The sequence below is a fragment of the Nonomuraea sp. NPDC052265 genome (genome assembly GCF_044547985.1).
GTDB lineage: Bacteria > Actinomycetota > Actinomycetes > Streptosporangiales > Streptosporangiaceae > Nonomuraea.
Map to the genome: position 1 here is coordinate 56,391 of NZ_JBIUBJ010000014.1, position 179,322 is coordinate 235,712.

Consider the following 179,322-nt stretch of genomic DNA (forward strand, 5'->3'; position numbering starts at 1 on the left):
TTCCCGAAGATCCACACGGTCGGTCCGGAAAGATCCACGTCGTCGAGCGTGTGCTTGCCCGCGCCGTCGGCCGCCAGCACGCGCATGCCCCGCTCCCTGAGTTGACGCACGGCGGCGGCGACCGGTGCACCGATGACGACGGGCAAATGGAACAGGCTGCCCGCGCTGGCGCGTACGCACTTGCCGTTGTACGGGTCGACGGAGGCGTCGGTGAAGATCACCGCGTCCGCCCCGGCGGCGTCGGCCGCCCGCATGACGGTGCCGGCGTTGCCCGGGTCGCGTACGTGCGCCAGCATCGCGACCAGCTTCGGCTCCCCCGCCAGCGCCTCCTCCAGCGGCACGTGCACCAGCCGGCACACCGCCAGCAGCCCCTGCGGGGTCACGGTCTGGGACAGCTCCGACATGACCTCGCCGCTGGCCCGGTGGACGGGCACCCCCTGCAGCGTGGCCCGGGTGATGAGCTCGGCGTGCCGCAGCTCGGCCTCGGCCGTGGTGAACAGCTCCAGGGTCACCCCGTCGAGCCTGAGCGCCTCGCGCACCGCCTGCGGCCCCTCGGCCAGGAACCTGCGGTCCTGCTCCCGGAAGGCGCGCTTGGTGAGCCTGCGTGCGGCCTTCACCCTCGGCGACTTCACGTTGGTCAGCTCGGACCCGGCCATGCTCTCCCCCTGATCGTGCGTGGATACAGCAAAAGGGCCCACCGTGACGGTGGGCCCTCATGTGTCTGAAGGCGACCTCAGCTCGCGGCGGCCGGAGCGTTCACGTTCGCCGGGAGCGCCTTCTTGGCGGCCTCGACGAGCGTGGCGAAGGTCGGGGCGTCGTTGACCGCGAGGTCGGCAAGGATCTTGCGGTCGACCTCGATGTTGGCCAGGCGCAGGCCCTGGATCAGGCGGTTGTAGGTCATGCCGTTGGCGCGGGCAGCGGCGTTGATCCGCTGGATCCACAGACGGCGGAACGCACCCTTACGGTCCTTGCGGTCCCGGTAGGCGTACGTCATCGAGTGGAGCATCTGCTCCTTGGCCTTGCGGTACAGCCGTGACCGCTGGCCACGGTAACCGCTCGCCCTGTCGAGGACGACCTTGCGCTTCTTCTTGGCGTTGAGCGCCCGCTTCACGCGTGCCATGTTCTTCTCCCCGGGGGTTCGCGCTACTTGGCGAGCAGCTTCTTGATCTTCTTGGTGTCTGCCGGCGAAACGACGACTTCACCCTTGAGACGACGCGTCAGCGTGGAGGACTTCCACTCGTTGTAGTGCGCGCGGCTGGCGCGGCGGCGCTTGAGCTTGCCGGTGCCGGTGAGCCGGAACCGCTTCTTCGCACCGCTGTGCGTCTTCATCTTCGGCATGTCGCCGTCTCTCCTCAATTCGGTCGTGCCGGTGGCCGGGCCGGTGCTGGCCGGCCCGGTCGCGGCTGGTTCGTCTGCCGGCGGCTGCTGGGGCGCGTGCTGTAAGGCTAACCCCAGCCGCAGGTCACGCTTCCTGTACGGAAGGTTCCGCTTCCTCCACGGAAGGCTCCCCTTCGTGCGCGGAAGGCTCCCCTTCGTGCGCGGAGGACTCCCCTTCGTACATGGAAGGCTCCTCGCCGTCACGCTGCGCCTTGGCAGCGGCCTTTTCGGCCTTGGCCTCGGCCTTCTTCTTGTGCGGACCGATCACCATGATCATGTTACGGCCGTCCTGCTTGGGCTGGGACTCCACGAACCCGAGCTCCTGGACGTCTTCCGCGAGCCGCTGCAGCAGCCGGAAGCCGAGCTCCGGCCGGGACTGCTCACGTCCACGGAACATGATCGTGACTTTGACCTTGTCCCCCGCCTTGAGGAACCGCACCACGTGACCCTTCTTGGTCTCGTAGTCGTGCGGGTCGATCTTCGGCCGGAGCTTGATCTCCTTGATGATCGTGTGCGCCTGATTCTTGCGCGCCTCGCGCGCCTTCATCGCGGACTCGTACTTGAACTTGCCGTAGTCCATGAGCTTGCACACGGGCGGTCGAGCCGTGGCCGCGACCTCGACGAGGTCGAGGTCGGCCTCCTGGGCGAGCTTCAGCGCGTCATGAATGCTGACGATGCCTACCTGCTCGCCGTTCGGGCCCACGAGGCGAACCTCGGGAACTCGGATACGCTCGTTGATGCGGGGCTCAGTGCTGATGGGGCCTCCTAGGTTTGCGATCCCTACGTGCTCGTCGTGGCGGGGGCCTTCCGCGCCGAAGACGCGAAAAGCCCCGCACGTCGCGCATGCGGGGCCACTGAGCTCTGTGGCTTCGTGGCCTCGAGCTCCCCGGAGAGTCCGGCGTGATCCTGGACCCGGCCACCTTTCGGTGACTCAGGTGGGAGGGAGACCTCCGCTTGCGCGTCCAGCAAGGCGTGCCGGACCGATCAGAGAGCTACATTACCACAACCACGCAGGCGCCTCGAATCATCCCGCCGGCGCGGGTAATCGTCCGGGAGATCAGCTCGGCCGGGCCGCGGCCCGGCGGGAGATCTCGGCCTCGCCCGCCGCGCGCATGGCCTCGACCGGCACGTCCGTGCGGCCGGTCATCAGCTCCACCTGGCGCACGGCCTGGTGCAGGAGCATCGCGAAGCCGCCGACCACCGTGCCGCCCGCGTCGCGGACCGCCGTGGCCGCCCTGGTCGGCCAGGGGGCGTAGACCACGTCGAACAGCGCCGGCACCCGGGCCAGCCGCTCCGCCCAGGCGTCGGCGGCCCCGGCGGGCAGCGTGGAGACCACCAGGTCCACCCCCGTGTACGCGTCGAGCTTGTCGAACGTCTCCACCGCCAGCCTCACACCCAGCCGTTCGGCCACCTCGGCCGTCTCCCCCGCCCTGGCCGGGTCGCGTACCAGCAGGGTGGCCGAGAACAGCCCCAGGTTGCGCAGGGCCGCCAGCGCGGAGGCGGCCGTGGCGCCGCCGCCCAGGACGGTCGCCGACCGCGGCGCGGGCACGCCCGCCTCGGCCAGCGCCTGCTCGATGCCGTGGACGTCGGTGTTGTGGCCGTGGCGCAGGCCGTCGCCGAAGACCACGGTGTTGGCCCCGCCCACCTCGACGGCCAGGTCGGAGACGGTGTCGAGGAGCGGCAGCACGGCCCGCTTGAGCGGCATCGTCAGCGAAAGGCCGGCCCAGGCGCGCTCGCCGCCGCCCTGCCCGCGTACGGGGGTCAGCCCGGCGAGCAGGCCGGGCAGCCGCGCCTCGTCGCACTCGATCGCCTCGTAGCTCCACCCGTCGAGCCCCATCGCCGCGTAGGCGGCCCTGTGCAGGTGGGGCGAGAGCGAATGCCCGATGGGCGAGCCCATGACCGCAGCCCGCATCGACACTCCTTCCGGAAACACGGATCCCTGCTCCTACCACGCCGCGGGCGGGCCACCGGTCGTCGCGCGGCCCGCCGCGGGGGTCAGCCGCCGTTCCGCTTGTACTCGGCCAGCAGCGCCTGGCGTTCGGCCTCGGTGGTGGCGAACTTGGTGACGTTGCTGTTGGGGTCGGTGGCGACGAAGTAGAGCCAGTCACCCTTGGCCGGGTTGAGCGCGGCCTCGATGGCGTGCTGGCCCGGGTTCGCGATGGGGCCGGGCGGCAGGCCGAGGTACATGTACGTGTTGTACGGGCTCTTGGTCTTCGTCTCGGCGATGGTGGCGGCGGTGCGGTACTTGTTGAGGGCGTACATGACCGTGCTGTCCATCGCCAGCTTCATCTCCGGCTCGTGCTGGAGCCGGTTGTAGATGACCCGGGAGATCTTGGGCATGTCCTCGAACCGGCCGGCCTCGGCCTGGATGATGCTGGCGATGACCACGATGTCCTGGGGCTTGCGCCCGAGGGCCTTGGCGCCGCCTACGAGGTCGACCTCCTCGGCCGTCTGGTTGAACCGCTTGACCATCGCCCCCAGGATCTGCGCCGGGGTCACGTTGGGCGGGAAGTCGTAGGTGGCCGGGAAGGCGTAGCCCTCCAGCTTGCCCTTGGCGTAGGACGGCAGGTCGAGGTCGCCGGTGTCCTTGGCCGCGGCCGCGAACCCCTTGGCCGGCTTGCCCGTCGCCTTGGCCAGCGTGGACAGCGTGTCGGACAGGCGCAGGCCCTCCTTGACCGCCACCTTGGCCAGCAGCTTGTTCTCGGGGCTCAGCATCGCCACCGCGCCGGCCGCCGACATCTTCTTGCGCATCTTGTACTGGCCCGGCTGGAGCGACCCGCTCTTGCCGGCGTTGCCGATGGCGTTGCTGAACGCCCTGGCGCTGGCCACGACGCCCAGGCGCGCCAGTTCCTCGGCCACCTCCGACGCGCTCTGGCCGTCCTTGATCTCGACGATCACCTCGCCGGTGCCCTGGCCGGTGTAGTCGTCGGGCACGAGGGCGTCGCTGAGCCACAGGTAGCCGTAGTAGCCGCCGCCGCCGATGATGCCCGCCAGCACCACGAAGGCGAGCAGCGGCGCGACGAAGCGGCCCCGGTTGCGGCGTCTGCGCCGCCGGCGGCTGCCGCCGCCGCGCTTGCCGGAGCCACGGGTACGGCGCCGGGACCGACCCTCGTCGTCCTCGGTGCCGAGCAGGGAGTTCAGATCGAGATCGCTCATAGGTGCGCTGGCCAATCTCCCGGTACGGCCCGTTCGGCGTCAAGCGGTTGTGCCGAACCGGCCGGGGTCACCGGGCGGAACGGGGGGATCCGCCGGGCATGCTCCCACGACCAGCGGAGATCACTCTGGGTAGCCATGCTAGGGGATGGGAAGAGGGCGCATGACCCAGTACGGGGCTTTTGCGCGGGGACAGGGGGGGTCCCGCAGAACATCAGCCCGTCCCGAGGTTCTTGTTCAACTCTTCCCGGTATCTCACGAACTCGCTCTCTTTGTTAGTGAATTTGGTGATTCTATGCGCCGGATCCGTCGTCACAAACCAGTGCCAATCACCTGCGGCCGGGTTCAGCGCCGCCAGCAGCGCCTTCTCCCCGGGATTGGCGATGGGCCCCGGCGGCAGCCCGCGGCGGCGGTAGGTGTTGTAGGGGGAGCTCACCTTGGTGTCGCTCTCCGTCACCTTCAGTGACCGACGGTTCTGCGCGTACAGGACCGTGGTGTCGAGCTCCAGCGGGGTGTTGCTCCTGAGCCTGTTGTAGATCACTCTGGCGATCTTGGGGTAGTCGGCGTCGGTGCCGCCCTCCGCCTGGACGAGGCTGGCGACCGTGAGGGCCTCCAGCGGGGTCAGGCCGAGCCGCCGGGCCCCCTCCGCCAGATGGATCTGCCGGGCGGCCACGCCCCAGCGCTCCACCATGGCGGCCAGCACGTCCACGGCCTTGTCGCCGGGCTCGACGTCGTACGTGGCGGGGAACAGGAAGCCCTCGATCCCGGGCGCGTACGAGGGCAGCCCGATGAGACTCTTGTCGACGGCCTGCAGCTCCTTCAGCGGCAGCGCGGCCAGCTGGGCGACGCGCCGCAGCACCTCGCCCGCGCGCAGTCCCTCGGGCACCGCCACCCGCCTGACGAGCCGGGAGGCGGGCGCGAGCAGCAGGTCGAGCGCCGCGCCCGCGGCCATGCCCTTGCGCAGCCGGTAGTGGCCGGGACGCAACCGGTTGGCCACGGCCCGTTCCTGGGCCGCGTTCACGAACGAGCGCGAGCTGGCCACCACGCCGGCGTCGGCCAGCGCGGTGCCGATGTCCTCGGCGTTCGCGCCGGGCGGGATCCGGACGGTGACCGTCCCGCTGCCCACGCCCTCGAAGTCGTCGGGGCTCAGGTACGGCCTGACCACCATGAGCGCGCCCGCCCCCGCCGCCACCAGGGCGGCCACCAGCGCGGCGGAGATCAGCCCCGCCTTGCCCAGGGCCCGGCCCCGGCGCGGCGGCTGGCCGCCGGTCCCCGGAGGCTCCCCGGCCGCCGGCTCCGGCGGTGTCTCCTGCTCGGAGTCCTCCCGCCGGAACGGGACCACCTCGCCGCCGTCGTCCTCAGGGGTGGCGTTCACGCGGCCACCTCGCCGGGCAGGCGCCGGGCAGGCGGCATCGGAGCGGACGCACGGGTCATGGCCTCGTGGCGGGCCTCGCGGTGCCGCCCGGTCATGAGGCAGGTCCGTCGGCCGCCGCGGGGGGCGGTTCGACGGGCCTGCCTGGTGGTCTCTCGGTGGCGCGTTCGGAGTCGAGGGCGTCCTGGAGCAGCACGACGGCGGCCGCCTGGTCGACGACCCCGCGCTGTTTCTTGGCGCGTACGCCGCTGGCCCGCAGCCCGTGCTGGGCCGCGACCGTGGTGAGCCGCTCGTCGAACAGCCGCACCGGCGTGGGCGCCAGCCGCCCGGCCAGCTCGGCGGCGAACGCGCGGGCCAGCCCGGCCGCCTGCCCCTCACGCCCGGACAGCGAGGTGGGCAACCCCACGATCACCTCGATCGCCTCGTGCTCGGCGACGATCTCGGCGATGCGGTCGAGGTCGCCCTTGCCCCGCCGCACGGTCTCGACCGGCGTGGCCAGCACCCCACTGGGATCGCTGCGGGCCACGCCGATGCGTACGGATCCGACGTCGACGCCGATCCGCGAACCGAACCTCATGTCATCCGATCTGCTCGCCGATGGCCTGTTCGACCAGGCCCAGCGCGTCGCCGATCGCCTCGGGCCGCGTACCGCCGCCCTGCGCGACATCGTCCTTGCCGCCACCGCCACCCCCAAGAGCCTTGGCGGCGACGCCGACCAGCCTTCCGGCCTTGAGCCCCCGCTCGCGCCCCGCCTCGTTGACCGCGGCGACCACCACGGGCCGGTCGGAGGGGGCGCCGGCGATCACCACGACCGCCGGCCGGTCGGCCGGGAATCTGCCACGCACATCAAGCGCGAGCTTACGCAGGTCGTCGGCACCGGTGCCATCAGGCGCGCGGTGTGTCACCACGGAGACTCCGTGCAGGTCACGGGCCTGGGACGCCAGCTCGCCGGCCACCTGGAGCACCTGCGCCGAGCGCACCTTCTCCAGCTCCTTCTCGGCGGTGCGCAGGCGGGTGACGATGCCCTCGATGCGCTCGGGCAGCTCCTCGCGACGCGCCTTGAGCTGCTCGGACAGCTGGGCCACCAGCACGCTCTCGCGGGCCAGGAAGCGGAAGGCGTCGATGCCGACCAGCGCCTCGACCCGGCGCACGCCCGCGCCGACCGACTGCTCGCCCAGCACCTTGACCAGGCCGAGCTGCCCCGAGCTGTGGACGTGGGTGCCGCCGCACAGCTCGCGCGAGTAGTCGCCGATCTCGACCACGCGGACCTCGTCGCCGTACTTCTCGCCGAACATCGCCAGCGCGCCCATCGCCCTGGCCTCGGCCTGGGAGGTGTAGAACGCGTTGACCTTGAGGTCGTTGATCAGCACCGCGTTGACCTCGTCCTCGACGTCGCGCAGCACGCTGGCCGGGACGGCGCCCGCCGCGGTGAAGTCGAAGCGGAAGCGGCCAGGAGAGTTCTCCGAGCCCGCCTGCGCGGCCGTCTCGCCCAGCGCGTTCTTGAAACCGCGGTGGACCAGGTGGGTGGCGCTGTGGCTGCGCGAGATCGCCCGGCGGCGCTCGACGTCGATCTCGGCCTGGGCCTCGTCGCCGGCCTTCAGCTCACCGCTGCGGATCTTGCCGCGGTGCACGATCAGGCCCTTGAGCGGCGACTGCACGTCGAGGATCTCGACCTCGGCGCCCGCCGTGCGGATGACGCCCTGGTCGGCGAGCTGGCCGCCGCCCTCGGCGTAGAACGGGGTGCGGCCGAGCACGATCTCGACGGTCGTGCCCGCGCCGGCCGCCGGCACGCTGACGCCGTCGACCAGGATGCCGACGACGGAGGTCTCGGCCTGGGTCTCGTCGTAGCCGAGGAAGTCGATCTTGCCGGCCTTCTCCAGCAGGTGGCCGAAGACGGAGATGTCGGCGTTGCCGGTCTTCTTGGCCGCCGCGTCGGCCTTGGCGTTCTGCCGCTGCTCCTTCATCAGGCGGCGGAAGCCCTCTTCGTCGACCTTCAGGCCCTGCTCGGCCGCCATCTCCAGGGTGAGGTCGATCGGGAAGCCGTAGGTGTCGTGCAGCTTGAACGCCTGGTCGCCCGAGAGCGTCGTGCCGGACTTGCGCTTGGTCTCCTCGACGGCCACGTCGAAGATCGCGGTGCCGGTGCGGAGCGTGCCCAGGAAGGACGCCTCCTCCGCGTCGATGATCCCGTGGATCTGCGGCGCGTCGACCTTGAGCTCGGGGTACTGCTCGCCCATCACGTTGATCGCGACGTCGGTCAGCTCGTGCATGTAGCGCTCGTCGCCGGAGCCGAGCAGGCGCAGGTTGCGCACCGAGCGGCGCAGGATGCGGCGCAGCACGTAGCCGCGGCCCTCGTTGCCGGGCATGACGCCGTCGGCGACCAGCATGGTGCCGGTGCGCACGTGGTCGGCGATCACGCGCAGGCTCACGTCGGCGCGGTGGTCGCGGCCGTAGCGGGTCTTGGTGAGCTCGGCCGCCTTGTCGAGGATCTTGTAGGTGGTGTCGATCTCGTAGAGGTTGTCGACGCCCTGCAGGATCGTCGCCATGCGCTCAAGGCCCATGCCGGTGTCGATGTTCTTGGCCGGCAGCTCGCCGGAGATGTCGAAGTCGACCTTGGTGCGGACCTGGCTGAGCTGGTACTGCATGAAGACGAGGTTCCAGACCTCGAGGTAGCGGTCCTCGTCGGCGACGGGGCCGCCCTCCTTGCCGTACTCGGGGCCGCGGTCGTAGTAGATCTCCGAGCAGGGGCCGCCAGGGCCGGGCACGCCCATGTGCCAGTAGTTGTCCTCCAGGCCGCGGCGCTGGATGCGGCTCTCGGGCACGCCGACCTTGTTGCGCCAGATGTCGTAGGCCTCGTCGTCCTCGAGGTAGACGGTCGCCCACAGGCGCTCCTCGGGGAAGCCGAAGCCGCCGTCGGACTCGGACCGGGTGAGCAGCTCCCACGCGAACGGGATCACTTCGGCCTTGAAGTAGTCGCCGAAGGAGAAGTTGCCGAGCATCTGGAAGAAGGTGGCATGCCGGGTGGTCTTGCCGACCTCTTCGATGTCGGGCGTGCGCACACACTTCTGCGCGGTGGCCAGCCGTGACGCCGGAGGCTTGCGCTGCCCCAGGAAGTACGGCTTGAACGGCACCATACCGGCAGGAACCAGGAGTAGCGTGGGGTCCTCAGCGATCAGGCTGGCCGAGGGCACGACCTTGTGCCCACGCTCCTCGAAGAAGCGCAGGAAGCGGCGGGCTATCTCTGCCGACTCCATTGTGGCCATCCTTTGCTGGTAGTCAGTTGTCGATTTCAGCGTTGTCGAGCCCGAAGCGCGCCCGCAACTGGGTTTCGCGCTCGGCGGCCTCGCCGAGAGCGTCAGAGGTAAAGTCTCTCACCCGCGCGAGCATGCCCGCCGCGCCGTCGGCCGTACGCCGGACGACGTGGGTCGGGTGCAGCGCCTGCAGCCTGCGCATCACCCAGAAGGCGAGGAACGCGCCGAGCGAGAGGTAGAACAGCCGTCTGATCACCGGGACCGCCTCCGCGGCCTGCGGGCCTCGATGGCGCGCCGCACGCCGTAGCCGAGCGACGACACCTTGATCAACGGGCCCGTGAGGATGGTCTGCGTCACCGCGCTGAGCTTGGCGGCGTGCGCGCTGACCTGCTTGACGTCCTGGGCGATGGCCTCGACCGCGACCAGTTGCCGGTTGGTCTCGTTGACCGTGACGCTCACGTCGTCGAGCAGCGGCACCAGGCGGTTGTTCAGGTCGGAGACCGCCTTGGTGGTCTCGGTGAGCAGCCTGGCGAGCTTGACGAGCACCATGGCGAGAACGCAGACCAGGACAATCCAGCCCGTGGCCGCGATCAGGCCGGCGACCTCTCCAGCGGTAAGCATCCGCTCATCTCCCTCGTACGCTGGGCCGGAACGGCAAGAACCTTATCGCGTCCCGGCGACAACGTTAGTGAGGAAAACGGGTCCGATCCGGCGGCCGGGTCGCCTCCGGGCACTTCCGTGACCGATCGCATGCCGCTCCGACCAGGCGTTCCGCTGCCCGGCCCGCATCCCGTCACACCTCGGGGACACGGGCGAAGGCGCGTACGGAACCCGGCCGGCGCCCTCCAGGAGCGGCGGCGCGGCCCTGAACAGGGCGCCGGTCGGCGGCAGCCGGTCGAGCCCGGCCAGCCCCTCCACGACCGGCACCCCCGCCGCCAGCAGCGCGCCGAGAGCCGGGATGTCCGCACGCACGCCGTCGCCCTCACGCGCCGCGACGCCGTCACGCGCGGCGTCGCGCTCGTACGCGGTGCCGTTCTCGTACGCGGTGCCGTCAAGGTTGTCGGTGCCGACCAGGGACGCGCCGCCCTCGGCCGGCCACGCGGCGATCTCGCCCTCGGAGGCGCCGGGGCCCGGCAGGTCGACGCGGAAGCCGTGGACGGTGAGGTCGCCGCCGTTGCCGAAGGTGATGCGGGCGTCGAAGCTCGCGCGGTGGTCGGTCATGGTGGCGATCAATCCAGTGTGCGGGCGGGACGGTTCAGGAGCCGCGCAGGAAGTCGCGGATCCTGGCCCAGCGGTCGGCCACGGGGGCCTCCGCGCCGTGCCTGGTGGGCTCGTAGTAGCGGCGCTCGCGCACCTGCTCGGGCGCGTAGTCCTGGCGCACCAGGCCGTGGTCGAAGTCGTGCGGGTACTTGTAGCCGTCGCCGTGGCCGAGCTTGGCGGCGCCCGGGTAGTGGGCGTCGCGCAGGTGGCCGGGTACCTGGCCGATCAGCCCCTTGCGCACGTCGCCGACCGCCGCGCCGATGGCCTTGACGACCGCGTTGGACTTGGGCGCCATCGCGCAGTGGATGACGGCGTGGGCCAGGTTGATCTGCCCCTCGGGCAGCCCGATGAGCTGCACGGCCTGGGCCACGGCCACCGCGGTCTGCAGGCAGGTGGGGTCGGCCATGCCGACGTCCTCGGAGGCGAAGATGACGATGCGGCGGGCGATGAACCGCGGGTCCTCGCCGGCCTCGATCATGCGGGCCAGGTAGTGGAGCGCCGCGTCGGCGTCGGAGCCGCGCATCGACTTGATGAACGCGCTGATCACGTCGTAGTGCTGGTCGCCCTGACGGTCGTAGCGCACGGCCGCCTTGTCGACGGCCTTCTCCACCACCTCGACGGTGATGTCGTCGGCCAGCAGCGCGGCGGCCTCCAGGTAGGTCAGCGACCTGCGCGCGTCGCCCCCGGCCAGGCGCACCAGGTGGTCGAGGGCCTCGGGGGCGAGCCGGGCCCGCCCGCCCAGGCCGCGCGGATCGGCCACCGCGCGCTCCAGGACGGCGCGTACGTCGTCGTCGGTCAGCGACTCCAGCGTGAGCAGCAGCGAACGCGACAACAGCGGCGAGATGACCGAGAAGTACGGGTTTTCGGTGGTGGCGCCGATGAAGGTGACCCAGCGGTTCTCCACCGCCGGCAGCAGGGCGTCCTGCTGGGCCTTGTTGAAGCGGTGGACCTCGTCGACGAACAGCACGGTCTGGCGCCCGCTCATGCCCAGCTCGCGGCGGGCGTTGTCGATGGCGGCGCGGACGTCCTTGACGCCGGCCGAGACGGCGGAGATCTCGACGAAACGGCGCTTGGTGACGTTGGAGACGACGTAGGCCAGGGTCGTCTTGCCGGTGCCGGGCGGGCCCCACAGGAACAGCGACATCGGGGCCTCGCTCTCGACGAGCCGCCGCAGCGGGGTGCCGGAGCCCAGCAGGTGCCGCTGGCCGATCACCTCGTCGAGGGTGCGCGGGCGCATCCGCACCGCGAGGGGTTGCGGGGTGGCCTCCTCAGCCGCCGAATCGAACAGGCTATCCACAACGCGAGATTACACGCCGCTCAGACCCGCCGCGGCCCACACGGCCCTGGCCCCGGAGTCGCCCGCGCGGAAGCAGAAGTACCCCGCCACGACGGCCAGGACGACCGTCAGCCCCGACAGGACGAACGTGACGGGCCTGCCGAACCGGTCGGAGGTGACCGAACGGCGTCCTGGGGTGGTGGCGTACACGAGGGCCAGGGAGGCGGCGGCCAGGCCGGCCACCGACAGCAGCAGCGGGTTCGCGAAGCTCTCGTGGGCGGCGACGCGCGCGCCGAGCGCGCCTTCCACGTCGGCGAAGCGGGCCCGCTTCAGGCTCTCGCCGCTCTCCTTGGCCGCCAGGGCCGCCGCGGGGGCGGCCACGGCGAGCAGCACCACGGCCCACGCCGCCGAGGCCCGTACGCGAGGCACCAGCGTGTACGCCCCCGCCACGAGCACGAGCAGCGGCGTCAGCACCACGGCGAAATGGACGATCAGCGGATGGGCCGGCAAGCCGAGGATCTGCTCGAACACGGTCACTCCTTGGAAAGGGGCTCACCTGGACTACGAATCGTCACGCCAGATAGTTCTATCTCCCACTTGCCCCAGTCGGCGGCTTCCGCCACTTACGCCCGGCACATATCGGAGGCCGGTAGCATTCGCGGAGTTGTTTGGTCATGTGTCGGCAAAGATGAAGGAGACAACCGGTGAGCGGCGACGACCGCCAGAGCGAGCTGGCCCGGGAGCACAAGGAGCGGCAGGCGCGGCGCGCGGCCGAGCAGAGCGCCAAAGCCAGGCGGAACACCTTCATCGGCGCGGGCGTGGCCGTCGTCGTGGTGGCGGGCGGCATCTTCGCCGCGACCACCCTGGTCGGCGACGACAAGAAGCCGACCGCGGCGGCGAGCACCCCCTCGCCCTCGGCCAGTAGCAGCTCTCCCGCGCCGACGGAGCTCCCGAGCACCGCGCCGCCGAAGAACGCGAGCAAGGTGTCGTGCACGTACAAGCGTGACGAGTCCGCGCCCAACAAGTTCGTCGGCCTGCCGGGCAAGCGGCCCAACCTGAAGCTCAAGACGATGACCGTGAGCACCAACCACGGCGACATCGTGATCGACGTCGACCCGAACGCGACCCCGTGCTCGGTCAACTCGATGGCGTTCCTGTCGAAGAAGCACTTCTACGACAACACCAAGTGCCACCGGCTGGTGACGCCGGAGACGGCCGGCCTGTTCCTGCTGCAGTGCGGCGACCCGCAGGCCAAGGCCGACGGCAGGAACCCGACCGACGGCCAGGGCACGGCCGGCTACGTGTTCGGCGACGAGGCCGTGGGCGCCGTCCCCTACACCAGGGGCGTGGTGTTCCTGACCCAGCCCGACGGCGCGGCGGGGCAGAACAGCAGCCAGTTCGCCATCTCGGTGTCGGACGAGAACGGCCAGCTGGAGCCGCAGTACTCGGTGCTCGGCATGGTGCGCTCGGGCCTGGAGATCATCGAGAAGGTCGCCAAGGACGGCGTCATCGTCAACGGCGACGACATCGTGGGCGACGGCGGCTCGACCGCGCCGAAGAACCCGATCATCATCAAGCGCGTCACCGTGAGGTAGCGCGGAGAACCAAGACGGCGGGCGCCCCCCTTTCGAAAGGGGGCGCCCGCCGTCTCCGTGTCAGGACTCGGACTTGGGCTGGGCGTCGACGCCCGCCTCCTTGCGCTGGTCGGCCGTGATCGGCGTCGGCGCGGCGGTCAGCGGGTCGAAGCCGGAGGCGGTCTTCGGGAACGCGATCACGTCGCGGATCGAGTCGCCGCCGGACAGCAGCATGCAGATCCGGTCCCAGCCGTAGGCGATGCCTCCGTGCGGGGGCGGGCCGTACTTGAACGCCTCCAGCAGGAAGCCGAACTTGCTCTCGGCCTCCTCCTTGGAGATGCCGAGCACGTCGAAGACCCGCTGCTGCATCTCGGCCCGGTGGATGCGGATCGAGCCGCCGCCGATCTCCATGCCGTTGCAGACCATGTCGTAGGCGTAGGCCAGGGCCTCGCCCGGGTGGTCCTGGAAGTTGTCGGCCCACTCCGGCTTGGGGCCGGTGAACGGGTGGTGCACGGCCGTCCAGCCGCCCTCGCCGTCCTCCTCGAACATGGGGGCGTCGACCACCCACAGGAACGACCACTGCGACTCGTCGATCAGGCCGCAGCGGCGGCCGATCTCCAGCCGGGCCGCGCCCAGCAGGTCGCGGGAGGCCGAGCGGGCGCCGGCGGCGAAGAAGATCGCGTCGCCCGGGTTGGCGCCGACCTTGGCGGCCAGGCCGGACAGCTCCGCCTCCGACAGGTTCTTGGCGACCGGGCCGCCGAGCGTGCCGTCCTCCTGGACCAGCACGTACGCCAGGCCCTTGGCGCCGCGGCTGCGCGCCCACTCCTGCCAGCCGTCGAGCTCCTTGCGGGTCTGCGAGCCGCCGCCCGGCATGACCACCGCGCCGACGTAGTCGGCCTGGAAGACGCGGAAGGAGGTGCTGGCGAAGTAGTCGGTCATCTCGACGAGCTCCTGGCCGAAGCGCAGGTCGGGCTTGTCGGAGCCGTAGCGGGCCATGGCGTCGGCGTAGGTCATGCGCGGCAGCGGCATGGGGATCTCGTAGCCGAGGATCTCCCGCCACAGCCGGCCGACCAGCTTCTCGCCGACCTCGATGACGTCCTCCTGGTCGACGAAGGACATCTCGACGTCGATCTGGGTGAACTCGGGCTGGCGGTCGGCGCGCAGGTCCTCGTCGCGGTAGCACTTGGCGAGCTGGTAGTAGCGCTCCAGGCCGGCGACCTGCAGCAGCTGCTTGAACAGCTGCGGCGACTGCGGCAGGGCGTACCAGTTGCCGGGCTGCAGGCGGACCGGGACCAGGAAGTCGCGCGCGCCCTCGGGGGTCGAGCGGGTCAGCGTGGGGGTCTCGACGTAGACGAAGCCGAGCTCGTGCATCACCTCGTTGGCCAGGTAGGTGGCCTTGGAGCGGGTGCGCATGGCGCTCGCGACCTGCTGGCGGCGGATGTCGAGGTAGCGGTACTTGAGCCGGGCCTCCTCCGACACGCCCACGTTGCCCTCGATGGGGAACGGCAGCGGCGCGGACTCGCTCAGCACCTCGACCCGCTCGGCCACGACCTCGATCGCGCCGGTGGGCAGCTCGGGGTTCTCGTTGCCCTCCGGACGCAGCCTGACCTGGCCGACCACCTGCACGCAGTACTCGGCGCGCAGGTCGTGGGCGTGGTCCTCCTCGCGGAAGACCACCTGCGCCGAGCCGGAGGCGTCGCGCAGGTCGATGAAGACCACGCCGCCGTGGTCACGGCGGCGGGCCACCCATCCTGCGAGCGTCACCTGCTGCCCGGCGTGCTCCTCGCGGAGCGACCCGGCCGTATGCGTGCGGATCACTGCACTTTCCCTTTCAAAACGTCGGCGACCTGGGCCAGTGGCACCTCGGTCTGTTCAGCGGTGGTCAGGTCCTTCAGTTGCACGGCCTCGGCCGCGAGGTCACGCTCGCCCAGGATCAGCGCGAACCGGGCGCCGGAACGGTCCGCGCCCTTCATCGCACCCTTGAGCCCCTTGCCGCCGAAGGCCATGTCGGCGCTGATGCCCGCCTCGCGCAGCTCGGAGACGAGCAGGAACATGCGGCGGCGGGCGTCGTCACCCAGCGGGACACCGTACACCTGGACGCGGCCCGGCGCGGCGTCGCCGAGCAGACCCTCGGACTCCATGGCGAGGTACGTGCGGTCGGCGCCGAGCGCCCAGCCGACACTGGGCAGCGGCGGGCCGCCCAGCATCTCGCTGAGCCCGTCGTAGCGGCCGCCGCCGCCGACGGCCGACTGGGAGCCGAGCCCGCCGTGCACGAACTCGAACGTGGTGCGCGTGTAGTAGTCGAGCCCGCGCACCAGCCGGGGGTCGTCCTCGAAGGCCACGCCCGAGGCGGTCAGCAGCGCGCGGACCTCCTCGTGGTAGGCCTTGCAGGCGGCGCACAGGTGGTCGACGACCAGCGGCGCGCCGGTGAGCTGCGCCTGCACCTCGGGCCGCTTGTCGTCGAGCACCCGCAGCGGGTTGATGTCGATGCGGGCCCTGGTCTCCTCGTCGAGGTCGAGCACGCGCAGGAAGTCCTGCAGCGCGGCCCGGTAGGCGGGCCGGCAGTTCTTGTCGCCGAGCGAGTTGAGCAGCAGCCTGACCCGCGTGAGGCCCAGCGAGGCGAAGCCGCGCGCGCCGAGCACGATCAGCTCGGCGTCGAGCGCCGGGTCCTCGGAGCCGAGCGCCTCGGCCCCGACCTGCCAGAAGTGGCGGTAGCGGCCCTTCTGGGCACGCTCGTAGCGGAACTGGCTGCCGGAGTACCACAGCTTGACCGGGAGCTGGCCGTTGTGCAGGTTGTGCTGCAGCACGGCGCGCACGACCGAGGCGGTGCCCTCGGGGCGCAGGGTCAGTGACCTGCCCGCCTTGTCGGGGAAGGTGTACATCTCCTTGGAGACCACGTCGGTGGACTCGCCCACGCCCCGCTTGAACAGCTCGGTGTCCTCGAAGACGGGGGTCTCGACGTAGCCGTAGCCCGCCCGCCTCAGGGGCGCCGCCAGTGCCTCGCGCACGGCCAGGATGGCCTCGGAGCTGGGCGGCAGCCAGTCGAAGGTGCCTTTCGGCGCTTGGAAGCTCATTAGATCCCTCGTGTGGGACCGGCCTGCGGCGCCGCTTCCTTCAGGTAAGGGTTGGTAGCGCGCTCGCGGCCGATGGTGGTCTGTGGTCCGTGGCCCGGCAGGACGACCGTATCGTCAGGCAGCGGCAGGCACTTGGTGGCCAGGCTGCGCAGGATGGTCGCGTAGTCGCCGCCGGGAAGGTCGGTACGGCCGACGGAGCCGGCGAACAGCAGGTCGCCCGAGAACATGATCTCGTCGCCGGGCAGCCGGAAGCTCACCGACCCCCTGGTATGGCCCGGGGTGTGGTCGACCACCAGATCGAGGCCCGCCAGGCTGAGCGCCGCGCCGTCGGACAGCTCGCGCACGTCGTCGGGCTCGCTCAGCCTGATGTCGCCGAACAGCGACACGCCGCCGCCCCAGCCGGCCGAGGGGTCGCTCAGCAGGTGGCGGTCGTCGGGGTGGATCCACGCGGGGACGTCGCGCGCGCCGCAGACCGGGGCGACCGACCACACGTGGTCGAGGTGGCCGTGCGTGAGCAGCACCGCGACCGGCTTGAGCCGGTGCTCGCGCAGCAGCTCCTCGACGCCTTCGGCGGCGTCCTGGCCCGGATCGACGATCACGCACTCCTCGCCGGCCGCGGGCGCGACGACGTAACAATTGGTCTGGAGGGCCCCTGCGGGGAAGCCTGCGATGAGCATCTGCCTCAGGTGATCTCGTCGAAAAGCCAATGGGAATGTAACCGAAGGGTACCGGTGCGGGTCGCCGGGCTGCGAATCATTACCCATTGGCCGATACGATTCGCCCACCTCAGTTGATTGACTATGGGAGGCAAAGCGGTGGCCACGGGCAAGGACCGGCAGAAGCAGCTGGCACGTGAGCACTACGAGCGGCAGATACAGCGCCGCATCGAGCGCGAGCAGAAGGCCAAGCGCACCGCGATCATCGGCTCCACGGTCGGCGTGGTGGTCGTGGTGGGCGGCATCGTGGCCGCGGTCGCGCTGCTCGGCGGCGGCGACTCGACGACCGAGGCGTCCGCCTCGCCCTCGGCGTCGGCCCCGCAGGACACCGCGTCGGCCCCGCCCAGCACGGGGCCCAAGCCGTACAACGCGGCGGCCGGCACCTGCGACTACGTCAAGGAGGCGGCCGGCGGTCAGGTCAAGGACGTCGGCATGCCGCCGGCCAAGGTCAAGACCGAACCGGCCAAGAAGACGATGACGCTCGACACCAACCTGGGCGCCATCGTGGTCGAGCTCGACAACGCCAAGGCGCCGTGCACGACCAACTCGCTGGCCTTCCTGGCCTCCAAGAAGTTCTACGACGGCAGCAAGTGCCACCGGCTCGGCAGCGACAAGTTCCCGATGCTGCAGTGCGGCGACCCGACGGCCAAGGCCGACGGCAAGAGCCAGGACGGCGCGGGCGGCCCCGGCTACGTGATGGCCGAGGAGAACCTCCAGGGGGCCACGTACAAGCGCGGCACGGTGGCGATGGCGAAGACCTCGGCGCCGGGCAGCACGGGGAGCCAGTTCTTCCTCGTTTACGGCGATCTCGGACTCACCCCGGATTACACGCCGGTGGGTACGATCACCAAGGGGCTCGACATCCTGGACAAGGTGAACAAAGCGGGCGTCATCGCTGACATGGGAGATGGGACCGGAGCACCGAAGCAAACCCTCGAAATCAAAGACGTGACAATCGCCGGCAAGAGCTGACGTAATACAAACTAGGGACGAAGTAGTCCCGAAGGGTCTGATGGATAGTGCGGGAGGACACGGTGAGCACCGACCCGTGGGGCCGGGTAGACGACGACGGCACCGTCTACGTGCGTACGGCTGAGGGAGAGCGGGCCGTCGGCTCCTGGCAGGCCGGTGAACCCGAAGAGGCACTGGCCTACTTCCATCGCAAGTACGACGAGCTGTCCGGCCAGGTACAGCTCCTCGAACAGCGGGTCAAGGGCACCGATCTGGCCCCCGCGCAGGCCGAGGCGAGCATCGCCAAGCTGCGCGAGGCCGTCGCCGACGCCCACGCCGTGGGCGACCTGGCGGCGCTGACGGCCCGCCTCGACGGCCTGACCGAGCTGGTCGGCCATCGTCGCGAGGAGGTCAAGGCCGCCCGCGACCAGGCGCGCGCCGAGGCCAGGGGGGTCAAGGAACGTATCGTCGCCGAGGCCGAGCGCATCGCCGACGAGACCACCCACTGGAAGTCCGGCGGCGAACGGCTGCGCCAGCTCGTGGAGGAGTGGAAGGCCGCCGACCGGATCGACCGGGTCACCGAGGCCCAGCTCTGGAAGCGGCTGTCGGCCGCCCGTACGGCCTTCGCCAAGCACCGCAAGCAGTACTTCGCGGGCCTGGACGAGCAGCGCGAGGGCGTACGTTCGGCCAAGGAGCGCATCGTCGCCGAGGCCGAGGCCATCGCCGGCTCCACCGACTGGGGCACGACCGCGGCGATCTACCGCGAGCTCATGCAGCAGTGGAAGACCGCCGGGCGCGCCTCGCGCGAGGTCGAGGACGAGCTGTGGGGCCGCTTCAAGGCCGCCCAGGACCAGTTCTTCCAGGCCCGTTCGGCGGTCTTCGCCGAGCGCGACGCCTCGCTGGCGGCCAACGCCGAGGTCAAGGAGGAGCTGCTGGCCGAGGCCGAGAAGATCCTCCCGGTCACCGACGCGCGCACGGCCAGGGCGGCGATGCGGCACGTCCTGGAGCGCTGGGAGGCCGCCGGACCGGTGCCGCGCGAGCAGCGCGACCGGCTCGAAGGCGGGCTGCGCAAGGTCGACGAGGCCGTGCGCAAGGCCGAGGACGCCGAGTGGAAGCGGTCCAACCCCGAGGCCAGGGCCCGCGCCCAGAGCACGGTCGACCAGCTCCGCGCCTCGATCGAGCAGTTGGAGAAGCGGCTGTCCAAGGCGCAGGCCGCCGGCCGGGCCAAGGACGTCAAGGAGGCCGAGGAGGCGCTGGCCGCCCGCCGTTCGTGGCTGGAGGAGGCCGAGCGCACGCTGACCGAGTTCAGCTGAACCGATCTTCGGAGGGCGGCCGGGGTCCTACGCTGACGGCATGGACCCCGTCAGCGTCGCGCGCGCCCTCGTCGACGAGCTGTTCCCCGGCGCCCTGTACGCCTTCGTCGGCGGCAGCGTGCTCACCGAGCGCCGCACCAGCACCTCCGACCTCGACGTCGTGGTGGTGCTCGACGGGCTGGCCGTGCCCTACCGCGAGTCCCTGCGCTGGCACGGCTGGCCGGTCGAGCTGTACGTCCACAGCGAGACCAGCCTCGACGCCTACGTCGACCGCGACCTGGCCCAGCGCAAGCCGGGCGTGGCCCGCATGTGCGCCGACGGCGCGGTTCTGGTCGACCGCACCGGCGGCCGGGCCAGCGATCTGCAGACGGCGCTCGGCGAACGGCTGGCCGCCGGTCCCGGCGACCTGGCCGCCACCCGCGCCGAACGGGCCCGCTACGGCCTGTCCGACCTGCTCGACGACCTGGCGGGCGCGACCGACCCCGGCGAGCAGCTGTTCATCCGCTGGCAGGTGGTCCAGGAGACCGCCAGGCTGGCGCTCGACGTGGGCGGCAGGTGGCGGGGCAACGGCAAATGGCTGCTGCGCGAGCTGCGCGAGCACGACCCGGCGCTGGCCGACGAGCTGCTGGCGGCCCACTCCGACCCGGCGCTGCTGACCACGGTGGCCTCAGGCGTCCTGGAACGGGCCGGAGGGCGCCTGTGGGAGGGCTACCGGGCCGAGGGCGACCCCTTCCACCTCCCGCTGCGTCACATCGCCTCAGACGCGCTCTCGGGCGACACGGCGCAGAGCGCGGGGATGCGCAGGCTGGCCGCGATCAGCGGGGCCACGGCGGGTTCGTCGGCCCTGTGGATGGGCCGGACGCACGTCGCGCCCGCCACCCGCTCCTCCGACCACCACCACGGCGCCTCCGAGACCGCCATCTACGTCGTCAGCGGCACCCCGCGCTTCGTCTTCCTCCAGGACGGCCGCGAGCGGCGGATCGAGGCGGCCCCCGGCGACTACGTCTACGTGCCGCCCTACACCCCGCACCGGGAGGAGAACCCCGACCCCGAGCGGGAGGCGGTCGTGGTGATCGCGCGCAGCACCCAGGAGGCGATCGTGGTCAACCTGCCGGACCTGAAGGGCTGAGCCGCGGGCGGCCGGGCCCGACGGGCCGTCAGCTGCCGGCGCCGCTCACCCGGTAGACGTCGAAGACGCCCTGGATGCCGCGTACGGCCTTGAGCACGTGGCCCAGGTGTTTCGGGTCGCCCATCTCGAAGGTGAACTTACTGATCGCCACCCGGTCACGCGAGGTCGTCACGGACGCGCTGAGGATGTTGACGTGCTGGTCGGACAGGGTGCGCGTGACGTCGGACAGCAGGCGCGGCCGGTCGAGCGCCTCCACCTGGATGGCCACCAGGAACACGCTGTCGTCGCCCGGCGACCAGCTCACCTCGACCAGCCGGTCGGGCTGCTCCCTGAGCTGCTGGACGTTGGTGCAGTCGGCGCGGTGCACGGACACGCCGTGGCCGCGGGTGACGAACCCGACGATCTCGTCGCCGGGCACCGGCGTGCAGCACTTGGACAGGCGCACCCACACGTCGGCGTCGCCCGCCACGACCACGCCCGCGCCGCCGCCGCGCGGACGGCCGCGCAGCCGGGTCGGCAGGGACGTCTCGGCGATGTCCTCCTCGGCGCTCTCCACGCCGCCGATCGAGGCCACGAGCTTCTGCACGACCGCCTGCGCGGCGATGTGCCCCTCCCCCACGGCCGCGTAGAGCGCCGACACGTCGGGGTAGCGCAGGTCGCGGGCGAGCGCCAGCAGCGCCTCGCCGGACATCAGGCGCTGCAGCGGCAGGCCCTGCTTGCGCATGGCGCGGCCGATGGCCTCCTTGCCCGCCTCGATCGCGGTCTCGCGGCGCTCCTTGGAGAACCACTGCCGGATCTTGTTGCGGGCCCGGCCGGACTTGACGAACTTCAGCCAGTCGCGCGACGGCCCGGCGTCGGGCGACTTGGAGGTGAAGATCTCGACCGTGTCGCCGTTGCCGAGCCGCGACTCCAGCGGCACCAGCCGCCCGTTGACGCGCGCGCCGATGCAGCGGTGGCCGACCTCGGTGTGGACGGCGTAGGCGAAGTCGACCGGCGTGCCGCCCTCGGGCAGGGCGATGACCTGCCCCTTCGGGGTGAACACGTAGACCTCGGAGACCGACAGGTCGAACCGCAGCGACTCCAGGAACTCGCCCGGGTCGGAGGTCTCCTTCTGCCAGTCGAGGAGCTGGCGCAGCCAGGCCATGTCGCTGCCCGGCTTGACCTTGCCGGTCGGGCCCGGCGCGCCGACCTCCTCCTTGTACTTCCAGTGGGCGGCCACGCCGTACTCGGCCCTGTGGTGCATCGCGTGGGTGCGGATCTGCAGTTCGACCGGCTTGCCCTCGGGACCGATCACCGTGGTGTGCAGCGACTGGTACATGTTGAACTTGGGCATCGCGATGTAGTCCTTGAACCGGCCGGGGACCGGGTTCCAGCGCGCGTGGATCGTGCCCAGCGCCGCGTAGCAGTCGCGCACGCTGTCGACCAGGACCCGGATGCCCACCAGGTCGTAGATGTCGTCGAAGGCGACGTCGCGGGCGATCATCTTCTGGTAGACGGAGTAGTAGTGCTTGGGCCGGCCCTTGACCACCGCGCGGATCTTGGCCTCGCGCAGGTCGCCGGAGACCTTCTCGATGACCTCCTGGAGGAACAGGTCGCGCCGCGGCGCGCGCTCGGACACCATGCGCGCGATCTCGTCGTAGCGCTTGGGGTAGAGCATCGCGAACGCGAGGTCCTCCAGCTCCCACTTGATCGTGTTCATGCCCAGCCGGTGGGCCAGCGGCGCGAAGATCTCCAGCGTCTCGCGGGACTTCTGGTGGCGCTTGTGCTCGGGCAGGTAGCGCATGGTGCGCATGTTGTGCAGCCGGTCGGCGAGCTTGATGATGAGCACGCGGATGTCGCGCGACATCGCCACGACCATCTTGCGCACGGTCTCGGCCTGCGCCGCGTCGCCGAACTTGACCTTGTCGAGCTTGGTGACGCCGTCGACCAGCGAGCCGATGGTGTCGCCGAAGTCGCCGCGCAGCTCGTCGAGGCTGTAGGCGGTGTCCTCGACCGTGTCGTGCAGCAGCGCTGCGCACAGCGTCTCGTCGTCGGTGCCCAGCTCGGCCAGGATCGTGGCCACGGCGAGCGGGTGGGTGATGTAGGGGTCGCCCGACTTCCGCTTCTGGTCGCGGTGGTGGTAGGCGGCCATGTCGTAGGCGCGCTCGATCAGGCGCAGATCGGCCTTGGGGTGGGTGGCCCGGACCGTGCGGAACAGCGGCTCCAGCACCGGATTCATGGCCCCACCCCCAAACCGCCGACGACGCACCGCAGGAACGCCGGGCGCGTCGGCATTACCAGCGTCGGTTACGTCGGGCACGACCACATCACGGGGCACTCAGACTCCTCACGTTCGAGTCCAGATCCCCCAAGTGTATCCAGGCCGTGCACCCGGACTCGCGCGGGCCGTCTCAGACGATCACCAGGGAGTGCAGGCCGACGTCCGGCAGGCGCTCGCGCCCCTTGAGGAACGCCAGCTCCATCAGCACCGCGATGCCGACCACGTGCGCGCCCGCCCGCTCGACGAGCTCGATGGTGGCCTTGGCCGTGCCGCCGGTCGCCAGCACGTCGTCGACGATGAGCACCCGGTCGCCGGGCGCGAACGCGTCGCGGTGCACCTCGATGGTGGCCGAGCCGTACTCCAGGTCGTAGGACTCCTCCAGCGTCGCGGCCGGCAACTTGCCCTTCTTGCGCACCGGGACGAACCCGGCCGCCGCCCGGTAGGCCACCGGGGCCGCCAGGATGAAGCCCCTGGCCTCGATCCCGACGATCTTGTCCACCTCGGCGAGGCCGGCCAGCTCTTCCACCACGGCCGCCATCGCGACCGGGTCGCCGAGCAGCGGGGTGATGTCCTTGAACAGCACGCCGGGCTTGGGATAGTCGGGGACGTCCCTGATCCGGTCCAGGATCAACTGGCTGAGCTCACTCATCGTGCTTCCATCGCCTTCCTCGCGGGTGCCGCGCTCCATGATGGCCTACTCCGCACCCTCCTCGGACCGCCCGCCGCCCCGGACGCCCTCCGAGAGGCCCTCAGCCGCCCACAGGAGCCAGGGCCCCACCAGGTTGCCCCGCACCCTCCCGGAACGCCGCAGAGCGCCCCTGAACGCGACGGCGCCCCCACCCTGGCGGATGGGGGCGCCGGACGAGCCTCGGACGGGCTCAGCCCTTCGCTACGGCTGCGCTTTTGGAACCCTTCGCCCCCTTGCCGGAGGTGGAGGCGAGCCGGCGCGCGATGGCCTGGTACTTCGGCTCCCGCTCCTTGAGCGTCACCAGCATCGGCGTGGCCACGCACAGGGACGAGTACGTGCCGACGATCATGCCGACGAACAGCGCCAGCGACAGGTCCTTCAGCGTGCCCGCGCCGAGCAGCGTGGTGCCGATGAACAGGATGGCCGCCACCGGCAGGATCGCGACCAGCGAGGTGTTCAGCGATCGGATCAGCGTGTGGTTGAGCGCGTTGTTGGCCGCCATCGAGTACGTCATCTTGGAGGTCGTGCCCAGCTTGGCCGTGACCTCCTTGATCATGTCGAACACGACGACCGCGTCGTAGAGCGAGTAACCGAGGATGGTCAGGAAGCCCAGCAGCGTCGCCGGCGTGACCTCGAAGCCCGACCAGGCGTAGACGCCGGCCGTGATGACGAGGTCGTGGATGAGCGCGACGATCGCCGACAACGCCATCTTCGGCTCGAACGCCATCGACAGGTACAGGATGATCGCGAGCATGAAGACGCCCAGGCCGATCCAGGCCTTCTGGGAGACCTCACCGCCCCAGGAGGCACCGATCGACTGGACGCTGACGTCCTTGACCGGGACCTTGTAGTCCTTGGCGATCGTGGTCTGCATCTGGTTGAGCGTCGACTCCGACAGGGTCTCGGTGGTGACCCGCCAGTTGTCGCGGGCCCGCTGCACGATCACCTGGTGGGCGCCCTGCGTGCGGAAGTCCTCGCGGACCTCCTCGACGGTGCCGGTGCTGGCCGGGAACGTGAAGACCGTTCCGCCCTTGAACTCCACGCCCAGGTTGAGCCCGTTGAACAGGATGCCGGCGAGGGAGACGAGCAACAGCAGGCCGGACAGGCTGTACCAGAGCCTCCACTTGCCGACGAAGTCGACATCGATCTCGCCGCGGTAGAGGCGACGCCCCAGTCCCATCTCAGGCCTCCTGCGGAGTGGTCGTCGGGGCCGGCCCGGTGCTCATGCGCTCGGCGTCGAGGCCGGACAGCGGATGCCCCTTGGCGAAGAACTTCAGCCTCGCCAGCAGGGCGATGAACGGCTTGGTGAACAGGAACACCACCACGATGTCGATCAGCGTGGTCAGGCCCATCGCGAAGGCGAACCCGGCCACACCGCCCACCGCCAGGAAGTACAGCACGATGGCGGCGATGAACATGACGGCGTCGGCGATCAGGATCGTGCGCCGGGCACGGACCCAGGCCACCTCGACGGCCGCGCGAAGCGTCCGCCGACCTTCCTTCATCTCATCACGTATGCGTTCGAAGTACACGATGAAGGAGTCGGCGGTGATGCCGATCGAGACCACCAGGCCGATGATGTGCGGCAGGGAGAGCCGGAAGCCGGCGTTGTGGCCGAGCACGACCACGGCCGTGTACGTCAGGATCGAGGCCACGACGAGGCTCAGCACCGCGACGACGCCGAGGCCGCGGTAGTACAGCAGCGAGTAGACGACCACCAGGCCGAGGCCGATGATGCCCGCGATCAGGCCGCCTTCGAGCTGGTCGGCGCCGAGCGTCGAGGACACGGTGTCGATCGAGCTGCGCTGGAACTTCAGCGGGAGGGCGCCGTACTTGAGCTGGTCGGCCAGGTTGGTGGCGCTGACCTGGTCGAAGCCGCCGGTGATCTCGGCGCGGCCGCCGGGGATCGGGCTGATGATGTTGGGGGCCGTGATGACCACGCCGTCGAGGACGACCGCGACCTTGTTGCGCGGCTCCTGGGCGTTGTAGGCGGTGGTGGTGAGCTTGCTCCACTCGCCCGCGCCCTTGCTCTTGAAGTCGAGCTGGACGATCCACTCCACGGTGCCCTGGCGCACGCCCGCCGAGGCGGTGTCGATGTCGGTGCCGACGACCTTGGCGACGTCGAGGACGTACTTGAAGCTGCCGTCGGTCTCGCAGGCCGCGTACTGCTTGTTGGGGTCGTCCTGGACGCCCTGGCCCCGGTTCTTGGGGTCGGCGCAGTCGAGCTTGTGGAACTGCTGCAGCACCGCCGGGTCGATGCCCTCGGTGTTGATGCCCGCGTTGGGGTCCTGGTTCGGCTGCGTGGTGGGCGGCGTGCTCGGCGCCGGCGTCGGCGTGGCGTTCCCGCCCTTGGTGTTCTGCTTCTGACCCGTCTGCTCGCGGCCGGTCCCGGTCTGCGTGGCCGAGGGCGTGGCGGCCGGCGTGGGCGCGGTCAGCGCGGACGACAGCGCCTTGCCCGTCGGGGACGCGCTCGGCGTGGTGGCCGACTGCGTGCCGGACGGCTTGCCCGACGGCCTGGCGGTCGAGGACGGCTTGGCCGAGGGCGAGGCGCCCGGCGTGGGCGCCTCGGTGGTCAGGTTCTGCGGGACCTGCGTGGCCTCCATGGCGAGCACCTGGCGGAAGCGCAGTTCCGCCGTGGTGGCGACCAGCTTGATGGCCTCGCTCTGTCCGACGCCCGGGATGGAGATGATGATGTTGTCGCCGGACTTGGCGACCTCCGCGTCGGAGATGCCGGTGCCGTTGACCCGGTCGCGGATGATGTTGACCGCGCGGTCGAGGATCTCTTCAGGCGGAGACTGACCGGACTGGGTCACGGGTGACAACGTCACCGTCGTTCCGCCGGCGAGGTCGAGTCCCAGCTTGGGCGTGAACGCCTTCTGCAGGAACATCGTCCCGCCCAGGGCGAGGATGAGCGCCAGCAGCACCAAGAGCGTGCGCCCTGGTCGGCTGTGGCGGCTGGTCGGTCGGGCCACTGGTCGTCGATTCTCTCAGATAGGGGTTTGTCGCAGAGCTTAGTCAGGACTGCTTGGTGCTGGAGTCCTGATCGCCGTTACGCTCCACGGTCGCGTCGGACTCCTTGGCGTCACCGTCGGCCAGGTCGGTGTCCACGACCGGCTCGTCGGTCACCACCGGGGCGTCACCGGGCTGGACCACACGGCCGATGGCGGCCTTGATCCAGCGCGTCTCGATGCCGGGCGCGATCTCGAGCACGACGTCCTCGTTGTCCACCGCGACCACCGTGGCGAACAGGCCCGTCGTCGTCATGACGCGGGCGCCCGGGGCCAAGGAGTTCTGCATCTGAAGCGCTTCCTGCTGGCGCTTGCGCTGCGGACGGATCAGCAGGAAGTAGAACACCACCACCAGAAGGATCAGCGGCAGGATGCTTCCGAGTTGTCCCATGTCCATAGGGGCGACCTTCCATAGTCGTTCAAGAATTTGACACCGGCCGCGCGCCGGAAATTCCGTTGCGTAGCTCTCGGGCCGCGCCGCTCAGCCCGTCAGCCTACACAGCCAGCCAAGCCACGGAGTGTAGGCGGTTGTTATGAAACGCGGCAACGAGGCAGCGATTCGGCGCGCGGGGAAGTTCCCGATTTGAAATGGTTGCAACCGTTTCGTGATCACGGTGAAACGGCGGCTCCGAACGCGTCCGGCGGAGGTGTCATACCCATGTGTGTCCAGGCGGAAGCGGTCGCGACCCGGCCGCGCGGGGTCCTGGCCAGCAGCCCCTGCCGTACGAGGAACGGCTCGGCCACCACTTCGACGGTCTCGGGCTCCTCCCCCACGGCCACGGCGAGCGTGGAAAGGCCGACGGGACCGCCGCCGAACTTGCGCAGCAGCACCCCGAGCACCGCCCGGTCGAGCCGGTCGAGCCCTTCGGCGTCGACTTCGTAAAGGTTGAGCGCGGCCGAGGCGATGTCCCGGTCGATCATCCCGCCCGCGCGCACGTCGGCGAAGTCGCGGACGCGGCGCAGCAGCCGGTTGGCGATGCGGGGCGTGCCGCGCGAACGCCGGGCGATCTCGTGGGCGGCCTCCTCGGGCAGGACGACGCCGAGCAGTTTCGCCGACCGGTTGAGCACCTGCTCCAGCTCGACGACCTCGTAGAAGTCCATGTGGGCGGTGAACCCGAACCGGTCGCGCAGCGGCGCCGGCAGCAGCCCGGCCCGCGTGGTGGCACCGACCAGCGTGAACGGCGCGATGTCGAGCGGGATCGCGGTCGCGCCCGGCCCCTTGCCCACGACGATGTCGACCCGGAAGTCCTCCATGGCCAGGTAGAGCATCTCCTCGGCGGGCCTGGCCATGCGGTGGATCTCGTCGATGAACAGCACCTCGCCCTCCGTCAGCGTGGACAGGATGGCCGCGAGGTCGCCGGCCCGCTCAAGGGCGGGGCCTGAGGTGATGCGCAGCGGCATGTTGAGCTCGGCCGCCATGATCATGGCGAGGGTGGTCTTGCCCAGGCCCGGCGACCCGCTCATCAGCACGTGGTCGGGCGGGCGCTGCCGCCGCATGGCGCTCTCCAGCACCAGGGAGAGCTGCTCGCGCACCCGGCCCTGGCCGATGAACTCGCTCAGCCGCTTGGGCCGCAGCGCCGCCTCGATCTGCAGCTCGTCGCCGCCGGCGGCGTCGGCGGAGACCAGTTCGCGCTCATAGTCCATGGCCACCGCTCCTCTCCGCGCGCCGGGACGTCGTCACGGACATCATGATCATCGTACGCTGAGGGATCGGAGCGCCGCCTTCAGCAGCGCGGCCACCTGCGGCTGACGCCCGGCCGCGAGGTCGGCCTCGGCCTCGGGCGCGACCCCGGCCACGGCCTCGTCGGCGTCTTTGCCCGAATAGCCGAGGCCCACCAGGCCGGAGTGCACCTGCTCGCGCCACAGGGCGGCGCGCCGGTCGCCGCCGATGGCCGCGTTGACGGCCTCCTCGGGGGTGCCGAGCCGGTCCTTCAGCTCCAGCACGATGCGCTGGGCGCCCTTCTGCCCGATGCCCGGCACCCGCGTGAGCGCCTTGAGGTCGGCGGCGGCCACGGCCATCCGCAGCGCGTTGGGCGTGTGCACGGCGAGCATCGCCAGCGCCAGCTTGGGGCCGACGCCGCTGGCCGTCTGGAGCATCTCGAAGACGGCGCGCTCGTCGTCGCTGGCGAAGCCGTAGAGGGTCAGCGACTCCTCGCGCACCACCAGCGACGTGGCCAGCCTGGCCTGCTCGCCCACGCGCAGCGTGGCCAGCGTGCCGGGGGTGCAGTGGGTGAGCATCCCGACGCCCCCCACCTCGATCACGGCTCCGTCGGGCGCGACCGACGCCACCCTGCCCGCCACCGACGCGATCACGACTCGATCTCCCTCTCCACGAAACGGTCAGCGCGCGCGGCCCGCACGGGTCAGCGCCCCTTGCCGGCGCGGGCCATGGCCTCGGCCAGCCGGTGCTGGGCGCCGCCGCGCCAGATGTGGCAGATGGCCAGGGCCAGCGCGTCGGCGGCGTCGGCCGGCTTGGGCATCTCCGCCAGCCGCAGCAGCCGGGTGATCATCGTGCCGACCTGCTTCTTGTCGGCCGTGCCGCTGCCGGTGACGGCGGCCTTGACCTCGGAGGGCGTGTGCAGCGCGACGGGCAGCCCCCGCCGGGCCGCGCACAGCACGGCGATCCCGGCCGCCTGCGCGGTGCCCATGACCGTGCGGACGTTGTGCTGGCTGAAGACGCGCTCCACGGCCACGGCGTCGGGGCGGACCTCGTCGAGCCACCGCTCGATGCCGGCCTCGATGCCGACCAGCCGGGTGCCGAGCTCCTCGTCGGCGCCCGTGCGCACGACCCCGACGGCCACCAGCGACAGCGGCGCGCCCGGCCGCCCCTCGACCGCGCCCAGGCCGCACCGGGTCAGCCCCGGATCGACGCCCATCACCCGCACCGGCTTGCCTCCCGCGCCGCCGAACATCTGTTCGGCACGAGACTCTACCCCGGCTGAGCTGGCCGCGCACCGTGAATCGCCCGCCGCGAACGGCGGGCGGGCCCGTCAGAAGTAGTCGAGCATGTACGGCTTGGCGGCGAAGGCCGTGTCGAGCAGCTCGTCGTGGCGGTCGTCGCCGGACATGAGACCGGTCCTGCGCAGCGTCGCGGTCGGGACGCCGGCGTACAGGGCGGAGAAGCCGCCCGCGCTCAGCGCCGCTCCCCCGCCGGCGGGCGGGGCGGCCGGGGTGGCCGTTCCGGAGCCGCCGGAGAACTCCAGCCGGAAGGAGCCGCCGCCGCGCAGCGGGTCGTCCACGGAGACCGCGGCCCCGCCCGTGACGGCGGCGGGGAAGCCCCTGCGCCCGACGGCGGCGGCCACGTCCAGCACCCGGAACATCCAGCGCACCTGGGTGACGTGGTCGGTGGAGCGCTCGCCGAGGAGCCACAGCACCGGGTCGTCGGGGGCGACCGGCGCGGTGACCTTGCGGGCGATGGAGGACGAGCTGCCCACCATCGACCACAGCGCCCTGCTCGTCTCCCCCGACCCGGCGACGAGGTTCTCGACGTGCATGTCGTCGCCGTTCCAGCGGTAGACGAGGTAGCCGTCGTGGGCCAGGTAGAGGAAGTCGTCCTCGTTGGACAGCCAGGTGCGCCAGGCGCGCTCGTCCCAGGCGACGGGGCCGCTGGAGCGGGCGGCGCGGTGCGTGCGGTGGAGCAGGGAGACGACCTCGGCGGCGTCGCCGGGGCCCATCCTGCGCAGCTCGACCTCGCCGGACGGCCTGATGCGGCGCAGCGACTCGGCGGGCAGCGTGATCATGTGCCGGGCTCCGGCGTGCTCGTAGCCGAGCGAGCGGTAGATCGGCGTGGTGGCCGGGTAGAGCGCCGAGACGGCGTCGCCGAGCGCGGCCGCGCGTTCGACGACGGCGCGCATGATGGCGGTGCCGATCCCGTGGCCGCGGTCCTCCGGGTTGACGGTGACCCCCGCGATGCCGGCCATGGGCTGCGGACGGCCGTACCACCATTGGGTGAAGCCGCGCAGCCGGGCCGAGGCGGCGAGCCTGCCGCCCTCGAACGCGCCCAGGTAGCGGCCCTCGCCGAGCGTGGACGTCACGGTGTGGCGCCACCGCTCGACGTCCGCGCCGGAGATCGGGCCGAAGGAACGTTTACGCAGGTCGAGAACGTCGTCGAGGTCGTCGGGGGTGAGATCGCGAATTTCCACAACCCCTCAACCTATGGGGTGGTACGGGCCGGTCGCGAACCGTTGACGCTGATGGCGAGCCTGTCGAGGTACAGAAGCTGGGCGGCCACGACGGCAGCCAGCGCGACCGCGACGACGACCAGCGGGGTGCTCGCGCCGACGTCGGGGGCGGCGTCGTGGTGGCCGCCGAGCAGGCCCATCTGCGCGACGGGGACGGTGAACAGCTCCGGGGTCTGGGCCACGAGCAGCGGCCACAGCACGTCCTGGGCGTTGACCAGCGTGACCGCCCCGGCCAGCACGCCCGCCATGGGCAGGGACGGCAGCAGGACGCCCCCGAAGAAGTCCCTGTCGTTCCGCTCGGCCAGCCCCTTGCACAGCAGGGTCAGCACCAGCAGCGCCGGGACGCTGACCAGCAGCGGCGGGAAGAGCGCGAAGAAGGTGTCCACGAGACGCAGGTTGCGCATGTTCTGCCAGTCGGCGACGCCGAGCGGGCCGGTGCCGACGAACAGCCAGGGAGCGAACAGGAGCAGCAGCCACTCGCTGCGCGCGCCCAGCGGACGCAGGCCGCCGATGCCGAGGGCGGCCAGGTAGGCGACCCCGACCGACACCAGCGCGCCCGCCACGGCGGGGATCCAGGTGTTGGCGTGCGCGCGCAGGCCGCCGGCGCCGTCGCCGCCCGCCAGGACGCCGGAGATCCACGGCCAGGCGCAGACGAGCCCGACGGCCACCACCAGCACCAGCGCGACGACGCCGGCGGCCACGCCAGGCGTCTTCGGCCGGGCGGGGAACGCTCCACCGGACCGGGCGGCGCTCGCGGGCCTTGGCAGGACGGTGACACGGAGACGGGTGGCCGCGGCGACGACCACGGCGACGACGCCCAGCCCGCCCAGGAGTACGCCTGTCAGGGCCGCGACGGCCGCGCCAGGGCCGAACTGGGCCATTCTGAAGGCGTAGTCGTACTGATGGCCCGCCAGGGTCTGTGTGGCGCGCTCAGGGCCTCCGCGGGTGAGCGCCATGCCGATCGAGAACGCCTGCGCCCCCACGGCGACGGTCGCCAGCGCCACCAGCACGGCCACGACGACCGTGGCGGGCCCGGCGGTGCCGCCGCGCAGCGCGGGCAGGAACGCCGTCAGCGCCAGCGCGCACACCACCCCGAACGTGGCGGCCACGACGATGATCCGCAGCGTCCCCGGGGCCGTGGCGGGGTCGCGCAGTCCCTCGGCCAGCGTGGCGATGGCCGGGCCGTCGGGCAGCATCCCCCGCAGCCAGGCCGCCGCCACGCCGACCGGGGAGAACGTCACGATCGCCAGCGACAGCACGACCAGGCCCGCGCGCCTGACCAGGGGGCCGCCCCGGTCGAGCGCGAGCGCGAGCAGCGGCCCCACCACCACGGCCACCAGCAGCGGCCCGGCGGTCAGCGAGAGCGTGAAGCCCAGCGCCCGCCAGAACTCCTCACCGCCCAGCACCTTGCCGTAGTTGTCCAGGCCCACGAACCTGCTCTCCTGCAGCACGCCGCCGCTGTGCAGGCTGAGCACGATCGTCTGGACCGTCGGCAGGACCAGCGTGATCAGGGTGCCGAGCAGCGCGGGGACGGCCAGCAGCCAGCCCAGGGCACGGTAGGACGCCGGGGGCCGGGCGGCCGGGGGCGCCGGGACAGGGGTCGGTGGGATGGGGGAATTCACGTCGCCCGACCCTAGCCGCGTGAGGGCGCGGACGCACGTGTAAAGGGCACGCGGGCGCTTGGTGTCGAACGCCCCAGGTTCCGGCAAGCGCGGCGCAAGGCGACCTTGACCGAGCTTTGAGCAGGACACGATCGAGGGCCCGGGGGGACGCCCCGGGCCCTCGGTGTCGCGGGTGTCAGTCCAGGGCGGCCAGGACGTCGTCGGAGACGTCGAAGTTGGCGTAGACGTTCTGGACGTCGTCGCTGTCCTCGAGCGCGTCGATCAGGCGGAACACCTTCTTGGCGCCCTCCTCGTCGAGCGGCACGCTCATCGTCGGCAGGAAGCTCGACTCGGCCGAGTCGTAGTCGATGCCGGACTCCTGGAGCGCCTTGCGGACCGGCACGAGGTCGCCGGCCTCGGAGACGACCTCGAAGGAGTCGCCCATGTCGTTGACCTCTTCGGCGCCCGCCTCGAGCACGGCCATCAGGACGGTGTCCTCGTCGAGCCCGTTCTTGGGCACGATCACGACGCCCTTGCGGTTGAACATGTACGACACCGAGCCCGGGTCGGCCAGCGAGCCGCCGTTGCGGGTCAGGGCGACGCGGACCTCGGAGGCGGCGCGGTTGCGGTTGTCGGTGAGGCACTCGATGAGCACCGCGACGCCGCCGGGCGCGTAGCCCTCGTACGTGATGGTCTGCCAGTCGGCGCCGCCGGCCTCCAGGCCGCCGCCACGCTTGCGCGCCCGCTCGATGTTGTCGTTGGGCACGGAGTTCTTCTTCGCCTTGAAGATGGCGTCGAAGAGGGTGGGGTTGGCGTCCGGGTCAGGGCCACCGGTCCGTGCCGCCACCTCGATGTTCTTGATGAGCTTCGCGAACAGCTTGCCGCGCTTGGCGTCGAGCGCGGCCTTCTTGTGCTTCGTCGTCGCCCATTTGGAGTGGCCGGACATTACCTAGAGCTCCCTCACCATGTCTACGAAGTAACGGTGCACGCGCGTGTCCCCGGTCAGCTCGGGGTGGAACGACGTCGCGAGCAACGGCCCTTGACGGACCGCGACGATCCTATCCCCAGGCTCGGCCGTGCCCAGCACCTGAACATCGGCACCCACCGATTCCACCCACGGAGCACGGATGAACACAGCGTGTACGCGTTCGCCCGCGAAGTCCAGGTCCGACTCGAACGAGTCCACCTGGCGGCCGAAGGCGTTGCGCCTGACCACCATGTCGATGCCGCCGACGGTCTGCTGGCCCTCGATGCCGTCCTGGATGCGGTCGGCCAGCATGATCATGCCGGCGCAGGAGCCGTAGGCGGGCATGCCCTCCTTGATCCGCATGCGCAGCGGCTCCAGCATGTCGAAGGTGTCGGCGAGCTTCCACATGGTGGTCGACTCGCCGCCGGGGATCACCAGGCCGTCGACCGCGTCGAGCTCGGCCGGACGGCGCACGGCGGTGGCCGACGCGCCGGCCTCCTGGAGCATGCGCACATGCTCGCGCACGTCCCCCTGGAGAGCGAGTACACCGATCGTGGGCACAGCGATCCTTCCGTTAAGGTCCGGTTTCCGACAATTCAACACCAAGATGGCCCGGCATCTTCCTGTCAGAGCACTCTGGCGTAAAGCCGAACTCAGGCGGCGGCCTGGACGGCGTCCACGCGGGCCAGGGCGCTCAGGTGGTGGCGCCGGGCGTACAGGAAGGCCATGCCGATCGCGCAGCAGGCGGCGCCGACGACGTACGGGACGGCGATGCCGATCTCCTCGCCGAGCTTGGTCGCGATGAACGGCGCCAGCGCGCCGCCCATCCAGCGCACGAAGTTGTACCCGGCCGAGGCGACGGGCCTCGGGGCGTCGGAGACCTCCATGGCCGACTCGGTGAAGACGGTGTTGTTCAGCCCGATCGGGATGCCGGACAGGACGGTGAACACGATGATCCCGGCGTGCGCCCCGGCCGTCCCCGACACCGCGATGCCGACCTGGAAGACCACGAGCAGGCCCAGGGCCAGGTGCAGCACGTTCACCGAGCCGATCCTGCGCTGCAGCGGCGGCGCGCCGAACACCGAGGCCAGCGCCACGCAGACGCCCCAGCCGAAGAACACCGAGCCGATGCCGTACGGCGACATGTGCAGGATGAACGGGGTGAAGGCGAGGATCGTGAAGAACGCGAAGTTGTAGAACAGCGCGGTGAAGGCGGTCGTGGACAGGCCGCCGTGGGCCAGGGCCCGGATGGGGGCGCTGAGCTTGGTCTTGACCGCGGGCCTCGGCCCCGACCTGAGCAGGGTGGCGATCAGCACGAAGCCGACGGCCATCAGCGTGGCGGTGCCGAAGAAGGGCGCGCGCCAGTTCCAGTCGCCGAGCAGCGCGCCGGCCAGGGGGCCGGCGGAGATGCCGAGGCCGAGCGCGGCCTCGTACAGGATGATGGCCGACTCCGCGCCGCCGCTGGCCGCGCCGACGATGACGGCCAGCGCGGTGGCCACGAACAGGGCGTTGCCGAGGCCCCACCCGGCGCGGAAGCCGACGAGCTCGGCGACGCTGCCGGACGTCCCGGCCAGCGCGGCGAACACGACGACCAGCGCCAGCCCGGCCAGCAGCGTGCGCTTGCCGCCGATGCGGCTGGAGACCCAGCCGGTGATCAGCATGGCCACGGCGGTGACCAGGAAGTAGCTGGTGAACAGCAGGGACACCTGGCTGGGCGTGGCGTGCAGCCCTTGGGCGATGGAGGGCAGGATGGGGTCGACGAGGCCGATGCCCATGAAGGCCACGACCGCGGCGAACGCGGTGGCCCAGACGGACATCGGCTGGCGCAGGATTCCGCCGCCGGTTTGCATGTTGTCCCCTTACTGGGTGGTTCTGTCGATGCCGAGCTTGGCCAGGACGGGCAGGGCCGCGGCGAGCACGTCGCGCTCGTCGTCGGTGAGCGCGGCCAGGTCCCGGGCGAGGCGGGCGATCCTGGCCCGGCGGACGGCGCGCAGCCGGTCGCGGCCCTCGCCGGTGAGCTCGACCGTCCTGACGCGGGCGTCGGCCGGGTCGGAGCCGCGCGCCACCAGGCCCGCGTACTCCAGCCGGTTGATCTGCACGGTCATGGTCGGCAGCTGGACGGCGTGCTCCTCGGCCAGCTCGGTCATCCGGCGCGGGCCGTGTTCGAGCGAGCCGAGCACGGCGTACTGCTGGGTGGTGACGGGCTGGCCGGCGCTGGAGCGCCGCAGCAGCAGGACCAGGTGGCGCAGCACCTTGGAGACCTGCTCGGCCATCTGGGTGGGATCGTCCCTCATACTTAGCCAAACTAACTTAGCCTGGCTAATATTCCGGGCAAGAGAAAGGCGGCGCCCCCGCCGGGGGACGCCGCCTGTCCAGCGCTACGGGCGCTCGGTCTCCAGCCGGACGGTGTCCTCCACCGTCACCTGCCTCCTGGCCCCGATCGCCGGGTCGAGCGGCCGCAGGTACGTCTGCCGAACCCCCGGCACCCGGTCCTCCACCACGAACGTCGCCCGCGTGTACGCCTCCGCCCCGGGCAGCTCCACCTGCGGCACGACCTTGAAGTCGGCCGTGAGCAGATCGCGCTCCATCGTCGTCAGCACGTAACCACGCTGGTTGTTGTAGAACTTCAGGTGCGGATTGATCGTCAGGTACGGATGCTTCGCCGGGTCGGAGTCCGCGCCGTCGCCGCCGGTGGTGATGGAGGTGGCCACGAGCTCGGAGCCCACGGTGGGCCCGGTCGGGTCGTCGTAGTCGAGCTTGAGGTCACTGGCCCAGTGGGCGTGCACGTCGCCGGTCAGCACCACCGCGTTGCGCACCTCGGCGTCCACCCAGCCCTGGGTGATGCGCCGCCGGGAGGCGACGTAGCCGTCCCAGGCGTCCATCGAGGTGATCTTGGCGGGGCCGGCGCTGTTGTCGCGCTGGGCGAAGAACACCTGCTGGCCCAGGATGTCCCACTGGGCGCGCGAGCGGTGGAAGCCGTCGATCAGCCACTGCTCCTGCGCTGCGCCGGTGATCGAGCGCGCCGGGTCCACGGCGGCCGGGCAGTCGCGGTAGCCGTCGCCGCAGCCCTGGTCGTCGCGGTACTGGCGGGTGTCCATCATGTGGAACGTGGCCATCCTGCCCCACCTGATCCGCCGGTAGAGCTGCATGTCGATGCCGCGCGGGATCGAGGTGCGGCGCAGCGGCATGTTCTCGTAGTAGGCGCGGAAGGCGGCGGCGCGCCTGGCCAGGAAGTCCGGCTGGGGCACCTGGGGCTTCTCGGGCACCTCGTCGGCCCAGTTGTTGTCCAGCTCGTGGTCGTCCCACACGACCAGCCAGGGCGCGGCGGCGTGCGCGGCCTGGAGGTCGGGGTCGGCCTTGTACTGGGCGTGGCGCTGGCGGTAGCCGGCCAGGGTCTCGGTCTCGGGGCCCTCGTGGTCGCGGACGTTGCCGCCGGGGATGGTGTAGGTGTTCCTGGTGTACTCGTACTGGTAGTCGCCCAGGTGCAGGATCAGGTCCGGGTGGTCCTCGGCCAGCCTGCGGTAGGAGGTGAACCAGCCGTGCTCGTACTGGGCGCAGGAGACGAAGGCCATCGACAGCGCGCCGCCGTAGGACAGCGGGTGCGGGGCGGTGCGCGCCCGTCCCATGGGCGAGACGTACGGGCCGACGCGGAAGCGGTACCAGTACTCCCGGTCCGAGCTCAGCCGGTCGGCCTCGACGTGCACGCTGTGCCCCCACTCCGGCGCGGCGACGGCCACCCCCGAGCGGACGACGCGGCGCCCGCCCTCGTCGGCGTAGATCTGCCACTGCACGGGGAACGGGCGCTGCGGCATGCCGCCGAAACCGTCCTCGGCCAGCGGGTTCTGGGCCAGCCTTGTCCACAGCACGAACCCCTCGTGGTCGGGGTCGCCGCAGGCCACTCCGAGCGTGAACGGGTCGGTGGACAGCCCCAGCGAGGCCGGCGCCCGCGCGGTCTCCGCGGCGGGCTCGGGCTCGGCGCCCGCCGCGGTGGCGGGGAGCGCCGCGGCGGCGCCCGCCGCCAGCCCGGTGACGAGGAAATGCCGGCGGTTCAGCTTGGACACGGTGCGCTCCTCGGGACGATCAAGGATGAGGGACGCCCGTAGCCTGACTCAGGTTCATGACCTGACGGTGAACCCGGAACAACACGAAAGAGGCGACATCCTTCGCGAATGCCGCCTCTTACGAAGCTTTTCATCGTCACATGACGATCATGAACCTACGACGGGCCGCCGGCCTGCGGCGACGCGCCGGAGATCACCAGCCGCGCTCGGCCAGCCGGTGGGGCTGCGGGATCTCGTCGACGTTGATGCCGACCATGGCCTCGCCGAGACCGCGCGAGACCTTGGCGACGACGTCGGCGTCGTCGTAGAAGGTGGTGGCCTTGACGATGGCCGCGGCGCGCTTGGCCGGGTCGCCCGACTTGAAGATGCCCGAGCCGACGAACACGCCCTCGGCGCCGAGCTGCATCATCATGGCGGCGTCGGCCGGGGTGGCGATGCCGCCCGCGGTGAACAGCACGACCGGCAGCTTGCCGTTCCTGGCGACCTCGGCGACCAGCTCGTAGGGGGCCTGCAGCTCCTTGGCGGCCACGTAGAGCTCGTCCTCGGGCAGCGAGGTGAGGCGCTTGATCTCGGCGCGGATCGTGCGCATGTGGGTGACGGCGTTGGAGACGTCGCCGGTGCCGGCCTCGCCCTTGGAGCGGATCATGGCCGCGCCCTCGGTGATGCGGCGCAGGGCCTCGCCCAGGTTGGTGGCGCCACAGACGAAGGGCACGGTGAACTGCCACTTGTCGATGTGGTTGGCGTAGTCGGCCGGGGTGAGCACCTCGGACTCGTCGACGTAGTCGACGCCGAGCGACTGCAGGACCTTCGCCTCGACGAAGTGGCCGATGCGGGCCTTGGCCATGACGGGGATCGACACGGCGGCGATGATGCCGTCGATCATGTCCGGGTCACTCATCCGGGACACGCCGCCCTGGGCGCGGATGTCGGCGGGCACGCGCTCAAGGGCCATGACGGCGACGGCGCCGGCGTCCTCGGCGATCTTGGCCTGGTCGGGGGTGACGACGTCCATGATGACGCCACCCTTGAGCATCTCGGCCATGCCGCGCTTGACGCGGGCCGTTCCGGTGACGGGGGTGCTTTCAGGCGTGCTGGACACTGTCTTCCTCACGGGCTCTCAGGGCGGACGGTAAGTTATCAAACCCATCGTAGGTCCTGAAGGACCCCTCCCCCGACATGCCACGATGTCAGGATTTGTCGCCCAAGTTGTACAGAAAGGTCATCAAGGGGTGACGGGTTTGCGGCTGGCGAGCGCGATCCAGACCTGGCCGGGGGCGAAGTTCATCGGCTCGCCGCTCTCCGTGGTGAACGTCGTACCGGTCTCCTCCGATTCCCGCTCCCAGTTGGCCGCGTACGCCTTTCCGTCGCGCAGCACGACCGCCTTGCCCTTGCCGGTGGTGTGCACGAGCGGGGTGTAGCTCTGGTGGAAGTCGTGGAACTCCGAGCGTTCGGTCTTGGTGTACTGCACGACGATCGTGGGCGCGCCGAGCTGGCCGCCCTCGGCCGCCATGTCCTTCTTGCCGTCCTGCCAGATCAGCCACTGCTTCTTGGCCTCCGACCAGGCGAAGGTGAAGCGCGCCGCGGGCCACCTGACCGTGTACGACTTCTTGTCCACGCCGCCCTCGGCGGGCGCGTCGCCGAAGGTGAAGCCGATGTCCTTGGCCTCACTGGCCTTGGGGGCGCCGGACAGCAGCTTCCTGGTGTTGGCGAACAGGTTGTAGGGCGCGTAGCGACCCGGCTGGCGGAAGTAGGCGCCGGGGTTGCGGGTGTCGCCCACGTCGTACAGCGGCGCCTTGGCGATGTACGGCAACATCTTGGTCTGCGCGCCGGAGTAGGCGAAGGCGGGCTTGCCGAACTGCGGGACGAGGTGCAGGTCGGAGATGCGGGCACTGCGCACCGGGCCCACCTTGGCCGGGATCTTCGAGGAGAAGATCGCCATGAGCCGGGTCAGGCCGGCCTCGACCTGCTCGACGTAGACGACGTCCGCGCTCTTGAGCCCGAGCTGGGGCTTGCCCGCGGAGGTGTTCTCGATCTTCACCGCGAGCACCGGCTTGAGCTCCTCGTACGGCTGCCCGGTGAACGGGTGCCCCTCAGCCTGCTCGGTGGGCTCCTCGGAGGGGCCGGCCGTGGCCGCCGCCTCCGGCGCCTTGCCGGGAGCGGGCTCGTCGGACGAGCAGGCCGCGACGGGCCCGAGCACGGCCGCCCCTGCCAGAGTCACCGAGATCATCCGGGATAGCCGCACCTGCAACAACTCCTCGCCTTTGCCCAGAAATCGGGAGAAGCTTACCGGCCTCCCCACAATTGGTCATTCAGGCGACATGGTGGCGGGCGGATTGTCATCGATCTCGAAGAATTCCGGGAACTCGGTGTGCCCGGCCAGCCGCAGCGTCCTGGCCAGCCATCGGCGCTGCGCCGTGCGGGTGACCCCGACCGCGTTGTTGTAGAAACGGCGCGAGTAGACGACCTTGGCCACCGCCGCGTCGAGCTCCTCCAGCAGGTCGCCGCCGCCGGGCGCCTCGGCCAGCTTCTCCCTGAACCGCTCCTGGTCCACCGCGGCCCGCAGCGCCCGCGACAGGTCGCTCTCGGCGTGCTCGCGCTCCTCGGGCCCGGCGATCCTGGCCTCGTGCGCGGCGGCGGCCAGCACCAGCGAGGTCGCGGGGTCGAGCAGGCGCGAGCCGGCCAGTTCGAGCACCACGGCCCTGCGCCGCATGAGCGCGGCGTCCAGGGCCTCGCGGCCCAGTTCGAGCCGGATGTGCAGGCGGTCGAGCCGGCCCGCGCGCCAGGAGATGTAGACGGCCGTGAGCACGACGACGATGCCCACGATCAGCACGATCATGGTGGATGTCACAGTAGGTCCCTAGAAGAGCTCTCGGGGTGCGGTCACAGGTCCTCCTCCACCCGGCCCGCGCCGCTGGTGGTCACCGTCTCGTAGACGCGCACCACGTCGCGGGCGACCGTGGACCAGTCGTACTTCCTGACCGCCACCAGCGCCTCGGCGGCCAGCTTGGCCCGCCGCTCGGGGGCGTCGAGCAGCGCGGCCGCCTCGCGGGCCAGCGAGGAGGCGTCGCCGTTGGCGAACAGCGCGCCGGCCTGCCCCTCGCCCAGCACCTTGCGGAAGGCCGGGATGTCGCTGGCCAGCACCGTCGCCCCCGAGGCCATGGCCTCGGCCAGCACGATGCCGAAGCTCTCGCCCCTGGTGTTGGGCGCGCAGAACACGTCGACCGAGTGGTAGGCGCGGATCTTGTCGGCCTCGCTCACCATGCCGAGCACGGTCACCCGCTCGTGGAAGGGCTTGGGCACCTTGTCGTAGACGTCCTTGGCGTCGCCGGGCCCGGCGACGAGCAGCTTCAGGCCGGGACGCTCGGCGGCCAGGGCGTTGAAGGCGTCGAGCAGGATCGGCAGGCCCTTGCGCTCTTCGTCCATGCGGCCGAGGAAGCCGATCGTGGCGCCGTCGGGGCCCCACCCGGGCAGCGGCTCGGCCTCGGTGTAGCGGGCCACGGTCACCCCGTTGGGGATCAGCACGGTGTCGCCGCCGAACTGCTCGACCAGGCTCTTGCGGGCCGCGTCGGAGACCGCGATGCGGCCGCTCAGCTTCTCCAGCGCGCTGCGCAGCAGCGGCTCGGCCACCGCGATGGCCCGCGAGCGGCTGAAGGAGGCGTGGAAGGTGGCCACGATCGGCCCCTTGGCCGCCCAGCAGGCCAGCACGCCGAGGCTCGGGATCAGCGGCTCGTGGATGTGCAGCACGTCGAAGTCGCCCGTACGCACCCAGCGCCGCACCCGCGCGGCCGACAGGAACCCGAACGACATCCGGGCCACCGACCCGTTGTAGGGCACCGGCACCGCCCGGCCGGCCCCCGTCACGTACGGGGGCAGCTCGTCGTCGTCGGCGGCGGGCGCGATCACCGAGACCTCGTGCCCCTGCGCCATCAGCGCCTGGGCCAGGTCGTCGATGTGCTGCTTGACGCCGCCGGGCATGTCCCAGGAGTAGGGGCAGACGATGCCGACCTTCATCTCGGCAGGTCCTCCAGCCAGAGCCGCTGCAACATGTGCCAGTCCTCCGGGTGCTCGGCGATGCCCTTCTCGAAGACGTCCGTCATGGCCTGGGCGACGGCGGCCACCTTCTCCTGCCGGGTGCCCTCGGCCGGCACCGGGACCTCCTCGTGGATGTGGATGCCCCAGTCGTCGCCCACGAAGTAGACGGTGGCCGGCAGCAGCGCGGCGCCGGTCTGGACGGCCAGCAGCGGCGGCCCGGCGGGCACCTTGGTGGTGGCGCCGAAGAAGCGCACCTCGATGCCGCTCTTGGTCAGGTCGCGCTCGGCGGGCAGGCAGACCACGCCGCCCTTGCGCACGCGGCCGGCCAGGGTGCCGAAGTTGTGGCCGTCGCCGCCGGTGAGCGGCAGCACCTCCATGCCGAGCCCCTCGCGGAAGGCGACGTAGCGGCGGAACAGCGACTCGGGCCGCAGCCGCTCGGCGACCGTGGTGAACGGATGGCCGACGCCGACCAGCCAGGCGCCCGCCGCGTCCCAGTTGCCCATGTGCGGCAGGGCCAGGACCACGCCGCGGCCCGTGGCCAGGGTGTCGTGGATGTGCTCGGCCCCGATGACGTGCGTGCGCCGGACGACCTCCGCCCGGGGGATCGCGGGCAGCCGGAAGACCTCGTGGAAGTAGCGGAAGTAGGAACGCATTCCGGCCCTGCTCAGCTCGCGCAGTTCAGCGCTGCCGGCGTCGATGCCGGTGACCCTGGCCAGGTTGGACTCCAGGCGGCGCACGGACTTGCCGCGCCTGCGCCACACCCGGTCGGCCAGGAGGCGGAAGACCGCCGCCGTGGGCCGCTGGGGCAGCAGCGGGACCAGCTTCCAGCCCGCCGCGAATCCCGCCGCAACGATGCGGTCGCCGATGGACGCCTTCTCGCTCATCGCTCCCTCGTCTGCCGGTGGACGTGCACGACCCGCTGCACGACGGTGATGGTGGAGGCCGCCGCCAGCAGCCACATCCCGAGCGGCAGCACGTACGGCACCCCGACCCCCGAGAAGAAGGTCGCGACCAGGGCCACGACCAGCCGCTCAGGGCGCTCGGCCAGCCCCACGTCCGCCGTGAGCCCGAGACCCTCTGCCCTGGCCTTGGCGTAGGAGACCAGGGAGCCGGCGATGAGGCAGGCCAGTGTCACGCCGGCCATCAGCGTGTCGCCTCCCGCGACGAAATACAGGATCAGGCCGGCGAAGATGGCGGCGTCGGCCACCCGGTCGAGCGTGGAGTCGAGGAAGGCGCCCCAGACGGTGCCCCCCTTGCCGCCGAGCCGGGCCACGACGCCGTCGAGCAGGTCGAACAGCACGAAGACGGTGATGAGCAGCGCCCCCCAGGCCAGATGGCCCAGCGGGAACAGGAGCAGGGCGGAGATCACCGTGCCGAGGGTGCCGATCGCCGTGACGGCGTTCGGGCCGATCCCGCGGCCGACGAGAGCCCTGCCCAGCGGGGTGAGTATCCGGGTCATGGCCGGTCGCAGGAGTTTGAGCATCGCGGTCCGATCGTAGGCCATCACGTGAGCGGCCACTTTCTTTGCCCCGCACCCCTTGTGATATTCGCCACAGGGGTATTTGGTGAACACACCGCGTCCATGCGGTTCCTGACACCCTCCGCGCGGGCGCGGCGTTGGATGCACACCGACGACGCGGGAGGCGAAGTGGCGGAAAGGAACTCTGGCGGGGCCATGGGAGCCGCGGGCAGGGCACCCACGGCCGACAGGGCGGATGCGATACGCAATGTCGTGCTGGTCGGCCACTCGGGAGCGGGCAAGACCACCCTGGTCGAGCAGCTGCTCGCGGCGACGGGCACCGTCCAGCGGCCGGGCCGGGTGGAGGACGGCAACACGGTCAGCGACTTCGACGAGGTCGAGGTGCGCCAGCAGCGGTCGGTCAACCTGGCGCTGGCGCCGCTCGTGCACAACGGCATCAAGATCAACCTGCTCGACACGCCGGGTTACGCCGACTTCGTGGGCGACCTGCGCGCCGGGCTGCGCGCCGCCGACGCCGCCCTGTTCGTCGTGTCGGCCTCGGAGGGGATCGACGGGCTCACGCAGATGCTCTGGGCGGAGTGCGCCCAGGTCGGCATGCCCAGGGCGGTGGTGATCACCAAGATCGACCACCAGCGCGCCGACTTCGACGACGTGCTGGCCACCTGCCAGGACGTCTTCGGCGACGGCGTCGCCCCGCTCTACCTGCCGATGATCACGAACGGGCACGTCAACGGCCTGATCGGGCTGCTGTCGCAGAAGTTCTACAACTACGCGACCGGCACCCGCACCGAGAAGGAGCCCGGCGCCGAGTACGAGGCGCAGATCGAGGAGCGGCGCGGCGAGCTGATCGAGGGCATCATCCAGGAGAGCGAGGACGAGTCGCTCATGGAACGCTACCTGGAGGGCGAGCCCATCGACACCAAGGTCCTGGTGGACGACCTGGAGAAGGCGGTCGCGCGCGGCAGCTTCTTCCCGGTGCTGTGCAGCGGCCTCGGCGACGGCCACGCGGTGGGCATGACGGAGCTGCTGGAACTGGTGACGCAGGGCTTCCCCTCGCCGCTGGAACACCCGATGCCCGAGATCACCGACCTGTCCGGCAAGCCGGTCGGCGGCGTCGCGTGCGACCCCGACGGCCCGCTCGTGGCCGAGGTCGTCAAGACCACCAGCGACCCGTACGTGGGCCGCATCAGCCTCGTCCGGGTCTTCTCCGGCACGCTGCGCCCCGACATGACCGTGCACGTCTCCGGCCACGGCCTGGCCGACCGCGGGCACGAGGACCACGACGTGGACGAGCGCATCGGCACGCTGACCAGCCCGCTCGGCAAGGCCCAGCGCCCGGCGGCCAAGGGGTCGGCCGGCGACATCGTGGCCGTGGCCAAGCTGTCGCGCGCCGAGACGGGCGACACGCTGTCGGAGGTGGACCGGCCGCTGCTGATGACGTCCTGGCAGATGCCCGACCCGCTGCTGCCGGTGGCGATCAGGGCCAGGTCGAAGGCCGACGAGGACAAGCTGGCCCAGGCGCTCGGCCGCCTCGTGGCCGAGGACCCGACGCTGCGGCTGGAGAACAACGCCGAGACCAGGCAGCTCGTGCTGTGGTGCATGGGCGAGGCGCACACCGACGTGCTGCTCGACCGCCTGGCCAACCGCCACGGCGTCGAGGTCGAGCGGATCGAGCTGCGGGTGCCGCTGCGCGAGACGTTCGGCGGCAGGTGCCAGGCGATGGGCCGCAACGTCAAGCAGACCGGCGGCCACGGCCAGTACGCGATCTGCCACCTGGAGGTCGAGCCCCTGCCCTCGGGCGGCGGGTTCGAGTTCGTGGACAAGATCGTGGGCGGGGTGGTGCCCCGGCAGTTCATCCCGTCGGTGGAGAAGGGCGTGCGGGCCCAGATGGAGCGCGGCGTGGTGGCCGGCTACCCCATGGTGGACGTCCGCGTCACGCTCTACGACGGCAAGGCCCACTCGGTGGACTCCTCCGACATGGCCTTCCAGATCGCCGGTCAGCTCGCGCTGAAGGAGGCGGCCTCGAAGGTCCCGACCCTGCTGCTTGAGCCGGTGGACGAGCTGTCGGTGCTGGTGGCCGACGACCACGTGGGCTCGGTGATGTCCGACCTGTCCTCGCGGCGCGGGCGCGTGCTCGGCACCGAGCCGGTGGGCACCGGGCGCACGCTGGTCAAGGCCGAGGTGCCCGAGCTGGAGATCACCCGGTACGCCATCGACCTGCGCTCGATGTCGCACGGCACCGGGACGTTCACGCGCACGTTCCTGCGCTACGAGCCGCTGCCGCCGAACCTGGCGAGCAAGGTGGCGGCCACAGAGTGAGCGGCACGGAATGAGCGGCACGGCATGAATGGCACAGAATGAGCGGCACGGAATGAGCGGCACGGAATGAGCGGTGGAGAGCCGGGAGGGGAGCCTTCCCTCCCGGCCCGCACGTTTCGTCACCGCCCTACCGTTTCGTAACAGAAGCATCACGACTGCATTTCTTTTTTCAGGTCCGATCACGCGGGAGCAGCTGCCAGACTGGGTTGCACTATGCGAACTGGACGCCCACTCCTAGCCGCTGCAGCCCTCGCGGTCGTGACCACCAGCGCCGCCTACGTGTTCGGCCCCGGCGCGACCGAGAGCCCCGCAGCGACCAAGAAGACGACGACCACCGCCCCCGCAACCGCCACCGCCGAGGCGACGGCGGCCTGCAAGCCCGACGCCCGCTACCCCAAGCGCCAGTTGCGCGGGGTGTGGATCGCGACCGTCAAGAACATCGACTGGCCCTCGCGCGCCGGCCTCGGCCAGGCCCGCCAGAAGGCCGAGTACGTCAAGATCCTCGACAGCGCGGTCAAGCGCAACCTCAACGCCGTCTTCGTCCAGGTCCGGCCCGCCTCCGACGCGATCTACCGCTCCTCGCTGGAGCCCTGGTCCCAGTACCTGACGGGCACCGCGGGCAAGGACCCGGGCTGGGACCCGCTGCCGTTCCTCATCGACGAGGCGCACAAGCGCAACCTGGAGTTCCACGCCTGGTTCAACCCCTACCGCGCGGCCGAGGGCACCGACCTGTCCAAACTCCCGGCGAACCACCCGGCCCGCCAGCACCGCGACTGGACGGTCAAGTACGGCGGCGGCCTCTACTACAACCCGGGCCTGCCGCAGGTGCGCGAGCACGTCACCAAGGTCATCACCGACGTGGTCAGCCGCTACGACATCGACGGCGTGCACTTCGACGACTACTTCTACCCCTACCCGGGCGGCGGCGGCACGTTCGACGACAAGGCGGCCTTCGCCAAGTACGGCAAGGGCCAGAAGCTGGCCGACTGGCGCCGGGAGAACGTGAACAAGCTGGTGGCCAAGGTCGACGAGGCCGTCCACGAGACGAAGAACCACGTGAAGTTCGGCATCAGCCCGTTCGGGATCTGGCGCAACGAGTCCAACGACCCCGACGGGTCCGCCACGGCCGGCATGTCCGCCTACGACTCGATCTACGCCGACGCCCGCGCCTGGATCAAGGCCGGCACGGTCGACTACGTCGCCCCGCAGCTCTACTGGCCGCGCGGCTTCAAGGCGGCCGACTACAAGGCGCTGACGTCCTGGTGGGCGGGCGCGGTCAAGGGCACCGGCGTCCAGCTCTACATCGGCCAGGCGCTCTACCAGGTGGGCACCAGGACCAACGCGGCCTGGGCCAACCCCGGCGAGCTGTCGGCGCACCTGACGGTGAACCGGCGCTACAAGGAGGTCGACGGCGACATCTACTTCAGCGCCAAGCAGCTCCTGACCAACCCGCTCGGCGCGATCGACCGCGTGGCCAAGGAGCACTACAGCCGTCCGGCGCTGCTGCCGATCATGGAGGACCGCGGCGGCGAGGCCCCCGACCGGCCGGCCGGCGCCAAGGCGAGCGGCTCCACCGTGTCGTGGACGCCGTCGCAGGGCGCGCGGGCCTACGCCGTGTACCGGGTGCCGGAGTCGGGCAAGGACTGCCACACCACCGACGCCCGCAACCTGGCGGCCGTGGTGACGGGCACGTCGTACCAGGCCAAGCCGGGGACGTACCTGATCACCTCGCTCGACCGGCAGCACCACGAGAGCACGCCGGTGAAGGTCAAGGTGGACAAGGGCTGAGGCCCGTCCCGCCACGCTCGCACGACGACGCCACGCCCGATCCCGGGCGTGGCGTCGTCGTCTTCCCGGCGGCTCAGTGACCGGTCTCCTCCCAGGCGCGTGCCAGGGCGGCGACCGCCTGGTCGAGGAGGGCGGGCGGCAGGGCGAAGCTGAGACGCAGGCGGTCGCGGTGGCGGCCGTCCGGGGAGAACAGGGAGCCCGGGGCCACCGCCACGCCCTGCTCCCGGGCGGCCGCGGCGAACCTGTCGGTGTCGGCGCCGGGCAGGCGGGCCCACACCGACAGGCCGCCCTCGGGGCGTGACCAGGTCCACGACGGCAGGCGCGCGGACAGCGCGGCGGTGAAGTGGTCGCGGCGGCGGGCCAGCTCGGCGAGCCAGGGCGTCACGGGGTCGCCGTCGAGCAGCTCGGCGGCCAGCCGCTGGGAGACGGCGCTGGTGGCCAGGTCGGCGTCGAGCTTGGCCTCCAGCAGCCGGGCCAGCAGCGGCTCGGGGGCGGTGAGCCAGCCCACCCGCAGGCCCCCCCACAACACCTTCGACAACGAGCCCACCGTCACCGTGCCGTGCGGATGGGCCAGGGCCAGCGGCTCCGGGCACGGCCCGCCGTCGAACACCACGGGCGCGAGCGTACGGTCCTCGACCAGCGGGACGTCCGCCGCGGCGGCCAGCTCGGCCACGTGCCTCAGGCGGGTCACGCGGCCGGTGGGGTTGTCCACGGGCAGCGTGTACACGGCGGCCGGGCGGTGCCGGGCGAGCGCGTCGCGCACGGCGTCCGGGGCGGTGAGGTCCACGGGCACGGCGTGGGCCCCGGCGCGTCGGAACACGCTGAGCGCTCCCCCGTAGGCCGGGTCGCCGACCAGCACGCGGTCGCCGGGCCGCAGCAGCACCCGGGCCGCCAGGTCGATGCCCTGCTGGGCGCCCGAGGTCACCAGGATCTCGCGGTGCGGGCCGCCGTCCAGGCCGGCCAGCACGGCGCGCAGCCGCGAGTCGCCCATGGCGTCGTAGCCGTGCCCGCTCGGCGCGCGCATCAGGGCGGCGGCGTCCAACGCGGGCACCGCCAGGTGCGAGGGGTCGGGGACGACCGAGGTGGACAGGTCGGCCAGCACCGCGCCGCCCTGGAGCAGGCCGCCGAACGTCGGGACGCCCAGCACGTACGTGCCGCTGCCGTGCCTTCGTTCGAACAGGCCCTCCTCGCACAGGGCGTTGAAGGCGGCGGCGACCGTCCCGCGGCTGAGCCCGACCGCCTGGGCCAGGTCGCGCTCGGAGGGCAGGCGGGTGCCCGCGGTGATGGCGCCGGTCTGGGCCAGGTCGGTCAGCGCGCCCGCGAGCCGGCGGCTGGCCGTGCCCTCGTGGAGGCGGAGCCGGTCGCGGAGCAGGGTGACGAGGTCGTCTTCTCTTCCCACGCCATTATTATCCCGTTACTGTGCCACTTATCAATGAATTGGCCTACATGTTGTGATTGTTTGGGGCCATTTACGGAGAGGAGCGGCACGATGCGGGAAGCCGAGCACATCTGGATGGACGGCGAGCTGGTCCCCTGGGGTGAGGCCCGCGTGCACGTCCTGACGCACGCCCTGCACTACGGCACCGCCGTGCTGGAGGGCACCAGGGCCTTCGACACGCCCGACGGCCCTGCGGTGTTCCGGCTCGACGAGCATCTGCGGCGGCTGGCGCGCAGCGCGCGGATCATCGGGATGCCGCTGCCGTACACGCTGGAGGAGCTGCGCGCGGCCACGCTGGCCACGGTCGCGGCCAACGGCCAGTCCTCCTGCTACATCCGCCACCTGGCGCACCGCGGCTACGGCGAGATGGGTGTGGCGGCGCGCGGCTGCCCGACGGTGGTCTCGATCGCGTCCTGGGAGTGGGGCGCGCTGCTGGAGGCGGGCGTGCGGCTGATGACCAGCTCGTGGCAGCGCAACGACCACCGGGTGACGCCGACCGCGGCCAAGGCCACCGGCCCCTACCTGAACTCGGTGATGGCCAAGTCCGAGGCGATGCAGGCGGGCTTCGACGAGGCGGTGCTGCTGAACGCGGCCGGCAACGTCAGCGAGTGCACGGGCGCCAACGTCTTCGTCGTGCGCGACGGCGTCCTGACCACGCCCCCGCCGCACGCCGGCGCGCTGGAGGGCATCACGCAGGACACCGTCGCGCGGCTGGCGGCCGGCCTGGGGCTGACGGTCACCAGGGAGGACCTGCTGCGCACCGACCTGTACACCGCGGACGAGATCTTCGTCTGCGGCACGGCGGCCGGGATCGTGCACGTGAGCGCGGTCGACCACTGCGAGTTCGGCGGCCCGGGGCCGGTCACCGGCAAGCTGGCCGACGCCTACGAGGCCGCCGTGCACGGTCGCGACGACCGCTACCGCCACTGGCTGACCCTCGTGCGCGGCTGAAGCACCGTGCGTGGCTGAAGCACCGTGCGTGGCTGAAGCACTGTGCGCTTCCCCGCCCGTGAGAAGGTAGGGGAACCGGTGGCGCCGGACCACGACTTGCTCTAGCGTGCCACGGACGTCATCGATCGCTGGAGGTCGTCGGGGTGAGGCGCGCGCTCGTGGTGCTGGCCGTTCTGGCCGGTTCCGTACTGCTCGGCCTGCAGGGAACGGCCACGGCCGACGGCCCGGCCCGCGCCGCGGGCAGGGTGGCGCTCATCGGCGTCCCCGGCCTCCACTGGGACGACGTCACCCAGGCCGACGCCCCCAACCTGTGGGAGCTGGCGCACGGCAGCGCGATCGGCTCGCTGTCGGTGCGCACGGTCAGCAACATCACCTGCCCCTACGACGGCTGGCTCACGGTGTCGGCCGGCACCAGGTCGGCCGCCGGATACTCGTGCGGCGCGCCGCCCGCCCCCGAGACCCGGGGCGCGGGGGCGGTCATCCCCGACTACCGCTACCTCATCGACGTGGCCGGGCAGCGCAACGCCGGCACGCTGGGCGAGACGCTGAAGGCCGCGGGCCGGTGCTCGATCGCGATCGGCCCCGGCGCCGCGCTCGCGCTGGCCGACCGGCAGGGCGAGGTGCAGCGCTACCGCACCTCCCCGCTCCAGGTCAGCACGGCCGACCTGGAGCAGTGCCCGATGGCCGCCATGGACGTCGACGACCTCGTCCGCCCCTACCTGACCAGCGGCAAGCTGCCCAAGGTGCCCGAACAGCTCGGCCCCAAGGAACGCCGCGACGCGCTACGCCTGGCCGACGCCAAGGCCGGCGCGCTGCTGTCGATCCTGCCGACCGGCACCACGGTGCTGCTGGCGGGCCTGTCCGACCACGGTTCCGTGCCCCACCTGCGGGTGGCCGCGCTACGCGAGCCGGGAGCGCAGGGGCGCCTGCTGGGCGCGGCCTCCACCCGCCGAGCCGACATCTCGATCCTGCCCGACCTCACCGCGACCGTGCTGGCCCGGCTCGGCGTCCCGGCGCCGGCCACGGTGGTCGGCGTGCCGCTGCAGGTGGGCGAGCCCGGCGCGACGATCGACCGGCTGCGCCGGGCCGACTCGACCGCGCAGGCCATCCGGTCGATCAAGGGCGTGTACTTCACCGTCGTGGCGGTGCTGCAGGTGCTGTTCTACGTGGTGGCGTTCCTGCTGCTGCGGCGGCGCAAGGGCCTGTCGCCGGTGCGCCTGGCCGCGGTCGCGCTGGCCGCCCTGCCGGTCTCCAGCTATCTGGTCAACCTGCTGCCCTGGTCGAGCCTGCCGCAACTGGTCGCCGGGGTGCTCGGCTGGGTCGTGGCCGTCACCGCGCTGGCCTTCGGCGGGCCCTGGCGGCGGCGTCCGCTCGGGCCGCTCGCCGTGGTGGCCGGCCTCACCGCGCTCACTCTCGCCGGTGACCTGCTGACCGGCACGACGTTGCAGCTCAACAGCGTCATGGGCTACAGCGCCGAGGTCGGGGCCCGCTACTACGGCCTGGGCAACATCCCGTTCGCGCTGCTGGCCACCGGCACGCTGCTGGCCACCACCGTGATCGCCCACCGGTGGCCGGGGCGGCCCGGGGTGGCCGCGATCGTGGTGCTCGGGGCGTTCGCGATGGTGCTGGGCGGTTCGGGCATGGGCAGCGACTTCGGCGGGGTGATCGCGTTCGTGCCGGGCATCGCGGTGACCGCGCTGCTGGTGGCCGGCAAGCGGGTGTCGATCGTGAAGCTGGGGGCGTTCTGCGTGGCCGGGGCGGTGATCGTGATGACGTTCGCCGTGCTCAACTACCTGCGGCCGCCCGACGAGCAGACGCACCTGGGCCGGTTCGTGGGCCAGGTGCTCAGCGGCGAGGCGTTCGAGGTGATCTTCCGCAAGCTCCAGGCCATGCTGGCCACGCTGCTCAGCCCCAACCTCATGCCCATCGTGATCGCGGCCGTGGCCTTCCTCGTCTACGCGATCCTGCGGCCCGAGCAGGCCAGCGCGGGCGTGGTGCCCGCGGCGTTCCGCCACTCCCCCGCGCTGCGCGCCGGTCTGATCGGCACGCTGGTCAGCGGGGTGATCGGGATGCTGGTCAACGACTCGGGCGCCGCGGTGTTGTCGATGGCGCTGGCGCTGGCCGTGCCGCTGCTGCTCGCGGCGGGCATCGGCGCGCTGGGCCGCGAAGAGCCGGCCGAGGCCGCCGCCACCGCCCACCTGGCCCACGCCGGCGACTAGCTGTACTGGCCACGAGCGGCGGGCCCCGAGGCCGCCGGCGCCGCCGGCGCCGCCGGCGCCACGGTCAGCGGGCCCGCGACCGTCGCCGCTAGCCCTCCCAGGCGTCGGCCAGCAGTTGGCGGGTGTCGTGCAGGAGCTGGGGCAGCACCTTCGTCTGGGCCACGACCGGCATGAAGTTCGTGTCGCCGCCCCACCTCGGCACGATGTGCTGGTGCAGGTGGGCGGCGATGCCTGCGCCCGCGACGTGGCCCAGGTTCATGCCGACGTTGAAGCCCTGCGCGCCGCTGGCCTTGCGCAGCGCGCGCAGCGACCGCTGGGTGAACTCGCCCAGCTCCACCATCTCGGCCGGGGTCAGCTCGTCGTAGTCGGACACGTGCCGGTAGGGCACGACCATCAGGTGGCCGGAGTTGTACGGGTAGAGGTTGAGCACGGCGTAGACGACCTCTCCCCTGGCCACGATCAGGCCGTCCTCGTCGCTCATCCGGGGGATCTCGTCGAACGGGCAGCCGTCGCCGGGCCCGGTGCCCGTCGGCTTGTTCTCGCCCTTGATGTAGGCCATGCGATGCGGGGTCCACAGCCGCTGGAAGTTGTCGGGCGCCCCGGCTCCTGCCTGATCGTGCATACCAAGCAGCATAGGACCCGGGCGGCGGAGGTGCTCGTCCGGCGTGATCCCCGGCCTCCACGGCAGCCCTAGGGTGGGCACATGGCACAGCGACTCGAACCCATGCCCACCGACTGGCGGCGCGCCCTGGCCGTCGTGGCCCACCCCGACGACCTGGAGTACGGCTGCGCCGCCGCCGTCGCCACCTGGACCGATGCCGGGCGCGAGGTCTCGTACCTGATGGCCACCCGCGGCGAGGCGGGCATCGACACGCTCGCCCCCGCCGCGTGCGGGCCGGTGCGCGAGCGCGAGCAGCGGGCCAGCGCCGCCGTGGTCGGGGTGACCAGCGTGGAGTTCCTCGACCACGCCGACGGGGTCGTCGAGTACGGGACGGCGCTCAGGCGGGACATCGCCGCCGCGATCCGCAGGCACCGGCCGGAGCTGGTGATCACCCTCAATCCCGACGACACGTGGGGCGGCACGTACTGGAACACGCCCGATCACCGGGCCGTCGGCCGGGCCGTGCTGGACGCCGCCGGCGACGCCGGAAATCGCTGGATATTTCCTGACACCGACGCCGCCCCCTGGAACGGCGTCCGCTGGGTCGCCGTCGCCGGCTCCAACTCCCCCACCCACGCCGTGGACGTCACCGACGGGCTGGAGCGGGGGGTGCGGTCGCTGCTGGAGCACCGCGCCTACATCGAGGCCCTCACCGACCAGGACCCGGAGGTCTACGCCCGCGAGCTGATCGAGGCCGCCGCGCGGGAGGCCGCCGAACGTTTCGACGGCCGCCCGGCGATCACGTTCCGCCTGTTCCCCCGCTACTAGCGGCCGAGGCCGACCCGGCGGGACCCTGAGCCGCCCCGAGAACGGCTCGGGCCCGGCGGTCCGGGAGCGGCGGGTCAGACCTGGACGCGCTGCTCCACGGCGTTGACGATCTCGGCGATGGCCTCCTCGACGGGCACGCCGTTCTTCTGCTCGCCGTTGCGGTAACGGAAGGACACCGCGCCGTTGGCGATGTCGTCGTCACCGGCCAGCAGCATGTACGGGACCTTCGCCTTCTGCGCGTTGCGGATCTTCTTCTGCATGCGGTCGTCGGCCGCGTCGACCTCGACCCGGATGCCCCGCGCGCGCAGCTGCTTGGCGACGTCCTGGAGGTAGGGCACGTGGGCGTCGGCGATCGGGATGCCGACCACCTGCACCGGCGCCAGCCACGCCGGGAACGCCCCGGCGTAGTGCTCGACCAGGACGCCGAAGAAACGCTCGACCGAGCCGAACAGCGCCCGGTGGATCATGACCGGCTGCTGCCGGGAGCCGTCGGCCGCCTGGTACTGCAGGTCGAACAGCTCGGGCAGGTTGAAGTCGAGCTGGATGGTGGACATCTGCCAGGTGCGGCCGATCGCGTCGCGCACCTGGACGGAGATCTTCGGCCCGTAGAAGGCCGCGCCGCCCGGGTCCATCACCAGGTGGAGGTTCTCCGCCTCGGCCACCTCGCGCAGCGTCGCGGTGGCCTCCTCCCACGCCTCGTCGGAGCCGACGTACTTCTCCGGGTCCTTGGTGGACAGCTCCAGGTAGAAGTCCTCCAGGCCGTAGTCGCGCAGCAGTTCGAGCACGAAGCGCAGCAGCGAGGTCAGCTCGTCGCGCATCTGCTCGCGGCTGCAGTAGATGTGCGCGTCGTCCTGGGTCAGGCCGCGCACCCGGGTCAGGCCGTGGACCACGCCGGACTTCTCGTAGCGGTAGACCGTGCCGAACTCGAACAGCCGCAGCGGCAGCTCGCGGTAGGACCGCCCGCGCGCCCTGAAGATCAGGTTGTGCATCGGGCAGTTCATCGGCTTGAGGTAGTAGCGGGCGCCCTCCAGCTCCATGGGCGGGAACATCCCGTCCTTGTACCAGTCGAGGTGGCCCGAGACCTGGTAGAGGTTCTCCTTGGTGATGTGCGGGGTGTTGACGAACTCGTAGCCGGCCTCCTCGTGCCTGCGCCGCGAGTAGTCCTCCATCACCTTGCGGATCACGCCGCCCTTGGGGTGGAAGACCGCCAGGCCGGAGCCCAGCTCGTCGGGGAAGGAGAACAGGTCGAGCTCGGCGCCCAGTTTGCGGTGGTCGCGCCGCTCGGCCTCCTCCAGCCTCCGCAGGTATTCGTCCTGCTTGTCGCGGGACTCCCAGGCGGTGCCGTAGATGCGCTGGAGCTGCGGGTTCTTCTCGCTGCCGCGCCAGTAGGCGCCGCCGGAGCGCATGAGCTTGAAGGCCGGGATCGACCGGGTGGAGGGCACGTGCGGCCCCCGGCACAGGTCCTTCCAGCACAGCTCGCCGCTCTTGGGGTCGAGGTTGTCGTAGATCGTGAGCTGCCCGGCCCCGACCTCGACGCTCTCCTCGTCGGCCGCGCCGCCCTTGAGCCCGATCAGCTCCAGCTTGTACGGCTCGCCGGCCAGCTCCTCGCGCGCCTCATCGTCGGCGACGGCCCGGCGGGAGAACAGCTGCCCCTGCTTGACGATCTCCCGCATGCGCTTCTCGACGCGCTTGAGGTCGTCGGGGTTGAACGCCTGCTTGACGTCGAAGTCGTAGTAGAAGCCGTTCTCCACGGGCGGGCCGATGCCCAGCTTGGCCTCGGGGAACAGCTCCTGCACCGCCTGGGCCATGACGTGGGCGGTGGAGTGGCGGACGATGGCCCTGCCGTCCTCGCTGGAGACCTCGATCGGCTCGACGACGTCGTCCTGGGCCAGCGGGTGGGCCAGGTCGCGCGGCTCGCCGTTGACCCGGGCCGCGATGACCGTGCGGCCGTCGGCCTCCAGCGCCTCACCGGCCGTCGTGCCGGCCGCGACCACACGCTCGGCTCCGGCGAGGGTGATGCGTAGCTCGGCTGACACGGTGTCTCCCTTGGATCGCGCTCGATGCCCGGCACCGAGGCTGGTTCGATGGTGAACACCGATGCTATCGCGGGTGAAACCCCAGCCTTGTCAGGTCCTGGCGGGTGCCGTGGAAGACGTTCCGGTCGAGCGGGCTGCCGGCATATTGGTGAATTGTCCAGTCGCGCCACGGCGTCGGCACGAGGGGCTCGCCGCGTGGCCGTTCCGGGGAGGCGATCCACAGCGGGTAGTCGGCCAGGCCGGCGCAGTTCCCCGCGCGGGCGAACCAGTGGAAGGTGTAGATGAAGGGCCGCAGGCCGGCGTGCCGCTCGATGTGGTGGCACCAGCGGCGCGCGTACCTGGCGACCTGCTCGGGCCGCTGCCCGTCGCCGGTCTCCAGGTCGAGCGCCACCAGGTCGCCCCTGCGCAGGCCGCCGGCCGACCTGAGCACCGCCAGGAAGTGCCGGGCGTGCTCGATCGGGTCGCCCTTGGGCCTGGCGAAGTGGTACGCGCCGCACACCAGCCAGCTCTCGCGCATGCCGGACCAGTTGCGGGCGAACCACCTGTCGGTCCAGTCGCCGCCCTCGGTGGCCTTGGCGAAGGCGAAGGAGACCCCGGCCTCGGCGTGGCCGGCCCAGTCGACGGAGCCCTGCCAGTTCGACACGTCTATGCCATGCAGCAAGCGCTTCACCTTGCCGGAGTTTATTGAGATGTCCCCCTATGAACCCTTCGACGCGCCGATGAGCAGCTCACGGGTGCGTTCCCGCTCGGCGAAGGTCGCGCCGACGAAGTCGGTCACCCCGGCCTGCCTCAGCCGTTCGAGCTGGGCGAGCACGGACTCCTCGTCGCCGACGACCGCGACGTTCCCGGGCCCGGCGGCGCCCTCGCGGTCGAGCATGGCCCGGTAGGAGGGGAGCGTGCCGTAGACGGCGAAGATCTCGTTGGCGCGCTCGACCGCGCCGGCGGGGTCGTCGGTGACGCAGACGGGCAGCGCGCAGACGATCCGCGGCGCCGGGCGGCCCGCCTCGGCGGCGGCGGCGGTGATGGTCGGGGCGACGTGCTCGGCCACCGTCTTCGGGCCGGTCATCCACAACACCGTGCCGTCGGCCACCGTGCCGGCGAGCTTCAGCATGCGCGGGCCGAGGGCGGCGATGAGCACCGGGAAGCCCGCGCCCGGCGTGGTGAGCCGCAGGTCGGCCCTGATCGTCTCGCCCGCTGACTTGACCTGCTCGCCCCGGCTCGCCGGGAGCAGCACGTCGAGGTACTCCTTCATGTGGCGGTAGGGCCGCTCGAAGCTGAGGCCGAACATGTGCTCAATGACGACCTGGTGCGACAGGCCGATGCCGAGCGCCAGCCGGCCGCCGAGCGCGGCGTTGACCGTCATCGCCTGCTGGGCCAGGGCCGCCGGGTGCCGCGGGAAGGTGGGCACGACGGAGGTCCCGAGCTCGATGCCGGGCACCTGGCTGCCGGCCACGGCCAGCGCGGTGAGGGCGTCGAGGCCGAAGATGTGGGACAGCCAGGCGGAGGCGAAGCCGTCCTCGGCCGCCTGGGCGATCTCGTCGCGGAGCGCGCCGATCGGGTCGGGCCCTTGCCGTTCATTCAGGAAATATCCGAAACGCATGGAAACAGAACTCCATTCTGGAGGCGGACGCGCCTGTATCCTCCCACGCCGCCGGGCGCGCTCACCCGTACGAAGAGGGCGGATTTGTAAAGTGGCCTCATGACGCACGATCGCGCAGGACAGCCCGCCCAGCCCGCCGACCTGGTCGACGTCGCCCGGCTGGTGACCTCCTACTACGCCCTGCATCCCGACCCCGCCGAGGTGGCGCAGCGGGTGGCGTTCGGCACGTCGGGCCATCGCGGGTCGTCGCTGCGGACGGCCTTCAACGAGGACCACATCCTGGCCACCAGCCAGGCCATCTGCGAATACCGCGCGTCGCAGGGCACCGACGGGCCGCTGTTCCTGGGCATCGACACGCACGCGCTGTCCGAGCCCGCCCGCGTGTCGGCACTGGAGGTGTTCGCCGCCAACGGGGTCGAGGTGCTGATCGACACGCGCGACGGCTACACGCCGACGCCCGCCGTCTCGCACGCCGTCCTGCGGCACAACCGGGGCCGCACGTCCGGGCTCGCCGACGGCGTGGTGGTGACGCCGTCGCACAACCCGCCCTCCGACGGCGGCTTCAAGTACAACCCGCCGCACGGCGGCCCCGCCGACACCGACGCCACCTCCTGGATCCAGGACCGCGCCAACCAGCTGCTCGCCGACGACATGAAGGGCGTGTCCCGGATCTCCTACGCCAAGGCCCTCGACGCGGCCGGCCGCTACGACTTCCTCGGCACGTACGTCGACGACCTGCCGTCGGTGGTCGACCTCGACGCGATCAGGTCGGCCGGGGTGCGCATCGGGGCCGACCCGCTGGGCGGGGCGAGCGTGGCCTACTGGGGTGAGATCGCCGAGCGCCACCGCCTCGACCTGACCGTGGTGAACCCGCTGGTCGATCCCACCTGGCGGTTCATGACGCTCGACTGGGACGGCAAGATCCGCATGGACTGCTCCTCGCCGTACGCGATGGCCTCGCTGATCGCCCAGCGGGACAGGTACGACATCGCCACCGGCAACGACGCCGACGCCGACCGCCACGGCGTCGTCACCCCCGACGGCCTGATGAACCCCAACCACTACCTGGCCGTCGCCATCTCCTACCTGTACGCCCACCGCGACGGCTGGCCCGCCGGCGCCGGGGTCGGCAAGACGATGGTGAGCAGCGGCGTCATCGACCGGGTCGCCGCCTCGCTCGGGCGGCGCCTGTACGAGGTGCCGGTCGGTTTCAAGTGGTTCGTTCCCGGGCTGCTCGACGGCTCGCTCGGGTTCGGCGGCGAGGAGAGCGCGGGGGCCTCGTTCCTGCGGCGCGACGGCTCGCCCTGGTCCACCGACAAGGACGGCCTCATCCTCGCCCTGCTGGCCTCGGAGATCCTGGCCGTGACCGGCGAGTCGCCGAGCGCGCACTACCGCCGCCTGACCGAGCGGTTCGGCGAGCCCGCCTACGCCCGGGTCGACGCGCCCGCCACCCGCGAGGAGAAGGCGGTGCTGGCCAAGCTGTCGGCCGACCAGGTGACGGCGTCGTCGCTGGCCGGCGAGCCGATCACGGCGGTGCAGACCGCGGCCCCCGGCAACGGCGCGGCGCTCGGCGGTGTGAAGGTCTCGACCGAGAACGCCTGGTTCGCCGCCCGCCCGTCGGGCACCGAGGACGTCTACAAGATCTACGCCGAGTCCTTCAAGGGGCCGGACCACCTGGCCAAGGTGCAGGAGGAGGCCCGCTCGCTGGTCTCGGCGGCCCTGGGCTGACCCGCCCGCCTCAGCGGGGCGTCTCGGCTCGGCGCGGGCGGCTCGCCTCAGCGGGGCAGCTCGCGGGCGGTGGCGGTGGACATGCCGGTGCGCCCGAGGTCGGCGTGCCGGCCCGCCAGCACGCCCGCGCGGTAGCCGGTGCCGCTGGTCGTCGGGACCGACATGCGGATGCGCGGGTAGTGCGCGGCCACCGCCACGTCCACCTCGGCCCGGCGGTCGGCCAGCACCAGCTCGGTGCCCGCCCCGGCGGCCTCGGCCTCGCTCTCGGCGCGCGACTCGGCCTCGCGCAGCAGCCGGTACACCTCGTCGGTGAACCCCAGCAGCCACGAGCGCCGGTAGGCCCGCGCGGCGGCGAGCTCGCCCGGCGGCCGTACGCGGGCCAGGCCGGAGGCCATCTGCAACAACAGCGACGTGGCCAGCAGGTCGGCGCGTTCGAGGTCGGCGGCGAAGCCGAACACGTGCACCCGCTGGCCGCCGTCGCCGCGCCCGATCAGCAGCGGGCGGCAGCGTACGGCCTGGGCGACCAGGCTCACCAGGCGGGCCTTCTCCCTGGCCCAGGGGGCGGGCAGGGTGACGATCCGGTCGCCGGGGGTCTGGCGGGTGCCTGGCGGCGGGAGGGAGTCGATGCCGTACTTGGCCATCAGGGCGGTGGCCGCCGCCAGGAAGGTGGCCCGCTCGTGCTCGTTGTCCGTGCGTTCGGCCTTGGCCAGGAGTTTCCTGACGCGTTCGAGCGTGCGCTCCCGCAAACGAGCTCCCCCTACTTGGCCAGCACCCGCCCGTCGTCGGCGATGGCCGGGAAGGCTCCGGTGTCGACGATGCCGTGCTGCTGGTACAGAGCCTCGATCAGGGCGTGCGCCTGCGGCTCCAGCTTCCACAGGGCACGATACTCGCGCGCGGTGACCAGCGGGATGCCGATCTCCTGGGCGATGTCCAGCGAGCGCGGCACGATGCGCTTGGCGATCTGCCGGTCCCAGAACTCGCGGGCGGCCCTGATCTGGGCGGCGCGCTGGGCGGTGTCGACGACCTGGGGGGTGGCGTCGAACACCTCGACGTCCTCGTCCTCGTCCTCGACGAGCTCCGCCAGCGCGGGCGGCAGCGCCGGGCGGGCGGGCACGGGACGGTGGTCGGCCTCGGGCTCCCACGGCACGCGCGGGTCGGCGTCGATGAGCGCGGTGGTGTTGTACAGGGCGGCGATCTGGGCCAGCAGCGCCTCCTGGCGGCCCTGGTCGACGGCCAGGCCGGTGTGCTCGACGGCCTGGTCCATGGCCTTGTCGAGCCTGGCCAGCGCGGCGCGCATCTTGCGCTCGGAGGCGCCGCTCTCGCGCAGCGCCTTGGCGCGCTTGGCGGCCAGGGCCACGCGGGTGAGCCGGCGGTGGGCGTCGACCTCGGAGGCGGTGCGGTCGCTGACCTCGGCCAGGCCCATGCGGACGAGCAGGCGTTCGGGGGTCAGGCGCCAGTTGATGCGGCCGGTGCCGCGGATGCGGTGGCGTTCGATGGCCATGCCGCGTTCCCAGAGCCAGGCGGCGACCAGGGGGGCGGCCAGGCGGAAGAGGGCCTCGGGGACGCTGCGGGCGTCCATGCTGGACAGGACCGCGGTCAGGCAGGTCAGCGCCCAGACCGCGATGCCGTCGATGCCGGCGGAGAAGTTCTCCCGCATGTTGCGGCGGGCGCGGACGGCCGAGGTGATGATGGCGACCTCGATGAAGGCGAACAGCAGCAGCCGGAGCGGTCCGTCCAGGCCCAGCACGTCTCCGGAGAAGCGCCACATGCCCTGGGCGGACACGCCGGTGGCGATGGAGGCGGCGACGACGGTGAGCACGTCCTCGACGGGACGGGGGGCGACGTAGCGGGCGAATAACCAGGTGCCTGCCCGCCAGGCCATCCTGAGCACCAAGAACGCCAGCACGAGCCCGGCCAGGCCCAGCAGGGCGATGACGGCGGTGGCGAACGGCTTCTCGGCGACGAAGGCTGCTATTTCCTCAAATGTCGGCATTAGTCACTATCCGCGAGGCTCAACTCCAGCTTGTCTTGCGACGAGATCATCGCAGACTGTCGCCCCCTTGTACGCCAAACGCCACCGATTTCCCCTGTCTCCCACCGGTTCCTGTGACACACGCCGTACCGGAAGGGGGTTGTGGCTAGTCGGCACCCCGCGACGCGCCGCACAATGAGGTGAAAGGAGGGGATCGTGAGCGTGCGACCTCGCCGCCCCCGCGCTCCCGCCGGCGGGACACCGAACCGCGGACCGGGCCTCAGCCCGGCCACCCCCTCCCCCGAGGCGCCGCGAAGAGCCCGGCACACCCCGGCCACGCCGGACGCGCGACCGGACGCGCGACCCGACGAGCGGCCGGACGGACGACCGGGCGGCCAACCAGATGGACGGCCAGACGAGCGGCCGGACGAGCGGCCAGATGGACGACCGGGCGGGCGACCAGGTGGGACGTGAGGGTGAGCGGCAATTTCGTCCTTTCGGAGGGCAACAGCCGCCCGTCCGGATGGGACCATCTACCGAGGGATTTATCCCAACATAGTGTGATGTATCCCAGCAGGACGGATATCCATGTCTGACTCAGAGTTCCCCTTCGTCCAGTTCATGCGCGAGGACTTCGACCCGGTCGCCGAGCTCGGCCGCATCCGGGCCGAGCACGCCGTCTTCCCCATGAAGATCCCCGGTGACCAGACCGTGCACCTGGTCACGCGCTGGGAGGACGTGCGCGGTGTCCTCGGCGACCACGAGCGGTTCAGCAACGACTTCGCCGGCATCTCCGGCCTCGGCTCCAACCAGGAGGACCCGGGCGGTCTCGGCTTCCGCGACCCGCCCGAGCACACGCGGCTGCGCAAGTACCTGACCCCCGAGTTCACGATGCGCCGCCTGCGCCGGCTGGAGCCGCGCATCGAGGCCATGGTCGAGGAGCACCTGGACCGCATCGAGGCCAAGGGCCCGCCCGCCGACCTGGTCGAGGACTTCGCGCTGCCGATCCCGTCGCTGGTGGTGTGCGAGCTGCTCGGCGTCCCGTACGAGGAGCGCGCCGACTTCGTCAAGATCAGCAAGGACCGCTTCGACCTGTCGGCCGGCCCCGAGGCGTCCCTGCAGGCGATCAACGACGCGATGGCGTACCTGGTGGACCTGGTCGCCCGCGAGCGGCGCGACCCCGGCGAGGGCCTGCTCGGCCAGCTCCTGCGCGAGCACGGCGACGACCTCGACGACCGCACGCTGGCCAGCATGTCCGACGGCCTGCTCACCGGCGGCCACGACACCAGCACCAGCATGCTCGCGCTCGGCGCGCTGTGGCTCATGCGCAACCCGGAGCAGGCCGCCAAGGTGCGCGAGGTGGACGGCTACGTCAACGACGTGGTCGAGGAGCTGCTGCGCTACATGACGGTCGTGCAGGTGGCCTTCCCGCGCTTCGCCCGCGAGGACCTGGAGCTGCACGGTGTGCCGATCAAGAAGGGCGAGATGGTGCTGTGCTCGCTGACCGGCGCCAACCGCGACCCCTCTCTGGGCCCGGACATGGACGAGGTGCGTCCCGGCCGCGAGACCGCCGGCTCGCACCTGGCCTTCGGCCACGGCATCCACCGCTGCATCGGCGCGCCGCTCGCCCAGATGGAGATGCGCATCGCCTTCCCCGCCCTGCTGCGCCGCTTCCCGGACCTGCGCGTCTCGGGCGAGGTGCCGTTCCGGGAGCTGGCCATCGTCTACGGGGTCAAGGAACTACCCGTCGCCTGGTAGAGCGGTTACGTTCACAGGGTGAACGAGCCCGTCATCGACCTGGCCTCGATCGGCGCCGTCGTGTTCGACATCGACGGCGTGGTCACCGACACCGCCCGCGGGCACGCGGCCGCCTGGAAACACGTCTTCGACGCCTTCCTGCGCGGCCGCTCCGAGCCGTTCGACATCCGTGACGACTACCTCCGGCACGTCGACGGCCGGCCGCGGCTCGACGGCGTCCGCACCTTCCTCGCCTCCCGCGGCATCGCCGTGCCCGAGGGCGGTCCCGACGACGAGCCCGGCGCGCCCACCGTCCACGGGCTCGGCCTGGCCAAGGACCAGATCTTCATCGCGCAGGTGGACAAGTACGGCGTGGCCGCCTTCCCCGCCACCGTGGCGCTGCTGCACGAGCTGCGCCGCAGGGGCGCCCGCACGGCCGCCGTCTCGGCCAGCCTGCACGGCCGCAGGCTGGTGACCGCCGCGGGCGTGGCGCACCTGTTCGACGTGGTCGTGGACGGCGGCGACGCGGCTCTGATGAACCTGCCGGGAAAGCCGGACCCCGCCCTGTTCCTGGAGGCCGTACGCCGTCTGGCGCTGCCCGCCGGCCGGGCCTCCGTGGTGGACGCGGCGCTGCCGGGCGTCCAGGCGGGCGGCAAGGGCGGCTTCGGGCTGGTGGTCGCGGTCACCCGCGACGGTCCGGGCGACGCCGCCGCGCTGGCCGGGCACGGCGCGCACGTCGTGGTGCCCGATCTGGGCGAGTTGAGCGTGCGCGGCAGGGTCCTACCCTTGAGGGCGTGACGGTTCTGATCGATCCCCCCGACTGGCCGGGGCCGCGCGGCCTGATGTGGTCGCACCTGGTGAGCGACAGCTCGCTGGAGGAGCTCCACGCGTTCGCGGCGCGGCTCGGGGTGCCGGGCCGGGCCTTCGACCGGGATCACTACGACGTGCCGGAGACCGTGCACGCGCGGGCGGTGTCGCTGGGCGCCGAGCCGGTCAGCTCGCGCGAGCTGCTGCGCCGCCTGATCGCCGCCGGTCTGCGCCGCCGCAAGCGCCACACGCCCTGAGCCGTACTCAGCCGCGTTCCAGGCGGGTCAGTTCGGCGTTCATGTTGGCGCGGGCGTGTTCCTCCCACAGCTCGCGGGCCCGGTCCGTACGGTAGAGCCGCGGCGCGGCCAGCAGCCTGCGCAGCACCTGCGAGCGGCCCTGCCGGAACAGGCCGTCGGGCACGTGCGCGTACTCGCGGCGGATGTCGGCGGCGTAGGCGTCGTAGCCGGGGCGGCCCAGCACGGCCAGGTCGGCGTCGCACAGCACGGCCCCGTCGCGGTCGCCGGCGGCCACCGTGTCGTGGGCGGCGGTCAGGCGGACCAGCCTGGCGGTCGCGGCGACCCGGGCCGGCGGCACCCCGCAGCGCGGCAGGCGGGCCTGGGCGAGCTGGGCGCTGCGCTCCTCGTCCCAGCCGGGCCTGCCGTCGTAGACGGCGTCGTGGAACCAGGCGGCCAGCCGCACCGCGGCGGGGTCGGCGGCCTCCCCGGCCAGGTCGTCGACGGCGGCCAGCACGGCGGCGAGGTGGCCGAGGGTGTGGTAGCGGCGGTGGGGTTCGGCCCAGCGGGCGATCAGCTCGGCGCCGGCGGCCCGCGCGGCCGGCGAGCCGCCCGCCAGCGCCAGCCAGTCGGCGGCGAGCCGGGCCGCAGACGCGCCGGAGGGCCCGGCCGGACGGTCGTGGATCATGCCTTCACCGTAGTCGGCCAGGGCGGGAGCGCCGGTTGCGCGGTGGCCGGCCGACGTCCGGCGGGCCCGTTTGTGTCCTTGAATACACCCGGTATTTACCTGGCCGCCCTGCCGCTCTGCCTCTCCGTACGGGGACCTGGTTCCCCCCGGAAAGGAGACAGCGACATGGCGACCGGTGAGTTCCAGGTGATGAAGGTCCCGGCCGAGCAACTGAGCGGCGTTCTGCACGGCCAGGTTGTCGACCCGGGCGCCCAGCCCACGAACGTCGTGAGATGCGGCGAGGGCTGGACCGTGGACGTGAGCTGGGAGGTCGCCGGCGAGCTGGTCGACTGGCTGGCTGGACGGTGGCACTTGGAGATCATCGCCGACCTGCTGGGAGGTGGTGAGACCCGTCATCCCACGCCTCCCGTGGAGATGACCTTCACCCCTGGATCGGGACGCTACACCGCGTCGGTCCCGATGCGCGGCCAGCTCGGCCCCGGCACCTATGACCTGGTGGTCAACCTCACGACGACGACGGCCGCCGGCTCCGCGGGGGCGCTCGGCGGCTTCGTCGTGATCAGCAAGATATCGGTGAAGGAATGACGGCCGCCGCCCCGGGCCCCTCCCGGGGCGGCCGGCGCCGGAGGCCCCGGCGCCCTGCAAGCACACCGCAAGTCACCCGCCCTACGCTCCGGGCCGGCGGTCACGGGGCAATGCGAGACCGCCGCCCTGTATCTCACGTCACCGGACGCGCTCTGACCCGGTGAGGATCGACGGTCCCAGGGGGGACCACTGACGGGAGACCCCATGTCCGACGTGGAACAAGCGCTCGCGCCAGGCGCCCCGATGACGGCTGACGACGTGCTCCGCATCGCCGCCTGCAAGGACAGGAACCCTGCTCTGGAGGCCATGGTCATCGCCCATGGCTACCACCGCGTCGCCGGGGACCTCGCCCAGCACCTGGGCCAGGACGCGACCAACTGGTACTGCTACGCCAAATGGACCTCCAAGGCGGTCGGCGAGAGCCTCGACCTGACCCCCGGCTCCCCCTTCCTGACGGGCTTCGGCGACCGGCTGCACGTGCCCGCGCGCCTGCGCCGCCTGTTCCGCGCCACGTTGCTGACCCTGCTGGGCCCCAGCTACCAGCTCGGGCTGGCGCTGGCCAACCGGGCGATCTTCCTGGAGACCGCGAGCCTGGCGGCCAACCTGTGGAACGGCACGCCCGACTGCTACGTCAAGGTGAGCCCGAAGTCGGAGAACACGCCGATGCCGCCGGAGTTCCTGTCCGGGCTGCTGGAGGAGGCCGACGAGCGCTACCTGCGGGACGCGGCCCGGCTGCTGACCGAGGCGCGCGCGGCCACCGACCCGGACGAGCGGGCCGAGCTGATGTTCGGGGCCAGCGTGGCGCTGTCGGCGTACGAGCAGAAGCGCGCGCAGAAGGCTCTGGAGCTGGTGCTGTACCGGCCGGTGCGGTGGCTGACCCGGGTGTCGTGGCGGTCGCTGCGCTCGCTGGTGACCCGGCGGCCCTTCCCCCGCTTCCCCCTGTTCAGCGCCCGGCACGAGGACCAGCCGTGGCTGACGCGGGTGCTGGAGGCCAAGTGGTCCTCGCTGTACACCCGCCACCTGTTCGCCGTGAGCACGCCGCTCAGCGACATCAAGGTCGGCCGGCCGCTCACCCCGCCCCCGGGCGTGGACATGGCGCTCGCCTGGCGGCCGATCAGGAACGAGAAGGTGCGCAAGCTCGCCGAGGAGTTCATCCCCGACGACGTCGAGCAGGCCACGGCCGGGGTGGCCGACTGGGTCTCCTACCCCGACCGCATGCGCTTCATCGTCGGCTACTTCCGCACCTACCAGCGGGTGGGCGCGCTGTACGACCCGCCGTTCGGGCCGGAGCTCACCGCGGCCCTGGAGGCGGAGACGGCCCGCGGCACGCTGCCGGAGCCGGTCCCCGAGGAGCCCGGGGCCGCCCGGCTGCTCCCCGGGATGCGGCGCAGGGTCTACGCCTTCCCCGAGGAGACCGACCCCGACGCCTACGAGATGGCGCGCTTCGACTTCGAGCCCTTCCTGGAGGCGATCCCTCTTGAGAGGTCAGGAAAGTAGGACTCAGTCCAGGAAGTCCCTGGTGATCTCGCGGTCCTGCAGGAGGCCGCGCAGCTTGGCGAAGCAGCGGGCCCGGGTGGGGCCGATGCTGCCGACCGGGCGGCCCAGCCTGCGGGCGACGTCCACGTAGTGCGGCTCGGAGGTTTCCGTGAGTGCTCGAAACAGCACGCGCTGGGCCGTGGGCAGCTCCTCGACCAGCTCCTCCAGCGTGCCGGCCAGCCAGATCCTGGCCAGTTCCCTGTCCACGTCGTCCGTGCTGCCGAGGGTGTCGAGGTCGGGCGTGCAGATCTCGCGGGTGCGCCTGGTCAGCTTCAGGCACTCGCGGAAGGCGATCGTGGCCAGCCAGCCGGGCATGCGCTGGGGGTCGGCCACGCTCTTGAGGTTCTGCCAGGCCAGCATCCAGGTGGTCTGCAGCACGTCCTGGGCGTCCTCGTGGCCGAGCCTGAAGCGCCGGATCCTCGACCGCAGCATCGGCGTGAACTCCTCGACCAGCCGCTCCCACGCCCGGGCGTCGCCCTCCTGGGCGTCCGACACGAGGGTGGCGGTGTCGCGGCGCTCCAACGTATCCAACTGCATCATCGTCTCCCCGCCGGCCGGGGTCCTTGGGGGTCAACCTCGTTCGGCCGGCCCCCCAACGGTGCTCCCGGCGACCTTCGCGCACTGTCGCGGACGACACAGTGCGGGTGTGGCGCTCGTCACATTCGGGAGATCGCTTACCACTTACTGCCCGATCGTCGTTGGCGTCCTAAAGTTCTTCCATGAGCGCCAGCAGCGGGGCGGTTCCGCACGACGTCCAGGCGGTCGCCGCCGTACTGGCGGAGGTGCCGCTGTTCCGTGTGCTGGGAGAGGCCGGGATCGTCAGCACCGTACGCGCCGGGGTGGCGCGCAGATACCGCAACGGGCAGATCATCCTGCACCAGGGAGACCCCGGCGAGTCCCTGTACGTGCTGCTGGACGGCCTGGTCAAGGTCGTCTTCACCACCGAGCACGGCGACGAGATCGTGCTCAACATGCTGGGCCGCGCGGAGACGTTCGGCGAGATGGCGCTGCTGGACGACTCGCCGCGCTCGGCGTCGATCATCGCCGTGCGCCCCTGCTGGATCTTCGCGCTGCCCAGGGCGCGGCTGCTGGAGCTGATGCGGGAGCATCCCGGGCTCGCCGACGAGTTCCTGCGCATGCTCGGGCAGATGGTGCGCCGGCTCACCGGGCAGGCCGCCGACCTGGCCTTCCTCGACCTGGGCGGGCGCCTGGCCAAGCTGCTGCTGCAACTGTCGGTCAAGCGCGGCCAGGCCCAGGGCCCGGTCGTGGACATGCCGGGGCTGACCCAGTCGGACCTCGCCGCGCTCATCGGCGCGTCGCGGCCGGCGGTCAACCGGGCCCTGCAGTCGCTCGCCGCCCGCGGCCTCATCGCCGTCAAGGGCCGGACCATCACGCTGCTGGACGTCGAGGCACTGCGCAAACGCGGGGGCCTCTGACCCGATCTGGAGTACGGGCAACATGAACGAGCACGAGAGCGCCGCCGCCGAGCGCTGGCCGGCGGAACGGTTCCGGCAATTACGACAGCAGGCCGACCCGGACATCGACAAGATCGTGGCCGGCTACCTGGAGTCCAGGCCCGACGGGGAGAACGCCCTGTCCATGCTGCGCGCGGTCGTGGTGGAGCTGGGCCGGGCCAAGCGGGAGGCGCGGGCGCCCTCGGGCGAGACCGGCCCCTCGGCCATCTTCGACGCCATCGACTTCAACAAGGACCTGCCCGAGTGGGGCGAGGACGCGGAGCTGCTGGCCCGCGGACAGGCCGTCTTCTCCGACTACGGGCTGTACCAGGCGGTCGCGCTGTTCTGCAAGTGCCTGCCCATGGCCTACGTCGAGATCTCCAGCGCCAAGGTGCTGGCCGGCGTGTCCGACCTGGCCACCCACAGCCTCACCCGCCGGGTCGCCGAAACCGGCCAGATGCTGGTGGACGTCATGGGACTCAAGGCCACCGACAGCCTGACCCCGGGCCGTCCGGGGCACACGACGGCGATCGGGCTGCGCATCCTGCACTCGTTCGTGCGCGCGCTGGCCACCGAGCACTTCGGCGACGACTGGGACACCGCCAGGTTCGGCCCGCCGGTCAACCAGGAACTGCTGCTGGCCACCATCTTCGACTTCTCGGTCGTCACGTGGGAGGCTCTGGACAGCATGGGGGTGCGCCTCACCGACGACGACAGGGCCGCCCACCTGTACACGTGGAGCGTCTTCGGCCACCTCATGGGCGTCGAGGCGTGCCGCGACCGGCCGCTCACCCTGGATGACGTGCCGCCGGTCAGCGAACGGCTCGGCCGCCTGTACGAGTCGAGCGAAGAGGGCCGCAGGCTGATGGCCGTGCTGCTGGCGGAGATGGAGGAGTTCATGCACCTGGGCTGGCGCAAGCTGCCGCGCAGCCTGGTGCACTGGGTCTTCCGCGACGCCCGCTACAACGCCGCCCAGGTCCCGGCGCTGCTCGACGTGCCGCCGCCGGCGTGGTGGTTCAACGCGCTGTTCGCGGTGGCCAGGGCCGGCAACCGGTACGGCCGCCTGATGGGCCCGGTCGACGCGGTGGTGCGCTGGCTGGTGCGCCGGGCGGGCAAGCACATCGTCATCGCCATGATCGACCGCCACTCGGGCGGCCACGCCGCCTTCCAGATCCCGCAGGAGCTGGCCTCGCAGTGGCGCGTCAAGCAGTCGAAGGCGGCGCGCCGGACGCGTGAGCTCCGCCACAACGTCCGCAAGGGCGTGCGGAAGAGCGTCGGCAAGGCCGCCAGAGCCCCCGTGCGGAGGGAGGGACCGCCCGCGTGAGCATCCCGCACGAGCCGGGCACTCTGACCACGGCGACCATCCTGTTCACCGACGTGGTCAGCTCCACCGCCATGCGGATCAGGCTCGGCGAGGAACGCGCCAACGTCGTCTTCCGCCGCCTCTACCAGCTCCTGCACTCGGTGGTCACGGCCAGCGGCTCGACGTTCACCAAGAGCCTGGGCGACGGGCTGATGGCGGTGTTCGGCTCGGCCACGGCGGGGCTCGACGCGATCATCGCCGTCGAGCAGGCCGTCGCGGCCGAGAACGAGCGGGCGCTGGAGAAGATCTCGATCAGGGCCGCGCTGGCGTCGGGCGACGTGTGCTGGGGGGACGACGACGTCAGCGGGCTGCCCACGGTGGAGGCGGCCCGCCTGGTCGCGGTGGCCGAGGGCGGCCAGGTGCTCTGCACCGACCTGGTGCGCCGCCTGGCCCAGGGCCGCAGCCGCCACGAGTTCAAGGACCTCGGCCGGCTGCCGGGCAAGGGCCTGCGTGAGCCGATGCACACCTACGAGCTCCACTGGCAGAACGCCGACAACCAGCACGCCGGCGGCCTGGCACCCTGGCTGGACAGCGGGCACGTGCTGCCGTTCGTCGGCCGGGACGAGGAGCTGCGGGCGCTGGAGGAGGAGCTGCGGGCGGCCGAGTTCGGCAGCGGGCTGGTGATCCTCCAGGGCGATCCCGGGGTCGGCAAGACGCGGCTGGCCTCGGTCGTGGCGCAACAGGCGCTCAAGCGGCAGTTCACGGTGCTGGCGGGACGGTGCACCGATCCGGCGCGGCAGGCGTACGAGCCGATCGCGGGGGCGGTGGAGCGGCTGGCCCGCACCTCGCCGGCGTTGCTGCTGCGGGCCGGGGTCGGCCAGCAGTGCGGGCAGCTCGTCCGGCTCGCGCCCTCGCTGGCCGCTCCCCCGCTGTCGCTGGCCGTGCCGCCCGCCACCGAGCCTGTCTCCGAGCGCTACCACCTGATGGCCGCGGCCCGTACGTTGATCGAGCGCCTGGCCACCGTGCGGCCGGTGCTGCTGGTGATCGACGACCTGCAGTGGGCGACGCTGGAGTCGTTGCAGATGTTGCACTCCCTGATGTGGGACGCCGACTCGCTGCCGCTGCTGATCCTGGCCACCTCGCGCCCGGTGCCCGTCGAGTCGGCGATGCCCGAGCTGCACAAGCTGACCGCCGACGGCCGCGTGGTGCAGGTCTCCTCCTTCGGCATGGACGAGGTCAGCCGGGCCCTGTCGGAGGTGCGCAGCGACGGCGACCCCGAGCTGCTCTACCGGATCACCGGCGGCAACGCGTTCCTGGTCACCGAGGTGGCCAGGGAGCTGGCCGCGGGCGCCGACCTCGACGCGCTGACCGTCCCCGACTCGGTCACCCGCATGGTGCGGGCGCGCCTGGCCCAGCTCCACCCCGACGCCCGCGACCTGGTCAGCCTGCTGGCCGTGGCCGAACGCATGGAGTCGGCCGCGCTGCGCCTGGGTCTCGGCCTGGACGAGGCGCGTTTCGTGGCCGCCGTCGAGGAGGCCATGGGCGCGGGCCTGGTGACCATGGCCGACGGCGGCCAGTGCCAGTTCTCCCACGAGCTGACCCGTACCGCCCTGTACGCCACGCTGTCGGCCCCGCGCGCCGGGCTGCTGCACGGCCGGGTCGCCGACGCCCTGTGCCGGGCCGACCCGCAGGCCATGGAGTCGCGCCCGTACGTCGTGGCCACCCACCTGCTGGCCGCCGCCGAGCACGGCCGCGACCCCCGCCGGACGGCCGAGGCCGCCGAGGCGGGCGGGCAGGCGGCCCGCCACGCGCTGGCCGGGCTGGCCCACCGCGAGGCGGTCACCTGGTACCAGCGGGTGCTCGGCCTGCTGGAGGACTTCCCCGGCGCCTCCCCCGAGCGGCGCGCCGAGCTGCTGATGGACTGCGGGCGGGCGATGTGGCTGGCCGGGCACCCGGAGGCCAGGGAGACCCTGCACCAGGCCGCCGAGCTGGCCAGGGAGTGCGGGCGCGACGACCTGATCGTGGTGGCCGCGCTCGGCGGCGACCGCGGCTTCTCCAGCATCTCCGCCGCCCCCGACCAGCGCCGCATCGCGCTGCTGACCGAGGCGCGCAGGCTGGTGGACTCCACCGACCTGAGCACGCGGGCGCTGCTGGCCGCCCAGCTCGCCTCCGAGCTCATCTGGGCGCCCGACGGCGAGCGGCGCTTCGCGCTGAGCGACGAGGCGGTCGCGCTGGCCCGCAAGTCGGGCGACCCGCGCACGCTGGCCAGCGTGCTCGGCATGCGCAGCCTGACGATCATCCCCGCCGACCCGCTGCACCAGCGCCACCGCGACGGCGACGAGATGCTGGAGGCGGCCCGCCGCACGGGCGACGACCTGGCGCTGTTCCACGCCTACGTGCAGCGCACCCCGCCCGTGCTGGACAGCGGCGACACCGCGCGCGCCGCGACGCTGCTCGACCAGGCCGACGAGCTGGCCCGCCGGCTGGCCCAGCCGCAGCTCAACTGGCTGATCGGCTACTCCAGGGCGGGCCTGACGCTCATGCAGGGCGACCTGGCCCAGGCCGAGTCCGAGGCGATGTCGGCCATGCGGCTCGGCTCCGAGATCGGCCGCCGCCTGGAGGCCGTGGCCATCTACTCCGAGCAGATCTCCGAGATCCGCCGCCTCCAGGGGCGGCTGTGGGAGCTGCGCGACCGGCTGCGCCGCGCCGCCCAGGCGCCCCGGGTGGACCCGGTGCACGCCGTGCTGCGCTACCTGTGCGAGATGGGCGACGAGGAGGCCGGGCCGTTGCTGGACCGCATCCTGGCCGACCGCGGCGGCGTGCCGCCGCGCAACATGGCCCACCGGCCCGCCTTGGACAACCTGGCCGTGGCCGCCGCGCACCTGCGCCGTCCGGAGCTGGCCGAGCGGTTGTACGCCTCGCTGGCCGCCGACGGCGAGACGTTCGGTCACGGCACGGTCGCCCACCACTGCGGCCACCACTACCTGGCCCACCTGTGCGTGACGATGGGCGATCCGCGGCGGGCGAGCGAGCACTTCGAGGCCGCCGCCGAGGTGCACGAACGCAGCGGGGTGCCGCTCATGCTGGCCGAGTCGCTGCTCGACTGGGCCGACCTGCTCGACACCGCCGACGCCGGCGGCCCCGCACCGGCCGCGCTGCGCGAGTGGGGCGCCTCGCTGCTGCCCGGCCGCGGCGCGCTGCTGCTCGACCGCCGGCTGCCCGCGCACCCCGTTTAACCTGCGACGACATCGGGCAACCCGGCACGGGGGGCGCGATGAAGGGGTACGGGGTGCACGGATGGCCGGGGGATTTCCGCCGATCGGGGCGTACGCGTTCCTGTCGGACTGCCACACGGCGGCGCTCGTCGCGCCCGGCGGGGCGGTGGAGTGGATGTGCGCGCCGCGCTTCGACGGCCCGAGCGTGTTCGCCCGGGTCCTCGACCGGCGGGTCGGCGGGGCGTGGGAGTTCGACGTGGCGGGCGCGCGGGTGGACGGCCGCGCCTACGTCGAGGAGACGCTGGTGCTGCGCACCCGCTGGGTCGGGCGCGAGTGCGAGGTCGTGGTGCACGACTTCTTCGCCACGGCCCTGCCCGAGGCGGGCGGCGACGGCGTGGTGCCCGTCCGGCTGCTGGTGCGGTGGGCCAGGTGCGAGCGCGGGCGGGCGGTCGTGCGCTCGCGGGTGCTGGCCAGGCCCGACTACGCCACCCGCGAGGCCCGCTGGACGGCGCGTGACGGCGTGCTGGCCGAGGAGTCCGGCCTGCTGCTGACCGGCACGCCGGGGCCGGTGGCCGAGACCACGCTCGGCGCGGGCGAGTCGTGGGCGGTCGCGCTCGACTACGCGGGGCAGGGTCACGCGCCCGTCCGCGATCCCGGGCGGCTGCTGGAGGCCACGGTGCGGTCGTGGCGTTCGTGGTCGTCGCGGTCGGCGTACGGCGGGGTGGGGGCGCGGCAGGTGCGGCGCAGCGCGATCGTGCTGCGCGGGCTGCTGTTCGACGAGAGCGGCGGGCTGCTCGCGGCGCCGACGACGTCGCTGCCGGAGTGGCTGGGCGGGCCGCGCAACTGGGACTACCGGTACGTGTGGCACCGCGACGCCGCCCTGATGGTGCTCGCGCTGCTGCGGCTCGGCCATCGTGAGGAGGCGGGCCGCTACCTGACGTTCCTGCTCGGGCAGTGCGCGATCCACGAGGGGGACCTGCCGCCGGTGTTCGGCGTCGCCGGCGGGCCGGTCGCGGAGGAGACCGTCCTCGGCCATCTGGAGGGGTACGCGGGCTCGCGTCCGGTGCGCATCGGCAACGGCGCGGCCGGGCAGCACCAGCTCGACAGCTACGGCCACATCCTCGACGCGGCCATGGCCTACCACGGCGTGACCGGCGAGCTGAGCGGCGGCCCGGTGTTGTGGCGGCTGGTGGAGCGGGCCCGCGAGCGATGGCGGGAACCGGACGCCGGCATCTGGGAGGTACGCGGCGGCGAACGCCACTGGACCTACTCCAAGCTGTACGCCTGGGTGTGCTTCGACCGCGCGGTCCGGCTGGCGGAGGCGGCCGGCGAGCGCGGCCTGCCCCTGGCCGGGTGGCGGGCCGAGCGCGAGGCCGTCCGGGACGAACTGCTCGAACGCGGCTACAACGCCGGCGTCGGCGCCTTCACCCAGTCCTACGGCTCCGACCAGGCCGACGGCTCGCTGCTGCGGCTGCCGCTGCTCGGCTTCCTGGACGGCGACGACCCCCGCGTGCTCGGCACGCTCGACCACATCCAGTCGCGCCTGGGCGAGGGCGGGGCCCTCGTGCACCGCTACGACCCCGAGACCACCCGCGACGGGGTGGACGGGCCGGAGGCGGCGTTCCTGATGTGCTCGTTCGAGATGGTGTCGGCGCTGGTGCTGGCCGGGCGCACGGCCGAGGCCCGCGACCGGTTCGAGACGCTGTGCGCGCGGGCCGAGCCGCTCAGGCTGTTCGCCGAGGAGATGACCGGCGACGGGCACATGGCGGGGAACTATCCGCAGGCGTTCACGCATCTGGCGCTGATCGAGGCGGCGCTCAACCTCGACGCCTCCGGCACCGTCGACGCCCTGCACGACTGGGCCGAACACGGCGGCTGACCCGGCGGCCGACACCGGGAGGGCGGTCGCCATGGCGTTCGCCGCCCAGGGTGACCGGGTCGCCGTCCACCATCGCGACTCGGCGGAGGCGGCCGGGAGCGCGCTCGGCGAGCTGACCACCGAACACCTCAAGCCGCCCGCGGGGTCGGTCATCCCTTCAGGCCGGTGTGGGCCAGGCCCTCGACGAACTGTTTCTGGGCCAGGACGAAGACCACCAGCACCGGCAGCGCCGTCATGGAGGCGGCCGCGAGCTGGACGTTCCACATCGGGCCGCCGTACGCGTCGACGAACTGGGTCAGGGCCTGGGGCAGGGTGAACTTCTCCGGGCTGGACAGGAAGACGATGGGTTCCAGGTAGAGGTTCCAGCTGTGCAGGAAGGTGAAGATCGCCACGGCTCCGAGGGCGGGGCGGGCCAGCGGGAGCGCGATGCTCCGGAACGTGGCGAACCGTCCCAGGCCGTCCACGGCGGCGGCCTCTTCGAGTTCGCGGGGCAGCACCAGGAAGAACTGCCGCATGATGAACGTGGCCAGCACGCTGGGCGCGCCCAGCATCGGCACCAGGACGAGCGGCCAGTGCGTGTCGGTCAGCCCCCAGCCGTGGAAGAGCTGGAACAGCGGGACGATCGTCACCTCGCTCGGGATCAGCAGGCCGGTCAGGACGATCACGAACAGCACGTTCGAGCCGCGGAAGCGGATCCGCGCGAAGGCGTAGCCGGCCAGGGCGGAGACGGCCAGCGTGCCGACGGTGACGACGACGGCGATGTAGAGGCTGTTCCAGTACTGGCGGGCGAACGGTTGCAGCTCGAAGACCTGCCGGTAGGCCTCCAGGGTGGGCCGGCCGGGCCACAGCGAGGGCGGGAAGGCGAAGATCTCGCTCACCGGCTTCAGCGACGAGGTGGCCATCCACCAGGTCGGGAAGACGAACGGCAGGCAGAGCACGCACAGCAGGCCGTACAGCAGGGTCTTACGCCTCATGGAACACCCACTTCCTGCGCATGCGCCACTGCAACAGGGTGAGGGCGAGCACGATCACGAACAGCAGCACCGACAGCGTGGCCCCGTAACCGAAGTGGTGGAACTGGAAGGCCTGCTGGTACAGGTAGTAGACGAGCACGGTGGTCGAGGTGCCGGGGCCGCCCTGGGTGAGCACCGCGATCTGGGCGAACACCTGCAACGACCCGGCGACCGTGATGATCGAGGTGAGCAGCACGGTCGGGCTGATCATGGGCAGCGTGATCCGGCGGAACCGGGTCCAGGCCGAGGCGCCGTCCAGCCGGGCCGCCTCGAACAGCTCCTTCGGCACGCCCTGCAGCGCCGCCAGGAAGAGCACCATGTTGAGGCCGACGTTCTTGAAGACCTGGACCACGATGACCGAGACCATCGCCCACGAGCCGGTGCGCAGCCAGTTGGGGCCCTCGACGCCGAGCACCCGCAGGATGGCGTTGAGGCCGCCGTTGTCCTGCAGCAGGAAGCCCCACACGATCGTCCAGGCCACGAGCGAGACGACCACCGGGGAGAAGAACAGCGTCCTGAACAGGGTGGTGCCGCGCAGGCGCTGGTTCAGCAGGACGGCCAGCAGCAGCGCCAGCGCCAGGTTGACCACGACCAGCCCGGCCGAGAAGAGCCCGGTGGCCGCCAGCACCGACGGCACGTTGGGGTCGCTCAGCAGCCGCCGGTAGTTGTCGGCGCCGACGAAGCCGAAGGTGTCGGCCAGGACGTTCCACTCGTTGAGGCTGTAGAAGACGACCATCGCCAGCGGCAGGAAGACGAAGAGCAGGCTGCCCACGAGCTGCGGCCCGATGAACAGGTAACCGAGCAGGTGGTCGCGCCGCCGGACGGTCCACCAGCCCCCGCGGGTGACGCCGCGTGCCCGGCGGGTCAGGGACACCGCCATCACGGCGCCAGCATCGGCTGGACGGCGGCGCACACGTCGTTCATCACCGCGGCGGGGTCGGCGTCCGGCAGCCAGAGCTGGTCCAGCCGGGCGCGGACGGCCTGGCCGATCTCGGCCTGACCGACGTGGCTGGGCTTGACGCGCCCGGCGGCGATGCCGTCCACCACGACCTTCTGCAGCTGCTCGGGCTTGAGCAGGGGGTTGCTCTTGGCGAGGGAGTCGGCGGTCAGCAGCGGCTGCCGGGGCGGCGGGAAGAACTGGGCGAGCTTGGCGGAGTTGTCAGGGTTGGTGAAGAAGGACAGGAAGTCGGCGGCGGCCTGGGCGTTCCTGGACTTCTTGATCACTCCGATGCCCGCCTGGCCGATCACGCTGTACTCGCCCTTCGGGCCGGTGGGCAGCGTCACCAGGTCCCAGGCGAAGGCGCCGTCCTTGAGCAGCGAGGCGCGGGAGATCTGGGTGATCGTCATCCCGGCCTCGCCGGCGAAGAAGTCGGCGGTGGTGCCGGGGGCGGGCATGGCCTTGTCGGTGAAGATCGCCTTGTGCAGGAAGCGCATCGCCTCGACCATCTCCGGCTTGCCGAACCCGCAGGTCCCGCCGTCCTCGCTCCAGGCCTCGGCGCCCCAGCCGCCCCAGACGGAGGCCAGGTTGTCCCAGCCCTTGTAGTCGAAGTCGCGTACGACCAGGCCGGCCTTGCCGGTCTTCTTCTGCACGGCCGAGGCGATCTTGACGGCCTCGTCCCACGTCCAGCCCTTCGCGGGCACGCTCTGCCCGGCCTGCTTGAGCAGGTCGGTGTTGACGAAGACGCCGAAGGGCGAGGTGGAGAAGGGGTAGGCGTAGAGCGTGCCGTCCTTCTGCCAGAGCTTGGTGGTGCTGGGCACGAGTTCTTCGGGCTTGACCAGGTTGCCGAGGGGTGCGAGCGCGCCGGAGCTGACGAAGTCGGGGGCCGCGTTCTCGAAGATCCAGGCCAGGTCGGGAGCGTTCCCGCCGGCCATCTGGGTGGTCAGCGTGGTGGTGTAGGTCTCCACCGGAAGGGTGTCGTACTTGACCGAGATGTTCGGGTGGGTCTTCCGGTACTCGGCCGCGATGTCGTTGAAGAGCTTGAGGTGGGCCTCGTTGCCGGTCCAGATCGTCATTCGCAACGAGACGGGGCCGTCCTGCGGCTCCGCGGACGATCCGCAGGCCGCCAGGGCCAGCGCGCCCGCCAGGCCGAGCGCGGTCACCTTGATGCGCATGTCGTTACTCCTTAGGGGGTTAATATCCGGAAATATCCGGCCAGTGGAGTTCGATCCCCTGTGCTTCCAGCCGGTCCTGGAAGCAGGCCAGCAGCTCTGGATCGTTCCGGACGGCACGCGGGAGCACCGACCTGTCCAGGCAGAAGGCGGCCAGCGCGCCCGCGGCCTCGCCGATGTTCCACTCGACGGGGTGCAGCCGGTAGCAGCCGTTGGTGATGTGCGTGGTGCCGAGGTTCTTGCCGGCGGGCAGCAGGTTGTCCACCCGTCTCGGGACGAGGGCGCCCAGGGGGATCTCGAAGGGCGCGCTCGGCACGTCGATGTAGTTGTCGCCGCCGGTCGAGGGGTGCAGGTCGATGCGGTACATGCCGATGCCGGCCGAGTCGCCGTAGCGGGCGCCCTTGACGACGTCCTGCTCGACGACGGTGTGCTCGGCCAGGATGCGGCGGGACTCGCGGATGTAGGGGGCCTGGGCCAGGCCGTCGGCCGAGCCGGTCACGTCGCCGCGGAGCCTGAGCCCCGGCCAGCCGGTGCCGCCGTCGGGGCGCGGGGCCTCGGTCTGCAGCCAGTACAGGACCGACCGGGACAACTCGCGCGCGGCGGCCAGGTGGGCGCCGGCGTCGGGCACGTCGTAGGCCGGGCCCAGCACGTAGTCGATCATCGGCCAGTTGACCAGGCAGATGTCGCTGGCGTAGGCGCCGGGGGTGAACAGGTCGCGGGCGGCGATCCGGCGGAAGGTCCACAGGTTGCCGTCGCCGGGGTTGCGCCGCTGGTCGGCGCGGACCTGGAGCGGGTCGTCGCCGGGGTTGGGGGTGAAGCTGCGCTCGCCGATCTCCAGCGTGCGCGGGTTCGGGCTGCGCCAGCCCAGCAGCTTGCCGCCCCAGAAGGGCAGCTCGAAGTCGCGCCAGAAGCCGTACGAGTCGGGCCGGTCGATGGTGTGGTCGCCGTCGGCGTGGTCGATCGCGAAGCAGACCGAGACGGCCTGCATGTTGAGCGGCTGCGCCTGCTCGGGGGCGCTGGGCTCGCCGGTGTCGGCCCGCGACTCGAAGCCGGTGACGTACTCGGTGCCGGTGAGCGGCAGCAGCTCGCCGGTCTCGGTGGCGTCCAGGATGTAGGGGGCGGTGACCACGACCTCGTCCGAGCCGTGGCGCAGCCGTACCGACAGGACGCGGTCGCCGTCGGTCTCGGCGCCCACCGGCGCGTACGGCTGCAGCACCGTCAGCCGCCCGCTCCCCCGGTGGGGGGCCAGCATGGACTCGATGACCGCCACCGCCACCCGGGGCTCGTGGCAGAGCGGGCTCACCCAGCCGGCGCCGGGGTTGAGCTCGCGCCATCCCCGCGCGGCCTCGGTGAGGGGGAAGTGCCGGCGGTAGTAGTCGCGGATGCCGTCGCGCAGCGCGCGGTAGCTCGCCGTGACGCCGAACCGCTCGACCCAGGTGTGCTCGTCCGGCGGCACGGCCTGGCTGGTGAGCTGCCCGCCCAGCCAGTCGTGCTCCTCGGTGAGGATCACCCGTCTGCCGGCTCCGAGCGCCGCGAGCGCCGCCGCCACTCCCCCGAGGCCGCCCCCGACGACCAGCACCTCGGTACTCAGCTCACGCAACGTTGTTCCTTCCCAGGGTCGAGCCCTTGACGAGTTCGCACGGGAGCAGCCGCTGGACCGGGCCGCTGCCCTCGATGAGTTCGGTGAGGACCTCCACCGCCTGCCGGCCCATCTCGGCGCGCGGGATGCGGAAGCCGGTGAAGTCGATGTCGGTCGGCGCGGGCCTGGTGGGATCGCCGAGCGTGACGATCGACAGGTCGCCCGGCACGGCCAGGCCGCGTTCGCGGGCCGCCTGGAGGATGACCGCGGCGTCGGCGTACTCCTCCACGAAGATCGCGGTGGCGCCGGTGCGCAGGACGTCCTCGGGGTCGCCCAATGGGATGGTGACGGCCCGCAGCCCCGCCGTCCCCTCCGTGAACGCGCGGTGGCGGTCGGCGAACGACTCCGGGCCTTCGCCGTGGCCGACGTAGGCGAAGCTCTCGTGGCCCAGGCCGCGCGCCCGGGCCACCAGCTCGCGCACCGAGCCGCCGTAGTCGGCGCCGACGTAGGAGACCGGCCCTCCCGCGTCGTCGCGGCGGCCCACCGAGACGAACGGGTACCCCTCGGCGACCAACCGGGCCAGCTCCTCGCGGTCGAGCTCGCGGCCGAGCAGGACGCAGCCGTCGGCCAGGCGCAGGCGGTGGTCCTGGTGGTAGACGCGCTTGCGGCCGTCGACCAGCGGGGCGCTGGTCAGCAGCAGCAGGTCGCAGCCCACCTGCTCGGCCGACTCCTCGATGCCGACGAGGAACGGGTGGTAGAAGTCGCCCGTCGCGCTCGGGAAGACCGGCTCGTAGGTGAAGACGCCGAGGATCCGGTTCCTGCCCGCCGCCAGCCGCCGGGCCAGCGGGTCGGCCACGTACCCCGTCTCCCTGATGACGCGCAGCACCCGGTCCCTGGTCTCCGCCGGGATCCGCGTCTCGGCTCCCGGACGGTTGTTGAGCACCAGCGAGACCGTGGTCTGGCTGACGCCGGCCAGCCGGGCGATGTCGCGCTGCGTGATGCGTCCCATCTCACCTTCCCTGAGGTAATGCGCATTAGCGTGGATGAGAGCATTCAGTACGGGCTTCGTCGCCGTCAAGGGGCAGGGCGGGAGTAATACGGATTAGCGGCTCCACGGGCCACGGGGCCGAGCCCGCCGCCCGGGAGAGCCCGTGACCGGGATCGCCCTGGTCGCGGGCCTTCACGCGCCTGGCGCGGTAGCGCGCGACTACATCCGGCGGCGTAGTCGCGGCCGGCGTTTGATCCCCCTGGGGTAGCCGCAGATGAGTCCGCCGGTCGGACGCCAAGAAGCCCCGGCAGGACGACGATTACCAGTCATGAGAACCCGAGTCAGGTACCTCCATGGCGCCGCGCTGCTGGCTACCGGGCTGCTCGCGGGCGCGTTCGGATACGGTGCGGCCAACGTGGTGCCCACGTTCGGGGCCGTACCGCTGGACGTGCGGCTGACCTTCCACACCACGATGATGAAGGTCAACGAGCCGGTCATGCAGAGCGCGATGGCCCTGGCCGTCCTGACCACCTTCGGCCTGGCGCTCGCCGCCCGCGACCTGCCCCGCCGGCTGGCGTCGGGCGCCGGAGCGCTGGCTCTGGCCTCGCTGCTGATCACCGTGTTCGGCAACGTCCCGCTGCACGCGCGGTTCCGTGAGTGGGCCGCCGGCCAGGTGCCGGACGGCCACGCCGAGATCTTCCAGCGGTGGGAGCTGTTCCACACCCTGCGCACCCTGACCGCGCTGGCCGCCTTCGTGCTGATCGTCGTCGCCGCTGTCGCCGCACGCCCCTCGACCCGTTAGGAGAACCATCATGTTCCTGCGTATCGCGCTCGTCGCGCAGACCGTCGCCCTGCTGATCCAGGCCGTCACCGCCGGGCTGCTGCTGAGCTCGCCGGACGGCCGCGCGGCCCACAGCGCCACGGCCCTGGCCGTCGCGGCCACCGTGCTGCTGTACCTGGTCGCCGCGGTGATGACCCGGCAGCGGGCCGCCATCCTGCCCGCCGTGGGCATGCTGGTGATGACGCTGGTCCAGATGGCGCTGGGCATGGCGCACGTGAAGAGCGTGCACGTGCCGCTCGGCGTGCTCATGTTCGGCGGCAGCCTGGTGCAGACCACGCGGATCTGGACCGCCGGCCGCCTCCGGACGACGTCGGCGGCATGACCGATATGACCGGTAAGAACGGCATGACAGGAATGACGAGACGGCAGGCGCTGCGGCTGCTCGGCGTGGGCGCGGCGCTGGGCGTGTCGGGCTGCTCGCTGCTGACCCGCACCCCGCTGCCGCAGCTCCTGACGAGCGACGCGCCGCTGCCCGCGCCGTACGCCGTGCCGCTCCCACTGCCCGCGGTGGCGAAGCCGTCCAGGACCGACGCGGGCGCCGACTACTACGAGCTCGTCCAGCGCCCCGCCGAGGTGGAGATCCTGCCGGGCCTGCGCACCCCGATCTGGGGCTACGACGGGCAGTTCCCCGGGCCCACCATCCGGGCGCGCTCCGGCCGCAGGACCGTCGTGCGCGTCGGCAACCGCCTGCCCGCGCCGACGGTCACCCACCTGCACGGCGGGCACACCCCGCCGGAGTCCGACGGCTTCCCCACCGACCTGGTCCAGCCGGGCGCCCAGCGCGACTACGCATTCCCGCTGGAGCAGCGCGCGGCCACGCTGTGGTACCACGACCACCGCATGGACCACACCGGGCCGCAGGTCTGGCGCGGCCTGGCCGGCTTCTTCCTCGTGGACGACGACGAGCAGGACAGGCTGCCGCTCCCGTCGGGCGAGCGGGACGTGCCGCTGCTGATCTGCGACCGGTCCTTCCAGGCCGACGGGACGATGCCCTACCCGGCCAGGCCCGACGGCCCCAGCGCCCGCGAGGCGTTCATGGGCGGCGTGCTGGGCGACGTCATCCTGGTCAACGGCGCGCCCTGGCCGCGGTTCGGCGTGGACCGCGCCCGCTACCGGCTGCGGCTGCTCAACGCCTCCAACGCCCGCACGTACGAGCTGGCCCTGTCGCCCGGCGGCACGCTGACCCGGATCGGCAGCGACGGCGGCCTGCTGGCGGCGCCGCGTCCCGTCCAGCGCGTACGGCTGGCGCCCGGCGAACGCGCCGACGTGATCGTGGACTTCGCCGCCTACCGGGTCGGCGACCACGTCGAGCTGCGCAACCTGCTGGGCGAAGGCCCACAGGCCCAGGTGATGCGCTTCACCGTCGAACGCGACGCCCGCGACGACTCGGCGATCCCCGGGACGCTGTCCACCGTCGAACGGCTCGACCCGGCGGCGGCCGCGGCGACCCGCGACTTCGAGTTCAGCAGCGGCGACCTGCACGGCCACACCGGCTGGCTGATCAACGGCAGGCCCTTCGACGTCCGCCGGGTCGACGCCCGGCCCAAGCTCGGCCAGGTGGAGGTCTGGCGGTTGACCAGCGACGTCGCCCACCCCGTCCACCTGCACCTGGCGCCCTTCCAGGTGCTCTCGGTCGGCGGCGAGCGGCCGGACGGCCCGCCGGAATGGAAGGACACCGTCGAGCTGCGGGAGGCGCAGACCGTGGAGATCATCACCCGTTTCACCGGCTACCGGGGCCGGTACGTCCTGCACTGCCACAATCTCGAACACGAGGACATGGCCATGATGAGCACGTTCGAGGTGGTCTGATGCCCGACTTCCATGCCTTCCTGACGCGCCTGCCGTACGAGCTGGCCTTCAGCGAGGAGGACCCGGCCGCGATCGTGGACCGCTACTACACCCCCGACCTCGAATACCGCAACGACGGCGTCGTCCTGGACCGCCGGCGGCTGATCGACCACGCCGGCCCGGCCCGCAGGAACGCCCGCGAGCTGGACATCCAGGTCCACGAGACGCTGCTCGACGGCGACCGGGCCGCCGCCCGCTTCATCATGACCGTCCTGACCAGGAAGGACAGGACGCTGCGGATCGAGGCCCACGTGTTCGCCCGGCTCGCCCCGGACGGGCGGGTCCGCCGCGTCGACTCGATCACCCGGACGGCCTCCTGACGCCGCGCCCGATCGGTTCAGCGGAGGTTGCGGGCGCGCCAGGCGACGTAGTCGGCGACCGCCTTGACCAGGTCGAAGGCCGGCTCGAAGCCGGTGTCGCGGGTGAGCCGGGCGATGTCGAGGAAGGGGTTGCCGCCGGGGCCGCCGGACCGTCCGGGCAGCAGGCCGGGCGGCGGGCCGGGGACGATCGCCCGCACGGCCTCGGCGAGGTCGCGGTTGGTGAAGGGCCTGCCGCTGGAGACGTTGTAGACGGTGTGCGGGAGGGCTCGCGCGGTCGTCAGCAGGGCGATCGCGCGCCCGGCGTCGGGCGCGTAGCAGCTGTCACCGCCGTCGTCGGCGTGCAGCGGCGGCGGTGTCTCGCCGCGCAGCACGGCACTGACGTACGGCGGGATGTGGTTGAACGGCGACTCCGGGTCCATCAGCGGCCCCCAGACGCTCCCGATCCTGAGCACGACCGGCTGCACCCCGCTGCCCTGGAGGCCGTGCGTGGTCAGCGGCTCGACCGCCTTCTTGAACGCGACGATCGGGTGCGGCGCGTCCGCGGCGGGCAGCGCGAGCTCCTCGTGCCATGGGGTCTCCGGGCGGCCGGCGTAGACGCCGAGGCTGCCCGCGACGGCGAACCTGCGCACGCCCCGGACGCGGGCCACCTCCAGCGCGTTGAGCAGGCCGGCGGTGTCCGTGCGGAAGAAGTCCACCGGGTCCTGGCCGGGGATGCTCCCGGCCAGGTGGACGATGTCGCCGATGTCGTGGCGGGCGGCCAGGGCCAGGAAGGCGTCCCGATCGGTGACGTCGAGCGGTTCCACGGTGACCCGGCCGGCGAGGAACGAGGGGACCTCGGCCCGGCGGTGCGCGGTGACGACGACCCGGTGTCCGAGGTCGGCGAGCGCGCGGGCGGTGTGCGCGCCGATCATGCCCAGCCCTCCGGTGACGAGGATCATCGGGCCACCTCGTAGCGCAGGTGGGTCACGCCCGGCGCGGGCACGGCCTCGACCAGGCGCAGGCGTACGTGCCCGGGAAGCTCCCGGAAGAACGGCCGGCCGCCGCCGAGCAGGACGGGCACCTGGTGCAGGACCAGCTCGTCGACGAGGCCCGCCTTCAGCGCCTCGGTGACCACGCCGCCGCCCATGAGGCCGACGTCCTTGCCGCCGGCGGCCTGTCGGGCGGCGGCGATCGCGTCCTGGACGCCGGTGGTGACCAGGGTCTGGCGGTCGGTGATGTCCGGCGCCGGGCGGTGGCTGAGGACGACCAGCCGGGCGCCCGGGTGGGGGCTGCCGCCGCCGAAGTGGTCGGAGTCGTCGTAGGTGTGGCGTCCGGCGACGATCGCGCCGACGCGGTCGGCCAGGGTGTCGAAGACCCGGGCGCTGGGCTCGCTGAGCTTGAACCCGTCGAAGACCTGGCTGGGGGTGTCGCCGTCGAAGTACCAGTCGAACAGCATGCCCGCGTCGCCGAGGCCGCGCCCGGCGCCGGGGTCGCGGCCGGTGATGAAGCCGTCGACCGACACGGCGTGGGCGCCGATGACCTTGCTCATGTCCGTGATCCTTTCCAGAGTTCCGCCGTCGCCGGAAAGTCTCGCCGCGCCGCCGCGCGACCGAACAGATACCGAAGTGGACGATCGGCGATGACGAACGTCATCGCCCCCGCGAGGCCGGGGAACGACCCGCGCCGCCACCCACGAGGGGGCGGCGGCGCGGGAACGGTGTTCGCCGGACCGTCGCCGCCGTTCAGTGGTCCTTCGGCCGTGCGGCAAGATGTCACAGATGAAAAACCGAATTATCGTCTCTTTGACTTCTTTGTCGCTGATTTCGAGTTGTGGGCTGGTCTCACAGAACACGGCCGCCCCGTCGCCGGTCGCGCCCTCGACCGCCGCCCTTTCGACCGCCGCTCCCTCGACCGGGCCTCCGAAGGACACGAGACCGGCGCTCGCGCGTACCCGCAGCACGATGACCGAGAGCCTCGGAGCCGAGGTGGTCGGCCTGAACCGGGTCAAGGGCAAGCACCTGGTCGTCCAGCTCAGGCTCACCAACACCGGCAGCGACAAGCACCTGTCGTGGGCCGGTGAGATGGGGGACAACACCCGCCCGCTCGGCGAGATCCGCTGGGCGTCCGGGATCGGCGTGCTGGACGCCCAGGCCCACACCTGGATCCTGCCGTACCGGCCGGCCGGCTCCCCCTGTCTGTGCAGCGACCAGAATCGCGACGGGATCGGCCCCTTCATCGACCCCGGGCAGTCGATCAGCCTCTACGCGGTCCTGCCCGCCCCTTCCGGCAACCCGGCGACCGCCACCGTGGTCACCCCGGTCGGACCGCCGATGACCGACGTGCCGATCAGCGACGATCCGCCGGCCGTCCCGCCCGGCATGACCGTCCCCGATCCGGACGCCGAGCCCGTCACCACCCTCACCCGTCGCCTGGTGACCCCCTCACAGTCGCTGGACAGATCCGAGGAGACCGCGGACGACGGCACGAACCTCCAGGTGAATCTGTCCTCGGACGTGCTGTTCGCGCTGAACCAGGCCACGCTCACGCCACGCGCCAAGACGGTCCTGGCACGCACCGCGAAGCTGATCGACGCGTCGTCCGGCTCGGCGGTGAAGGTGGAGGGGCACGCGGACTCCTCCGGCACCGACGCCATCAACGTCCCGCTGTCCACCCGCCGTGCCCAGGCCGTGCGCAAGGCGCTGGCCGCACTGGTGACCAGACCCGGCGCGCGTTACCAGGTCGTCGGGCACGGCTCCAGCCGCCCGCTCTACGGCAACGACACCGACGAGGGCAGGCGGCGCAACCGCCGCGTCACGGTGACCTTCGCCAAGCCCCGGCCGTCCGGAACCGCCGCTCCGGCCACGACCGTCACCCCGGGGGCGACCGGCCTGACCGGCACCGTCCAGGCGGACGGCCGGCCGATCGCCATGGAGGTGACCGACCTGCGCCGGCTCTCCGGCGGTCTCGGCCTGCTCACCTACCGGATCACCAACAAGGGCGAGGCCGAGACCTGGTTCAACGAGCTGCACCACGCGCGGGACTGGATGTCGTTCAAGTACCAGGCCGCGACGAACGTCACGCTCACCGACGTGACCGCTCGCCGCCAGTACCTGCCCGGCCGCCTCCAGGTCCCGGACGACGACGGCGGCGTGGACTCGTACTGCGCCTGCACGGACGTGTCCGGCGTACGCGTGGCGACCGAGAAGTTCGGGCCCGGGCAGGAGCGGGAGTTCTGGAGCCTGTTCGCCCTGCCGGAGACGGCCACGTCACTGAAGGTCGCGATCGGTGGTTTCCGCGAGCTCCAGGTGCCCGTCCAGTAGCGTCGCCGGCTGCCGGGGTGCGGTCATCCGGTGGTGGCCTGCCGCCACGGGGTCCGTTCGGCGACGTGGCGGCGCAACTCGCGTGCCTGCCGGGGCAGGTTCCAGGTCAGGGCGCCGATGACGTGGCCGTCCCTGCCGTACAGGGCGGCGAACCGGCCGGTGGCGGGATCCCCGGCGACGACCTGGAACCGGGCGTCGCCGCCGGTGACGCCGTGGACCTGGATCTTCACGTCGTACTGGTCGGTCCAGAAGTAGGGCACGGGAGCGAAGGCGGCCTCACTGCCGAGGAGCGTCCGGGCGGCGGCCGTGCCCTGCTCGGTGGCGTTCAACCGGTGCTCGACGCGCAGGCGGCCGAAGCGGGGATGCCGCCAGGAGGCGACGTCGCCGGCGGCGACCACGCCGGGAGCGGCCCGGCACCGGTGGTCGCACCTGACGCCGTCCCCCACGTCCAGGCCGCTGCCGGTCAGCCAGCCGGTCGCCGGGACCGAGCCGACGGCCACGAGCACCAGGTCGGCCGGGACGTGCGCGCCGCCGTCCAGATCGACCCCGTCCACCTGGCCGTCGTGGCCGGTCAGGCCGGTGACCAGCGCGCCGGGGCGCAGGCGGACGCCGTGCCGCGTGTGCAGGCCGGCCAGCAGCGCCGCCACCCGGTCGCCGAACCGGCCGATCATCGGCGCGGGGAGCGGATCGACCAGGGTGACGTCCAGGCCGAGCTGCCGGGCGACGGCGGCGACCTCCGTACCGAGGAAGCCCGCGCCGACGACGACCACCGACCGGGCGGCGAGCAGCCCCTCCCGCAGGGCGAGGGCGTCGTCGAGGGTGCGCAGCACGTGCACGCCGCCGAGTTCGTGCCCCGACGGCAGCCGGCGCGGGACGACGCCGGTGGCGATCACCAGCCCGTCGTAGGGCAGGACGCCGCCGTCGGACAGGGCGAGTTCGCGCGCGCCGGTGTCGAGGGCGGTGGCGGCGACGCCGAGCCGCCAGCCGGCGCCCAGCGCGGCGCGGGCCTCGTCGCGGCGCAGCGTCACGCGGTCGGGCGCCCACCTGCCGCGCAGGACCTGCTTGGACAGCGGCGGCCGGTCGTAGGGCTCCCGCCGCTCCGCGCCGACCAGGGTCAGCGAGCCGGTGAATCCGTCGCGGCGCAGGGCCTCGGCGGCGGTCAGGCCCGCCGCCGAGGCGCCCACGACCACGATCCGGGAGGGTCGGCTCACGACGCGCTCAGCGTGATCGCGCGGGCCGGGCAGATCCGGACGGCCTCGCCGACGCCCTCGCGCAGCCCCGGTTCCGGGCTGTCCCGCAGCAGGACGACGATGCCGTCCTCGTCGCGCTGGTCGAACACGTCGGGACAGACGAGAACACACTGCCCCGAGCCGGTGCAGGCGTCCTGATCCACGGTGACCTTCATGTGCGTGACTCCTTCGCTCGATCACCAGGTGACGGGTAGTTCGCGGACGCCGTAGAAGACGGCCTGCTGCTTGAAGGCCAGCTCCTCCAGCGGCATGGCCGGCGCCAGCGTGGGGACGCGCCGGTAGAGCGTGCCGTAGACGACCTGCAGCTCCACCCGGGCCAGCGACTGCCCCAGGCACTGGTGGGCGCCGAACCCGAAGGCGACGTGATGGCGGACCTCGCGGCGGACGTCGAGGACGCCGGGGTTCGGGAAGGCCGACGGGTCGCGGTTGGCGGTGCTCTTCACGACGACGATGCCCTCGCCCGCGCGGATCACCCTGCCGCCGACCTCCAGGTCCTCGCGGGCGACGCGGCGGGCCTCGGTGTGGGTGATGGACAGGTAGCGCAGGAGTTCCTCCACGGCGTTGGCCACCAGCGCCGGGTCGCCGTCCCGCACCGCCGCGAGCTGGTCCGGGTGCGCCAGCAGCGCGGCCGTGCCGAGCGCGATCATGTTGGCGGTGGTGTCGTGCCCGGCCACCAGCAGGAGCTGGCCCATCGTGGAGATCTCGCGCAGGGTCATCGCGCCCGTCCCGTACTGCTCCACGGCCAGTCTGCTGAGGAGGTCATCGCCCGGTTCGTCCTTCTTCGCCTGGACCAGCGCCTCCAGGTAGCCGTTCAGCTCCTCGGCGGCGGCCAGGGCCCGCGCGGGGTCGCCCTCGTCCATGACGAGCTCGCCCGCCACGCGCTGGAAGAAGGCCCGGTCCGCGTACGGCACGCCGAGCAGTTCGCAGATCACCAGCGAGGGGACCGGCAGCGCGACCGCCTCCACCAGGTCGGCCGGATTGGGACCGGCGAGCAGGTCGTCGACGAGGTCGTCGACGATCCGCTGGATCCTGGGCCGCAGCGCCTCCATCTTCCTGATCATGAAGTCGGCGGTCAGCAGGCGCCGGTGCGCGGTGTGCTCCGGGGCGTCCATCTGCATCAGCGTTTTCATCTGCGCGTCGCGTGCCTTGCTCACCGCGTTGGTGTGCGGGAAGCCGGGCTGCGCCACGTCTACGCTGACGCGCGGATCGGCGAGCACCGCCCGGACGTCCTCGTACCGGGTGACCAGCCAGGGGGTGGTGCCGTCCCACAGGCGGACGCGCGACACGGGAGCTTCCTCGCCACGGCGGGTCAGCTCGGGCGCCGGGTCGAACGGGCAGGCCGCCGCGCGTGGCATCGGGAATGTCACCGGATCCGGCAGGGCATCAGTCATGATCTCTCCTCACCTCGGTCGTGTGGTGCGCGCGGGGCCGCTGACTGCCGCCTTCGTGAGCGTGGTGGGCACGACGCCCGCCACGCTCACGGCCCCTGCGGCGGCCGTCGTGGTCCGCGGCGCTCATACGTCAAGGCTGTCGTTGAACCAGCCCCGGAGACTTCCGCCCGGAAGCGCTGGGAGAGCGGGCGGGAAAGCCTCAACCCGCGGTGGAACCCCGGCGCACGGTCACTCGCCCGCCAGGACGTCCGCCCCGAACTTCACGAAATAGGCGGCGGTCTCGGCGTCGGCCGGGTAGTACGACTCGATCGAGATCTCGTCCAGCGTGATGTCCATCGGGGTGCCGAACGTGGTGGTGGTCGAGAACAGCCGCAGTTCGACGTCGCCGAACCGGAAGATCATCGGGACGGTGACCTCGGACTCCATCGACCGCCCCGCCTCCTCGGAGCCCTCCGCGAACGCTCCCCCGGAGCTCGGGGCGAGCGGTTCCGCGGAACTCGGGGCGAGCAGCTCCTCGTAGATCGCGTGGAGCTCGGCGTCGGGGGCGATGGCGAGCTGGCGCGAGATCCGGGCCCGGAGCACTGCGCGCACCTCGCGCAGATTGACGATCCGGGAAGCGAGCCCGCGGCGCTCCAGCCCCAGCCGCAGGATGTTGATCGGGGGACGCAGCAGGTCGGGCGCGACGTCCCCGAGGAACGCGTCGATGGCGCGGTTGGTCATCACGATGTTCCACCGGCGGTCGAGGACCACCGCCGGGTACGGCTCGTGGGCGCGCAGCACCCGCGCGACCGCGTCCCCGGCCGTCGACAGCGCGTCCCCGGCGAGCGGACGTTCGGCGTACCGGGGGGCGAACCCGGCGGCGAGCAGCAGCCGGTTGCGCTCGCGCAGCGGTACGTCGAGGTGCTCGGCGAGCCGCAGGATCATGTCGGCGCTCGGGTTGGACTTCCCGGTCTCCACCAGGCTCACGTGACGGGCCGAGACGTCGGCGGCGATCGCGAGATCGAGCTGGCTGAGCCGCCGGCGGTGCCGCCACTGCCGCAACATTTCCCCGACGGTGCGCATGGCCGTCGAGCCTACTCGCCGCCCGCCATGAAATCCCTTTTCATCGACATCCTCCGCGGGGCTGGGAACACTGTCCCGCATGACGACCGACAACAAGGCCATCGTCCAGCGCGCGCTGACGGAACTGATCGGAACGGGCGACGTCAACGCGCTCGCGCCGCTGCTCAGCGACGACTTCGTCCATCACCGGCCCGACCCGAAGACCTCGACCAAGGCGGAGTGGCTCGACGCCGTGCGTGCCGCGCTCACTCCGCTCGCCGGCATGCACGTGGAGATCGACCACGTGCTGGCCGACGGCGACCACGTCGTGATGCACTCGCGCCGCCGGGCGCCCGGCGGCGGGCCGGAGATCGTCGTCGTGGACATCTGGCGCCTGGACGGCGGCCTCATCGCCGAGGCGTGGGAGATCATCGAACCGGTCTCCCAGGCCACCGCCAACCTGACCTGGTGGAACCCGCCCACCCGCTGACCGCGCGCCGGCGGCGGGAAGCTCGCGACGCCGGCCTGCCTCAGCCCATGCGGAAGTCGTACGCGGGTGGGAGGGGGAGGTTCTGGCCGTGGTGGGTGAGCCACAGGTCGTGCAGGGCGTCCTCGCCTTCGCGCAGGTCGGGGACGATCAGGCCGGTCTCCAGGATGCGTCCGGTGCGGGCGCGGTCGCCGGCGGCCGAGGCGGCCTGGGCCTCCAGCAGGCGGACGCGGCCGTGCGCGCGGTCGCCGGGCGGGAGGCGGTCGACGAGGTCGAGAGCCTCGGCCGGGCGGCCGGCGGCGATCAGTGCGGCGAGGGTCTCGACGGTGAGCGGGCGTACGGCCGGCGCCAGGGCGTGCGCTTCCAGCAGGAGGGCGGCGGCGGTGGCGTCGTCGCCTTCGATCCGGCCGGCCTCGGCCAGCGCCCGCAGCAGCAGGGGGTGACGCCGTCCGGCCAGGGCCTCGCCCCAGACGCCGACCGCTCCCGTCCGGTCGCCGACGGCCCACAGGTTGAGGCCCAGGTGGTAGCGGCCGTGCCAGTCGCGGGCCGTACGGAGCAGGCTCAGCCAGCGCGGGCCGACCACGCAGACCGCCTCGCCCGGCAGCTCGCCCTTCTCCAGGAGGGTCAGCCACGGCCTCTGTTCCGGCCCGAGGGTGTCGTCGGCGAACGGGGTGGCCGCCGACTCCGGCAGGCCGCCCGCCCTGCGTTCCAGCGCGCCCCACCCTGAACCTCGATGGATCACCTCGGTGACGGGCTGGTCGGTCCACGGCCCGAGATGGGCCGATCTCCAGGGAAGCGCCCTGGCGATCACGTCGGCCGCCGCGCGTACCTGATCGTAGGGGCCGTGGGGCCGGCGGAGGGTGAGGGGGCTGTAGGTCTCGGTCCAGGTCCAGGCGGTCTCGCCGGGGATCGGCAGGTGCTCCAGCTGGGTACGGGCCAGCCCGGCCTGGATCTCCAGGTACGGCGCCCCGGGGCCCGAGAGCCAGCTCTGCCAGTGGGTTCCGCCGGGGGACACGCCCCAGCCGAACAGCTTGCGCCCCTTCAGCCGCGAGGTCGAGGTGTGCAGCAGGCCGTAACCGTCGTCGTCGACGGCGGCGATCCATGGGACGTCCGACGTGATGCGGAAGAAGTAGTCGGCGGCCGAACGCCAGAGCCCCGGGTAGTCGGCGCCGGGTTCGCCCGGGTACGGCACGGTGGTCAGGCGCTGGGTGTAACCGAAGTGCTCGGCCCGGTCGGCGGGGGCCAGCACGCGGGTGCGCGGGGTCTGCGGGACGGCGATGTTGGACCACCAGTAGACCGGCACGCTCTCCGGGCGTGGATTGCCGACGGTGACGGACACGACCAGCGCGGGTGAGCCGGGCGGCAGGCTCGCGTCGATCTGGACCACCAGGCCGCGCATGCGCTCGTACTCGTACAGCCGCAGGACGGGGTACGGCGCCTCCACCCACGCGGCGTGCAACGGGTCGCAGGTCAGCGGCCAGTGCCCGGTGGTGCCGAGGTTCCATTCCACGCCGCCCGCGAACCAGGCGTCCCGCAGGGCGAGGTTGGCCGGCTGGATCACCGGGTTGCGGTGCAGCAGCTCCCGGCCGGTGGCCAGGTCGACCAGCGACCAGAGCCGCCCGCCCAGTCCGGGCAGGAACACCGCCCGCAGGTGCTCGTTCTCCAGCGTGACGGAGGGCACCTCCCTCTCGGCGGGTTCGCGCCCGTAGGAGTCGCGCCTGCCGTACGGGAGCAGCGAGGGCGGGTGCCCGAAGTCGGGGATCGCCACGGCGGGGGGCCGCAGGATCGGCAGCGGGCTGACGGGCCCGGCGTCGGCGATGGTGAGCTTCATCCGGACATTGCCCCTTCGCGCAGAACGTTTTAAGGCGACCTGCGGCGAACGGTAGAGACCGCCTGGCCCCCTGTCAATGCCCTGAAATTTGCGTGTAACAGACCGAATACGAGGCATTGACGACATCTATGCGCACATCTATCGTCCAGTCAGCGGATTTTGAAACGTTTTACCGCAGGTTTCGGGGCCTCAGTCAGGAGCCGTCCAATGGCCGTCAGACCCGTTCCGCTCGTAGCGTTGTCCCTCCTTCTCGCCTCCCTGTTCGTGGCCGTGCCCGCCCGGGCGGCCGCCCTGTCCGTCTGGGCGCAGAGCGCCGCCGACCGCGCGTTCTCCTCGACCACCCGCCCGTCCGGCGCCCCGGCGTCGATCGCGCTGCGGGCGGCCCGCGGCGAGAGCGAGGCCGCCCAGATCCTGGTCAGGTCGTCCGCCTCCGCCACCGGGGTGCAGGTCACGGCCGGCGCGCTCAACGGGCCCGGCGGCGCCGTGATACCGGCGTCCGCCGTCACCGTCAGGCGCGAGTACAACCACCCGCACATCTCCAAGATCGGCGTGTACCAGAACCCGCCGGACGGCGGCAACGCCTACTACGACTCCCTGATGGAGAACACCCCGCAGTCTCTGGCCGCGAACCTCACGCTGCCCTACCACTACAGCGTGCGGGTCCCCGCCTCCCAGCCGCCCGGCACGTACGCGGGCACCGCCACCGTCAGGAGCGACGGCGGCGACGTCGCGGTCGACGTCACGGTCACGGTCTACGACGTCACGATCCCGCCCGCCAACCGGTCGACCTTCAAGATGAACAACTGGTCCACCTCGGCGGGCTGGGACTACAACGGCACGATCAGGGCCATCCCCGCGCAGTACGGCGTGCAGATGTACGACGCCGGCTGGTGGCGGGTCATCGGGAACATCGCGGCCAACCACGCCAGGCACCGCAACAACGTGATCTTCGCCGACTTCCAGGCCCTGCTCATCCCCGACACGACGGTGGACGCCTCGGGCGCTTACACCTTCGGCTGGGCCACCTTCGACAGGTTCGTCCAGACCTTCGTCGACGCGGGCGCGATGCAGTACATCTACACCCCCCACCTGCTGGAGGGCCTGCCGAACGACGTCGTCAAGCTGGACATGATCAAGAAGGTGGACGGCGTGATCCAGCGCGTCCTGGCCGACCCCGGCACGGCCGAGACCGACGCCTATCTCACCCAGCTCTTCCCCGCGCTCAAGGCCCACCTGGACGCCAAGGGCTGGACGGACCTGTTCTACATGAGCGCGCTGGACGAGCCGTCCACCGCCAACCAGGTCAGGGCCGCCAAGTGGCTCTACGCCAAGTACCGCCAGTACTTCCCCCGCCCGCTGACCAACGAGGCCCATCTGGCCGTGCTGCCGGCGATGGAGGAGGACCTCACCACGGCGACGCCGTACACCGGCCTGTACGACGCGAACGTCGCCTACTACCAGCGCCGTCGCCTGAGCGGCGCGGACCTGTGGCTCTACAACTGCATCGTCCCGCAGGACAGGCGGATGAACCGCTTCGTCTCCTACCACCTGGCCTCCACCCGGCTCACCCCCTGGCTCACCTGGAAGATCGGCGGGACCGGCTACCTGCACTGGGGCTGGAACTTCTGGTGGGACTTCAGCGACCTCTCCCGGCCCTCCGACACCTTCGACGACTGGCAGACCGGCGACAACTGGCTGGTCCGGCCGAACAAGGCCGCCTACGACATCTACGACAGCGTGCGCAGCGAGACCCAGCTCGACGGCCTGGAGGACGTGGAGCTGCTGAACCTGCTGGCCAGGACCAAGCCGGTCACCGCGCGGGCCGTCGCCGACACCCTCGTCACCGACTCGACCTCCTACGAGCACAGCGGCGCCGAGGTCGACAACCGGCACCGGCAGATCCTCGACGCGCTCGTCTCACCGGGCCCCGACCTGCGCTTCCCCTACGCCGACGACTTCAGCGCGGGCGAGACGGGCTGGCGGCACAGCGCGGGCGCCTGGTCGGTGGCCGGCGGCGAGTACGTCCAGTCCGACTCCTCCGCCAACTGGGGCATCACGGCCGCGCTGGAGGGCCGGGCCTACCGCGACGTGGTGGCCGCCGCCGACGTGCGGATCACCGGGGTGAACGCCGCCGGCGGCAGCACCAACTGGGCGGGTCTCATGGTCCGCAACCTCAACGCCACCGACATGGACACCGGCTATCTGGTCGCGCTGCGCGACAACGGCCAGGTCTTCGTCTACCGCAGCGGCGTCCAGCTCGGCTCCGCCGCCGTGCCGGGCTACGTCTCCGGCCAGTGGACCAGGCTGCGGGTGGCCGCCCGCGGCGGGACCATCACCGTGTTCGCGGGGCCGAAGAAGGTGCTCACCGTCACCGACGACGCCTACCCGGTGGGCGGCCTGGCCCTGGTGACCGGCGGCGCGAGCGCCCGCTTCGACAACGTACGGGTCAACCCGGAGACCGACCCGGCCGAGAGCCGCACGGTGACCGCCTCCAGCTCCTACGAGGGCGACGGCTGGACCGCCTCCGCCGCCGTGGACGGCACCCGCACCGGCGTCGGCTGGAGCAGTTCCGCCGCGAACATGGGCGCCAACCACACCGAATGGGTCCAGGTCGATCTCGGCGGCGCCAGGCCGCTGAGCCGGGTGGACCTCTATCCCCGCTCGGACGGCGCGAACACCGGCCTCGGCTTCCCCGTGGACTTCACGGTCCAGGTCTCGGCCGACGGGTCGTCCTGGACGACGGTCGCCACCAGGACCGGCTTCCCCAGGCCGGGCGCGGGCGCGCAGACGTTCCCCTTCCCGGCCGCCGACGTCCGCTACATCAAGGTGACCGGCACGAACCTCAGCACCGACCAGCTCGGGCACTACCACATGCAACTGGCCGAGATCGAGGCCGCCGGCGGCAACCTGGCCGCGGGCCGCCCGGTGACCGCGTCCAGTTCGGTGGAGTACCTCGACGAGGGGTGGCTGCGGGCCGACCTCACCGACGGCGCCCGCTCGGCGCTGTGGTACTCGATGGGCTGGAGCAGCCAGCCGGGGGTGGCCGGCCGTACCGAGTGGGCGGCGGTCGACCTCGGCGGCCCGAGCAGGGTCTCCCGGGTGGACCTCTACGCCAGGTCCGACGGTGAGAACACCGGCAACGGCTTCCCCGTGGACTTCACGATCCAGGTCTCGGCCGACGGATCGTCCTGGACGACGGTCGCCACCAGGACCGGGTACCCGCGACCGGACGCCTCGGCGCAGACCTTCTCCTTCGCCCCCGTCACGACGCGGCACGTCAGGGTCGTCGGGACCGCCCACCGCACCGCCCCCTACCACATGCAGCTCGCCGAGCTGGAAGTCCACTAGGAGCACAGATGAGAAGGACGTCCATCGCGGTCCTCGCGCTGACGTTGACCGCCTGCGGCGCCCCGGCCGCCCCCGCCGGGGAGGAGTTCTCCCTGCCCACCGCGGCCGCGTACTTCACCACCGCCTGCCCCGAGGCCGGCGCCAGGCCCCTCACGGACAAGGAGCTGACCTACTGGTCGATGTGGACCAAGGACGAGCCGCAGGGCAAGGTCCTGCGGTACGCCGCCGACTGCTTCACCAAGAAGACCGGCGTCAAGGTCACCGTCCAGTGGCTGGGCCGCGCCTACCTGCGGCAGAACCTGTTACCCGCGCTCAACACCGACACCGTCCCCGACCTGTTCGACCAGGACCTCACCAACATCAGGGCGGCGATCACCTCGGCCGGCGGCACCCGCCCCCTGGACGACGTGCTGGCCATGAAGACCGGCGACGGCGTGGTCCGCGACGTGCTGCCGGCCGCCTACCGGGACAGTGCGGCGATCAAGGACGCGGCGGGCAAGCCGTTCGCGGTGCCGTACATCGTCATGGGCAACGCCTGGTGGTACGACAAGAAGAAGATCCCGAACCTCAAGCCGCCCAGGAGCATGGACGACCTGTACGCGCTGTTCGGCGACCGGTCCGTCGCGCTCGACGGCGACATCGGCTACTACGCCGCCTGGTTCTTCGACCAGCTCGCCGCCCGGTACGTCGGCCCCGGCGGGCTGGCCAGGGCCGCGCAGGACCCCACCGGGCAGCTCTGGAAGAGCGACCCGGGCTTCCTCAAAGCCGCCGAGCACACCGCCAGGATCGCCGGCCACCTGGTCGACGGCTGGGACGCCGGCAAGTTCCCGCAGATCCAGCAGCGCTGGGCCGACGGCGACGCCTCCTACCTGTTCATGGGGAGCTGGGGGCCGACGGAGACCCGCGAGTACCTGGCCAAACAGGGCGGCGGCCAGAACATCGACTACGGCTCCTTCCAGTTCCCCATGCCGGACGGCGCCACCCACGACGTCATCGAGGTGCAACAGGTGGCCTTCGGCGTCACCGCCAAGGCCAGGCACCCCGAGGCGGCCAAGGCGTTCATCGCCTACTTCCTCACCCGCGACCTGCTCGCCGGCCTGCCCGCGGTGGCCGACAGCCTCACCCCGCGGGCCGACCTGCCGGTCCCGTCCGACCTCGCCGACCTCAAGGCCGCCCTGGAGGACCCGGCCAAGAAGCACACCCTGTTCATGGACGGGCTGGACGGCGTCGCCGACGGCAAGTTCGCCGAGCAGGTGTTCTACCCGGCCGACAACGACCTGCTCAAGGGCAGGCTGACCCCCGCCGCCTTCGTGGACAAGCTGGCCGAGGCGACCGCCGCGTTCTGGAAGACGCAGGGCTGATGGCCCAGACCCTCGCGGCGGGCGGGCGTGCCCTGCCCGCCGCCGTCACACCGCACCTGCGCAACCGGCGGCGGCTGTTCTGGCCGTTCACGCTGCCCGCCATCGCGCTGTACGTCGTCTTCCTCGTCGGCCCGGCCGTCGCGACCGTGGTGCTCGGCTTCACCCGCTGGTCGGGCGCGGGACCGGTCACCTTCGTCGGCCTGGAGCAGTACGGCAGGCTGCTGGGCAGCGAGTCGTTCCGCGACGCCTTCGTCAACACGCTCGGCTACATCGTGGCCGGCGGGGCCGGCACGTTCGTGTTCGCGTTCCTGTTCACGATGGTGCTGCGCGGCATGCGGGCCTCCAAGACGATCCGGGCGATCCTGTTCTTCCCCAACATCGTCGCGCCGGTCGCGCTGGGCATGTTCTTCGGGTTCGTGTTCACGTACAACCCGGGGCGGCAGGGCCTGGCCAACTTCCTGCTGGAGTCGTTCGGCCTGCCCGCGGCCCGGTTCCTGCGTCCGGAGAACGTCACCTGGGTCGTGATGGGCGCGCTGGTGTGGGCCAGCGCGGGCTTCTACATCACCATCATGATGGCCGCCGTCGACCGCATCCCGCCCTACCTGTACGAGGACGCCGAACTGTGCGGGGCCTCCCCCTGGCAGCAGTTCCGCGCCGTCACCCTGCCCCTGACCTGGGACGTGGTGGGCATCGCCGGCGTGCTCTGGACGATCGGCGCGGTGAAGATCTTCGAGATGGTGTTCGTGCTCGCCGGCCCCGGCACCTACTCTCCGCCCAGCAGGACCTGGACGCTGGCCGTCTACGTCTACGACCGCTCCTTCGGCACGCAGGGCACGCCCGAGTACGGCGCCGCCTGCGCCTGCGCGGTCGTGATGATCGTCCTGGTGACCGTGCTGGTGACCGCGCTGCGCAGGATGATGCGCAGGGAAAGGCTCGAATTCTGATGCTGAGGATCGTCGGCAGGACGGCCGTCTGGCTGTTCACCGGGCTCAACGTGCTGCTGCTGTACTGGCTGGTCGCGGCGTCGTTCAAGACCCCGCTGGAGATCTTCCGCGACCCCTTCGGGCTGCCGCGCACCTGGTTCGCGAGGGGAAATCCGTTCCGCAACTACCTCTACGCCTGGAACCAGGCCGAGTTCGGCCACGCCTTCCTGGTCACGGTCGTCCTGGTGGCGGCGGCCTCGGTCTCGATCGTGCTGGTCTCGGCGCCCGCCGCCTACGCGCTCAGCCGGTTCGGCGTACGCGGCTCGGGACCGCTGACCGGATTCCTCGCGCTCGGCATGGGCGTCCCCGTGCAGACGGTGATCATCCCGCTCTTCGTCGGCCTGGCCGACCTGGGGCTGACCAACAGCCTGTTCGGTCTCTACCTGCTCTACGTGGCCCTGTCAGTGCCGTTCACGGTGTTCCTGCTGACCGGCTTCTTCCGCACCCTGCCCGAGGAGACGGAGGAGGCCGCGGCCCTCGACGGCGCGTCCCCCTTGCGGACGTTCGTCTCCATCACGCTGCCGCTGGCCCGCGGCGGCATGATCACCGCGCTGATCCTCAACGCGATCGGCCTGTGGAACGAGACTCTGCTCGCCATCGTCTTCATCCAGGAGAACGAGGGCTTCACCCTGGCCCGCGCCCTGTTCACCTTCTACGGCGCGGCCACCTACCAGTCGGAGTACGGGGGGCTGATCGCGGGCGTCGCGATCGTCGTGCTGCCCATGCTGGCGCTCTACCTCGTCCTGGCCCGCCGCATCATCACCGGGCTCACCCTGGGCGCGGGCAAGTAGCAGGACGCCGACCGGCTCCCCTCGGCAGGCGGGCCCCGAACACCGGGTACCTTGTCTGTTCGTGATCTCCTATCGCCATCCGGCGAGAAGGCCGCTCACCTCCCTGGTGAACCCCTCCACGTTGTCGAGCCAGGTGCACCGCGATCGTCCCGCCCATGCTGTGCGCGACCACCTGCGCCGCGCGCACGTCCGCCGCCCGCAACGCGGTCGCGAGCGCGTCCGCGTGCTCCTCCATGGTGTAGCCGAACGCGGTGGGCCGGTCGCTGGTCCCGAACCCCAGCAGGTCCACGAACAGGCTCCGGTGCCCGGCCAGCTCCGGCGGCGGCTCGCCGAACCTGACGAGCCGTTCATCACCGACGAGAACCGCCGGTTCACGATGCTGGCCTTCCTGCGCCACCTCGACGAGCCCACGCTCCAGGCGGGTGTGCTGCGACGCAGACTGGCCTTCCTCACCGAACCGGCCGGCTTCTTCTGGGACGGCGACCGGCCCCTGCGGGCCGCCGACTTCGACGACCCGTTCCGCGAGGGGCTGTTCACGATCGCCACCGCGACCAGCAGGACCGAGATCGCCTGGCTACGACAAACCCTGACCGCGCTGGGCCTTTAGAGCGGCGGGCATGTGCCGCAGCCACCCGGCGGCAGGAACATCGTGCGCGATGCCCTTGGTGCTCGGGGCTCTTCGGTGCGGATACCCGTGGTGAGGCTGAGCACCACGTAGGCGTGCAGGCAACGTCCGTCGCGAGTTCCCGGGTGATCCATCGACAACAGATCCAGCCCGTCATTCAGGACGGCGCGACTGTCACTCGGATTGTCACCTGAAAGATCAAAAGGGCCACTTCCCGTTTTTGGGATGTGGCCCTTGACCGTGGTGGGCGATACTGGGATCGAACCAGTGACCTCTTCGGTGTGAACGAAGCGCTCTCCCGCTGAGCTAATCGCCCGCCCTGTCGGCGCCTTGCGGTGCTGACGGGGAAAACCATACCGCACTCTTGGGGCGGTGGCGAAACGGAGCGTCCGTGGGGCGATCTTCGGAAGCTCGGGCTGGGAGGGATTCGAGCGAAAGGCGGCGGTTGCCCACCGGCGTGGTGGGTCGGTGTCATACCATCGACGTGTGCCGGAAGGCACCGATCGCGATCTTTTCAGGAGAAACGTTCTTGGTCGGGCCCATCGGGGCAGGCTCTACAACAGCAAAACCCTCGCAAATACGACCCGATTGATGCCGTTTAGCCAGGTAGATGCCTAAATGTCCAGCTGTGATGTGCGTTACAGAAGGCCCTTGAGGCGGAATCTTTCCTACAGGTTTCTTCGTTCCGCGTCATAGCTCAGGACGAAGTCCGTCAGAGCAGTGAAAGCCCCGAAGAGGGGACCTACGACGAAAAGGTTTGGCTGACGATGAACAGCACCACCGTCTCCGCCGAGCTTGGCCTTCGGCTAGTGGTCCCCGACCGTACTACCGTCCCCCTGCTCGCCGGACTGAGCTACACAGCCGACGATCCGTATGCCATCCGCATGGCCTTCCACGTAGGGAACGACGAGCCGGTCGAGTGGATCTTTGCTCGTGAACTGCTGACCGTAGGCATCGTGCGGCGGGTCGGCGACGGCGACGTGCAGGTATGGCCCGCACGCGCCGATGGCGAGCGCACCCTGCACATCAGCCTCACCTCGCCGTTCGGGCAGGCGCTCTTCGAAGTGCCGCTGGCCCCCCTCACGGAGTTCCTCCACCGGACGTACGAGAAGGTGCCCGCGGGGCGCGAGACCGACTTCATGGACCTGGACGCCGAGCTGACCAACATGCTCTGGCCGTCCTGATCTCCCTCGCCCGAGGCCCCGGTGTCCACCCCGACGCCGGGGCCTCGGCATGTCCGGCGTCAGGACGGGAGGGTGGTCCCGGCCTGGCGCATGCGTTCGATCTCTATGCTCTGGCCGGAGTAGACGTCCCTGGCGAGCAGGCGCATGCGGTGGTCGCGGCCGCCGGCCAGCTCCTCCCCCGCCATCTTCACCGCGCCCTGGTGGTGCCGGGTCATCAGGCTCAGGAACATCCGGTCGAACGCGGCCCCCTTGGCCGCCCTGAGGGCGTTCAGCTCCTGCTCGGTGGCCATCCCGTAGCCGGTCGCCGCGCCGTGGTCGTGGTCGGCGGGGGCCGGGCGGCCGAGTTCGGCGAGCCAGACGGTCATGGCCCTGATCTCGGGGGTCTGGGCGGCGGTGATCGAGCGGGCGAAGGCGCGGATGACCGGGGTGGTCGTACGGGCCTCGACCAGGGCGGTCATCTCCAGCGCCTGCCGGTGGTGCGGGATCATCGCCTCGGCGAAGCGCACGTCGGCGGCGAGGGTCGGGGCCGGGCTCGGGCCGACCCGTTCGCCGGGCGTCGCCGTACGGGCCGGGGCTCCGGGGCTGCCGGGCACCAGGACGGGGGCGTCCGTCCCGACGACCTGGACGTCCGGGACAGGCGGCGGAGAACAGGCCGACAGCGCAAATGTCATCACAACTGTGATGAAGACCGTACGCGGCCACCAACGTGCTGGCATAACTTCCATAGTGAGCCACGAGAGACAAAGGGGACGCGTGTTGATCTTCGCCAAGCTGCGCGGAGCGGTGTTGTGCGCGGTGTTGCTGCTGGCTACGGCGTGTGCGGGGGAACCTCCGTCGGCCGGTGATCCGGGGCCGGCCTCGTCGCGCGAGAGGGGCCCGGCGTCCGACACGGCGTCCGGTACGGCCTCGGGCTCGGGCGAGGTGCTGACCAGCGCCAACGTCAAGCACGTGGCGAACGTCCCGCGCACCGGCCCGTTTGCCGGGGATGACAACTTCAACACCGACATGGCCTTTCAGGGCGACTACGCGTTCGTCGGGAACTTCGCCGGGTTCGTGATCTACGACATCAGCGATCCGGCCGAGCCGAAGACGGTGAGCCAGGTGTCCTGCCCGGCGCAGCAGAACGACGTCAGCGTGCACGGCGATCTGCTGATCCTCTCGGTCGACGAGCCGCGCGGCAGCGCAGGCTGCGACTCCAACGAGGAGACCCGCAACTGGGAAGGTCTGCGCCTGTTCGACATCAGCGACAAGAAGAGCCCGCGCTACGTCGGCGCGGTGCTGACGGACTGCGGCTCCCACACCCACACCATGGTCCCCACCGACGACAAGCTCTATGTCTACGTCTCCTCCCCCGGCCCGGAGCCGGACTCGCGGACCTGCTCGCCGCCGCACCAGAACATCCAGATCGTGGAGATCCCGCTGGACGACCCCAAGTCCGCCAAGGTCGTGGCACAGCCGAACATCTTCCCGCAGGAGCAGAACACCGAGATGTTCGCGGGCTGCCACGACATCACCGCCTACCCGGAGAAGAAGCTCGCCGCGGCGGCCTGCTTCGGCGACGGCGTGCTGCTCGACATCTCCGACCCGGTCAAGCCCCGGGTGATCCAGCAGATCCGCGACACCGAGAACTTCCAGATCTGGCACTCGGCGACGTTCAACAACGACGCGACGAAGGTCGTCTTCGGGGACGAGCTGGGCGGCGGCAGCCAGGCCACCTGCGACGCCGGCACCCCGCGCACCAAGGGCGCCGACGCCGTGTACGACCTGGTGAACGGCAAGCTGGAGCGCCGCGGCTACTTCAAGATCCCGCGCGACCAGGAGAAGGACGAGAACTGCGTGGCCCACAACGGCTCGCTGATCCCGGTGAAGGGCAAGGACGTCATGGTCCAGTCCTGGTACCAGGGCGGGGTGTCGATCTGGGACTTCACCGACTCGGCCGCCCCGAAGGAGATCGGCTTCTTCGAGCGGCGCCCGTACCCGGAGGGCGGCATCGCCGGCTCCTGGTCGGCCTACTACTACAACGGCTACATCTACTCCAGCGACATGCGCGAGGGCCTGGACGTGCTGCGCATCGACGACCCGATCACGGATCCGGCCAAGCAGGTCAAGATGGACGACTTCAACGTCCAGACGCAGAAGTCGTACTAGGGAGTGGAAAGATCGGGCCCCGCCGGGAGGCGGGGCCCTGTGGCCGGCGGGTCAGGGGTTGAGGTCGGCGGCGGCGCGCTCGGCGAAGATCCGCATCGCCTTGGCGGTGATCGGGCCGGGCGCGGCGGGCAGCTCGGTCCGGTCGACGAGCCCGATCGGCTGGATGTCGCGGGTGGTGGAGGTGAGGAACGCCTCCTCGGCCTCGTACAGGGCCTGCAGCGGGACGTCGGCCTCCTCGCCGCCGCACCATTCGAGCACCAGCGCGCGGGTGACGCCGGCCAGGCAGCCGGAGTCGAGCGTGGGGGTGATCAGGCGGCCGTCGCGGACGATGAAGATGTTGGAGCCGGTGCCCTCGCACAGGTTGCCCGCGAGGTTGCCGAAGATCGCCTCGCCGGCGCCCTGGTTCTTGGCGTGCAGCAGGGCCTTGGCGTTGTCGCCGTAGGAGGTGCTCTTGACGCCGGACAGCGCGCCGCGCTCGTTGCGCGGCCAGGGGACGACGGCCACGTTCGCGGTCGCGGGGAACGGCTTCTGCTCGTCGACGATGACGATCGAGGTGGTGCCCTGGTTCCCGCGGTCGGAGCCGAGCGGGCCCGGGCCGCTGGTGTAGGTGATGCGGACGCGGCCGAGCGGCCAGGCGGGGGCGGCCGCCAGGAGCTTGCCGACGCCTTCGGCGATGGCCTCGACGTCGGGGTCGGGCAGGTCCATGCGCCGGGCCGAGAGCGTGAGCCGGTCGAGGTGGCGGGTGAGCGCGAACGACTCGCCGTCGACGATCTTGATCGTCTCGAAGACGCCGTCGCCGACCATGAGCCCGTGGTCGAACACGGAGACGGTGGCCTGCGCGGGGTCGATCAGCTCCCCGTTGACCCAGACAGGGATGTTCATCGGTTTCCTCCTGAAGATGCGAGTGAGATGAGCCTGGATGCCTTCAGCTCGGTCTCGGACCACTCACGCGCGGGGTCGCTGCCCCACGTGATGCCCGCGCCGGTGCCGAAGCGGATCTCGCCTGCTGAGATCCAGAATGTTCTGATGCCCACGGCCAGCGCCGCCCTGCCCCGGTCGGCGTCGACCCAGCCCACGGCACCACAGTAGGGCCCCCGGGGTACCGGTTCGAGCTCATTGATGATGCGCAGAGCGGACGACTTGGGCGCGCCCGTGACAGATCCGGGCGGGAATGTGGCGGCGAACAGCTCCGGCCAGCCCACTCCGGGCGCGAGCCTGGCCCGCACGGTGGAGACGAGGTGGACGAGACCGGGATGCTCCTCGACCGCGCACAGAGAGGGCACCTCCACCGAGCCGACCGCCGCGACCCTGCCCAGGTCGTTGCGGACCAGGTCGACGATCATGACGTTCTCGGCGTAGTCCTTCTCCAGCAGGTCGGCGGCGGTGACGCCGGTGCCCTTGATGGGGCCGGACTCCACGACGTCGCCTTCGCGCGACAGGTACAACTCGGGCGAGGCCGACACCACGCTCAGCCCCGGCACGTCGATGACGGCGGCGTACGGGGCCGGGTTGCCCTCGGCCAGCCGGGCGGCCAGCGCCAGCGGGTCGGCGCCGGGCGGGACGGGGGCGGACAGGACGCGGCAGAGGTTGGCCTGGTAGACCTCGCCCCGCTCGATGTGGTCGCGGATCGCGCGCACGCCGCGTTCGTAGGCGGCGCGGTCGAGCGAGGTACGCCACTGACCGGGATGTGGACCGTGCCAAGGGCCCCTGGGTGCGGGCAGGGCGGACGGGCGCACGCGGTCGAAGCGGGCGCAGGTCACCTTGCCCTCGTAATCGGCGACGACGGCCCACCAGCCCTCGCCGTCGAGCGCGGCGAGGTCGGTCGTCACGTCCCGGAGTCCGGTGGCGAGATGGCCGTTTAAGTGGGCGAAACCGTCGTACACATCTCCCATTGTCCCAGCATTTCGACCAGTTCCAGCGCGGCGGGCAAGGGAATCTCGGGAAGGGCCGCGTACACCGTACGGACGGGGGTGGCGCCGCGCAGCGGTTTGAGCACGAGGTTCGGCGGGACCGCCCGCGCGGCCAGCTCGGGCACCAGCGTCACGCCGAACCCGGCGGCGACGAACCCGAACTTCCCCGACCATTCGGCCACCCGCAGCCCGCCACGCGGCGTGAACCCGGCGGCGGCGCACGCGGCCACCAGCGGCGTGGGCTGCCCGCGCGGCGCGGCCTCGATCCAGCTCTCCTCCGCCAGGTCGCGCAGGTCCACGTCGGGATCGGCGGCCAGCCGGTGGCCGGCGGGCAGCGCGACGAACAGCCGGTCCTCGCGCAGCCGTACGAGCCGGGCGCCATCGGCGGGCAGCCCGGCCGGGTAGTCGCTGATCACGGCCACGTCGAGCGCCCCGGCGTGCAGGCGTTCCACGAGCCGCGCGGTCAGCCCCTCCGTCAGCCGCAGCTCGATGCCGGGATGCGCGGCCATGAACCGCTTCAGCGTGTACGGCATGAGGTCGACGTTGGCGGTGGCGAACGCGCCCACGCGCAATGTGCCGCCGCGCCCGCCGTGGATGGCGGCCAGTTCCTCGCCGGCGCGGGCCAGCCGGTCGAGCACGGCGACGGCGTGCCGGTGCAGGGCCGTGCCGGCGGGGGTCAGGCGCACGCCGCGCGGGAGGCGTTCGAACAGCGGGCCGCCGCCGGCCCGTTCCAGCGCGGCGATGCGCCGGGAGACCGCCGACTGGGTGTAGCCGAGCAGCTCGGCGGCGGCGGTGAAGGACCCGCTTGTGGCCACCTCGTCGAAGAGGCGGAGGGCTTGGAGATCGAAGGCATTCGTGTCAGGCATGGCTGCCATGCAATCTAGTCGGTGGTGGAATACCTCGCATCCCTGTTGACTGTGCCCGTGATTGCATTTCTTGGACAGGGACGCATGGGCGTCCCCATGGCTCGGCGACTCGTGGAGGCCGGGCACAAGGTGACGACGTGGCGGCGCGGGAGCGGGGTGACGGTCGCTGAGGCGGTGGACGGCGCCGAGCTGGTGATCACCATGCTCAGCGATCCGGCGGCGGTGCGCGAGGTGCTGACGGCCGCGCTGCCCGGCCTGCGGCCCGGCGCGACGGTGGTGGAGATGTCCACGATCGGCCCGGAGGCGGTGCGCGAGCTGCGCGCGCTGCTGCCCGCGTCGGTCGGGCTGGTGGACGCGCCGGTGCTGGGCAGTGTGGGCCCGGCGGCGGACGGCTCGCTGGTGGTGCTGGCCGGTGGCGACGTCTCGGGCTGCCGCGAGGTGCTGTCGGTGCTCGGCGGTGTGCGCGAGACCGGGCCGCTGGGTTCCGGCGCGGCGATGAAGATCGCCGTCATGAGCGCGATCGTGCCGGCGCAGGTGCTGGTCGCCGAGACGCTGGCGTACGGGGCGGCGCACGGCGTGGACCGGGACGTGCTGCTCGACGTGCTGGCGGGCACGCCGCTCGGCCAGATCGCCGAACGGCTGCGCACGCCCGCCACCGAGACCCGGTACTCGCTCGGCCTGGCCGCCAAGGACCTGGAGCTGGCAGCGTGGGAGGGCGCGTCGATGGCCACGGCCGCGCGGCAACGCCTTCAGCACGCGCGGGCGGCCGGGCTGGGCGACCGCGACCTGACGGCGGTCGCCGAGCACGTCGGCGGCGCCCCCGCCGGCCGCACCCCCGCCGGCCGCACTGTGCCGCTGAACCTGTCCACGATCCCGGCCACGAACGGCGCGTACTCGCACGCGGTGCGGGTCGGCGACATGCTCTACGTCTCCGGCCAGGCCGCCTTCGACGAGCAGGGGAAGGTGGTCGCCCCCGGCTCGCTGAAGGACCAGGCCGAGCACATCTTCGCGGTCACCACCCGCATCCTGGCCGACCAGGGCGCGACCTGGCAGGACGTCGCCTTCATCCGGACGTACCTGACGGACATGGACGACATCCTCCAGCTCAGGGACGTGCGCACCCGGTACGTCACCGGCACTCCCCCGGCCAGCACGACCGTCGAGGTGTCGAAGCTGTTCCGGCCGGGGCTCGTGATGGAGATGGACCTGATCGTCGCCCTCCCCCGATGAGCAGGACGGGCTAGTCGAGCGGCCCGGTGACCGACTCCGCCGCGGCCACGACGCCGCCCTCGGCCACCAGCCGCACGGCGGATTCGATCTCCGGCGCGAGGAAGCGGTCGGGGCCCGGCGCGGGCACGTTCTCGCGCAGCGCCCTGACCACGGCCGCGGTCGCCGGCGCGGGCTCCAGGGGGGCGCGCAGGTCGAGCGCGCGGGCCGCGGTGAGCACCTCGACGGCCAGCACCCTCGTCAGCCCGTCGACCGACCTGCGCAGCTTGCGCGCGGCCGACCAGCCCATGGAGACGTGGTCCTCCTGCATGGCCGAGCTGGGGATCGAGTCGACGCTGGCGGGCACGGCCAGCCGCTTCAGCTCCGAGACGATCGCGGCCTGGGTGTACTGGGCGATCATGTGGCCGGAGTCCACGCCGGGGTCGTCGGCCAGGAACGCGGGCAGGCCGTGGTTGCGCGCCACGTCGAGGAAGCGGTCGGTGCGACGTTCGGACATCGAGGCCAGGTCGGCGGCCACGACGGCGAGGAAGTCGAGCACGTAGCCCACGGGCGCGCCGTGGAAGTTGCCGTTGGACTCCACCCGGCCGTCGTCGAGCACGGCCGGGTTGTCCACGGCGCTGGCCAGCTCCCAGCCGGCCACGGTGGCGGCGTGCGCGATCGTGTCACGGGCGGCGCCGGCGACCTGCGGGGCGCAGCGCAGCGAGTACGCGTCCTGGACGCGGGTGCACGCCTGCGGGTCGCGGTGGCTGGCCATGATGCCGGAGCCGGCGAGGACCTTGGTCATGTTGGCGGCCGACCTGGCCAGGCCCGGGTGCGGGCGCAGCGCCTGGAGCTCCGGCATGAAGACGCGGTCGGTGCCGAGCAGCGCCTCCACGCTCATCGCCGCGCTGATGTCGGCGGTCCTGACCAGCCTGGTGAGGTCGGAGATGGCCAGGATGAGCATGCCCAGCATGCCGTCGGTGCCGTTGATCAGGGCCAGGCCCTCCTTGGCGGCCAGCTCGACCGGCTCGATGCCGGCCTGCTTGAGCGCGTCCCCGGCCGGCCGGAGCTCCCCGGCGGCGTCGCGGACGACGCCCTCGCCCATCAGCGTCAGCGCCACGTGGGCCAGCGGCGCGAGGTCGCCGGAGCAGCCGAGGCTGCCGTACTCGTGCACGACCGGCGTGATGCCGGTGGTCAGCAGCGCGGCCAGGGTCTTGGCGGTGCCCGGCCTGATGCCGGTGTGACCGGTGGCCAGGGTGTGCAGGCGCAGCAGCATGAGCGCGCGCACCACCTCGGTCTCCACCTCGGGGCCGCTGCCCGCCGCGTGCGAGCGCACCAGCGAGCGCTGGAGCTGGGCGCGCAGCGCGGGGTCGATGTGGCGGGTGGCCAGTGCGCCGAACCCGGTGGAGACGCCATAGGCGGGTACGGGGCTCTCGGCAAGTTCGTCCACCCGCTGGCGGGCGGCCGCCATGGCGGCCACCGCGTCGTCGGTGAGCTGCACGGGGGCGCCGTGGCGGGCCACCCTGATGACGTCGTCGAAGCTCAAAGGCTCGGGGCCGACGTTCACGACTCCGTTGTCGCGCATGATCGTCTCTCTCACTTAGGTAACCGGCGTACCCGATGTTAGCTCCTTACTCGGGAAGATCGCCGCCAGCCCTTCCCTCCCCTCGTCGGTGAGGACCACCGCGCGGGGCACCGATCCGCGCCGGTACCAGCCGCGTTCCAGCAGGACGTCGGTGATCGCGGCCCCCAGGGCGCCGCCGAGGTGCGACCGGCGTTCGGTCCAGTCGAGGCATTCCGGGGCGAAGCGCCGCCTGGCCCTGCGGGCACCCTCGACGTCCACCCCCAGGCCCATGAGCAGCCGCTCGCCGTCCGGGGTGAGGTCCTGGCGGTCGTAGTGGCCGCCCTCCCTGAGCCGGTCGAGCAGGGCGACGCCGGCGCGTCCGGCCAGGTGGTCGTAGCAGGTGCGGGCCTCCTCCAGCAGGCGCGCCTGCCGGGACTGCCGCAGGGAGCGCACCGGCGGACGGGCGCTCACCCTGGCCAGCGTCTCCAGCACCTCGGCGATCTCGTGCCCGGCCAGCCGGTAGTAGCGATGGCGGCCCTGCCGGACGACGTCGACCAGGCTCCCGTCGAGCAGCCGGGCCAGATGGGCGCTGGCCGTGGCAGCGCTCACCCCGGCGACCCTGGCCAGCTCGCCGGCGGCCAGTGCCCGGCCGCCGAGCAGCGCCGTGAGCATGGCGGCCCTGGTGGGGTCGGCGATCAGCCCGGCCACGGGCGCGATGTCGGCGTCGCGAGCGATGTACTCCATGCTCACGACGCTAATACACCGACATTTCGCCCTGGAACGAAGTGTCAGCCGCGGTCCCCCAGAGCCTTCCTGATGATCTCACGGGCCCGGTCCATCAGCGCGAGAGGCGTGCCCACCAGCACGTTCTTGGTCGCCGACTCCACGCCGGGACGCGGTCGCAGCGGCCCGACCGCCTCGGCCGCCCGCACCGCCGCCGCCATGGCCCGGCGTTCCACGACGGAGGTGTGGTGGCGGAGCTGGGCGAACTCGTAGCGCTCCTCGCTGCGGGCGTGCGCGGTGACCGCCGTACGCAGCTCGGCCAGTTTCTCCCAGAACGCCGGATGGTCCACGCCCGCCCGGTCGATCTCGACGAGCAGGTGCTTGGCCCGGTTCTCCTCGGTCAGCCGGTCGGCCACCACGCCGGGACCGCCGTCCACCTTCCTGCGCGCGTACGGGTGGACGATCTCCTCCTCGGCGGTCTCGTGCACCGCCAGCAGGCGCGTCAGCCGTTCGAACGCCTCCCCCACCCGTTCCGGCGGCGCCTGCTCCACCTCGTCGAACAGGTCCCTGATCTGGCCGTGCTGGGCCATCAGCACGTCGATGACATCGTGTTCAGCCACGTCCAGCGGCCTACCCGGGCGCCGGTCGGGCACGCGCCTCCTTACCGAACGCGGGTCGTTCGGCGACACAACGCGGAGGTTGCCCCACCAGGGCGCGGGTAGGCGCAGCGACATGGCCTTCGACCCACTCCAGGAGCGGGGCATCCCGCTGGACGAGCAGTTGCGCAACTGGCGGGAGCTCGACGTCCCGCCCATCGATCCCGACCACGCCGATCCCTACACCCGGTGCCGGATCATCACGATGAACGGCATCGAGACCGAGGCGATCCTGTTCAGCCACCAGCTCGCCCGCCACTGCACCGACCCGGAGCTCAAGCGGCAGCTCGCCCGCGTGCGCTACATCGAGGCGCAGCAGCAGAAGGCGGTCAACTGGCTGCTGCCCGGCGTCTCGTCGGTGCTGGAGACCACCATCGCGTACGAGCAGGTCGCCGTGGACCTGACGGCGTGGGTGGCCCGGATGGAGCCGGACCCGTACCTGACGCAGGCGTACCAGTTCGGCGTGCTGGAGGACTTCGACCACCTCTACCGCTACGCCAACCTCTACGAGATGATCGAGCACCGCAAGGCCGAGAAGATCGTGGACGGGGTCACCGAGGTGATGCCGGGGCGCCCGACGTACCTGCACCACCGCGACCCGGTCGACAACGTGCGCGAGCCGTACGACCGGCACCGCACCGAGCCGCTGTCCAAGCTGCACGCCCTGACCGTCATGGCCGCCGAGCAGCAGACCATGAACTTCTACATGAACGTCGGGCCGCTGGCCATGGAGCCGATCGCGCGCCGGCTCTACCAGGAGATCGGCATGGTGGAGGAGGAGCACGTCACCCACTACGAGTCGCTGGTCGACCCGGGCGAGAGCTGGTGGGAGATGCTGCTCAACCACGAGTACAACGAGTGCTACCTGTACCACTCGTTCATGGAGACCGAGTCCGACCCCAGGGTGAAGGCCATCTGGGAGCTGCACCTGAACATGGAGATCGAGCACCTGCGGCTGGCCTGCGAGCTGTTCAAGCGGTTCGACGGGCGCGAACCCGACCAGGTGCTGGCTCCCGAGCTGCCGCCGCCGGTGACGTTCGAGCCGAACAAGGCGTACCTGCGGGAGCTGCTGGCCACCCAGATCGACTGCACCACCCTGGGCACCGGGTACGTGCAGGAGGCCCACGAGCGCTTCTCGCGGATGCAGGAGGCGGTCATGGGCGGGGAGAAGCCGCCGTCGGAGCAGGTCATCGACGACAACCGGGGGGTGTCGGGGCGGGAGTACCGGCTGGAGACGGAGGGGCCGCATCCGGCGGGCATGCAACTGGGCCGCTGAACCGGAGCGGCCACGCGGCCTGGGAGCCGTGATCGCGCGCAGGCTGGCCGCCGACGGTCTGGCCGTCGCCGTCAACTACCGTTCCGACCGCGCGGGCGCGGAGAAGGTGGTGGCCGAGATCCAGGCCGAGGGCGGCGCGGCGGAGGCGTTCGCCGGGGACGTGACCGACGAGGGCCAGACCGCCGACCTGGTCGCCCGCGCCGCGACCCGCCTCGGGCCGTCGGAGGTGCTGGTGGTGAACGCGACCGGGCCGCAGCCGCCGGTGGCGGTCGAGGAGCTGACCTGGCAGGACCACCTCGACCAGCTCCTGTTCTTCGTCAAGAGCCCCACGCTGCTGGTTCAGGCCGTACTGCCCGGCATGTCCGCCTACATCGCCGCGAAGGCCGCCCAGCACGCCATGACCCAGACCTGGGCCCGCGAGCTCGGCCCGTACGGGATCACGGTGAACGTCGTCGCGCCCGGCTGGATCCCGGTGGAGCGGCACGCGGGCGTGGACGAGGCCGACTACCTGGCCGAGGTGCCGCTCGGCCGCATGGGCACGCCGGCCGACGTGGCCGCCACGGTCTCCTTCCTGGCCTCGGACGGCGGCGCGTTCGTCACCGGCCAGCGCGTGACCGTCAACGGCGGCCACGCCTAGGACGACCTGCGCGGAAGTGCTCCGGTTTGGGGACTCGGCGAGGATTCGCTAGAGTTCTCTCGTCGCCCGGCACGAGCGGGGCGCACGCGGAAGTGGCTCAGTGGTAGAGCATCACCTTGCCAAGGTGAGGGTCGCGGGTTCGAATCCCGTCTTCCGCTCGGGGCTTCCGGCTCGGTGGCGTGGCCGAGAGGCGAGGCAGCGGCCTGCAAAGCCTTCCACACGGGTTCAAATCCCGTCGCCACCTCTGCAAGGACGATTAGCTCAGCGGGAGAGCGCTTCCCTGACACGGAAGAGGTCACTGGTTCAATCCCAGTATCGTCCACCATCACTCATCAGCCAGGTCGGCGGTTCGCCGGCCTGGCTGATGCGTTTCCGGCCGTTCCCGGGTGGCGGGTCTGGTGTTGGTAGCAAGCGTTTGGTTCGATCAGGGTATGGACGCCCTGGAAATCGCCGACCGCCTGGAGATCGCCGACCTGCTGGCCCGATACTCGCGGGCCATCGACTCCGGTGAGTGGGACCTGCTCGACCAGGTCTTCAGCCCCGACGCGGTCATCGACTACCGGTCCGCGGGCGGGATCAGGGGCGGCCTGGCGGAGGTCAAGAGCTGGCTCGCCGAGGTGCTGCCGAACTGGCCGGGACGCCTGCACCTGATCGGCGCCGCGCGGATCGTCCTCACCGGCGACCAGGCGCGGGTGAGCGCGCCGTTCACCGACACCCTCGCCCCCACCCGGGACATGGCCACGTCCGACGCCAAGGGGTTCGTGCACGGCGGCGGGTGGTACCACCACCGGATGCGTCGCACCTCCGGCGGCTGGCGGAGCGAGGAGCTGGTGGAGGAGCAGAGCTGGCGCACGGCCCAGTGAGCCCGCCGAGACGTCCCTTCGGTTTTGCATCGAGGCGGTGACCCGGGGAACGGCTTCGCGGCGGGGTTGTTCAGTGCGCCTGCGTCCGCGTTGGTGCGGTTGCTTCAGTGTGGCCGCTCGGCGTGGGTTGCGGTGAAGGCCAGGAGCGGGATGGCGGTCTGCTCGGGGTCCTCCAGGATGGGGGTGTGGCCGAGACCGGGCAGCAGCTCGACCTCCGCGCCCGGCACGATGCGGTAGTCGGCGGAGGACGAGGAACGCCATCTGCGGTCGTCCTCGCCGAAGATCACCAGCAGCGGCTTGCCGAGGGGCGCCAGCCGGTCCGGGAGCGGCCGTTCTCCCAGGTAGTCGCGGGTGCCCTGCATGGTCGCGGCGAGCGTGTGGAGGGTCATGCAGCGCACCTCGTCCAGGAGCTCGTCGGGGAGCTCGTAGCCAGGGCGGCTGAAGCCGGCGCTCGCGAACCGGCGGAGCTGTTCGTCGGTCGGCGGCCACTGTGAGGGGGCGATCGCGGCCGACGCCGGGGCGATGAAGGCGTCCAGGCTGGGGCCGGTGTTGATGAGGACGAGCGCGGCCACCAGCTCGGGACGCTGTTCGGCGAGGGCGGTGGCGACCGCGCCGCCGCTGGAGTGGCCCGCGACCACGGCCCGCTGGACGCCGATCCGGTCGAGCGCCTCGCCGACCCGGCGGGCCTGATCCGGGGTGGTGTAGCCACGGTCGTCCGGTTTGGCGGAGCGGCCGTGGCCGAGCAGGTCGATGCGGATGACGTGGTGGGAGCCCGTGAGCAGGGGGACCAACTGGTCCCAGGAACGGACCGAGGACGCGGAACCGTGGATGAGGAGGAGGGCGGGGGCATCGCGGGGGCCGTCCTGGCACACGTGGAGGTCGCCGTCGTCCAGGGAGAGGTTCGTGCTGGCGGTGTTGTTGCCGTCGGAACTGGTCATGGGCCTACTGTCGCGGCCGACATGCGCCGAAGGATTGGACGAATGTTCCCTCGGGCTGCTCGGCGGCGCCTGGAACGGCGCGCGATGCGGCGTGGTTCCGCGAGCGGCCATGACGCTGCTTCTGGGACCGCAGCGAACCGAGATGCTCACCGGTCAACGCATGGCCCCGGCGGAGAGGCGGGCGGGGCGGGGAGGGCGCATTGGGTGGTGTCGGTGGCGTAGGAGAGGAGGAGGTGGCGGGCCGTGGCCGTGTCGAACGGCTGCACCGCGTCCACCAGATGCAGCCCCAGCCCGTCCTCCAGCGCCACCAGGTTCCGGGCGATCGTCATGGCGTCCCGCGTCAACGTGAAGACCCCGGTCGCCGAGCCCGCCTCCAGGATCGCGGCGTACAGGGCCACCTGCCGCTCGTACAGCCTGATGTGCTGGGCCGCGTACGCCGGGTCGCGCCGGGCGTACGCCCCCAGCTCGTACAGCAGCACGCACAGTTCGTCGCGCGGACCGGCGGGCAGGCCGCTGCCGATGGTGATGACCAGGCGCCGCCGCAGGTCGGGCTCGCGCGCGGCGGCGGCCTCGCGGGCGGCGCAGAACCGGTCGACCGCCTCGCGCTGCACCTCCTGCAGCAGGTCGGCCATGCTCGGGAAGTAGTAGAGCACGGAGCCGGCCGACATGCCGGCGACCTCGGCGACGTCGCGCAGCCGCAGGTCGAGGATGCCGCGTTCGAGCACCGCCCGGCGGGCGGCGGTGACGAGTTCGGCCCGCTTCTCCCGGGCCCGGCTGGGTCGCGCCATGGCCGCGATTCTTCATAGGCCCTTCAAAAAACGCAAGCGCTCCTTGACGTACGCCCCCGATAGTTCTTTGATACTCGCTCAAGGAACCCCCCAAGGAGGCGTCGTGGCAACAACGGCCGCCCATCCACACCTGCACCGGGGACTGAAGCTCCTCGGCACCCTCCTCCTCACCCTGTCCGCCATCACCCCCGCGTCCTCGGTCTTCATCATCGCCCCCGGCGTGATCTCCCAGGCCGGCAGCGGCGCGATCCTCAGCTACCTGGCCGGCGCCGTCGTGGGCGTGTTCATGGCCTTCGTCTACGCCGAGCTGGGCTCGGCGTTCCCGCTCACCGGCGGCGAGTACGCCATCACCGCCCGGACGCTCGGCCGGCTGCCCGGGTTCGTGGTGCTCGGGCTGATCCTCATCACGCAGCTGCTCATCATCGCGGTCATCGCGCTGGGCGTGGGCGCGTACCTGTCGGTCGTCTTCCCGGGCCTGGACGGGCCGCTGGTGGCGGCCGTGACCTGCCTGCTCACCACGGTCGTCGCGGTCTTCGACATCAAGCTGAACGCCTGGGTGACCGGGGTGTTCCTGGCCATCGAGATGATCGCGCTGGTGGTCGTGTCCGCGCTCGGCCTGTTCCGGCCGCAGCGGTCGCCGATCGAGCTGATCGCCCATCCCGTGGTCGCCGGGGACGGCGGCGCGCTGGTGCCCGCCTCGCTCGGGCTGATCGGCGCCGCGACCGCCGTGGCGATCTTCTCCTACAACGGGTACGGCTCGGCGGTCTACTTCGGCGAGGAGGTCCACGACGCGCCGAAGAGCATCGCGAGGACCGTGCTGTGGGCGCTGGGCGTCACCGTGGCGGCCGAGCTGGTGCCGGTGACGGCGGTGCTGGTGGGCGCGCCGTCGCTGGAGGGCCTGTTCGGCGCGGAGAACATGATGCAGTACTTCGTCACCGCCCGCGCCGGGTCCGTGGCCAACACGGTGATCTCCCTGGCCGTCGCGCTGGCCATACTCAACGCCGTGCTGGCCATCATCCTCATCACCTCGCGCATGCTGTTCAGCACCGGACGGGACCGCGCCTGGCCGGCGCCGGCCAGCCGCCTGCTGTCGTCCATCCATGCCCGGTACGGCTCGCCGTGGGTGGCCACGGTGCTGACCGGCGTGGTCAGCGCGGCCTGCTGCTTCATCGACGAGCGGTTCCTGCTGGTGGTGACCGGCACCTCGATCGTCGCCGTGTACGCGGCGCTGTGCCTGGGCGCGCTGGCCGGGCGGCGCAACGGCACGACCGGCCACGCGGCGTACCGGATGCCGTGGTTCCCGCTCGCGCCGGTGCTGGCGCTGGCCGCGCTGGCGTACGTGATCTACCTCAACGCGCTGGACCCGGTGATCGGCCGGCCCAGCCTGTACGTCACGGCCGGGATCGCGGTGCTGTCGGCGGCGTACTATCTGGGGGTGCTGCGGCGGCGCGGCGGGTGGGATCTGGCTGAACCATGAGAGTGATCATCTTCGGGGCGACCGGCATGGTCGGGCGCGGCGTGCTCAGGGAGTGCCTGCTCGACGAGCGCGTGACGGCCGTGCTGACGGTCGGCCGGTCGCCCACGGGGATCGTCCACGGCAAGCTGCGCGAGATCGTCCACGCCGACCTGGCGGACCTGTCGCCCATCGAGGACGAGCTGTCCGGCTACGACGCGTGCTTCTTCTGCCTCGGCGTGTCCTCGGCGGGCATGAGCGAGCGGGACTACCGGCGGGTCACCTACGACTACACCCTGGCGGCCGGCACGACGCTGGCCCGGCTCAGCCCGTCCTCGACCTTCGTCTACGTCTCGGGCGCCGGCACCGACGAGCAGGGCCGCGCGATGTGGGCCAGGGTGAAGGGCGCGACCGAGAACGCGCTGCTCGCGCTGCCGTTCCACGCCTACATGTTCCGCCCCGGCTACATCCAGCCGATGCACGGCGTCACCTCGCGCACCCGCTGGTACCGGCTGGCCTACGTCGTCTCCGCGCCGCTCTACCCGCTGCTGCGGCGGCTGTTCCCGGCGCAGGTGACGACGACCGAGCGCATCGGCCAGGCGATGATCACCGTGGCCGAGCGCGGCGCCCCCGAACACGTCCTCGGCCCGGCCGCCATCAACGCCTTGTGACGGCGGCGCCCGGCATCAGCGGCACGGCCAGCAGGCACGCGGCCAGCAGGGCCACCCCCGCCGACCTGGCCCGCTGGACGGTCGCCGCCGGGCTCCTCGACGAGCCGCCCGAGACCGGCGACGACGACCTGGCGCGGGTGGCGGCCCTGCGCGAGGCGCTCTACCGGCTGGCCACGGCCGCCCGCGAGGGCAGCCCGTACGGCAGGGCCGACCGCGACCTGATCAACGAGCCGCCCGGCACGCGCCCGCGGACGTCGTGCTCGGCGAGCGCGGCCTGCGGCGCGGCGGCGGCCTGACCGGCGCGCTGTCCACGACGGCGCGGGCGGCGATCGAGCTGCTCGGCGGCCCGCGGGCGGAGCTGATCCGCGAGTGCGAGGCCGACCCCTGCACCCGCCTGTACGTCGACGCCTCCCACCGCCGCACCCGCCGCTGGTGCGACATGCGCGGCTGCGGCAACCGGGCCAAGGCGGCGGCCTTCCGCGCCCGTGCGGGCGCCTGACGGGGATGATGGAATAACCGCACGCGGCCGGACGCTACGATACCTGTCAAAGATTCAACAGTCATGGATGGTGACTAAAGTGCAGTTCGGAATCTTCAGCGTGGGCGACGTGACCACCGACCCCACCACCGGCAGGACCCCGACCGAGCACGAGCGGATCAAGGCGATGGTGGCGATCGCGCTCAAGGCCGAGGAGGTCGGCCTCGACGTGTTCGCGACGGGCGAGCACCACAACCCGCCGTTCGTGCCGTCCTCGCCGACCACCATGCTCGGCTACATCGCGGCCAGGACCGAGCGGCTGATCCTGTCCACCGCCACGACGTTGATCACCACCAACGACCCGGTCAAGATCGCCGAGGACTTCGCCATGCTGCAGCACCTGGCCGACGGCCGGGTGGACGTCATGCTGGGCCGCGGCAACACCGGACCGGTCTACCCGTGGTTCGGGCAGGACATCCGCCAGGGCATCCCGCTGGCCGTCGAGAACTACGCGCTGCTGCACCAGCTCTGGCGCGAGGACGTCGTGGACTGGGAGGGCCGCTTCCGTACCCCGCTGCAGGGGTTCACCAGCACGCCGCGCCCGCTCGACGGGGTGCCGCCGTTCGTGTGGCACGGCTCGATCCGCAGCCCGGAGATCGCCGAGCAGGCCGCGTACTACGGTGACGGCTTCTTCGCCAACAACATCTTCTGGCCCAAGGAGCACTTCATCCGCCTGATCAACCTCTACCGCCGGCGGTACGCCCACTACGGGCACGGCACGCCCGAGCAGGCGATCGTCGGCCTGGGCGGCCAGGTGTTCATGCGCAAGAACTCCCAGGACGCGGTCCGCGAGTTCCGCCCCTACTTCGACAACGCCCCCGTGTACGGCCACGGGCCGTCGCTGGAGGAGTTCACCGCCGAGACCCCGCTCACCGTGGGCAGCCCGCAGCAGGTCATCGACCGCACGCTGGAGTTCCGCGAGTTCTTCGGCGACTACCAGCGCCAGCTGTTCCTCATGGACCACGCCGGCCTGCCGCTGAAGACCGTGCTGGAGCAGCTCGACATCCTGGGCGAGGAGGTCGTGCCGGTGCTGCGCAAGGAGCTCGCCAAGGACCGCCCGGCCGACGTCCCCGACGCGCCGACGCACGCCTCGCTGCTCCAGGCCCGTACGTCCCAGGCCGTCGAGGTCTGACCCTCCAGGAAGGAAGATCCCCCCATGAAGCTCGTCGTCGTCACGGCCGGTCTGACCCAGCCCTCCTCCACCCGCCTGCTCGCCGACCGCCTGGCCGAGGCCACCCGGCGGCGGCTGGTGGGCGCGGCCGGGGTGCGCGTGGTCGAGCTGCGCGACCTGGCCGTGGACATCGCCAACAACCTGGTGACCGGCTTCCCCGGCGCCCGGCTGCGCGAGGTGATCGAGGCCGTGACGGAGGCCGACGGGCTCATCGCGGTCACGCCGACCTTCAGCGGCTCCTACAGCGGCCTGTTCAAGTCGTTCTTCGACGTGCTCGACAACACGGCCCTGGCGGGCACGCCCGTACTCGTCGCGGCCACGGGCGGCACGCCCCGGCACTCGCTCGTGCTGGAGCACGCGCTGCGCCCGCTGTTCGCCTACCTGCGGGCCGTCGTCGTGCCGACCGCCGTCTACGCCGCCTCGGAGGACTGGGGCGGCGGCGGGGACGCCTTCACCGACGGGCTCGGCGAGCGCATCGACCGGGCCGCCGGGGAGCTGGCCGGCCTGCTGGCGGGCCGGGCTCCGCGGCAGGCCGGGGACGAGGACGAGGTCGTCCCGTTCGAGGAGCAGCTCGCGGCTTTGCGCCCGCTGCGCTAGTTTGCAGCGGTGCTGACCGCTACGTTCCTTTCGCTGTCCCTCGTCCTGACCGGCGTCTCCCCGGCGGACCTCAACAATCCGCACAAGAAGGACATCGCCATGCGGCTGGTGTCCAGCGCGGAGAACTCCTCACTGGACTGGAAGGCCCAGTACGGCTACATCGAGGACATCAAGGACGAACGGGGCTACACCGCGGGCATCATCGGCTTCTGCTCCGGCACCGGCGACATGCTGGAGCTGGTCGAGCTCTACACCAGGCGCAAGCCCGCGAACGTGCTGGCCAAATACCTGCCCGCGCTGCGCAAGGTCAACGGCACCGACTCCCACAAGGGCCTCGGGAAGCCGTTCGTCAGGGACTGGAAGAAGGCCGCCGCCGACCCCGTCTTCCGACGGGCCCAGAACCACGAGCGTGACCGGGTCTACTTCGACCCGGCCGTCCGCCGGGCCAAGAAGGACGGTCTGCGCGCGCTGGGCCAGTTCGCCTACTACGACGCCATGGTCATGCACGGCCCCGGCGCGGACAAGCTGAGCTTCGGCGGCATCAGGAAGGCCGCCCTGGCCAAGGCCGCCTCCCCCGCCCGCGGCGGCGACGAGGTCGCCTACCTCAACGCGTTCCTCGACGCCAGGAAGGCGGCGATGAAGGCCGAGGACGCCCACGACGACACCACCCGCGTCGACACCATGCAGCGCGTGTTCCTCAGGAAGGGCAACCTCGACCTCAAGCCGCCGCTGACCTGGAAGGTGTACGGCGACAAGTACACCATCAAGCACTGATCATGCGATCACGGTAGGTTGATGGGCAAGCCGAACAAACGGGGTTAATCATGTCCAACGGTGCCCGTCATGTTCTGGGAGTGGTCGCGGGGCTGCTCCTTCCTCCGCTGATCGCCGGCTGCCTCATGTACGGCATCGGCGAGATCGGCCTCACCATGGCCACGAGATACACCGTCTCCTGGCCGGGGCTCGGCGTGGTCGCGGCGGCCGGGGCCGGTCTGGCGTTCCTGGCCGGCTCGCGCCTGTCCCCCATCGCCTCCCTCCTCGGCGGGCTCGCCTTCACCGCGCTCGGCCTGGTGCCCGCGGTGGAGCTGGGCGGCGGCATCAGGGTGATCCCCGACGGGCTGGTCACCGGGAGCCTGGGAGCGGGGATGCAGACCGCCCTGTACACGGGGGTCATGCTGTTCCTCGGCGTGGCCCTGCTGGTCGTGTCGCTCTTCCCGTCGCGGTGGCGGTCGCTGGAGCGGCCGTCGGCCTACACCTCCGACTACGGGGCGTCCGGGTCGCCGTACCTGCCGCCGGGCATGGCCCACGACGTCACCAGGCCGATGCACCGCGAGTGAGGCGTACCGGGCCTGGCAGAATGCGGCCATGCGCGACTCGAAGATCGTCGACTTCCTGGCCGAGCTGGCCGACAAGGTACCCGCCCCCGGCGGCGGGGCCACCGCCGCGTTGCACGCGGCGCAGTCCGCGGCGCTGCTCGGCATGGTGGCCCGCTACACCACCGGCGAGCGGTACGCCGAGCACGCCGAGACCGTCGACGCGGTGATCGGCGAGACCGACGCCCTGCGCGCCGGGGCGCTGCGGCTGGCCGAGGAGGACGCGGCCGCCTTCACCGCCGTCTCCGACGCCTACCGGCTGCCCAAGGGCGAGGAGCGCACTGTCACCATCGCCCGCGCCCTGGCCGGCGCGGCCGAGCCCCCGGCCCGGGTGGTGGAGACCGCCACGCGGCTGGTCGAGCTCTGCGGGCTGCTGCTGCCGATCGGCAACCGCAACGTGGTCACCGACGTCGCCGCCGCCGCCGACGCCGCCCGCGCCGCGCTCACCACCGCCCGGGTGAACGTCGAGGTCAACCTGCGCGGCATCAAGGACGAGCGGGCCCGCGAGGAGCTGGCCGCCCGCCTGGCCGGGGTCGACGCGGCCGTCGCCGGGGCCGACCGGATCACCGCCGAGGTGCGCGAGGAGATCACCCGATGAGGACGCTGACCGGCCGCGACCTGGCCACCGCGATCAAGGCCCAGACGCAGGCCGAGGCGGCCTCCGGGCCGCAACCCAGGCTGGCCGTCGTGGTGGCCACGGCCGACGAGGCCGGCCTGTGGTACGTCCGCTCGATCGCCAAGGCCGCCGCGGGCGTCGGCGTCGCCTGCGACATCGTCGACCTGGGAGCCGGCGCGGACCCCGGCAAGATCCATGAGACGCTGGCCGGGCTCAGCGCCGACGACGCCGTCCACGGGGTCATGCTCCAGACGCCGCTGCCCGCCGGGGCCTCGGCTCAGGAACTGGCCACCGCCATCGACCCGCGCAAGGACGTCGACGGCGCGAACCCGCTCTCGCTCGGCCGCCTGGCCGCCGGGCTGCCCGCGTTCCCGCCCGCCACCGCGGCGGCCGTCATGGCCCTGCTCGACCACTACGAGGTGCCGCTCGAAGGGCGGCGGGCGGTGGTCGTCGGCCGCTCGACCGTGGTCGGCAAGCCGCTGGCCCACCTGCTGCTCGACCGGCACGCCACGGTCACCGTCTGCCATTCGCGCACCCGCGGCCTGGCCTCGGTCACCGCCGGGGCCGAGGTGCTCGTGGCCGCCGTCGGCCGCGCCGGGCTGATCGGCGCCGGGCACGTCGCGCCGGGCGCTGTGGTGATCGACGTGGGCACCAACCCCACCGACGACGGCGGGCTCACCGGTGACGTCGACTTCGCGGCGGTCTCGGAGGTGGCGGGCGCGCTGACCCCGGTGCCCGGCGGCGTCGGCCCGGTGACCACCGCGCTGCTGCTGCGCCACGCCGCCCGAGCGGCGAACCTGCCCTGAACCTGAGATCCGAAGACATCTGAGAGTGGAGACCCGCGATGGGTGACGTCCTGATCGTGCAGAACAGCAGGAGCGGCGGCCCGAGCCGGCTCGGCGGCTGGCTGGAGGAGGCCGGGCTGCGGCTCGACGTGGTGCTCGCCCACGAGGGCGCGCCGCTGCCCGAGCGGCTGGACCGGCACGACGCCATGATCATGCTCGGCGGCGGTTACCTGCCCTCCGAGGACGACCGGGCCCCGTGGCTGGCCGGCGCCCGCCGCCTGGTGGGCCAGGCGCTGGACGAGGGCGTGCCGCTGTTCGGCATCTGCCTGGGCGGCCAGATGCTCGCCGAGGTGGCCGGCGGCGAGGTGACCGGCGACACCGGCGCGCCGGAGAACGGCAGCCTGCCGGTCACCATCCGGCCCGAGGCGGCCGGCGACCCGCTGTTCCAGGGGCTGCCGCCGGTGGTGCCCGCGATCGAGCACCACAAGGACGCCGTCACCCGGCTGCCCGCCGGCGCGGTGTGGCTGGCCGAGACGCGGGCCTGCCCCTACCAGGCGTTCCGGGTCGGCGAGCGGGCGTGGGGGGTGCAGTTCCATCCCGAGGTGCTGCCCGCGCGCGTACGCGAGTGGACGCCCGACGGCTTCGACCCCGAGGAGGTCCACGCCGGTGCGGTGGCCGACGAGCCCGTCTCCACGCCGGTCTGGCGCGAGGTGGCCCTGCGCTTCGCCAAGATCGTCAGCGCCGGTACGCCCGCCTCGCGAGCGTGAGCGCCACGGCCGGGGACGAAAGGCCCTAACTTAGGCGGGGTGCGGGTAAACAGACTTCACCCCTGGCCGGACGACGCCGCCGGGGCCGAGGCCGTCCAGGACCGGCTGCGCGGACGCGTCGAGCTCTCCGGACCCACGGAGTTCACCCTGGTGGCCGGGCTCGACGTGCACTACCACGGCGACGACGACGTGACGGCGGCGGCGGTCGTCCTGGACGCGGCGACCCTGGAACCGGTCGAGCGGGCGGTGGCCCACGGCAAGGCGGCCTTCCCGTACGTGCCCGGCCTGTTCGCCTTCCGCGAGCTGCCCACCCTGGTCGAGGCGCTCGAACGCCTCGCCGTCACCCCCGACCTGCTGGTCTGCGACGGCCACGGCCTGGCGCACCCGCGTGGCTTCGGCCTGGCCTGCCACCTCGGCGTGCTGACCGGCCTGCCCGCGCTCGGCGTGGCCAAGACGCCGTTCGTGGGCGCGTACGAGCCCCCCGGCCGGGAGCGCGGGGACTGGACGCCGATCGTCCACGAAGGCGTCACGGTGGGCCGGGCGCTGCGCACGCGGCGGGACACCAAACCGGTCTTCGTCTCCCAGGGACACCGCATCGGCCTGGACACCGCCACGTCCCAGACCCTGCTGCTCACCCCCCGCTACCGCCTGCCCGAGCCCGTGCGCCAGGCCGACCACCTGGCCCGCCACCCCGGCGGGACCTGACCGCCCCCCTCGGCCGGTCCCACCGGGACGGTCAGCGCCGCCAGGCCCAGACGACGAGCCACACGCTGAGCCCGAAGATCGTCATGCCCAGCGGCACGTGCGCGGCCACCGCGCCCGACCCGCCGAGCATCGACTGGAGGAAGCCGAGCAGCAGCACCCCCAGGCTGACCAGCGCGGGCCAGCCCGCCCCGCGCCCCGGCCGCCACAGCAGCACGGCCGCGACGAGCTGGAGCAGCCCGAGCAGGTGGACCGCGCCCGCCCCCGCGCCGTGCAGGCCCGCGCCGGCCCCGCTCATGAGCTGCCCCGCCGTGACGGCCTGCAGCAGCACCGACAACATGCTGAGCGTGGCGAGGGCCTTGAACGCGGTCAGATACCCGCTCCCCTTGACGACCTGGGTGACCACTGGACTCTCCTTCGACCTCGGGTGAACGCCCCCAGCATCGCGCCGCCGCCGGTGCCGGGCATCCGCCGTCCGTCGTCATCCTCGCTACACCCCACGTCGTACGCTCACGACGGGTCGTGCGCCCCCGAGGAGGCCAGCGGGGGCAGGATCGCCTGGGCGTCCGCGCCGCCGAACCAGAGCCCGATCACGAACGCGGCGGTCGCCTCCAGCTGCGCCGCCCGGTCGAGCCCGCCGCCGTCCAGCGGGGTGCAGCCCAGGTCGCGGACCAGGCCCCGGACCAGGTCGAGCGCCCTGGCGTCGTCGCCGCACAGGGGCACCGCCAGCGGGCGTCCGCCGAACACGGGCGGCGTCATCCGCCACACGTCCACGTGGCACAGGTTGAACGCCTTCACCACGTGCCCGCCCGTGAGGTCGGCGATCCGGCGGGCGAGCGGACGGGTGGCGTCGTACCTGTCGGGGGCGGCGGCGTTCGTCACGTCGATGAGCGGCTTGCCGCGCAGGGCCGGACCGGCGGCGGCCAGCACGTCGGCCAGCCCCGCCTCCCGGACGCCCACCATGACGACCTCGCCGAACGCGGCCGCCTCCGCCCAGCTCCCCGCCCGCGCCGCCGGGCGGCCGGCTCGGGCGTTCATGCTCTCCGCACGGCCACGGGCGCGTTCCTGGTCGCGTCCGCTGACCGTCACCTCGTGCCCGGCCCTGATCCACTGCGTGCCGAGCGCGTCGGCCATGCCGCCGGCGCCCAGGATCCCGATCTTCATGGTCGTCCTCCGTGATGTGAAAGGGCTTTACTAGGACAAGGACTGTAGAAATCTCGTCACGCACCGATCGGTGCCTATCGGAGGGCTCACGTGTTCCTCGCCGACTGCCAGGCCAGACTGGCCTTCGACCTGATCGCCAACACCTGGAACGCGGTCGTCGTCTGGTCGCTGCGCCACGGCCCGCGCCGCCCCGGGGAGCTGCGCGCGGAGATCGGCGGGATCAGCGCCAAGGTGCTCACGGAGACGCTGCGCCGCCTGGAGTTCAACGGCCTGGTCACCCGGCGCTCCTACGCCGAGGCCCCGCCCCGCGTCGAGTACGCGCTGACCGACCTGGGCCGCACCCTGCTGGGCCCGATCGAGGCGTTCGGCGTCTGGGCCCACGACCACGCCGACGAGGTCATGGACGCCCAGGACAGGGCTGCCGACCCCCGCCTCATGAGGAATCTTTAACTTAGCGTTACTGGATGATTACTCTGGGTAGCAAGTCGGTGGTTGATTCCACCGTCCCCAGGAGGTACTCATGCCTGACGTCCCACGCCGCGCCGCCGTCATCGTGGCCGCGCTGACCGCCGGCCTGTCCGCCGCCCTGTTCGCGGCGCCGGCCCACGCCGTCGTCGACCCGGCCCACGCGGTGACCTGCGCCGCCGAGTCCGCCACCGGCCTGACCACCCTGGTCGACCCGATGGCCCCCCAGGCGCCGGCGGAGATCCCCGCGGCGGGCTGCCTGCATCCCTGACCGGCCATCACGGGCCACCGCGCAGGCGGTGCGGCGGGCCACGCCGCACCGCCGATCCCGGCCCTTCCCAGCCCGACAGCGCAATCCCCGTGCCCGACCAGCAGCAGTCGAGGAGTCCCCATTGAAGTTCCGAATCCTGACCAGCGCAGCGGTCCTCGCCCTGGCGGCGGCGGCCGCCGTTCCCCCAATCGCCCTCGGGTCAGGGGGCCGAAACGATCCGGGGAACATCAATGTCCAGGCCATCGTCGACCGGGTCAACATCTTCACGTCGTAGTGAGGCCCCCACAGTTGACCGTGGCCGAGTCCGCTCCGCGGTCGCGGAGCATGCTGGAGCACGTCGGCTACGTCATGTTCCTCAGCCGGTGGATTCAGGCGCCGCTCTACCTCGGGCTGATCGTCGCCCAGGTCGTGTACGTGTGGCGGTTCATGGTCGAACTCGCCCACCTGGTCGAACTCGGGTTCGGCGGCAATCCTCCGGAGACCACGATCATGCTGATCGTCCTCGGGCTCGTCGATGTCGTGATGGTCTCGAACCTGCTGATCATGGTCATCATCGGCGGCTACGAGACCTTCGTCTCGCGGCTGCGCATCGACGGACATCCCGATCAGCCCGAGTGGCTGTCCCATGTCAACGCAAACGTCCTCAAAGTCAAGCTGGCCATGGCGATCATCGGGATCTCGGGGGTGCATCTCCTGCAGATCTTCATCAACGCCGCCCGGCCGGCCATCACCGACAGGGAACTCGTATGGAAAACACTGATCCATCTCACCTTCGTGGTCTCGGCGCTGGCGCTGGCCGTGATGGATCGGATCATGGCGGGCGGCCGGCACGGCCAGCAGGCGCACCGGGAACAGCAGCCGGGCGGGGTCGCGCAGGAGCGGGTCGCCGCCGCCTAGCGGTCGCGCTGCTGACCGGCGCGGGGCTGCTGGCGTCCGTGGCGCCCGCGTACGCCTCGGACACGTCGGGCGCGGCGCCTCCCCAGGGGCCGCGGCCGCTCATCGGCGACGTGATCGTCTTCAACGACGAGATCGTCGAGCCGGTGTCGCTTCCGGTGAGCACCTGCGGCGGCCTGCTGCCGGTGCTGAGCGGCGCGCCCACCGGGTGCAAGGACACGTCCCGGGTGTCGGACGACGACGCCTGAGATCCCGGCGCCCGCCCGCGGGGGCGGGCGGGCGCCGGAACCCCGGCCCGGTCAGCCGAAGAGGCGTTCGAGGACCTCGGCCACGCCATCCTCGTCGTTGGAGGACGCACGGTGTCCGCGACGATCTCCGCGGCGGCCAGGTCGTACAGGAGGGCGCCGTTGCTGCGGATCGCCAGGCCGGTCAGGTCCGCCTGCCCGGCGATGGCGCGGATGGAGCGCGGCGGGCGCGCGGTGACGAAGACGAGGGATCTGCGGAGTAGGGTGCCCTCGTGGCTACTCTTTCGGGTCGTTTCGCCAGGTCCGGGCCGCGTCCGGACGACCGGGCCGCGTCCGTCCTCCGTTTCGCGTCGGAGCTGGTCGCCTGGGTCGCGACGCCGTGGGCGCTCCTTTCGTGGTCGGTGTGGGCGGCCGTGTTGTCGGTGGTGGTGCTGATCGGGTTGCCGACGGTGTTCGCCACGCCCGGTGACAAGCGGGGCGTGGTGGTCGCCGTGCCGGGGTTCGTGACGGTCGCGCTGGTGGGCCTTCAGCTCGTGGCGGCGGTGGCGGCGTCGTGGGTGGCCTGGCACGCGGCGGTGGCCGCGGTGGTCACGGTGCTGGCGGTGGTCACCGTGGTGCTGGAACTGCCCCGCTGGCGCTGGCTGCTGACGGGTTGAGCCCCGCCGGAGCCGCTGTGCGGCCTTCTCACAGGGCTTTCAGAGGCGCATCTCGGAGGGGAGGCGGGTGGTGGCGTTGAGGAGCTCCAGGCCGAGCAGCTCGCCCGAGGCCCCGTAGTCGAGGACGACGTCCTCCGACACGGTCTGTCGTACCGCCTCACCTGGCACTATTTCGTGCTTCATCGCGATATAGGCGATGTCTCGGTCCTTGTCCCAGTTGACGTACACGGTCTGGGTGCGTTGCCGGTCGGGCGGGGTGCCGTCCGGACGCAGCAGGCCCTCCTTGGCCTCGTGCGAGCCGGCCAGCGCCGCCCGTACCATGGCCAGCGCCACCTCGACCGCCTCCAGCGCGTCGCGCCCGGTCGCCCTGCGCTCGTGCTCCCACCCGGCCAGCCCGTCGATCCGGTACGGGCACGACCACTCCCCCACCGCCTCCTCGTACGGCACGCCGACGGTGACCACCACCTCGCGCGGCGGCACGGTGTCCAGCACCAGTACTCGTTGGGCGATCTCGTACATGTCGCATGATCTACCCCGGCACCCGCTTCCGGAAGACCCGCGACCCGACCCATATCATCCGGGGCCGATGCGTTCCGGCTTCGAGCCGCGGCGCGTTAGTGTGCGTTAGGGTCGCAAGGGGGCCTAGATGAACGAGTCGTTCGGCACACGCCTGCGTGCCAGGTTGGACAAATTCGGCCCGCTCTGTGTGGGCATCGATCCGAGCCCGGCGTTGCTCCACGCCTGGGGCCTCGACGACTCACCGTGCGGCCTTGAGCGCTTCAGCCGCACGGTGGCCGACACGATCAGCGACGTGGCCGCCGTGGTCAAGCCGCAGTCGGCCTTCTACGAGCGCTGGGGCAGCCGTGGCATCGCCGTGCTGGAACGCACCATCGCCGACCTGCGCGAGGCCGGCACGCTGGTGCTGCTCGACGCCAAGCGCGGCGACGTCGACACCACGATGGCCGCCTACGCCGAGGCCTACCTCGACCGGGGCAGCCCGGTGGCCGCCGACGCGGTGACGCTGAGCCCCTACCTGGGGTTCGGCTCGCTGGAGGTGGCGATCACCTCGGCGGTGGCCAACGACGCCGGCGTCTTCGTGCTGGCCCGCACCTCCAACCCGGCGGCGGCCGGGCTGCAGCAGCGGGTGGCCGACCTGGTGATCGCCGGGGCCGCCGCGGCGAACGCGGGTCACGAGCCGTTCGGGCCGGTGGGGGTGGTGATGGGGGCCACGCTGCCCACGCTCGACCACTCCCTGGCCGACCTCAACGGCCCGATCCTGGCTCCGGGGCTCGGCGCGCAGGGCGCCTCCCCCGCCGACCTGGCCCGCCTGTTCGCCCCGGTACGCGGCTCCGTCGTGCCGTCGGTCTCCCGGGCCGTCCTGGCCGACCCGAGACGACTGCGGTCGAGGACGCTGCACTACCGGGACGAATGCGTCACCTACCTGACGGACTGAGCCGGTTGACGGCGGCCAGCACCGCCCGTACCGACGCGGTGAGCACCGAGGTGTCCTGACCGGCGCCCCAGCCGATCACGCCGCCGACCCGGGCCTCCACGTACGCGACGGCGCTGCTGCCCGTCCCCGGGTCCACGGCGTGCTCGGCGTAGTGCAGGACGTCGACCTCGACGCCGTCCCCGGCCAGCGCGGCGGCCAGCGCGGACAGCGGCCCGTTGCCGGTGCCGCGCAGCACCCGCCCCGATTCCAGCACGCCCTCGAACTCGTGCGTCCCCGGCGCGGTCTCGGCCGTGCGCCAGGAGGCGAACCCGTCGCGCTCGCCGGGGGCGACGTAGGTGGCGTGGAAGAGCGCCCACAGCTCGTCGGCGGTGATCTCCTCGCCGCTGTCGTCCGTGGCCCGCTGCACCGCCGCCGAGAAGTCGATCTGGAGGCGGCGCGGCAGGTCGAGGCCGTGGCGGGCGCCCAGCAGGTACGCGATGCCGCCCTTGCCCGACTGGCTGTTGACCCGGATGACGGCCTGGTAGCCGCGCCCCACGTCGGCCGGGTCGATGGGCAGGTACGGCACCTCCCACGGCGCCAGCTCCGGCGGCACGCCCAGCTCGGCGGCGCGCGCGGCGTGGTGGGCCAGCCCCTTGCCGATGGCGTCCTGGTGGGTGCCGGAGAAGGCGGTGTAGACCAGGTCGCCGGCGTAGGGGTGGCGGTCGTGGACGGGCAGGCGGTTGCAGTGCTCGACGACGCGCCGGACCTCGTCGACGGCCGAGAGGTCGATCATCGGGTCGACGCCCTGGGAGTGCAGGTTGAGGGCGAGGGTCACCAGGTCGACGTTGCCGGTGCGCTCGCCGTTGCCGAACAGGCAGCCCTCCACCCGCTGCGCCCCGGCGAGCACGGCCAGCTCGGCGCAGGCCACGCCGGTGCCGCGGTCGTTGTGCGGGTGCACCGACAGGATCACCGAGTCGCGGCGGTCGAGGTGGCGGTGCATGTACTCGATCTGGTCGGCGTACACGTTGGGGGTGGAGATCTCGACGGTGGCGGGCAGGTTGTGGATCACCGGGCGGTCCGGGGAGGCGTCCCAGAGGGCGGTCAGGTCGTTGCAGACCTCCAGCACGTAGTCGGGCTCGGTGAGGTTGAACACCTCGGGCGAGAACTCGAAGCGCACCGGCAGCCCGTCGGCCAGGCGGGCGACCTGGCCGGCCGCGTCCAGGATGAGCTTGCGCAGGTCGTCCCGGTCGTGGCCGAGCACCACGTTCCGCCAGGTGGGCGCGGTCGCGGTGTAGAGGTGCACGACCACGTCGGGCAGGCCGCGGATCGACTCGAAGGTGCGCTCGATCAGGTCCTGCCGGGCGGCGGTGAAGGCCACCACGGTCACGTCCTCGGGCACCGCGCCGGGCTCGGCCAGTTCCCTGAGGAAGTCGAAGTCGAGCCTGCTGGCCGACGGGTAGCCGACCTCGATCTCCTTGAAGCCCATCCGCACCTGGAGGTCGAACAGGCGGCGCTTGCGCGCCGGGTCCATCGGCTCGGCCAGCGCCTGGTTGCCGTCGCGCAGGTCGACGGGGACCCAGAGGGGTGCGCCGGTGATGCGGCGCGAGGGCCAGGCGCGCTCGCCGGCCAGGGGCACCTCGACCCGCTCGTGGGCGGGCCGGTAGCGGTGGGAGGGCATGGCGCTGGGGCGCTGCCGGTTCCATTCGTACACGTCTTCGTTCCTTCTCGGCGATCGGACGACCGGCAGCACCTCGCACGCCGCGGCGGGGTGCCGGTCCGGTCAGGCCCCGCCGCGGCGGCCGAGAAGAAGGAGACCGTACGACGACATGGCGGCTAGACTAACCACAACACAGGTCCTCAGACAACCTGAGAGGTACGCATGCCGCTCGGCGCCCTCCGCCGCAGCCCCCTGGTCGACCAGGCCGTCCAGCACCTGCGCGAGCAGATCACCGAAGGCCACTGGCCGGTCGGCACCCGCCTGCCGGGCGAGAACGCGCTGGCCAAGGCGCTCGGGGTGGGCCGGTCCACGGTCCGCGAGGCGCTGCGGGCGCTGGCCGGCGCCGGGCTGGTGCGGGCGCGCCAGGGCTCGGGCGTGTTCGTCATCGCCTCGGAGCCGGTCCAGGACTGGCCCGCGCGGCTGCGCCGGGCCGCGATCACCGACGTGTACGAGGTCCGCATGATGGTCGAGACGCAGGCGGCCAGGCTGGCGGCGGCGCGGCGTACCGACGAGGACGTGACGGCGATGGAGGCGGCGCTCCAGGCCCGCGAGCGGGCGGCGGGCGGCGACGACGCGGCCTTCGTGGACGCCGACATCGCGCTGCACGCGGCGGTCGTGGCGGCGGCGGGCAACCCGGTGCTCACGGACCTGTTCGCCGAGTTCGCCCCGGCGTTGCGGGAGGGGCTGATCGACATGGTGGAGCTGCTGGGGCTGCGCGAGCACGACCGCAACCCGGGGCACGGCACGCACGCCGCGCTGCTGGTGGCGGCGGTCCGCGACGGCGACGCGACGGCGGCCAGCGACCTCCTCCAGGCCGAGCTGGAGCAGACCCTCGCCCGCCTGCACACGACTCCGGGCGGCCGATGACCGACCCCGGTCCGGCGGGCGGTGGGCGGCGGTCAGGCGGTGGGGCCGGCGTCGGGGCGGATGACGTCCTCGCCTTCGTCGTCCTCCTCGGGCGGCTCCTCCGGGGTGACCTCCTCCTGCTCCTCCGGCGGGTCCGCGGACACCGGGCGGCGGGTCCTGGGCGATCCCGAGCCGGATCGCTCGGCGACCACGTCGCTCTCCCCGTCCACGCCGCCCACCGCCTCGGGCAGATCGTCGGGATTCTCGCTCATGGCCCCCATCTGCCCGTGACGGCGTCCCCTGACGCCCGCCCGGACGTCAAGGGACGGGCTAGGACAACTCCCGCAGCGCGTCCTCGATCTCGGCCCTGACCGGCATCGACGTGCTGGCGCCTTCCCGCTGCACCGACAGCGCCGCCGCCACCGAGGCGAACCGCAGCGCCTCGGCCGGCGCCAGGCCCTCGGCCCGCGCCACCGACAGCGCGCCGACGAACGTGTCACCGGCCGCCGTCGTGTCCACGGCCTTCACCTTGATCGCGGGCACCCGCAGCCGCTCGCCCGAGCGCGAGCCGTAGAGCGCGCCCCGCGAGCCCAGCGTGATGACGGCCTCCTCGACGCGTTCGAGGAGCGCGTCGAGGGCTGCCTCGGGGTCGGCCTGGCCGGTGATGTCGGCGGCCTCGTGCTCGTTCGGGACGATCATGGTGATCGCGTCGAGCAGCTCGTCGGGCAGCGGCTGGGCGGGCGCCGGGGTGAGGACGGCGGGCACGCCGGACACGCGGGCCGCCTCGGCGGCGGCCACGACGGCCTCCATGGGCAGTTCGAGCTGGAGCAGCAGGGCCCGCGACCCGGCGATCGTGGCCAGGTCACCGCCGGACGGCCCGGTCACGGTGCCGTTCGCGCCGGGCACGACGATGATCGAGTTGCCGCCGGCGTCGTCGACCACGATGTGCGCGATGCCGCTGGCGCCGGCCACCTGGCGCAGGCCGCGGACGTCCACGCCGGCCTCGGCCAGGGTGGCGCGCATCTCGGCGCCGAAGCCGTCGTCGCCGACCGCGCCGAGGAAGGCCACCTGCGCTCCGGCGCGGGCCGCGGCGATGGCCTGGTTGGCGCCCTTGCCGCCGGGCACGGTCCGGAACCGGTGACCGGTGACCGTCTCACCCCGTTCGGGAGCTTCAGATACGTACGCGACGAGGTCCATGTTCGCGCTGCCGAAAACCGAGATCATGACGCCATCATCTCCTGCGTACGTCGCGCCAGTTCGCCGAGCCCCACCCCGTCGAAGCCGGTCAGGCTGCTGGCCAGGCTGTCGCGCATGAGCCAGCGGTCCGGCACGCCGCCGTTCAGCGCGCCCGCGACGGACCCCGCCGTGGCTCCGGCCGAGTCGGTGTCCCAGCCGCCGGCGACCGCGCCCGCGATCGTGGCGGTGAAGTCGCCCCGCCCGTGGATCAGGGTGGCGGCGACCAGGGCGGCGTTGTTGATCGTGTGCACCCAGTGCAGCGTGCCATGCCGCTGGTGCAGCAGGTCGATGACACGCTCGAAGTCCGGCTCGCGGGCGGCGTCGGCGGCGGCCCGGCTGACCGCCTCGTGCAGGCGGGAGTTCCGCGGCACCACCGACAGGCCCGCCTGGACGGCCTCCCGCGGCGAGCCGGCGACCAGGGAGGCGGCGCACATGGCCGCGACGAACATCGCGCCGTAGATCCCGTTGGCCGTGTGGGTGAGCCGGGCGTCGCGCCAGGCCAGCTCGGCGGCCGTGGCCGGGTCGCCGGGGTTGGCCCAGCCGTAGACGTCGGTCCTGATGAAGGCGCCGATCCACTCGCGGAACGGGTTGCGGCGGGTGGCCGTCTCCGGGGGCTCGAAGCCGTCGAGCAGGTTGCGGTAGGCGACCCGCTCGGCGGTGAACGTGCGGCCGGCCGGGAGCTCGTCCAGCCACAGCTTGGCGACGTCCTCGGTGGTGAAGCCGCGGCCGTGGCGCTCCAGGACGGACAGCGCCAGCAGCGGGTAGTTGAGGTCGTCGTCCTCGGGGATGCCGTCGATGTTCTCGGCCAGCGAGTTGACCGCGCTGCGCCGGTTCCAGGGCCAGCGGCGCGCGATCTCCTCCGGCAGGCCCTCGGCGGTGAACCAGCCGGTGACGGGCCAGTTGCCGGTGGCCTCGGCGATCTGCCTGATGCCCTCGCGCGGGATCTTCTCCACCGGCTTGCCCAGCACGCACCCGGCCGCCCGCCCCTGCCAGGCGCCCAGCAGCCGCGCCGGGTCCGCCTTCACGGGCGTCCCGGCCGACGGCCAGTCGGGGCAGGCGGCGACGATGGCGTCGAGGTCGGAGGGCTCCTCCAGCGGCGAGGGGATCGCGGCCAGCTCGTCCAGCAGGCTCTCGGCCAGGGGACGCAGCCGGGCGGCGGCGGCCTCGGAGGCGCCGGCGCGCGGCGGGGCGTCGTGGCCGCCCGCCGCGTGCCACCGTCCGGCCAGCTCGCGTACCTGTGGCAGGTCGCCCCTGCCGTCCTCGCCGGCCTGGCGCAGCTCGTGGCCCACCAGGTCCTCCGGCTGGACCCAGGTGAGCCTGATCATCGCGCGTCCAGCTCGGCGAAGGCGGCCTCGTGGGCGCGCCGCCGCGCCAGGTCGTCGGCGTGCACCCGGCGCGCCACCTCGGCGACGGCCAGGCCGGGCGCCACCAGGTCGGTACGGCTGGCCGCCCCCACCTGCTCCACCCACTGCGCGGGCACCGCGGACAGCCCCCCGAGGGCGCCCGCGATCGCTCCGCCCATGGAGGCGATCGAGTCGGCGTCGCGGCCGTAGTTCACGCCGCCGAGCACGGTGTCGCGGAAGTCGCCCTTGGCCGCGACCAGGAACCCCAGCGCCAGCGGCAGCTCCTCGATGCTGTGCACCCGGCTCGGCCGGCGCGCGCCCAGCCCCTGGTCGCGGTAGGTGTCGGCGACCGTGTCGAAGGGCCGTACAGCCGCGCGCAGCACCTCGAACGAGCCGTCCCAGTGGCCGACGCCGGACGCGGCCTCGCAGACCGCCTCGATGGCGGCGCGGGTGCCGTCCTTGGCCAGGCGCAGGCAGGCGGCGACCACGGAGTCGACCGTGGCGCCCGGCCGCATGGCCTCGGCGACGGCGGCGGCCATCACGCCGGCGGCCTCGCGTCCGTAGCTGGACTGGTGGGCCCCGGCCAGGTCGACGGCCTCGGCGTAGGCGGCGTCGGGGTCGGCGGCGTTGACGATGCCGACGGGCGCGACGTACATGGCCGCGCCGCAGTTGACGATGTTGCCGACGCCGGCCTCGCGCGGGTCGACGTGCCCGTAGTGCAGGCGGGCCACGATCCACTTCTCGGCCAGGAAGATCCGGTGCAGCGGCAGCGCCTCGGTCTCCAGCTCGGGGATCCACCGCCGCTCGCCCATCAGCTCCGGCACGAGGTGGTCGGCCATCGCGTACGCCCCCAGGTGCCCGCCGACCTTCTCGTACACGCGGATCAGGGCGTGCGTCATCAGGGTGTCGTCGGTGATGTGCCCGTCGCCCTTGTGGTACGGCGCGATCGGCCGGGCGTTGCGCCAGTCCTCGTTGTACGGCGGCACGATGCCCTCGACCCGGCCGCCGTACCGCTCCACGATCTGTTCGGGAGTCCAGCCCTCGGTGGCGCCGCCCAGCGCGTCACCGACCGCCGCCCCCGCCACGCAGCCAGTGGCCCTGTCCTCAAGCGGCGTCATGCGATTCCCTTCGTCAGTTCGATCAGATCCTTGCCCGCCAGCGACGGCAGGCAGCAGCCCGCCAGCTCGCGGGCCGGCGCGAGCCACCCCTCCGGGATCGCGCCGTACCCACTGGCGGCCCCCGCCAGTGCGCCGGTCAGCGCGGGCGCCGAGTCGGCGAGCGCGGACAGGCAGGCGGCGGCCGGGACGGCGCGGGCGAGGTCGCCCCCCGCCGCCTCGGCCAGCGCCAGGGCGACAGGCACCGTCTGGGCGGCGCCCACGCCGTAGCTGTAGACGTGGTCGAGCAGCGCGGCGTCCAGCGCGGGCACCGCGCCGAACGGGTCGCCCGCCTTCCTCGCCGCGGCCAGCGCCACCCGGGCGTTGTGCCCGATGGCGGTGTGGTCGGGCAGGACGGCGAGCGCCGCCTCCACGGCCTCGCCCACCGAGCCCGATGCGACCGCCGCGGCCACGGCGGCGGCCATGGCCTGGGCGCCGAGCAGCCCGTCGCCCGCGTTGGTCACCTGGGCGTCCTCCGTGGCATCCCGGCCCAGGGCTCCGAACGCGACCGCCCGTACGGCGGCGGCGTCGTCGAAGTGGTGCGGGTTGTCGTGCCCGGAGGCCGGCGGCTCGATGCCCTTGGCCAGGTTGTCCAGCGCGGTGGCCACCGAGATGCGCGCCCTGACGCCGGTCAGCTCCCTGAACGCCGCGGCCCGCGGCCGGTCGATCGTCAGCAGCGTCCAGGCCAGCCATTCGGCGTCGTCGGACGGCCCGACGGCCAGCGGCGCGACCGGCTGGTTGAGCGCGAACGGCACCGGCAGCGTGGTGACCCGGTGCTCTTCGGCGAAGGCGTCCAGCTCGCGGTGCAGGCGCCGGCTCCAGGGCGCGTGCAGGGCGGCGCGGTGCCTGGCCGCGGGCCAGCCGACGGCGTCGCCCACGGCGAGCCCGATGAAGGCCCCCCTGATTCTGTCCCCCGACATGATGATCTACAGTCCTTCCGCCAGCTCGTCGGCGACGTCCAGCACGTGTCTTCCGGCCACGACGGGCAGGCATTTCCCGCTCACCGGGCCGATCTGGGCGGCCCATCGCGCGGGCACGCCCTGCTCTCCCTGGATGGCGCCGGCGACCGCGCCGGCGATGGCGCCGATCGTGTCGGCGTCCCTGCCCAGGCTCACCCCGAACGTCACCGTCGCCTCCACCTCGCCGCCGCCCGCCAGGACGGCGCCCAGCGCCAGCGCGACGGCCTCGGGCGCGAGGTCGGTCCAGGGGTAGTGCCTGACCACGACGGCCTCGTGCAGCGCCTCGATCAGGGCGAGCTCGTCGCCCGCGCCCGGCGCGAGCACGTCGCGCGCCCTGACGATCGCGCGGGCCGTCCAGGAGTCGGCGGGGATCACCGACAGCGCGGCCTCCACCGCCTCGGCGGGCGTGCCGCCCGCCATGGCGGCGGCCACGGCCCCGGCGACCGCGCGGCCGCCGAGTATGCCCTCGCCCGACCCGCTTACCAGCCCGTCCTGCTCGATCAGGCGGGCGGCCTCGGCCGGGTCGCCGGGGCAGAAGATCCCGTACGGGGCCGCCCGCATGGCCAGGCCGTCGGACCAGCCGTGCTGGTGGACGCGTCCGGTCAGCGGCGGCTCCAGCCCGCGGCGAAGCGCTTCGATGGTGCCCAGCTCGGAGAAGCCGGCGCCGCGCATCGGCCCGGTCACCGACGGGATGATCTCCCGCCGGTACGCCCGCGCGACGTCGGCCGCGGTCAGGGCGTGCCCGTGCCGGACGAGCAGCGAGGCGGCGAAGATGGCGTACTCGGTGTCGTCGGTGCCGCCGCCCTCGATCTCGGTGAGCCGGCCCCACCGCCGCCGGATCTCCGACGGCGACAGGTTCTCGGCGGGGGCCCCGAGGGCGTCGCCGGCCGCCAGGCCGAGCAGACACCCCCGGGCCCTCAGGCGATGAGTCACTGCTGGTACCGCTCCAAGACCTTGTTGCCGTCCTCGACGAGCCGCTTGGCCGCGTCGTCGATGGTGATCTTATTGGCGAAGTACTCCTGGAGGACCGGCGTGGCGACCTTGCTCTTCCACTCGTCGAAGCCGTTCACCTTCAGGAACGGGGCCACGACCAGGTTCTTGGCGGAGGCGGTCGCGACGTCCCAGCCGTTCTCCTGCGTGGTCATCGCCGGGTCGGCGGCGGCGGTCTGCGAGGTCGGCAGCAGCCAGTCGCCCTTGGCGAGCTTGGCCTGGTTGGCGCCGTTGAGGAAGAACGAGATGAACTTCATCGCCTCGTCGGCGTGCTTGCTGTCCTGGGCGATCGACAACGTCTGCGAGACCGCGCCCTGCTGGGCGCTGGTGCCCTTCGGCGCGGGCAGCGTCACCCACTCGAAGCCCTCGGGGGCCTGCTCGACGACCTGCTGGCGCAGGTAGACGCCGGCCGGGAGCAGCGCGAACTTGCCCTTGTAGAAGGCGGGCAGCGGGTCGGCGGTGCCCTGGCCGAGCGCGGCCGGGTCGGCGGACTTGTCCTTGTAGAGCTGGTCGTGGATGCGCTGCAGCACCTCGCGCTCCTCCGGGCCGACCTTGACCGTGGTCTTGCCGTCGGTGGTCTGGAAGAACGTGCCGCCGAAGTTGAGCGCCAGGTTGAGCGTCTTGTTGACCGGCGACTTCATCGGCCAGGCCACGCCGTACGCGCCGCTCTTCTTGGCGGTCCCGGAGGACTCGTCCCAGGTCGACGGGTTGTCCGAGGTCATCTTCTTGGCGGCCTCGGAGAACTCGTCCCAGGTCCACGGGTTGTCCGCGGTCGGGATGCGCACCTTGGCGGCGTCCAGGAGCTTCTTGTTGGCGATGATGACCTGCGACTCCTGGAGGAACGGCACGCCGTAGATCCCCTGCTCGCCCTTGCCGCCGTTGAAGGTGACGGTGTCCCAGGCCGACTGCGGGATGTCGCCCTTGAGCTCGGCGGGCAGCTTGCTCGTCAGGTCGAGCAGGTAGCCGTCGGAGGCGAACCCGGCCAGCGCCGGCGAGTCGTTGTGGATCACGTCGGGCGCGGTGCCGCCGGCGAACTGGGTGACGAGCTGGTCGTTGACGTTGTCCCAGCTCCCCTGCACGTAGGTGACCTGGGTCTTCGGGTTGGCCTTGTTCCACTCCTCGACGAGCTGCTTGTTGGCCGCGACGGACTCCTTCTGCCAGGCCAGGCTGAGGAAGTTGAGCTTCACCGGCTCGCCGGACGAGGCGGCCTCTCCGCCGCCCCCTCCTCCGCTGCTGCCACACGCGGCGGCGAACGCGACGACGGCCGCCGCCGCCAATGCGGACTTGATTCGCATATGAGCCTCCTACTAGCCCTTCACGGCGCCGGCCATCAGGCCGGACTTCAGTCGCCGCTGAATGATTGCGAAGAAGATCAGGCTCGGGATCGTCGCCATGAGCGACGCCGCGGCCAGCGGGCCGAGCCTGGCCACCCCCTCGGGGCCGGTGAACCGCACCAGCGTGAGCGGGAGTGTCATCACGTCGGGGTCCTGGAGGATCACGAGCGCGAACAGGAACTCGTTCCACGACGAGATGAAAGAGAACAGCAGCGTGGCCACCACGCCGGGCGCGAGCAGCGGCGCCACCACGCTGACGATCGAGCGAAGCCGGGTCGCGCCGTCCACGGCCGCGGCCTCCTCCAGCTCGCGCGGCACCGCCCGCACGTAGCCCTGGAGCATCCACAGCGCGAACGGCAGCGTGAACGTCACGTGTACGACGACGAGCCCCGGCAGGGTGTTCACCAGCTCCAGGTCCCGAAGGATCATGAAGAGCGGGATGATGATCAGGATGAACGGGAAGACCTGGCTGACCAGCACCCACCCGATCGCGACCTTGTTGAGCAGGCTGCGGTAGCGGGCCATGGCGTACGAGGCCGGCAGCGAGATCAGCACCGTGATCACGCTGCTGAACAGCGCCACGACCAGGCTGCGGCCGGCCGCGCCGATCAGGTCCTGCTCGCCGAAGGCGTCGGCGAAGTTGGCCAGGGTCGGCTCGCGCGGGATCCACGTCGGGTCCGCCAGGGCCATCTCCTGGGGCGTCTTCAGCGCGGTCGACAGCAGCCAGAACAGCGGGAACGCCAGGAAGACGATGTACGCGACCAGCGCGACGTACTGCGGGGCGCGTCTCATCGGGTCTCCCTCATCTGGCGCCACAGGTACAGGCCGAGCACCGTGAGCACGACGATCGCCATGGCCAGGCCGAGCATCGAGGCGTAACCGGCCATCCGGTAGCGGAACGCCTCCTCGTAGGCGAACAGCATCGGCAGCCGGGTCTGGCCGCCGGGCCCGCCCTGGGTGAGCACGTAGACCAGGCCGAACTGGTTGATGTTCCACACGAAGTCGAGCGAGGTGATCGACACGATGACCGGCCGCAGCTGCGGGAGCGTGATGCTCCAGAACCGCCGCCACCGGCTCGCGCCGTCGACCTCGCCGGCCTCGTACAGCTCCCTCGGGATGCCCTGGAGGCCGGCGAGCAGGACCACGGTGGTCTGCGGCATACCGGTCCAGATGCCGACCACGATGATCGCGGGCAGCGCGAGCGAGAAGTCGGCCAGCCAGTTGATGTGCGTGCCGAGCAGGCTGTTCAGGATGCCGGCGTCGGGGTGGTAGACGAGCTTCCACATCAGGCCGACGACCACCGGCGGCATCGCCCACGGCACGACCGCGAGCACCCGGGCCACGGTCCTGAAACGCAGGTTCTGGTTGAGCAGCACGGCCAGGCCGAGCGCGGCCAGGAACTGCAGCACGGTCACCGAGACCGACCAGATCGCGCCGATCCTGAACGAGGCCCAGAAGTCGCCGTCGGTCAGCAGCCGGCCGAAGTTCTCCAGGCCGACGAAGCTGGTCTCGTGGTTGCGCGTGTTGCGGGCGTCGGTGAAGGCCAGGCCGATGCCGTACAGGAGCGGGCCGATGCTGAACAGCGCGACGGGAACCAGCGCGGGCAGCATGAGCAGCCACATCTCGCGGTTCCCGCGCGACTTGGGGCGCCGCCGGGAAGGCGGGCGCCGGGGCGGTGCCGCCGTCGTCACGGTCGCGGTCACGTCCTGCCTCCCTCATGTCCGTAGGTCTCGCCCGCCGTCGAGGCCCGCACCACCAGGCGCGGCGGAACAGTGATCACGCGCGGCGCGGCGTCGTCGCCGTTCAGCCGGTCGAGCAGCAGCTCGGCGGCGGCCTTGCCGCGCTCGGCCGAGCCGAGCGAGACGCTCGACAGCGACGGCCAGGACGCGGCGGCCAGGTCGGTGTCGTCCATGCCGACCACCGCCACGTCGTCGGGCACCCGGCGGCCGGCGGCGCGCAGCACGTCCAGCGCGCCGAGCGCGATCAGGTCGTTGGCGCACATCAGCGCGTCCACGTCGGGCGCCCGGTCCAGCAGCTCGGCCACCGCGCGGCCCCCTTGCGCGCGGTAGAAGTCGCCGATCTGGACGAGGTCCTCGTCGTAGGGCAGGCCGAGCTGCTGGAGCGCCTCGCGGTAGGCCGCGCCGCGCGAGGCGCCGGGCCAGGTGTCGGGCGGGCCGTTGACCAGCGCGATCCGCCGGCGCCCGAGCGCGTGCAGGTGGTCGACGGCGAGCTTGACGCCGGTACGCGAGTCGGCCCGTACGTTGTCCACCGGGGTGCCCTCCGGCACCGTGCCGATGATCACGACGGGCGCCCTGGCCGCGGCCAGCATCTGCAGGTGGGCGTCGGTGACCCGGAGCGGACTCATGATCAGCCCGTCCACGTAGCGCTCGCCCAGGCTGTGCAGCACGTCGATCTCGTCGGCCACGACCGCGTCGGTCGAGTGCAGCACGAGCCGGTAGCCGGCCGCCTTGAGCACCGGCTGGATCTGGCGCAGCATCGCCAGGTAGGCGGGGTTGCCGACGTCGGCCATGGCGAAGGCGACCTGGTGGGTGCGCCGGGACTTGAGTGACCTGGCCACGGCGTTGCGTACGTAGCCCAGCTCGTCGGCGGCGGCCATCACCTTGCGCACGGTCTCCTGCCTGGTCGGCAGGCCGTTGAGGACCCGCGAGACGGAGGCGATCGAGACACCGGCGCGGGCGGCGATCGTGGTGATCGTGGGTCCGTCGGCCAAGGCTGTCCTTCCAAGAACGTAAACGTTTACGGGAAAGCGTCTGTAAACGTTTACCGTGTTTCGCACATGAAACCGGCCCGTAACTTCAGGGTCAAGTCACGATCCCATAACACCAGGTCAGCGGGCATATCGGCAAAGAGAGAGCTCCCGCTCCCCCGGGCTCGGGGAGGCGGGCGCCGTCAGGGGGTGGGGAAGCGGGGGCGGTTCGGGGTGCGGTGGCCGGAGGAGGGCTCGACGCCGGGGTTACGCGGAGCGTTCGGCGGGGACGGGTGCGGGCGCCGCCTGGCGGGTGAGCGCGCGGATCGCCGGGGCGCCGCTGAGCGCGACGACGGCGGCCAGGACGGCCGGGATGATCAGCGCCACGGGCAGCGACTCCGTCGCCTCGGCCACGTACCCGAGGACCGCCGGGCCGAGCAGCAGCCCGCTGTAGCCGAAGGCCGTCACCATGGCCAGGGCGCGGCCCACCGGACCGCCCGCCGCGCCGACCGCGCTGAACAGCACCGGCACGACCGTGGCCAGCCCCACGCCCGCCAGCGCCCAGCCGGTCCACGCGCACACCACGCGCAGCGGCTCGCCGAGCGCCGGGGCGGCGAGCACCAGGACGTACCCCAGGGTGGCGAAGCCGCCCGCGAGCTGGATCGTGCGCACCGAGCCGAGCCGGGCCCTGATCGGGTCGCCGAGCAGGCGGATCGTCGTCATGGCGACCGAGAAGATCGTGTAGGCCAGCGGCGCGGCGGCCGGGCCGGTGTGCAGCACCCAGCGGGCGTGCAGCGCGGCCCAGTCGATCGCGGCGCCCTCGCTCAGGTGCCCGGCGAAGGCCGCCACCCCGAGCAGCGCGATCAGCGCCCACTTCAGCGTGCCGCCGCCCTCGCCGCCGCCCGCCTCCTCGCCGCCCTGCCGGGAGGCGTCGGGCAGGAGCAGGCGGGCGGCCAGCAGGTACACGAACGGCACCACCACCGCCGCCGTCACCAGCAGTGCCTGCGGGTCGATCGCCGCCCGCAGCACGAGGGACGTCAACAGGCCCCCGGCCGCCCCGCCCAGGCTCCACGCGCCGTGGAAGGCCGAGATGATCGGCCGGCCGTAGACCCGCTCGACCTCGACGGAGTGGGCGTTGATGGCGACCTCGACCACCCCCAGCCCCGTCCCGAACACCAGCGCCAGCACCATCAGCGACCCGTACGAGGGCGCCAGCGCGGGCCCGAGGAGCAGCACGGCCGACAGCGGCCCGCCGATCCAGCACACCCGCCGGCTCGACCACCGGTCCACCAGCCGCCCGGCCACCAGCATCGACACCAGCGCGCCACCGGAGATCAACAGCAGCACGGTGCCCAGCCGGGCGGCGCCGAGGCCGAGGCGGTCGTTCAACGAGGGCAGCCCGGCCGCCCACAGACCCATCACGAATCCGCTGAGAGCGAAGAGACCGAAGACTCCGACACGTGCCCGTCCGGCATCAATGAGGCTTTTGTTCACGGCAAGAGCATAAGCTGTGCTGTGTGAGAAGTGCTACGACGAGCGGCGAACTTCGCGCGCACAACCGGGTCCGGCTGCTGCGCGCCGTGCACGACTGCGGGGCGACCCGTACCAGGTCGCAGCTCACCCGCGACCTGAACCTGGCCAGGGGCACGGCCTCGGTGCTCGTCGCCGGCCTGGCCGAGGACGCCCTGCTGCACGAGGAGCCCGCCACCGGGCACACCGCCGGGCACACCAGGGGACGGCCCACGCAGGTGCCCGGCCCCCACCCGCTGGGCCCGCTGGCCCTGGCCGCCGACGTGCGCGAGGACGCCTGGGAGCTGGCGGCGTGCGAGCTGGGCGGACGGGTGAGCGTCCTGGAGGTCCAGCCGCACGACGGCACCCCGGAAGGCGCCCTGGCCTCGCTGGGCCAGGCGGTGGCCGACCACCTGTCGCGGCGGGTGGTGGGCCTCGGGGTGGCGCTCGCGGGCCCGGTCCGGCACGACGGCCTGGTGGACATCGCCCACCTGGGCTGGCGGTCGGTGGACGTGCCCCGGCTGCTGGCACTCGGGTGGCCGGCCCCCGGCCCGGACCCGGTGGTGGTGGGCAACGACGCCGGCCTGGCCGCGCTGGCCGAGGCCCGCCGGGGACGGCTGCGCGGCGTACGGCTGGGCCTGCACCTGCACGTGGACTTCGACCTCGGCGGCGTCCTCGTCGTGGGCGGCCGGCCGCTGGACGGCGCGAGCGGCCCCGGCGCCGAGTTCGGCCACATGCCGCTGGGCGGCGGCGACCGGCCGTGCGCGTGCGGCGCGACCGGCTGCTGGGGCCAGGACGTGGGCGCGAACGCCCTGCTGCGCCACGTGGGCCTGGCCTACGGCGGCGGCCGGGGCCGCGCGCAGGCGGAGGAGGTGCTGGCCGGCAGCCGGGAGGCGGTCGAGGCCGGGTCCCGCGCGCTGGGGCTGGGCATCGCCGCCCTGGTCAACGCCCACGACCCCGAGGTCGTCACGCTCTCCGGGCACGGCGTCGCGCTGCTGGAGCGCGCGGGGCAGGCCCTGGCGGACTCCTGCGGGCCCGCGCTGATGACCATCCGGCGGGAGCGCCCGCCCCGGATCGAGGCCGCCGCGCTCGGCTGGCGCGGCGCGCTGCTGGGGGCCATGGAGTCGGTCTTCGACGCCTTCCTGACCCCCGAAGGGCTGGAGAGATGGCGCGAAACAGGCCCCGACCAGGGCAGCGACACGCCCGGATCAAGAAATGTGACGCATTCCACCCTCAAGCGGAAAATCATGCAATAACCCCGGCCGTACGAGCGCCGACCAGGCGATCTTGCGAGACCCGGCCCCGGGGCTGTACGCATGGAAGTGCCCGGCGCGCTCACGATCATCGACGGGGGTGGGAACGCGTGGATCTCGAACTCGCGCTCCGCATGACCGAGGCCGCCCTGAAGCAGGCCGTCCGGGAGGGCGCGCTGGTCTCGGTGGCGGTCGTGGACGGCGGCGGACATCTGGTGTCTTTCCAGCGTATGGCGGGTGCGGAGCTCGCCGGACCGGTGCTCGCGCCGGGCAAGGCGTACACGGCGGTGGCCCATCGCAGGGCCACCGCCGACCTCGCTCCGCTGGTGGCGCCGGGAGGGGAGCTCTTCGGTCTGACGGGTGACCGATTTGTCTGTTTTGGAGGTGGTGTCCCCCTCTGGGCGGACTACGGCGAAGGGGAACGCGTGGTCGGCGGAGTGGGGGTCAGCGGCGGCACGATCGCCCAGGACGTGGCGTGCGCCGAAGCGGCGGCACTGGTGTGGCGGACTCGTTGAGCGGGCGCTTTCCGCAACACGAACCGCTGGTATCCGCCATGATTAGCCACTGCACCACGGGAAACAGTTTCCCGAACCCAACTCCCCGAGGAGAGAACGAGATGGCACTTCCCACTCTCACCCCCGAGCAGCGTCAGGCGGCTCTGGCGAAGGCGGCCGAGGCCCGCGCGGCCCGCACGGCCCTGCTCGCCAAGGTCAAGGCGGGCGAGCTGACCTTCGCCCAGCTCCTGGAGCGCGACGACGACATCGCGAAGAAGATCAAGGTGTCCCAGGCCCTGCGCGCCGTCAAGGGCGTCGGCCCGGCCAAGGCCACCGCGCTGATGGAGGAGGCCGGCGTCGACGAGAAGCGCCGTCTCGGCGGCCTGGGCGCCCAGCAGCGCAAGAAGCTGGTCGACGCGCTCGGCTAGAACCGGGCGGCCGGGTCCGCGCGCCACGTCGCGCGGACCGGCCGGCGACCCCTCGTAGGGCCAGGAGGGGCCGGAGAGCGGCGAGCGCTCACGGCGGGCCCGGCCGAGGGGTCAGGACCTCAGGCGGTGCCGGGGCGGCGAGTGAGGGTCAGGACCTCAGGTACGCCAGCACGGCCAGCACGCGGCGATGCTGGTCGCTGTCGTCGGCGTAGAGGCCGAGCTTGTTGAAGATGCTCCTGATGTGCTTCTCCACGGCGCCGTCGCTGATGACGAGCTGCCGCCCGATGGCCGGGTTGGACTTCCCCTCGGCCATCAGCCCGAGCACCTCGCGCTCACGCGGCGTGAGCTGCGCCAGCGGGTCGTCCTTGCGTCTGCGGACCATCAACTGGGACACCACCTGCGGATCGAACACGGTGCCCCCCGCCGCCACCCGCCGCAGGCCCTCCAGGAACTCGTCCACGTCGACGACCCGGTCCTTCAGCAGGTAGCCCACCGCGCCACGGGCGTCGGCGAGCAGGTCGTCGGCGTAGGAGACCTCGACGTACTGCGACAGGATGAGCACCGGGGCGCCGGACACCCTGCGCCGGGCCTCGACCGCCGCCCGCAGCCCCTCGTCGGTGAACGACGGCGGCATGCGCACGTCGACCACCGACACGTCGGGTCTGTGCTCGACGATCGCCTCCACGAGGGCGTCGCCGTCCCCCACGGTGGCGACCACCTCGCAGCCGAACTCCTCCAGCAGCCTGACCAGGCCCTCCCTGATCAGGACCGCGTCATCGGCCACGACTACGCGCACGGCACCTCCGCCACGATCACCGTCGGCCCGCCGTCCGGCGACCGTACGGTGAGCTCCCCGTCAACGGCCCGGAGCCGGTCGGCCAGACCGGCCAGGCCGTGTCCCTTGGCGACGTGTGCGCCGCCCACCCCATCATCCCCGATCGTGAGCATGAGGATGTCACCGATGCGGACGAGCTGGACCGTGCAGATGGTCGCGCGGCTGTGTTTGGCCACGTTGGTGAGGGTTTCCGCGCAGACGAAGTAGATCGCGTTCTCGGTCGCCGCCTGGAAGCGGCCCACGATCTGCACGTCGAGGTCGACCGGCACCGTGCAGCGTCCGGCCAGGGCGGCCAGGGCGGGCGCGAGGCCGCGGTCGGACAGGATGGGCGGCGCGATGCCGCGCGAGAGGGCGCGCAGCTCGTCGAGCGTCTCGCGGGTGGCGCTGATCGCCGAGCTGATCGTGGCCGAGGCGGCCTGCGGGTCCTTGGCGAGCTGCCGCTGCGCCCTGGACAGCTCCATGGCCAGCGAGACCAGGCGCTGCTGCGGGCCGTCGTGGATGTCGCGCTCCAGCTTGCGCAGCGCGTTGGCCTCGGCCGAGACGGCCGCCGCCCGGCCCTCCGCCAGGTCGTCGATGCGCTCCTGCAGCTCGGCGACGCCGGTCAGCAGCGCCCGGCCGAGCCCGGCCCTGACCAGCGCGGCCACGCGCACCATGAACGGCATGACGAACGTGAAGACCAGGCCGAGCGAGACGTAGAAGATCGTGTTCACCGCGTAGCCGGAGCCGATCCCGAGCAGCTCGGGCAGCTCCATGTTGCCGGGGATGCGCGAGGTGACGACGCCGTAGAGCGGGTAGGTCAGCCCGAGGATCGGGATCGCCCAGAACACCACGGTCAGCACGAACGCCAGGATGGCGAACGGGAAGTTCAGGACGCCGTGCAGCAGGTCCAGCCACGACTGGCCGTTGGTCAGCGGGTTGACGATCCGGCGGAAGCGCCCCGCCCCCTCCGGCGCCGGACGGTAGCGCGGCCGTACGGGCGGCCGCTTGAGCACGTCGGACAACCAGCCGCGCTCGGCGTCGGCGAAGCCCCGCGCGACCAGGAGCGTGCCGGCCAGCAACGGCACGCCGATCCACACGACCGCGGTGCCGACGCCCGCGGCGAAACCGGCGACCATGATCACGAAGCCGATGACGGCCGTCGGGAATCCGACCAGCGTGTAGCGGGTGTCGAGAAGGACACGCCTCATCAGGGAGCGCATGCATTGAAGGCTAAGTCCCCCGGCCAAGCGGTACGAGCCGGTACGCAGGCATCCGGGGGTAGGGCCAGCCCTACCCCCGGAGGTGGTGTGATCTTGACCTGAACAGGGCGGCCTGCGGCAATGTGCGCGAGCCTCCGGGACGGAAGCCTTGAGTCATCCGCTCCCCCGCTCGAAACGAGGCTCCCCATGACCGTCCTGCTCGATCGTCCCGCGCAGGTCCAGGCGCCAGGCCCGGCGCCGGTACAGGCGCCGGTCCGGACGCCGCGCGCGACGGCGCGGGACCCGTTCATCGACCTGCTGCGCGTGCTCGGCATGGCGCTCATCGTGCTCCAGCACTGGACGATCCCCGTCCTGTCCTACGAGGGCGGCCGGCTGAGCACGGGCAACGCGCTGTCCACGCCGGGCGTGTGGGTGGTGACGTGGCTCAGCCAGGTCATGCCGCTGGTGTTCTTCGCCGGCGGGGCGGCCAACGCGATCAGCCGGAGCCGGTCGGCCAAGAGCGACCAGGAGTGGCTGGCCGGGCGCCTGCGCAGGCTCGCCTGGCCGCTGCTGCCGCTGGCGGCGGTGTGGATCCCGCTGCCCCACGTGCTGCTCACGCTGGGGGTGCCGGCGCAGCCGCTGGAAGTGGGCGCCAAGCTGACCGGGCAGTTGCTGTGGTTCCTGGCCGTGTACCTGATCGCGGTCACGGTCACGCCGTACGCGCTGCGCCTGCACCGCAGGTTCGGCGTGCTCGTCCCCGTCGCGCTGGGGGCCGGGGCGGCGCTGACGGACGTGGTGCGCTTCTCCACCGGCCTGGAGGCGGCCGGTTACCTGAACATCGTCTTCGTGTGGCTGGCCGTGCACCAGATCGGCTTCTCCTACGCCGAGGGCCGGGTGCGGCTGCCCGGGTTGATGGCGGCCGGCGGGTTCGGCGTGGCGGCGCTGCTGGTGGGGTTCGGCCCCTACCCCGGCAGCATGATCGGCCTGCCCGGCGCCGAGGTGTCCAACATGGCCCCGCCCACGCTGGCCATCATGGCCGTCGGCATCGGCCAGATCGGCCTGGCCGTGCTGCTGCGTCCCTGGCTGGTCCGGCTGCCCCTGCGCCGCGTCCTGGACTGGGCCGGCCCGCGGATCATGACCGTCTACCTGTGGCACATGCCCGCGCTGTTCGCCGTGACCGGCGTGGTCGTGGTCCTGCTGGGCGTGGAGACGCCGGAGCCGGGCAGCCTGTTCTGGTTCGCCGGGTGGCCGGTGTGGTTCGGCATGTTGTGCCTGGTCATGTGGGGGCTGGTGCGGGCGTTCGCCAGGTTCGAGACGCCGCCGTCGCTGCCGTACGGGACCGCCGGCCGGGGGACCATGCTGGTGGCCGCCGGGCTGGTCGGGGCCGGGATCCTGACGCTGACCGTGGGCGGCTTCGCGCCGGGCGGCGGCCCGTTCCTGGCGGTGCTGGCGGTGCTCGGCGGCCTGCTGATGACGGCGCCCAAGGCCCGCTCGTAACACGGACGAAATTTGTCCCCGGCCACAATCGATCCCCATGACGACCATTCGCGACCTGACCGAGGACGACGTGCCCGCCGTGGCCGCCATCTACGCCCACTACGTGACCGGCGGCGTGGCGACGTTCGACGAGATCCCGCCCGGGGACGGCGAGTGGCGGGCCAAGGCGGCGGCGCTCGCGGCGGCGGGGCTGCCGTTCCTGGTGGCCGAGGACGACGGCGTGGTCACCGGCTACGCCTACCTCAGCCAGTACCGGCCCAAGCCCGCCTACCGCCACAGCCTGGAGGACTCGATCTACCTCGCGCCCGGGTCCACCGGCCGCGGGCTCGGCCGCCTGCTGCTGGGCGAGCTGGTCCGGCGGGCGTCGGCGACCGACGGGCGCTGTCTGATCGCGGTGATCGCCGACGGCGGCGACCCGGCCTCGCAGCGCCTGCACGCCGCCTTCGGGTTCCAGGACGTGGGACGGCTGAGGAGCGTGGGGTTCAAGCACGGCCGCTGGATCGACACCGTGCTGATGCAACTCGACCTCCGGTAGGGGCGGCGGGTTCGACCACACGGCAATCTTCGGCAGGATAGATACCGTGAGCCTTCTCGTTGACCGCCTGCCGGAAGAGATCGACGCCGATCCCGACGCCATCTTCGACGCGTTCGTCGCCTGGAACGCCGAACGGGGGCTCACGCTCTATCCCGCCCAGGAGGAGGCCCTCATCGAGGTCCTCTCCGGCAGCAACCTGATCCTCGCGACGCCGACCGGCTCGGGCAAGTCGCTGGTCGCCGCCGGGGCGCACTTCGCCGCGCTGACCAGAGACGTCCGCACGTTCTACACCGCGCCGATCAAGGCGCTGGTGTCGGAGAAGTTCTTCGACCTGTGCGCCGTCTTCGGCACCGCCAACGTCGGCATGATGACCGGCGACGCCAGCGTCAACCCCGGCGCGCCCATCATCTGCTGCACCGCCGAGATCCTGGCCAACGTGGCGCTGCGCGACGGCGCGGCGGCCGACATCGGCCAGGTCGTGATGGACGAGTTCCACTTCTACGCCGAGCCCGACCGCGGCTGGGCCTGGCAGGTGCCGCTGCTGGAGCTGCCCGACGTGCAGTTCATCCTGATGTCGGCCACGCTCGGCGACATGTCGATGTTCGAGCGCGACCTGACCAGGCGCACCGGCCGGCCCACGTCGGTGGTCAAGCACGCCGAGCGGCCGGTGCCGCTGGTGTACTCGTACCGGATGACGCCGCTGCACGAGACGCTTGAGGAGATGCTCACCACCGGGCAGGCCCCCGTCTACGTCGTGCACTTCACGCAGGCCGCCGCCATGGAGCGGGCCCAGGCGCTCATGTCGATCAACATGGCGACCAAGGCCGAGAAGGAGGCCATCACCGCGATGATCGGCGGCTTCCGGTTCACCACCCGGTTCGGGCGGGCGCTGTCGCGGCTGGTCAAGCACGGCATCGGCGTCCACCACGCCGGGATGTTGCCCAAATACCGGCGGCTGGTGGAGCGGCTGGCCCAGGCCGGGCTGCTGAAGGTCATCTGCGGCACCGACACGCTCGGCGTCGGCGTCAACGTGCCCATCCGCACGGTCCTGTTCACCGCCCTGTCCAAGTACGACGGCAACAAGGTGCGCCGGCTGCGCGCCCGCGAGTTCCACCAGATCGCCGGCCGGGCCGGCCGCGCGGGCTTCGACACCATCGGCTACGTCGCCTGCCAGGCCCCCGAGCACGACATCGAGAACGCCAAGGCCCTGGCCAAGATCGGCGACGACCCCAAGCGGCGGCGCGGCTACGCGCGCAAGAAGCCGCCGGAGGGGTTCGTCGGCTGGAGCGAGGAGACGTTCGAGAAGCTGCAGCAGGCCGAGCCCGAGCCGCTCAACTCCCGTTTCAAGGTGAGCAACGCGATGCTGCTGGCCGTGATCAACCGGCCGGGCGACTGCTTCCAGGCGATGAGACACCTGCTCACCGACAACCACGAAGACCGCAAGTGGCAGCGGCGGCACATCAGCCAGGCCATCGCCATCTACCGGTCGCTGCTGGCCGGCGGCATCGTCGAGCAGTTCGCCGAGCCCGACGAGCAGGGCCGGCGGGCCCGGCTGACGATCGATCTGCAGGAGGACTTCGCGCTCAACCAGGCGCTGTCCACGTTCGCGCTGGCCGCCTTCGACCTGCTCGACCGCGAGTCGCCCTCGTACGCGCTCGACATGGTCTCCATCGTCGAGTCCATCCTCGACGACCCCCGCCAGATCCTGTCGGCCCAGCTGAAGAAGGCGCGCGGCGAGGCGGTCGCCCAGATGAAGGCCGACGGCATCGAGTACGAGGAGCGCATGGAGCAGCTCGCCGAGGTCATGTACCCGATGCCGCTCGACGACCTGCTGCTCGGGGCGTACGAGACCTACCGGCGCGGCCACCCGTGGGTCGGCGACTACACCGTCAGCCCGAAGTCGGTGGTGCGCGACATGTTCGAGCGGGCCATGACGTTCGGCGAGTACATCCAGTTCTACGAGCTGGCCCGCTCCGAGGGCACGGTGCTGCGCTACCTGGCCGACGCCTACCGCACGCTGTCGCGCACGGTCCCCGAGCACCTGAAGACCGAGGACCTGGTCGATCTCATCGAGTGGCTGGGCGAGCTGGTCCGGCAGGTCGACTCCTCGCTGATCGACGAGTGGGAGAAGCTGACCAACCCCGAGGAGGCGCTGGAGCGCCAGGCGCAGCTGGAGACCAAGGTGCGGCCGGTCACGGCCAACCCGCGGGCCTTCCGGGTGCTGGTGCGCAACGCCATGTTCCGGCTGGTCGAGCTGTGCGCCATCGAGAAGGAGGACGAGCTGGCGGAGCTGGCCCCCGACGTCGACTGGGGTGCGGCGCTCGACGCGTACTACGCCGAGCACGAGGAGATCTTCACCGACGCCGACGCGCGCGGGCCCGCGCTGCTGCGGATCGAGGAGGAGAGCGGCCTGTGGCGGGTGCGCCAGACGGTCAAGGACCCGGCCGGCGACGGCGACTGGGGCATCGACGCCCAGGTCGACCTGACCGCCTCCGACGAGGAGGGCCGGGCCGTGCTGCACGTGCTCGGGCTCAACCGGCTCTGAGCGGCCCCGGAAAGAGAACAAGCCGTGTGCCGGAACGGACTGGCAAGGGCGTTCCGGCACCGGCTTGTCGCTTCATTGTCAGGTGGCGAAGTTAGGCGTCGGGTCATGACGATGTCTCAAGATCGAGACATTCAGCACTCCGCCAGCTCGCAGATCTTGGCGAGCATCGTGCCCGCGTCCTTCCTCTGCTGCCTGAAGTCGGACCGGGCGGGCTTGCCCCACTCGCCGCCAGCCGTGTAGAGGATCAGGGCGTTCGCGCGGCGGGTCACGACGGCCCGCTCGCCGCCGACGGCCGGCTTGCCGTGGTCGTAGGCCTGGCCGACGACCAGCACGCCCTCGTCGCCGAGCGCCAGCTTCGTGCCGCTGTACCGGTAGCCCGCGGTGCCGCAGGTCCGTACGGCCGTCCTGAGGTCGTTGACCGCCTTGCCGGCCGCCTCCGGCGAGGAGTAGAGGATCACCTGCTCGGACTTGGAGTAGTCGGGCACCGAGGTGTAGACGATCGTCCTGGTCGCCGTGCGGCCGGCCAGGCCCAGCCCGGCCTTCTGGCACGGGTTCACGACGAGCTGCGCGTTCTTCTTGCCCGACACCGTCCAGCTGTGCTCCGGGTTGGGGTCCTTCTTGGCGGCGGCCTTCTCGTACAGCAGGAAGTTGCCCGGGATGGCCAGACTGGCGGCGACGAACAGTGCTGCGATCATGGGACAAAATGGTAGGGGTGAGCGACGAAAACCTCAGACGCGTGCTCGGGCTGCTCTGTCAGGACGACACCCTGCGCGCACTCGCGTCCCTGGTGCTCGGTGACACCGGCGATCTGCCCCCGAAGGCGCTCGACCGCCTGGCCAGCGGCGGCCTGGCCGAGCGCGGCGACGACGGCAAGTGGCGGGCGCGGCCGGAGCGCTTCCGCGAGCTGCTGCGGGAGCAGGCCGAGCCCGCCGCGGAGTTGAGCGCCGAGGAGCGGGTACTGCGCACGTTCCTGGTCGACGGCCGGCTGACCACCATGGGCATGCGCCGCGACAAGCGGCTGGTCGTGCTGCGCTACATCTCGCGGGTGTTCGAGCCGGGCGTGCGCTACCCGGAGACCGACGTCAACGTGGCTCTGCGGGCCTTCCACGACGACTTCGCGGCGCTGCGCCGCTACCTGGTGGACGAGGAGCTGCTGTCCAGGGAGGGCAACGTCTACTGGCGCAGCGGCGGGCCGGTCGAGGTGTGAAACCGGTCAGGGGCGGCGCAGGCGGGCGCGGTAGTCGCGGGGCGGGAGGCCGTACTCGCGCCTGAAGGCGCGGCTGAAGTGGAACGGGCTGACGAAGCCCGAGGCGGCGGCCACCTGGCCGACGTCCAGGTCGGTCACCTCCAGCAGGCTCGCGGCGTGCCGCACCCGCGCCCTGCGGACGGCGCCCATCGGGGTCTGGCCGGTCTCGGCCGCGAACACGTGCGCGAACCTGGACGGCGACAGCGCCACGGCGCGGGCCAGCGAGGCGACCGAGTGCTGCGCGCCGGGCTCGGCGGCGATGAGGTCGAGCGCGCGGCGCACCCGTTCGTCGCCGTCCTCGGTCCCCCGCGCGGTCGTGGTCGAGGCCGTGGCCAGCACCAGCACCTCCTCCACCGCGCCGAGCACCAGCTCGCGGGCGGGGCTCGACATGACGACCGCCGGCGCGGGCGGGGACGGCGGCCCGGCGGGCGTGGCGCGGCCGGGGATCCAGCGGGCGTCCTGGAGTGCCCGGCCGAAGGCCCGGTCGACGCGTTCACGCACCTCGGCGGGCACGTCCTCGACCAGGTGGCAGCCGGTGGCCAGGGCGTACGGCGCGAGCCAGGCCGTCCAGGAGGGGCGCGGCTGGAAGTGCACCCACCAGAACCGCCACCTCCCCGCCCCCGGAGCGACCCTGTAACGCTGCGCCGAGCCCGGCCCGAGCACCGCCAGGTCCCCCTCCCGCACGGTGAACGCCGCCCCCGCCTGCTCGACGCGCCCCTCCCCCGCCTGGGTCCACATCAGCAGCCAGCTCGGCGAGCCATGGGGGCGGCGGGTGCCGTAGCCGGCGGGCTTGTCGTAGTGGCCCACGATCGTCAGCTCGGCAGCAGGAACGGACAGGTTCTCAGCGGTCACGGTCATACCGTCCCACGGGCCGGATCCCTACCGTGAAGGGCATGAGGCTGAACGACTTCCACGACCGGGGGTACGTGCTCGTCCCCGCGCTGCTGGCTCCGGAGGAGGTGGCCGAGCTGCGCGAGGAGTTCATGGCCCTGCACGCCGGGGGCCCGATCCCTGGACATTTCACACCCCTCCCCCAGGATCCGGGCGCTCCCTACGACGTCCTGCGCGACTACCCCCGGATCATGCACCCCCACCAGGTGAACGACGTCGCCCTGCGTTACCTGCTCGACGCCCGCTTCGCCGAGATCCTGCGCGAGCTGCTCGGCGAGGAGCCGATAGCAGCCCAGAGCATGTTCTACTTCAAGCCGCCGGGGGCGCGGGGGCAGGCGCTGCACCAGGACAACTTCTACCTGCGCGTCGAGCCGGGCACGTGCGTGGCCGCCTGGGTGGCGCTCGACCGCGTCGACCGCGCCAACGGCGGGCTGGAGGTGGTCCCCGGCACCCACCTGATGGACCTGTTCTGTCCCGAGGAGGCCGACCAGGACCTCTCCTTCACCCGCGACTACGTCCCGCCGCCCCCGGGCCTGGAACGAGTGCCCGTGGACATGCGGCCCGGCGACGTGCTCTTCTTCAACGGCAGCCTGGTGCACGGGTCGGAGCCCAACAGCACGGCCGACCGGTTCAGGCGCAGCTTCATCTGCCACTACACCGGCCGCTCGGCCGAGCGCATCTCGGCCTACTACGAGACGCTGACGATGGACGGCGAGCGCGTGCTCCTGGAGCCGTCGACCGGCGGCGGCCCCTGCGGCACCGAAGCCACCGGCCCCCACTGACCGCGCCTCCCCCTCTGGTGGGCCCGTCAGCCGCCGGATATGTCCGACTCAGCCTCGTCCGGGACCACGCTGTCCCACGGATCGTCGAGCCACCCGTCAGGCAGTTGCACCTTCTGACGCTCGCCCGACTTCCCCCGGGGCGTGTCGGTGTTCGGCGGCCACGGCTGGTCGTGGTCCAGCCTGGCCAGCCCCTCCCGGAGCCCGTCGAGCGACTCGGCCGTGGCCAGCTCCCGCCGCAGCGCGCTCCCGACCTCGAACCCCTTCAGATACCACCCGACGTGCTTGCGGAAGTCCGCGATCGCGTACCGCTCGATGTCGAAGCACTCGGTGAGGCCGGCCGCGTGGCGCTCCATCATCGCGGCCACCTCGCCGAGCGTCGGCCTGACCCGCTCGGGGCTGCCGTTGAAGGCGTTCTCCAGGTCCTTGAACAGCCACGGACGCCCGAGGCACCCGCGCCCGACCACCACGCCGTCGCAGCCGGTGCGCGCGACCATGCGCAACGCGTCGTCGGCGGACCAGATGTCGCCGTTGCCCAGCACCGGGATCTCCGGCACGGCCTCCTTCAGGCGCGCGATCGCCTCCCAGTCGGCCACGCCGCCGTAGTGCTGCCGCGCGGTCCGCGCGTGCAGCGCGATCGCCGCGACGCCCTCCTCGGCCGCGATGCGGCCCGCGTCGAGGTAGGTCAGGTGGTCGTCGTCGATGCCCTTGCGCATCTTCATCGTCACCGGCAGCGGCCCCGCGTTCGCCACCGCCGCCCGCAGGATCCGCCGCAGCAGGTTCCTCTTGTACGGCAGCGCCGACCCGCCCCCGCGCCTGGTCACCTTGGGCACCGGGCAGCCGAAGTTGAGGTCGACGTGGTCGGCGAGGTCCTCCTCGGCGATCATCCTGACCGCCCGGCCGACGATGTCGGGATCGACGCCGTAGAGCTGAAGGCTCCTGGGCCGCTCGGACTCGGCGAACCTGATCATCCTGAACGTCTTGGGATTGCGCTCGACCAGCGCCCGCGTCGTGATCATCTCGCACACGAACAGCCCGGCGCCCTGCTCCCGGCACAACACCCGGAACGCCGCGTTCGTGATGCCCGCCATGGGCGCGAGCACCACGGGCGGCCATACTCCAATCGGCCCAATCTTCACTCCGTCAGTTGTAGCGCAGCTCAGGCCGTGAGCGGTATTCGCCGATAGGCTGTGGACCGGCATCCCAGGGAGGGATCGATGCTTCTTCGCGTGCGCGTGGCGCTGCCCGACCGTCCGGGGTCTCTGGCCCAGGTCACCAAGGCCCTGGGCACGGCGGGGGCCGACATCACCCAGGTCACCGTCCTCGACCGGGGCGCCGGCACGGCGGTCGACGACATCACCGTCTTCTGCCCCGAGAGCACCCCGAGAGAGGTGCTGGTCAAGAGCCTGGAGAGCGTCGAGGACGTCCGCGTGGAGGGCGTCTGGACCACTCGCGAGACCGCCGGCACCTATCCCGAGCTGGAGATCCTCAAGTACATCACCACGGCCGGCGACCGCGCGCTGACCACGCTCGTCGACTCGCTGCCCGTGCTGTTCAGCGCCGACTGGGCCGCCACCGCCGCCGACCACGGCGTGGTCTACGCGAGCTGGCGCGCCCCGCAGGGCCTGGCCGTCCCGAGCCCGGCCCCGCCACGCCCGGCGGCTCTCACGCTGGACGGCGGCGTGCACGCCATCCACGCCCCGCTGCCGCCCCTCGCCCTCACCCTCCTGCTGGCCCGCTCGGAGGGCCCGGCCTTCCACCGCATCGAGGTCCACCGGCTCACCCGGATCCTGGAGATCTTCCTGAGCCTGCCGGCCACCGAACGCAGCGTCGCCCGCCAGCTCCGTCGATAGCGGGAGGCATCTGGTCCGAAAAGGCGCTAGAGTTAGGCACGCAACAGCGCGGAAGTGGCTCAGTGGTAGAGCATCACCTTGCCAAGGTGAGGGTCGCGGGTTCGAATCCCGTCTTCCGCTCGGAGTGGTTCGACTCGGTGGAGTGGCCGAGAGGCGAGGCAGCGGCCTGCAAAGCCGTCCACACGGGTTCAAATCCCGTCTCCACCTCCAAGGACGATTAGCTCAGCGGGAGAGCGCTTCCCTGACACGGAAGAGGTCACTGGTTCAATCCCAGTATCGTCCACCACACTCCAAGGCCAGACCCGGAACACCGGGTCTGGCCTTTGTGCTGTCAGGCCCCCGGCACCGTCGGCGGGGCGCACTCGACGGCGTGCCTGCGACAGCGCTGATCGATCACCGGCCGCCGCCCCCACCCGGGCGGTGGCGGCCGGGCGAGCCGGGGTAGGAGTCGTCCCCATGGACATCGAACGTGCCCGCACGGCCTTCGCCGCCGCCTATCGCGAGTTCACGGTCACGGTGAACGAGACGGACCTGCTCAGGCCCACCAGATGCGCCGGATGGGCCGGGGTGGACCTGCTCTTCCATGTGCTGTGCGACGCCCAGCGAGCCCTCGTCGCGTTCGCCACCCCCGTGGACGGGCCTCCCGACGTGGACCACGTCACCTATTGGAGCTCCTTCCAGCCCGCCGCCGAAGGCGCGGACGCCCACGCCTGGTGGGTACGCAGATCCGCCTCCGCCTTCACCCGGCCCTCCGGGGTGCTGCGCGTGTGGGCGGACACCGCCCCCGCCGCGGTGCGGGCGGCGCTAGCGGCCGACCCGGCCGGGTACGTCGCCACGCAGGGCCACGTGATCGCCGTCCCCGACTTCCTGGCGACCCTGGCCACCGAGGCCGCCGTCCACCATCTGGACCTCCAGGCCGAGCGTCCGCCGGCTCGGGAGGCGCTGGATCTGGCGGGCCAGACCCTCGACGGGCTTCTGGGCGCGGACCGCCCGTCCCACCTGGACCTGCCCGCGTACGTGCTCGAAGCCACCGGACGGGTCCCGTCCGCCGACGACCGGTTCCCGCTGCTGGGGTGATCGCCGTCCGGGGAGACGCGCGGTCTCCGCCCTTGTGTGAGGCGACCGTGCTCCCGCCGTGACCGGCGCGCGGCATGATCGCTGCTCGTGAGGAAGACGATGATCACCGCTCTGGCGGCCTGCGCCTGCGTTCTGACGGCGACCGCGCCCGCCCAGGCCGCCCCCAAGGATCCCGTACGTGCTCTCAAGGGCAAGCTCGCCACCGGGCACGGCGTGCGGTTCACCGAGACGACCATGCTCTCAGGCCCGAAGAAGGCCAAGATCCAGAGCCGCAAGGGGACGTTCCAGTTCGACGCCAAGGGCGTGGCGGCCTCCGACATCACCGCCACCTCCGTCGGCCGGCCCCGGGAGCGGACGATCAGCGTCGGCAAGGTCAGCTACACCTCGGGCGGCATGTGGGAGGAGCGCCTGCCGGAGGGCAAGTCCTGGCTCAAGGGCAACGGCCTGCTCGGCGGCGGCAGCGGCTTCTACGGGCAGGTGATCAACCCCGTCGAGCCCACCACGATGGCGGCCCTGGTCAAGAAGGGCAGGCTGCGCGGGAGCACGCTCACCGGGAAGATCACATTCAAGGAGCTGGAGAAGGTGTCGCGCTGGTTCGGGGCCTCGATCCCGCTGCGCATGCACGATGACACGAAGGTCTCGTACACGCTCACGCTGACCTCCGCCGGGCTGGTGAGCAGGGTCAGGTCGTCGTACGCGGCCACGGGGATCTTCGACACCGACCGGTTCGAGGGCGGGACGATCACGATCGACAGCCGCTTCACCGGGTGGGGCGCCAAGGTGTCCATCAAGGCGCCCGACTCCGGCACGGTGACCACCGACACCGGCGAGTGACCGCCCCCTCGCGCACGGGACGAACGGGCGCTCGTCACTTTCCCCGGTGGGTGCCGGTGTCCTGCTGCTGCTGGGCGAAGCCGACCGGAAGAAGCCGACCGGAAGAAGCCGGTCGGCAGGAAGACGGTGAACGGCATGGCCGTGCCGACGTGGGCGAGGGTGAGGCCGGTCGGCGTGGAGGTGAGCTCCTGCTGCGCGCTCTGGACGTGGGCCGCCCGCCGGTCAACTCCCTGCAGCTGCTGCGCTCGACGCTGATCGTCCGGGCCGGCAGCGGCCCCGCCTGACCTGCTCCGGCGCGGCGTACCCGGCCAGCGCGCGGCGCAGCCGGCGTCCGCAACCCCGGGCGCTCCAGCCCACCGCCGCCCCGACGGCGACCCCGGCGAGGACGTCGCCCGGGTAGTGGGCGCCCACGTACACGCGGGAGGCGGCCACCGCGGCGGCGAGCAGCGCGACCGGGGTGGCGACCGGCAGTGGCGCGTCCCTGGCGACCGCCACCGCGAAGGCGACCGCGGACGCGCTGTGCCCCGAGGGCAGCGAGGAGGACGCCGGCACCCGGCGGCGGCGGATCATCGGGATGAGGTCCGTCAGCGGGCGCGGTCTGCGGATCGCCTGCTTGACGACCATGCTGGTCAGCGGGCTGGCCAGCGAGATCGCCAGCAGCCCCCGCAGGCCCGCCCGCTGCAGCCGCGGCCGGCCCGTCATCATCAGGACACCCGCGACCAGCCCCCACAGGACCGAGTTGTCGGCGGCCGACGACAGGTGCGGCAGCAGGACGTCGAGCACGGGCAGGTCGGAGCGCGCGACCCGGTCGAAGGCCCGTTTGTCCCAGGCGTCGAGACGTTCGAGCAGCATCATCCAGCCGATCACCTCCGCGACGGCCCTACACCTGCCCGCCGATCATGCCGATCATGCCCGGGACGGCCTGACTCCCGTGCTCTCCCTGACCACGAGCTCGGGCTCGACCAGCCGCCGGGCCTCGGGCTCGTGCCCGGCCATGAAGTCGAGCAGCAGATGGAAGGCGTGCCTGCCGACCTCGCCGAAGTCCTGTCGCACGGTGGTCAGCGGGGGCCAGAAGTAGGCCGACTCGGGGATGTCGTCGAACCCGGCCACGCTGACGTCCTCGGGCACCCGCCGGCCGGCCTCGCGCAGCGCGCGCAGCACGCCGAGCGCCATCTGGTCGTTGGCCACGAACACGGCGGTGACGTCGGGGTTCTCGCCGAGGCGGCGGCCGAGCTGGTAGCCGGAGCGGGCGCTCCAGTCGCCGCGCAGCACCTCGGGCACCTCGCGGCCGGCGGCCTCCAGCACGCCGCGCCAGCCCTCGATGCGGCCGTTGGCGTCGAGCCAGTCGGCCGGGCCCGCGACGTGCCAGACCGTCTCGTGGCCGAGGCTGAGCAGGTGGCGGGTGACCCGCCTGGCCCCCGCCTGCTGGTCGACCTTGGCCACCGGCACGGGGATGTCGTCGCCGGCGTCGACGGCCACCACCGGCATCTCCGGCGGCAGGTGGCGCAGGCCGTCGGCGGCCGACTCGTGCGGCGCCACGATGATCACGCCGTCGACCGCCTGGGCGCGCAACCGCTGCACGCCCTCCTCCATCGACCTGCGGCTGAGCGAGGGCAGGCTGGCGATGCTGACGTTGTAGCCGGCGCGCCTGGCGGCCTGCTCGATGTAGTAGAGCGTGGAGGCCGGGCCGTAGAGGGTGGTGTCGATGCTGACCACGCCGAGCACGCCGGACCGGCCGGTGACGAGCTGGCGGGCGGCCTGGTTGGGCCGGTAGTCGAGCTCGCGCACCGCGGCCATGACCCGGGCCCTGGTCTCCGCGCGGACCCGGTCGGGCGCGTTGAGCACGCGCGAGACCGTCATGGCAGAGACCCCGGCGAGGACGGCCACGTCCATGAGCACCGCGGGCCTGTCGCCCTTCGCTTTCACCGCCGCTCACCTCCTGTCAGCGGTAACGCTAACAGGCCGGGGGCGGGATCGCGCGACCGCGCCGGGGCCGCGAACGGCCCCCGCGAGCCGCGGCGTGCCTGGTCGGCGGCTTGACGCTGCCAGGTAACTGCCAGGAACGGTAGGTAGTCTGCCTCGGCATGAACTGGCAGCGGCACGTCAACAAAGCGCTGGTCAGGTTCACCGGATTCCAGATCGAGCGAGTCGGGAACATGCCCTCTCCCCCGCCCGCTCCCGAGATCAGACCGCCCGCGGATCCGCTAACCGACCGGCTGCTCGATTCCCCCGTCTTCCTCCTGTCCCCCGTACGGTCCGGCTCCACGCTCCTGCGCGCGATCCTCAACGCCCACCCCGAGCTGCACGCCCCCCACGAGCTGCACGTACGCCGGCTGCGGGTGCAGTTCGACACCTCGCTGGCAGCCAAGGCGATGGCCGCGCTCGGGCACAACCAGGCCGACCTGGAACACCTGCTCTGGGACCGGGTGCTCCACCGCGAGCTGGTCCGCAGCGGCAAGCGGTACGTCGTGGACAAGACCCCCGCCAACGCCTTCGCCCACCAGCGCATCGCCGCCTGCTGGCCGGACGCCCGGTTCGTCTTCCTGCTGCGCCACCCGGCCTCCATCGCCACGTCCTGGCACGAGGCCAGTCCGGACAGGCGCACCCCGGAGGAGGCCGCGCTCGACGCCCTGCGGTACATGAAGGCCGTGCAGAAGGCCAGGGCCGCGCTGCCGGGGCTGACCGTCAGGTACGAGGAGCTGAGCGCCGAGCCCGAACGCGTCACCCGCGAGATCTGCGCGTTCCTCGGCCTGGAGTGGGAGCCGCGGATGCTCTCCTACGGCGAGCAGCGGGTGCTGGAGAAGGGGCTCGGCGACTGGCGGGACAAGATCAGGACGGGGAGCGTCCAGCCCGCCCGCGAGCTGCCCTCCCCCGACCTGATCCCCGAACCCCTCAAGCCCATCTCCCGGACCTGGGGGTACCTCGCGTGAAGATCCGCTACCTGATGCTGCACGCCTACGGCATGGGCGGCACGATCCGCACCGTGGTCAACCAGGCGAACGCGATGGCCGCGGCCGGGCACGACGTCGAGCTGGTCAGCCTGGTACGGCGGCGCGAGGCCCCACAGTTCGCGATCGCCCCCCGCATCACCGTCACCACGCTGGTGGACCAGCGCGACGGCAGACGCCCCGACTCCGTCGGCCGCAAGGCGTGGCGGCGGATCCGCGGCAAGATCGTGCCGCGCGGCGAGTTCGCCGCCGACTACTTCACCGAGCGGGTGGAACGCGCCGCGATGGACTACGTCTCCGGCCTGTCCGGCGGCATCCTGGTGACGACCAGGCCCGCGCTGAACCTGATCTCCGCCCGCCGCACCCCCGCCGACGTCGTCAGGGTCGCGCAGGAGCACATGAACCTGTCGGCCTATCCCGACACGATCCGCAGGGAGATCGCCCGCCATTACGGCAGGTTCGCCGCGGTGACCGTGCTGACCAGGACCAACCAGCTCGAATACCAGCGGCTGCTGCCGGACACGCCGGTCACGGTGATCCCGAACGCCGTCCACCGGGTGGAGCAGGAGCGGTCCCGGCAGGTCAACCCGGTCGTGGTGGCGGCCGGGCGGCTGGTGCCGCAGAAGGGGTTCGACCTGCTCATCGAGGCGTTCGCGCAGGTCGTACGGGTGCATCCGGAGTGGCGGCTGCGCGTGTTCGGCACCGGGCCGCGCCGCAGCCAGCTCAGCGGGCTGGTCGCGCAGCACGGGCTGGCCGATCACGTGACGCTGCCCGGCCGTACCGAGCGGCTGGAGAAGGAGCTGGCCGAGGCGTCGGTGTACGCGCTCAGCTCCCGGTTCGAGGGCCTGCCCATGGTCATGATCGAGGCGATGACGCACGCGCTGCCCGTGGTCGCCTTCGACTGCCCGACCGGGCCGCGGGACGTGCTGACCGACGGCGTGGACGGCGTCCTGGTGCCGCCCAGGGACGTGGACGAGCTGGCCGCGGCGCTGATCCGGGTGATCGGCGACCGGGAGCTGCGGGTGCGGATGGGGGAGGCGGCGGCGGCGACGTCGCGGGCGTACGGGCCCGACGTGGTGATGCCGATGTGGGAGGAGCTGTTCACCGGGCTGGCGCGGGGGAACCGGCCGGCGGACACCTTCTGGACGGGCCGCTGAGGTCTCCTTGGCCGAAAGATCTACCTGTCGGATCCCGCGGTCGTGGCGGGGTTTCTAACGATTGCGTCACAGTTTTTACCGCAAATCGTTAAAAGCATGCCAAACCGGGCGGCAGCCTGGAGTGCATGCGTAACCGGAAAGCTCGACTCACCGCGTTCGCAGGCGCCTTGGCCCTGGTCACGGGGTTCGGCGTGCCCGCCTACGCCCAGACCGCCGCGGCCCCCACCCACGCCCAGACCACCGCGGCCCCCTCCTCCATGGTCGCCGACGCGGGAGCCCCCGCCGTGTACGGCCGTGCCGCCTACCTGATGGACGCCAGGTCCGGCGCCGCCCTGTTCGGCAAGGCCGCCGACACCCGCATGCCGATCGCCAGCCTCACCAAGACGATGACGGCGTACGTCGTGCTGCGGTCCGCCAAGCCCACCGACCTGGTGGAGATCGCCCCCCAGGACGCGCGGTACGCCGAGGACGGCGGCGGCACCACCGCCGACCTGCGGCCGGGCGACCGGCTCCCGGTGGGCGAGCTGCTGTACGCGCTCATGCTGCCCTCGGGCGCCGACGCCGCCCACGCGCTGGCCCGGACGTACGGACCCGGCGTGCCGGGGTTCGTCGCCAAGATGAACGCCACCGCCCGCTCGCTCGGCATGAACGACACCCATTACGTCAACGCCGACGGCCTGCCCACTCCGGCCGGCGACGGCTGGTCCACGGCCCGCGACCAGGCCGTACTGGCCGCCAAGGCGCTCCAGGTGCCGCTGATCGAGGGGGTGGCCGGGACCCGCTACCACGAGGTGGCCGCGACCGACGAGCACGGCGCGTACGGCTGGCGCAACACCAACCGCCTGCTCGCCGAGCCGGGAGCGATCGGGCTGAAGACGGGGTTCACCCGGGCGGCGGGGTACAGCCTGGCGTTCGCCGGCGAGCGGGACGGACGCCGTTTGGTGGGCGTGATCCTGGGCGAGTCGATCTCCAGCCGCCGCTTCGACACCGCCCAGGCCCTCCTGTCCTGGGCCCCCACCCGCGCCTCCGCCTAGCCGGGGGCGCGCGTCCGGCTCGGCCCCTGCCCGCGGCCCCGGTGTCCGCATGATGGACGCTCGTGATCTCTTGGGTTAGTTTGCCCGACATGAACGTTCGCATCGCGATGAGCGTGCTGTCCGCGGCGCTCGTGCTCGCCGCCCCGCTCCCCGCCCACGCGGCCACCCCCGGGCTCGGCTGGGAGCTGAAGGAGACCGGCGTGACCGCCCGCTTCCGCGGCCTCGCGCCCGTGAGCAGGGACGTGGTGTGGGCCGCCGGGACCGGCGGAACCGTCCTGCGCACCGTGGACGGCGGCCGCACCTGGCAGAACGTCTCCCCACCCGGCACCGAGGCCCTCCAGTTCCGCGACGTGGAGGCGTTCGACGCCCGCCGCGCCCTGGTCCTGTCGATCGGCACCGGCACGGACGGCCGCGTCTACCGCACCGAGGACGGCGGCCGCACCTGGACCGAGTCCTTCAGGAACGACGAGCCGAACGCCTTCTACGACTGCATGGCCTTCTTCGACCGCCGCCACGGCCTGGCCATGAGCGACCCGGTGGACGGCAGGTTCCGCGTCCTGGCCACCGATGACGGCGGGCGGAGCTGGCAGGTGCTGCCCGCGTCCGGCATGCCGGAGGCGCTGCCCGGCGAGGCCGGGTTCGCGGCGAGCGGGCAGTGCCTGGTGACCGCGGGCGGGCGCGACGCGTGGATCGCCACCGGCGGCGGCGATCGGTCGCGCGTGTTCCATTCGGCCGACCGCGGACGTACGTGGACCGTCGCCGACACCCCCGTCCCGGCCGCCGACCCCGCGAAGGGCGTCTTCGCGCTGGCCTTCCGCGACCGGCACCGCGGGATCGCGGTCGGCGGCGACTACCAGCCCGGCCTCCCCTCCCCGAACGCCGCCGCGGTCACCAGGGACGGCGGCGCCACCTGGCAGACCGCCACGACACCGCCGCCCGCGTACCGGTCGGGGGTGACGTGGCTGCCGCACCTGCCGTTCGCGGCCGTCGCCGTCGGGCCCACGGGGAGCGACGTGACGTACTCGGGCGGGGCCCGCTGGGAGACCTTCGACGGCGGCTCGTTCGACACGGTCCCCTGCACCCCGGACCTGTCCTGCTGGGCCTCCGGCGAACAGGGCCGCATAGCCCGCCTCCGCCTCCGCTGACTCAGGGGGCGCAGGTCGGGGGCCCTGAGGGCGGGGGTCAGCGGACGCCGCGGGGCCTGAACTGGATGCTGATGCGCGGCCCCGCGGGCCGGGCGGTCTTGGGGATCGCGTGTTCCCACGTCCGCTGGCAGCTCCCGCCCATGACGATCAGGTCGCCGTGCCCGAGGTCGCGGCGGATCGACGGCCCGCCGCCGCGCGGACGCAACAGCAGCGGACGCGGGCTGCCCACCGAGACGATCGCGACCATGGTGTCCTCGCTGCCGCCCCGGCCGATGGTGTCGCCGTGCCAGGCCACGCTGTCGCGGCCGTCGCGGTAGAAGCACAGGCCCGCCGTGCGGAAGGGCTCGCCCAGCTCCTCGCCGTAGTGGTCGTCGAGCGCCGCTCTGGCCTCGTCGAGGACGGGGGCGGGCAGCGTCTCCCCTTCGTCGTAGAACTTCAGCAGGCGCGGGACGTCGAGGACCCGGTCGTACATGCGGCGCCGCTCCGCGCGCCACGGCACCGTCTCGGCCAGCCGCGTGAACAACGTGTCGGCCCCGGTCAGCCAGCCGGGCCGCAGGTCGATCCAGGCCCCGTGGTCGAGGGACGTCCTGCGGACCGTGGCGCCCAGCCGCCCGACGCCGAGCTCCTCGTCGAGACCCAGCAGAGATGCTTGGAACGCGGCGTTCATGAGGTCGAGTCTATGCCATCTATCAAACACATATTCGACTTGGGGGCATGGAGGTGCCCGGCCTGCGCGGCACGCAGTCCGTACAGGCCGGGCAGGTCGCCGCCGACGGACGCGAGGCCCGCGCGGGACGATCACCCGGGGTCCTTCCCACCCGAACCGGCCCCTAACGCTCATCCTGTAACGTCTTGTGGATGTTATCGCGTTACATGGCGGGTGTGGTCGCGGCCCGGACCGGCGACGAGATGTCCGGGCCCGCCCTCCTGGTCGCCGGGCTCGCCGCCACCGGCTCTCCGCTGCTCGGGGCGTCGCTGCTGGCCGGGCTGACCGTCTCGGCGGCCGTCGGCGGGCCGCTGCTCGGCGTGCTGCTGGACCGTGCGCGCCGTCCTGGCCGGTTGCTCGCGTGGTGCCTGCTCGGGTACGCGACCGGCCTGCTGCTGGTGGCGGCCGGTGTCGGCCGGGTGCCCGGGACGGCCCTGGTCGCCCTGGCCATGGTGACCGGGCTGGCGGGCCCCGCGCTGACCGGCGGCTGGACGGGACAGCTCTCCCTCGTCTCGGGCCCCGACCGGCGACGGCTGGCACGGGCCACCGCGCTCGACGCCATGACGTACAACGTGGCGGGGCTGGCCGGGCCGGCGGCGGTCGGCGTGGTGGCGGCGGCCACGTCCGGTGGGACGGCGGTCCTCGTCTCCGTGGCCCTCCTCCTCGCCGCCCTGCCCGCCGCCTGGAGCCTGCCCGCCCGCGACCGCCCCCCGCCCGCTCCACGGCCCGCGGATGCCCCCGGCACACGAACCACGACACCGCCCTCCCACCGCCCCCACCTGCCCGCCGAGCAGCGGCACCGCTCCTGGCCGACGCGGGAACGGCGAGATGTACGGGCGGCCACCGCCGAGGTAGGGGCAGGGGTCAAGGCGGCCGGAGTCAGAGGCTTCGTCGGCGAGGTGATGGCTGGGGTCAGGGCTGCCGTGGGTGAGGTGGTGGCCGGGGTCAGGGGCGTCATGGGTGAGGTGGTGGCCGGGGTCAGGGTGGTTCTCGGGAACCCGGTGCTGTGGCGGGCCACTGCCGGATCGATGGTCTCCTGCGCCGGGACGGGCATGTTCGTGGTGTCGGCGCCGGTGCTGGGCCTGGAGCTCTCGGGCGACAGCGGCCGGGGGACGCTGCTGCTGGCCGTCACGGCGGCGGCCGGACTGGCCGTGAACGGCCTCCTGGCCTGGCGAGGAGGCCGTTCACGGCGGCGGACGGCGACCCCGGCGTGGGACGTGACGCTGGTGTGGGCCACCGCACTGGTCGGCGTGGGCATGGCGGTGGCGGCCGTCGCGGGACTCGTGGGAACGTCCGCGGAAGGGACGTCCGCGGCCGGAGCGTCCGTGGCGGCGGCGTACTGGGTGGCGGTGGCGGCGGCGGGGTTGGTGGGCGCGGGCGAGGGGCCGCAGTTGACGGCGCTGTTCGCGGTGCGGCAGCGGGAGGCCCCCGAAGGGCTGCGGAGTCAGGTGTTCACGACCGGCGCCAGCCTCAAGATCACGTCGTTCGCCGTCGGCTCGGCGCTGGCCGGGCCGTTGAGCGCCCACTCGGCCGCCACGGCCCTTCTGGCGGGCGCGGCGTCGCAGCTCGTGGCCGTCTGCGTACTCACCCGCCGCCGCACCTGACGGCCGCCGGCCGCCGGCCAAGGAGAGGAGCAGGCGGAAGCGCGGTGGTTGAGGGTCAGGGGGTGGTCGGGGGACGGGAGCGGTGGGCGGCGACGCGGGCGCGGGTGGCGCAGCGGGTGCCGCAGTAGCGGCGTGGGCTGCCGCCGCCCAGGTCGAGGTACGGCCGCCCGCACCCCGTCGCCGCGCACAACCCGCCCGGAACGCGCTGGTGATCGGCCAGCAGCACGGCCAGGGCCATCGCCGAGGAGGCCAGGAACCACTCGGCCCACGGCGCGTCGTCGCCGCTGTCGACGTGGAGGTGCCAGGACGTCGTGCCCCGGTGGCTGGTCAACCTGGGCGGCCGGGCGGCCTCGGACAGCAGCCGGTTGAGCAGGGCCGCCGCCTCCCCGGCGTCGCGGGCCCCGAGCACGTCGCGCAGCCGGGCCGCCACCGCGCGCATCGCGGCCACGTCGGAGTCGTCGAGGCGCAGGTCGCCGTGCTCGCCATGGCGGCGCAGGACGTCCGCCACCGAGGCGGCCGTCGGCTGTTCGTGCAGCAGCTCCGTGCACAGCTCGACGGCTCTGACGGCCATCGCCCTGGTCGAGTGAACCTCCACGCGCCAAGCGTATCCACGGCGGGGCTCCCCCTGCCCGCGCCGTGGATCACGAGCCCGCGTCAGCCGCCGCAGGCGGCGAAGACGAAGCTGTCCTTGAGCACGGTGTACCGGTCCCTGACCCGTACGGCGCCCGTCCCGGTGTCGATCTGGACGATCGTCATCCGGGACGACCCGGACACCAGGTGCAGCGTGACCTGCGTGTCGCCGGTCCAGTCGATCATGCTGATCTCACCGTCCGGAAGCTTGATCTTCTTGCGTCCGGTGACCTCGTCGGCGGCGAGGTCGTAGGTGAGCAGCTCGGTCTTCTTCCCGCGGATCACGACGGCCGCCGTGTGCCCGTCGCCGGCCAGCGCCTGCGGGCCGTTCGCGGCCACGACCTGCGGCGGCGTGACGCGGACGAGCTGCTCGCCCGTCTCGTCGCGGACGACCAGGTCGGTGACGGAGTCGTCGGAGTCGATCGTGGACAGCACCTCGTCGCCGTCGCCGCTGAAGCCCAGGAGGGTCTCGTCGGCGGGCACGGTGCCGAGCAGGGCGCCGGTGGCGGTGTCGAAGATCCTGGCGTCGGCGGGCTTGTCGCTCTGGACCACGGCGGCCAGCCGCGCGCCGTCGTCGGACAGCTGCAGCGTCACCTCGTTCTGGGCGACCCGCGGCAGCGCGTCCTTGGGCAGCAGGGTGAGGCCGCCGCCGAGGACGCGTACGGCCGGCCGCCCGGCCTTGGTGAAGTACGCCACGCGCTGCCCGTCGCCGCTGACCGCGATCGGCGCCGGCGAGGTGACGATGGGCCTGCGCCTGGCGTCGAGCGCCACGACCTGGGCGTCGGGCAGCGTCATGCGCCCGCCGTCGTGCATGACGAGCCGCCACTGCCCGCAGGGCCGGGAGGCGCCGTCCTTGTCCGGGCAGCCCTTGACGGAGGCGTACCGGATGCTGTCGTGACCGTGGTGCGGCGCCGCCTGGGCGGCGGCCGGCACGGCGGCGAGGGTGAGCAGGGCGGCGGTCAGCAAAGGGACGATTCTCATGATGGTCATTCCCCCGGGAACACGATGGTGTGGGAGTCGGGGCCCACCTTGTAGGTGTCCGTACGGCGGGCCTGGCCGGAAGCGGGGTCGACGGTGAGCACCCGTACCACCGTCGACTTCGTGGTGCCGCTGTCGTAGGAGTAGGCGACGAGCGTCCCGTCAGGGGTCCAGCGGGCGTGGTCGGGCGGGGTCTCGCCGGTGAGGGGGAGGTTCACGCCGTCGGAGAGCCGCGCGGTCTCCAGGTCGTACGTGCGCATCCGGGGCGGGCCCCCGCGCCCGGCGTCGCCGGAGCTGAACGCGGCGACGGTGTGCCCGTCGGAGGACAGCGTGACGGCGACGGCGTTGGCGACGAACTGGGGGGCCGGGCTCCTGAGCGTGCCGCCGTCGAGCCCGTAGGAGTAGAGCCATTTGGTGCCGTCGCTCAGGTCGCGGGTGGTCAGCACCTCGTCCCCGTCGCCGCTGAAGCCGGCCGGATCGCCCTTGACGGTCAGGCCGGTGATCCTGCCGGTGGCCAGGGTGAGCACCTTGACCCGGCCACGGCCCCCGACGAGGACCCGGTCGCCCGCCGGTGACAGGTGGAGGGCGTCGTCCTGGGCGCCGGGCCGGAAGGACCTGGGCAGCTCCCTGACCGGGCCGCCGGCCGCCGCCCGTAGGACCAGGCGGTGGTCGCGGGCCCGCTGGTAGGCGATCGTCCGGCCGTCGCCGCTGAGGGCGAACAGGGACGTCGCGCGGTCCTTGGCGCGGACGGCGGAGTCGCCCACGGTGACCTTGCGGCCGTCACGTAAGAGCAGGTGCCAGGGACCGCACGGGGACGTCCCCTCGACGGGGAGTTCGCAGGCGGTGACCCAGGCCGCACGGGCCTGCGGCGGCCCGGTGCGCGCGGACGCGGCGGCGGCCGGGAGCGCCGGCCCGCCGATGACGGCCGACGCGAGGAGCGCGACGGCCGCTGAGGAATGCCTCATGGATGGTGATCCTTTCGCTCACCTGGTTAGACCCGTGGGCACGGTGGCGAGTTGGTCACATGTAGGCCACGCTTCAGGGCAGCGGACGGCGCCCCGCGAAGCCCAGATCCGTACGGTGGTACCAGGCGAGCCCGGGCTCCCCCTCGATCCAGCACAGCCGCACCGACGCCCCGTCGAGCACCGAGGGGAAGTCGATCAGCAGCGGCGCGATGCCCTTGACCTCGATCCCCTGATCGCTCCAGCCGGTCAGCGTCTCCTGGATGCGCGCCTCGATCGCCTTGATCTCGGGCAGCCCGCCGAGCTGCGACCGGCCGGCGGCCTCCCGGTCGAAGGCGATCTCGGCCAGGTCGGCGCGGCCCGCGACGATCTCCCGCGCCTCGGCGATGATGCCGGGCAGCAGGGCGCGCGCCGCGTCCAGGGTGAAGATCCGGTCCATGCCGGAAACGCTACCCGTTCGGCAGGTAGGCGTGGATGAGAAGCCGCTCGGCCTCGTCGAAGTAGTCGTCGAGGTAGGCCGCCGCCTCCTCGGAGCGGCCGGCCTCCAGCAGGGCGAGCACGACCGGCAGAGCGCCGGCCAGGCCCGCGTACACCACGGCGAGCACGTGCACGCAGGCCGTGCAGACATCCACGCCGAGCGGGTTGGGCACCCACGCGCAGCCGCCCTGACAGGCGGCGTTCTCCGTGCAGCCGCACAGGCGGCAGGCGGCAGTCGGGCGGCCCCCACCGCAGGCGGTCGCAGGCGCGGCGGGCCTGGGAGTGGGTGACGTTCCATTTGTCGCTCACGCCGATGATGCCGATGAGGCGAACCGTGTTGATGTCGATGTCGGCGCTGATGTCCATGTTCCTCCCTTCCTTGTACCGGGGTGACGGTCGAGTTTCAGAGGACCCCTTCGGGTGCAAGCCGCCCATGTGGATCATGGGTGGCTATGCGGGCTCATTCCGCCTTGGGGTACGGGATGAAGCCCGGTCGCTGTGACTGCGGGGGCAGTCTGGCGAGGCTGAACTTGCGTCCTGTGAGGCGCGCGAATTCCTCCCAGGGTGGCGCCCACCATACGGGCGTTTTGCCGATGCGGTCGTAGGGCTCAGGGGTCTTGACGTCCTGACGGCCTCGAGCCTGCATCGTCTCCACAGTGCGGACGGAGACGTTGAAGCAGAGCGCGAGTTCCTTGTTGCCCAGCAGCGGCGGCAGGGCGTCGCGATCGATCCGCGTGAGGTCGACCTGTCCGGCTTCCGGGCCGAAGCGGTCGGCGAGCCAGACGTCGGCGCCGGTGGCGATCCAGTCCGGCGGACCCCACTTGCCCCGCCGTTTGTCGCTGTACGCCTTGGGGCGGGTGATGCCCCACAGGTCGATCACGCCGTCGACGCCGATGAGCCGCACGGTGCCGATGTCGATGTCGGTGCTGATGGCGATGTCGCTCCACCTCCTTCCGAGGCTCGTGTTGATGTTGCGAGATGAACACTACACAGGTGGCCGGCCCACTGCAAGATGAGTACTACACCTGCGGGATGACGCTGTCGCCCCCGGCGGCGCCGCGTATGCTCTCCTCGACCGCTTGCTTGGGGCGAGCGGCGCGCCCTTTCACGGAGTGCGGTGTGAAGCGCCCGGCGCGCGAGCCGGGCGCTTCACGTTTCCCCACCTGGCCGCTGCCCGCCAGCGCCTGGGTCCGGGAGCAGGTCGCGGCGAACCCGGCCGTGACGGGGTCGCCGACACCTCCGGCCACGATGGACACCAGAACCGACACCATGGCCGAGGCCGAGGCCTGACGCCGCGGCGCCTCCCTCCGGCGCCGGTCTACGTGGTCGGCGCGGTCCACGCCGCCTCCCAGGTCCCCCTGTTCACCCGCCCGCTGACCGGGAGGCCCTTCTCCCGCTGGAACGCGGCCGCCACCGCTTGGGAGGCGGCCCCGAAGACTCCGTCGACGGCGATCTGCCAGCCTCGACGCGCCATCTGGGCCTGCCAGGTGCGGACGTCCTGCCCCGTCATGTACGGGGGTAGTGCAGCACCCGGTGGAACGGGGGCGGCGCCGGCGGCTTCTGGCCGGGCCGCAGGTGACCGCGCTGGACCCACCCGTACAGCCACTCCGCTGGGCAGTCGGTGTCGTAACCGTCCCGGTGGCCCTTCACCTCCCGGCCCGCGCCTTCCTGGCGCAGCCATTCGATGGCGTCGACCAGGCCGTTCAGCATCCCCGCCGGAGGGACGACCAGGCCGCTGGCCCCGACGAGCGCGCACACCGCTGTTGAAGGTCCGGGAGAAAGGGTTCGGGCGAGGCGGCAACTCCGCCCTTGTCGGCTCGCTAACGCCACTGGCCGTTCCGTTGTCGATCAAGCCCCGACGATCTCATAGCAGGACAAATGCACCCGATCGGCACGCAGGCGCTGTCGGCCTTCGATACAGCGGCCATCGTTGGTGAGTTGAAGGACCGGCAAGAGGTGATTGACGCGCTGCATCGGTTCGGCCTGGGGCTGGACCCGCAGGACAGGGAACTGCTGGCATCGGCACTCGCCGCCGACGCTGGGCTGGATTACCGCTCGGTGGCGGCCATGTGGGGGGCTGACCATCCTCTGATGGTCGGCCGTCACACAATCGTGAACCTGCTCCTGAGCACGTTCGCCGGCCGGGTCGACACCACCCACACGGTCACCAACCCCCGCGCTCAGGTGGACGGCGACACCGCCCGGCTCGCCGCACTGGTACAGGTCCACCACCTGCTCAAGGTCGACCGCGACCAGCACGCTCTGCTCACCAACCGCTACACCGTCGACCTGACACGAGAGGGAGCACACTGGGTCATGCACCGCATCCACATCGACACCGCCTGGTACACCGGCGACCCCGCCGCCATCTTCTCCCGATGGAAACGACCACCCGCCGTCAACGAAGCGGTGTTCGTGGCGCGGTTGTTACCGACACCCCGATTCGGGTGAAGGTGTCGTGGACGATCTCGGCGCTGGCGACGGCGTCGGTGGCCAGGCCTTGGTGGTCGCCCGGGAATTCGATCGCCTTGGTGTCGAGGCGATCGGCGAGCGCCAGAGCGGACTGGAGGGGGACGCCCGCCGGCGAGACAGCTCCGACGCCGACGGCGATCGGCGTGGGGCCGGAGCGCAGCACGGCGATGTCGGGCTCGAAGCGCAGCACCGGCAGCAGCACGTGAGCCAGGAAGTAGTCCAGGTTGCCCTGGATCCGGCCCATCATCTCCAACGCCTCAGGGGGCATCCGAGAGAAGTCGGGCACCGCTGGAGGAGCGCCACCATCCCCCTCGATGGTGGCGATGAACTTCTGCATCGCGGCCCCGGAACCCTGGCTGCGATAGATGTCGTGAACCTCTTGGAACCTCGCCCGCCAATGCTCACGGTCGGCCAAGAGTTCCGGGATCGGCGGTTCGTGCGCGATCAGGGCCCGTACCTGCTCGGGGTGACGCGCCGCCAGGTCGAGGGCGGTGAGCGCGCCGCCGCTGTTGCCCAGCACGTAGGCGGGTTCGCCGCCCAGGGCTGTGAGCAGGCGGTGCGCGTCCTGGCTGAAGGCCGCGACGCTCTGGTCCTCGGGCGGGCCTGCCAAGGTGCTGCGCGACAGCCCGCGCTGGTCGTAGCTGACGACGGTGTAGCGGTCGGTCAATTGCGCGGCCAGGCCGGCCAGTGCCCCGGCGTCGGCGGGCGCGCCCGGGATCATCAGCAGCAGCGGCCCCGACCCGCCGATCTCGTAGTGCAGTCGTGCTCCGGGAACCTGGAGCGTCTTGGTCTCAGTGCTGTGCATCGGTGTTTCCGTTCTCGTGAAGTCGGTGGATTCAGGCCGGCTGACAGGTCGCCGGCTGGGCATCTGGTGGAGGTTCGGCCGCTCAGCGGCCGAGGGTTCGGCGGTCACCGTCCGGTCGGCGGTGTGGTGGCGAGCCGGATGGTCGTCGCGGTGAGCCACACCTGGCCCAGCGCCGCCCCGGTGAAGAAGACCAGGACGCTTGCGGCGGAGCCGGCGAACCCGGCCACGACGACCACCGGAACGATGCGGGAGGCCATCGCCCAGCCACGCCAGCCCTGGGCGGAGAAGCGCCGGGCCAGCACGATGAACGCCGCGCACAGCGCCAGGTAGCCGATCATGCCGACGACCATGTGGATGGCGCCGTTCGTGCTGAGTGAGGCGGTCGCGCCTTCGGGGGCGCCGACGGGGAAGCCGGCACCGGGATCGGCGGCGAACGCCGCGCTGGCCAGGATCGCGGTGCCGAACACGGCGATCAGCCGGGGAGCCCAGGTGCCGCCCGGCCCACCGTGCAGTGTGCGTCGCATCCCGATCGCGCCGGCGATGATCAGTGTTCCGGCGATCACGAAGTTGGTCACCTGGATCCAGCCCAGGTCTCCGAGGCTGAGCTGGCTGATGGCGTTGCGGGTGAAGTCGAAGCCTTCGCGGGTCAGGCCCTGGATCACACCCACCGCCAAAAACAGCGGGCCCGCGGCGATACCGCAGCTCAGCAGGAGTTGGGGCGCCGGACGGGCGGCGTGCGGGGGACGGGCCGGGACGGTCGGGGTGGTGGGGGCGCTGACGGTGTGCGTCATGGGATCTTCCTCGTTCTGTGTTGGGGGATGGTTTGCCGGTGATGCGGTCTGCGGCGTCAGGCCGGCTGGTAGGTCAGGTCCATCACGCCGGTGGTGAAGGTGGCCGACCGGGTGAGCTTGAGGGGAACCACCCCGGTGCCCTCGGGGAAGAGCCGCTGGCCGGCGCCGAGCACGATGGGGTGCACCAGCAGCCGCAGGCGGTCGATGAGCCCGGCCTCCAGCAACGCCCGGGTCAGGTTGATGCTGCCCGACAGGTTGATGCACTTGCCCGGCCGCTGCTTGAGCTCGGTCAGGGCGGCGATGACGTCGCCGTCGATCAGGGTCGAGTTCTGCCAGTCGGTCTTGGCCAGGGTGGTGGAGGCGACCAGCTTGCGGATGCCGTTGATCTGGTCGGCCAGCTCACCGGTCTGGTGCGGCCAGACCGCGGCGAACGCCTCGTAGGTGACCCGGCCCATCACCAGGGTGTCGGCCTCGGTGTGCATCTGGCCGATGGCCGCGCCCATCTCCGGATTCAGGTAGGGGAAGTGCCACTTCTCCGGCGCTTCCACCACCCCGTCCAGCGAGATGAACAGCCCGGCCACGATCTCGCGCGCAGCGCTCATTGAGAACTCCTTGCAAAGTGGGGTCGCGTTCTCTCCCCCGCCCGCAAGGCTCTTGCCGGTCACCGGGGGAGGTGTGATCAACGATGCATCGCGGCACCAGAGCGGATCAACGCGAAATAGCACTACGATCGTTTAGTTGAACTGAAGGGAGGGGCGTGATGCTGGAACGGCATGAGATTCGGGTGTTCCTGACTCTGGCCGAGGAACTGCACTTCGGGCGCGTCGGTGAGCGGTTGCGGGTCACCACCGGCAGCGTGAGCCAGACGGTCAAGAAACTGGAACGCCTGATCGGCGCCCCGCTGTTCGAACGCACCAGCCGCCGGGTCGCCCTGACCTCGATCGGTCGGCGGCTGGCCGACGACCTGGCGCCGCTGGTCGCCGACATGGACCAGGCGGTGCGCCGGGCCATCGACGCCGGGCGCGGGGTCATCGGGGACCTGAACGTCGGCTTCCTGAGCGCCATCGCCGGGCAACTGCTGCTGAAGGCGGTCGGCGAGTTCGCCGCCCGCTACCCCGACTGTGAAGTGCACATCCACGAAACCCAAGGCCACGACGCCGTTCCCCGGCTGCGCGATGGCACCGTCGACGTCCTGATCACCGACCTCCTCATCGCCGCCCACCCCGACCTGACCGCCGGGCCAGTCCTGCTGTCGGAGCCGCGGATGCTGGCTGTGGCGTCCGGCCACGCGCTGGCCTCCCGCGACTCGGTGTCGCAGGAGGTGCTCGCCGATCACCCGGTGATCTTGGTGCCCACCGCCATGCCCGAGAGATTCCAAGCCGACCGCAACCCCTCCCACACCCCCGCCGGCAAGCCCGTTCTGCAAGGACCACGGGCCGCCAGCTTCACCGAGACCCTCACTCTCGTCGCGGCGGGCCGGGGCGTCTTCCCCGTCGGCGAGAACGTCGCCCGCTTCTACCCTCGCCCCGACATCGTCTACCTACCTATGGACGGTGATGCGCCGCCCATCCAGTGGGGGCCCATGTGGCTCACCACCAACACCACCGAGCGCGTTCGAGCATTCGTCCGAGCCGCCCAAGAAGGCCCTCTGCCCAGGGCCGGCGTAGGGGGCTGAGGTTGCGTCACGCTCAGCGACTCGGCGACCTCAGCCATCGAGCACTACGCCGGTGGCCGCAGCCGTCGGCCCGGGTGACGCGGATGACGCTGGCGTTGGCGATCAGCGGGCAGGACATGCCACAACCTCCAATGATCTTGGAGGCCCGGCCCACGACCAGCGGCTCTACCGGTCAGTGTAGTGCGGGGGTCAGGAGCGGAGGGGGACCCAGGTCCGCAGGTCCCTGGATCCCCGCGGCGGTCAGGTGTTCCTCTTCTTGCTCGGCCAGACGGCGTGGGTGGGGTCCCACCACAGGATGTGGAAGCAGTGGTCCTCCAGGAACCCGTACAGGCGGATGGGGCCGCCCAGCCGTAAGCGGGAGATGCGGGTCATGTCCGAGAAGCCGAGCGTCTCCAGACGGTCGCGCGCCTGCCTGGTGGGCAGCGCCTCGACGTCGTAGTGCTTGCCCGGCTCATCTCCCTTGGAGAACAGCTCGTTGATGGTCATGGACTCGAAGGAGACGAGCTTGGTCATGGTGTCGGCCATCGGAAGGGTGCCGAACCCCCAGGGTCCGTCGGAGTCCGCGTGGCAGAAGCGCCAGCAAATCCGCTCGTTGGAGGTGTCGGCGTCGGAAGTCGCAGTACGGTCGCGGATGACACGAAAGGCTTGGCGGGGCCACGCGTGCCCGCTCCCGGTGTGTGCTGTCCTGCGACCTTTTTCGGCTTACTCTTCCCCATCGGCGCTGACGAGGGTATCACCTGCTGGATGATGACGCCGGCGTCCAGGTACGGCATCCACGCGATCTCCCCACCGGCTTTGTAGGCGAGCGGGTCGGCGAACACGAGCAGGATCCAGGGCGCGCGGTGGAGCCAGCCAACGCCGCCCACCAGCAGGCCGCTCAGCAGCTCGCGCTCGTCGCGAGAGTCGACCTCCCGGACGGCGACGCCACGGCGGTCGCACGACGACGGGCACAGCGTGATGACCTCGCGGACGCGCTCGCGCAGTTCCTCGCCGACGGGGCGGGCGTCGTACATGCGGTCGGAGTGGCGCTCCCGCATGATCCGCAGGAGGGTATCGCGCTTGCGCGCCTGGTGGGCTATGTAGCGGGCCTGGTAGGGGTCGACGACGTCGGCCACGTCAGCGCCTTTGCCTCGGGCACCTTCGGTGCTGGACGGCCCGGCCCACAACCAGCAGCTCGGCGATGCCCCGGACGAGGCCATAGGCGTAGCCGAAACGCTCACAGAGGCTCCGCAAGCTGATCACCTAAGGAAACCGCAAGCCAGCTCCAAGAAGATCTCCAGTGCCGTCTGCGACCTTGCCCTGGACGCGACGAGGTAATCCGCCAGCACACGTGCTCTCGGCGCACGTCGGACGAAGCAGAACACAAACCTGGAGGACATGAACATGTACAAGAAGGCCCTGACCGTCGCGATAGCGGCGGCCGCCCTGGCCGGCCTGACCTCAGCGCCCGCGTCTGCGGTGGTGGCCGGAAACGCGACGGTATTCGAGGCCGCGACACCGAACATCGAAATCTTCTACGGCAGTTTCATTCGCCTCAAGGAGCCGGACAGCATGTTCGAGTGCCCGCAGGACGAGGTGCTGATCGGCCGGGCCCACTATGGGGACGAGACCAACTGGACCATGAACCAGTGCGGCCGGATCTACATCGACGGTGAACGGGTCTCGGTACTGCATGAGAACTGGGCTTGGAATACCAGGCAGCAGGAGAGCAACTCGTACTTCCTCGGTTCCGGTAACCAGGTCATCGTCGGCAGGCAGCACTTGGGGGACGAAAATGGTGACACCCGCCACAAGTACGGCACGCTGCGCTGGCGCGGAAGTGAGCTGCGGCTCACCTCTCGTTACTGGACTGAGTTGATGAAGGAGAGCAACCACTCCACCCAGGCGGGTCCGGGGCAGGTCATGACCGGCCGTCGGCACAATGGGGACGAGAACGGTCTCACCGCCTACGCGTACGGCACGATCACGGTCGGCTGAGGCCCCGCCCGCCTCGACGACACGGCGACGCCCCCACCCCGAAGGGCAGGGGCGTCGTTCGCCTGCCCATATACGAATCAGAGGTCACACCGAACGCGTAAGCACAGGCGAGCGATGGCGTGCCAGATCCGTGCCAGAACAGGCGGGAAACCGCGGTCAATCACGGGCAGTCACGGTCAACCGGCCCGCTCTGACCTGCATCCTCGTTCTCCCAGCTCACGAGGGAAAGATCAGGCGAGGGCTGGGAGCGGCAGCGGGTGGGAGCTGTCCCCGGCTTCTACGATGGGATCATGCCGTCGTCTCGCCCGCGTCTACCCTCCGAGATCGACGGCCGCCTCAGCGTCTTCGACCGCTTCGCCACCGTAGTCGCCGCGTTCGCGTTCAAGCCGTGGTTCTTCGCGCTGTGTGTGCTCCTGGTCGTGCTGTGGGCGCCGTCCTACCTGGTTATCCGGGACGTCGACACATGGCAGCTGCTAGTGAACACGGGCACCACCATCATCACCTTCCTGCTCGTCGCGCTGATCCAGAACACCCAGTCCCGCGCGGACCCGGCGGTGCAGCACAAGCTCAACGCGATCGCCAGCGCGCTGGCGGAGCTGATGGCCGACAGCCCTGCCGACGCGAGGGCGGTGCGCGAGCTTCGGAACGCTGTGGGCTTGGAGGAGCGCGAGAGCGCCTAGTGACCATCCTGCGTCTGCTGCGCGAACACGACAGTCAGGGACCCAGCCGTCAGCGCTGATAGAAGACTGACCAGGTGTCCCGCCGAACTCGCGGTTGCGGGCGTTGCTCAGCCCGTGATGGCGCCTAGATCGTGGACCGTCTGGGCGAGGGCGCGGACAAGGTCGTTTTCGGTGTCGGTCTGCCACACCAGGGCGTACGTCAGGGGCGGCATGTCGGGGATGGGCAGCCAGTGGAGGTGGGGCATCGACCAATACCGCGTGACGTGTGCGGGAAAGGTGTGGACGATCTCGCCAGTGCTGACGAGATCGATCAGTTCGTCGGCGTTGGTGATGGGGGCGATGCGTTCGATCGCCTGCCCGCGCGGGGTGTGGAAGGGCAGGTAGCTGTCCTGCCAGTAGTCCGGCATGTCGGTTGCGATGGCGTGCCGGAAGTCACCGAGCGCCTCCAGCGGAATTGAGGACCGTCCAGCCGGTTCGTGGGCGCCGGAGATGGCGAGCACCCGACGGTCGGTGAGCAGCGACGGGCCTACGGTCAGGTCGGGCTCTTCCACGGGTAGCCAGGCGATCAGGACGTCCATCTCACCGCCGCGGAGCCGGGCGAACGGGTCGATGAAGGGGGCGCGGCGTAGCTGAAGTTCCCATTGCGGGTGCCGCGCGCGGAATGCCTGCCAGTACGGGTGGAAATCGTGGACGTTGAAGGGCAGCATGCCTACGCTCAGGCGCGCTGTGATGCCTCGGGAGGCCATCCGGGCGCGTTCAAGGCTTTGCTTCAGTTCCGAGTAGACCGGTCGTAGGTCGTCGCGCAACTGCCGTCCGACTGGGGTCAGGCGGACCTGGCGGCGGTTGGAGCGGTCGAACAACGGGCTGCCGATGCGGCGTTCCTGCTGGCTGATGGCCTGGCTGACCCGGGCTTGGGACACGTGGAGCCGGGTGGCGGTCCGGCCGAAGTGCAACTCCTCGGCCAGAGCTAGGAAGATCTCGATATCCCGAATCTCCACTTTGTCCTCATTTGCGTCATAAGTTCCAAGTTATCGAATCATACGGAATCTCGCGTTGATACAGACGCGCGACCGCTCCAAGGTAGGAGACGTCCAAACCGCACTCGAGGGCGGTGCCGGAGCTGAGCGCTCGAAGGAGAAGGCCGTGAGCATGAGGCTCGCGACCGGTTCAGCGGCGCGCACCCGTGCCCCGTGGCGTCGGGCCCTGCCTGGACGGCAGGCCGGGCGCAAAATCACCCATGCACCGCATAAACATCCATACATAGGAGTAAGACATGAAGGCACACGTCAGCTCGATCCTTCTTGGCGTCCGGGACATGGACCGGGCCAAGCAGTTCTACACCGAAGGGCTCGGCTGGAAGGTCAAGCAGGACTACGGCATCTCGGTGTTCTTCGAGTCGGACGGCGCCTCGCCCGTCGGCTTCTACGGCCGCGAGGGCCTGGCCGGCCTGGCCGGCACGAGCCCGGAGGGCAGCGGCTTCAGCGGGCTGGTGCTCACCTACGTCGTGCGGAGCGAGGCGCGGGTGGACGAGGTGATGGCGGAGGCGGAGAAGGCCGGCGCCACGATCCTCAAGCCCGCCGGCGCCCTGCCGTGGGGCGGGTACGGCGGCACGTTCGCCGACCCGGACGGCTACATCTGGAGTCTCGGCTACAGCGAGCAGGCCCAGGACCAGCCCTACGCAGAGTAGAGGAGCACATTGTGAAGTTTCGCGCCGTCGTCGAGCCACCCGAGCCCATGCGAGGATTGGAAGTTCCGCCCGAGGTGGTCGAGGCGCTCGGCGGGGGCGCGCGACCGCCGGTGACGATCACCGTCAACGAGCATTGACACCGAGCCGCGCGTCGTCGTCGAACCCGTGGACTTCGCCCGAGCCCACCCACGTCGTGCATATGACGTTCGAGGCCGCCCGGACCGGCGGCACCGTCGGCGACATCGCGGCGGGCGCCGACACCACTCCCATTCGCGGCGTGGAGTTCGTGCCCCTAACCGCGCTGCCCGCGCTCGGCTTCACCGACCGGTTCGCCGAGCTCGCCCAGGCCGGATGGCCAGGAGCGGGAAGCTACATGGGCGCCAAGGCGAACATCGGCCTGTGACGGCCGCGCGAGCGCCCGGCATCCCGCCTTACCGGGGCCGAGCCGGGCGATGGCTGTTCCGCCCGGTGGGCACGAGAGGCTCTACGGAGCTCGGATCTCTACGCTGGCCGGACGCTTCGGCCCCATAGGACGGCCCCGCGTACTCCGCCACCTCGAGGCTGGGGACACGTTCATGAGCGGAGGGCCAACCAGGAAGGGTGACCGACGGGGCACCGCCGCCTTCCTGCAGCGGAGCCCTGTCCGGAAGCGGTCACGGCCGAAGGGTGATTTCCCGTGCGTGATCGTCTCTTATGGAGACAAGGCGGCGGACCGCCACCTCCAGTTCGAGAGGACCCCCTGTGGACATTCCGGCCCGAGCCACCCTGATCAACAAGAAGTCCGGGCTCGCCCTCGACATCGCCCAATTCGACATGGCCGACGGTGGCTGGGTGATCCAGTGGACCCCTACCGGCCGGGCCAACCAGATCTTCCGCCTGGAACCCGCCGAGGGCGGTTACAAGTTCATCGCCGAACACTCCGGCAAGGCCCTGGACGTCACCCAGGCCAACCAGAGCCCTGTGTTCCGCGTAATTCAGCGTCCTAGAGTCACGAATCTGGGGTCTGACCTGTGCGGACATGGGTGAGGGCGCCTGAGAGGCGTTTCTCTAGG

At 71.8% G+C, this 179,322-nt stretch carries 185 protein-coding genes, 7 tRNA genes and 1 pseudogene (1 of these 193 cut by a window edge); 86 read left to right on the plus strand and 107 right to left on the minus strand.

Annotation, left to right across the window (positions count from 1 at the left end; all coding sequences use genetic code 11):
- From ACIHAD_RS32895 to ACIHAD_RS32960, 14 genes and pseudogenes are all read right to left on the minus strand, one after another.
- Positions 1-656 carry the 5' portion of a TrmH family RNA methyltransferase gene (locus ACIHAD_RS32895; RefSeq protein WP_397358588.1) on the minus strand. It extends 148 nt beyond the left edge of the window, so the window shows 656 of its 804 coding nt (coding positions 1-656); the start codon lies at positions 654-656; its stop codon lies off the left edge, out of view.
- Between the two features lie 77 nt (positions 657-733).
- Positions 734-1,120: a 50S ribosomal protein L20 gene (gene rplT / locus ACIHAD_RS32900; protein ID WP_397358589.1), complete on the minus strand. Its 387-nt coding sequence runs from the start codon at positions 1,118-1,120 to the stop codon at positions 734-736.
- 23 nt (positions 1,121-1,143) lie between these two features.
- The gene (gene rpmI, locus ACIHAD_RS32905) at positions 1,144-1,338 is read right to left on the minus strand and encodes a 50S ribosomal protein L35 (protein WP_125635662.1); all 195 of its coding nucleotides are present in this window, start codon (positions 1,336-1,338) and stop codon (positions 1,144-1,146) included.
- 283 nt (positions 1,339-1,621) lie between these two features.
- Positions 1,622-2,134 (minus strand): annotated as a pseudogene (gene infC / locus ACIHAD_RS32910) (translation initiation factor IF-3); the annotation flags it as partial.
- 300 nt (positions 2,135-2,434) lie between these two features.
- Positions 2,435-3,289: a shikimate dehydrogenase gene (locus tag ACIHAD_RS32915; RefSeq protein WP_397358590.1), complete on the minus strand. Its 855-nt coding sequence runs from the start codon at positions 3,287-3,289 to the stop codon at positions 2,435-2,437.
- 83 nt (positions 3,290-3,372) lie between these two features.
- Entirely contained in the window at positions 3,373-4,533 is a 1,161-nt protein-coding gene (gene mltG, locus ACIHAD_RS32920; protein WP_397358591.1) for an endolytic transglycosylase MltG, read from the minus strand.
- A gap of 211 nt (positions 4,534-4,744) precedes the next feature.
- The gene (gene mltG, locus ACIHAD_RS32925; protein WP_397358592.1) at positions 4,745-5,905 is read right to left on the minus strand and encodes an endolytic transglycosylase MltG; all 1,161 of its coding nucleotides are present in this window, start codon (positions 5,903-5,905) and stop codon (positions 4,745-4,747) included.
- A 91-nt stretch (positions 5,906-5,996) separates the two neighbouring features.
- Complete coding sequence (gene ruvX, locus ACIHAD_RS32930) at positions 5,997-6,479, minus strand: Holliday junction resolvase RuvX (protein WP_397358593.1); 483 nt, start codon at positions 6,477-6,479, stop codon at positions 5,997-5,999.
- A 1-nt stretch (position 6,480) separates the two neighbouring features.
- Positions 6,481-9,153 (minus strand): alanine--tRNA ligase, encoded by a 2,673-nt coding sequence (alaS, locus tag ACIHAD_RS32935; RefSeq protein ID WP_397358594.1) that lies wholly within the window; start codon positions 9,151-9,153, stop codon positions 6,481-6,483.
- Positions 9,154-9,175: 22 nt separating this feature from the next.
- Complete coding sequence (locus ACIHAD_RS32940; protein WP_352327836.1) at positions 9,176-9,406, minus strand: hypothetical protein; 231 nt, start codon at positions 9,404-9,406, stop codon at positions 9,176-9,178.
- A complete protein-coding gene (locus ACIHAD_RS32945) occupies positions 9,403-9,771 on the minus strand; it encodes a DUF948 domain-containing protein (protein ID WP_397358595.1) in 369 nt (122 codons plus the stop codon). Before ACIHAD_RS32945 ends, ACIHAD_RS32940 begins: the two co-directional genes overlap by 4 nt.
- A 42-nt stretch (positions 9,772-9,813) precedes the next feature.
- Positions 9,814-10,371 (minus strand): hypothetical protein, encoded by a 558-nt coding sequence (locus tag ACIHAD_RS32950; RefSeq protein ID WP_397358596.1) that lies wholly within the window; start codon positions 10,369-10,371, stop codon positions 9,814-9,816.
- A 34-nt stretch (positions 10,372-10,405) separates the two neighbouring features.
- On the minus strand, positions 10,406-11,707 hold the full coding sequence (locus tag ACIHAD_RS32955; RefSeq protein ID WP_397358597.1) for a replication-associated recombination protein A: 1,302 nt from the start codon (positions 11,705-11,707) through the stop codon (positions 10,406-10,408).
- 9 nt (positions 11,708-11,716) lie between these two features.
- Complete coding sequence (locus ACIHAD_RS32960; protein WP_397358598.1) at positions 11,717-12,217, minus strand: DUF2231 domain-containing protein; 501 nt, start codon at positions 12,215-12,217, stop codon at positions 11,717-11,719.
- A 173-nt stretch (positions 12,218-12,390) separates the two neighbouring features.
- On the opposite strand from ACIHAD_RS32960, the gene ACIHAD_RS32965 reads away from it, so the two are divergent.
- Complete coding sequence (locus tag ACIHAD_RS32965; RefSeq protein WP_397358599.1) at positions 12,391-13,281, plus strand: peptidylprolyl isomerase; 891 nt, start codon at positions 12,391-12,393, stop codon at positions 13,279-13,281.
- Between the two features lie 60 nt (positions 13,282-13,341).
- Here the strand turns inward: ACIHAD_RS32965 and aspS are convergent, their stop codons facing one another.
- Genes aspS through ACIHAD_RS32980 form a run of 3 tightly spaced genes read right to left on the minus strand, consistent with a single transcriptional unit; the run spans position 13,342 to position 17,011 of the window.
- A complete protein-coding gene (gene aspS / locus ACIHAD_RS32970; RefSeq protein WP_397358600.1) occupies positions 13,342-15,078 on the minus strand; it encodes an aspartate--tRNA ligase in 1,737 nt (578 codons plus the stop codon).
- Positions 15,075-16,334, minus strand: coding sequence for a histidine--tRNA ligase (gene hisS, locus ACIHAD_RS32975; RefSeq protein ID WP_397358601.1), 1,260 nt, complete (start codon positions 16,332-16,334; stop codon positions 15,075-15,077). Before hisS ends, aspS begins: the two co-directional genes overlap by 4 nt.
- Positions 16,334-17,011 (minus strand): MBL fold metallo-hydrolase, encoded by a 678-nt coding sequence (locus tag ACIHAD_RS32980; RefSeq protein WP_397358602.1) that lies wholly within the window; start codon positions 17,009-17,011, stop codon positions 16,334-16,336. Before ACIHAD_RS32980 ends, hisS begins: the two co-directional genes overlap by 1 nt.
- A 123-nt stretch (positions 17,012-17,134) precedes the next feature.
- Here ACIHAD_RS32980 and ACIHAD_RS32985 point away from each other — a divergent pair, with 123 nt between their 5' ends.
- From ACIHAD_RS32985 to ACIHAD_RS32995, 3 genes are all read left to right on the plus strand, one after another.
- A complete protein-coding gene (locus tag ACIHAD_RS32985) occupies positions 17,135-18,022 on the plus strand; it encodes a peptidylprolyl isomerase (protein WP_397358603.1) in 888 nt (295 codons plus the stop codon).
- A 62-nt stretch (positions 18,023-18,084) separates the two neighbouring features.
- Complete coding sequence (locus ACIHAD_RS32990) at positions 18,085-19,314, plus strand: DUF349 domain-containing protein (protein WP_397358604.1); 1,230 nt, start codon at positions 18,085-18,087, stop codon at positions 19,312-19,314.
- A 40-nt stretch (positions 19,315-19,354) separates the two neighbouring features.
- Positions 19,355-20,443, plus strand: coding sequence for a cupin domain-containing protein (locus ACIHAD_RS32995; RefSeq protein WP_397358605.1), 1,089 nt, complete (start codon positions 19,355-19,357; stop codon positions 20,441-20,443).
- A 28-nt stretch (positions 20,444-20,471) separates the two neighbouring features.
- Here ACIHAD_RS32995 and ACIHAD_RS33000 read toward each other — a convergent pair whose 3' ends face one another.
- The 21 genes from ACIHAD_RS33000 to pgsA all read right to left on the minus strand — a co-directional run bounded on the left by ACIHAD_RS33000 (position 20,472) and on the right by pgsA (position 42,745).
- The gene (locus ACIHAD_RS33000) at positions 20,472-22,661 is read right to left on the minus strand and encodes a RelA/SpoT family protein (RefSeq protein WP_397358606.1); all 2,190 of its coding nucleotides are present in this window, start codon (positions 22,659-22,661) and stop codon (positions 20,472-20,474) included.
- Positions 22,662-22,833: 172 nt separating this feature from the next.
- Positions 22,834-23,352, minus strand: coding sequence for an adenine phosphoribosyltransferase (locus ACIHAD_RS33005; RefSeq protein WP_397358607.1), 519 nt, complete (start codon positions 23,350-23,352; stop codon positions 22,834-22,836).
- A 229-nt stretch (positions 23,353-23,581) separates the two neighbouring features.
- A complete protein-coding gene (gene secF / locus ACIHAD_RS33010) occupies positions 23,582-24,571 on the minus strand; it encodes a protein translocase subunit SecF (protein ID WP_397358608.1) in 990 nt (329 codons plus the stop codon).
- 1 nt (position 24,572) lies between these two features.
- Positions 24,573-26,363, minus strand: a complete 1,791-nt coding sequence (gene secD / locus ACIHAD_RS33015; RefSeq protein WP_397358609.1) for a protein translocase subunit SecD — start codon at positions 26,361-26,363, stop codon at positions 24,573-24,575.
- Between the two features lie 43 nt (positions 26,364-26,406).
- The gene (gene yajC / locus ACIHAD_RS33020) at positions 26,407-26,790 is read right to left on the minus strand and encodes a preprotein translocase subunit YajC (protein WP_397358610.1); all 384 of its coding nucleotides are present in this window, start codon (positions 26,788-26,790) and stop codon (positions 26,407-26,409) included.
- A gap of 218 nt (positions 26,791-27,008) precedes the next feature.
- Positions 27,009-28,043: a Holliday junction branch migration DNA helicase RuvB gene (ruvB, locus tag ACIHAD_RS33025; protein WP_397358611.1), complete on the minus strand. Its 1,035-nt coding sequence runs from the start codon at positions 28,041-28,043 to the stop codon at positions 27,009-27,011.
- A gap of 48 nt (positions 28,044-28,091) precedes the next feature.
- The gene (ruvA, locus tag ACIHAD_RS33030; RefSeq protein WP_397358612.1) at positions 28,092-28,712 is read right to left on the minus strand and encodes a Holliday junction branch migration protein RuvA; all 621 of its coding nucleotides are present in this window, start codon (positions 28,710-28,712) and stop codon (positions 28,092-28,094) included.
- A 50-nt stretch (positions 28,713-28,762) separates the two neighbouring features.
- The gene (gene ruvC, locus ACIHAD_RS33035) at positions 28,763-29,284 is read right to left on the minus strand and encodes a crossover junction endodeoxyribonuclease RuvC (RefSeq protein WP_397358768.1); all 522 of its coding nucleotides are present in this window, start codon (positions 29,282-29,284) and stop codon (positions 28,763-28,765) included.
- A 105-nt stretch (positions 29,285-29,389) separates the two neighbouring features.
- Positions 29,390-30,541 (minus strand): enhanced intracellular survival protein Eis, encoded by a 1,152-nt coding sequence (gene eis / locus ACIHAD_RS33040; protein ID WP_397358613.1) that lies wholly within the window; start codon positions 30,539-30,541, stop codon positions 29,390-29,392.
- A gap of 11 nt (positions 30,542-30,552) precedes the next feature.
- On the minus strand, positions 30,553-32,202 hold the full coding sequence (locus ACIHAD_RS33045) for a carbohydrate ABC transporter permease (RefSeq protein WP_397358614.1): 1,650 nt from the start codon (positions 32,200-32,202) through the stop codon (positions 30,553-30,555).
- Between the two features lie 175 nt (positions 32,203-32,377).
- Positions 32,378-33,127, minus strand: coding sequence for a YebC/PmpR family DNA-binding transcriptional regulator (locus ACIHAD_RS33050; RefSeq protein ID WP_397358615.1), 750 nt, complete (start codon positions 33,125-33,127; stop codon positions 32,378-32,380).
- Positions 33,128-33,130: 3 nt separating this feature from the next.
- The gene (gene pdxT, locus ACIHAD_RS33055; RefSeq protein WP_397358616.1) at positions 33,131-33,709 is read right to left on the minus strand and encodes a pyridoxal 5'-phosphate synthase glutaminase subunit PdxT; all 579 of its coding nucleotides are present in this window, start codon (positions 33,707-33,709) and stop codon (positions 33,131-33,133) included.
- Positions 33,710-33,801: 92 nt separating this feature from the next.
- The gene (locus ACIHAD_RS33060) at positions 33,802-34,998 is read right to left on the minus strand and encodes an MFS transporter (RefSeq protein ID WP_397358617.1); all 1,197 of its coding nucleotides are present in this window, start codon (positions 34,996-34,998) and stop codon (positions 33,802-33,804) included.
- A gap of 9 nt (positions 34,999-35,007) precedes the next feature.
- Positions 35,008-35,442, minus strand: a complete 435-nt coding sequence (locus ACIHAD_RS33065; protein WP_397358618.1) for a MarR family winged helix-turn-helix transcriptional regulator — start codon at positions 35,440-35,442, stop codon at positions 35,008-35,010.
- An 84-nt stretch (positions 35,443-35,526) separates the two neighbouring features.
- A complete protein-coding gene (locus ACIHAD_RS33070) occupies positions 35,527-37,209 on the minus strand; it encodes an alkaline phosphatase D family protein (protein WP_397358619.1) in 1,683 nt (560 codons plus the stop codon).
- A gap of 193 nt (positions 37,210-37,402) precedes the next feature.
- A complete protein-coding gene (gene pdxS, locus ACIHAD_RS33075; protein WP_397358620.1) occupies positions 37,403-38,320 on the minus strand; it encodes a pyridoxal 5'-phosphate synthase lyase subunit PdxS in 918 nt (305 codons plus the stop codon).
- Positions 38,321-38,431: 111 nt separating this feature from the next.
- Positions 38,432-39,436 carry a DUF3048 domain-containing protein gene (locus ACIHAD_RS33080; RefSeq protein WP_397358621.1) on the minus strand — a complete coding sequence of 335 codons (1,005 nt, stop codon included), beginning with the start codon at positions 39,434-39,436 and terminating at the stop codon, positions 38,432-38,434.
- A 78-nt stretch (positions 39,437-39,514) separates the two neighbouring features.
- Positions 39,515-40,057: a hypothetical protein gene (locus tag ACIHAD_RS33085; protein ID WP_397358622.1), complete on the minus strand. Its 543-nt coding sequence runs from the start codon at positions 40,055-40,057 to the stop codon at positions 39,515-39,517.
- Between the two features lie 32 nt (positions 40,058-40,089).
- Positions 40,090-41,220: a glycosyltransferase family 4 protein gene (locus ACIHAD_RS33090; protein ID WP_397358623.1), complete on the minus strand. Its 1,131-nt coding sequence runs from the start codon at positions 41,218-41,220 to the stop codon at positions 40,090-40,092.
- On the minus strand, positions 41,217-42,125 hold the full coding sequence (locus tag ACIHAD_RS33095; RefSeq protein ID WP_397358624.1) for a phosphatidylinositol mannoside acyltransferase: 909 nt from the start codon (positions 42,123-42,125) through the stop codon (positions 41,217-41,219). The genes ACIHAD_RS33090 and ACIHAD_RS33095 overlap by 4 nt, the downstream gene beginning before the upstream one ends.
- The gene (gene pgsA, locus ACIHAD_RS33100) at positions 42,122-42,745 is read right to left on the minus strand and encodes a phosphatidylinositol phosphate synthase (protein ID WP_397358769.1); all 624 of its coding nucleotides are present in this window, start codon (positions 42,743-42,745) and stop codon (positions 42,122-42,124) included. Before pgsA ends, ACIHAD_RS33095 begins: the two co-directional genes overlap by 4 nt.
- A gap of 171 nt (positions 42,746-42,916) precedes the next feature.
- Here pgsA and ACIHAD_RS33105 point away from each other — a divergent pair, with 171 nt between their 5' ends.
- Both ACIHAD_RS33105 and ACIHAD_RS33110 read left to right on the plus strand, forming a co-directional pair.
- Positions 42,917-45,040, plus strand: a complete 2,124-nt coding sequence (locus ACIHAD_RS33105) for an elongation factor G-like protein EF-G2 (RefSeq protein WP_397358625.1) — start codon at positions 42,917-42,919, stop codon at positions 45,038-45,040.
- A 258-nt stretch (positions 45,041-45,298) separates the two neighbouring features.
- Complete coding sequence (locus ACIHAD_RS33110; protein ID WP_397358626.1) at positions 45,299-46,828, plus strand: glycoside hydrolase family 10 protein; 1,530 nt, start codon at positions 45,299-45,301, stop codon at positions 46,826-46,828.
- A 73-nt stretch (positions 46,829-46,901) separates the two neighbouring features.
- Here the strand turns inward: ACIHAD_RS33110 and ACIHAD_RS33115 are convergent, their stop codons facing one another.
- Positions 46,902-48,227: a PLP-dependent aminotransferase family protein gene (locus ACIHAD_RS33115; protein ID WP_397358627.1), complete on the minus strand. Its 1,326-nt coding sequence runs from the start codon at positions 48,225-48,227 to the stop codon at positions 46,902-46,904.
- 90 nt (positions 48,228-48,317) lie between these two features.
- Between ACIHAD_RS33115 and ACIHAD_RS33120 the strand changes: the two genes are divergently transcribed.
- Both ACIHAD_RS33120 and ACIHAD_RS33125 read left to right on the plus strand, forming a co-directional pair.
- Entirely contained in the window at positions 48,318-49,217 is a 900-nt protein-coding gene (locus ACIHAD_RS33120; protein ID WP_397358628.1) for a branched-chain amino acid transaminase, read from the plus strand.
- Between the two features lie 143 nt (positions 49,218-49,360).
- Complete coding sequence (locus ACIHAD_RS33125) at positions 49,361-51,436, plus strand: hypothetical protein (RefSeq protein WP_397358629.1); 2,076 nt, start codon at positions 49,361-49,363, stop codon at positions 51,434-51,436.
- 88 nt (positions 51,437-51,524) lie between these two features.
- On the opposite strand, the gene ACIHAD_RS33130 is transcribed toward ACIHAD_RS33125, so the two are convergent.
- Positions 51,525-52,058, minus strand: coding sequence for an HIT family protein (locus ACIHAD_RS33130; protein ID WP_397358630.1), 534 nt, complete (start codon positions 52,056-52,058; stop codon positions 51,525-51,527).
- A gap of 81 nt (positions 52,059-52,139) precedes the next feature.
- Between ACIHAD_RS33130 and ACIHAD_RS33135 the strand changes: the two genes are divergently transcribed.
- Positions 52,140-52,865: a PIG-L deacetylase family protein gene (locus tag ACIHAD_RS33135; RefSeq protein WP_397358631.1), complete on the plus strand. Its 726-nt coding sequence runs from the start codon at positions 52,140-52,142 to the stop codon at positions 52,863-52,865.
- Positions 52,866-52,939: 74 nt separating this feature from the next.
- On the opposite strand, the gene thrS is transcribed toward ACIHAD_RS33135, so the two are convergent.
- The 3 genes from thrS to ACIHAD_RS33150 form a co-directional block, all read right to left on the minus strand.
- Positions 52,940-54,901, minus strand: a complete 1,962-nt coding sequence (gene thrS / locus ACIHAD_RS33140; protein ID WP_397358632.1) for a threonine--tRNA ligase — start codon at positions 54,899-54,901, stop codon at positions 52,940-52,942.
- A 64-nt stretch (positions 54,902-54,965) separates the two neighbouring features.
- Entirely contained in the window at positions 54,966-55,562 is a 597-nt protein-coding gene (locus tag ACIHAD_RS33145) for a glycoside hydrolase family 25 protein (protein WP_397358633.1), read from the minus strand.
- Positions 55,563-55,598: 36 nt separating this feature from the next.
- The gene (locus ACIHAD_RS33150) at positions 55,599-56,501 is read right to left on the minus strand and encodes an LLM class F420-dependent oxidoreductase (protein ID WP_397358634.1); all 903 of its coding nucleotides are present in this window, start codon (positions 56,499-56,501) and stop codon (positions 55,599-55,601) included.
- A 99-nt stretch (positions 56,502-56,600) separates the two neighbouring features.
- Here ACIHAD_RS33150 and pgm point away from each other — a divergent pair, with 99 nt between their 5' ends.
- Positions 56,601-58,229, plus strand: coding sequence for a phosphoglucomutase (alpha-D-glucose-1,6-bisphosphate-dependent) (pgm, locus tag ACIHAD_RS33155; RefSeq protein ID WP_397358635.1), 1,629 nt, complete (start codon positions 56,601-56,603; stop codon positions 58,227-58,229).
- 47 nt (positions 58,230-58,276) lie between these two features.
- On the opposite strand, the gene ACIHAD_RS33160 is transcribed toward pgm, so the two are convergent.
- Both ACIHAD_RS33160 and ACIHAD_RS33165 read right to left on the minus strand, forming a co-directional pair.
- Complete coding sequence (locus ACIHAD_RS33160; protein ID WP_397358636.1) at positions 58,277-58,975, minus strand: DUF2786 domain-containing protein; 699 nt, start codon at positions 58,973-58,975, stop codon at positions 58,277-58,279.
- A gap of 11 nt (positions 58,976-58,986) precedes the next feature.
- Positions 58,987-60,222 carry a hypothetical protein gene (locus ACIHAD_RS33165; RefSeq protein ID WP_397358637.1) on the minus strand — a complete coding sequence of 412 codons (1,236 nt, stop codon included), beginning with the start codon at positions 60,220-60,222 and terminating at the stop codon, positions 58,987-58,989.
- Positions 60,223-60,789: 567 nt separating this feature from the next.
- Between ACIHAD_RS33165 and ACIHAD_RS33170 the strand changes: the two genes are divergently transcribed.
- Genes ACIHAD_RS33170 through ACIHAD_RS33180 form a run of 3 tightly spaced genes read left to right on the plus strand, consistent with a single transcriptional unit; the run spans position 60,790 to position 63,002 of the window.
- On the plus strand, positions 60,790-61,959 hold the full coding sequence (locus ACIHAD_RS33170) for a cytochrome P450 (protein WP_397358638.1): 1,170 nt from the start codon (positions 60,790-60,792) through the stop codon (positions 61,957-61,959).
- 18 nt (positions 61,960-61,977) lie between these two features.
- A complete protein-coding gene (locus ACIHAD_RS33175; RefSeq protein ID WP_397358639.1) occupies positions 61,978-62,736 on the plus strand; it encodes an HAD family hydrolase in 759 nt (252 codons plus the stop codon).
- Positions 62,733-63,002, plus strand: coding sequence for a DUF4031 domain-containing protein (locus ACIHAD_RS33180; protein ID WP_357964134.1), 270 nt, complete (start codon positions 62,733-62,735; stop codon positions 63,000-63,002). Before ACIHAD_RS33175 ends, ACIHAD_RS33180 begins: the two co-directional genes overlap by 4 nt.
- A 7-nt stretch (positions 63,003-63,009) precedes the next feature.
- On the opposite strand, the gene ACIHAD_RS33185 is transcribed toward ACIHAD_RS33180, so the two are convergent.
- Entirely contained in the window at positions 63,010-63,666 is a 657-nt protein-coding gene (locus tag ACIHAD_RS33185; protein ID WP_397358640.1) for a metal-dependent phosphohydrolase, read from the minus strand.
- A gap of 165 nt (positions 63,667-63,831) precedes the next feature.
- Here ACIHAD_RS33185 and ACIHAD_RS33190 point away from each other — a divergent pair, with 165 nt between their 5' ends.
- Both ACIHAD_RS33190 and ACIHAD_RS33195 read left to right on the plus strand, forming a co-directional pair.
- Entirely contained in the window at positions 63,832-64,251 is a 420-nt protein-coding gene (locus ACIHAD_RS33190) for a hypothetical protein (RefSeq protein WP_397358641.1), read from the plus strand.
- A 243-nt stretch (positions 64,252-64,494) separates the two neighbouring features.
- The gene (locus ACIHAD_RS33195; RefSeq protein ID WP_397358642.1) at positions 64,495-65,748 is read left to right on the plus strand and encodes a hypothetical protein; all 1,254 of its coding nucleotides are present in this window, start codon (positions 64,495-64,497) and stop codon (positions 65,746-65,748) included.
- A gap of 3 nt (positions 65,749-65,751) precedes the next feature.
- On the opposite strand, the gene ACIHAD_RS33200 is transcribed toward ACIHAD_RS33195, so the two are convergent.
- Positions 65,752-66,327, minus strand: coding sequence for an RNA polymerase sigma factor (locus tag ACIHAD_RS33200; RefSeq protein WP_397358643.1), 576 nt, complete (start codon positions 66,325-66,327; stop codon positions 65,752-65,754).
- 179 nt (positions 66,328-66,506) lie between these two features.
- On the opposite strand from ACIHAD_RS33200, the gene ACIHAD_RS33205 reads away from it, so the two are divergent.
- The 4 genes from ACIHAD_RS33205 to ACIHAD_RS33220 all read left to right on the plus strand — a co-directional run bounded on the left by ACIHAD_RS33205 (position 66,507) and on the right by ACIHAD_RS33220 (position 73,638).
- Positions 66,507-67,223 (plus strand): Crp/Fnr family transcriptional regulator, encoded by a 717-nt coding sequence (locus ACIHAD_RS33205; protein ID WP_397358644.1) that lies wholly within the window; start codon positions 66,507-66,509, stop codon positions 67,221-67,223.
- A gap of 22 nt (positions 67,224-67,245) precedes the next feature.
- Positions 67,246-68,565, plus strand: a complete 1,320-nt coding sequence (locus ACIHAD_RS33210; RefSeq protein WP_397358645.1) for an oxygenase MpaB family protein — start codon at positions 67,246-67,248, stop codon at positions 68,563-68,565.
- Positions 68,562-71,780, plus strand: a complete 3,219-nt coding sequence (locus tag ACIHAD_RS33215; RefSeq protein WP_397358646.1) for an ATP-binding protein — start codon at positions 68,562-68,564, stop codon at positions 71,778-71,780. Before ACIHAD_RS33210 ends, ACIHAD_RS33215 begins: the two co-directional genes overlap by 4 nt.
- Before the next feature lie 61 nt (positions 71,781-71,841).
- Positions 71,842-73,638, plus strand: coding sequence for a glycoside hydrolase family 15 protein (locus tag ACIHAD_RS33220; RefSeq protein ID WP_397358647.1), 1,797 nt, complete (start codon positions 71,842-71,844; stop codon positions 73,636-73,638).
- A gap of 149 nt (positions 73,639-73,787) precedes the next feature.
- On the opposite strand, the gene ACIHAD_RS33225 is transcribed toward ACIHAD_RS33220, so the two are convergent.
- Genes ACIHAD_RS33225 through ACIHAD_RS33245 form a run of 5 tightly spaced genes read right to left on the minus strand, consistent with a single transcriptional unit; the run spans position 73,788 to position 79,348 of the window.
- Entirely contained in the window at positions 73,788-74,612 is an 825-nt protein-coding gene (locus ACIHAD_RS33225) for a carbohydrate ABC transporter permease (protein WP_397358648.1), read from the minus strand.
- Complete coding sequence (locus ACIHAD_RS33230; protein ID WP_397358770.1) at positions 74,602-75,531, minus strand: carbohydrate ABC transporter permease; 930 nt, start codon at positions 75,529-75,531, stop codon at positions 74,602-74,604. Before ACIHAD_RS33230 ends, ACIHAD_RS33225 begins: the two co-directional genes overlap by 11 nt.
- The gene (locus tag ACIHAD_RS33235) at positions 75,531-76,763 is read right to left on the minus strand and encodes an ABC transporter substrate-binding protein (protein ID WP_397358649.1); all 1,233 of its coding nucleotides are present in this window, start codon (positions 76,761-76,763) and stop codon (positions 75,531-75,533) included. The genes ACIHAD_RS33230 and ACIHAD_RS33235 overlap by 1 nt, the downstream gene beginning before the upstream one ends.
- A gap of 19 nt (positions 76,764-76,782) precedes the next feature.
- The gene (locus ACIHAD_RS33240) at positions 76,783-78,360 is read right to left on the minus strand and encodes an FAD-dependent oxidoreductase (RefSeq protein WP_397358650.1); all 1,578 of its coding nucleotides are present in this window, start codon (positions 78,358-78,360) and stop codon (positions 76,783-76,785) included.
- Positions 78,353-79,348, minus strand: a complete 996-nt coding sequence (locus ACIHAD_RS33245) for a LacI family DNA-binding transcriptional regulator (RefSeq protein ID WP_397358651.1) — start codon at positions 79,346-79,348, stop codon at positions 78,353-78,355. Before ACIHAD_RS33245 ends, ACIHAD_RS33240 begins: the two co-directional genes overlap by 8 nt.
- A 307-nt stretch (positions 79,349-79,655) precedes the next feature.
- Between ACIHAD_RS33245 and ACIHAD_RS33250 the strand changes: the two genes are divergently transcribed.
- The 4 genes from ACIHAD_RS33250 to ACIHAD_RS33265 are packed head-to-tail and all read left to right on the plus strand — an operon-like array spanning position 79,656 to position 82,336.
- On the plus strand, positions 79,656-80,129 hold the full coding sequence (locus ACIHAD_RS33250) for an anthrone oxygenase family protein (protein ID WP_397358652.1): 474 nt from the start codon (positions 79,656-79,658) through the stop codon (positions 80,127-80,129).
- 10 nt (positions 80,130-80,139) lie between these two features.
- Complete coding sequence (locus ACIHAD_RS33255; RefSeq protein ID WP_397358653.1) at positions 80,140-80,490, plus strand: hypothetical protein; 351 nt, start codon at positions 80,140-80,142, stop codon at positions 80,488-80,490.
- A 32-nt stretch (positions 80,491-80,522) separates the two neighbouring features.
- Positions 80,523-81,977 (plus strand): multicopper oxidase family protein, encoded by a 1,455-nt coding sequence (locus tag ACIHAD_RS33260; protein ID WP_397358654.1) that lies wholly within the window; start codon positions 80,523-80,525, stop codon positions 81,975-81,977.
- Complete coding sequence (locus ACIHAD_RS33265) at positions 81,977-82,336, plus strand: nuclear transport factor 2 family protein (protein WP_397358656.1); 360 nt, start codon at positions 81,977-81,979, stop codon at positions 82,334-82,336. The genes ACIHAD_RS33260 and ACIHAD_RS33265 overlap by 1 nt, the downstream gene beginning before the upstream one ends.
- 17 nt (positions 82,337-82,353) lie before the next feature.
- Here ACIHAD_RS33265 and ACIHAD_RS33270 read toward each other — a convergent pair whose 3' ends face one another.
- Together ACIHAD_RS33270 and ACIHAD_RS33275 are read right to left on the minus strand one after the other, a co-directional pair.
- A complete protein-coding gene (locus ACIHAD_RS33270; RefSeq protein ID WP_397358657.1) occupies positions 82,354-83,274 on the minus strand; it encodes an NAD-dependent epimerase/dehydratase family protein in 921 nt (306 codons plus the stop codon).
- Positions 83,271-83,864 carry a dihydrofolate reductase family protein gene (locus ACIHAD_RS33275; protein WP_397358658.1) on the minus strand — a complete coding sequence of 198 codons (594 nt, stop codon included), beginning with the start codon at positions 83,862-83,864 and terminating at the stop codon, positions 83,271-83,273. Before ACIHAD_RS33275 ends, ACIHAD_RS33270 begins: the two co-directional genes overlap by 4 nt.
- Before the next feature lie 412 nt (positions 83,865-84,276).
- Here ACIHAD_RS33275 and ACIHAD_RS33280 point away from each other — a divergent pair, with 412 nt between their 5' ends.
- Positions 84,277-85,635 carry an OmpA family protein gene (locus ACIHAD_RS33280; RefSeq protein ID WP_397358659.1) on the plus strand — a complete coding sequence of 453 codons (1,359 nt, stop codon included), beginning with the start codon at positions 84,277-84,279 and terminating at the stop codon, positions 85,633-85,635.
- 23 nt (positions 85,636-85,658) lie between these two features.
- On the opposite strand, the gene ACIHAD_RS33285 is transcribed toward ACIHAD_RS33280, so the two are convergent.
- The 4 genes from ACIHAD_RS33285 to ACIHAD_RS33300 all read right to left on the minus strand — a co-directional run bounded on the left by ACIHAD_RS33285 (position 85,659) and on the right by ACIHAD_RS33300 (position 89,338).
- A complete protein-coding gene (locus ACIHAD_RS33285) occupies positions 85,659-86,846 on the minus strand; it encodes an NAD(P)/FAD-dependent oxidoreductase (protein WP_397358660.1) in 1,188 nt (395 codons plus the stop codon).
- Entirely contained in the window at positions 86,843-87,040 is a 198-nt protein-coding gene (locus ACIHAD_RS33290) for a ferredoxin (protein WP_397358661.1), read from the minus strand. Before ACIHAD_RS33290 ends, ACIHAD_RS33285 begins: the two co-directional genes overlap by 4 nt.
- A 21-nt stretch (positions 87,041-87,061) precedes the next feature.
- Positions 87,062-88,276, minus strand: a complete 1,215-nt coding sequence (locus ACIHAD_RS33295; RefSeq protein ID WP_397358662.1) for a cytochrome P450 — start codon at positions 88,274-88,276, stop codon at positions 87,062-87,064.
- Between the two features lie 228 nt (positions 88,277-88,504).
- Positions 88,505-89,338, minus strand: coding sequence for a helix-turn-helix domain-containing protein (locus tag ACIHAD_RS33300; RefSeq protein ID WP_397358663.1), 834 nt, complete (start codon positions 89,336-89,338; stop codon positions 88,505-88,507).
- Between the two features lie 79 nt (positions 89,339-89,417).
- On the opposite strand from ACIHAD_RS33300, the gene ACIHAD_RS33305 reads away from it, so the two are divergent.
- On the plus strand, positions 89,418-89,807 hold the full coding sequence (locus ACIHAD_RS33305; RefSeq protein ID WP_397358664.1) for a nuclear transport factor 2 family protein: 390 nt from the start codon (positions 89,418-89,420) through the stop codon (positions 89,805-89,807).
- A gap of 40 nt (positions 89,808-89,847) precedes the next feature.
- Here ACIHAD_RS33305 and ACIHAD_RS33310 read toward each other — a convergent pair whose 3' ends face one another.
- Positions 89,848-91,635, minus strand: a complete 1,788-nt coding sequence (locus ACIHAD_RS33310) for a DUF5107 domain-containing protein (RefSeq protein WP_397358665.1) — start codon at positions 91,633-91,635, stop codon at positions 89,848-89,850.
- A 237-nt stretch (positions 91,636-91,872) separates the two neighbouring features.
- Here ACIHAD_RS33310 and ACIHAD_RS33315 point away from each other — a divergent pair, with 237 nt between their 5' ends.
- Genes ACIHAD_RS33315 through ACIHAD_RS33330 form a run of 4 tightly spaced genes read left to right on the plus strand, consistent with a single transcriptional unit; the run spans position 91,873 to position 98,118 of the window.
- Positions 91,873-94,983, plus strand: a complete 3,111-nt coding sequence (locus tag ACIHAD_RS33315; RefSeq protein ID WP_397358666.1) for a discoidin domain-containing protein — start codon at positions 91,873-91,875, stop codon at positions 94,981-94,983.
- An 8-nt stretch (positions 94,984-94,991) separates the two neighbouring features.
- Positions 94,992-96,344, plus strand: coding sequence for an ABC transporter substrate-binding protein (locus ACIHAD_RS33320; protein WP_397358667.1), 1,353 nt, complete (start codon positions 94,992-94,994; stop codon positions 96,342-96,344).
- Positions 96,344-97,288 carry a carbohydrate ABC transporter permease gene (locus tag ACIHAD_RS33325; RefSeq protein WP_397358668.1) on the plus strand — a complete coding sequence of 315 codons (945 nt, stop codon included), beginning with the start codon at positions 96,344-96,346 and terminating at the stop codon, positions 97,286-97,288. Before ACIHAD_RS33320 ends, ACIHAD_RS33325 begins: the two co-directional genes overlap by 1 nt.
- Positions 97,288-98,118, plus strand: a complete 831-nt coding sequence (locus ACIHAD_RS33330; protein WP_397358669.1) for a carbohydrate ABC transporter permease — start codon at positions 97,288-97,290, stop codon at positions 98,116-98,118. The genes ACIHAD_RS33325 and ACIHAD_RS33330 overlap by 1 nt, the downstream gene beginning before the upstream one ends.
- Here the strand turns inward: ACIHAD_RS33330 and ACIHAD_RS33335 are convergent.
- Positions 98,096-98,515, minus strand: a complete 420-nt coding sequence (locus tag ACIHAD_RS33335) for an alpha/beta fold hydrolase (protein ID WP_397358670.1) — start codon at positions 98,513-98,515, stop codon at positions 98,096-98,098. The genes ACIHAD_RS33330 and ACIHAD_RS33335 overlap by 23 nt on opposite strands.
- Between ACIHAD_RS33335 and ACIHAD_RS33340 the strand changes: the two genes are divergently transcribed.
- Positions 98,495-98,725: a hypothetical protein gene (locus ACIHAD_RS33340; protein ID WP_397358671.1), complete on the plus strand. Its 231-nt coding sequence runs from the start codon at positions 98,495-98,497 to the stop codon at positions 98,723-98,725. The two genes, ACIHAD_RS33335 and ACIHAD_RS33340, sit on opposite strands and share 21 nt — an antisense overlap.
- 259 nt (positions 98,726-98,984) lie before the next feature.
- Here ACIHAD_RS33340 and ACIHAD_RS33345 read toward each other — a convergent pair.
- A tRNA-Val gene (locus tag ACIHAD_RS33345) sits at positions 98,985-99,059 on the minus strand.
- Between the two features lie 451 nt (positions 99,060-99,510).
- On the opposite strand from ACIHAD_RS33345, the gene ACIHAD_RS33350 reads away from it, so the two are divergent.
- Complete coding sequence (locus ACIHAD_RS33350; protein WP_020547189.1) at positions 99,511-99,927, plus strand: SsgA family sporulation/cell division regulator; 417 nt, start codon at positions 99,511-99,513, stop codon at positions 99,925-99,927.
- 59 nt (positions 99,928-99,986) lie between these two features.
- On the opposite strand, the gene ACIHAD_RS33355 is transcribed toward ACIHAD_RS33350, so the two are convergent.
- Positions 99,987-100,598, minus strand: a complete 612-nt coding sequence (locus ACIHAD_RS33355; RefSeq protein WP_397358672.1) for a DUF305 domain-containing protein — start codon at positions 100,596-100,598, stop codon at positions 99,987-99,989.
- Positions 100,599-100,680: 82 nt separating this feature from the next.
- Here ACIHAD_RS33355 and ACIHAD_RS33360 point away from each other — a divergent pair, with 82 nt between their 5' ends.
- Positions 100,681-102,075, plus strand: coding sequence for a hypothetical protein (locus tag ACIHAD_RS33360; RefSeq protein ID WP_397358673.1), 1,395 nt, complete (start codon positions 100,681-100,683; stop codon positions 102,073-102,075).
- Positions 102,076-102,126: 51 nt separating this feature from the next.
- On the opposite strand, the gene ACIHAD_RS33365 is transcribed toward ACIHAD_RS33360, so the two are convergent.
- The 3 genes from ACIHAD_RS33365 to ACIHAD_RS33375 are packed head-to-tail and all read right to left on the minus strand — an operon-like array spanning position 102,127 to position 104,851.
- Positions 102,127-102,957: an aminotransferase class IV gene (locus ACIHAD_RS33365; protein ID WP_397358674.1), complete on the minus strand. Its 831-nt coding sequence runs from the start codon at positions 102,955-102,957 to the stop codon at positions 102,127-102,129.
- A complete protein-coding gene (locus ACIHAD_RS33370; RefSeq protein WP_397358675.1) occupies positions 102,954-103,904 on the minus strand; it encodes a chorismate-binding protein in 951 nt (316 codons plus the stop codon). Before ACIHAD_RS33370 ends, ACIHAD_RS33365 begins: the two co-directional genes overlap by 4 nt.
- Before the next feature lie 29 nt (positions 103,905-103,933).
- Complete coding sequence (locus ACIHAD_RS33375; protein ID WP_397358676.1) at positions 103,934-104,851, minus strand: LysR family transcriptional regulator; 918 nt, start codon at positions 104,849-104,851, stop codon at positions 103,934-103,936.
- Positions 104,852-104,908: 57 nt separating this feature from the next.
- Here ACIHAD_RS33375 and ACIHAD_RS33380 point away from each other — a divergent pair, with 57 nt between their 5' ends.
- Positions 104,909-106,081 (plus strand): Rid family hydrolase, encoded by a 1,173-nt coding sequence (locus tag ACIHAD_RS33380; RefSeq protein ID WP_397358677.1) that lies wholly within the window; start codon positions 104,909-104,911, stop codon positions 106,079-106,081.
- A gap of 10 nt (positions 106,082-106,091) precedes the next feature.
- On the opposite strand, the gene hutH is transcribed toward ACIHAD_RS33380, so the two are convergent.
- From hutH to ACIHAD_RS33395, 3 genes are read right to left on the minus strand one after another with little or no spacing between them, the layout of a single operon-like run.
- A complete protein-coding gene (hutH, locus tag ACIHAD_RS33385) occupies positions 106,092-107,642 on the minus strand; it encodes a histidine ammonia-lyase (RefSeq protein WP_397358678.1) in 1,551 nt (516 codons plus the stop codon).
- 15 nt (positions 107,643-107,657) lie between these two features.
- A complete protein-coding gene (locus ACIHAD_RS33390) occupies positions 107,658-108,365 on the minus strand; it encodes an ArsR/SmtB family transcription factor (protein WP_397358679.1) in 708 nt (235 codons plus the stop codon).
- A 44-nt stretch (positions 108,366-108,409) separates the two neighbouring features.
- Positions 108,410-108,964 carry a hemerythrin domain-containing protein gene (locus ACIHAD_RS33395; RefSeq protein WP_397358680.1) on the minus strand — a complete coding sequence of 185 codons (555 nt, stop codon included), beginning with the start codon at positions 108,962-108,964 and terminating at the stop codon, positions 108,410-108,412.
- 112 nt (positions 108,965-109,076) lie between these two features.
- Here ACIHAD_RS33395 and ACIHAD_RS33400 point away from each other — a divergent pair, with 112 nt between their 5' ends.
- The 6 genes from ACIHAD_RS33400 (at position 109,077) to ACIHAD_RS33425 (ending at position 111,776) form a co-directional block, all read left to right on the plus strand.
- Positions 109,077-110,276 carry a hypothetical protein gene (locus tag ACIHAD_RS33400; RefSeq protein WP_397358681.1) on the plus strand — a complete coding sequence of 400 codons (1,200 nt, stop codon included), beginning with the start codon at positions 109,077-109,079 and terminating at the stop codon, positions 110,274-110,276.
- Entirely contained in the window at positions 110,248-110,913 is a 666-nt protein-coding gene (locus ACIHAD_RS33405; protein ID WP_397358771.1) for an SDR family oxidoreductase, read from the plus strand. Before ACIHAD_RS33400 ends, ACIHAD_RS33405 begins: the two co-directional genes overlap by 29 nt.
- Before the next feature lie 86 nt (positions 110,914-110,999).
- Positions 111,000-111,071 (plus strand) — tRNA-Gly (locus ACIHAD_RS33410).
- 15 nt (positions 111,072-111,086) lie between these two features.
- Positions 111,087-111,157: transfer RNA gene (locus tag ACIHAD_RS33415), tRNA-Cys, on the plus strand.
- 6 nt (positions 111,158-111,163) lie between these two features.
- A tRNA-Val gene (locus tag ACIHAD_RS33420) sits at positions 111,164-111,238 on the plus strand.
- Positions 111,239-111,344: 106 nt separating this feature from the next.
- Positions 111,345-111,776 carry a nuclear transport factor 2 family protein gene (locus ACIHAD_RS33425; RefSeq protein ID WP_397358682.1) on the plus strand — a complete coding sequence of 144 codons (432 nt, stop codon included), beginning with the start codon at positions 111,345-111,347 and terminating at the stop codon, positions 111,774-111,776.
- A 104-nt stretch (positions 111,777-111,880) separates the two neighbouring features.
- Here the strand turns inward: ACIHAD_RS33425 and ACIHAD_RS33430 are convergent, their stop codons facing one another.
- Entirely contained in the window at positions 111,881-112,714 is an 834-nt protein-coding gene (locus tag ACIHAD_RS33430; protein WP_397358683.1) for an alpha/beta fold hydrolase, read from the minus strand.
- Positions 112,715-112,860: 146 nt separating this feature from the next.
- Entirely contained in the window at positions 112,861-113,502 is a 642-nt protein-coding gene (locus tag ACIHAD_RS33435; RefSeq protein WP_397358684.1) for a TetR/AcrR family transcriptional regulator, read from the minus strand.
- 103 nt (positions 113,503-113,605) lie between these two features.
- Here ACIHAD_RS33435 and ACIHAD_RS33440 point away from each other — a divergent pair, with 103 nt between their 5' ends.
- The 12 genes from ACIHAD_RS33440 to ACIHAD_RS33495 all read left to right on the plus strand — a co-directional run bounded on the left by ACIHAD_RS33440 (position 113,606) and on the right by ACIHAD_RS33495 (position 122,178).
- Positions 113,606-114,979 (plus strand): APC family permease, encoded by a 1,374-nt coding sequence (locus ACIHAD_RS33440; protein WP_397358685.1) that lies wholly within the window; start codon positions 113,606-113,608, stop codon positions 114,977-114,979.
- Positions 114,976-115,626, plus strand: a complete 651-nt coding sequence (locus tag ACIHAD_RS33445) for an NAD-dependent epimerase/dehydratase family protein (RefSeq protein ID WP_397358686.1) — start codon at positions 114,976-114,978, stop codon at positions 115,624-115,626. The genes ACIHAD_RS33440 and ACIHAD_RS33445 overlap by 4 nt, the downstream gene beginning before the upstream one ends.
- Positions 115,623-115,922 (plus strand): ABATE domain-containing protein, encoded by a 300-nt coding sequence (locus ACIHAD_RS33450; RefSeq protein WP_397358687.1) that lies wholly within the window; start codon positions 115,623-115,625, stop codon positions 115,920-115,922. Before ACIHAD_RS33445 ends, ACIHAD_RS33450 begins: the two co-directional genes overlap by 4 nt.
- Positions 115,883-116,125 (plus strand): CGNR zinc finger domain-containing protein, encoded by a 243-nt coding sequence (locus ACIHAD_RS33455; RefSeq protein ID WP_397358689.1) that lies wholly within the window; start codon positions 115,883-115,885, stop codon positions 116,123-116,125. Before ACIHAD_RS33450 ends, ACIHAD_RS33455 begins: the two co-directional genes overlap by 40 nt.
- A 79-nt stretch (positions 116,126-116,204) precedes the next feature.
- On the plus strand, positions 116,205-117,296 hold the full coding sequence (locus ACIHAD_RS33460; protein ID WP_397358690.1) for an LLM class flavin-dependent oxidoreductase: 1,092 nt from the start codon (positions 116,205-116,207) through the stop codon (positions 117,294-117,296).
- A 24-nt stretch (positions 117,297-117,320) separates the two neighbouring features.
- Positions 117,321-117,932, plus strand: a complete 612-nt coding sequence (locus tag ACIHAD_RS33465; protein ID WP_397358691.1) for an FMN reductase — start codon at positions 117,321-117,323, stop codon at positions 117,930-117,932.
- A gap of 9 nt (positions 117,933-117,941) precedes the next feature.
- Positions 117,942-118,706: a chitosanase gene (locus ACIHAD_RS33470; protein ID WP_397358692.1), complete on the plus strand. Its 765-nt coding sequence runs from the start codon at positions 117,942-117,944 to the stop codon at positions 118,704-118,706.
- A gap of 50 nt (positions 118,707-118,756) precedes the next feature.
- Positions 118,757-119,269 carry a hypothetical protein gene (locus ACIHAD_RS33475; RefSeq protein ID WP_397358693.1) on the plus strand — a complete coding sequence of 171 codons (513 nt, stop codon included), beginning with the start codon at positions 118,757-118,759 and terminating at the stop codon, positions 119,267-119,269.
- Between the two features lie 28 nt (positions 119,270-119,297).
- Complete coding sequence (locus ACIHAD_RS33480; RefSeq protein WP_397358694.1) at positions 119,298-119,903, plus strand: cyclodeaminase/cyclohydrolase family protein; 606 nt, start codon at positions 119,298-119,300, stop codon at positions 119,901-119,903.
- Positions 119,900-120,727, plus strand: coding sequence for a bifunctional 5,10-methylenetetrahydrofolate dehydrogenase/5,10-methenyltetrahydrofolate cyclohydrolase (locus ACIHAD_RS33485; protein WP_397358695.1), 828 nt, complete (start codon positions 119,900-119,902; stop codon positions 120,725-120,727). The genes ACIHAD_RS33480 and ACIHAD_RS33485 overlap by 4 nt, the downstream gene beginning before the upstream one ends.
- A gap of 38 nt (positions 120,728-120,765) precedes the next feature.
- Positions 120,766-121,473 carry a type 1 glutamine amidotransferase gene (locus ACIHAD_RS33490; RefSeq protein WP_397358696.1) on the plus strand — a complete coding sequence of 236 codons (708 nt, stop codon included), beginning with the start codon at positions 120,766-120,768 and terminating at the stop codon, positions 121,471-121,473.
- Between the two features lie 39 nt (positions 121,474-121,512).
- The gene (locus tag ACIHAD_RS33495; protein WP_397358697.1) at positions 121,513-122,178 is read left to right on the plus strand and encodes an endonuclease V; all 666 of its coding nucleotides are present in this window, start codon (positions 121,513-121,515) and stop codon (positions 122,176-122,178) included.
- A gap of 31 nt (positions 122,179-122,209) precedes the next feature.
- Here ACIHAD_RS33495 and ACIHAD_RS33500 read toward each other — a convergent pair whose 3' ends face one another.
- Both ACIHAD_RS33500 and ACIHAD_RS33505 read right to left on the minus strand, forming a co-directional pair.
- Complete coding sequence (locus tag ACIHAD_RS33500; protein WP_125635486.1) at positions 122,210-122,581, minus strand: hypothetical protein; 372 nt, start codon at positions 122,579-122,581, stop codon at positions 122,210-122,212.
- Between the two features lie 104 nt (positions 122,582-122,685).
- Positions 122,686-123,339, minus strand: a complete 654-nt coding sequence (locus ACIHAD_RS33505) for an NADPH-dependent F420 reductase (protein WP_397358698.1) — start codon at positions 123,337-123,339, stop codon at positions 122,686-122,688.
- A gap of 90 nt (positions 123,340-123,429) precedes the next feature.
- On the opposite strand from ACIHAD_RS33505, the gene ACIHAD_RS33510 reads away from it, so the two are divergent.
- The 5 genes from ACIHAD_RS33510 (at position 123,430) to ACIHAD_RS33530 (ending at position 125,870) form a co-directional block, all read left to right on the plus strand.
- Positions 123,430-123,789, plus strand: a complete 360-nt coding sequence (locus tag ACIHAD_RS33510) for a winged helix-turn-helix transcriptional regulator (protein ID WP_397358699.1) — start codon at positions 123,430-123,432, stop codon at positions 123,787-123,789.
- A 70-nt stretch (positions 123,790-123,859) separates the two neighbouring features.
- On the plus strand, positions 123,860-124,075 hold the full coding sequence (locus ACIHAD_RS33515) for a hypothetical protein (protein WP_397358700.1): 216 nt from the start codon (positions 123,860-123,862) through the stop codon (positions 124,073-124,075).
- 324 nt (positions 124,076-124,399) lie between these two features.
- Entirely contained in the window at positions 124,400-124,972 is a 573-nt protein-coding gene (locus tag ACIHAD_RS33520) for a TIGR00645 family protein (RefSeq protein ID WP_397358701.1), read from the plus strand.
- A 38-nt stretch (positions 124,973-125,010) separates the two neighbouring features.
- Entirely contained in the window at positions 125,011-125,217 is a 207-nt protein-coding gene (locus tag ACIHAD_RS33525; protein WP_397358702.1) for a hypothetical protein, read from the plus strand.
- Between the two features lie 269 nt (positions 125,218-125,486).
- A complete protein-coding gene (locus ACIHAD_RS33530) occupies positions 125,487-125,870 on the plus strand; it encodes a hypothetical protein (RefSeq protein WP_397358703.1) in 384 nt (127 codons plus the stop codon).
- 39 nt (positions 125,871-125,909) lie between these two features.
- Here the strand turns inward: ACIHAD_RS33530 and ACIHAD_RS33535 are convergent, their stop codons facing one another.
- Positions 125,910-126,389: a DUF6968 family protein gene (locus tag ACIHAD_RS33535; protein WP_397358704.1), complete on the minus strand. Its 480-nt coding sequence runs from the start codon at positions 126,387-126,389 to the stop codon at positions 125,910-125,912.
- Between the two features lie 127 nt (positions 126,390-126,516).
- Here ACIHAD_RS33535 and pyrF point away from each other — a divergent pair, with 127 nt between their 5' ends.
- Positions 126,517-127,323, plus strand: coding sequence for an orotidine-5'-phosphate decarboxylase (pyrF, locus tag ACIHAD_RS33540; RefSeq protein ID WP_397358705.1), 807 nt, complete (start codon positions 126,517-126,519; stop codon positions 127,321-127,323).
- Here pyrF and ACIHAD_RS33545 read toward each other — a convergent pair.
- A complete protein-coding gene (locus tag ACIHAD_RS33545) occupies positions 127,304-128,980 on the minus strand; it encodes a 2-isopropylmalate synthase (protein WP_397358772.1) in 1,677 nt (558 codons plus the stop codon). The two genes, pyrF and ACIHAD_RS33545, sit on opposite strands and share 20 nt — an antisense overlap.
- A gap of 201 nt (positions 128,981-129,181) precedes the next feature.
- On the opposite strand from ACIHAD_RS33545, the gene ACIHAD_RS33550 reads away from it, so the two are divergent.
- The gene (locus ACIHAD_RS33550) at positions 129,182-129,886 is read left to right on the plus strand and encodes a FadR/GntR family transcriptional regulator (RefSeq protein WP_397358706.1); all 705 of its coding nucleotides are present in this window, start codon (positions 129,182-129,184) and stop codon (positions 129,884-129,886) included.
- Between the two features lie 32 nt (positions 129,887-129,918).
- On the opposite strand, the gene ACIHAD_RS33555 is transcribed toward ACIHAD_RS33550, so the two are convergent.
- The 11 genes from ACIHAD_RS33555 to ACIHAD_RS33605 all read right to left on the minus strand — a co-directional run bounded on the left by ACIHAD_RS33555 (position 129,919) and on the right by ACIHAD_RS33605 (position 141,082).
- Complete coding sequence (locus ACIHAD_RS33555; protein WP_397358707.1) at positions 129,919-130,137, minus strand: hypothetical protein; 219 nt, start codon at positions 130,135-130,137, stop codon at positions 129,919-129,921.
- Between the two features lie 58 nt (positions 130,138-130,195).
- Complete coding sequence (gene rbsK, locus ACIHAD_RS33560) at positions 130,196-131,089, minus strand: ribokinase (RefSeq protein WP_397358708.1); 894 nt, start codon at positions 131,087-131,089, stop codon at positions 130,196-130,198.
- On the minus strand, positions 131,086-132,426 hold the full coding sequence (locus tag ACIHAD_RS33565) for an ADP-ribosylglycohydrolase family protein (protein WP_397358709.1): 1,341 nt from the start codon (positions 132,424-132,426) through the stop codon (positions 131,086-131,088). The genes rbsK and ACIHAD_RS33565 overlap by 4 nt, the downstream gene beginning before the upstream one ends.
- The gene (locus ACIHAD_RS33570; RefSeq protein WP_397358710.1) at positions 132,423-133,562 is read right to left on the minus strand and encodes an ADP-ribosylglycohydrolase family protein; all 1,140 of its coding nucleotides are present in this window, start codon (positions 133,560-133,562) and stop codon (positions 132,423-132,425) included. Before ACIHAD_RS33570 ends, ACIHAD_RS33565 begins: the two co-directional genes overlap by 4 nt.
- Positions 133,559-134,518 carry an ADP-ribosylglycohydrolase family protein gene (locus ACIHAD_RS33575; protein ID WP_397358711.1) on the minus strand — a complete coding sequence of 320 codons (960 nt, stop codon included), beginning with the start codon at positions 134,516-134,518 and terminating at the stop codon, positions 133,559-133,561. Before ACIHAD_RS33575 ends, ACIHAD_RS33570 begins: the two co-directional genes overlap by 4 nt.
- A gap of 6 nt (positions 134,519-134,524) precedes the next feature.
- Positions 134,525-135,490 (minus strand): ADP-ribosylglycohydrolase family protein, encoded by a 966-nt coding sequence (locus tag ACIHAD_RS33580; RefSeq protein ID WP_397358712.1) that lies wholly within the window; start codon positions 135,488-135,490, stop codon positions 134,525-134,527.
- Positions 135,487-136,842, minus strand: a complete 1,356-nt coding sequence (locus ACIHAD_RS33585) for an ABC transporter substrate-binding protein (RefSeq protein WP_397358713.1) — start codon at positions 136,840-136,842, stop codon at positions 135,487-135,489. Before ACIHAD_RS33585 ends, ACIHAD_RS33580 begins: the two co-directional genes overlap by 4 nt.
- Positions 136,843-136,854: 12 nt before the next feature.
- The gene (locus ACIHAD_RS33590) at positions 136,855-137,673 is read right to left on the minus strand and encodes a carbohydrate ABC transporter permease (RefSeq protein ID WP_397358714.1); all 819 of its coding nucleotides are present in this window, start codon (positions 137,671-137,673) and stop codon (positions 136,855-136,857) included.
- The gene (locus ACIHAD_RS33595) at positions 137,670-138,584 is read right to left on the minus strand and encodes a carbohydrate ABC transporter permease (RefSeq protein ID WP_397358715.1); all 915 of its coding nucleotides are present in this window, start codon (positions 138,582-138,584) and stop codon (positions 137,670-137,672) included. Before ACIHAD_RS33595 ends, ACIHAD_RS33590 begins: the two co-directional genes overlap by 4 nt.
- Positions 138,581-139,612, minus strand: a complete 1,032-nt coding sequence (locus tag ACIHAD_RS33600; protein WP_397358716.1) for a LacI family DNA-binding transcriptional regulator — start codon at positions 139,610-139,612, stop codon at positions 138,581-138,583. The genes ACIHAD_RS33595 and ACIHAD_RS33600 overlap by 4 nt, the downstream gene beginning before the upstream one ends.
- Before the next feature lie 243 nt (positions 139,613-139,855).
- Complete coding sequence (locus ACIHAD_RS33605; protein WP_397358718.1) at positions 139,856-141,082, minus strand: MFS transporter; 1,227 nt, start codon at positions 141,080-141,082, stop codon at positions 139,856-139,858.
- A gap of 23 nt (positions 141,083-141,105) precedes the next feature.
- Here ACIHAD_RS33605 and ACIHAD_RS33610 point away from each other — a divergent pair, with 23 nt between their 5' ends.
- The 3 genes from ACIHAD_RS33610 (at position 141,106) to mihF (ending at position 143,272) form a co-directional block, all read left to right on the plus strand.
- Complete coding sequence (locus ACIHAD_RS33610) at positions 141,106-142,353, plus strand: ROK family protein (protein WP_397358719.1); 1,248 nt, start codon at positions 141,106-141,108, stop codon at positions 142,351-142,353.
- 107 nt (positions 142,354-142,460) lie between these two features.
- The gene (locus ACIHAD_RS33615) at positions 142,461-142,865 is read left to right on the plus strand and encodes a heme-binding protein (protein WP_397358720.1); all 405 of its coding nucleotides are present in this window, start codon (positions 142,461-142,463) and stop codon (positions 142,863-142,865) included.
- Between the two features lie 101 nt (positions 142,866-142,966).
- Positions 142,967-143,272, plus strand: a complete 306-nt coding sequence (gene mihF, locus ACIHAD_RS33620; RefSeq protein WP_043641121.1) for an integration host factor, actinobacterial type — start codon at positions 142,967-142,969, stop codon at positions 143,270-143,272.
- Between the two features lie 148 nt (positions 143,273-143,420).
- On the opposite strand, the gene ACIHAD_RS33625 is transcribed toward mihF, so the two are convergent.
- On the minus strand, positions 143,421-144,068 hold the full coding sequence (locus ACIHAD_RS33625; protein WP_358285518.1) for a response regulator transcription factor: 648 nt from the start codon (positions 144,066-144,068) through the stop codon (positions 143,421-143,423).
- Positions 144,059-145,306, minus strand: coding sequence for a sensor histidine kinase (locus ACIHAD_RS33630; RefSeq protein ID WP_397358721.1), 1,248 nt, complete (start codon positions 145,304-145,306; stop codon positions 144,059-144,061). Before ACIHAD_RS33630 ends, ACIHAD_RS33625 begins: the two co-directional genes overlap by 10 nt.
- Before the next feature lie 186 nt (positions 145,307-145,492).
- On the opposite strand from ACIHAD_RS33630, the gene ACIHAD_RS33635 reads away from it, so the two are divergent.
- The 3 genes from ACIHAD_RS33635 to ACIHAD_RS33645 are packed head-to-tail and all read left to right on the plus strand — an operon-like array spanning position 145,493 to position 149,862.
- Complete coding sequence (locus tag ACIHAD_RS33635) at positions 145,493-146,782, plus strand: acyltransferase (protein WP_397358723.1); 1,290 nt, start codon at positions 145,493-145,495, stop codon at positions 146,780-146,782.
- 37 nt (positions 146,783-146,819) lie between these two features.
- Positions 146,820-147,317, plus strand: a complete 498-nt coding sequence (locus ACIHAD_RS33640) for a GNAT family N-acetyltransferase (RefSeq protein WP_397358724.1) — start codon at positions 146,820-146,822, stop codon at positions 147,315-147,317.
- Positions 147,318-147,354: 37 nt separating this feature from the next.
- On the plus strand, positions 147,355-149,862 hold the full coding sequence (locus ACIHAD_RS33645; RefSeq protein WP_397358773.1) for a DEAD/DEAH box helicase: 2,508 nt from the start codon (positions 147,355-147,357) through the stop codon (positions 149,860-149,862).
- Between the two features lie 131 nt (positions 149,863-149,993).
- Here ACIHAD_RS33645 and ACIHAD_RS33650 read toward each other — a convergent pair whose 3' ends face one another.
- Complete coding sequence (locus ACIHAD_RS33650; protein ID WP_397358725.1) at positions 149,994-150,557, minus strand: hypothetical protein; 564 nt, start codon at positions 150,555-150,557, stop codon at positions 149,994-149,996.
- An 8-nt stretch (positions 150,558-150,565) separates the two neighbouring features.
- On the opposite strand from ACIHAD_RS33650, the gene ACIHAD_RS33655 reads away from it, so the two are divergent.
- Positions 150,566-151,069, plus strand: coding sequence for a DUF2087 domain-containing protein (locus tag ACIHAD_RS33655; protein WP_397358726.1), 504 nt, complete (start codon positions 150,566-150,568; stop codon positions 151,067-151,069).
- A 6-nt stretch (positions 151,070-151,075) separates the two neighbouring features.
- Here the strand turns inward: ACIHAD_RS33655 and ACIHAD_RS33660 are convergent, their stop codons facing one another.
- A complete protein-coding gene (locus ACIHAD_RS33660) occupies positions 151,076-151,960 on the minus strand; it encodes a helix-turn-helix domain-containing protein (protein WP_397358727.1) in 885 nt (294 codons plus the stop codon).
- A gap of 41 nt (positions 151,961-152,001) precedes the next feature.
- Between ACIHAD_RS33660 and ACIHAD_RS33665 the strand changes: the two genes are divergently transcribed.
- Positions 152,002-152,781, plus strand: coding sequence for a phytanoyl-CoA dioxygenase family protein (locus ACIHAD_RS33665; protein ID WP_397358728.1), 780 nt, complete (start codon positions 152,002-152,004; stop codon positions 152,779-152,781).
- 26 nt (positions 152,782-152,807) lie between these two features.
- Here ACIHAD_RS33665 and dusB read toward each other — a convergent pair whose 3' ends face one another.
- The gene (gene dusB / locus ACIHAD_RS33670) at positions 152,808-153,980 is read right to left on the minus strand and encodes a tRNA dihydrouridine synthase DusB (RefSeq protein WP_397358729.1); all 1,173 of its coding nucleotides are present in this window, start codon (positions 153,978-153,980) and stop codon (positions 152,808-152,810) included.
- Positions 153,981-153,995: 15 nt separating this feature from the next.
- On the opposite strand from dusB, the gene ACIHAD_RS33675 reads away from it, so the two are divergent.
- The 6 genes from ACIHAD_RS33675 to ACIHAD_RS33700 all read left to right on the plus strand — a co-directional run bounded on the left by ACIHAD_RS33675 (position 153,996) and on the right by ACIHAD_RS33700 (position 156,542).
- Positions 153,996-154,631: an ACT domain-containing protein gene (locus ACIHAD_RS33675; protein WP_397358730.1), complete on the plus strand. Its 636-nt coding sequence runs from the start codon at positions 153,996-153,998 to the stop codon at positions 154,629-154,631.
- A gap of 48 nt (positions 154,632-154,679) precedes the next feature.
- Positions 154,680-154,751: transfer RNA gene (locus ACIHAD_RS33680), tRNA-Gly, on the plus strand.
- A gap of 16 nt (positions 154,752-154,767) precedes the next feature.
- Positions 154,768-154,841 (plus strand) — tRNA-Cys (locus tag ACIHAD_RS33685).
- Between the two features lies 1 nt (position 154,842).
- Positions 154,843-154,917: transfer RNA gene (locus tag ACIHAD_RS33690), tRNA-Val, on the plus strand.
- 170 nt (positions 154,918-155,087) lie between these two features.
- Positions 155,088-155,708, plus strand: coding sequence for a maleylpyruvate isomerase N-terminal domain-containing protein (locus tag ACIHAD_RS33695; RefSeq protein ID WP_397358731.1), 621 nt, complete (start codon positions 155,088-155,090; stop codon positions 155,706-155,708).
- Between the two features lie 87 nt (positions 155,709-155,795).
- A complete protein-coding gene (locus ACIHAD_RS33700) occupies positions 155,796-156,542 on the plus strand; it encodes a hypothetical protein (RefSeq protein WP_397358732.1) in 747 nt (248 codons plus the stop codon).
- A 222-nt stretch (positions 156,543-156,764) separates the two neighbouring features.
- On the opposite strand, the gene ACIHAD_RS33705 is transcribed toward ACIHAD_RS33700, so the two are convergent.
- Complete coding sequence (locus tag ACIHAD_RS33705; protein WP_397358733.1) at positions 156,765-157,409, minus strand: phosphatase PAP2 family protein; 645 nt, start codon at positions 157,407-157,409, stop codon at positions 156,765-156,767.
- Positions 157,410-157,448: 39 nt separating this feature from the next.
- On the minus strand, positions 157,449-158,435 hold the full coding sequence (locus ACIHAD_RS33710; RefSeq protein ID WP_397358774.1) for a LacI family DNA-binding transcriptional regulator: 987 nt from the start codon (positions 158,433-158,435) through the stop codon (positions 157,449-157,451).
- 191 nt (positions 158,436-158,626) lie between these two features.
- Here ACIHAD_RS33710 and ACIHAD_RS33715 point away from each other — a divergent pair, with 191 nt between their 5' ends.
- From ACIHAD_RS33715 to ACIHAD_RS33730, 4 genes are all read left to right on the plus strand, one after another.
- Entirely contained in the window at positions 158,627-159,472 is an 846-nt protein-coding gene (locus tag ACIHAD_RS33715) for a sulfotransferase family protein (RefSeq protein ID WP_397358734.1), read from the plus strand.
- Positions 159,469-160,647, plus strand: a complete 1,179-nt coding sequence (locus tag ACIHAD_RS33720) for a glycosyltransferase family 4 protein (RefSeq protein ID WP_397358735.1) — start codon at positions 159,469-159,471, stop codon at positions 160,645-160,647. The genes ACIHAD_RS33715 and ACIHAD_RS33720 overlap by 4 nt, the downstream gene beginning before the upstream one ends.
- Positions 160,648-160,772: 125 nt before the next feature.
- A complete protein-coding gene (locus tag ACIHAD_RS33725; RefSeq protein ID WP_397358736.1) occupies positions 160,773-161,681 on the plus strand; it encodes a D-alanyl-D-alanine carboxypeptidase family protein in 909 nt (302 codons plus the stop codon).
- A gap of 89 nt (positions 161,682-161,770) precedes the next feature.
- Positions 161,771-162,826 (plus strand): oxidoreductase, encoded by a 1,056-nt coding sequence (locus ACIHAD_RS33730; protein WP_397358737.1) that lies wholly within the window; start codon positions 161,771-161,773, stop codon positions 162,824-162,826.
- A gap of 37 nt (positions 162,827-162,863) precedes the next feature.
- Here ACIHAD_RS33730 and ACIHAD_RS33735 read toward each other — a convergent pair whose 3' ends face one another.
- Positions 162,864-163,493 (minus strand): alpha-ketoglutarate-dependent dioxygenase AlkB, encoded by a 630-nt coding sequence (locus ACIHAD_RS33735; protein WP_397358738.1) that lies wholly within the window; start codon positions 163,491-163,493, stop codon positions 162,864-162,866.
- Between the two features lie 191 nt (positions 163,494-163,684).
- On the opposite strand from ACIHAD_RS33735, the gene ACIHAD_RS33740 reads away from it, so the two are divergent.
- Positions 163,685-165,136: an MFS transporter gene (locus ACIHAD_RS33740; protein ID WP_397358739.1), complete on the plus strand. Its 1,452-nt coding sequence runs from the start codon at positions 163,685-163,687 to the stop codon at positions 165,134-165,136.
- Positions 165,137-165,191: 55 nt separating this feature from the next.
- Here ACIHAD_RS33740 and ACIHAD_RS33745 read toward each other — a convergent pair whose 3' ends face one another.
- The 6 genes from ACIHAD_RS33745 to ACIHAD_RS33770 form a co-directional block, all read right to left on the minus strand.
- Complete coding sequence (locus tag ACIHAD_RS33745) at positions 165,192-165,731, minus strand: CGNR zinc finger domain-containing protein (protein WP_397358740.1); 540 nt, start codon at positions 165,729-165,731, stop codon at positions 165,192-165,194.
- 59 nt (positions 165,732-165,790) lie between these two features.
- Positions 165,791-166,747, minus strand: coding sequence for a hypothetical protein (locus tag ACIHAD_RS33750; protein WP_397358741.1), 957 nt, complete (start codon positions 166,745-166,747; stop codon positions 165,791-165,793).
- Positions 166,748-166,752: 5 nt separating this feature from the next.
- Positions 166,753-167,709 carry a hypothetical protein gene (locus ACIHAD_RS33755; RefSeq protein ID WP_397358743.1) on the minus strand — a complete coding sequence of 319 codons (957 nt, stop codon included), beginning with the start codon at positions 167,707-167,709 and terminating at the stop codon, positions 166,753-166,755.
- Positions 167,710-167,782: 73 nt separating this feature from the next.
- A complete protein-coding gene (locus ACIHAD_RS33760) occupies positions 167,783-168,145 on the minus strand; it encodes a DUF2203 domain-containing protein (RefSeq protein WP_397358744.1) in 363 nt (120 codons plus the stop codon).
- A 10-nt stretch (positions 168,146-168,155) separates the two neighbouring features.
- Entirely contained in the window at positions 168,156-168,338 is a 183-nt protein-coding gene (locus ACIHAD_RS33765; protein ID WP_397358745.1) for a hypothetical protein, read from the minus strand.
- 305 nt (positions 168,339-168,643) lie between these two features.
- Positions 168,644-169,087 (minus strand): hypothetical protein, encoded by a 444-nt coding sequence (locus tag ACIHAD_RS33770; protein ID WP_397358746.1) that lies wholly within the window; start codon positions 169,085-169,087, stop codon positions 168,644-168,646.
- A gap of 215 nt (positions 169,088-169,302) precedes the next feature.
- Here ACIHAD_RS33770 and ACIHAD_RS33775 point away from each other — a divergent pair, with 215 nt between their 5' ends.
- Positions 169,303-169,473, plus strand: a complete 171-nt coding sequence (locus ACIHAD_RS33775; RefSeq protein WP_397358747.1) for a hypothetical protein — start codon at positions 169,303-169,305, stop codon at positions 169,471-169,473.
- A gap of 28 nt (positions 169,474-169,501) precedes the next feature.
- Here the strand turns inward: ACIHAD_RS33775 and ACIHAD_RS33780 are convergent, their stop codons facing one another.
- Both ACIHAD_RS33780 and ACIHAD_RS33785 read right to left on the minus strand, forming a co-directional pair.
- Positions 169,502-169,693 (minus strand): peptidoglycan-binding protein, encoded by a 192-nt coding sequence (locus ACIHAD_RS33780; RefSeq protein WP_397358748.1) that lies wholly within the window; start codon positions 169,691-169,693, stop codon positions 169,502-169,504.
- On the minus strand, positions 169,690-169,941 hold the full coding sequence (locus ACIHAD_RS33785; protein WP_397358749.1) for a hypothetical protein: 252 nt from the start codon (positions 169,939-169,941) through the stop codon (positions 169,690-169,692). The genes ACIHAD_RS33780 and ACIHAD_RS33785 overlap by 4 nt, the downstream gene beginning before the upstream one ends.
- A 120-nt stretch (positions 169,942-170,061) precedes the next feature.
- Between ACIHAD_RS33785 and ACIHAD_RS33790 the strand changes: the two genes are divergently transcribed.
- Entirely contained in the window at positions 170,062-170,634 is a 573-nt protein-coding gene (locus ACIHAD_RS33790) for a nuclear transport factor 2 family protein (protein WP_397358750.1), read from the plus strand.
- On the opposite strand, the gene ACIHAD_RS33795 is transcribed toward ACIHAD_RS33790, so the two are convergent.
- The 3 genes from ACIHAD_RS33795 to ACIHAD_RS33805 form a co-directional block, all read right to left on the minus strand.
- Positions 170,582-171,460, minus strand: coding sequence for an alpha/beta fold hydrolase (locus tag ACIHAD_RS33795; protein WP_397358751.1), 879 nt, complete (start codon positions 171,458-171,460; stop codon positions 170,582-170,584). The two genes, ACIHAD_RS33790 and ACIHAD_RS33795, sit on opposite strands and share 53 nt — an antisense overlap.
- Positions 171,461-171,564: 104 nt before the next feature.
- Positions 171,565-172,251: a DUF998 domain-containing protein gene (locus ACIHAD_RS33800; RefSeq protein WP_397358752.1), complete on the minus strand. Its 687-nt coding sequence runs from the start codon at positions 172,249-172,251 to the stop codon at positions 171,565-171,567.
- A 56-nt stretch (positions 172,252-172,307) separates the two neighbouring features.
- Positions 172,308-172,853 (minus strand): dihydrofolate reductase family protein, encoded by a 546-nt coding sequence (locus ACIHAD_RS33805; RefSeq protein ID WP_397358753.1) that lies wholly within the window; start codon positions 172,851-172,853, stop codon positions 172,308-172,310.
- A gap of 158 nt (positions 172,854-173,011) precedes the next feature.
- On the opposite strand from ACIHAD_RS33805, the gene ACIHAD_RS33810 reads away from it, so the two are divergent.
- On the plus strand, positions 173,012-173,926 hold the full coding sequence (locus ACIHAD_RS33810) for a LysR family transcriptional regulator (protein WP_397358754.1): 915 nt from the start codon (positions 173,012-173,014) through the stop codon (positions 173,924-173,926).
- A 240-nt stretch (positions 173,927-174,166) separates the two neighbouring features.
- Here ACIHAD_RS33810 and ACIHAD_RS33815 read toward each other — a convergent pair whose 3' ends face one another.
- Both ACIHAD_RS33815 and ACIHAD_RS33820 read right to left on the minus strand, forming a co-directional pair.
- Complete coding sequence (locus ACIHAD_RS33815; RefSeq protein ID WP_397358755.1) at positions 174,167-174,451, minus strand: hypothetical protein; 285 nt, start codon at positions 174,449-174,451, stop codon at positions 174,167-174,169.
- Positions 174,436-175,041 carry a hypothetical protein gene (locus ACIHAD_RS33820; protein ID WP_397358756.1) on the minus strand — a complete coding sequence of 202 codons (606 nt, stop codon included), beginning with the start codon at positions 175,039-175,041 and terminating at the stop codon, positions 174,436-174,438. Before ACIHAD_RS33820 ends, ACIHAD_RS33815 begins: the two co-directional genes overlap by 16 nt.
- Positions 175,042-175,303: 262 nt before the next feature.
- Here ACIHAD_RS33820 and ACIHAD_RS33825 point away from each other — a divergent pair, with 262 nt between their 5' ends.
- Positions 175,304-175,903: a hypothetical protein gene (locus ACIHAD_RS33825; RefSeq protein ID WP_397358757.1), complete on the plus strand. Its 600-nt coding sequence runs from the start codon at positions 175,304-175,306 to the stop codon at positions 175,901-175,903.
- A 290-nt stretch (positions 175,904-176,193) separates the two neighbouring features.
- Positions 176,194-176,583: a low affinity iron permease family protein gene (locus tag ACIHAD_RS33830; RefSeq protein ID WP_397358758.1), complete on the plus strand. Its 390-nt coding sequence runs from the start codon at positions 176,194-176,196 to the stop codon at positions 176,581-176,583.
- Positions 176,584-176,690: 107 nt separating this feature from the next.
- On the opposite strand, the gene ACIHAD_RS33835 is transcribed toward ACIHAD_RS33830, so the two are convergent.
- Positions 176,691-177,581 carry a LysR family transcriptional regulator gene (locus ACIHAD_RS33835; RefSeq protein WP_397358759.1) on the minus strand — a complete coding sequence of 297 codons (891 nt, stop codon included), beginning with the start codon at positions 177,579-177,581 and terminating at the stop codon, positions 176,691-176,693.
- Between the two features lie 275 nt (positions 177,582-177,856).
- Between ACIHAD_RS33835 and ACIHAD_RS33840 the strand changes: the two genes are divergently transcribed.
- The 4 genes from ACIHAD_RS33840 (at position 177,857) to ACIHAD_RS33855 (ending at position 179,296) form a co-directional block, all read left to right on the plus strand.
- On the plus strand, positions 177,857-178,270 hold the full coding sequence (locus ACIHAD_RS33840) for a VOC family protein (protein ID WP_397358760.1): 414 nt from the start codon (positions 177,857-177,859) through the stop codon (positions 178,268-178,270).
- 11 nt (positions 178,271-178,281) lie between these two features.
- Entirely contained in the window at positions 178,282-178,407 is a 126-nt protein-coding gene (locus tag ACIHAD_RS33845; RefSeq protein WP_397358762.1) for a hypothetical protein, read from the plus strand.
- A gap of 62 nt (positions 178,408-178,469) precedes the next feature.
- A complete protein-coding gene (locus ACIHAD_RS33850) occupies positions 178,470-178,673 on the plus strand; it encodes a hypothetical protein (protein WP_397358763.1) in 204 nt (67 codons plus the stop codon).
- Positions 178,674-179,011: 338 nt separating this feature from the next.
- Positions 179,012-179,296, plus strand: a complete 285-nt coding sequence (locus ACIHAD_RS33855) for an RICIN domain-containing protein (protein ID WP_397358764.1) — start codon at positions 179,012-179,014, stop codon at positions 179,294-179,296.
- Positions 179,297-179,322: the final 26 nt, after the last annotated feature.

Bases quoted from the DNA above. Each gene is read 5' to 3' on its own strand.
- rplT (WP_397358589.1), bottom strand. From the start codon at position 1,120: ATGGCACGCGTGAAGCGGGCGCTCAACGCCAAGAAGAAGCGCAAGGTC.
- rpmI (WP_125635662.1), bottom strand. From the start codon at position 1,338: ATGCCGAAGATGAAGACGCACAGCGGTGCGAAGAAGCGGTTCCGGCTC.
- ACIHAD_RS32915 (WP_397358590.1), bottom strand. From the start codon at position 3,289: ATGCGGGCTGCGGTCATGGGCTCGCCCATCGGGCATTCGCTCTCGCCC.
- mltG (WP_397358591.1), bottom strand. From the start codon at position 4,533: ATGAGCGATCTCGATCTGAACTCCCTGCTCGGCACCGAGGACGACGAG.
- ruvX (WP_397358593.1), bottom strand. From the start codon at position 6,479: ATGAGGTTCGGTTCGCGGATCGGCGTCGACGTCGGATCCGTACGCATC.
- alaS (WP_397358594.1), bottom strand. From the start codon at position 9,153: ATGGAGTCGGCAGAGATAGCCCGCCGCTTCCTGCGCTTCTTCGAGGAG.
- ACIHAD_RS32945 (WP_397358595.1), bottom strand. From the start codon at position 9,771: ATGCTTACCGCTGGAGAGGTCGCCGGCCTGATCGCGGCCACGGGCTGG.
- ACIHAD_RS32950 (WP_397358596.1), bottom strand. From the start codon at position 10,371: ATGACCGACCACCGCGCGAGCTTCGACGCCCGCATCACCTTCGGCAAC.
- hisS (WP_397358601.1), bottom strand. From the start codon at position 16,334: ATGAGCTTCCAAGCGCCGAAAGGCACCTTCGACTGGCTGCCGCCCAGC.
- ACIHAD_RS32980 (WP_397358602.1), bottom strand. From the start codon at position 17,011: ATGCTCATCGCAGGCTTCCCCGCAGGGGCCCTCCAGACCAATTGTTAC.
- ACIHAD_RS32985 (WP_397358603.1), top strand. From the start codon at position 17,135: ATGGGAGGCAAAGCGGTGGCCACGGGCAAGGACCGGCAGAAGCAGCTG.
- ACIHAD_RS32995 (WP_397358605.1), top strand. From the start codon at position 19,355: ATGGACCCCGTCAGCGTCGCGCGCGCCCTCGTCGACGAGCTGTTCCCC.
- ACIHAD_RS33000 (WP_397358606.1), bottom strand. From the start codon at position 22,661: ATGAATCCGGTGCTGGAGCCGCTGTTCCGCACGGTCCGGGCCACCCAC.
- ACIHAD_RS33005 (WP_397358607.1), bottom strand. From the start codon at position 23,352: ATGAGTGAGCTCAGCCAGTTGATCCTGGACCGGATCAGGGACGTCCCC.
- secF (WP_397358608.1), bottom strand. From the start codon at position 24,571: ATGGGACTGGGGCGTCGCCTCTACCGCGGCGAGATCGATGTCGACTTC.
- yajC (WP_397358610.1), bottom strand. From the start codon at position 26,790: ATGGGACAACTCGGAAGCATCCTGCCGCTGATCCTTCTGGTGGTGGTG.
- ruvB (WP_397358611.1), bottom strand. From the start codon at position 28,043: ATGGACTATGAGCGCGAACTGGTCTCCGCCGACGCCGCCGGCGGCGAC.
- ACIHAD_RS33050 (WP_397358615.1), bottom strand. From the start codon at position 33,127: ATGTCCGGCCACTCCAAATGGGCGACGACGAAGCACAAGAAGGCCGCG.
- ACIHAD_RS33060 (WP_397358617.1), bottom strand. From the start codon at position 34,998: ATGCAAACCGGCGGCGGAATCCTGCGCCAGCCGATGTCCGTCTGGGCC.
- ACIHAD_RS33065 (WP_397358618.1), bottom strand. From the start codon at position 35,442: ATGAGGGACGATCCCACCCAGATGGCCGAGCAGGTCTCCAAGGTGCTG.
- ACIHAD_RS33080 (WP_397358621.1), bottom strand. From the start codon at position 39,436: ATGATCTCGGTGACTCTGGCAGGGGCGGCCGTGCTCGGGCCCGTCGCG.
- ACIHAD_RS33090 (WP_397358623.1), bottom strand. From the start codon at position 41,220: ATGAAGGTCGGCATCGTCTGCCCCTACTCCTGGGACATGCCCGGCGGC.
- ACIHAD_RS33095 (WP_397358624.1), bottom strand. From the start codon at position 42,125: ATGAGCGAGAAGGCGTCCATCGGCGACCGCATCGTTGCGGCGGGATTC.
- pgsA (WP_397358769.1), bottom strand. From the start codon at position 42,745: ATGGCCTACGATCGGACCGCGATGCTCAAACTCCTGCGACCGGCCATG.
- ACIHAD_RS33105 (WP_397358625.1), top strand. From the start codon at position 42,917: ATGGGAGCCGCGGGCAGGGCACCCACGGCCGACAGGGCGGATGCGATA.
- ACIHAD_RS33120 (WP_397358628.1), top strand. From the start codon at position 48,318: ATGCGGGAAGCCGAGCACATCTGGATGGACGGCGAGCTGGTCCCCTGG.
- ACIHAD_RS33130 (WP_397358630.1), bottom strand. From the start codon at position 52,058: ATGCACGATCAGGCAGGAGCCGGGGCGCCCGACAACTTCCAGCGGCTG.
- ACIHAD_RS33135 (WP_397358631.1), top strand. From the start codon at position 52,140: ATGGCACAGCGACTCGAACCCATGCCCACCGACTGGCGGCGCGCCCTG.
- ACIHAD_RS33150 (WP_397358634.1), bottom strand. From the start codon at position 56,501: ATGCGTTTCGGATATTTCCTGAATGAACGGCAAGGGCCCGACCCGATC.
- pgm (WP_397358635.1), top strand. From the start codon at position 56,601: ATGACGCACGATCGCGCAGGACAGCCCGCCCAGCCCGCCGACCTGGTC.
- ACIHAD_RS33165 (WP_397358637.1), bottom strand. From the start codon at position 60,222: ATGCCGACATTTGAGGAAATAGCAGCCTTCGTCGCCGAGAAGCCGTTC.
- ACIHAD_RS33170 (WP_397358638.1), top strand. From the start codon at position 60,790: ATGTCTGACTCAGAGTTCCCCTTCGTCCAGTTCATGCGCGAGGACTTC.
- ACIHAD_RS33185 (WP_397358640.1), bottom strand. From the start codon at position 63,666: ATGATCCACGACCGTCCGGCCGGGCCCTCCGGCGCGTCTGCGGCCCGG.
- ACIHAD_RS33190 (WP_397358641.1), top strand. From the start codon at position 63,832: ATGGCGACCGGTGAGTTCCAGGTGATGAAGGTCCCGGCCGAGCAACTG.
- ACIHAD_RS33195 (WP_397358642.1), top strand. From the start codon at position 64,495: ATGACGGCTGACGACGTGCTCCGCATCGCCGCCTGCAAGGACAGGAAC.
- ACIHAD_RS33200 (WP_397358643.1), bottom strand. From the start codon at position 66,327: ATGATGCAGTTGGATACGTTGGAGCGCCGCGACACCGCCACCCTCGTG.
- ACIHAD_RS33205 (WP_397358644.1), top strand. From the start codon at position 66,507: ATGAGCGCCAGCAGCGGGGCGGTTCCGCACGACGTCCAGGCGGTCGCC.
- ACIHAD_RS33210 (WP_397358645.1), top strand. From the start codon at position 67,246: ATGAACGAGCACGAGAGCGCCGCCGCCGAGCGCTGGCCGGCGGAACGG.
- ACIHAD_RS33220 (WP_397358647.1), top strand. From the start codon at position 71,842: ATGGCCGGGGGATTTCCGCCGATCGGGGCGTACGCGTTCCTGTCGGAC.
- ACIHAD_RS33225 (WP_397358648.1), bottom strand. From the start codon at position 74,612: ATGAGGCGTAAGACCCTGCTGTACGGCCTGCTGTGCGTGCTCTGCCTG.
- ACIHAD_RS33230 (WP_397358770.1), bottom strand. From the start codon at position 75,531: ATGGCGGTGTCCCTGACCCGCCGGGCACGCGGCGTCACCCGCGGGGGC.
- ACIHAD_RS33235 (WP_397358649.1), bottom strand. From the start codon at position 76,763: ATGCGCATCAAGGTGACCGCGCTCGGCCTGGCGGGCGCGCTGGCCCTG.
- ACIHAD_RS33245 (WP_397358651.1), bottom strand. From the start codon at position 79,348: ATGGGACGCATCACGCAGCGCGACATCGCCCGGCTGGCCGGCGTCAGC.
- ACIHAD_RS33250 (WP_397358652.1), top strand. From the start codon at position 79,656: ATGAGAACCCGAGTCAGGTACCTCCATGGCGCCGCGCTGCTGGCTACC.
- ACIHAD_RS33255 (WP_397358653.1), top strand. From the start codon at position 80,140: ATGTTCCTGCGTATCGCGCTCGTCGCGCAGACCGTCGCCCTGCTGATC.
- ACIHAD_RS33260 (WP_397358654.1), top strand. From the start codon at position 80,523: ATGACGAGACGGCAGGCGCTGCGGCTGCTCGGCGTGGGCGCGGCGCTG.
- ACIHAD_RS33265 (WP_397358656.1), top strand. From the start codon at position 81,977: ATGCCCGACTTCCATGCCTTCCTGACGCGCCTGCCGTACGAGCTGGCC.
- ACIHAD_RS33270 (WP_397358657.1), bottom strand. From the start codon at position 83,274: ATGATCCTCGTCACCGGAGGGCTGGGCATGATCGGCGCGCACACCGCC.
- ACIHAD_RS33275 (WP_397358658.1), bottom strand. From the start codon at position 83,864: ATGAGCAAGGTCATCGGCGCCCACGCCGTGTCGGTCGACGGCTTCATC.
- ACIHAD_RS33280 (WP_397358659.1), top strand. From the start codon at position 84,277: ATGACCGAGAGCCTCGGAGCCGAGGTGGTCGGCCTGAACCGGGTCAAG.
- ACIHAD_RS33290 (WP_397358661.1), bottom strand. From the start codon at position 87,040: ATGAAGGTCACCGTGGATCAGGACGCCTGCACCGGCTCGGGGCAGTGT.
- ACIHAD_RS33295 (WP_397358662.1), bottom strand. From the start codon at position 88,276: ATGACTGATGCCCTGCCGGATCCGGTGACATTCCCGATGCCACGCGCG.
- ACIHAD_RS33300 (WP_397358663.1), bottom strand. From the start codon at position 89,338: ATGCGCACCGTCGGGGAAATGTTGCGGCAGTGGCGGCACCGCCGGCGG.
- ACIHAD_RS33305 (WP_397358664.1), top strand. From the start codon at position 89,418: ATGACGACCGACAACAAGGCCATCGTCCAGCGCGCGCTGACGGAACTG.
- ACIHAD_RS33310 (WP_397358665.1), bottom strand. From the start codon at position 91,635: ATGAAGCTCACCATCGCCGACGCCGGGCCCGTCAGCCCGCTGCCGATC.
- ACIHAD_RS33320 (WP_397358667.1), top strand. From the start codon at position 94,992: ATGAGAAGGACGTCCATCGCGGTCCTCGCGCTGACGTTGACCGCCTGC.
- ACIHAD_RS33325 (WP_397358668.1), top strand. From the start codon at position 96,344: ATGGCCCAGACCCTCGCGGCGGGCGGGCGTGCCCTGCCCGCCGCCGTC.
- ACIHAD_RS33330 (WP_397358669.1), top strand. From the start codon at position 97,288: ATGCTGAGGATCGTCGGCAGGACGGCCGTCTGGCTGTTCACCGGGCTC.
- ACIHAD_RS33340 (WP_397358671.1), top strand. From the start codon at position 98,495: ATGCTGGCCTTCCTGCGCCACCTCGACGAGCCCACGCTCCAGGCGGGT.
- ACIHAD_RS33350 (WP_020547189.1), top strand. From the start codon at position 99,511: ATGAACAGCACCACCGTCTCCGCCGAGCTTGGCCTTCGGCTAGTGGTC.
- ACIHAD_RS33355 (WP_397358672.1), bottom strand. From the start codon at position 100,598: ATGACATTTGCGCTGTCGGCCTGTTCTCCGCCGCCTGTCCCGGACGTC.
- ACIHAD_RS33365 (WP_397358674.1), bottom strand. From the start codon at position 102,957: ATGAACATCCCTGTCTGGGTCAACGGGGAGCTGATCGACCCCGCGCAG.
- ACIHAD_RS33375 (WP_397358676.1), bottom strand. From the start codon at position 104,851: ATGCCTGACACGAATGCCTTCGATCTCCAAGCCCTCCGCCTCTTCGAC.
- hutH (WP_397358678.1), bottom strand. From the start codon at position 107,642: ATGCGCGACAACGGAGTCGTGAACGTCGGCCCCGAGCCTTTGAGCTTC.
- ACIHAD_RS33390 (WP_397358679.1), bottom strand. From the start codon at position 108,365: ATGGAGTACATCGCTCGCGACGCCGACATCGCGCCCGTGGCCGGGCTG.
- ACIHAD_RS33400 (WP_397358681.1), top strand. From the start codon at position 109,077: ATGGCCTTCGACCCACTCCAGGAGCGGGGCATCCCGCTGGACGAGCAG.
- ACIHAD_RS33425 (WP_397358682.1), top strand. From the start codon at position 111,345: ATGGACGCCCTGGAAATCGCCGACCGCCTGGAGATCGCCGACCTGCTG.
- ACIHAD_RS33430 (WP_397358683.1), bottom strand. From the start codon at position 112,714: ATGACCAGTTCCGACGGCAACAACACCGCCAGCACGAACCTCTCCCTG.
- ACIHAD_RS33435 (WP_397358684.1), bottom strand. From the start codon at position 113,502: ATGGCGCGACCCAGCCGGGCCCGGGAGAAGCGGGCCGAACTCGTCACC.
- ACIHAD_RS33445 (WP_397358686.1), top strand. From the start codon at position 114,976: ATGAGAGTGATCATCTTCGGGGCGACCGGCATGGTCGGGCGCGGCGTG.
- ACIHAD_RS33465 (WP_397358691.1), top strand. From the start codon at position 117,321: ATGAAGCTCGTCGTCGTCACGGCCGGTCTGACCCAGCCCTCCTCCACC.
- ACIHAD_RS33475 (WP_397358693.1), top strand. From the start codon at position 118,757: ATGTCCAACGGTGCCCGTCATGTTCTGGGAGTGGTCGCGGGGCTGCTC.
- ACIHAD_RS33480 (WP_397358694.1), top strand. From the start codon at position 119,298: ATGCGCGACTCGAAGATCGTCGACTTCCTGGCCGAGCTGGCCGACAAG.
- ACIHAD_RS33485 (WP_397358695.1), top strand. From the start codon at position 119,900: ATGAGGACGCTGACCGGCCGCGACCTGGCCACCGCGATCAAGGCCCAG.
- ACIHAD_RS33490 (WP_397358696.1), top strand. From the start codon at position 120,766: ATGGGTGACGTCCTGATCGTGCAGAACAGCAGGAGCGGCGGCCCGAGC.
- ACIHAD_RS33505 (WP_397358698.1), bottom strand. From the start codon at position 123,339: ATGAAGATCGGGATCCTGGGCGCCGGCGGCATGGCCGACGCGCTCGGC.
- ACIHAD_RS33515 (WP_397358700.1), top strand. From the start codon at position 123,860: ATGCCTGACGTCCCACGCCGCGCCGCCGTCATCGTGGCCGCGCTGACC.
- ACIHAD_RS33520 (WP_397358701.1), top strand. From the start codon at position 124,400: ATGCTGGAGCACGTCGGCTACGTCATGTTCCTCAGCCGGTGGATTCAG.
- ACIHAD_RS33535 (WP_397358704.1), bottom strand. From the start codon at position 126,389: ATGTACGAGATCGCCCAACGAGTACTGGTGCTGGACACCGTGCCGCCG.
- pyrF (WP_397358705.1), top strand. From the start codon at position 126,517: ATGAACGAGTCGTTCGGCACACGCCTGCGTGCCAGGTTGGACAAATTC.
- ACIHAD_RS33545 (WP_397358772.1), bottom strand. From the start codon at position 128,980: ATGCCCTCCCACCGCTACCGGCCCGCCCACGAGCGGGTCGAGGTGCCC.
- ACIHAD_RS33550 (WP_397358706.1), top strand. From the start codon at position 129,182: ATGCCGCTCGGCGCCCTCCGCCGCAGCCCCCTGGTCGACCAGGCCGTC.
- ACIHAD_RS33555 (WP_397358707.1), bottom strand. From the start codon at position 130,137: ATGAGCGAGAATCCCGACGATCTGCCCGAGGCGGTGGGCGGCGTGGAC.
- rbsK (WP_397358708.1), bottom strand. From the start codon at position 131,089: ATGATCTCGGTTTTCGGCAGCGCGAACATGGACCTCGTCGCGTACGTA.
- ACIHAD_RS33565 (WP_397358709.1), bottom strand. From the start codon at position 132,426: ATGATCAGGCTCACCTGGGTCCAGCCGGAGGACCTGGTGGGCCACGAG.
- ACIHAD_RS33570 (WP_397358710.1), bottom strand. From the start codon at position 133,562: ATGACGCCGCTTGAGGACAGGGCCACTGGCTGCGTGGCGGGGGCGGCG.
- ACIHAD_RS33575 (WP_397358711.1), bottom strand. From the start codon at position 134,518: ATGTCGGGGGACAGAATCAGGGGGGCCTTCATCGGGCTCGCCGTGGGC.
- ACIHAD_RS33585 (WP_397358713.1), bottom strand. From the start codon at position 136,842: ATGCGAATCAAGTCCGCATTGGCGGCGGCGGCCGTCGTCGCGTTCGCC.
- ACIHAD_RS33590 (WP_397358714.1), bottom strand. From the start codon at position 137,673: ATGAGACGCGCCCCGCAGTACGTCGCGCTGGTCGCGTACATCGTCTTC.
- mihF (WP_043641121.1), top strand. From the start codon at position 142,967: ATGGCACTTCCCACTCTCACCCCCGAGCAGCGTCAGGCGGCTCTGGCG.
- ACIHAD_RS33630 (WP_397358721.1), bottom strand. From the start codon at position 145,306: ATGCGCTCCCTGATGAGGCGTGTCCTTCTCGACACCCGCTACACGCTG.
- ACIHAD_RS33635 (WP_397358723.1), top strand. From the start codon at position 145,493: ATGACCGTCCTGCTCGATCGTCCCGCGCAGGTCCAGGCGCCAGGCCCG.
- ACIHAD_RS33640 (WP_397358724.1), top strand. From the start codon at position 146,820: ATGACGACCATTCGCGACCTGACCGAGGACGACGTGCCCGCCGTGGCC.
- ACIHAD_RS33650 (WP_397358725.1), bottom strand. From the start codon at position 150,557: ATGATCGCAGCACTGTTCGTCGCCGCCAGTCTGGCCATCCCGGGCAAC.
- ACIHAD_RS33655 (WP_397358726.1), top strand. From the start codon at position 150,566: ATGGTAGGGGTGAGCGACGAAAACCTCAGACGCGTGCTCGGGCTGCTC.
- ACIHAD_RS33665 (WP_397358728.1), top strand. From the start codon at position 152,002: ATGAGGCTGAACGACTTCCACGACCGGGGGTACGTGCTCGTCCCCGCG.
- dusB (WP_397358729.1), bottom strand. From the start codon at position 153,980: ATGCCGGTCCACAGCCTATCGGCGAATACCGCTCACGGCCTGAGCTGC.
- ACIHAD_RS33675 (WP_397358730.1), top strand. From the start codon at position 153,996: ATGCTTCTTCGCGTGCGCGTGGCGCTGCCCGACCGTCCGGGGTCTCTG.
- ACIHAD_RS33695 (WP_397358731.1), top strand. From the start codon at position 155,088: ATGGACATCGAACGTGCCCGCACGGCCTTCGCCGCCGCCTATCGCGAG.
- ACIHAD_RS33710 (WP_397358774.1), bottom strand. From the start codon at position 158,435: ATGGACGTGGCCGTCCTCGCCGGGGTCTCTGCCATGACGGTCTCGCGC.
- ACIHAD_RS33715 (WP_397358734.1), top strand. From the start codon at position 158,627: ATGAACTGGCAGCGGCACGTCAACAAAGCGCTGGTCAGGTTCACCGGA.
- ACIHAD_RS33725 (WP_397358736.1), top strand. From the start codon at position 160,773: ATGCGTAACCGGAAAGCTCGACTCACCGCGTTCGCAGGCGCCTTGGCC.
- ACIHAD_RS33730 (WP_397358737.1), top strand. From the start codon at position 161,771: ATGAACGTTCGCATCGCGATGAGCGTGCTGTCCGCGGCGCTCGTGCTC.
- ACIHAD_RS33735 (WP_397358738.1), bottom strand. From the start codon at position 163,493: ATGAACGCCGCGTTCCAAGCATCTCTGCTGGGTCTCGACGAGGAGCTC.
- ACIHAD_RS33740 (WP_397358739.1), top strand. From the start codon at position 163,685: ATGTTATCGCGTTACATGGCGGGTGTGGTCGCGGCCCGGACCGGCGAC.
- ACIHAD_RS33750 (WP_397358741.1), bottom strand. From the start codon at position 166,747: ATGAGAATCGTCCCTTTGCTGACCGCCGCCCTGCTCACCCTCGCCGCC.
- ACIHAD_RS33755 (WP_397358743.1), bottom strand. From the start codon at position 167,709: ATGAGGCATTCCTCAGCGGCCGTCGCGCTCCTCGCGTCGGCCGTCATC.
- ACIHAD_RS33760 (WP_397358744.1), bottom strand. From the start codon at position 168,145: ATGGACCGGATCTTCACCCTGGACGCGGCGCGCGCCCTGCTGCCCGGC.
- ACIHAD_RS33780 (WP_397358748.1), bottom strand. From the start codon at position 169,693: ATGACGGGGCAGGACGTCCGCACCTGGCAGGCCCAGATGGCGCGTCGA.
- ACIHAD_RS33790 (WP_397358750.1), top strand. From the start codon at position 170,062: ATGCACCCGATCGGCACGCAGGCGCTGTCGGCCTTCGATACAGCGGCC.
- ACIHAD_RS33795 (WP_397358751.1), bottom strand. From the start codon at position 171,460: ATGCACAGCACTGAGACCAAGACGCTCCAGGTTCCCGGAGCACGACTG.
- ACIHAD_RS33800 (WP_397358752.1), bottom strand. From the start codon at position 172,251: ATGACGCACACCGTCAGCGCCCCCACCACCCCGACCGTCCCGGCCCGT.
- ACIHAD_RS33805 (WP_397358753.1), bottom strand. From the start codon at position 172,853: ATGAGCGCTGCGCGCGAGATCGTGGCCGGGCTGTTCATCTCGCTGGAC.
- ACIHAD_RS33810 (WP_397358754.1), top strand. From the start codon at position 173,012: ATGCTGGAACGGCATGAGATTCGGGTGTTCCTGACTCTGGCCGAGGAA.
- ACIHAD_RS33815 (WP_397358755.1), bottom strand. From the start codon at position 174,451: ATGGCCGACACCATGACCAAGCTCGTCTCCTTCGAGTCCATGACCATC.
- ACIHAD_RS33825 (WP_397358757.1), top strand. From the start codon at position 175,304: ATGAACATGTACAAGAAGGCCCTGACCGTCGCGATAGCGGCGGCCGCC.
- ACIHAD_RS33830 (WP_397358758.1), top strand. From the start codon at position 176,194: ATGCCGTCGTCTCGCCCGCGTCTACCCTCCGAGATCGACGGCCGCCTC.
- ACIHAD_RS33840 (WP_397358760.1), top strand. From the start codon at position 177,857: ATGAAGGCACACGTCAGCTCGATCCTTCTTGGCGTCCGGGACATGGAC.
- ACIHAD_RS33850 (WP_397358763.1), top strand. From the start codon at position 178,470: ATGACGTTCGAGGCCGCCCGGACCGGCGGCACCGTCGGCGACATCGCG.